The following is a 230,686-nucleotide window of genomic DNA, read 5'->3' on the forward strand; positions in this document are numbered from 1 at the left end:
AGGCCGCTCTTGGCCACCCGGCTCACGCGGGCCTCAAACCCGTGGACGGGCAGGGTCGCGAGGGCCGCCATGAGGCGCTCCTCGCTGGCACCCAGGTCAAGGAGGGCCGCCACGGTCATGTCTCCGCTGATGCCCGACGTTCCGTCAAAGATGAGGGCCCTCTGCCGGCCCTGCTCGTTGCTCATATGGTCTCCCTAGTCCCTGTCGCTCAGATGGTTGATGAGGCTTGCCTGGTAGCCGGCCCCAAACCCGTTGTCTATGTTCACGACGCTCACGCCGCTTGCGCAGGAGTTGAGCATGCTCAGCAGCGCGGCCACGCCGCCGAGGCTGGCCCCGTACCCCACGCTCGTGGGAACGGCGATGACGGGGCAGCTCACCAGGCCGCCGATGACGCTGGCAAGCGCCCCCTCCATGCCTGCGACGGCAATGACGACCTGCGCCCGCGCCAGGTCCTCGGCATGGGCCAGCAGGCGGTGGAGGCCCGCCACGCCCACGTCCCAGACGCGCTCGACGCGGTTGCCCAGGAACTCCGCCGTGAGGGCGGCCTCCTCGGCCACGGGCAGGTCGCTCGTCCCGGCGCAGGCCACCACAATGCGGCCGTTGCCCGAGGGCTCGGGCATGCCACCCGCAATGGCAAGGCGGGCGTCCTCGCGGTAGTCCCAGCCGGCGTCGCAGGTCATGAGCGCACGGGCCTCGGCGGCCTTCTGCGGGTCAAGGCGCGTGACCAGCACGTGCCGCTGCCCTGCGGCCACCAGGGCGTCGACGATGCCCGCCACCTGCGCGGCCGTCTTGCCCTGGCCAAAGACCACCTCACCCGCGCCCTGACGTACGCCCCGCGCCAGGTCCAGCTGGGCATAGCCGATGTCTGCCACCGGCGCGGATTGAATCTGTGCCAGCGCCTCCGCGACGCCGGTCCTGCCGTTCGCGACCTTGTCGAGAAGTGCCTTGAGCTCGCTCTTGTCCATGGCCTACGCCTCGGTGGGCATGGTCGCTGCGTCAGTGCCGGCCTCTGCCGCCTCGCGCTCGCGAGCCGCCTTGGCCGCGGCGTTCTCGCGGGCAAGGGCGGCCGCCTCGGCGACGCTGGGTTCGATGTTGCCGTCGGTGCGCACGCGGTCGGCAGCGTCGGGGTGGGAAGCCATGAAGCGGTCCACCGTGGCGGCAAGGGACTCGGGCGTGATGGCCTCGTTCTTGCCAAAGTAGGCGCCGTAGCAGGCGTAGCTCGGCTTGTTGGCCGTGGGTAGCCCCAGCTTGGCGGACTCCTCGCGCACCATGTCCTTGGTCATGCCCGCCGCGCGCAGCGGAGAGACAATGCCAAGCTCGTGGATGGCGCGGAAGCCCGGCCTGCGGTCCTCGCGGTCGCTCGCGTTGGTGCCGTCCAGCAGCACGGTGCGGCCGTCGGCGCGCATGTGCTCGAGGATGGTGCCAAACACCATGGACTTGCAGTGGTAGCAGCGGTCCCACGGGTTGGCGCGCAGGTCGTCGTGGCCGCTCCAGATGTTGATGGGAATTATCTCCTGCTCGGCGCCCAGCATCTTGGCGATGGTCACGGAGTCGTCCGTGTCGCGCGTGATCTGGAGGTCGTCAAGGATGGTGTAGGCCTTCACGTCGTAGCCCTGACGCAGGAGCTCTGCCAACAGGTAGCACGAGTCCACGCCACCGGAGTAGGCAAGTCCGTAGCGGACGTTCTTGTCGAGGTCAAACTGCATGGATGGCGTCCCTTCTCCTGGGTTAAGACGCATCCATGGTAGCCTCAGATTCCGAACATATCGTCCAATATGTTCGGTTTCTTAACAACGCCATAGCGGGCTCCCCTATAATCTGCCCCACTGACACTAATGACATATGGAGGGGTTTCATGGGCGAGAAGCACGTTGCGTCGCTTGGCGGTATGACCAGAAGGGCGTTCTTTGGCGGCACGGCTGTCGTTGCGTGCGGCGCTGCGCTTGCAGGCTGCGGCACCGGCGGCTCCCAGAGCGACGCGTCCGGCTCTGCCGCTCAAGCCGGCGACACCCGCACCGTCACCATTGCAATGAGCCCCACCAACGAGCCCGACGCCGGCTTTGACCCGTGCGTGGCCTGGGGCTGCGGTGAGCACGTGCACGAGCCGCTCATCCAGTCAACGCTGATCACCACCAAGGAGGACATGTCCTTCGAGTGCGACCTTGCCACGGGCTATGAGTGCTCCGAGGACGGCCTCACCTGGACCTTCGCCCTGCGCGACGACGCCAAGTTCAGCGACGGCAAGCCCGTGCTGGCCGGCGACGCCGCCTTCACGATCAACACCATCCGCGAGTCCAAGAACGCCCAGGCCGACCTCTCCATGGTCGAGGAGGCCACGGCTCCCGATGACGCCACGCTGGTCCTGCGCCTCTCCAAGCCCTACAACGCGCTTCTCTACACCCTGGCCGTGGTGGGCATCGTCCCCGAGCACGCCTACGGGGCGGACTACGGCAGCGCCCCCATCGGCTCCGGCCGCTACGTGCTTGCGCAGTGGGATCACGGCCAGCAGGTCATCCTCGAGGCCAACCCGTCCTACTACGGCGAGGCCCCGCAGATGGAGCGCGTGGTTGTGGTCTTCATGGAGGAGGACGCGGCGCTGGCTGCCGTGCGCTCCGGCCAGGTGGACATGGCCTACACCTCCGCGACCCTGGCCGACCAGCAGGTGAGCGGCTACACGCTCGAGTCCTATGACACCGTGGACTCCCGTGGCTTCCAGATGCCCGTCATCCCCTCGGGCTCCACGCGCGAGGACGGTCCCAACACCTATCCCGCCGGCAACGACGTCACGTGCAACCTTGAGGTCCGTCGCGCCGTCAACCTGGTCATCGATCGCCAGGCCATTGTGAACGACGTGCTCGGCGGCCACGGCAGCGTTGCCTACAGCATCGGTGACGGCATGCCCTGGGCAAGCGAGGACATGCGCTGCGAGCAGGATGTCAGCGCCGCGCAGGCGCTCCTCGAGGAGGCCGGCTGGACAAAGGGCGCCGACGGCATCTATGCCCGAGACGGCCTTTCTTGCGCCTTCGACCTCTACTACCCCACGGGTGACTCCGTCCGCCAGGCCATGGCGAACGCCCTGGCGGACCAGCTGGGCAAGGCGGGCATCTCCGTCACGCCGCATGGTGGCAGCTGGGACGACCTCTATCCCCACGAGTTCAGCGACCCCATCATGTGGGGCTGGGGCTCCAACTCCCCGTCTGACGTCTACGAGCTCAACTACTCCGCGGGAACCATGAACTTCTCGTGCTACGAGAACCCCGCGACCGACGCCTACCTGGACGAGGCGCTTGCCACCAAGACCGTCGAAGAGTCCTTCCCGCTGTGGCAGCGTGCCGAGTGGGACGGCACCACGGGCATCGCTCCGCAGGGTGACGCCACGTGGGCCTGGATTGCCAACGTGAGCCACCTCTACTTCAAGCGTGAGGGCCTGAAGGTCGCTCGTCAGAAGCTGCAGCCCCACGGTCACGGCTGGTCCGTCCTCAACAACGTGGACCTCTGGAGCTGGGAGTAGCGTGGACGAGCCTGGCGAGAAAAGCGCGGCCGCGAGTCGCTTCGGGGCGCCCCGGGCGACCGGGGCGTTTTGGCTGCCCCGTCCCGTGTCCGCGCTGCTCAGGCTTCTGCTGCTGCTTGCGGCCACGAGCGTGGTGACGTTTGCCCTGGTGGCGGCTTCGCCCGTCGACCCGGTGAAAGCAAACCTCGGCCAGGCGGCCTACGCCCAGATGAGCGAGGGTCAGCGCGCCCAGCTCGCCGAGTACTGGGGCGCGGACACGCCCCTTCCGGAGCGCTACGCCCACTGGCTCTCCGGCGCCCTGCGCGGAGACTTGGGCCAGAGCCTGCGCTTCGGGCGGCCCGTGACCGAGGTGGTGGGGGAGCGCTTTGCCAACTCCGCCGCCCTCATGGCCTGCGCCTGGCTTCTTGCCGGCGTTGTGGGCCTGGGCCTGGGCGTCCTCGCGGGGAGCTGCCGCGGGAGCCTGGTGGATCGCGTCGTGAGCGGCATCTGCCTCGCACTCTCGTCGACGCCGTCCTTCTGGCTGGGCCTTTTGGCCGTCATGGTCTTCTCTGTGGCGCTTGGGTGGTTCCCGCTGGGCTTCTCCGTTCCCATCGGCGTCGACGCAGCGCAGGTCTCCTGGGCCGACAAGCTCCACCACATGGTGCTTCCCGCGCTGGTACTGGGCGTTGCCAATGCGCCCTCAATTGCGCTCCACACCAGGCAGAAGACCGTCGAGGTCCTGGAGAGTGACTACGTGCGCTTTGCCCTGGGGCGGGGAGAGACGCCGCGTCAGGTGCTTCTGCGCCACGGCATGAGGAACCTCGTGCTGCCCGCGGTGACGCTGGAGTGCGCGTCCGTGGGAGAGATATTTGGCGGCTCGGTGCTGGTGGAGCAGGTCTTCTCGTACCCAGGCCTGGGACAGGCCGCGGTGACGGCGGGCCTTGGCGGAGACGCGCCGCTGCTCGTGGCCATAGCGCTGGCGTCTGCCCTGGTGGTCTTTGCGGGCAACGCCGCAGGAGACGCCATCTGTGCCCTCATTGACCCCAGAGTCCGCGATAGGAGGCGAGAGGCCAATGGCGCAAGGTGACGTTCTGACGGGGGCGGCTGCCAACCCCGCGGCTCCGCTGCTGCACGCCTCCGAGGTCAGGGGCGCCGGAAACCGCAGGCGCATGCTCGTGGGCGTGGTCTGCGCCTGCGCATTGTTGCTGGCCGCCGTTGTGGCTGGACGTCTGCTTTGGGACACCGCCGGCACCACGGACTTCTCCTCAAAGTGGCTGGCTCCCTGCCTTGAGCACCCCTTCGGCACCGACTGGATGGGCCGAGACATGCTCGCCCGCACGCTGGCAGGCCTTTCTACCTCGGTCTTTGTGGGCCTTCTGGCCTCGGCAATCTCTGGCGTGGTGGCGCTGGCGCTGGCGCTTCTCGCCGCGCTGGGTGGACGGGCGGCGGACGCTACCGTTGCCTGGCTCGTCGACCTCGTCATGGGCGTTCCCCACATGATCTTGCTCATCCTGGTGAGCTACGCGCTCGGGCGTGGCTTCTGGGGCGTGACGCTGGCAGTCGCGCTCACGCACTGGGGCAGCCTCGCCCGCGTGCTGCGCGCCGAGGCCGTGCAGGTTCGCGACCAGCCGTTCATGGCCCTGGCACGCGCCATGGGCGTCGGCCGAGCCCGCCTGGCACTCACCCACCTGTTGCCTGCGCTTCTGCCGCAGTTGCTCGTGGGCATGGTGCTGGCCTTTCCGCACGCCATCCTGCACGAGGCCTCCATCACGTTCTTGGGCTTCGGCCTCTCGGCAGACGAGCCTGCCATCGGAGTCATCCTCTCCGAGGCCATGCAGTACCTATCGACGGGTAGCTGGTGGCTGGCGGTGCTTCCGGGTGCGGCGCTCGTCGCGGTCGTGCTGGCCTTCGACAGGCTAGGGTCGCTTCTGCGCGACCTGGCTTCCGCCCGCGCGGCGCAGGCCTAGGGAGGTGCCATGGAGAAGGACGAGCAGGTGAAGGCTCAGACGTCTGGGGCGGCGGTCGCGCTGCCACACGCCGACGGCGAGCTGCACCATCATCACAGCCATGCTGGTGGCTCGCATCACGTGGGTGGCCACCACCTCCTGAGCGTGGAGCACCTGAGCGTTGGGTTTGACATGTACGACCCCCAGGCTCCGTTCTGGCGCGCGGGCCGCGTCCGCAGCGAGGTGCTGCACGACCTCACGCTGAGCGTGCATGCGGGAGAGATCCTTGCCGTCGTGGGAGCCAGCGGCTCTGGAAAGACCGTCCTGACCGATGCGCTCATGGGTCGCTGGGAGAACAACGCCGAGGTCAGAGGTTGCGTCTGGTTTGACGGAGAGCTCATGGACGCGGCTGGCCTGCGCGCCCTTGCGGGCCACGGCGTCTCGCTCGTGCCCCAGGGCGTGGGAAGCCTCGACCCGCTCATGCGCGTGGGCGAGCAGGTTCGCGGCGTTGCCCGGGGCGCCACCCGAGCAGAGCGCGCGGCCGACGCCGAGCGCCGCGTCGCCCGGCAGCGCGAGCTCTTTTGCTCCTATGGCCTTGCGCCTGAAGTGGAGCGCATGTACCCGCACGAGCTCTCCGGCGGCATGGCCCGACGCGCGCTGCTCATGTGTGCCCTCATGGACGATCCGCGCCTCATCATCGCCGACGAGCCCACGCCGGGCCTCGACCTTGATCTGGCCGTTCATGCCCTCGATGACCTGCGCTCCTTTGCTGACGGCGGCGGCGGGGTCCTGCTCGTGACCCACGACATCGAGCTGGCGTTGCTGGTTGCCGACCGCGTTGCCGTCTTCAAGGACGGAACCATCGTGGAGGAGACGAGCGTGCAGAGCTTCTCGTCTCCCGAGCTGCTGAGGCATCCCTTCTCGCGAGCGCTCTGGCACGCGCTGCCAGGGCATGACTTTGCGAGCACCGGCGGCGTGGCTGCCAATGCTGGCAATCCGGAGGTGGACGCATGAGTCTCGTGGCACAAGGCCTTTGCTTCTCGTATCCCGGTGGTCGAGAAGTGCTGCGTGACGTGAACCTTGAGGTGACGCCGGGCGAGCGCGTGGCCGTGACGGGGGTCTCGGGAAGGGGCAAGACCACGCTCTGCCGGCTGCTTTCCGGGCACCTGGCCCCTTCGGCGGGCTCAGTCGTCGTTGATGGCGCCCCACTGCCTCTCGTCGGACGCCTTCGACGGAAGGCGAGTCCGGTCCAGCTGCTCTGGCAGCACCCCGAGCAGGCGTTTGACCCCAGGCTCCCGGTCGGCCGTGCCCTCACCGAGGTATCGCAGGCAAACGAGCCGCAGCTAGACGGACTTCTCGATGCGTTTGGTGCCAGGCGGGAGTGGATGGGCCGCCGTCCGCACGAGCTCTCTGGTGGCGAGCTCATGCGCCTGGCCATGGTGCGCGCCCTTGCCTGCCAGCCGCGCTACCTGGTGGCCGACGAATCGACGGCCATGCTTGATGCCGTTACCCAGGCCGAGCTCTGGCAGGTCCTCATGGGGCTCCAGGAGCGCGACGGCTGGGGCCTCGCCCTGGTCTCTCACTCGCCGGCGCTCCTCTCCCGCGTGGCCACCAGAACCTTCGCCCTCTAGTCACGTACAGGCCTCCGACCTCGTTAAGCGATTGCACGTGTTAAGATTCCTTCCTAACGAATCGATTCGCTTAACGCTCACACAAGGGAGGTTCGGTGGGCGAGAAGTACCTCACGCTTGGCCAGGCGGCGCGGGAGCTTGGCGTGACCAAAGCCCGTGTCTCGCAGCTGGGGAGCATGGGCACCCTTGAGACTGCGATGGTCGAGGGCAGAAAGCAGGTCCTTGTGGCCTCCGTGCAAGCCTATGCCCAGCGGAGGGCGCGTTCCTGCGGCTTTCTCCGGCAAATCCCTGACTCTGATGTCTGCCGACTACGAGGTCGCGCGCCTCACGTACGACTGCCAGCGCGAGCGCCCGTTTTCCGTCGTGGAGGTTCTGGATCCCGCTCGCATGCCGCTGGGGACGGTGACCTCTGGCGGCAACGTTAAAGCCCGCGAGTTCAACGACTGGTGGTTCCATCGCTCCATCCCCGATGCGAGGCCCATGTACCTGGCAAAATGCAGGGAGCTTGGGCTTAGCGAGGGCGAGCGGGTCTCCATGCGGGGACACGGCCTCTCGCTGTCCGACTGCTACTGGTTGCTGCCCGATGGCGCCGACCTGGAGTGGTCCCGCATCAACTACTTCCAGAATCACTTCGTGGGCTGCGACGAGGTGGGCGGACCCTGGTTGGCCTCCGTGGGCCTTGACTCTCCGGACAACACCTCCGAGGGGGGAGCTGCCCAAGCGCTGGGCCATAGAGGGCGACGCCCGGGTGCTCTACAAGGGGTCCGGCGCGGACGACCAGCGGCCCTGCAACGAGGTCGTCGCCACAAGGCTGTTCGGTCGGGTGCTCATGCCGGGAAGCTACGTGCCGTACGAGCTCGTGCGTCTTGGTGACGGCCTGGCGTGCCGTTGCCCAGACTTCTTGAACGGCCGGGAGGAGTACATTCCGGCCGTCTACCTGCGTGACTCCATGGGAGCAACGCGGGGCTCCTCAACCTACGACCGGCTGTGCCGTCATGCGGCGCGCCTGGGCGCAAACGAGGGCGAGGTCGGGCTCAGGCTCTGCGAGATGATGGTCTGCGACTCCATCCTCGCCAACGCCGATCGCCATTGGCGCAACTTTGGCTTCATTCGCAACGTCGACACCCTTGAGCTCCGGCCCGCCCCTATCTTCGACACCGGTAACTGCCTCTGGTATGCAAAGACCGATGGCGAGGTTGCCGCATGCGACTGGACCTTCTCTGCAAGGCCGTTTGGGCCCGAGCCGCAGCGCCAGCTGGCCCTCGTGGACCGCGCCGAGTGGTTTGAGCCCGCCTTTCTTGATGGCTTTGTCGAGGAGGCAATGGGTGTCCTGGCCCGCAGCGCGTTTGCCTCGACCCCAGAGAGAGGGTCGTTCATAGAGGAGGGCCTTTCTCGCCGCGTGGCCGCCGTCTCCTCCGTCATGGAGGTCCTGGCGTTCAGGCAGGCCTGGGGGTAGGACCTGGGGCGGGTTCCGTACGCAAAAAGGCCGCCACCCGGAGGTGACGGCCTTCAAAGTCCGGCTTCGCCCTTGGCGAGAAGGACTTACTTGTTCAGAGCGGCGTCCACGGCGACGGCGCAGGCGACGGTGGCACCGACCATGGGGTTGTTGCCCATGCCGATGAGACCCATCATGTCGACGTGCGCAGGCACGGAGGAGGAGCCGGCGAACTGGGCGTCAGAGTGCATGCGGCCCATGGTGTCGGTCATGCCGTAGGAGGCGGGGCCGGCGCCCATGTTGTCCGGGTGCAGGGTGCGGCCAGTGCCGCCACCGGAGGCAACGGAGAAGTACTTCTTGCCGGCCTCGAGGCGCTCCTTCTTGTAGGTGCCAGCGACGGGGTGCTGGAAGCGCGTCGGGTTGGTGGAGTTGCCGGTGATGGAGATGTCGACGTTCTCGTGCCACATGATGGCAACGCCCTCGCGGACGTCGTCGGCGCCGTAGCAGTTGACGGCGGCACGCGGGCCATCGGAGTACGGGATGGTCTCCACGACCTTGAGCTCGCCCGTGTAGTAGTCAAACTGGGTCTTCACGTAGGTGAAGCCGTTGATGCGGGCGATGATCTGGGCGGCGTCCTTGCCCAGGCCGTTCAGGATGACGCGGAGCGGCTTCTTGCGGGCCTTGTTGGCGTTGAGGGCCAGGCCGATGGCGCCCTCGGCGGCAGCGAAGGACTCGTGGCCGGCCAGGAAGGCGAAGCACTCGGTGTCGTCAGAGAGGAGCATGGCGCCCAGGTTGCCGTGGCCCAGGCCGACCTTGCGGTCCTCGGCGACGGAGCCGGGGACGGTGAAGGCCTGGATGCCCTCGCCGATGATGGAAGCGGCCTCGGAAGCGTCCTTGGCGCCCTTCTTGATGGCCAGGGCGCAGCCCAGGGTGTAGGCCCACTCGGCGTTCTGGAAGGCGATGGACTGGGTGTTGTGGACGATCTCGCGCGGGTTGAAGCCCTTGTCGGTGCAGATCTCAAGGGCCTCCTCGAGGGAGGCGATGCCGTTCTCAGCGAGGCACTTGTTGATCTTCTCGACGCGGCGCTCGTAGCCTTCGAAAGTGACTGCCATTGTTATATCCCTCCCTTTCTACTCGTGAACGGGGAACGTGCTGGCGACGGAGTGGGTCTCCTCGTCGGTACGCGGGTCGATGTACTTGGCGGCGTTCTCCCACTGGCCGTAGTGGCCCATGGCGCCCTGGATGGCCTCCTCGGGGGTCTTGCCGGCCTTGAGGGCGTCGGTGAACTTGCCGAGGTTCATGAACTCGAAGGCGATGATCTCGTTCTTGTCGTTCAGAGCCATGCGGGTGACGTAGCCCTGGGCGAGCTCGAGGTAGCGGGCGCCCTTGGCCTTGGTGCCGAACATGGTGCCGACCTGGGAGCGCAAGCCCTTGCCGAGGTCGTCAAGGGAGGCGCCGACGGGCAGGCCGTTCTCGGAGAAGGCGGTCTGGGTGCGGCCGTAGACAATCTGCAGGAAGATCTCGCGCATGGCGACGTTGATGGCGTCGCAGACGAGGTCGGTGTTCAGGGCCTCGAGGATGGTCTTGCCAGGAAGGATCTCGGAAGCCATGGCGGCGGAGTGCGTCATGCCGGAGCAGCCGATGGTCTCGACCAGGGCCTCCTCGATGATGCCGTCCTTGACGTTAAGCGTGAGCTTGCAGGCACCCTGCTGCGGGGCGCACCAGCCCACACCGTGCGTGAGGCCAGAGATGTCGGAAATCTCCTTGGCCTGGACCCACTTGCCCTCCTCGGGGATGGGTGCGGGGCCGTGATACGCGCCCTTGGCGACGGGGCACATATTCTCGACTTCTGCGGAATACTGCATGTAATGCTCCTCTCCAGAACGATGTCTCTCGGGCGCCTGTTGCGCCTTTGAGCAGCCGACCCCCTCAGGTCGGTCAGAGCCAAAAATGACGGCCGCGAGGGGCCATTCCGCTCTAGTTTAAGGCACCAAGCGTTCATATGTGACGTTCGGGGGTCAAATTATTGCCGTCTGCCGTATTTACGCTTACCCATCCCGTACAATCGACCGCATGAATTCAGCCGAGAAAAACATACCCCAGGGCGTCTGGAAGCTCGCCCTGGCCGGTTCGGCCGCCATCTGGGGCGGCTCCTTCGTGGTCATCAAGGGCGCCCTTGACGTGGTGCCCGCATGCTGGCTCATGTTCATCCGCTTCCTGGGTGCCTCGGTCATCGTGGGGGCGCTGTTCAACAAGACCCTGAGGCGCAACCTGGACGGCAGCCACCTTCTGGCCGGCTCCATCCTGGGACTGCTCTCGGGCACGGCCTTCCTCATCCAGAACATCGGGCTCACCACCATCACGCCGGGCAGGAACGCCTTTCTCACCGCCACGTACTGCGTCATGGTGCCCTTCATCAACTGGGTGGTGGCCAAGCGCCGTCCCGGCGGCACCAACCTGGTCGCCGCGGCGCTGGCCATCCTGGGCGTGGGCCTGCTCTCGCTGGGGGACGACCTCTCGTTCTCGCTCAGCTCCGGAGAGCTGCTGACGCTGGCCGCGGCCGTGCTGTACGCGCTGCACATCGTGGCGGTCTCGCGCTTCTCGGCGGCCCATGACGTCATGACGCTCACCGTGGTGCAGCTGGCGGTGTCCGCCGCGGTCAACCTAGTGGCGTCCCTGGCCCTGGGCGAGGTCCTGGACGTGGCGGTGCTCCTTGACCCCAGCATGTGGGGAGCCCTGTTCTACCTGGTGATCCTCTCGTCCTGCGTGTGCATGGTGGTCCAGAACCTGGGACAGGCGCACGTGCCGCCTGCGCAGGCCGCGCTGCTGCTCTCGCTTGAGAGCGTGTTTGCCGTGGTGGCGAGCGTTGTCTTCTACGGCGAGGTGGTCACGCCTCGGCTGGCGCTTGGATTTGCTTCCATCTTTGTTGCCGTTGTGGTGAGCGAGGTGGGCGGCTCCCTGGCGGAGCGCCTGCGCGGGGGGAGGTAAGGACGCGTGATCCAGGAGATCGGGCGGGCCTACGACAACCACTACGTTGCGTGCGAGGCGGCCGGGGCCGACTACGTCCTGCACTACCGCGAGAGGGGCTGCCTGGTCCACGTGACCTCGCACGGCGGGGCTGACGCCTGGGCCGAGGGCAACGCCTTTGACCTGCCGCGCGTGAGAGACCTTGCTGAGCGGCCCTCCCGGCTGGTCTACGCGTTTGCCATAGGCGGCGCGCGCTTCTTCCTAGCCCTTGACGACGAGGTGGCCGCACCCGCGGGCTTTGCGTACGAGGCCGTCAGCTGGCTTCGCTACGCCGAGCCCGCCGAGCTGCTGTTTGCCGTGGTCACGGGCAGCCAGCTTGACCGCTGGTATCGGGACAACCGCTTCTGCTCGCGTTGCGGGCACCCCACGGAGCTTGGCCCCCGCAGCAGGGAGATCGTATGCCCGGAGTGCGCCAAGATCGTCTACCCCAAGATCTGCCCCGGCGTGATCTGCGCCGTCACCCGCCGCGACGCGGACGGCGAGAAGATCGTGCTCACCAGGTACAACGGCCGCACCACGGCCCTGTGGGCGCTCGTCGCCGGCTTCACCGAGATCGGTGAGCCCCTTGAGGACACCGTCCGCCGCGAGGTCATGGAGGAGGTGGGCCTGCACGTCAAGAACCTGCGCTTCTACAAGAGCCAGCCGTGGAGCTTCACCGACACGCTCCTGGTGGGGTTCTGGTGCGAGGTGGATGGAGACCCGACCATCACCGTCGACCACTCCGAGCTCAAGGAGGCCCGCTGGTTTGGCCGCGGCGAGATTCCCCTGGAGCGCACGGGCGACCGCGTGAGCCTCACCGGCGAGATGATCGAGCAGTTCAGGCTCCGCGGCATCCCGGAGTAGCCGGACGGGCGTGGTGGCGGGCTTCTCACCGTGTTTCTCGCCTCGATGTTTCAACAAATTGCCTACCGAAAAATCGGTAGGCAATTTCTTTAACCAGTTGCAAAACCCCAGTTGGCGCGAGCCTTCAGTCGAGAAACCCGGGCGTTGCCTACCAAAAAATCGGCAGGTAGTTGCAGCCGTGATGTGGCCTCGGCCGCGAGGGGCGGGCCCTTGCCCTATGCCCCCAGGACGAACTTCTCGATGACCTCGGCGACGGCTCCGGCGTTGTTGTCTGCCTGGCAGACGTAGTCGGCGGCGGCCTTGGCCTCGTCGGTGGCGTTGGCGACGGCGCAGCCCAGGCCGGCGGCGCGGATCATAGAGATGTCGTTTGAGTTGTCGCCGACGGCGATGGTCTCTTCGGGGGCAATGCCCAGGCGGGCGGCAAGGCTCAGAAGGCCGGCGCCCTTGTTGACGCCCGGCGCGTTGAACTCGAGATAGCGGTTGCCGGAGTAGTAGACATCAAGGCCGTCGGTGAGGCCTGCCTTGGCCATCTCGCGCTCAATGCGCTGCAGGTAGGACATGTCGAGGCTCATGAAGATGATCTTGACGATGGTCTGGCCAGCCAGGAAGTCCGGCGTGGGCTCCATGATCTCAACGATGTTCATGCGGCCCTGGATGTAGGCTCGCTCCTCGGGCACGTAGTTGTAGAGGTAGACGGGGCCGAGGGTGTTGACGTGCATGCAAACGCCGTAGCGCACGCCGGCCTCGTAGATCTTCCTCGCACGCTCGAAGGGCAGCGAGCAGCTGGTGAGGGGCTCGGGCGACGAGTTGCGTGTGAGGCAGCCGCCGTTGAACGAGAGCGTGTAGTCGTCGGCGCCGCCGGCAAGCCCCAGTTCCTCGAGCGTCACGTTGACCGAGTCCGCCGGGCGCCCGGTGCAGGGCACGAAGCGAACTCCGAGCTCGCGTGCCTTCCGGACGGCGTCGACCACGCGCTGGGGCACGTGGTGGTTGTCGTTCAGCAGGGTCTCGTCCAGGTCGCTCGCCACGAGCTTGTACATGCGTCTCCCATCGTCGGACTGGTTTCTGCGAGCTAGTCTAGCCGCCCGCCGGCGTGTGACGATGCTGGGCCAAAACAAAGGCGCTATTGCGATGCCGTGTGGCGGTTCGGCGACAGGCGCCGCTTGCGGGGCGGATTGTTTCGCTTGCGAATCCGTGTCGTCGGAACCTTGACTTCTGTGGCATAGTTCACAAATCGCGCCCAAACGGGGCGCAGCTAGCTGAAGGAGGCTCCGGCATGGCACGGCACGAGGCTGCAGACGTTCGGGCGAGCGAGCGCGTCATCACGCGCGGTCTTCTCGGCGGCGCCACGCTTCTTGCCTCCGGCCTCAACCTACTTCTACTATCGTCCGCGCGTTAGGGCACGCTGACACCTGCGCGCGTGACATGAGCCGTCGGTCCCCTGCGACCGCGGCTATTTTTATCTCTGTAGCCAAGACCAAGCCTGCCAGTCCTCACACCCACAAGAGACAGGACGCGTCATGACCAGGAAGATCCACATCTTTGACACCACCCTGCGCGACGGAGAGCAGTCCCCCGGCGCCTCCATGAACACCGAGGAGAAGCTCATCGTCGCCCAGCAGCTCATCCGCATGGGCGTCGACGTCATCGAGGCCGGCTTTCCCATCTCCTCCCCGGGCGACTTCCGCTCCGTCCAGGAGATCGGCCGCCTGGCCGGCGACTCCTGCACCGTCTGCGGTCTCACCCGCGCCGTGGACAAGGACATCGACCGCGCGGCCGAGGCCCTGAAGACCGCCAAGCGCCCCCGCATCCACACAGGCCTGGGCGTCTCTCCCTCCCACCTGCGCGACAAGCTCCACATCACCGAGGAGGAGTGCATCGAGCGCGCCCGCCACTGCGTCTCCTACGCCAAGAGGTATGTCGAGGACGTCGAGTTCTATGCCGAGGACGCCGGCCGCTCCGACCAGGACTTCCTGATTCGCGTCATCCAGGCCGCCGTCGACGCCGGCGCCACCGTGGTCAACATCCCCGACACCACAGGCTACAGCCTGCCCGAGGCCTTCGGCGCCCGCATCAAGAGCCTCTCCGACAACGTCATTGGCATCGAGAACGTCATCATCTCGGTCCACACCCACAACGACCTGGGCATGGCCACCGCGCTGGCCCTGGAGGGCGTCAAGAACGGCGCCCGCCAGATCGAGTGCACCATCAACGGCCTGGGCGAGCGCGCCGGCAACACCGCGCTCGAGGAGGTCGTGATGGCCATCAAGATGCACGGCGAGGAGCTGGACGCCCACGCCGACGTGGTGACCCCCGAGCTCACGCGCGCCTCTCACTTGGTGAGCCGCATCACCGGCATGAACGTCCAGGCCAACAAGGCCATCGTGGGCGCCAACGCCTTCGCGCACTCCTCCGGCATCCACCAGGACGGCGTGCTCAAGGCCCGCAACACCTATGAGATCATCGACCCCGCCGACGTGGGCGCCGCCGGCTCCGAGATCATCCTCTCCGCCCGCTCCGGCCACGCCGCGCTGCGCCACCGCCTCTCCGAGCTGGGCTACACCTTCAAGGACGAGGAGTTCGACGACGTCTACAACCGCTTCCTGGAGATTGCGGACCAGAAGAAGGAGGTCTACGACGAGGACCTGGAGTCCATGGTCCAGGAGCGCCAGCGCGAGGTCCAGGCCATCTACACGCTGGACGCCCTGCAGGTCTCCTGCGGCGACCCGCTGGTTCCCACGGCCACGGCGACCATCTCCGACGAGCTGGGCGTGAGCCACGTGGTCTGCGCCACCGGCACCGGTCCTGTCGACGCCGCGTACAAGGCCGTCGACGAGGTCGTGGCGGTCCACGGCGACCTGACGGAGTTCTCCGTCAAGGCCATCACCCGCGGCATCGACGCCATTGGCGAGGTCACGGTGCGCATCACGGCCGAGGACGGCAAGGTCTACACCGGCCGCGGCGCCGATAACGACATCATCGTGTCCAGCGCGAAGGCTTACGTGAACGCCATCAACCGCATGATCCAGACCGCGAGGTCCAAGCAGGGAAAGTAACTCACCAGCGGTCCCCGCCGCCCGACCTTCTCGCCAACCTCGGCGCTCACTGCGTTCGCTCGCTGCGCGACTCGGCTGGCGAGAAGGTCGGGCGGCAGGGACCTGCGGTTGACTTGCCTGGGCGGGCGGTTGATGCACGTGAGCCCTCGCAGGCTGGTAGAGCCTCTAAATAAGAGAGAAAGAGAGACAGCATGGCACGTCCCATGACCATGGCAGAAAAGATCCTGGCGGACCACGCGGGGCTCGAGGAGGTCGTTCCCGGGCAGCTCGTGGAGTGCGACCTGGACCTTGTGCTGGCCAACGACATCACGGCGCCCATCGCCATCAAGACCGTGCGCGAGATTGGCGCGGGCGTCTTTGACCGCGACCGCATCTGCCTGGTCCCCGACCACTACAGCCCCAACAAGGACATCAAGAGCGCCGAGCAGACCAAGGTGACGCGCGACTTTGCCCACGAGCACCAGATCACCAACTACTTCGAGCAGGGCTGCATGGGCATCGAGCACGCCCTTCTCCCCGAGCAGGGCATTGTGGTGCCCGGCGACCTCATGATCGGCGCGGACTCCCACACCTGCACCTACGGCGGCATCGGCGCGTTCTCCACCGGCGTGGGCTCCACGGACGCCGGCGTTGGCATGGCCACCGGCCGCGCCTGGTTCAAGGTGCCCGAGACCATCCGCTTCGAGATTGACGGCGAGCTGCCCGAGGGCGCCTCTGCCAAGGACATCATCCTGCACATCATTGGCAAGATCGGCGTCGACGGCGCGCTCTACTGCGCCATGGAGTTTGGTGGCTCCGCCATCGAGGCGCTCTCCGTCGAGGGTCGTCTGACTATTGCCAACATGGCCATCGAGGCGGGCGGCAAGGCCGGCCTCTTTGAGGTTGACGACAAGTGCCGCGAGTACGTCGAGCGCCGCGCCAAGCGTCCCATCCGCGAGTACCACCCGGACGCCGACGCCACCTACAAGCAGCTCATCAAGATCGATGCCTCCGAGATTGTGCCGTGCGTCTCCTGGCCGCACCTGCCCTCCAACACCCACCCCGTCGCGGAGAGCCGTGACATCACCATTGACCAGGCCGTCATTGGCTCCTGCACCAACGGGCGCATCGAGGACATGCGTGCCGCGGCGGAGGTCCTGCGCGGTCGCGTGGTGGCCGACAAGGTGCGCTGCATCGTCATCCCGGCCACCCAGGGCGTCTGGCTCCAGTGCGTCCACGAGGGCCTTATGGACGTCTTCATCAACGCCCACTGCGTGGTCTCCACGCCCACCTGCGGCCCCTGCCTGGGCGGCTACATGGGCATCCTCGCCGCGGGCGAGAGGTGCGTGAGCTCCACCAACCGCAACTTCGTCGGCCGCATGGGCGACCCGACCTCCGAGGTCTACCTGGCAAGCCCGGCCGTCTGCGCCGCCTCCGCGGTCGCCGGCCACATTGCCCTGCCGTCTGACCTCGACTAGCAACCCCGTCGGGACGGACGGCCGCAAGCCGCCGCCCCATTTCAGGAAAGGAAGCCCCATGCAGTTCAAGGGAACCGTCTTCAGGTACGGGCGCGACATCGACACCGACGTCATCATCCCCGCGCGCTACCTCAACACCTCCGACCCGGCAGAGCTGGCCAAGCACTGCCTGGAGGACCTGGACAAGACCTTCGTGGAGCGCGTCACGCCCGGCGACATCGTGGTTGCCGACGAGAACTTTGGTTGCGGCTCCTCGCGTGAGCACGCCCCGGTGGCCATCAAGGCCGCGGGCGTCAGCTGCGTCATCGCAAAGAGCTTCGCGCGCATCTTCTACCGCAACTCCATCAACATGGGCCTGCCCATCCTCGAGTGCCCCGAGGCGGTCGACGCCATCTCCGAGGGCGACGTCGTCTCCGTCGACGCGGACACCGGCACCATCACCGACGAGACCACCGGCGCGGTCTTCCACGCCCAGCCGTTCCCGCCGTTCATCCAGGAGATTATCAACGAGGGCGGTCTCGTCGCCCGCACCAAGAAGAAGCTCGCCGAGAAGGGCAACGCGTAGATGGCGCTCGGCAACCCGTTTGCGAGCGGGCCGTCGTCACTTGATTGGAGCTGCAACGTGAAGAAGAGCTACAAGGTCTGCTGCCTGCCGGGAGACGGCATCGGCCCGGAGATCATCGCCGAGGGCAAGAAGGTCCTGGCGGCCGTGGGCGCCAAGGCCGGCGTAGAGTTTGCCTGCGAGGACGCGCTCATCGGTGGCGCCGCCATCGACGCTGCGGGTGACCCGCTGCCCGATGCCACGCTGGAGGCGGCCAAGGCCTCCGACGCGGTGCTGCTGGCCTCCGTCGGCGGCCCCAAGTGGGACTCCACCGACCCCAACGCCCCCCGCCCTGAGCAGGGCCTGCTTCGCATCCGCAAGGGGCTGGGCCTCTACACCAACCTGCGCCCGGTGAAGATCTACGACGCCCTTGCCGGGGCCTCCACGCTGCGTCCGGAGGTCATCAAGGGCGTTGACCTGGTCATTGTCCGCGAGCTCACGGGCGGCCTCTACTTTGGCCGCCGCGAGCGCTTCTACGACGAGGAGGGCGCCGGCGCCAACGGCGGCCGCGGCCAGCGCGCCTACGACACCCTGGAGTACCGCGAGTACGAGGTGGAGCGCATCGCCCGCCAGGCCTTCGAGGCCGCCCGCAAGCGCCGCGGCAAGGTCACGAGCGTGGACAAGCGCAACGTGCTGGAGACCTCCCGCATGTGGCGCGAGGTCGTCCACCGCGTCCACGACGAGGAGTACCCGGACGTGGAGCTGGAGGACCTTCTCGTCGACAACACGGCCATGCAGCTCATCAACCGCCCCGCGGACTTTGACGTGGTGGTGACCGAGAACATGTTCGGCGACATCCTCTCCGACGAGGCCGCGCAGATCACGGGCTCCCTGGGCATGCTCGCCTCCGCGAGCCTGGGCGACGGCGTCTCGCTCTTCGAGCCCTCCGCCGGCTCCGCCCCCGACATCGCCGGCCAGGGCATTGCCAACCCGCTGGCGCAGATCCTCTCCGTGGGCATGATGCTCACGTACGCCTTTGGCATGGTCGAGGAGGCCGGCTGGATCGAGGCGGCCGTGGAGCGTGTCCTCAACGAGGGCTGGCGCACCCGCGACATCGCCGACGAGAACACTCCCGCCGACCACGTCCTCGGCACCTCCGCCATGGGCGACAAGGTCGTGGCCGCCCTGTAGCCCCTCAAATTGGGGACGTGTTCGTTTTTGCGCAAAATTGGGACAGGTTGGATGTCTCGCGGTGCCCCGCATGCCCTTCTCGGCGTGCGGGGCATCCCTTTGTGTGCGCATTCGGTCTAATTTACTTGTAAGTACAAATTAGTCATGCTATGTTTTCACCAACGAGGGAACTACCGAGGAGGCAGGCATGAAGAACGACAAGAGCGTCGCCGAGATTGTCGAGATCAACAAGAAGGCACCGTGCGAGAAGCCGGTTGCCCAGCAGATCGACATCATGGAGGCGTACACGCTCGCGCACCGCAAGTACTCCGGCGCGGGTACCGCCCGTCGCGAGCTCGAGTGCCTGAAGACCATCTACCCCGTGACGTTTCGCCACGTCGAGGACGGGGATCTCGTCGTTGGCAGGACCGACGTCCTCCCCGTGGGCTTTGGGTGCGTGACCTCCGTGGGCGGGGTGGGCCACTACTGCACCTTCTCTAAGCTCGCGGCCCTTCGCGGGGAGGTCGACAACCCCGCCGACCTCGACCGCATTGACGCCATCGAGGCGTATTGGGACAAGCACGACACCAGGTCGGTCTTCTACGAGGAGGTGCTGACCGAGGACACCTTTGGCAAGTTCGTCGACGGCAAGTACGGCGCCGTGGTGACCGCGCGCCTCTCGGGCACCATGCTTGACTACGAGTCCCTGGTCACGCTGGGCATCCCCGGCCTGTACAAGAAGGTGGAGCGCTGCCGCGCGCAGAATCCGGGCGCGGGGGAGTTCTACGACGTCATGCGTGGCTGCATCGACCTCTTCTGCGACGTGGTCCGCCATCACATAGGCCTGTGCGAGCAGGCCAAGGAGGGCAAGGCGGCGGAGCGCGTGACCCAGCTGGACCGCGTCCAGGACGCGCTGCGGGCCATCCTGGTCCGCAGGCCGCAGACGCTCGTCGAGGGCATAGAGGCCTGCTGGCTCTACACGCTCATCGCGGGCGTGGTCAACTACGGGCGCGCCGACGTCTACCTCGGTCAGCTCCTGGCGCATGACCTCGACGAGGGCGTCCTGACGCGGGATGAGGCCCTGGAGATCATCAAGTCCTGGTTCCTTCTCATCGACGCGCGGCACTCCAACGTCAATGGCCGCATCATCGTCGGAGGCCGCGGAAGGGCTCACGAGGCGGAGGCCGACCGCTTCATAGAGCTGGCCATCGAGGCGGTCAGGCAGAACCGGACCGTGGAGCCGCAGTTCACGCTACGCTGCTACAAGGGCATGAGCGAGAAGATCTACGCCCAGGCGCTCGACTGCATTGCGACGGGCTGCACGTACCCCATGCTGCTCAACGACGACGTGGTCGTGCCTCAGGTCATGAGCTCGCTGCACGTCGACGAGAGGAACGCGGAGGACTACGTCCCCTTTGGCTGCGGCGAGCTCGTCATCAACCACGCAAGCGTGGGAACTCCAAACGCCCTCATCAACGTGCTTAAGCTGCTCACCGTTGCGCTCAACGAGGGCGTGGACCCCTACGACGGCGTCAATCGCTCAAACGGCGTTGACCTGCGCCCCGTCGAGGAGCTTGGGACCTTTGAAGAGGTCTTTGACCAGTACGCGGCGCTTCTGAAGAAGTACTTTGCCGACTGCGCGCGCATCCACCGCCGCTCCTACGAGGCGATGGGCGAGCAGTGCGACTTCCTGCTCACGTCCCTTCTGACCAACGACTGCCTTGAGGTGGGCAGGCCCATCCTCAAGGGCGGCGTCCGCTTCCTTGGGGGCACCGACGAGACCTACGGCAACATCAACGCCTCGGACTCCCTGACCGCCATCAAGAGGCTGGTGTTCGACGAGGGCAGGTACTCGCTCAGACAGGTCGTCGACGCGGTCAACGCAAACTTCGAGGGGGCCGAGGAGCTCCGCAGGGCGCTTCTCGACGCGCCCAAGTACGGCAACGACGATGACGAGGCGGACGCGATGGCGGTGCGCCTCCACGAGTTCATCTGCAAGACAGTGAAGGCCACGGGCGAGGTCGCAGGCTTCTACAGCTATGGCACCGTGCTCATAAACAACCAGGTCAACACCGAGTGGGGTCGCAAGACCGCTGCCAGTCCGGACGGCCGCCTTGCTGGGACCTTCATGAACAATGGAAACAACCCCCAGTCCGGCGCCGACAAGAACGGCCCGACGGCAATGCTCAACTCCCTGGTGAAGCTCGACGTCAGCGACCATGCGGGCTCGGTCCAGAACATCAAGTTCTCAAAGGGCATGTTCAAGAGGAAGATGCCCGTCGTCCGCAGCCTGATCGACACCTACTTTGGCCGAGGGGGCTGCCAGATCATGGCCTCGGTCGTAGACCCCGGCGAGCTCGAGGACGCCATCGCCCACCCGGAGCTCCACCAGAACCTCCTCGTCCGCGTCGGTGGGTTCTCCGCGCGCTTTGTCGCTCTGGAGAAGGACGTCCAGCAGGAGGTCCTTGCCAGGACCCTCAACGAGTAGGAGCCGTCCATGCCCCTCGTCTTTGACATCCAGCGGTTCTGCGTGAATGACGGCCCGGGAATCAGGTCGACGGTCTACCTCAAGGGCTGCCCGCTGAGGTGCCCCTGGTGCCACAACCCGGAGTCCAACCTGGGCCGCCCGCAGCTTGCCTTTGAGCGGGAACACTGCACTGGTTGCGGCCGCTGCGCCGAGGCGTGTCCCCACGGGGTCCACGCCCTCTCGGACGGCAGGCATGTGGTCGACTACTCGCGCTGCGTTGCCTGCGGGCGGTGCGTGGCCGCCTGCCCAAACGGCGCCCTGCGCACCTACGGCCGCCAGATGACGGTCGACGAGATCCTCTCGGTGCTGGAGCGGGACGCGGACTACTACGCCAACTCCGGCGGCGGCGTCACGATCTCTGGCGGCGAGGCCATGAGCCGCTACGCGGAGACGCTCCAGATCGCGCAGGCGGTGAAGGCGCGCGGCTGGCACCTCTGCCTTGAGACGAGCGGGCTTGGGCCTGCGGAGCACTTTAAGGAGGTCTCCCGCTACGTGGACCTCTTCCTCCTGGACTACAAGGTGTCGGGGGAGGCCCGCTACCAGGAGGTCATTGGCATGCCAGAGAGCATGGTGCTGTCAAACCTCGATGCCTTGGGAAGGGCCGGGGCCACGGTTGTGCTGCGCTGTCCCATCATCCCCGGCTACTCCGACGACCCCGAGCACTTTGGGAGGATCGCGGAGCTGAGCCGCCTTCCCCAGGTCAGGCGCGTTGAGCTACTGCCATACCATGACTTTGGCGTGGGAAAGGCCAAGAGCATCGGCTCGGAGCAGTACCTTCGGGGAGTGAGCGTGCCCTCGGCGGAGGCGGTCGGGGCCTGGATAGAGACCATAGAGTCTCTGGGTGGAAGAAATATATCGGAGTCTTAGTCAGTCATAATGGGTGCATACAAACTTGTATGCACCCATTTATGTTGAGGCGGACGCAATGAGCAAGCACGAGGCAATCTACCACGACCTCAGGAAGAAGATCCTGAACGGCACCTACGCGTCGAGAAGCGCGCTCGAGAGCGAGGAGGTGCTGTGCAAGCGCTACGAGGTCAGCCGCCCGACGCTCAGAAAGGCGCTGGACGCCCTGAAGCAGGACGGTCTTGTCCACAGCCGCCAGGGGGCGGGCATCTTCGTCAACCCTCCGGAGTTCTTTGCCGAGAACAACCTCACCACGCTCTCCGAGCGCTTTGCCGGCCAGCGCGTGGGGGTCTCCAGCAAGGTCCTTCTCTGCGAGACGGTGCCTGCGGGCGCCTTTGCCGACGCGTTCCAGATTGCCGAGAAGGACCCGCTGATACACTACCGGCGCCTCAGGCTGGTGGGCGGCAAGCCCCACGCGCTCGAGAACACCTACATGCCCTCCTACCTCTTCCCGGACTTTACCGAGAAGGCCCTGCTCGGCTCGGTCATCCACTACATCGAGGAGGACTGCGGCTACTCGATCAGCCACGTCAACAAGAGGGTGAGGGCCGTCGCCGCGACGAAGGAGGTGGCGGGCCTGCTCGACGTCTCGCGGGGAAGGCCGCTCCTTGAGGTCGACCACTCCGTCTACCTGCTCCGCAGCGTGATGGTGCAGTTCACGGAGGAGATAACGCTCGACGACGGCGTCTCAATCACGTCGGTTCGATGAAGCAGGGCGCATGGGCATCCGCGGCCTCGGGGGACCTCCCCGGGGCCGCCCTTCTTTCTCGGAGAGAAAATAAACACGCTCTAATTAGTATTGACAAATAAGTATGTAGAACCGAGAATACAGCCATAGAAAGAGGCGGGGCCTCGCTTGGGCTCTGTCGGGGCAACCGATGGGAGAGAAGATGAGCAAGAAGGTAGTTGCCGTCACGTCCTGCATCACGGGAGTCGCGCATACCTACATGTGCGCCACGGCGCTGGAGAACGCCGCCGCGGAGCTCGGGTATGAGATCCACGTCGAGAAGCAGGGAGCCGCGGGTGTCGAGGACGCGCTCACAGCCGAGCAGATTGCCGAGGCGGACGCCGTCGTCTTCGCGACGGACAAGGCGGTCGACAACGAGGGCCGCTTCGCCGGCAAGGACGTCGTCAAGATCGCCTGCGACGAGGGAATCAAGAACGCAAGGGGAGCCATCGAGCACGCCATGGCAAAGAATGGCACGGTCCGCATCGGCGGTGAGGAGCCTGCCGCCACGGCCCCGTCAGCCCCGGGCAAGGCGGCATCCGGTGCGTCCGCCGTCTTCAGGCACGTCATGAGCGGCGTTTCTCACATGCTGCCCATCGTCGTTGCCGGCGGCATACTCACCGCGCTGCGCTACGCCTTTGGTTCCGTCGTCGGCGACGCGGGAATCACCTGGGCGTTTGAGACCGAGGGTTCTCTCGCCTTCTACATCAGCCAGATTGGTGCCACCTACGGTCTGGGCATGATGATCCCCGTCCTCGCGGCGTTCATCGCGGACTCCGTGGCGGACCGTCCCGGCTTTGTGCCCGGCCTCATTGGCGGCCTCATTGCCGTCGAGATCAAGAGCGGCTTCATTGGCGGCATCGTCGCGGGCCTGCTCGCCGGCTACCTGACCTACTACCTCAACAAGGGCATCAAGCTGCCGCCGGCGTTCAACGGCCTGAAACCCATCCTCATCCTTCCGCTGCTCTCGACTGCCATCGTCGGCCTGGTCATGTACTACATCGTGGGTGCGCCTGTGGCCATGCTGACCGCTGCCATTACGGACTTCCTGTCCGGCCTTTCCGGCGCGGGCAACATCGCGCTCGGCATTGTGTGCGGCCTTCTCTACTTTGACATGGGCGGCGCCGTCTCCAAGGTCCTCTACGCCTTTGCCATCGGCATGCTGGACGCCGGGGTCTACGGCCCCATGGCCGCGGTCATGCTCTGCGGAATGGTCCCTCCCATTGGCGTCTCCATTGCGACCTTTGCCAAGAAGAGCCTGTGGAGCCAGGAGGAGCGTGACTCGGGCAAGGCCGCGGTGCTGCTGGGCTGCTCCTACATCACCGAGGGCGCCATCCCGTTTGCCACCAGCTATCCGCTGCAGGTTATTCCGTCCTGCATGATCGGCGGCGCCGTCGCGGCGGTCATGTCTCTCATGATGGGGGTCGAGTGCACGGCTCCCCATGGCGGCCTGTTCCTGCTGCTGATTCCCAACGTCATCAACAACATCGGCGGGTTCCTGGTCTGCCTGCTCGTCGGCTCGCTGGTCTGCGCTGCCCTCATCGTCGCCCTGATGAGCGCCAAGCGCCGCAAGGACGCCTAGCCCCTCAAATTGGGGACGTGTTCGTTTTTGCGCAAAAACGGGACAGGTTGGTTGTCTCGCGGCGCCCCGCATGCCCTTCTCGGCGTGCGGGGCGCCCCTTTGTGTGGGGACGCGAGGCCTCTGACGCGCTATCCTTCTGCGGGTAGAACAAGCGAGGGGAGAAGTGCGTGATCAAGGCGGCATTCTTTGACATCGACGGTACGCTGCTCAGTCCGGCGACGGACCGGCTCATTCCGCAAAGCACCAAGGACGCGCTGGTCGAGCTGAGGCGGCGCGGCGTCAAGTGCATCCTCTGCACCGGCAGGCCCAAGGTCCAGCTGCCGTGGTGCATCACCGACGGCTTCCCGGGCTTTGAGGGCGGCTTTGACTCCTACATCACCATGACGGGCTCGCTCTGCTACGACGCGGACGGCGTCTACGCGGACACGCCCATCTCCCCCGAGGTCTCCGCCCGCTTCATCGACCTGGTGGACCGCGAGGGCTTTGACATCCTCATCCTCAACCGCGAGGGCTCCTTCGCCAGCGGCCATGGCCCGCGCATGTTGGAGCTCGAGGACATGGTGGCCTTCCACTACCCGGAGGCGGACATCCACGAGCTCGTGAGGAAGCCCGTCTACCAGTTCTGCGCCTTCGTGCCGCCCGAGCGCGACGAGGAGCTGCGCCAGGCCATGCCGGACTGCTTTGTCACCCGCTGGTGCGGCGCCTTCTGCGACATCGTGCCCTCCAACAGCAGCAAGCCGGCGGGCATCAGGGCCGCACTCGAGCACTACGGCCTTCGCCAGGAAGAGACCATCGCCTTCGGCGACGGCGGCAACGACGTCACCATGCTGCAATACGCCCACATCGGCGTGGCCATGGGCAACGGAAACCCCGAGGCCAAGCGCGCGGCGGACTACGTGACCGACGACGTGGACAAGGACGGCATCCCCAAGGCGCTCCGCCGCTTTGGGCTCATCGGCTAGCGGGCTACTCTGCCGGGCCGAACTCCGCCTGGTGCTCGGCCACAAAGCGGTCGGCGTCGCCCAGGTCGACGTGGCAGTAGCCACAGGGGAGCTTGTCCAGGTACGCCTGCATGCCCCAGAAGCAGCCGCCTGCCAGGTAGATCTCTCTTGTCTCGGCCATGGGGCCTCCTTCTCTGCTCCGTGGGGCGTAGCGGTTCTCCGCCCTTCATCCTGCCCGAACCCGGGCGAGAAGCGCCTGCCATCCGCGCAGGTTAACGCAGGCGATACGCGACGGTAGTCTCCGAGGCCGCCCCGCCGGGCCCCAAATCACGTTTTGGGTTCGAAGATTTGGGAGAGCGGGGCACGGCGAGAGAAGACCCAGACTTCTGACCTGCGAATATTAACAATGAAACCTTTAATCGGCTCCGAGCCTCACGGGGCCCGAACCCAAATCGGATATCGAATTGGGTTCGGGGTCAGGGGCAGTTGGAGTCGCAGGTCAGACACTCAAGCTTCTGACCTGCGGATTATTTCCACGCTATGAGTGTGGGGGCTCGGAGTGCGAACCCAAAACGTGTAGGAGGCCCCTAGAGCAGCTCCCCGTGACGACGGACATAGCGCCTGCGGGCAAAAAGCACGCTTGCGGCGTACCCTGCGACCATGCAGGCCAGCAGCGCAAAGTACCCCGCCGGCAGCGGGCAGAAGTCCAGCGCCGCGCCAATGGGCGAGAAGGGCAGTGCCGTCACGGCCGCCACGCCCACGGCTCCCAGCCCCAGCAGCGGCCCGCACGCGCGGCTCTGGACGAAGGGCACGCGCGTGGTGCGGATGAGGTGTACGACCAGCGTCTGCGTCCACATGCTCTCGATGAGCCAGCCGGCCTGGAAGGTACCCGCAAAGAGGGCCTGCTCCGCCGCATCGAGCGTCCCCCAGGCGCCCCCGGCCACGGCCGGGCACACCCAGAAGAACAGCGCGGCAAACGTGATGACGTCAAAGACCGAGCTCAGGGGGCCAAAGGTGGTCATGAAGCCACGGATGCCGAGCGTGTCCCAACGGCGCGGCGTGCGAGTCATCTCCTCGTCGACGTTGTCCCAGGGCACGGCGGTGCAGGTGAGGTCGTAGACGAGGTTGAGCAGGAGCAGCTGCACGGCCGTCATGGGAAGGAACGGCAGGAAGAGCGAGGCCACCAGCACGGAGAAGATGTTGCCGAAGTTTGAGCTCACGGTCATCTTCACGTACTTGATCATGTTGGCGTAGGTGCGGCGGCCGCACAGGATGCCGCGCTCGAGCACCATGAGGTCCTTCTCCAGCAGGATGATGTCGGCGGCCTCGCGGGCGACGTCGACGCCGGAGTCCACGGAGATGCCGCAGTCGCTCTCGCGCATGGCGGCGGCGTCGTTCACGCCGTCGCCCATGAAGCCCACGGCGTGGCCCAGGCCGCGCAGAATCCGCACGACACGGGCCTTCTGGGCGGGGGAGAGCTTGGCAAAGACGCTGGCCTCCTGCACCCGGGCGGCAAGCTCCTCGTCCCCGAGGCGCTCGACCTCCTCGCCGGTGAGCACGCCGTCCACGGGGATGCCGATGCTGCGGCAGACGTGCTCGGCCACGCGGGCGGAGTCGCCGGTCAGGACCTTGGTGGTCACGCCGTGCGCCGCGAGCGCCCGGATGGCCTCAGCCGAGCTGGCCTTGGGCGGGTCGAGAAACGCCAGGTAGCCGATGAGGGTCATCTCGCGCTCGTCCTCCACGGTTAGGGAGCCGGTGCCGGCCGGGTTGGCCTTGCGGGCCACGCCCAGCACGCGCATGCCCTCGTTGGCCAGGGCCTCTGCGCGCGAGGTCACGCGGCTGCGCTCCTCGTCCGTGAGCGGCCGGACGCACCCGTCGACCTCGACGTCCGTGCAGACGGCCAGGACCTCCTCGATGGCCCCCTTGCAGATCATGCGCGTCTGGCCGTCGGCGTCTCCCACCACTACGGAGAGGCGGCGGCGCTCGAAGTCAAACGGCAGCTCATCCACGGCGTGCCAGTGCTCGGCCAGCTCCTCTGCGCTGAGCCCGGGGGCGACGGGCGTCTCGTCGGTGCCCTCCGCAAGGGCGCGCTCGATGATGGCGCGGTCGATGAGGTTCTTCACGCCCGTGGAGAAGTAGCTGTTGAGGAAGGCGTAACGCAGCACGCGCGGATCGTCGTTTCCGTTGAGGTCAAGGTGGCGCTCCAGGACCACGCGGTCCTCGGTGAGGGTCCCGGTCTTGTCGGTGCACAGTACGTCGATTGCGCCCAGGTCCTGGATGGCGTCCAGGCGCTTGACGATGACGTGGTCCCGGCTGAGGTCGACGGAGCCCTTGCCCAGGCAGCAGGTCACCAGCATGGGCAGCATCTCGGGCGTGAGGCCCACGGCCACGGACAGCGAGAAGAGCAGCGCGGCAAGCCAGTCCCCCTTGGTGATGCCGCAGGTCACGAGCACGATGGGCAGCATGATGGCCATGAGGCGCATGAGCAGGCGGCTCGTGGAGCGAATGCCCTCGTCAAAGGCGGTCTGGCGCTTGCGGCCGGCAAGCGTGCCGGTTGCCTCGCCGAACATGGTGCGGGCGCCGGTGGCAACGATCACGCCGCGGGCGTTGCCCGAGATGACGGTGGAGCCCATGAAGGCCAGGTCGGCCAGGTCCGTGAGGGCGCAGGCACCGTCGCCGTCGGCGGTGGCGCCGCCCTGGGCGCCGGGGTTGGCCAGGGACGCGCGCTTCTCGACGGGCTCGGACTCCCCGGTGAGGGAGGACTGGCTCACAAAGAGGTCGCGTGCGGCAAAGATGCGCAGGTCAGCAGGGACGACGTCTCCGGACGAGAGGTAGACCACGTCGCCCACGACGACCTCGTCCAGGGGGATGGGGTTGCCGCCGTCGCCGTCTCGCTCCACGTTAGCGAGGGTCTCGATCATCTCGGCCAGGGACTCCGCGGCCACGGTGCTCTTCTCGTCCTGGACAAAGCGCAGCACGCCGGAGACCAGCACCATGACGCCGATGATGAGGGGCGTGGTGACGTCGCGGCTGCCGGCGTCGGCAAAGACCCAGTCGGTGAGCACGGAGACAAGGGCGATGAACACGAGGATGTAGGTGAAGGGGTCCGCGAAGGCGGCCAGCAGGCGCAGCGGGACCGGCCGCTTGGCTGCCTGTGCGGTGGCGTTGGCGCCCCAGAAGGCGCGGGCCTCGTCGACCTGCCCCGCGCGCAGGCCCTCCTCGCCGGAGTTGAGCTCACAGAAGAGCTCGGCGGGCGTGGTGGCAGCGGCGTGACGCAGCCACTCCTGCTGGCTGAGCTGGGCGTTTGTCTGCTTGTTGGCGTGCGTGGGCACACGAGGGGAGAGGGTACGCAGCGTCATGGCGCACCTCGCAATCCCGGGAACGAGAAAGGACCGCCCCGCACGTGGCGGAACGGCCCAGGAGACGCTTCATGCGCGACCGCGCGGCCGGCTTGCGGCTAGGCGCGGCGGACGCCCACCTTCCCGAGGGCGTGCGTCTTCTCCATGGACCTTGTGAGACTGAGACTGTGACTTTGGCCGTCAGGCATGACGCACCTCCTCGGAGTCCGGGGCGTGGCCCCGCAACTTGCAATCGCAGGAATGTTAGCAGAACTTCTCGGCTTGGGAAGTCAGGTCCTTGTAATGCTACAAATGGCTCAACGGCTAGGACGATGAGAAAAGGGACCGTCCCTTTTCTCACGGAGGAGGGGACATGGCACAGGACCAGGCGAGAAACGAGGACTTCAGGCTCCTGAGGAGCGGCCTTCCGGAGCGCACTGCCCGTGCGCGGGAAGCCCGGCTGCGGCGCGACTTCTGCCTCACGCGCGAGGACGTCATGGGGCTGGTGCGCGCCGAGTGGCCGGAGTTTGGCCCGGCCGAGCTCGACGCGCTTGTCGGGCGTGGGCGGCTTGACTGGCGCCTGGTTGACGGCGAGCAGCGCTTTCTGAGGAGCTGCGTAGACTCGCTGCGCCTGTATCCGGCCGAGGTGCCGGGCCTTGCGTGTCCGCCGGCGGACCGCACGGCCCAGCTGGCCGTCATCGAGGAGATGCGCCGCGAGGGCGCCGCCGAGAGGCGGATTCGCCTGCGTCACCTCATCCGCGCGGGCGCGGGCGTCGAGGTGACGGCGGGGTCTACGGTGCGCGCGTGGCTGCCGCTGCCGTCTGGCCCGCAGGTTGCCGACGTGCGCATCGTCGACGTCACTCCGGGCATGGTGGCTGCCCCCGAGGACGCGCCCCAGCGGACGGCCTTCTGGGAGACCGGGGGCGTTCGGGAGTTCTTCGTGGAGTACGAGTACCTCATCCGGGCGCCCTACGTCGACCTCTGGGTGCCAGAGCCCGCGCCCGCGGCTCTGGACGCGCGCTTCCGCCCGGCTCCCGCGCCGTGCGCGGCGGACCTGGCGGAAGAGGAGCCGCACCTGGCCTTCACGCCGTACCTGCGCCGGCTTGCGAGCCGCGTCTTTGACGGCATTCCAGAAAAGGACGCCCTGGCTCGCGCACGGGCGGCCTACGACTGGGTTACGCGCAACGTGGACTACCGCTTCCAGCCCGCCTACCTGCTGCTTGACAGCATCGCCGACGGCTGCGCCCACAGCCTACGCGCCGACTGCGGCGTCTTTGCCCTCACCTTCATCGCGCTCTGCCGCCTGGGAGGCGTGCCCGCCCGCTGGCAGAGCGGCCTCTACGTCACGCCGGAGCGCGTGGGCAGCCATGACTGGGCCATGTTCTACGTTGAGGGACTGGGCTGGCTCTGGGCCGACTGCTCCTTTGGCTCGGCCGCCCGCCGCGAGGGGGACGAGGCTCGTCGCCGCTTCTACTTTGGCAACCTGGGGCCCTGGCGCATGCCAGCCAACAGCGCGTTCTTCTCGCCGTTGACGCCTGCGGACGAGGCCCTGCGCAACGACCCGTTTGACAGCCAGCTGGGCGAGATGTGCGTCGATGGCCGCGGCCTCACCAGCTACGACTTTGAGGTCGAGCGCACCGCGCGGTTCCTGCCGTAAGGGCGGGGCGCGCCTACATGCTGTGCGTGGAGAAGACCGGGTCGTCCTGCCAGGTCACGATGCCGTCGGCAGACCCAAGCGTGGCGGGCACGTCAATGAGCCGCTGGTTGGTGGACCCGCGGAAGCGCAGGGTGATGTCGTGGTTCTCCTGCATGAAGGGACCGTCTACCAGGACGTCCAGGGTGTCCAGGATGCGGTCGGTGACCTCGCCGAGGTTCCAGGCGCCGCCGGGCGCAAGCTGCTCCCAGGTGTGGCCGGAGTACATCCAGATGGTCTTTCCGCCGTCCGTGCCCGCGGCGCCCGACTGGTCGCCGCGCGGGAAGGCCTCGCGCACGCGCTCCAGGAAGCCCACGAGGCCCTGCTGGTTCTCGGGCTCCATGGGCTCGCCGCCCAGGACGGAGAGGCCGGCCACGTAGGGCGTGCGCAGGGAGTCCATGATGGCGTCCTCGACCTCGCGCGTGAAGGGCTTGCCCGAGGAGAAGTCCCAGGCCACGTCGTTGAAGCAGCCCGGGCAGTGTAGGCGGCACCCAGAGACAAAGAGGGTGGTCCTCACGCCCACGCCGTTTGCGATGTCGCAGTACTTGATCTCCGCGTAGTTCAAGGTGCCCTCCCGAGCGCTAGACAACGGGCACCAGTATAGGCTTGCCGCCTGTCTTCCCTCGAAAAAAGCTCTGACTGCGGAACGCGCCGGGATTGGCCCTCTCCGTGGGTCGCGCAAAAACGCGCTCCACTGGATGACGTTTCTGCGCAAGCGTTCCGGACGCGCAGAATGGCCTTCCAGTGGAACGCGTTTCTCGGCAAAAGATAGGCGAGAAGGGCCATTGCGCACCTTTGCCTTCCAGTGGATGCGCTATCTGCGCGAATTCGACTTCGGACAAACGCGCTCGACCGTGCCCTAGACGCGCAGCATGCGGTAGCCCACGCCCACGTGCGTCTGGATGTAGCGGGGGTGGGCCGGGTCCTCCTCGATCTTCTTGCGGAGCGTTCCCATGATGACGCGCAGGGAGGCCAGGTCGCTCTTGCTGGTGGTGTCCCAGACCTCGCGCAGGATGAACTGGTGGGTGAGCACCTTGTCAACGTTTCTGGCCAGAAGGCAGAGCAGCTTGTACTCCATGGGGGTGAGGTGCAACTCGCGCCCGGCCAGAGACGCCGTTCCCGCCGCAAAGTCCACGTGGAGCTCCCCGTTGTCAAAGGCGGGCGCCGGGGCCGGGCCCTCGGCCGCCTGGTGGGAGAGGCGGCGCAGCGTGGTCCTGATGCGCGCGAGGAGCTCGCCCACAGAGAAGGGCTTGGTCAGGTAGTCGTCGGCACCGGCGTCCAGCGCGCGGATCTTGTCGGCGTCCTCCGTGCGGGCGGAGACCACGATGATGGGCATCTGCGACCAGCTGCGGATGGATTTCACCACCTCGACGCCGTCTATGTCGGGAAGGCCCAGGTCAAGCAGGACGATGTCGGGCGCCTGCGAGGTCGCCGCGGCAATGGCGGCCCGTCCGGTGGCCGCGCAGACGTGGCGGTAGCCGTGTGCCTCAAGGGTGGTGGCAATGAGGTTGCGCACGCCGGCGTCGTCCTCGACGACGAGCAGCGTGGGGCGAGAGGCGCTCTCCGTGGCAATGCTATCCAACGGTTTCTCCCTCCGGGATGCGGTAGGCGGGAAGGTCGAGATCAAAGCGGCAGCCGTGCGGCTCCACGGCGCTGACGCCTATGGCGCCGCCATGGGCCGCCATGATGGAGCTGCACAGCGAGAGACCCAGGCCGACGCTCCTGTGGCCATCTGCCAGGCCGTGGTTGACGGTGTAGAAGGACTCGAAGATGCGCGCGCGGTCGGCCTTCGGGATGCCGGGGCCGTCGTCGGTCACGCTGCAGCGCACGCGCGCCCCCTCAACCCACGTGCGGATGGCAATGCGGGAGCCGGCGGGCGTGTGCGCGACGGCGTTGTTCACCAGGTTGACGATGACCTGCACCATGAGGCGGGCGTCCACGCTGACCAGGGTCGCGTCGGGGCTGGGTTCCACCACGAGGGAGTGCTCCGAGACGGCGGGGTCCACGTGGCGCAGGGCCTCCTCGATGATGTCGTCCATGAGCTCGACGGTGGCGTTGAGACTCATGCCGCCGTTCTCCAGCTTGGTGATGGCCAGCAGGTTCTCCACCGTGGAGGTGAGCCAGGTGGCGTCCGAGCGGATGTCCGCGGCAAGCTTTGCGCGCTGCTCCTCCGTGAGAACGGCCGCGTCGGAGAGAAGCACGTCCGCGTTGCCGGCGATGGCGGTGAGCGGCGTGCGCAGGTCGTGGGAGATCGAACGCAGGAGGTTGGCCCTGAGCTGCTCGTTCTTGGCCGTGACGGCCGCGTGCTCGCGCTGCTCGAGGGCGGAGCTGCGCGCGAGGGCAAGCGACGCCTCGCCGGCGATGGACGCGGCTATGTTGGCCTCGTCGTGGCCGAGGGCCGCCTCGTCGACGTCGATGGCCAGCACTCCTGCCACCACGGGCTCCGAAGGGGCGCCGCCCTGGGAGGCTCCTGCGTCTGCGGGCTCGGCCGCCTTGTCGTAGACGGTGAGGTAGATGCCGCGGGAGAGCCCCGGCACGGCCTCGCGGCCCAGGGGCGTCCCCACGTAGGCGCTGCCGTCCAGCAGCGGGGGCAGCGCCGGGGCAAACTCCTGCGCCAGGCCCTTCTCGCCAGAGGGCAGGTAGGCGCTCGTCGCGGCCACGCTGCCGTCTTCCTGGGCCTGGTACCAGACGCAGGCGTGATGCGTCATGCGGGCCAGTTGGGCGCCCGCAGTGTTGACGATGGCCCCGCGGTCCGCGCAGCCCTGCAGCAGGCGGTTGGTCTCGAGCATGACGGAGCTCCTGCGCTGGGCCTCGTGGGAGCGGTGCACCTCTCGTCGCAGGGCCATGGCCGCGTAGCTGGAGATGAGCGCCGTGACGAACATGATGGCAAAGGTGCCGGGGTAGGCCGCGCCTACTGCCGTGAGGGAGTGGCGCGGCGAGGTGAAGAAGTAGTTGTAGAGCGCGACGCCCAGGGCGGAGCCCAGCAGGCAGTGGAGGCGCCTGATGGTGACCAGCGCCGTGACCTGCACGGCCACCACATAGACGATGACCACGCACGTGCCCAGGCCCAGGGCGTCAAAGCCCAGGCCCACCAGGGTGGCGACAAAGAGGGCGCAGCAGACAAAGGCCAGGTCGCTGAGGTCGCGGCCGGGGGTCGGGGTGTCCGACCAGGCAAAGGGTCCGTCGGCGCGGATGGCGTTGTGACCGTCGCGTGCGCCCATCTGTTTCCTTTAGGCAAACGCCCCCACGAGGGCGCCCCAGACGCAGGCCGCCAGGACGGCCACGCCCAGGATGATGAATACGAGGTCGAACCTCTCTGTTATACGCCTGCTGGCAAAGAACTGGTCCTCGCCCTGCTCAAACTGACGCTCTTCGGCCAGCTTGCTCGCGGCCTCCCTGCTGATTCTCATGATGTGCCCCCTCCCGACGGCTGCGTTGCCGCCTCTGCCTTTCGACGCTTGTATTAAACGGCGACAGGCATAAAGGGGAACAAAGGATGTATCCGACCGCATAAAGAGGGCGCAAAGACGGCGCAAAAACCGCCGCCAGGCACAAAGAAGGCGAGAAGGGCCCGGGGCCGCGGGTCCTTCTCGCCTTGCGAAACGCCGCTACTAGAGCTGCTGCTCGCCGGGCAGGCGCGTCAGAGAGTAGCCCGCAAAAAGGCGCCCGCCGAAGTGACGGGCGCCTTTTTGCGGGCCTACTGGATGTCTGGCGCGCCTACAGGTGCAGCACGCGGTCGCGAATCTCCTCGGTGCGGCCCTGGTTCCAGAACTGGGTGCCAATATAGCCGCAGGTGCGACGGGCGACGTTCATCTTGGCCTGGTCGCGGTTGCCGCAGTGCGGGCACTCCCAGACGAGCTTGCCGTCGTCCTCCACGATCTTGATCTCTCCGTCGTAGCCGCACACCTGGCAGTAGTCGCTCTTGGTGTTGAGCTCGGCGTACATGATGTTGTCGTAGATGTAGTGCATGACGGCCAGGACGGCCTCGAGGTTGTCCTGCATGTTGGGCACCTCGATGTAGGAGATGGCGCCGCCGGGGGAGAGGCGCTGGAACTCGCTCTCAAACTTGAGCTTGGTGAAGGCGTCGATCTTCTCGCGGACGTTGACGTGGTAGCTGTTGGTGATGTAGCCGTGGTCCGTGATGCCGGGCACGTTGCCAAAGCGCTTCTGGAGGCACTTGGCGAACTTGTACGTGGTGGACTCCAGCGGCGTGCCGTAGAGGGAGTAGTCGATGTCCTCGGCGGCCTTCCACTCGGCGCACTTGTCGTTCATCTTCTGCATGACGGCCAGGGCAAACGGCGTGGCCTCGCGGTCGGTGTGGCTGTGGCCGGTCATGGCCTTGACGCACTCGTAGAGGCCGGCATAGCCCAGGCTGATGGTGGAGTAGCCGCCGTAGAGGAGCTTGTCGATCTTCTCGCCCTTGTTAAGGCGCGCGAGGGCGCCGTACTGCCACAGGATGGGCGCGGCGTCGGAGAGGGTACCGCAGAGGCGGTCGTGGCGGGCGCGCAGGGCCGTGTGGCACAGCTCGAGGCGCTCGTCGAAGATCTGCCAGAAGCGGTCCATGTCGTGGTCGGCGGAGAGGGCCACGTCAGGCAGGTTGATGGTGACGACGCCCTGGTTGAAGCGGCCGTAGTACTTGGGCTTGCCGGGCTCGTAGTTCTTGGCGCGCGCCACGTTGCCGTAGCCGTTGCCGGAGCGGTCCGGGGTGAGGAAGGAGCGGCAGCCCATGCAGGTGTAGCAGTCGCCGTTGCCCTCGGTCTCGCCGGCGGAGAGCTTGTACTCGCGCATCTTCTTCTCGGAGATGTAGTCGGGCACCATGCGCTTGGCCGTGCACTTGGCGGCGAGCTTGGTGAGGTAGTAGTAGGGGCTGTCGGGCTCGATGTTGTCGTCCTCGAGCACGTAGATGAGCTTGGGGAAGGCCGGGGTGATCCAGACGCCCTCCTCGTTCTTCACGCCCTGGTAGCGCTGGCGCAGCATCTCCTCGATGCACAGGGCGAGGTCCTTCTTCTCCTGCTCGTTGCGGGCCTCGTTGAGGTACATGAAGACGGTGATGAAGGGGGCCTGGCCGTTGGTGGTCATGAGGGTGACCACCTGGTACTGGATGGTCTGGACGCCGCGGGAGACCTCCTCGCGCAGGCGCTTCTCGACGATCTGGTTGATCTTCTCCTCGCCGGGGTGGGCGTCGATGGCCTCCATCTCGGCGTAGACCTGGCGGCGGATCTTCTTGCGGGAGACGTCCACGAAGGGCGCGAGGTGCGTGAGGGAGATGGACTGGCCGCCGTACTGGCAGCTAGCCACCTGGGCGATGATCTGCGTGGCGATGTTGCAGGCGGTGGAGAAGCTGTGCGGGCGCTCGATGAGCGTGCCGGAGATGACGGTGCCGTTCTGCAGCATGTCGTCGAGGTTGATGAGGTCGCAGTTGTGCATGTGCTGCGCGAAGTAGTCCGCGTCGTGGAAGTGGATGATGCCCTCCTCGTGGGCGCGCACCACCTCTGCCGGCAGCAGCTCGCGCATGGCGAGGTCCTTGGAGACCTCGCCGGCCATGTAGTCGCGCTGGACGGAGACCACCGTGGGGTTCTTGTTGGAGTTCTCCTGCTTGACCTCCTCGTTGTTGCACTCGATGAGCGAGAGGATCTTGTCGTCAGTGGTGTTCTTCTGGCGCTTCCGGGCCTGGACGTAGCGATAAATAATGTAATGGCGGGCCACGGCAAAGTGGTCGAGGGCCATCAGCTGGTCCTCGACGAGGTCCTGGACCTCCTCGACGGTCACGGTGTGGCCGGCGGCCTCGCAGGAGTCCACGACGTTTGCGGTGGCAAACTTGATGCCGCGCTCGGTGAGGCGCTCCTCCTCGGGGACCTCTCCGCAGGCGGCGCGGATGGCGTTCTCGATCTTGGTCGCGTCAAAGGTGACCTCAGAGCCATTGCGCTTGATGATCTTCATCGCTGCTCACGCCCTTCTCAAAAAAGCAGCGCGTCAGCAGGCGCGCCGCAGATAGTTCCACTCGTTGTGTCTATCTCAACTATGCCACAACCTGTAGTGCTTGGCTTGTGTTTTCTGCCCCAGATATTGTTAAAACGGGGCTTGACTTGCTTGCTTGCCCGTGGATGGCCGGCGTAGCCGCAGGTAGCAAAATCGGCTGGCTTCAAATCTTTTTCCAAGCCGCGAGGGGGCGGGTAGAACGTCTTTTGGAGGCCGCGTGTAAGCCCCAGTTGGCACGTCCGCGCCAGGCGAGAAGGGCCTCCCGCCCCGACCGCTCGCCACCGCGGACGCCGCGGGCGGCTTCTTGCGGGCCGATCCGTCTGCCACGAGGACTAAAGTAGAGAGGTTATCTGTGCGCGACGGGCGCCGGCCCGCCTGGCTGATTGGAGTGCCCATGGAGTTCTCTAAGCGTCTTGACCTGCTGGGAGACGAGGTCTTTGCCGCGCTTAACGTGCGCCGCCGCGAGCTCGAGGCCGAGGGCCGCACGGTCTACGACCTCTCGGTGGGGACGCCTGACTTCAAGCCCTCGCAGCACGTCATAGACGCGCTGGTCAAGAGCGCCCAGGACCCGGCCAACTGGAAGTACTCCCTGCACGACAAGGACGAGCTGCTGGACGCCGTGGGCGCCTACTACAAGGACCGCTATGGCGTGGATGGCGTCACGCGCGACATGATCATGAGCTGCCGCGGCACCCAGGAGGGCATGCTGCCCCTGTGCGCCGCGCTTATCGACGAGGGCGACACCGTCCTGGTGCCCGACCCCTGCTACCCGGTCTTCCGCAACGCCACCACCCTTGCCGGCGGCACGTGCGCGTTCTACCCGCTCACGGCCGAGCACGACTTCCTGCCCTACGTGGCGGGCATCGACCCCGAGGTGGCGGACCGCGCCAAGTACATGATCGTCTCGCTGCCCGCAAATCCGGTGGGCTCTGTGGGCACGTCCGAGGTCTACCAGCAGATCATCGAGTTCGCGCGCGAGCACGACATCGTGGTCATTCACGACAACGCCTACTCCGACATCATCTACGACGGCCCCGCCGGCGGGAGCTTCCTGGCGTACCCGGGCGCCCGCGAGGTCGGCGTGGAGTTCCTGAGCCTCTCCAAGTCCTTCAACGTGACGGGCTGCCGCCTCTCCTTCCTGGTGGGCCGCGCCGACATCGTGGCCGCGGCTCGCAAGCTGCGCAGCCAGGTGGACTTTGGCATGTTCTACCCGGAGCAGGACGCGGCCATCGCCGCCCTCACCGGCCCGCGCGAGCAGGTGGAGCAGCAGCGCATGTGGTACCAGGAGCGCCGCGACGCCCTGTGCGACGGCCTCGAGGAGATTGGCTGGGAGCGCCCCAACGCGCACGGCTCCATGTTCGTCTGGGCGCGCCTGCCGCACGGCCGCCAGGACTCCATGGCCTTTGCGGCCGAGCTCATGGAGCGTGCGGGCGTCATCGTGACGCCGGGCGCGAGCTTTGGCCCGGCCGGCGAGGGCTTCTGCCGCATGGCGCTCACCATGCCGCCGGAGAAGATCCGCGAGGCCGTCGCCGCCATAGCCGCCGCCGGCATGTAGGGGAGGGGCCATGGACGCCGCCGAGTTCCAGCAGCTAGCCGCAGGGTCCCGCACGTATCGCCGCTATGGCGCCCGCCCGCTGCGCCGCGATGAGCTCCTGGGGCTCGTCGAGGCCGCGCGCCTGGCACCCACGGGCAACAACTCCCAGCAGCTGCGCTTTCGCGTGGTGCCTGGCATGGAGGACCCGGCGGGCTGCCAGCTGGTCTTCTCGCATCTGCACTGGGCCGCGTCGCTGCCCGACTGGGACGGCCCCGAGGCAGACGAGCGTCCCGGCGGCTACGTGGTGGTCTGCCTGCCGCACAAGGTTGCCAAGAGCCCCGTGCGCCTCATTGACGTGGGCATTGCCGCCCAGACGCTGGCGCTTGCCGCGGCGGCCCGGGGCCTGGGCACCTGTATGCACAAGAGCTACGACGCCTGCCTGGGCGTGGAGCTCGGCCTGGAGGTGCTCGGCCTCGACGTGGCGCTCGTCCTGTCCGTGGGCGAGCGCGGCGAGAAGGTCGTGCTGGAGCGCGCGGGCGTGGGCGCTGCCCAGGGCCATGGCCTGACCTACTGGCGCGACCCCGACCGCTCCCACCACGTGCCCAAGCTCTCCCTCGAGGGGCTTCTCGTCTAGGATGAGAAAAGGGGGCGGTCCCTTTTTCTCATTTTTGCGAGAAGCGCGCTGGAAGAACGGGAGAGAAGAGATGGCAAAGCAGGTCTGGCGCGGCGGGAACATGCTGTATCCGCTGCCGGCGGTGATGGTGAGCTGCGCGGACGCGTCGGGCGCCTCTGACATCGTCACGGTTGCCTGGACGGGAACCATCTGCACCAACCCGCCCATGCTCTACGTCTCCATCAGGCCCGAGCGAGCCAGCTACCGGCTCATCCACGAGTCGGGCGAGTTTGTGGTCAACCTCACCACGCGCCGCCTGCAGCGTGCGTGCGACTGGTGCGGTGTGCGCTCCGGCCGCGACTACGACAAGTGGGCCGAGTGCGGCCTCACCCCGGCGCCCGCGGCCAAGCTCGAGCTCGCGCCCGTCATTGCGGAGAGCCCCGTCAACATCGAGTGCAAGGTCACCGAGGTCAAGGAGCTGGGAAGCCACCACATGTTCCTTGCCAGCGTGGAGGCCGTGCAGGTGGACGAGTCCCTGGTGGACGCGCGGGGGCGCCTTGACCTGGCCCGCGCCGGCCTGACCGCCTACAGCCACGGCGAGTACTTCGAGCTCGGGCAGCGCCTGGGCACCTTTGGCTACAGCGTGCGGAAGAAGCCTGCAGCCAAGAAGCCCGCCTCCGGCAAGAGGCCTCGCCGCTAGGGGTTGAGCCTGGCCAGGAAGAGGTCGCCGTAGGCCTGGGCCTTCTTTGCGCCCACGCCGGAGACGCCCAGGAACTCCTCAAGGTTGCGGGGCCGCTTGGCGCACATGTCCACCAGCGTGGCGTTGCTGAAGATGATGTAGGGCGGCACTTGCTGCTCCGTCGCCAGCTGGGTCCTGAGCTCGCAAAGCTCCTGGTAGAGCGCCTGGGATTCCTCGTCCAGCTGCGAGAGGTCCGCCGTGGGGCGCCTCTTTCCGCCAGTTGCGGCTGCCTCCTGGCGCCTGTGGGCCTTGCCCTTGGCCACCTTCACCATGAGGGGCCCGCCGTCAAGGGAGCGCGCCCGCATGAACGCCCGTCCCGCCTCCGTCAGCACGACAGTAGGGTAGTCTCCCGTCGTGCGCGCAAGAAGGCCCAGGTAGACCAGCTCGTCAATGAGAGAGCGCAGCTGCGTCACGGGTGTCTTCTCCATGATGCCGTACGTGCTCAGGGTGTCGTAGCCGCGAGAGGTCACCTTCTCTGCACGGGACCCGCGAAGCACGTCGACGATGGTGGAGGCGCCCACAAATCTTCCACGCTGGGCAAGGCGGGCCACGCACGAGACCACCTTGAGGGCGTCCGTGGTGGCGTCAACCTCCTCGAACTCCGCCAGGCAGTTGCCGCAGTTGCCGCAATACGCGGGCGCCTCCTCGCCAAAGTAGCGCAGGATGAAGGCCCGCAGACAGTCCGTCGTGGTGGAATAGAAGGTCATCTGCTCCAGGCGCCGGGAGTCGTGCTCCCTGATCTGCTCCAGCTGCTCCGGCGAGAGGTCGTCTCTGTCCTCGCCCGTCTTGGAGAGAAGGAACTCCTGCGTGTGGACGTCACCGGGGGAGTAGAGCAGCAGGCACTCGGCCGGGGTTCCGTCCCTGCCGGCGCGTCCCGCCTCCTGGTAGTAGTTCTCCAGGCAGCTGGGCATGTTGTAGTGCACCACATAGCTGACGTTTGACTTGTCTATGCCCATGCCAAACGCGTTGGTTGCGACCATGATGCTCGCGCGGTCATAGAGGAAGTCGTCCTGGTTGCGCTGGCGCTCCTCTGCGGCAAGACCGGCGTGGTAGCGCGTGGCGGGAAGCCCGGCGTCACGCAGCAGGTCGCAGGTCTCCTCGACGGCCCTGCGGCTTGCGCAGTAGACAATGCCCGAGCGCCCGGGCCGCTGCCGCACGAAGGAAAGCAGCGCCCGGTCCTTCTGGGCACGCCCCTGCGCGTGCTCCACGGCAAAGCTCAGGTTGGGCCGGTCGAAGCTCGCCACCACCGTGAAGGGGTCGGCGAGGCCCAGCGAGCCTGTGATGTCTTCGCGGACGGCCCTGGTTGCCGTGGCGGTGAGGGCCATGACGGCAGGACGCGCGGGCAGGCCGTCTATGAAGCCGAGGATGCGCTGGTAGGAGGGCCTGAAGTCGTTGCCCCACTGGGAGATGCAGTGTGCCTCGTCCACGGCCAGCAGGGCCACCCCGCGGCTGCCCGCCACCTCCAGGAAGCGCGGGTCGTCCAGGCGCTCGGGCGCCACGTAGAGGAGGGTCACGGCGCCGGACGCCACGCCGTGCAGGACGTCCGCCTGCTCGGAGGGGCCGAGCGTGGAGTTGAGGCAGCTCGCGGCAACGCCGTACTGGCGCAGGCTTCCCACCTGGTCCTTCATGAGCGAGATGAGCGGGCTCACCACAACCGTGAGGCCTCCTCCGCGCTGGGCCAGGACAAGTGCCGGCACCTGGTAGCAGACGGACTTTCCGGCCGAGGTTGGCATGACGGCAAGGACGTCGCGCCCGGCAAGGGCCGCCTGGACGATCTCCTCCTGGTGGGGGCGGAAGCTCTCGTAGCCAAACGTCTGGCGCAGGACGTCAAGCGCCTGCCGCCCCGTGCCCTTCTCTGCTTGGTTGTTGCCTGACAATGCGCACGTCTCCCCTCGCTTGGCCCGAGCTCTCATTGTGAGACAGGAGCGCGGGGCCTGCCCGCAGAAATTGCCCGCCGATTATTCGGTAGGCAAGTAATTGAAGCAATAGAAAAGCCGCAGGTCGCCCATGGGCGGCACAAAAAGGGCCGGGCGTTGCCTACCAAATAATAGGTAGGCAACGCCCGGCCCCGGCAGCCCCGCCTGGCGAGAAGCCCGTCCGCTAGAACAGCACTCCCAAAACGATGAGGGCGACGCTTGCCGCAAGGACGGCGTAGTCGGCCGCGCCCATGGGGTAGCGCTTGTAGCTGCTCTCGCGCGTGCGCAGGTAGAAGCCGCGCTGCTCGGCGGCAAGGGCGGTGGCGTCGGTCTTGCCCACCGAGCTCACCAGCAGCGGCACGCACAGCGGCAGCATGAGCTGAATCTTCTTGAGGGGGTTCTTGGTGTCGTACTCCACGCCGCGGGCGGTCTGCGCCTCCATGATGGCGTTCATCTCCTGGCTGAAGACGGGCACGAAGCGCAGGGCCGTGGTGAAGGTGAAGGCGTAGCGGTAGGGCACGTGCAGCACCTCCACCACGGCGTTTGCCAGGTCGTTGAGCTTGGTGACGGTCAGCATGAGGATGAGCGGCAGGGCCACGCCAAGAAGGCGCAGCGCGGCCTTGGTGCCCGTGACCAGGCCGTTCGTGGTGACCCACAGAGCCACCGGGTCGCCGGTGCGGATGAAGGCCGTCTGTAGCACCAGCATGATGAGCGAGAGCGGCACCATGAGCTTTGACAGCGAGACCAGGCCACCTGCCGCACGGGCGTAGGCGCCCAGGGCAAACGTCAGCGCCAGGAGGGCGATGAGCAGGGGGTAGGTGTCTCCCAGGAAGGTGGCCAGGATGATGCCTGCGGCCAGCGTCAGCTTGGTGACCGGGTTCAGCCGGTGCAGAAGGGACGTGCCGGGAATGTAGTCGATGACGCTAGTCACGGTTGACCATCTCCTCCGTGAGGTCGACGATGCCGGAGACCTGGCTCACGCCGGCGAACTCGGGCGAGACGTCCCGCGCGAGCTCGGCAGCCAGGGCAACCACCTGCGGCGGCTCAACGTAGGCCGCGCGCATGAGCTCCTCGTTGGCAAAGACCTCCTCGGCCACGCCGCGGGCCAGGATGCGCCCGTTGGCCATGACCACCAGGCGCTCGGCAAAGTCCGAGACCACCTCCATGTCGTGGCAGACCATGATAACGGCGCAGCCGCGCTCAGCCATCTCGCGCACGGTCTCCATGACGGTCATGCACTCGCGGTAGTCAAGGCCGCTGGTGGGTTCGTCGAGCAGCACCACCTCGGGGTCCAGCACCACCACGGAGGCCAGGGCCACCATCTGCCTCTGGCCGCGAGACAGCGAGAAGGGCGACTCGTCCAGCGGCAGGCCAAAGCGCTCGGCCGCGGCGGCGGCTCGGCGACGGGCCTCCTGGTCGCCCACGCCGTGGAGCGTGAGGCCGAAGGCCACCTCCTCGAGCACCGTGTCCTTGCAGATCTGGCGGTCCGGGTTCTGGAAGAGCATGGCGCAGCGCGCAGCAATGGCGCTGGTGGGGACGTCGTGGGTGTCCATGCCGGCAATGCGCACGGAGCCGGAGGACGGGCGCAGCAGGCCGTTCAGCAGCTTGGTGAGCGTGGTCTTGCCGGCGCCGTTCTGGCCGACGATGCCCACGAGCTCGCCGGGGTAGACGCGCATCTCGAGGTCGTTGACGGACGCGCCGCCGCTGGGGTACGAGAAGTTGACGCCCGAGAGCTCCACCACGGGCTCGGCGCCCTCGGCGTGCGGCCGGGCGGCGGGCACGTGGCGCGAGCCCGCGCGGGCCGCGGCCGCCACGTCCTTCTCGCCGGGGGTGGGAACGTGACCGGCGACGAGGTCCGCCACCAGCTCCTTTGCCTCGGCGACGTTCAAGCAGGGGGCAGTGCCCGGCGCAATGACGCCGCGCTGGGCCAGGCTGTTTGCCATGCGGGCCACGCGGGGGCTGTCCACGCCCATGGATTGCAGCTCGGAGGCGTGGCTGAAGACCTCGTGCGGCTCCCCGTCAAAGGCGAGGGCGCCCTCGTTCATGACAAGCACGCGGTCGCAGTACTTGCTGAGAAGGGCCACCTTCTGCTCGATGACCACGATGGTGATGCCGGCGAGCTCGTTGACCTTGCGCAGGGTCTCGAAGACCAGCGTGGAGCTGGCCGGGTCCAGGGCCGCCGTGGGCTCGTCGAGCACCAGGACGCGCGGAGCCAGCGCCAGGATGGCCGCGATGGCCACCTTCTGCTTCTGGCCGCCGGAGAGCGTGGCGATCTCGCGCTCACGCAGGTCGGAGATGCCGACGGTGGCCAGCGTCTGGCTGATGCGCTCCTCGATCTGGTCGTGCGGGACGCCAAAGTTCTCGAGCCCGAAGAGCATCTCGTCCTCGACGACGGAGGCCACCATCTGGGCGTCGATGTCCTGCAGGACGCTGCCCACGATGCGCGAGATGTCCGTCAGGGTGACCTCGCAGGTGTCCTTGCCGTCGATGAGCGTGGCGCCATAGAGCTGGCCGGTGAAGTGGTGGGGGATGGCACCGCTCATGACGGCGGCAAGCGTGGACTTGCCGGCGCCCGACGGGCCGATGACGCCCACGAAGTCGCCCTCGGAAATGGAGAGCGAGACGTGGTCAAGAGCCGCCCGGGCGCCCTCGCCGTACGAGAACGAGACGCCCCTGAGCTCGATGATTGGGTTGGTCTGGGTCATGGGAGCCCTTCTTATTGAATCTGCCGCCACGGGGCGCGCCCTGCGGCGAGAAAAACGCGCCGGCCCACGGTGGGTCGGCGCGTCTCATGGTACCTAATGAGCTACTTGTTCAGGGCCTTCTTGATGGGGACGTAGAGGGCCTGGACGATGATGGCGTTGAAGGCGCCGGTCATGGCGACGACGGGGGCCATGACCATGATGAGCTGCGGGTTGCGCTGGACGAAGCAGGCAAAGATGACGGCGTAGATGAGGCCGGAGATGCAGGTGACCACAAAGGTGCCGACGAGGGGCAGGACCTTCTTGGCGCCGCCGTTGCCCAGGGCGGAGACCAGCAGCGCCATGACCACAGCGGCGACGGGCTCGGCGATGAGGTCGGGGCCCTTGACGGAGGCAGTGATCTGGATCACCACGCCGGCGAGAAGGCCGAGGACGGCGGCCTGCCCGACCTTGGGCCTGATGATGAGGGTCTCAAGGCAGAAGGCCGCGATGATGAACTCGGGCGAGAGGATGCCGCCGGTGAGGCCCGAGAAGAACTTGCTGACGGTCATGTTGAGCACGAAGCCGGCAGCCAGGAGGATGGCGTAGAGGGTGAGGGCCTTGAGGTCGAGCTTGCCGTGGTCGACGGTGGTGACGGTGCGAGCCTGCTGGGCATTGGCGTTCTGGGACATGGCGTTTCTCCTTTGCGAGGGGTGGTTGCACGAAAAAAGGGGCTCCCGGTCAAACCGGGAGCCCCTTGACTTCGCGTGATTATGGGTACGCGACAAGACTCACGATCGACCGACCGAGTTCAGGTTGCGCCACCACCAGTTGTTGTTCATGGACTTGAACATGTTGGCGCTCCCCTCTGGATGCTCGGTAAAAAGGCCGTGTGCCTTTGCGTTGGTTGGGAATATACGCGCGTCTTTGGCGGCGGCGCAAGCCTCATTTGGTAAACGGTTTGTTTCGCTGAGGCGCGGCTTGACGAGAAGGTCGGGAGGAGTCGGACTTGCCGGCCGGGAATTACTTCACAAACTTAACGCTTACGAAGCGCGCGCGTTTCTGGTTACCATGGCTCACGCTGCGCTGGCTCCGACCTGCCTGCCATTGGGCGGCGGCAGGCCGTCGAGACAGGACTTCGATCATAAGGAGTTGTTTTACTTTATGCCCAAGAACAAGCGTGAGAGCCTTCTGTTCACCTTCATCATGTGTTTCCTCATGGTGCTTTGGATGAGCATCTACAACGTGGCGCGCCAGTATGGCCACATGGGGGCCGACGTCATTGCCGCTGCCTGGATTGGCTTCCCGCCTGCGTACGTCTTTGCCATGCTGTGCGACTGGTTTGTTGCCAGCCCGCTGGCCAAGGGCTTTGCCTTCAAGCGCCTGGTGACCCCGGGCAAGAGCAGCCCACGCGCCATGACACTTGCGGTCTCCACCTGCATGGTCTTCCCGATGGTCATCATCATGTCGCTCTATGGTGCCTTTGAGGGCGCCCTCCACGCCGGCACCCTGGCCGTCGTGCCCATGGCCTGGCTGACCAACATTCCCTGGAACTTCATCATGGCCCTGCCGTGGAACCTGCTGGTTGCCGGCCCCATCGCCCGCTTCCTGTTCCGTCGCGCCTTCCCGGAGGGGACGGTGCTCGCCCAGCCCCAGGCGTAAGGGCGCGCGCTTCTCGCCTGGCAGAGCGTGGCCGGCGGGGGCGTCTGGCAAACCAAGATGTGTGCAAACGGCGCACTTGTTGACAACTCAACAAGTGCGCCGTTACTGTATGCTGCGACGGAACGCGGTCAGGGGAGGCACGCATGCGGGAGGAGAGTCGTTTTGAGGACTTCGTGGGCCTCATTGGCGCCATAGACAAGGAGATCCAGCGCATCAAGACGGCGGAGCTCGCCCGCTTTGGCCTGCGCGCCTCTGACCTGATGGTCGTCTACTACCTGGAGAAGAACCCCGAGGGGCTGACGGGCGCCGACCTTGCCCGCCTGGCCGACGTGGACCGCGCCGCCGTGAGCCGTACGGTCACGCGCCTTGCCGCCGACGGCTTTGTGGAGGTAGGGGAGGAGTCCACGCGCTACCGCGCCCCCATCCGCCTCACCGAGAAGGGCTATGCGGCAATGGCCGAGGTCAACGGGCTCATCTCGCAGATTGTGCGGCAGGCGGGCGGCGGCCTCTTGGACGAGCAGCGCCGGGCGCTCTACGCCTCGCTGGAGTCCGTCCTGGGGCAGCTGAGGGTCATCGCCCGGTAAGGTGGGGCGTGGCCGCGGCCGTGTGGCCGGCGAGGGCGGGCGCTTCTCGCATATATCAAAACCAAAATAAAAAAGGAGATGCCATGAAGACGCGCATCATCACCGACTCTGCCTCGGACATTCTGGAGGGCGAGTACGAAAACCTCACGGTGCTCCCGCTCTCCATCACGTTTGGAACCGTCACGTACCTGGACGGCGTCGACCTCACGCACGAGCGCTTCTACGAGCTGCTGGTTGAGGAGGACGAGCTTCCCAAGACGGGGCAGGTCAACCCCTATGCCTTTGGCCAGGTGCTTGACGAGGTCCACGCGGCGGGCCAGGAGGCCGTGGTGATCACGCTCTCCTCCAAGCTCTCCGGCACGCACCAGAGCGCCATCACCGCTGCCGCGCAGGCCAAGGGGGTCGTGCGCGTGGTTGACAGCCTGAACGTCTGCGTGGGCGAGCGCGTGCTGGTGGAGTGCGCCCTGCGCCTTGCCGAGAAGGGCCTGGGTGCCGTGGAGATTGCGGACCAGATCTGCGCCCTGCGTGACCGCGTCTGCGTGGTAGGGCTTCTCGATACCCTCGAGTACCTGCGGCGGGGTGGGCGCATCTCTGCAGCCGCCGGCGCGGTGGGAGAGCTTCTCTCCATCAAGCCGGTCATTGCCATCAGGTCCGGCGAGGTGGCCCTGCTGGGCAAGGCGCGCGGCTCCAAGAACGGCCGCAACCTCCTCAACCAGCAGGTGGAGAACGCGGGCGGCATTGACTTTGGCATGCCGGTGGCCCTGGGCTACGCGGGCCTCTCGGACAGGCTGCTGCGCAAGTACGTGGCCGACAGCCGCGGCCTCTGGGAGGCGGGCTTTCCCGACGGCAGCCTGCCCGTCCACACCGTGGGCGCCACCATCGGCACCCACGTGGGCCCCGGCGCCATTGCCCTGGCGTTCTTCCGCAAGGCATAGGGGGTCTGGAGGCCGAGCGTTCTCGGAATACTGTACATAATAACGACCCCGCGTCCTTCTCGGCTGCGTTTTCGCAGGTGAGAAGTGCACGGGGTCGTTATTTTGTACGCTGTTGAGATGAGCGCCGGCGGCGCGCGCTACGCGTGGGGCGTCACGGCCTTCTTGTGGTACCGGCTCTCAAAGCGCAGGGCGTAGAGGGCCAGCAGCGCCACGGCGCCAGCCGTGATGGGGGCGCCTGCCAGGGCGGGCACGTTATAGGCGGCTCCGGAGTTGAGGACCGCCTGGCCAATCTGGGCGCCCACGGCGTTTCCACCGTTGAAGGCCACCTGCACGCACGCGGAGCCGATCATCTCGCCACCGCCCTGGCCCACCTCGACCATGGCGAGCTGCTGGGGGCTGGACGGGAAGAACAGGCCACAGCAGCACAGGACCATGAGCGCGGCGGAGCTGGCAAGGGAGCCCGAGAACGCGTAGATGAGCAGCATGGCCACGCAGGCAATGCCCTGGCCGATGGCGGAGGCCCAGCCCGGGGTGAGCCTGTCTCCGGCGCGTCCGCCCAGCTGGGAGCCGACGATCATGCCCAGGCCGGCCAGCACCAGCAGGGCCGGCAGCATCGTGGCGCTCCAGCCGCCGACAGTCTCGAGCCAGGGGGAGACGTAGCTCCACCAGCAGAAGATTCCCGTGTTGCCCAGGAAGACCGCGCCCAGCACGATCCAGGGGCCGGGCTTGCCCAGGAAGCGGAACTGCCCGGCCAAGCCGGCGTCTGCCACGGCCTCGATCTGCGGCACGAGCCTCCAGATGAGCAGGAGCGAGCAGAGCGCCCAGATGGCCACGAAGACAAACGCGGCGCGCCAGCTCACCATGCCGGCCAGCAGCGTTCCGAAGGGCACGCCGATGGTGTTGGCCAGCGTCTGGCCCAGGACCATGACGGCGACGGCGCGGCCCTCCTGGCCCTTGTCGGCCATGGCGCGCGCGGCGATGGTGGCGGTGCCAAAGAAGGCGCCGTGCGGCATGCCCGAGATGAAGCGCGCCACGGTGAGCATGCCGGCGCTGGGGGCGAGCGCGGCCATGGCGTTGCCCGCGAAGCACAGCAGCATGAAGGCCATGAGCAGGCGCTTGGGGGCAATGCTGTGGCCAAACACCAGGATGAGGGTGCCAAAGCAGACGCCAATGGCGTAGGCGGAGATGAAGCCGCCGGCCTCGGGCACTGTGACGCCCACGCCCGCGGCGACGTTGGTGATGATGCCCATGAGCACGAACTCCGCAAAGCCCAAGGCAAACGTGCCGGCGGCCAGCGCGATTAGGCCCTTCTTCATGCGTGATACCTCCAGACGCGGCCGTCCGCCGACCGCAAGTGTGTAATTTGCCCGTGACAGTATACGGGCATCTAAACTCAATTCAACGAAAGACTGGTTGCTGCCATGTTGCGATGCAGCCACGCGTCGTTAGGGAGGTTCTCGCCATGCCCTACATAGAGTTCGCAGACGTCGTGCGTGCCTACGGGGCCGGCTCGACCCTGGTCCACGCCCTGGACGGAGCGAGCTTTGCCGTGGAGAAGGGCGAGCTCGCCGTCATCCTGGGCCAGTCCGGCGCGGGCAAGACCACGGCGCTCAACATCCTGGGCGGCATGGACCGCGCCACGTCCGGCCGCGTGGTGGTGGGCGGGCGCGACGTGAGCCGCGCCACCGAGGACGAGCTGGTCATGTACAGGCGCGAGGACGTGGGCTTCGTCTTCCAGTTCTACAACCTGGTGCCCAACCTCACCGCGCTGGAGAACGTGGAACTGGCGGCCCAGATCTGCCCGGACTCCCTGGACGCGGAGGAGACGCTTGGCAAGGTGGGGCTGGCGGAGCGCCTGGCCAACTTCCCGGCGCAGCTCTCCGGCGGCGAGCAGCAGCGCGTCTCCATTGCGCGCGCCCTGGCAAAGAACCCAAAGCTTCTGCTCTGCGACGAGCCCACGGGAGCGCTTGACTACCAGACGGGCAAGCAGATCCTGCAGCTCCTGCAGGACACCTGCCGCAGGGACGGCATCACGGTCATCATCGTCACGCACAACGCGGCCCTGGCAGACATGGCCGACCGCCTCATCCGCTTCAAGAGCGGCCGCGTGACCCAGATGAGCGTGAACCCCAGCCCCGTGCCCATCGCGCAGATAGAGTGGTAGGTGGACGCGTGAAGCCCGGAAAGCCCGCATTCGCCCCGCGCTCCGCCTTTGGCATCGGCGTCCTGCGCACTGTGCGCGGAAGCCTCAAGCGCTTTGTGGCGCTGGCCACCATTTGCGCCCTGGGCGTGACCATGATCTGCGGCCTCAAGGTGGCCTGCATTGACCTGCGTGCCTCCGCAGACGCCTTCTTTGACGCCCAGGACCTCTTTGACCTGCGCGTCCAGTCCACGCTGGGCCTGACCGAAGACGACGTCAGCGCGCTGGCGGCCATCGACGGCGTGGAGGCGGCCGAGGGCGGCTGGGTGGAGACCTGCTACACAACCGTGGGCTCCTCGTCCGAGAAGGTGGACGTCAAGGCTCTCAGCCCCTCCGGCATGAACCAGCCCTGCGTGCTCGACGGCCACCTGCCGGTGACGTCCGACCAGGTGGCCGTGACCAGGCGCTTCCTGGACGAGAGCGGCCTTGCCCTGGGCGACGAGGTCACCTTCCGCGGCGCCTCCGACGGCGAGAAGGACGCGGGCGCGGTCGAAGAGGACGCCACCGCGGATGCCTCCTCGACCGCGGTCTTTTCTCGCCAGACGTACACCATCTGCGGCGTGGTGCTTGACCCCACCGATATCAACGCGGGCAACGGCACGATGTCGTTTCGGGCGAGCGGAGGCTCCCAGTACGCGTTCTTCGTGCTGCCGGCCGCGGTGACCACGGACGTGTACACGGCCGTCTACCTGCGCGTTGATGGTGCGGAGAGCCCCCTTTGCTACTCGGCTGGCTACGAGGCCTCCGTTGACGCCGTCAAGGCCCGCGTGGAGGCCATCAAGTCCGAGCGCGAGGAGGTCCGCCGCCAGGGCATCCTGGACGACGCCAGCTCCCAGATAGACTCCGCCGAGAAGGACGCGCTCGCGCAGTTGGGCGACGCGGCCGCCCAGCTGGACGACGCGCAGGCGCAGCTCGACTCCGGGGCCGCCGAGCTCGCGGACGGTCGCGCCCAGCTTGACGCCAAGTCCGCAGACGCCGCCTCGCAGCTTGACGCGGCACAGGCCCAGCTCGATGCCGGCCGCGCGGAGCTTGTCGCCAACCAACGACAGGTCACGGACGGTCTGAACCAGATTGCCGCGGGCCTGGGCTGCGACGTCGACGGCATTGGCGACGCGCTGGCCGCCGGGCGCTCCCAGCTCTCCGAGGCAAGGGGGCAGCTCAAGGCAAGTGCCCAGATGCTGTCCTCGCTCATGGGAGACGAGTGGCCCGCCGAGGCGTGGTCTCGCCTGGAGGGTGCCCAGACGCCCGAGGAGGCCCGGGCTGCGGCGGCAGACGTCAACGCCGTCCTGGTGCCCTTTGTGAGCGAGGCCCAGGGCGCCATAGACGATCTTGTGACCGTCGTGGAGTCCGACGAGTTCCAGCAGCTCAGGGACACCTACGAGAACCTCCCGCAGTGGCTGCGCGACCGTGTTGACGCCGCCGTGGCCCAGGCTCCCGCCACGGTGCAGAAGCTCCTGCGCGCCATCCTGGAGATGCCCACCGACCAGATGGCCTCCCAGCTGCGCGACCTGCGCTCCCAGGTGGGTCAGCTCTCGGGGCTGGCCGACGGCATGGTGCAGATCGTGGAGGGGCAGGCCCAGCTCGACGAGGCGGAGGCGGGCTGGAGGCGGCTCGTGGCCGCCCAGTCCCAGCTCGACGATGCCGCCGCCCGGCTCGCAGACGGGCAGGCCGAGCTTGACGCCCAGCGCGCAAGCGCCCAGTCCCAGCTCGACGATGCCGCGCGCCAGCTCGCGGATAGCGAGGCCCAGCTTGCCGACGGCCGCTCCGAGCTTGAGGAGGGCCGCGCCACCTACGAGCGCGAGCGTGCGGACGCCCTGGCCAAGATAGCCGAGGCCCGCGGCCGCCTCTCGGACGTGGACGAGGCCACCTGGTACGTCCAGACGCGCGACGCCCTCTCCAGCTACTCCTCCGTTGAGTCCGACGCCTCCTCCATCGAGGCCATCGGCACCGTCATCCCCATCGTGTTCTTCGTGGTGGCGGTGCTCATCAGCCTCACCACCATGACGCGCATGGTGGAGGAGGAGCGCGGGCTCATCGGCCTCTACAAGGCGTTGGGCTATTCTCGCCGGCGGATCCTCTCCAAGTACGTGCTGTATGCGGGAGCGGCCTGCCTTGCGGGCGGCCTGGTGGGCAACCTCTTGGGCTTTGTGGTGCTGCCGCTCATCCTCTTCACCATCTTCCAGACCATGTACGCCCTGCCGGCCTTCCTGCTGCAGTTTGACGTGGCCTACGCCGTGGGCTCCGTGGCCCTGTTTGCCCTTGGCATCGTGGGGGCGACGGCGCTGACCTGCCGCCGGGAGCTTGCCGAGCAGCCTGCCGCCCTCATGCGCCCCAAGGCCCCCAAGGCCGGAAGCCGCATTCTGCTGGAGCGCGTGCGCCCGCTGTGGCGCCGTCTCTCCTTCCTCAACAAGGTCACGGCCAGGAACATCTTCCGCTACAAGCGGCGCTTCTTCATGACGGTCTTTGGCATCGCGGGATGCACGGCCCTTCTGGTCTGCGGCTTTGGCATCAGGGACACGGTGCTCTCACTCTCCTCCAGGCAGTACGGCCAGGAGGGCGTCAGCCGCTATGACCTCATGCTCGTGACCTCCGCGGCGGACCTTGAGGGCGTGGCACAGGACCTCGACGCGGACGCGCAGGTCCAGAGCTTCCTGCCGGTCTCCGTTGACTCCGTCACGGTGAGCCATGGGGACGCCGCCGAGTCCATGCAGGTCTACGTGGTGCCCGACGGCCTTGACCTCTCGGGTTACGTGAGCCTGACCGACGATGCCGGCAATACCATTGACCTGGCCTCCGTTGGCACCGTCATCACCAAGAACGCCGAGCAGATCCTGGGCTTCTCCATGGGCCAGGAGGTTCACGTCCAGGACTCCTCCCTTGCGGAGGCCGACGTGCCCGTGGCGGCCATCTGCCAGAACTACCTGGGCAACTCCCTCTTCATGACCGAGTCCGCCTACCGCGAGGCCTTTGGCGCGGAGCCGCAGCTCAACGGGCTTCTCGTCAGCCTGGACGGCACGGATGCCCAGAAGATCGCGCTCTCCGAGCGGCTCTCGACCGACTCCCGGACGCTCTCCGTGGTCTCCACGACAAAGCTGGTGGAGGACTTCTCCAGCGCGTTCACGCTCATCAACACCGTGGTCTACGTGGTCATCGTGCTTGCGGCGGCGCTCTCGTTCACCGTGGTGTTCACGCTCTCCAACACCAACATCTCCGAGCGCGAGCGGGAGCTCGCCACCATCAAGGTGCTGGGCTTCAAGAGGCCCGAGGTCCACCGCTACATCAACAAGGAGACGCTCATCCTCACGGGCCTGGGCGTGGCCGTGGGCCTTCCCGCGGGCTACGCGCTCACGCGCAGCCTCACGTGGATCCTCAAGATGCCCTCGCTCTACTTTGACACGCTGGTGGCCTGGCCCAGCTACGTGCTGGCGGCCGTCCTGGCCTTTGCCTTCACCCTGCTCGTCAACGCCATGACCAACCGCGCCCTTGACCGCGTCGACATGGTCGGTGCCCTCAAGTCCGCCGAATGATACGAAGTTGACAAAGGGACAGTCCCTTTGTCAACTTTTGCGGGAAAGTTGCGAAGCCGAGGCTGGGTGGCGGACGGCCACACCCAGATGCTAGAATGCGGGCTGTAACACGTGCGCCGTGACTGACGGGTTAACGCGGGAGACCGCGGGGGAGCAGCGCGCGAACACATGCCGACCGTCTGGGCAAGCCGCGCTCTCTGCCGAGGGTGGCTTGCCTTTTGCGTCTTTTGGCCCTTCTGGCAGGCACCCCCTCGCCCTCGGCGAGCGCACGGCTCACGTCGAAGGGATGTCACATGCAAGACCTGACCGAGCTCCTGCGCAACAACCCCTACCCCGGCCGCGGCATTGTGGTGGGCAAGGACTGCGTCTACTACTGGATCATGGGGCGCAGCGCCAACAGCAGGAACCGCGTCTTCGTTCCCACCGAGGACGGCATCCGCACCGAGGCCCACGACCCGGCCCTCCTGGAGGACCCGAGCCTCATCATCTACCACCCCGTCCGCACCATGGGAGACGCCCTGGTGGTAACCAACGGAGACCAGACCGACACCATCGTCAGCGTCGGGGACTTCCACCGCGGCTGCATGGCCCGCGAGTTCGAGCCGGACGAGCCCAACTTCACCCCGCGCATCAGCGCCATTGTCAACGCCGACGGCAGCTTTGAGATCTCCATCCTCAAGCACCAGGAGAACGACCGCTGCCTGCGCGAGTTCTTCTGCTACGAGGGCGCCGACGAGGGCTGCGGCTACTTCATCTCCACCTACCAGGGAGACGGCAACCCGCTGCCCACCTTTGCCGGCGAGCCCATCGAGGTGAGCCTGCCCGCCCCCGAGGAGGTCTGGGCCGCCCTCAACGCCGACAACAAGGTCTCTCTCTACGCCAACGTGGCCGGCAAGGTCACCCTCTTCAACAAGAACCTCGGCGACTGAGAAAAAGGGACAGTCCCCTTTTCTCATTCCCAACGTCAGAAAGGCGAGAAGCGCATGGCAAGCGAGCTCGAGCTCAAGTACGGATGCAACCCCAACCAGAAGCCGTCCCGCATCTACATGAAGGACGGCTCCGAGCTGCCCGTGAAGGTCCTCTCCGGCAAGCCCGGCTACATCAACTTCCTGGACGCCCTCAACTCCTGGCAGCTCGTGCGCGAGCTCAAGGAGGCCACCGGCCTTCCCGCCGCGGCGTCCTTCAAGCACGTGAGCCCCGCCGGCGCCGCCGTGGGCCTGCCCCTGTCCGACATTGACCGCCAGATCTACTTCGTCGACGACGAGGGCCCGCTCACGCCCATCGCCTGCGCCTACATCCGCGCCCGCGGCGCCGACCGCATGAGCTCCTACGGTGACTGGGCCGCTCTCTCCGACGTCTGCGACGAGCGCTGCGCCCTCTACATCAAGCACGAGGTCTCCGACGGCATCATCGCCCCTGGCTACACTCCCGAGGCGCTGGCCATTCTCTCTGCTAAGAAGGGCGGTAAGTACAACGTGGTCCAGATCGACCCGGACTACGTCTGCCCGGCCACCGAGACCAAGGACGTCTTTGGCATCACCTTCGAGCAGGGCCACAACTTCTTCCGCATTGACCGCGACCTGCTCACCGACGTGGTGACGGCCAACAAGGACATCCCCGAGCCCGCGCAGATTGACATGATCGTGAGCCTCATCACGCTCAAGTACACGCAGTCCAACTCCGTCTGCTACGTCAAGGACGGCCAGGCCATCGGCGTGGGCGCCGGCCAGCAGAGCCGCGTCCACTGCACGCGCCTTGCCGGCAACAAGGCCGACACCTGGTACCTGCGCCAGCACCCCAAGGTGCTGGGCCTGCAGTTTGTCGACGGCATCCGCCGCGCCAACAGGGACAACGCCATCGACGTCTACATCTCCGACGAGCACGATGACGTCCTGGCCGAGGGTGAGTGGCAGAAGTGGTTTGCCGTCAAGCCCGAGGTCCTCACCTGCGAGGAGAAGGCCGCCTGGATTGCCACCCAGACCGGCGTGACCCTGGGCTCCGACGCCTTCTTCCCCTTTGGCGACAACGTCGAGCGCGCCCACAAGTCCGGTGTGACCTACATTGCCGAGCCCGGCGGCTCCATCCGCGACGACAACGTCATCGAGACCGCCGACAAGTACGGCATGGCCATGGCCTTCACCCACATGAGGCTCTTCCACCACTAGGACGCAGGTGCGGGCCGTCCGGAGCCAAAAACCTCACAGGTAGTCTCTTTCAAAAAGAACTTCTCGCCAGCTAGCAGGTCTTTTGCTGGCGAGAAGTTCTTGAAGAAACACTACCTGTGAGGTTTTGCCTTGGCTTTGGCCCTGGCGTGGCCCGCTGGCCCCGCTACAGCGTGAGAATGCCCAAGTGCTCCAGGAGAATCTTGCTTCCGATGAGGATGAGCACCACGCCGCCCACGATGCTGGCGGGCTTCTCGTAGCGAGAGCCAAAGAAGTTGCCCACGAAGACGCCCGCGATGCTGAAGGCAAAGGTGGTGACGCCGATCAGCGCCACGGAGGGCACGATGTCCACGGAGAGCGCTGCGAAGGAGATTCCCACCGCAAGGGCGTCGATGGACGTGGCAATGGCCAGGATGAGGAACTCTCCCAGGTCGATGCGGTCGGCGGGCTTGCCGTCGCCTTCGCCTGCGTCCTCGCGGAAGGCCTCCCAGAGCATCTTGCCGCCAATGACGGCCAGCAGCACGAAGGCCACCCAGTGGTCGACGGGACCGATGATGCCCAAAAACTGGCTGCCGAGTGCCCAGCCAATGAGAGGCATGAGCGCCTGGAACCCGCCAAAGAACAGGGCAAGCACCACGGCGACCTTGGGGTTGACCTCCTTCATGCCCAGGCCCTTGCAGATGGACACGGCAAACGCGTCCATGGAGAGGCCCACTGCAATGAGCAGCAGCTCAACAAGACCCATCTTGACTCCTCTCTTGGCGGGACCCCTCCCGTCACGTTGCGCCCCGATGGTCGGCGCACATAAAAAACGAGGCTCGCGACAGGCCGTTCCCATGGTCCGTCGCGAGTCTCGTTGATTAAGATGCACCAGGCGCAAGCCAGTGTGTTGGCAGCATCGCGGCCTTTGGCGGCCGCCACTACTCCCTCGCCAAAAGGGAGATGCTATCACAACTGTCGTCAACGCCCGCATGTTACCGCCCGGGAAACAAGCGCTTCTCGCCTTGTACTTTAGTTTGCTAAAGCGTATAGTCAGCGGCGTCATCACTTTAGCGTGCTAAAGCGCCCGGCGAGAAGAGCCCGGGCGCAGGGGAGGAGACCCACCATGAAGCTCAACATGAACCGCCGCGAGTTCCTTGCGGCCTTTGGCACCATCGCCGCGTCCGCTGTCCTGGCTGGCTGCGGCGGCACCAAGACCGCGACCACCGCCGGCGCTCCGTCTGACGCCGCCTCTACCTCGGCGCCCTCCGGCGACGACAAGTCCGCCGCCTCCACCATGAAGCTCATCGTGGGCTTTGACGCCGCCTACCCTCCCTATGGCTACGTGGGCGACGACGGCTCCTACACCGGCTTTGACCTGGAGCTTGCCCAGGAGGTCGGCAGGCGCGTGGGCTGGGAGGTCCAGCTCGAGCCCATCGACTGGGACGCCAAGGACACCCTGATGAACTCTGGTGCCATCAACTGCATCTGGAACGGCTTTACCATCGAGGGTCGCGAGAATGACTACACCTTCTCGGAGCCCTATATGCTCAACGCCCAGGTCGTGGTGGTCAAGAAGGGCTCCGGCATCTCCGACCTGGCGGGCCTTGCCGGCAAGGCCGTCATCACCCAGACCGACTCCGCCGCCTATGACGTGCTGGCAGGCGAGGACGCCGCCCAGGCCGACGTGGCTGCCACGTTTGCCAGCCTGGAGACCATTGGCGACTACAACACCGCCTTCATGCAGCTTGAGACCGGCGCCGTTGACGCCGTTGCCTGCGACCTCTCCATTGCCGCCTACCAGCTGGCCGCCAAGCCCGATGCCTACGAGCAGCTCTCCGAGCAGCTCTCCAGCGAGCACTACGCCGTGGGCTTCAAGAAGGGCGACGAGGCCAGCGCCACCCAGGTGAGCGACACCCTCAAGGCCATGGACAAGGACGGCTTTGTGAAGGACCTCTGCGACAAGTACGCCGATCAGGGCATGGACTACGCCAACTGGTGCCTTGCCTAAGGCTTTGACCTGCTGATCTTCTGGGGCACTGCCGCCGTTTGGGCGACGGTGCCCTGCCGCTTGAGAGGAGCGCGCGTGGATTTTCTGACCATGACGGGCATGCTGGGCAACGGGTTTCTCGTCAGCTTCCAGATCTTTGCCCTGACGCTTTTGGGCTCGCTGCCCCTGGGCATGCTGGTGGCGTTTGCGCGCATGAGCCGCTTCAAGCCGCTGGCCCTTCTGGCGCGCTTTTACATCTCCATCATGCGCGGCACCCCGCTCATGCTGCAGATGTTTGCCATCTACTTCATGCCGTACTACGTGTTTGGCATCAACCTCACCACCGACAGCAAGTGGCAGGCCACCATCGTGGCGTTTATCGTCAACTATGCCGCCTACTTTGCCGAGATCTACCGCTCCGGCATCCAGTCCATCCCGCGCGGCCAGTACGAGGCCGCCGAGGTCCTGGGCTACTCCGGTGCGCAGACCTTCTGCCGCATAGTGCTGCCACAGGTGGTCAAGCGCATCCTGCCGTCTATCACCAACGAGGTCATCACGCTGGTCAAGGACACCTCGCTTGCGTTCTCCATCGGCGTCATCGAGATGTTCAGCGTGGCCAAGCAGCTGGTTGCCTCCCAGGTCAGCATGATGCCCTTCGCCATTGCGGCCGCGTTCTACTGGGTCTTCAACCTGCTCATCGACATGCTGGCCGGGCGCCTTGAGCGTCGCCTCGACTACTACCACGACTAGGGGAGCGTCATGTCTTCAAACCAGAACCCGGTGGTCGCGGTCGACCACGTGCAGAAGAGCTTTGGCGAGATCAAGGTCCTGAGGGACATCTCCCTTGCCGTCAACCCCGGCGAGGTGGTGGCCATCATCGGCCCGTCCGGTGGTGGAAAGTCCACGCTGCTGCGCTGCATGACGCTGCTCGAGCGCGTGGACGCAGGCGACCTCACCTACGGCGACCTGACCTGCGCCAAAGATGGCACCTACGGCGACAAGGCCCTCCTGGCCCAGGCTCGCCAGCGCTTTGGCCTGGTCTTTCAGAACTACAACCTGTTCCCGCACTTCTCGGTGCTGAGAAACGTCATGGACGCGCCGATCTGCGTGCAGAAGCGCGACCGCGCGGAGGTGGAGGAGCAGGCGCGGGCCCTGCTGGCCAAGATGGGCCTTACGGGCAACGAGGACAAGGTGCCCTGCCAGCTCTCCGGCGGCCAGCAGCAGCGTGCGAGCATTGCTCGTGCGCTTGCCATGAACCCGCAGGTCATGTTCTTTGACGAGCCCACGAGCGCCCTTGACCCCGAGCTCACGGCCGAGGTCCTGAAGGTCATCAAGGGGCTTGCCGCCGAGAACATGACCATGGTCATCGTCACCCACGAGATGGGCTTTGCCCGCGACGTCGCGGACCGCATCGTCTTCATGGACGGTGGCGTCATCGTGGAGCAAGGGCCCGCCGAGCAGGTCATCGACCACCCGCGCGAGGAGCGAACCCGTGCCTTTCTCGCCCAGCGCGGTGCGTAGGAGGGCCCCTCAACGCGTTTTGGGTTCGCGGTTTTGGGCGATGCCGTATGATGCTTCAAGAAAACCGCAGGTCAGAGCGTTGACGCTTTGAGAGGCTGTCGCGGACCTCGCGTAGCCCGAACCCAAATCGGTTTCTGAATTGGGTTCGGACCTGGCGAGAAAACAAAGAAGCCGCAGGTCGGACAACGTCCCTACCTGCGGCTTTTGCTTTTCGGCTCTGACGCGGGGCCCAAAGCGCGAACCCAAAACGTGTTTTGGATGGGCGATCCGGGGTAGCTTGGCTGCTACAGGCATGCCTCGGCGATGCGGCTCTTGAGCTCGTCGATGCCCTGGCCGGTCTCGGAGGACGTGACGATCATACGGTCGCGCGGCACGCCCAGCTGGCGGCTGAGAAGCGCGGCCTGCTGGTCCTGCTTGCCGCGGCTGAGCTTGTCGGCCTTGGTGAGGACCACCAGGAAGGGCAGGCCCTGTTCCTTGAGGAAGCCCACCATCTCGAGGTCGAGCTTCTGGGCCTCGTGGCGGATGTCAACCAGCGAGAGCACCACGTTGAAGCTGCGCTCCTGGTCAAAGTAGCCGCTGATGAGGTTTGCCCAGCGCTCGCGCTCCTTCATGGAGACCTTGGCGTAGCCGTATCCGGGCAGGTCCACAAAGCGGATGCCGTCGACCTCAAAGAAGTTGATGTTGGCGGTCTTGCCGGGCGTGGCCGAGACCTTCACCAGGTTCTTGCGGCCAAAGACCTTGTTGAGCAGGGAGGACTTGCCCACGTTGGAGCGGCCGGCCACGGCGACCTCGGGCGTGGTGGGCTCGGGAAGCTGCTCGACGGTGCCGTACGAGGCCTCAAAGCGGGCGAGCTGGTAGTTGATGAGGGCCATGCGTGTCCTTCCTGCGGTCTGCGCGATGCTGCAGGTCATTGTACCTGCGGCCGGCTGCTCTCGACAAAAGCCGCGCAAGTTGCCGGACGGTCCGCGTCCCCGCCCGGCGAGAAGCCCTTCTCGCCGTCAGTCCTTAGGCAGGGGGATGATTAAGCCGAGGCGGAAGAGGCCATTCTCGTAGGTGGCGGACAGCGATCCTCCCCAGCGCTCGGCCGTGACGCGCATGGACCTCATGCCATAGCCGTGTCCCTCGCCACGCTCCGAGACCGGCAGGTCGTCCCTGAACTGCGGCACAAAGTCGCAGTAGTTCTCAACGGACATGACGAGGACGCTGCGCCTGGTGCGCACGTCCAGCGAGATGACGCGCCGCGTGGGGTCCGCGAGCCTGTCCACCGCCTCTATGGCGTTGTCTAGGGCGTTTCCAAACAGCGAGTACACGTCGGAGACGGGCATGAACCCCAGGGCGCTTCCGTCGGCAATGCTGGAGAGGGTGATGCCGCGCTGCTCGCACAGGAGGCCCTTCTCGGTGAGGATGGTGTCCAGGGCCTTGTTCCCCGTTCTGACGGAGGAGTCGTACAGGCGGATTTGGTGCTCCATGTCGTCAATGACGCCCTGGTCAACCACACCGCCCTCACGCGCCAGGGTCCTGATTTGGTGGCGCATATCGTGGCACTTGAGGTTAATGGCCTCGATGGTCTCGCGCGAGAGTTCCATCTGGCGCTCGCGCTCGTGGGCAAGGCGTGCGGAGAGTGCGACGTCCTGCTCGAGGCGTCTGTTGACCGCAATCTCCCACTCCACGAAGAGAAGAAACCCGCAGACGATGACGTGGCACACCCGCAGCATCATCGACGTGGGCTCGGCGGGTCCCAGCAGGTCGTCCACATGGGCAAGAAGCGCGCTGAGCCCAATGCCCAGCACCACCACGGCACCGTATACGGCAAGCATCCGGCGATCGTTCTCTATGCCGTGCTCAAAGCTCTCGAGCTGCTTGAAGAGAAGGGCATTGCACGCCAGAAGAACCACCAGAAAGACCGCGTTCCCAAAGAGGGAGAACTGCCCCTCAATCCCCAGTGCGGTCATCGCCGGCGTCAGCAGGCGGAAGGGGAGCTTCGCGAGGGAACTTGCCAGGTTCTGCACCGTGCAGCCGACGGCGCAGCAGAAGATGGAGGTCCAAAGCGATATCCTGCATAGAAAGACGCCCAGAACCACGCAGACGGAGAGCACGGCGGCAAAGAACGCCAGGCGTGATGTCGCGGGTCCAAGGGCTTCTCCCTTGAAGGGGTCGAGCAGCGCGAGCGCCACCAGGGTGGTCAGCGCCACAAGGCTCCTTGCCGCAAAGTCCTCGCGCCGCGTGAGGTGTGCCAGGCAGAACCAGCTGGCAAGCCCCACCTGCAGGGAGGAGAAGAGCGCGCCTTGAAGCACATCGAGGTTGATCATCGTACGTCTCCCAGCAGCGCCGCGATCTGCGCCATGGCCGCACGTTTCTTCGACCTGCTGATGGCGAGCCTGGCACCATCCGTCATGACGAGCGCATCCCTTGCAATGGCCTGGATGTGGGTGGCGTTGGCCATGACGCTCTTCGAGATGCTCACCATGGAGCCGCCGGCAAGCTTCTCTGCCGCCTGCGCGAGCGAACCGCGCTCATTCAGCGGGTCCTTCTCGCCGGCTATGTGCCAGGAGAGGTAGTGGCCCGAGATCTCGACCCAGACCACGTCGGTCTGGGGAACGAGCCTAATGCCGTCCTGGGTCTTGATGAGCAGCGAGAGCACGCGCTGTCTCACGGCGCGCATGGCCTTGTCCATGGGAATCCTGAAGCTGTTGTACGAGACCGGCTTGACGATGAAGCCCAGCGCGTCAACCTCGTAGCCGCGCACGGCATACTGCGCCAGGTTGGTCACAAAGATGAGCGGGGTCACGGGGTCGTAGGTGCGCAGGAGCTCGGCCGCCTCCATGCCGTTGATGCCAGGCAGGTCTATGTCCATGAAGACGATGGACCAGGCGCCTCCCTCGGCAACGTAGTCGACGGCGCTTCGCATGATGGTGACGTCAAACTGCTCCGCGTTGAGCTGGCCGTAGCGCTCTATGCAGCGCCGCAGTGCCTCGGCCTCCTCGCGGTTGTCCTCGACGATCAGTACTCTGTGCATTTCTCCTCCCAGCCCAAAGGATATGCCGCGCTGCGCTCCTCCCGCGCGGCCATCCGACGAACGGTCGCTCGACGGCGCGCGGCGCGAGTTGCCGCCAGGTTTTCGACCGCTCGTGCCAGGTCGGGTTGCGCCGCCCCGCGCGCCCTAGCCTGCGTGTCAGGAACCCCGGCGAGAAGAGCGCCGGCAAGAAAGGGAAGAGAAAGGAAGAGGGATGGCAAGCATCACCAGAAGAGGCTTCGTGGCCGGCTCCGCTCTGAGCGCAGGGCTGGTGGCTGCCCTTGCAGGATGCAACGCCGCCGGTACGGCGGCGGACCCGCTCGCGGCTCCCGCGGCCGACAAGTATCCCATCGATCCCGACAAGGAGGGCGCTGCCGCCAAGTACTCCACCGAGGAGGTCCGCGACGGCTGGACCCGCGTGACCAACGAGGGCGGCGCGATCTTGGGCGTCATGGACACCGCCAAGATCATCCAGGTGGACGGCCTGGCCTTCAAGGACCTCAACGGCAACGGCAAGCTGGACCTCTACGAGGACTGGCGCCAGCCGGCCGACGTGCGCGCCCGTGCCCTTGCCGAGATGATGTCCTCCGAGGAGTGCGTCAACCTCATGTGGCATGGCGGCACCCAGCCCATGGCCATGTCCGGCAACGCGGAGACCGAGGAGAACGCGTGGTTGCTCGCCGGCTCCCGCGCGGGCGTCTCTCGCCTGGCGTCCGACAAGGAGTCATACGCCAGCGACATCCAGTGGATCAACGGCGTGCAGGAGACCTGCGAGAACAGCACCTACGGCATCCCATACCTCAACTCCACCGACCCCTACGACACCCTGGGCATCCCCAGCACCATCGGCCTGACCGCCTGCATGGACAAGGATCTCTGGCGTAAGGCCGGCATGTGGACGGGTCGCGCGTGGCGCGCGACGGGTGTGAGCTGCCACCTTGGCCCGCAGGTGGACCTCTACACCAACCCCATCACCAAGCGCCTAGCCGGCGCGGAGACCGAGGACCCGGCCCTTGGCCGCGACTTCACGGCGGCCTTCGGCGGTGGCATGCAGTCTACCTGGGGCGATGACGAGGCTACTGATGACCTCGGTTGGGGCAAGGACTCCGTGGGCATCATGCTCAAGCACTACGTAGGCGCCGGTGCCATCGAGACGGGTGCGGACGACCACAACGACCAGGGCAAGTACAACGTCTTCCCTGGCGACAACTTCAACGCCCACCTCGTGCCGTTCGTCGATGGCGGCATGCACCTGGACTCCAAGACCGGTCAGATGGCCGCAGTCATGACTAACTATGGCATTCCCTACGACGAGGACGAGAAGTACGGAGAGCTTGTGGCGGGTGCCTACAACAAGCACAACGTCTCTATCCTGCGCAACGCTGGCTGGGACGGCGTGGTCTGCACCGACTGGGGTGTCCTCAAGGACGGCGACAAGACTTGGGGCGTCGAGGCCCTCTCCCAGCCCGAGCGCTTTGAGAAGATGCTCGAGGTGGGCATTGACCAGATCGGTGGAGACTTCTTCACCGACGACGGCAACTCCGGCACGGCGCTCTACGCCAAGGAGAAGGGCGACAACGAGGCTCTGGCCCGCGTGCGCGACTCCGCTCGCCGCGTCTGCACCTTCATGATGAACGCCGGCCTCTTCGAGCAGCCGTACTGCGAGGCTTCCGTTGCCTCTGCGGTCTTCTCGTCCCAGGTCGCGGCAGACTTTGCCGCCGAGGTCAACGACCGCTGCGTGGTCATGCTCAAGAACTCCGGCAACGCCATTGCCAAGGACGGGATGAAGGACAAGCCCAAGGTATACATCCCGCAGAAGTACGTTGCGGCCGCCAGGGGCGTCTTCTCGACTACCCCAGCCAGTATCAAGAGCTGCATCGACGACGCCGCCATCAGCGAGCGCTTCGACGTAGTGACCGACTACGTGGCGGCCTCCGAGGAGCCTACCGAGGCCGATATCACCCGCCTCACCGCCGAGGAGCTGGCGGACGTCAAGTACGCAATCGTCAAGGTCAAGAACCCGCAGGATGCCTTTGGTGGCTTTGAGGGCGGTAAGATGGCCTTTGTCGGCGACACCGGCATCCCCCTGCAGTGGCACCCGGTCTCGCTGCAGTACCGCCCCTATACTGCCGATGGCCCCAACGTTCGCAAGGTCTCCCTTGCCGGCGACATCCTTGAGGACGGCACCAAGCAGGACCGCGGCCACTTTGGCAAGTCCACGCACGCCACCAACGAGAGCGACCTTGACCTGGTCATGGACATCAAGTCCAAGCTGCCTGAGACCGCCAAGCTGATTCTTGTTGTCGAGGCCGACCACCCGATGGTCTTCTCCGAGATCGAGCCCTATGCCGATGCGATTGTCCTCGGCTGGGACAACATCACCGACGAGGCCTATGCCCACATCATCTCTGGTGAGGTGGAGCCCTCCGGCCTGCTGCAGTTCCAGATGCCTGCCAGCATGGACACCGTCGAGGCCCAGGACGAGGACGTCCCGCGCGACATGGAGTGCTACGTCGACGCCGACGGCAACACGTACGACTTCTGCTTCGGCCTCAACTGGTCTGGTGTCATCGACGACGAGCGCACCAAGACCTACAAGGCCGCCCCGCTGACCGGTCCCGAGACCTGCGAGGTCAAGGCTGACAAGTAGCGGTCTCCGAGTCCCATCTTGAACGTTAGGCACCACGCGCCGGCCCCGAACTCTTCCCCGGGGCCGGCGTTTCTTGTGGGCCCGGCGCTTGTGTGACGGTTTTCGTACCATCTAATTGGCAAGCAATAAGGTTTGGAACCGGTTATCTGGGCAAACGCCGGCGCCTGCGCGCGGGGTCGTCGTTCGTGTAGCAAAAACTGTCACACTTCTGCGGGGTCCTACGCCGCGGCTCCCGCCGGTATGGGGAGAAGTGCGTCCAGGTGGAAGACGTCGCCCTGGGCTCTGCAGGTCAGGGAGCCGCCCAGTCCCTCGGCGATCATCCGCATGCTGCGGACGCCAAAGCCGTGGTTGGCCTCGTCGGCCTTGCGGGTCTGGGGCAGCCCCTCCCCGCTGAAGCTCACCTGGCCGTCAAAAAAGTTCTCAACGTGGACGGAGACCATGTCGCCCGTGCGGCGCACCACCAGGCCGATGCTTCTGCGCTCAGGGTCGCCCAGGCGCTCGACGGCCTCGATGGCGTTGTCCAGGGCGTTCCCGAAGAACGAGTAGAGGTCGGTGGGCTCCACGAAGTCCAGGGCCCGCCCGTCCGCGATGCAACTGAGCGTGATGCCGTGCTTCTCGCAGTAGAGGCTCTTCTCGGTGAGGATGGTGTCTAGGGCGTCGTTTCCGCTCTTGACCACGGAATCGTAGACGCCCACCTCGCGGCTGATCTCATCCAGCACGCGGCCATCCACTGAGGCGCCGCCGCTTGCCAATGCGCGGATCTGGTGCTTGAGGTCGTGGCACTTGATGTTGATGGCCTCGATGTTCTCCCTGCTCATCTGGTATTGCTTGGCCTCGGTGGCGCGCAGCCGCTCGATGGCGGCCATGTTGAGCCGGAGGCGCCGGTTGTAGACGATCTCAAACACGGAGTACATGATGTACACGCAAAGCAGCAGGTAGACGGTGCTGAGCGTCTTGGCGTCGTAGCCCGGCACCCCAAGGCTCGGCACGGCGATATCCTTCACCACAACGTCCAGCACCATGTTGACCACAATGACCAGGGCCGTGACAACGACCATCACCGGATCGTCAATCTGCAAGAGGCCGTTCTTCTCCACGCGCCTGACAAAGAGCTGATAAGCGGCAGCGTACACGAGCAGCGAGACGAGCCAGAAGCGTCCGGCCCCCTCGAAAAGGGCGGGCGGGTAGCTGGCAAAGGGCCAGATGCCTCCGAGAGACCGCTCCACAGCCGAGGAGAGGTTCTCCAGCGAATAAGCCATCGAGCAGCAGAAGACCGAGGTCCACAGAGGGCAGTCGTAGACCTGGCGTTGCATAAAGACCGCAATCACCAGCTCGCCCACGAGGGTAAGGATGCCCACGAAGAGGGAGAGGTTGTCCGTAAGCGTGGGATACATCGAGAAGCCCTGGGTTACCGCCGCCCCGGCAAGGACCGTTACGCCCGCAAGAGTTAGGGTCGTGCGCAGCCGCGTCGGCTCCCGTTTGGGCAGCGTCCGCGAGAAGAGCCAAACTGCCAGTACCAGCTTGGCAATGGAACATGCCGCAACGACTGCTCCGTCGAAGTACATCAGATGCTCCCGCCCAAGAAGCTCGTGATGGTGGCCACGGCCTCGCGCTTGCGGGAGCGGCTGAAGTAGAGCACCTCGCCGCCGTGCATGACCAGCTCCCCGCCTCGGACGGCGCGCACGCGGTTCATGTTGACCAGGCAGCTGTTGGAGATGCGCACGAAGGGGCCTCCCTCCACCTCCTGCTCAAAGGCCACGAGGCTGCCGTAGACCACGAGCGGCTCCCCCTCGCCCACCAGGTGGTACGAGAGGTCGTGCTTGCTGACCTCCACATACTCGATGTCGGAGAGCGCCACCACGCGCATGCCGTCGCGCGTGCCGATGGCGATGCTGCGGCTGCCGTTGCGTCGGATTCGGCGCATGGCCTTGTCCATGCGCATGCGGAAGTTGAAGTACGTCACCGGCTTGACGATGAAGTCCAGCGCGTCCACCTCGTAGCCCTTGACGGCGTACTGTGCCAGGTTGGTCACAAAGATGATGGGCGTCTCTGAGTCGTAGGTGCGCATGAGCTGCGCGGCCTCCATGCCGTTGATGCCCGGCATCTGGATGTCCATGAAGACCAGGTCAAAGTGCTGGTGCGTCATCTCGAAGTCCATGGCGTTGCCGAAGCGCGTGACCACCAGCTCAAGGCCCTTCTCGTCTGCGTAGCGGGCAATGAACGACGCGAGGACGTCTGCGGCCTCCGGCTCGTCCTCAACGAGTGCGATGTTAGGCATGGCTCTCCTCTCCCTTAGAGACGCATGTTAGCAATCTTTGGGAAGGTGGTTCTTCTGGCAGGTGACCGTTCTACCGTCTGTGCCTGCGTAAATGCTAACCGTGCGGCAAAAGCGACCGACCGTGCGGCAACGTGTTTCAGCCGCCTTCCCGCTGGCTTAACTGAAGCCCAAGAGCGGGCGCAAAGGCCCGCCGGGAAGAGCAAGGGAGAAAACCATGAGAGACATCACGCGCAGGGGCTTTATCGCCGGCAGCGCCATTGCCGCTGGTCTGGTGGGCCTGGCTGGCTGCAACGCCGGCGCTGGTTCGGCCGCAGACCCGCTGGCCGCGCCCGCCGAGGACAAGTACCCCATCGACCCCGACAAGGACGGCGCCAAGGCCAAGTGGGCCTCCGAGCAGACTCGTGACGGCTGGTGCAAGGTCACCAACGAAGACGGCGGCGCCGAGCTGGGCGTCATGGACGAGGCCAAGATCATCCAGGTGGACGGCTACGCCTTCCGCGACGCCAACGGAAACGGCAAGCTTGACCTCTACGAGGATTGGCGCCAGCCGGCGGGCGTGCGTGCCAAGGCCCTGGCCGACGAGCTGTCCGCCGACGAGATCATCCCCCTCATGTGGCACAACGGCTTCATGAGCACCGCCGCCCCGCTCGACGACGACTCCGTCGCCACCCTCAAGGAGGGCATGCGCGCCGGCGTCTCCCGCGCCATGGCCGACAAGGACAACTACGCGGGCGCCATCGCGTGGATCAACGCCGTCCAGGAGTGGTGCGAGAAGAACGACCCGCACGGCATCCCGTACATGAACTCCACTGACCCCTACCAGCTCTATGACATCCCCGACAACCACTGCCTGGTCTCGTCCTTCGACGCCGACCTGTGGAAGAAGTCCGGCCGCTACACCGGCCGCGCCTGGCGTGCCACCGGCGCCCGCGTGAACCTCGGACCCCAGGTCGACATCGGCTCCAACATCGTCTGGACGCGCCTGGGCGGCTCCATCTGCGAGGATCCCGCCGCCAACCGCGACCTTGCCAAGAACTTCGGCGGCGGCATGCAGTCCACCTGGGGCGACGACGCCTGCACCGACGACAAGGGCTGGGGCAAGGACTCCGTTGCCATCATGCTCAAGCACTACGTGGGCGCCGGTGCCGTCGAGGGCGGTCGCAACGACCACAACGATGCGGGCAAGTACGACGTCTTCCCGGGCGACAACTTCAACGCCCATCTCATCCCGTTCCTGGACGGTGGCCTGCATCTTGACTCCAAGACCGGCCAGATGGCGGCCGTCATGCCCAACTACGGCATCGCCTACACCGACGACGAGTCCCTCGGCCCCATCTGGGGCGGCGCCTACAACAAGCGCAACCTGGGCATCCTTCGCAACGCCGGTTGGGACGGCATGATCACCACCGACTGGCAGATCCTGCGCGCCACCGACTTTGGCGACCGCGCCCACGGCGTCAAGGACCTCACCGAGCCCGAGCGCTTCGACAAGCTGCTCGAGGCGACCGTCGACCAGGTTGGCGGCGACTGGGCTCCCGAGATCGGCATGGAGGGCTACAAGCTCTACGAGAAGGACCACGGCGAGGACGAGGCCCTGGCGCGCGTTCGCGACTCCGCCCGTCGCATCTTTACGGTGATGAACCAGGTCCAGCTCTTTGACAACCCCTATTCCGACCGCGAGTACGCCAAGCAGGTCCTGAACGACCAGGCTGCCGCCGACTTTGGTCAGGAGTGCTCCAACAAGTCCATCGTCATGCTCAAGAACAAGGACGGCGTCATCTCCAAGGATGGCATCAAGGGCAAGCCCAAGTGCTACATCCCGCAGAAGTTCGTCTCCGGCGGCATGTTTGGCAACGGCGTCCCGGCTCACTTCGAGCTGGCCGTTGACGAGGACGTTGCCAACGAGCTCTTTGACGTGGTGACCGACACCGTGGGCGAGCCCACCGGCAAGCAGATGGCTTTTGGCCCCATGGCCGCCCCCGCCTCGGACGACCCGGTCTACCAGGCCTCCGACGTCGTGCGCGCCACGCCCGAGCAGATCGCCGAGTGCCAGTACGCCGTGCTGCTTGTTGCCTCCCCGTCCACCGGCGCCGGCGAGCCTGGCGGCGGCATGTTCGGAGCCGCCCCGGCAGACACCCCCGCCGACGAGAAGTACCTGCCCATCTCCCTGCAGTACCGCCCCTACACCGCCGACACCGCCCGCGACCCCTCGCTTGCCGGCGACGTCGTCAACGGCCAGAAGGAGAACCGCAGCTACAAGGGCAAGTCCGTCACGGCCAGCAATGAGAGCGACCTCGACCTGGTGCTCAACACCCGCGCGGCCCTGCCTGCGGACGCCAAGCTGATCCTCATCGTGGAGGCCACCAACAACGCCCAGTGCTTCCATGAGATCGAGCCCTCTGCCGACGCCATCCTGTGGTCCTGGGCAAGCAGCGGCCGCGCCTTTGGTCCCGCCTACGGCCGCATCCTCAAGGGCGAGGTGGAGCCCTCCGCCCTGCTTCCCTGCCAGATGCCCAAGAGCATGGAGGCCGTGGAGGCGTCCCTGGAGGACGTGCCGCGCGACGTCGAGTGCTACACCGACTCCGAGGGCAACACCTACGAGTTTGGCTTTGGCCTCAACTGGAGCGGCGTCATCGAGGACGAGCGCACCAAGACATACCGTGCCAACCCGCTGACCAACCCCGAGACCAAGGTCAAGCCCGGCGAGTGGAAGTAGCCTCGCGCACTTCTCGCCAGCCTCTGATCTGACAGCTCCTCCTGCCTTGCGCCGCCCCGACTCTTCCCCGGGGCGGCGCTTTTCCGTGCGTCCGCTTGGCGCCCGGCGGCTTCCGGCCGTGCGGCAAAACGCGCGGAACGTGCGGGATGCCCTCACCGAACGGGCACCTGGTCCTTAAATCGGTCACAGTACCATTCGCGCCAAGTCACACCAAGGGAGAAGGACATGGCAAACGTAACCAGAAGGAACTTCCTGCAGGCAACGGCCGTCGCCGCCGGCCTCATGGGCCTGGCCGGCTGCAACGCAGGCCTCGGCTCCGGCTCCGCGGCCGACCCGCTCGCCGCGCCCGCGGCCGACAGGTACCCCATCGACCCGGACGGCGAGAAGGTCGAGGCCAAGTGGTCCAGCGAGACCAGCCGCAAGGACAAGTGGACCCGCGTGACCAACCCCGACGGCGGCGCCGAGCTGGGCGTCATGGACACCGCAAAAATCATCCAGGTGGACGGCTACGCGTTCAAGGACTTGAACGGCAACGGCAAACTGGACCTCTACGAGGACTGGCGCCAGAGCCCGGAGGACCGCGCAAAGGCCCTCGCCGAGTCCATGAGCGCCGAGGAGATTCTGCCGCTCATGTGGCACAACGGCTGCACCTCCACCACCGCCCCGCTCAACGACGATGACGCCGCCAGCCTGAAGGCCGGCATGCGCGCCGGCGTCTCTCGCGCCCAGGCCGCACCCGACAACTACGTCGAGGCCGTCAACTGGATCAACGCCGTCCAGGAGGAGTGCGAGAAGAGCGCCTACGGCATCCCGTACCTCAACTCCACCGACCAGTACCAGAACTTCGACATCCCCGACAACGACGGCCTGGTGGCGTCCATGGACATGGACATCATCCGCCGCACCGCCAAGGTCCAGGCCAAGGTCTGGCGCGCCACGGGCGTCCGCTGCCTGCTCGGGCCCCAGATCGACATCTCGACCAACCCCACCTACTGCCGCTATAGCGGATCTGCCTCCGAGGACCCGGCGCTCAACCGCGACTTTGCCCGCGCCTTCATCACCGGCCTGCAGTCAACCTTCGGCGACGACGCCTGCACCGATGACCAGGGCTGGGGCAAGGACTCCATCCTCGGCATGGCCAAGCACTACTGTGGCGCCGGCGCCGTGGAGGGCGGCCGCAACGACCACTCCGACGGCGGCAAGTACGACGTCTTCCCGGGCGACAACTTCAAGGCGCACCTCGTCCCGTTCCTGGACGGCGCGCTCAACCTGGGCTCCAAGACTGGCGCCACGGCCTCGATCATGCCCAACTACGGCATTGCCTACGACCAGGACCAGAAGTACGGCGAGAACGTGGGCGGCGGCTTCTCTGAGATGCGCACCAGCTACCTGCGCAACGCCGGCTGGGACGGCATGGTGACCACCGACTGGCAGATCACGGGAGACTCTGAGCCCGGCGCCATGATGAAGAACCGCGTCTGGGGCGTCGAGGACCTCACGCCCGACGAGCGCCAGCTCAAGGGTCTGAAGGCCGGAGACGACCAGTTTGGCGGTGAGTTTGACGTGGAGAACCTCACCAAGGCCTACAAGAGCCTTGAGGCCGAGGTGGGCGCCGACGAGGCCCTGGCCCGCGTGCGCGACTCCGCTCGCCGCATCTTCACCTGCATGAACTACGTCGACCTCTTCGATCAGCCCTACTCCGACCGCGAGGAGGCCCAGGCCCTCTTTGAGGACGAGGCCAACACCGCCCTGGGCGTCGAGACCGCCGAGAAGTCCATCGTCATGCTCAAGAACAAGGGCAACGTCATCTCCAAGGCCGGCCTGGGCGACAAGCCCCGCTGCTACATCCCGCAGGCCCTCGTGGGCGGCGGCATGTTCTCCACGACGCCGGCTAAGTTCCAGCTGGCCATCGACGAGGACGTTGCCAACAAGTACTTTGACGTCCTGACCGACACCGTGGGCGAGCCCACCGGCAAGGCCGCGGGCGGCTTCCCGGGCATGCCCGTCGACGAGAACGCCTCCAGCGACCCCGTCTACCAGGCCTCCGACGCCCAGATGCCCTCCGACGAGGAGCTTGTCCAGTGCAAGTACGCCATCCTGGTCGTGGACTGTCCCACCGGCGAGTCCTCTCTTACCACCAACGAGGACGGTACCGTGACCTGCACGCCCGCCTCGCTGCAGTACCGCCCCTACACCGCCGACGGCGAAAACGTCCGCCGCGAGTCCATCGCCGGCAACGTCATGGGCTCCGCCAACGGCACCGTCTGGGACTCCCAGTCCGGCGGCGTCAAGGAGAACCGCAGCCACTACGGCCAGACCACCGTCTGCGGCAACGAGAGCGACCTTGACCGCGTCATCGAGGTCAGGAGCAAGCTGCCCGAGGACGCCAAGCTCATCCTCGTGGTCGAGGCCACCCACCCCATGTGCTTCCACGAGATTGAGCCCTATGCCGATGTCATCCTGGTTCACTTCATGATGTCCCAGGGCGTGAACGGCGTGGCCCTGGCCAACATCGTGACCGGCCAGACCGAGCCCTCCGCGCTGCTGCCCTGCCAGATGCCCAAGGACATGTCCGAGGTCGAGGGCCAGGACGAGGACGTCCCGCGCGACATGGTGCCCTACACCGACTCCGAGGGCAACGCGTACGACTTTGCCTTCGGCCTCAACTGGAGCGGCAAGATCTCCGACGAGCGCACCAAGACCTATGGCGCCACGCCGCTGACCGAGCCCGAGACCAAGGTCGTCGCAAGCTAGGAATGCACTTCGTGCCGCCAGTCTGACGGCCTGCGAGAAGATCGCCCACCTGCCGTGCGCTTCTCGTTAAATAAGGTCAAGCCAAGTAGCCCGGGGCGTCCTGCGCGCCCCGGGCTCCCCAGACCCTCCGTTCAAAAGGGAGAAGAACATGATCAAGCAGAAGGCCCTCGTCCTTGCCGTCGCCGCCGTCCTCGCCATGCCGCTGGCCGCCTGCGGCAACTCCGGCAGCTCCACCAGCACCGACACCAAGTCCGAGACCACGACCACTCAGTCCAGCTCCTCGTCCTCCGACTCCAAGACCAAGGACGCCTCCTACTACGCCGGCCAGTGGCGCGGCTCCGTGGAGACCACCGGCCAGACCGTCTACGGCACCGCCGGCGGCACCGAGCAGATGCTCGACGTCTTCCTCAACGAGGACGGCACCGCCGAGACCAAGCCTTGCAAGAACCACGAGGACCTGCTGACCGCCACCGGCACCTGGACGCTTGACGGCGACACCGTCACCCTCGAGCTCGACGGCAAGACCATCGCCATGACCATCGAGAACGACAACGCCATGTCCGCCGACCCCACCCAGTTCGGCATCGACGGCTTCGACTCCATCGAGTTCGCGCTGTACTAAGGCCTTGCCCCACCGCAAAAAAGGGCGCCCGGCGAGAAGCAAGCACTTCTCGCCGGGCGCCTTTTTGCGTGTCCCTGCGACCCATCCGGTGCCGTGCGCCCCTACTTTGCGGGCAGCAATGCGTTGAGGTAGAAGACGCCGTCGTTGGTGCCCACGTGGAGGGTGCCGCCGTAGCGCTCGACGGTGCCGCGCATGCTGCGGACGCCAAAGCCGTGGTTGGCGTCGTCACCCTTGGTGCTGCGGGGCAGGTCGCCGTCAAACTGCGGCTCCACGGCATAGAAGTTCTCCACGCTCACGGCCACCATGGAGCCGCGCCGCGCCACGTTGAGCGATATGTTGCGGCGCTCTGGGTCCTCGATGGCGCGCGTCGCCTCTATGGCGTTGTCCAGGGCGTTTCCGAAGAACGAGTAGATGTCCGACGGGGCCATAAAGCCCAGCGCCGCGCCGTCGGCTATGCACGAGAGCGTGATGCCCTCCTGCGAGCAGGCCAGGCTCTTCTCGGTAAGTATGGTGTCCAGGGCCTCGTTGCCGGTCTCGACCACCGAGTCGTACACGTTGACCTCGCGCGCGATGTCCTTCAGGGCCTCGCGGTCCACCACGTCCCCCTCGTCGGCAAAGTGGCGGATCTGATGACGGATGTCGTGGCACTTGATGTTGATGGCGTCGATGTTCTCCTTGGAGAGGCGGTACTGGCGCTGGCGCTCGGCCAGCAGGCGCTCGGTCTCGGCCTTCTCGTCGCTCATGCGGCGCGCGTAGAGGATCTCGTACTCGGCAAAGAGCACGAAGGCGCAGAGCACCGAGTGCACCATGCGCAGCAGGATGAGGCTGGTGTACTTGACGCTTCCCCAGGACAGGCTCTTGATCAGGATGTCAAAGTTGATGATGACGAGCACCACCACCAGAAACATCGCCAGCATGGACTTGTCGCCCACGCCCGCGAGGCCGTTGCGGTCGATCTGTCGGACAAAGGATAGGTAGCCGACGACGTAGACCACCAGCGGGATGCCAAACCCCAGGATGTTCGACCACGGCTCGGGCAGCTCTCCGCTGGAGCGGTGCGAGGCCAGGATGGCGCAGAGCACCTCTAGGCCGCTCGCCAGGTTCTGCAGGGTGTAGCCGGCGGTGGCGCAGAAGATGGCCGGCCAGGGACCTGTGTCGTACACCCACATGATGAGCAGCGCGTATATGGCCAGAAGCACCGTGAAGACCGCCGATGACTCCGTGATGCCCAGGCCGCGCACGATCCCTGTTGCCACGGGGGCCACGCACAGCACGAAGAGCGCCAGGATGGCCGCGGCGCCGCGCAGCTTGGTGTCGGGCCGGTGGGGGAGGCGGTGGGCCAGCATGAAGACAGGGATGGTCAGAGTCACCACGATCTGGATGGCCCAGCGGGCCGAGAGCAGGCCCGCCAGCGCCCTAGCCACGCTCATCGGCGGCCGCCCAGGTAGTCGGTGACCTTGTCGACTACCTCCTTCTTGTGCGTGCGAGAAATGCGCAGCAGGTCACCGTTGGTCATCTGGACCTCGGCGTTTCTGACCAGCGAGATCTTGTCCATGTTGGCAAGGCAGCTCTTTGAGACGCGAACCACGGGCGCCTCGGCGAGCTCCTCCTCGAGCTGGACGAGGGAGCCGCGGGCCTCCAGGGGCTCCTCGTTCTCTATGTGGTAGGTCAGGCGGTGCTTGGTGACCTCGACGTAGATGATGGAGCGCAGCGGAACCACGCGCACGCCGTCTTCGGTGGGCACGGCCACGGAGCGCCCGGCGTTTGCGCCGATGGCGCGCAGCGCGCGGTCGAGGCTGAGCGAGAGGCCGCCGTAGCTCACCGGCTTGACGATGAACCCCAGTGCGCCCACCTCGTAGCCCTTGACGGCATACTTGGCCAGGTTGGTAACAAAGATGATGGGGATGGTCTCGTCGTAGGTGCGAAGCAGCCCCGCGGCCTCCATGCCGTTGATGCCGGGCATCTCGATGTCCAGCAGGCAGAGGTCGTAGTGGCCCTTGTCGGAGAGCATCTCCATGGCCGAGGAGTGCCAGGTTACCTTGAACTCAACGCCGTGCTGCTTTCCGTAGCGGGTCAGCAGGTCCGTCAGGTGCCGGGCCTCCTGCGCCTCGTCCTCGACGACGAGCGTGCGATACATACTGCCTCCTCCTGTAGTCGCGCGCGACCGTTGCCCGCGCACGCGCGTTTCTCCCCACACAACAGGTTACCTTTGCCGCATACCACCGGGCAATGTTGCCGTCTGCGGCAAATATCGACCGTTCGCCGCCGCCGTTCGCGGCTTGGCGCTGTCTTTTGTGCCATCGGCGCGCTTCTTTGTGACAAATGTTAGCGCCCAGTTAACTCCGCATTTTAAGTTCAGCTCAAGCAAAGCGAGGTCAGCGGGGCAGTTTCACTCGCTGGCGAGCAAAGCGCAGAAGGTTGCCCAAAAGGGCAAGGGAAACCCGCCTCTACCTGCGGCGGGTTTGGGAGAAAGAGGTAGGTATGAAGAAGCAGATGCTCGTCGTCGGCGCTCTTGCCATGGCGCTCAGCATGCCCCTGGTGGCGTGCGGCAACGCCTCCAGCGGCACCAGCTCCAACAGCGGCACCACCACCGCCACCGAGCAGAAATCCGACTCCAAGTCCGACTCCAAGAGCGACTTCGACGCCAACAAGTTCTACGCCGGCCAGTGGCGCGGCTCCGTCGAGATGACCGGTCAGACCGTCTACGGCACCGCCGGCGGCTTCGAGCAGATGCTCGACGTCAACCTCGCCGAGGACGGTACCTGCGAGGTCGTGCCGCTCGAGGCCCACGCCGACCTGCTGAACGACAAGGGCACCTGGGAGGGCACCGCTGACAAGCTGACCCTTCACCTCGAGAAGGCCGGCGACATCGAGCTGACCGTCTCTGGCAAGGCCAACCTCGAGGGCGACGCCCACGCCTTTGACATTGCCGACTTCGACACCATCCAGTTCGACTTCTACGGCTAGGCCGGATGCCGGCTTGCCCGGCGTTCGTTTTTGTTGAGTGGAGGGGCGGCCGCGATAAGGGGCGGCCGTCTCCTCGGGAAGAGCACTCTTACAGAACGGAGAAAGACATGAAGAACGTCACTCGTAGGGGTTTCCTCGCAGGCTCCGCCCTGACCGCAGGCCTCGTTGGCCTGGCTGGCTGCAACGCCGGTGGCGCCGCCTCCGACCCGCTTGCCGCGCCTGCCGCCGACAAGTACCCCATCGAGCCCGATAAGGACGACGTCAAGGCCAAGTGGGCCTCCGAGGAGGTCCGTGACGGCTGGACCAAGGTCACCAACGAGGACGGCGGCGCCGTCCTGGGCGTCATGGACACCGCCAAGATCATCCAGGTCGACGGCTATGCCTTCAAGGACCTCAACGGCGACGGCAAGCTGGACCTCTACGAGGACTGGCGCCAGCCCGTCGACGAGCGCGCCAAGGCCCTCGCCCAGATGATGCAGCCCGACGACCTGTTCCCGCTCCTGTGGGCAGGCGGCACCCAGTCCAGCTCCACCACCACCGACACCTCTGCCATGGACTATATCGAGGCCGGCTCCCGCGCGGGCGTCTCTCGCCTCCAGAGCTCCATCAAGTCCTACGCCACCGACGTCGAGTGGATCAACAAGGTCCAGGAGGTCTGCGAGAAGAGCGCCTACGGCGTTCCGTACCTCAACTACTCTGACCCGTACGTCCTCTTTGGCGTGCCGTCCTCCATCGGCCTGTCCACCGTCATGGACAAGGACGTCTGGCGCAAGGCCGGCATGTGGCAGGCCCGCGCGTGGCGCGCCACGGGCGTCCGCTGCGACCTCGGCCCGCAGGTGGACGTCTACTCCAACCCCATCGGCACCCGCACCTCCGGCTCCGTCTCCGAGGACCCGGCGCTGAACCGCGACTTCGCCGCGGCCTTCGGCGGCGGCATGCAGTCCACCTGGGGCGACGACGAGGCCACCGACGACAAGGGCTGGGGCGACCAGTCCTGCGCCGTGATGCTCAAGCACTTCGTGGGCGAGGGCTCCAACGAGGGCGGCCGTGACGACCACTCCGACTCCGGCAAGTGGAACGTCTTCCCCGGCGGCAACTTCGACGCCCACCTGGTCCCGTTCCTGGACGGCGGCATGCACCTGGACTCCAAGACCGAGCAGATGGCCGCGGTCATGCCCTGCTACGGCATTGCCTACGACCCCAACGACCCCGACGGCCTGGGCGAGCACGTGGGCTCCGCGTACTCCAAGCACAACATCTCCATCCTGCGCAACACCGGCTGGGATGGCATGATTTGCACCGACTGGATGATTCTCGACGGCATCCAGCACGGCATGAAGGACAAGACCGTCCCCGAGCGCTACGCCAAGCTGATGAACAACACCATCTCCCAGCACGGCGGCTCCTTCCAGCCCGATGTGGCCAAGGAGGCCTATGACCTCATGGCCAAGGAGGACGGCGAGGACAAGGCCCTGGAGACCCTGCGCGAGAACGCCCGCCGCATCTTCAAGGTCATGCTCAACGTCCAGCTCTTCGAGCAGCCCTACTCCGACCGCTCCGAGGCCAAGGCCATCCTGGAGAACAAGGACGCCGCCGCCTTTGGCGCCGACGCCTCCGACAAGGCCGTCGTCATGCTCAAGAACTCCGGCAACGTCATCGCCAAGGACGGCATGAAGGACAAGCCGAAGGTCTACATCCCGCAGAAGTTCACCGCCGCCTCCATGAGCCGCTTCGGCGGCGCGCAGCCCGCCTCCATCGCCCCGTGCTTTGGCGCCAAGCTCGAGAACGAGTACTGGGAGACCGTGACCGACCACGTGGCCGAGTCCGCCGATCCCTCCGAGGCCGACATCACGCGCCTCACCGCCGAGGAGCTGGCCGACTGCAAGTACGCCATCGTCAAGGTCAACAACCCCAAGGATGCCTACCAGGGCGTCCAGGGCGGCCCGAGCTTCATGACCGTCGTCATGGGCACCGAGCCGGAGCCCGGCCCCTACTGGAAGCCGCTGTCCCTGCAGTATCGTCCGTTCACCGCCGACCAGGACTACGTCCGCAAGGAGTCCCTCAACCCGGTGGACGAGCTCGGCGAGCTCCAGAACCGCTCCGTCTTTGGCGCCAGCACCTACGCCACCAACGAGAGCGACCTTGATCTCGTCCTCGACGTCAAGAGCCGTCTGCCCGAGGGCTGCAAGCTCATCCTCGTCGTGGACGCCGACCGCCCGATGTGCTTCGGCGAGATTGAGCCGTCCGTCGACGCCATCGTCTTCGCGTTCAACAAGGTCTCCGAGGAGGCCTACGCCCGCGTGATCTCCGGCACCGTCGAGCCCTCCGGCCTGCTCTCCTTCCAGATGCCCAAGGACATGCAGACCGTCTTCGAGCAGGAGGAGGACGTCCCGCGTGACATGGATCCCTACGTCGACGCCGACGGCAACTCCTACGACTTCTGCTTCGGCCTCAACTGGTCTGGCGTCATCGACGACGAGCGCACCAAGACCTACAAGGCCGCCCCGCTTACGAAGCCCGAGAAGGAAGAGGTCAAGGCCGACGCCTAGCCCGCTCTTCTCGCTTCTCCCCGCCGGCTCCCTCGGGGGCCGGCGCCCCTTTTTCCGGCCGCGTGCCGCCGAGTCGTGACCACTGCAATTCGTGCCACGTTTGAGGCTAGTCACGCGATAGTTCGCCCAAAGGCAGGCCGTCTTGGTTGAATTAGGGTCGGACGAGGGATGCGGAGACGGACTCCGCAGACCGTACGGAACCACCAAGCGTGCTCCCCTTCGAAGGCCCGCCCACCGTCCAACCTCCTGCGGCGGCGGGCGGGCCTTCTTCTTTGGGAGAGAGGAAGGAAACCCAGAAATGGCAAAGGCAAAGAAGCCCATTACCAGGCGTGCGTTCGTTGGCAACGCGGCCGTCTCCGCGGGCCTGCTCGGCATTACAGCAGCCGCAAACGTGGGCACCAACATGTTCCGCTCGCTGCTTGACCACTACCTGGGCGGCCGTCCGTCCACCGTCGAGCACGTCGAGGGTTCCGAGAGCTGGGACACCGACTACTATGACGCCCAGTACCGTGGCCGCACCCAGGCCACCGCTGCCGCCAACGAGATTGTCGACGAGATCTTGGGCGAGGGCGCCGTCCTGCTGAAGAACAACGGCGCTCTGCCGCTGGCCGCCGGCACCGAGGTCTCCCTGCTGGGCCGCTATGCCGCCGACCCCATCTATGGCGGCGCCGGCTCCGGCACCGTTGACGCCAACGCCTGCGTGAACATGCACGACGGCATTGCCGCCGCCGGCCTCAACATCAACGAGACCGCCTTCGGCTGGATCAACGACAACTACTCCAACTACCCCAAGGCCGACATCACCATGGACGACCCGTCCACGGCCACCTACTACATCGGCGAGATTCCCTTCTCCGCGTACAGCGGCGAGGCGCAGGCCTCCATCGCCGGCACCACCGCCCTGGTGGTCATCGGCCGTGGCGGCGGCGAGGGCGGCGACCTCTCGCGCAACCTGCTGGGCGATCTGAACTCCGGCGTCTCCAAGAACTTTACGCCCAACGACGAGACCTCCAACTACGAGGAGGGCCAGCACGAGCTGGAGCTCACCGTCGAGGAGAAGAGCGTCATTGCGGCGGCCAAGGCCTCCTGCGACAAGACCATCGTCATCGTCAACGCCTCCACCCCCATGGAGCTTGGCCCGCTCATGAGCGGCGAGTACGAGGCCGACGCCATCCTGTGCGTGGGCTCCCTGGGCGCCACCGGCTCCACCGCCGTGGGCAAGCTGCTGACCGGCGAGTACAACCCCTCCGGCCGCACCACCGACATCTGGCCCGCCGACTTCACCGCCGACCCGACCTTCGGCAACTTTGGCGGCAAGCACTACACCGACGTCTCTGGCTTCTACGAGAAGAACTACAACAACGTCGCCTCCGAGGGCACCGCGTACTTCGTAGAGTACAAGGAAGGCGTCTACATGGGCTACCGCTACTACGAGACCGCGGCGGCCGAGGCCGAGGCTGGCAACTACGCTGGCTTTGACTACGACAGCGCCGTCGTGTTCCCGTTTGGCTACGGCCTCTCCTACACCACCTTCACGCAGACGCTCGACTCCGTCGACGCCTCCGGCGACAAGGTGACCGTGACCGCCACCGTCACCAACTCCGGCTCCGTCGAGGGCAAGGACGTCGTCGAGGTCTACTACAGCGCCCCGTACACCAAGGGCGGCATCGAGAAGCCCGCCGTGGTTCTCGCCGGCTTTGCCAAGACGTCCGCGCTTGCCGCCGGCGCCTCCGAGACCGTGAAGGTCGAGTTCCCCGTGCGCCAGATGGCCTCCTGGAGCTCCGAGAAGGGCGCCTACGTCCTGGACGGCGGCGACTACGTCATCTCCCTGCGCACCGACTCCCACACCGTGGTCGACCAGCAGACCGTGAGCGTCACCGAGAAGACCTTTGACACCGACGAGGTCACCGGCACCAAGCTCCAGAACCAGTTTGCCGACCTGACCGAGTACATGGAGAAGAACTGCAAGGGCGAGCTTCTCTCCCGCTCCGACTTCAAGGGCACCTTCCCCAAGCCCGCCGAGGACAAGGACTCCGCCGACTGCGGCATCACCATCGCCGAGTACAACTGGAAGGACCACGAGGACTCCGCGGCCGCCATGCCCACCACCGGCGCCTCCAACGGCCTCTCCCTCATTGACCTGCGCGGCAAGGACTACGACGACGAGGCCTGGGACACCCTGCTTGACCAGCTCTCCGTTGACGAGATGACCGGCATGCTCAACGACTGCGCCTACAACACCGGCGCCGTCGAGTCCATCTCCAAGCCCGAGACCTCCGAGCCCGACGGCCCCGCCGGCTTTACCTCCCTCACCGGCCCCACCGGCAACTGCGCCTACTGCTCCGAGTTCATCATGGCCCAGACCTGGAACGTCGAGCTCATGGAGCGCATGGGCGAGATGGTGGGCCAGGAGGCCCTGGCCTCTGGCTACAACGGCTGGTACGCCCCGGCGTTCAACACGCACCGCAGCCCGTTTGCCGGCCGCAACTTTGAGTACTACTCCGAGGACCCGCTGCTGGGCGGCAAGATTGGCTCTGCCGTGGTCTCCGGCGCCGCCACCAACGGCTGCTACGCCATGATCAAGCACTTTGCCCTCAACGACCAGGAGTCCTACCGCGTCCAGCACGTCATGACCTGGGCGACCGAGCAGGCCTGCCGCGAGATCTACCTGCGCCAGTTCGAGATCCCGGTGAAGGAGGCCACCTGCGAGATCAAGTACATCTCCGATGAGCAGGGCACCATCTCCACCAAGAAGATGAACGCCTGCACCGCGGCCATGAGCTCCTTCAACTTCGTGGGCACCGAGTGGTCCGGCGGTCGCAAGAGCCTGTGCACCAACGTCCTGCGCGACGAGTGGGGCTTCCGTGGCTGCGTCATCACCGACTTCAACCTCTATGGCTACATGGACAAGAACGCTGCCCTGGCCGGCGGTACCGACCTGCAGCTCACCTACTCTGCGATGACGCCCGCCTTCGAGGGCACCAACACTGCCACCGTGGTGAGCCAGCTGCGCGAGTCCATGCACCACGCGCTCTACACCATCGCCAACTCCAACGCCATGCAGGGCATGGCCCCGGGCTCCAAGGTCAACTACGGCATTGCCCCGTGGCAGATGGGCGTCTGGGGTGGCAGCGCTGCCCTCGTCGCGCTGGCCGGCTTCTTTGGCTACCGCGCCTACAAGGCCCGTCGCGCCCTCAACGAGCAGAAGGCCGCCGGCGCCGATGCCCCGGCAGAGGCCAAGGACGAGGCTCCCGTCGAGTAGCGGCGAGACGCTGAGGGCCTGAGCCAGACATAGCCTCCCAGACGCGGGACGGCGAGAAGTTCGCGCTTCTCGCCGCCCCGCGTTGCGTTTAACGGGTGGCTGGAGCGAGCGGTCGGATAAACTCCGTTACCCACGGACGTTTTGGGTGGGCAAACGTCCGTGGGCAACGGAGTTTGCCGCTGGGCGATTGGCGAGCGGCGGTTTGACTTTCACGGGGCTGAATAGGCGACAAACGGGGAACCATCCTCCTCACCGGACGCGGGGAGGCGATGGCACATGGGGCAAAAGGTTGATTTGAGGTTGGCGGCTCTGCTCGATGAGGCAGAGACAAGGACGTCTTGCCTTGTGCCGGCAAACGATGCCGACCGGAAGGCTCTGGACCGTCGTAAGCCGGCCGAGGTCATATGCCCTCGGCCGGGTCTCTATGCGAGAAGGGCAAAGTGGGAATTGCTGAAGCGACATCCCGACATCCGCGCGCTCATGGTGGTGAGGGGTCTGGCGACGCAGCATCCAGACTGGGTATTTGCGCACGTTTCCGCAGCGCTTGCCCATGGGCTGCAGGTTTCCGGCCGTTCGCTTGGAAAGATACATCTTGCAACCAGCCAAACAGCCCACACGGAAAGCTCGGGTCAGATTGTGCGGCACTGCGTCCCGAATGAGGAGCTTGCTGAGTGCGTGAGCGTGGGCGGTGTTCGCGTGACCTCGTTGCTGCGGACTGCCTTTGACTGCATGAGGTCGCTTCCCGCGGACGAGGCCCTCGTGGTGGCTGACTCGCTCTTGAGAAAGACCGGACGCACGGCTTGGTGGCTGGTCAGGACAATCAAGGACGCGTATTGCGGTTGGCGAGGCATTGGCCGTGCACTTGCGGTTGCAAGGTTCGCCGATGGCCGGAGCGAGAACGGCGGGGAGTCCATGGCCCGGGCGGCAATAATCAGGCAGGGGCTGGAGGTGCCGGTTCTGCAGCAGTGGTTCTTCGACCCTGTGGAGGGATTGGGGCGGCGCGTGGACTTTGCTTGGTACAACGAGGCCGGAGAGCTCGTTGCCATTGGCGAGCTGGACGGGGCATGTAAGCTTGAGGATGCGGACAAGGTCGGAAAGGGTGGCGCGACCGAGGTGCTCTCTGCGGAGAGAAGAAGGGAGTCTCGCCTGACCTTCTCCAAGGTGCCTGTCGTGCGCTTTACGTTTGCGGAGGCAACGAGAGACGGCTACCTGAGGCGTCTGCTTACGACTGCCGGGGTTCCCATGAGGGAGCCTGGAGCGGTGTGGGCACGCGTGAGGCGCATGGGAACCGAGGAGCGCCCGGTTATGGTCTACGACCGAGTGGCATAGGGTGTGGGGTGTTGCGGAGTCAAGCGAGCAAACTCCGTTGCTGACGGACGTTTTAGGTGGGCAAATGTCCGTGGACAACGGAGTTTGTAGGTCGGCTAAGTGATTGGAGGCGCTGTGGCTGGCGAGAAGGGCGTGGTTCTCCGGGAGTTCTGTGCGGAGAACCTGGAGAGGGTTCCGTCGGCGCTTGATGCGGGCGCGGGCAGGATCGAGCTGTGCGACAACCTTGCCGTGGGCGGGACGACGCCGAGCCTGGGCGTGATAGAGGCGGCGGTTGACCTGTGCCATGCGCGTGGGGCACGGGTGATGTGCATGATTCGCCCGCGAGGCGGCGGCTTTGAGTATTCGCCGGTGGAGGCAGAGATCATGGCTCGCGACCTGAGCTGCGCCGCCGAGGCAGGCGTCGACGGGGCGGTCTTTGGCTGCCTGCGGGACGGCGGGCTTGACCGCCCGCTGATGGGCAGACTCGTGGAACAGGCCCATGCCGCGGGACTTGAGGTGACCATGCACATGGCCTTTGACGAGCTGGATGCCGTTGCCCAGCGGGTGGCCATCGAGGAGCTGGCGGCCCTTGGCGTGGAGCGGGTGCTCACGCACGGCGGTTCGGCGGGCGTGCCCATCGAGAAGACTCTGCCGCACCTCAAGGAGATTGTGTCCTGGGCGGACGGCCGCTTTACCGTGCTTCCGGGTGGGGGCGTGACCTACAAAAACGCCGAGCTCGTGGCTGGCGAGCTCGGCGTAAGCGAGGTTCATGGAACGAGGGTCGTGCCCCTGGCCTAGCCAAGGCCCGCGGCGAGCCAGCCGGGCTGGTCGGAGCTGACGACGCGTGCGCAAGAATAGGCGTCCTCAAGCGAGACATGTCCTGTGACCTGCGCGGCATTGCCGGAAAGGTCAACCACGAGCGCGTCGCTCTTGCCGGGGAGAAGGACGCGGACCTCGTCCGCCACCGCGTCATAGGCCAGGGTCATCGTGCGGGGGTTTCTCGCCAGGCGCTGGGCCAGGCGGCGCAGGTCCATGCTGTTGGCGGCAAGGAGGGCGTCAATCACCGTCTGGACGGACGGGGCCTCGCCGTAGCTGGCCGCACGAGCGCAGGCGTTGGTGGAGAAGCACGCGAGCTCCCAGGCAATGTCTCCGTCGCGCGGCTCCAGGACGGCGCAGATGGGCTCGCCTTCGGGCGAGAGCAGGCCGGTGTCAAAGGCGGCGCTGGATCCGTCGTCCGTCACGGCAAGGCGGCCCTGCAGGCGCTCGCGATGGAATGCCATGGTGAGGAAGTCCTTGAGGACGTGCAGGTCAGTACCCCAGTTCTCGGCCTCGGCGGCGCCCGCCAGGTCGGCCAGGAGCCTGTTCCAGCTGCCAAGGACGGCGTAGCGGGCGAGCTCGTCCTCCGGACTGGTGGCTGCGGCGGCGTCCTCGTCCGAGGCAAAGGCGCGCCAGGCCCCCTCCACGCGGCGAGAAAGGCCCTCCAGGCCCACGGTCTCCGGGGCGTCGCCCGTGACCTCGGCGAGCGTCCAGTGCTTGCCCGCCTGCGGGCGGGCCGTGCGGCGTAGCGTCACCGTGACGGGGGAGCCGTCGGCGCGCTGGTAGCGCAGGGGGAAGGTCACGTTGCTGCGCGTGCCCTCCAGGGCGTGGGTGGAGCGGGCCAGGCGGAAGTCCTCCTCGAGCGTGGCCATGGGGTCAACGTCTGCGGGAAGCAGCTGGTAGAGGGTGCTGAGCTGCTCGTCAGGGCAGCGGACGTCGGCATAGAAGTCCTGGGGCAGGTCCGCGTGCGCGCGCTCGGGGCGTGCCGGCGCGGAGGCCGGTGCGGGGATGGGGGCTGCGGTCGAGACGGGCTCGGGCTCCGTGGCGGGCGCAGGCTCCGGCTCGGGGTCCGGGTCAAACGTGATGGTGAGCTTGATGGAGGGCTCGGGCGCGACGGGCGCGGGCTCTGGCTCCGGCTCTGCCTGGGGAACGGGCTCAGGGCCCGGCTCTGCCTCGGGCTCCGGCGCCACCTCGACCTCGATGGCGACCTCTGCCCCGGCGGTCTTCTCGACTACGGCCTCTGCCAGGGGCTCTTCCTCCGCAACCGCCACGGGCTCAGGCTCGGCCACCGGCTCGGGCTCAACCACGGGCTCGGGCGCCGCGGGCTTCTCCACGTGGCGGGGCTTTTGGGGCTTCACGGCCTTGGCGCCCTTGCGGTGCTTCCAGGGCTTGCCCTTGGAGGCGGCCTTCTCTGCGGCGGTGGGCTCGCCGGCGCGCTCGAGCATGCGGTCGAGCTCCTCGTTGCGCATGACGGTGACAAACACCTGGCCCTTCTTGAAGGCGGTGACCTTGACGAAGTCGGTCAGGGCCTCGCAGAGCGCGCGGACGTCGGCGCAGCCCAGGTCCTCGGGCCAGATGCCGTCGGCCTCCAGGACCTCCGCGACGCGAGCCATCGAGGTCTGCTTGCCCACGCCCAGCTCTCGGCCGAGCAGCCGGTACAGATACAAGGCGTTGCCTGCGGTTATCTTTGCCATGGTGAGCCTCTCTAAGAAAACGCGGCGGCACCGCCATGGGCACCGCCGCGCGACGTTTTGACCTTCTACCTTACTACCTGCGCGCCGTTTACCGGCTGCGCGCTCCCGAGCGGCGTGGTCCGGTCATTCAGAGGTCACTGCTAGCGGGTTATGCCGTGGCTCCAGTCCCCGCCGGTGCGGGCGGCGCGGTTGCGCAGGTTCTGGACCGTGGCCTGCATGCCGTGGGGCGCATAGCCGTCAAAGGCAGAGAGGTCCTGCGGAATGTAGCAGGCCAGGCTCATCTCGGCAGTCTGCCGTGGGTCCTTTGGCGCGGGCTCCCCGGGCGTGCCAAAGAGGGCGAAGACCTTGGCTCCCTGCGCGCCAAGCCGCAGCTCGTACTCGCTGGTGGGAAGCTCGGGGCGCTCCGCGCGGGCATCGTCGGAGCGCCAGGTCTGGCGATAGCCGGCAAGCTCCCACTGGGTGAGGACAAACTCGCGCAGCGGCAGGCTGTCGGTGCGCAGGCAGACCTCGGCGCCAGGCGCCAGCACGTGGCGGTAGTCCATCAGACGCTCCAGGTTGACCAGGCGCAGGTGGCTCTCGCGCTTGCGGGGGAAGGGCGTGGGAAAGTTGAGGTAGATGCACCCGAGCTCGCCCTCGGCAAACATCTCGCGGATGCGCATGCCCGTCCCGGGGACAAACACCACGTTGGGAAGGCCGCTCTCCACGGCGCGCTGCGCCGCGTAGGCAATGCAGACCGGCTCGGAGTCCATGCCAACAAACAGCACGTCAGGCTCCCTGCGGGCCGCCTCGACGGTGAAGGAGCCCTTGCCGCAGCCAAGGTCCAGGCGCACCTCGCGGAAGGGCGCGGCACCGGCGGGCGCGCAGGCGGCCGCCCACTGGCCCCTCCAGCGGTAGGGGTCGGGCTCAATGGCGTCCCGGTAGCGTTCCAGGCGCTCCTCAAGGACAAAGTGCTTGGGAAGGCGTGCGTGCATGCCGTGCATGGTTCTCCGTTTCTGGCGTGTGGTTGGCTGGGCGGTTCTATCCAAGAAGCTGGTCGAGGGTGGAGCCAAAGGAGGGCAGGAACTCCTCCACGAAGTCCGCCACCTCGGGAAGCTCGGCCGCCGCGGCCTCCACGGCCGCCCGGCAGGTGTCCTCGGCGCTGGCAAACTCCGCGTTTCCGCTGCGCCTCTCGTCCACGCACTTGATGAGGGCAGAGATCTTGTCCGCGGCCTTGACCAGGCGCCGCAGGTACGCCTCGTCCCCGTCCGCGACGGCCTCGCTGCCCCCATGCCCGTCACCAGCAAAGAAGTACGTCCCGTAGACGCCTCGCAGGTCCTCCGGCAGCGTTGCTAGAAGACGCGCCTCGGCTCCGGCCTCCACGGCCTTGTACGCCTCGTTGATGGCGGCGTCGTGGTACTTCACGGGCGTGGGCATGTCTCCGGTGATGATCTCGCTTGCGTCGTGGAAGAGGCCCAGGACGGCGGCGCGGTCCGCGTCCAGGTGCCGGCCGTGGCGGGCGTTGCCCAGGCTTGCTAGCACGTGGGCGATGAGCGCCACGTCAAGCGCGTGCTCCGAGAGGTTCTCGGGGCGGGAGCTCCTCATGAGGGCCCAGCGCTCGATGTACTTCATGCGGGAGAGTATGGCCAGGAAATGGGACTCGCGCGCCCCCGAGGCGGAGACGCGCGAGTCAGAGGCTGGCCTTTGCGGGCACTCGGACACTAGTCCTGCTCCTCCTGGATCTTCTGGAAGGTGGCCATGAGCGGCGGCACGATCTGCTTCTTGCGGCTCACGACGCCGGGCAGCACGGCCATGCCGTCCTTGACCTCCACGCCAAAGGCGCGGCGGATGACGTCCTCGGCGCCCTCGCCGTAGTAGAGGAACTCGGTGGTGGAGGACTTAACGTCGGTGAACATGTAGAACACCATGGGGAGCTCCTCGGCCGCGGCGGCCTCGGCCAGGTACGGCCCGACGAGCTTCTCGGCGGCCTTGCGGCTGTTCTCGGTCATGAAGCTGCCCTGACCCACGCCGAACTTGGCGTTGCCGCGGGAGAAGACCTTGAAGTCCTGGTGGAAGACCTCCTCGGCGGTGCGGCCCGTGAGGTCGGCGCCGGCCTCGAACATGGCGTCGGAGTAGGAGGGGATGTCCTCGCCGCAGATGCGGGCCAGGTCCTCGCCGGCCTTGATGTCAAGCGGGGTGCAGGTGGGGGAGCGGAAGGCCAGGGTGTCGGACATGATGGCGGAGAGCATCAGGCCGGCGATGTTGGCCGGGATCTCCACGTCGTTCTCCTGGTAGATCTGCCAGAGGATGGTGGAGGTGCAGCCCACGGGCATGTTGCGGAAGAGCGCGGGGGCAGCGGTCTCGATGGAGCCGATGCGGTGGTGGTCGATGATCTCCATGATCTCGGCCTGCTCCAGGCCCTCGACCGCCTGGCTGCGCTCGTTGTGGTCGACGAGGATGACGTGCTTCTTCTTGGCGGTCAGGAGGCTCGGGGTGCTCACGAGGCCCTTGTACTTGCCGTCCTCGTCGATGACGGGGAAGAAGCGGTGGCGGCTGGAGGCGATGGTCTTCTTGGCGTCGTCGACGGAGGTGTTGACGGAGAGCTTAACGATGCCGTCGCGATGCATCTTGGCGCTGACCGGGATGGACATGCAGATGAGGCGGGAGGCCGCGTAGGTGTCGTACGGCGTGGCGATGATGGCGCAGCCGTGACGCTTGGCGGAGGCCATGACCTGCGGCGAGACGTGCGCGCCGCAGCAGACCACGATGCAGGAGGCGTCGCACTCGACGGCAAACTGCTGGGTCTCGTAGCGGTTGGTCACCAGGACGAGGTCGCCCTTCTTGACGGTGTCCTCCATCATCTCGGGAGTGGTGCCCACGCGGACGCTGCCCTCGGTGACGGTGGCCTTCGGGTCGCCCAGCAGCATCTCGCCGTTGAGGGTGGAGACGATGTTGGCGTAGCTCGTGGCGGACTCGGCGATGACCTCGGTGTCAAAGATGTCGAGGTTGGCGTTGGCGATGTCCTTGACGGCGATAAGGCCGCCCAGGTTGTCCTGCTCGTCGGTGATGCAGAGGGTGTCGGTGCCGGTCTCGCGCATGCGGCTCCAGGCGGCAAACAGGCTCATGCCAGCCTCGATGCCGTCCTGCTTCTGGACCTCGCAGTCCTTGATCTGGGGCGTGACGGTGGTGATGAGCTCAGGCTCGGCAAAGCCAAAGTGCTTGAGCGCGAAGGCGGTCTCGCGGTTGACGGAGCCCGCGCGACGGGCCTCGTAGATGTCGGTGTTGCCGAGCTTGTTCTTCAGATAGGCGTAGGCGATCGCCGAGCAGATGCTGTCGGTGTCGGGGTTGAGGTGGCCAATGACGTTGACCTTGCGGATTGCCTCGGGCATTCGATGTCCTCCGTTGGACGTGCGGTTTGTACCTAACCCCGCATTGTGCCACGCGCGCGTGGGCAATTCCCAACGTGCAGGAAAACCCCAGACCTGCGCCCCTCGCTCGCTGCGCCGCCTGGGTAAAACGATTGAGTTTGATGGCCTGGAGAAGGGCCGGGTAAAAAACGTTACTCGCGGAGTCCGCGCCCGCCCGGTCAGGCATAATGACAGATTGGGCGAGAAGCTCTTCTCGCCGGAACGTGTGTGGGAAGAAAGGCAAGGAAAGGGGCAAGATGACTGACGACGAGCTTCGCCAGATTGCCAACGAGGTCCGCAAGGGCGTCCTGACAGGCGTCCACGCGGCAAAGTCGGGCCACCCCGGCGGCTCCCTCGGCGCGGCGGACATCATGACGTACCTGTACTTCGAGGAGATGAACGTCAACCCTGCGGACCCCCGCTGGGCGGACCGCGACCGCTTCGTGCTCTCCAAGGGCCACTGCGCCCCCGGCCTCTATGCGGTCCTGGCCGAGAAGGGCTTCTTTGCCAAGGAGGAGCTGGCCACGCTGCGCCACATCGGCAGCATCCTGCAGGGTCACCCCAACATGAACGACACCCCCGGCGTGGACATGTCCACCGGCTCTCTGGGCCAGGGCATCTCCGCCGCGGTGGGCATGGCGCTGGCCGCCCGCCAGTGGGGCCAGGACTACCGCACCTACGCCCTGCTGGGTGACGGCGAGAGCGAGGAGGGCCAGGTCTGGGAGGCGGCCATGTTCGCCGGCAACCAGAAGCTGGACAACCTCTGCGTCGTCGTCGACCACAACGGCCTGCAGATCGACGGCCCCGTCGACGAGGTCAACGACCCCATGCCCCTGGCCGACAAGTTCCGCGCCTTCAAGTTCCATGTGGTCGAGGTCGCCGACGGCAACGACATGGCCCAGCTGCGCGCGGCCTTTGCCGAGGCCCGCGCCACCAAGGGCGCGCCCACGGCCATCATTGCCGAGACGGTGAAGGGCAAGGGAGTCTCCTTCATGGAGAACCAGGTGGGTTGGCACGGCAAGGCCCCCAACGACGAGCAGTACGAGCGGGGCATGGCCGAGCTTGCCGCCAACGACGCGAAGGAGGCCTAGGATGGCAGACGTGAAGAAGGTCGCCACGCGCGCCAGCTACGGCGAGGCGCTCATCGAGCTGGCAGCCGAGCACGACGACTTTGTGGTCCTGGACGCGGACCTTGCCGCCGCCACCCAGACGGGCAAATTCAAGGCCGCCCACCCCGAGCGCTTCTTTGACGTTGGCATCGCCGAGGGCAACCTCATGGGCGTGGCCGCCGGCATTGCCACCACGGGCCACAAGGCCTTTGCCAGCACCTTTGCCATGTTCGCGGCCGGTCGTGCCTACGAGGTCGTGCGCAACTCCATCGGCTACCCGCACCTGCCGGTGAAGATCGGCGCCACCCACGCGGGCATCTCCGTTGGCGAGGACGGCGCCACCCACCAGTGCAACGAGGACATCGCCCTCATGCGCACCATCCCGGGCATGACCGTCATCGTCCCGTGCGACGACACCGAGGCCAAGGCTGCCGTGCGCGCCGCCTATGCCACCGACGGCCCCGTCTACATGCGCTTTGGCCGCCTGGCCGTCCCCGAGGTCAACGACCCCGAGGGCTTTGAGTTCCAGATTGGCAAGGGCATCCTCATGCGCGAGGGCGCCGACGTCACCATCGTGGCGTGCGGCCTCATGGTGCAGGCCGCCCTGGAGGCCGCCGAGGCCCTCGCGGCCAAGGGCGTCTCCGCCGAGGTCATCGACATGCACACCGTGAAGCCCCTGGACGAGGAGCTTCTGGTTGCCAGCGCCAAGAAGACCGGCCGCGTGGTCACCTGCGAGGAGCACTCCGTCATCGGCGGCCTGGGCAGCGCCGTGTGCGACGCCCTCGCCGAGAAGTGCCCGGTGCCCGTGCGCAAGGTGGGCGTGAACGACGTCTTTGGCGAGTCCGGTCCCGCCGTGGACCTTCTGGCCAAGTACGGCCTCGACGCCGCCGGCGTCGAGCGCCAGGTCCTGGACTTCCTGGGCAAGTAGAGTTGACAAAGGGACAGTCCCTTTGTCAACTTCGGGCGGGCCGGAGGTTGTGTGCCTTCGGCCCGCCCGCTCTTCTCGCCGGGCGTGTGACCTGCGGCTCGGGTAGACTTGTGGGGCTAACCACAAAGAGAGCCCAGAAGAAGGCGAGAAGACCATGGCTGAGTTCGTCTACCAGTTTTACAAGGCCCGCAAGGCTGTCCACGACAAGGTGATCCTGGACGACGTCACGGTGGGCGTATACCCGGGCGCCAAGATTGGCGTCGTGGGCCCCAACGGCGCCGGCAAGTCCACGCTGCTCAAGGTCATCGCCGGTCTTGAGGACATCTCCAACGGCGAGGCCCACCTCACCCCCGGCTACACCGTGGGCATCCTGCAGCAGGAGCCGCCCCTGGACGAGACCAAGACCGTCAAGGAGAACATCGAGCTGGCCTTTGGCGACATCATCGCCAAGGTGGAGCGCTTCAACAAGATTGGCGAGGAGATGGGCGAGCCCGACGCGGACTTTGACGCCCTCATGGCCGAGATGGGCCAGCTCCAGGACGAGATCGACGCCGCCAACGGCTGGGATCTGGACTCCCAGCTCTCCCAGGCCATGGACGCCCTGCAGTGCCCGGACCCCGACGAGCCGGTGACCCACCTCTCTGGCGGCGAGCGCCGTCGCGTGGCCCTCTGCAAGCTGCTGCTCGAGGCTCCCGACCTGCTGCTGCTTGACGAGCCCACCAACCACCTGGACGCCGAGTCCGTGCTGTGGCTGGAGCAGTTCCTGCACCGCTACCCGGGTGCCGTCATGGCCGTCACGCACGACCGCTACTTCCTGGATGACGTGGCCGAGTGGATCTGCGAGGTGGACCGCGGGCAGCTCTACCCCTACGAGGGCAACTACTCCACCTACCTCGAGAAGAAGGCCGCCCGCCTTGAGGCCCAGGGCCAGCAGGACGCCCGCCGCGCCAAGAAGATGAAGTCCGAGCTCGAGTGGGTGCGCTCCAGCCCCAAGGCCCGCCAGGCCAAGAGCAAGGCCCGCCTGGCCGCCTACGAGAAGATGGAGGCCGAGGCCCGCGCCTCCAAGAAGGTGGACTTCACCGACATCCAGATTCCCGTGGGCCCGCGCCTGGGCGCCAAGGTCCTGGTGGCCGAGCACCTCTGCAAGAGCTTCGGCGACCGCGTGCTCATCGACGACCTCTCCTTCGACCTGCCGCGCAACGGCATCGTGGGCGTCATCGGCCCCAACGGCGTGGGCAAGTCCACGCTGTTCAAGACCATCGTGGGCCTGGAGGAGGCCACCTCTGGCAACCTCGAGGTGGGCGAGTCCGTCAAGATCTCCTACGTGGACCAGATGCGCGCCGGCATCGACCCCGACAAGACCCTCTGGGAGGTCGTCTCTGACGGCAACGACTTCATCCAGGTGGGCGACCAGGAGATCCCCAGCCGCGCCTACGTGGCCGCCTTCGGCTTCAAGGGCAAGGACCAGCAGAAGCGCGCCGGCGTGCTCTCCGGCGGCGAGCGCAACCGCCTGAACCTGGCCCTCACGCTCAAGCAGGGCGGAAACCTGCTGCTGCTCGACGAGCCCACCAACGACCTGGACGTGGAGACCCTGGAGTCCCTGGAGGAGGCCCTGGAGAACTTCCCCGGCTGCTCCGTGGTCATCTCCCACGACCGCTGGTTCCTTGACCGCGTTGCCACCCACATCCTGGCCTGGGAGGGCGACGACCAGAACCCCGGCCGCTGGCACTGGTTTGAGGGCAACTTCGAGTCCTACCAGGCCGACCGCGAGCGCCGTCTGGGCGCCGAGGCCTCCAAGCCCCACCGCCTTCACCGAAAGCTTACGCGCGACTAGCGAAAACATCCGTCCGCAAGGCCCTGCGCCTGGCGAGAAGTTCCTACCATTGGACGGGCGTGCCCACAGCGGGCGCGCCCGTTTTTCTCGCCTGGGACGCGGCGCCGGCGGGTGGTCCGCCGGCTATGGATGACCGGAGGTTTGGCATGACCGAGAGCATGACCGAGAAGAAGATCAAGACCCGCAAGGCAGTCATCATCGGCGCGGGGCGCGTGGGCTCGCACAGCGCCCTGTGCCTCATGTTCCAGCACCTGGTAAACGAGATCGTCTTCCTGGACATCAACGAGGAGGCCGCCCGCGCGCAGGCGCTTGACCTGGAGGACCTGGCGTCCGGCTTGGGAGACTCCTTCAAGATCCGCGTGGGAGACTACTCCGACTGCGCCGACGCGCACTTTGTGATCCTCACCGCGGGCCGCAGCCGCCGCCCCGGCGAGACCCGCCTGCAGATGCTGGACGGCACCATCAAGGTGCTCGACGGCGTCATCGGGCCGCTCAGGGAGTCCGGCTTCCACGGCATCCTGATCAGCGTCTCCAACCCGGCCGACATCGTGGTGGAGTACCTCTACCGCAACCTCGGCCTGCCTCGTGGCCACGTCTTTGGCACCGGCACCTCGCTTGACTCCGCCCGCCTGCGCCGCACGCTCTCCGGCATCATCAACGTCAACAGCAAGCAGATCCAGGCCATCTGCATGGGCGAGCACGGAGACTCCTCGTTCATCCCCACCTCGCACATCTCGGTCCAGGGCATCCCGCTGCGCGAGTACCTGTCACTGCAGCACTCCAGCGTGCATGACATAGACTTCAACGACGTCATGACCAAGGTGCGCGAGAGCGGCAGCGCCATCGTGAGCGGCAAGGGCTGCACCGAGTTCGGCATTGCCTCCGTGGTGGCGGGCATCGTCCAGTCAGTGCTGCACAACGACCACGTGGTGGTGCCGCTCTCCGTCCACCTGGACGGCGAGTACGGCGAGTCCGGCATCTCCGTCGGCGTGCCCTGCGTGCTCTCCGACGCGGGCGTGGAGACCGTGCTCGAGATCGACCTCTCCTACGACGAGCGCCGCGCCATGCGCCACTCCTGCGACGTCATTCGCGACTACGTGGAGAAGGCCATGGGGCCCGCCGAGGGGTAGGGGACCGGCCAATAGACCCGTCTTTTTTGGCCGGGGGTGCCCTTTCTCGCTTGCGAGGGGGCACCCCCGGCCGCGCTTTGGTGGCGCGGCACAACGCCTGTCTGTCACCAGTGATGTAGATTTAAACGGTTCATACAGCTAAACGCGGTTAGGAGCCATCGTGATTCAAATCAATCACGTGTCAAAGTCCTATGACGGCGGAAAGAGCTTCTCGGTGAAGGACCTTTCGCTTGAGATCCGTGATGGAGAGATCTTCGGCCTTCTGGGGCCCAACGGAGCGGGCAAGTCCACCACGCTCAACATGCTCGCCGGCGTGCTCGCGCCCACCAAGGGCACAGTCACGGTCAACGGCATAGACGTCGCGGCCAACCCCATAGAGGCCAAGCGGAGCCTCTCCTTTGTCGGGGACTCGCCGGACCACCTGCTACGCCTGCGCGGCCGCGAGTACCTGCGCTTCATTGCGGACGTCTACGGCGTTCCCGAGGACGTGCGCGCCCCCAGGATCTCAAAGCTCGCCGAGGACTACGGCATGGCGGACAAGCTGGACGACAAGATCAGCTCCTACTCCCACGGCATGCGCCAGAAGATGATGGTCATGGGCGCGCTTCTGCCCAACCCCGACGTCTGGGTGCTCGACGAGCCCATGACCGGCCTTGACCCCAAGGCGGCCTGGCTCCTCAAGCAGTCCATGCGCGAGCACGCCAACGCAGGCAAGACCGTGCTCTTCTCCACGCACGTGCTTGACGTGGCCGAGAAGGTCGTGGACCGCGTGGGCATCATCGCCCACGGCGAGCTGCTGTTTGTTGGCACCGTCGACCAGATGCGCGAGCACTTCCGCAACAACGGCTCCCTGGAGGAGATGTTCCTGGAGCTCACGGGTGACAACTCGCCCCTGGCCAGCGCCGGCTCGGTTGCCGAGGCCGCCAGCGCGCCCGCGGAGGAGATGTAGCGTGGCCGGGTTTGACTGGGTCCAGTTCCGCGCCCTCTTCGGCGCCATCCGCAAGGGAGAGGAGCGCGCCGACAACGGCATGGGCAAGTCTGGCGGCACGAGTGGCACCTCCCGCATCGTGAGCCTGGTGTTCTCGTTTGGCATGATCGCGGCCATGCTGCTTGTCGGCGGCCTCAAGCTGGGCCAGATGGGCGCCTCCGTGCTGACGGCCTTCGAGCTGAGCGTGGTGACCCTGGTGGCGATCTCTCTCACCATGGGGTTCTACACGGCCGTGAGCTCGCTCTTCTTCAGTGGTGACATTGCCTTCTATCTGGCGCTTCCCGTGGGCGGGACCACCATTGTCTGGGCCAAGCTCGCAAACTACATGGCCGGCATGATGGCCGTCGACCTGGCGGTGCTGCCGCTCTCGCTGGGCGTCCTCGCCGGCAGGGGAGAAGGGCCTCTGGCCTGGGTCGTCGTGGTGCTGGCGTTTCTCCTCTGCTGCGTTGCCGTCAACGTGGCCCTGGTGCTGGTGGCCCTGCCCATCGTGCGCTTCTCCAAGCTGGTGGCCGACAAGGACCGCTTTGCCCGCGTCTTTGGCCTGGTGAGCACCGTATTTGCGCTGGCTATCGTCCTTGCGGCAACGCTGGGCGCCTATGACGGTGCGGGCAGCGTCGACGCTGCCGCGATGGCAAGTATGGTCGGGGGCATTGCCTCTGCACCAGTTGCCCGCGTGGCGTTCTGCCTTCTGTGCCCGCCCCTTGCCCTGGGCGGCCTGACCTTTGGCGCTGGCTCCGCGTCCCTGCTGGGGGTGCTGGGCATGGCGGCCCTCACCGCCTGCTACGTGGCGCTGCTGAGCGTGCTGTCTGGCCGCTGGTACTTTGACGCCGTCCGCGGCATGGCGGGCGGGTCGGTAACCTCAAGCCACGGCAGGTACGAGGCGGCGGAACTCGCCCAGGCGGTGGGCTCCAGGAGCCAGTTCAAGGCCTTCTTCTCCGTCGGCGTGGCCCAGCTGGTGAGGGTGCCTGCCTTCTTCAACCAGTTCGTGCTCACCATGTGGCTGCTCCCGGCCATCATGGCGTTCTCGGGCATGACCGGCGCCGTGGGCTCCTCGGAGGGCGCCTCCTTCGACGAGATCTGCGCCCTTGCGGCCACGATGACGCTCGACGGCACCTCTGGCTTTGCGCTGCTGTTTGTGACGGCGCTTCTCGCCTTCTTCTGCTGCCTGCTCTCGTACACGTTCATGCGCTCCGTGAGCATGGATGGGCGCGACTTCTTCCTCTTCAGGACCATGCCGTGCGACTTTGGCTCCTACCTCATGGCAAAGTTCGCCGCCCTGACGCTGGTGGGGCGCGGTCCCGTGGTGGTGCTGCTTTTGGTGGCGTTTCTGGTCCTGGGCCTGCCGCCGGTCACGATCCTTGCTATGCTGGCCTTCTTCGTTCTGGCCACGGCGACCTGTGACCTGCTCGCCCTTATCATCGGCGCGCGCAGGCCCAACCTGGGCTGGGCGAGCGAGTCCGAGCTCTCCAGCTCCGGCGAGGCGTTTGTCCTTCTGCTGCTGAGCCTCGTGCTCTCGCTGCTGGTCATGGCCCTGCCGCTCGCCTGTGCCATCGTGCCCCTTGTGCTGGGGCTTGATGCGGGGGCCCTCCCCATCCTGGGGGCACTCGTGCTGCTGGTAATCGAGTTCCTGGCCATCCGCGCCTACGCCTGCGGCCCCGCGACCAGGTGGCTTGCGACCATCGAGCCGTAGCGCCTGGCGGCGTAGAATGTGGGGGCGAGAAAACCGCAAGAGACGGGAGCCCACGTGAAGCGCGTCCTCATCATCGCCACTGGCGGAACCATTGCTTCCACCTCGGACGGGGACGGCGGCGGACTCACCCCCACGGCGTCCGGCCGCGAGCTCGCGGACAAGGTCCCCCTGCTCGACACCATCGCCGAACTGGACTTTGTTCAGCCCATGAACATCGACAGCACCAACATGCGCCCGCGCGACTGGCTCAAGATCCGCGACGTCATCGTGGAGGCCTACGACTGCTACGACGGCTTTGTGGTGCTGCACGGCACCGACACCATGGCCTACACCGCGGCGGCCCTCTCCTACCTCATCCAGGACAGCGAGAAGCCCATCGTGCTCACGGGCTCCCAGCAGCCCATGGCGAGCCCCTTCACGGACGCCAAGCTCAACCTTTACCAGTCCGTGCTGTACGCCGCCGACGGCGCCAGCCGCGACGTCAACGTGGTCTTCTCGGGCAAGGTCATCGCCGGCACGCGCGCCCACAAGCAGCGCACCATGAGCTTCAACGCGTTCAGCAGCATGAACTACCCCTCGCTGGCATACATCCGCAACAACCGCATCGTGCGCGCGGGCGAGGCGGCGGGCATCGCGGCGCCCGAGCGCACCGGGGCGGCCCCGCGCGTCTACGACGGCGTCGACGAGCGCGTCATTGTGCTGAAGCTCACGCCGGAGCTGCAGCCCAGCATCTTCGGCCTGCTCAAGCGCGACTACGACGCCGTCATCCTCGAGACCTTTGGCATCGGCGGCATCCCCTCCTATGGGGACGGCTCCTACGAGGACGCCATCCTTGACTGGGTGGGCTCCGGCCGCACGCTCGTGGTGACCACGCAGGTGCCCGAGGAGGGCCTTGACCTGGGCGTCTACGAGGTCGGCCGCGCCTATGCGGACAACCCCGGCATCCTCAAGGGAGACGACATGACCACCGAGGCGCTGGTTGCCAAGACCATGTGGGTCCTCGGCCAGACGCGCGACCCCCACAAGATTCGCGAGCTCTTCTACCGCGAGGTCAACCACGACCGCACGACGCTCTAGGGCGGGAGCAGAGAAGCAAGACGGCCCCGGGACGCGACGAGATGCGTCCCGGGGCCGTCTTGGCTTGGTGGCTTGGGGATGGCCGAAGGGCAGCTATTTTTGACCTGCGGCATGGTTCATAAGCTCTTGCTACATACCGGAGGACGGCGGCTGGATACACTTCAGGAAACGAGCCGACCCTGAGGGGAGGTATCAAGTGGGCAACCATTCGTTTCAGCGAGAATCCGAGGCGGTCGAGCGCGCATTTGACGAGGCATCGCTGACCGATCGCGAGAAGGACGCCGCTCGCTCCCTGCTCCAGGGAATGACCGCTCAGGAGGCTGCGGACATTATGGGGGTCAGTCCCTCGTCTGTCGGAAGCTATAGGAAGCGTGCGTATGAGAAGCTGGGGGTAGGCTCCGGTCGAGAGCTGGTCTCGCTGCACCGGGTCTGGCCAGTGGCCGAGGTCAATGCGGATGTGAACGAGAAGCTGAGGGTAAGGGGCCTCAACGAGACCCAAGCCAGCGTGTGCTCGCTCATTGCCGCGGGCAGGACAACTGCCGAGATAGCCTCAGAGCTTGGGATCGCTGCGGGGACAGTCAACTCTGCTAGAGCGTATGGCTACAAGCTTCTGGGCATCCACTCCAGAGAAGAGCTGGTCGAGCTCCTGAAGGGCCGTGGCGGGCGGGAGACGGAGCCTGCGACGGGGAGCTCTGGGAATCGGCCCTGGGCGATTCTCGCCGTAGTAGCCATTGTTCTTGTAGGGGCGATTGCTCTGCTGCAGGCGATGGCGCCATCTGCTTCAAACGGACCCGTCGGTTCTTTGGCTGCAGCTCGGGGGACTGATGCCACACCCTTTACCGCCAAGGCCGAGGATGGAACGATTCTCTTCGGAGTGAACGAAAACGGCCAGCGATTCGGACGTCGCGATTGGACGCTGGCGCATATGGGCGGCATTGCTGATTTGTATGCGGCCGAGGGGGAGAGCGGCGAATTGGGCTACGCATCCCCGGATGCGGAGCCGGGCTCTCCGCTCTACGACTTGGATGGCCAGACGGTGATTGGGACGTTTTCTCTGTTCGAATGGCAGGACAACGGGCTTGGCGCCAATAGAGCGGATCCGAATTCGGCCCCGTTTAGGGCGGTTGATTCCGAGGGGCACGTTCTGTTTGGCGTCAATGATGCTGGTCAGAGGTTTGGGAGCCGGGAATTTGCTGATCTGTATCTAGGTGGCAAGCTCGACCTTGAGGCCACGACGGCGTCAAACGGTGCCCATGGCTATGTGTACGTAGACGAGGTCGAGAAGAGCCCCGTGCTTACGGTGTACGCGGAAGATGGCGTGACCGAACTCGGCACCCTTGAGAGCGGGTAGGCCCAGGCTACCCCAGCAGGAAGCGGTGGATGGCCTCGGCACAGCCGTCGTGGTCGTTGTCGGCGACGGTGACGTCGGACGCGGCACGGGCGTTCTCGTTGGCGTTGCCCATGGCCACGCCCAGGCCGGCCGCGCGCAGCATGGGCAGGTCGTTGTCCGCGTCGCCCACGGCGATGGTCTCTTCGGCGGGAATTCCCAGCTGCGCCGCGAGCGCCAGAAGGCCGGTGCCCTTGGTCACGCTGGCGTGGGTGATCTCGATGCTGTGCCTCTCGCAGTACACGACGTTGACGTTCTCGCCGGCAAGGGAGGCGACGGCCACGTCGCGGTCCTCGTCGCAGGTGTAGTGAAGGTTCAGCTTCTGGATGCGGTGCGCCGGGTCGAGCGTGAAGGCCTCGGCCTCGGCCGCGGTGTCCAGCACCGTGCCCTGCTCGCGGTAGAGGGACTTGTAGACGCCCAGGCTGTAGCGCTCGCAGCGCTCCATCTCGGGGCGAGAGACGACGAACTCCCCGTCGCAGGTGGTCTCGATGAGCATGTCGCGCCCGTGGCTGGCCGCCATGACCTTCTGGAGGGCCGTTGCGGGGACCTCGGTGGTCTCCAGGGTCTTGGCCTCAAAGAGGTCCACGATGGCCGCTCCCGCGCTGCAGATGGCGTAGCGCACGTGGGGGATGGCGGCGCGGTACATGAGCACCATTCGGGGGCAGCGTCCGGAGGCTATGGCCACGTCCTTGCCGGATGCGAGCGCCTCGTCTATGGCCGCGACGGAGGAAGGCAGGACGTCCTTCTTGGAGTCGAGCAGCGTTCCGTCCATGTCAAAGGCAATGAGCTGGTAGGCCAAGATCTTCTCCCCTGGTGTTGCGCACGGCTTGTCCAACGGCTCCCAAGCATAGGGCATGGCGCGAAGTCCGTCAGGCGAGAAGAGCGCAAAGCGCGAAGCTCGGGCGTTGCCTATGCGGTGGCCATGCGGTGGCTGGCGGCGCGCAGGCGGAGCTTTTCGCCAAGCTCTGAGTAGATGGCGCCGCCGAGGATGAGGGCCGCGCCCAGCACGTTTGCCGGGGTCATGGCCTCGCCCAGCAGCAGGGCGGAGAGCACGACGGCAGAGAGCGGCTCGAGGTACCCGCAGACGGCCACGCGCGTCACGGGCAGCTCTCCCATGGACGAGAAGTACATGTAGCAGCCAAGGCCCGTGTTGACCAGGCCGATGCAGAGGGCGGCGGGCACGTTGAGGTGGGCGAGCATCGCGGCACTCGGTAGCTCGATGGAGCCGGTGGCTGCAGAGAAGCCCAGGTAGACGGCAACGGCAGCAAGGCTTCCGCAAAGCTGGATGGCGGAGCACTCCACGCCGCCTATCTGGGTGACCTTCTTGCTGAAGATGACCATGACGGCGTACATGACCGCGCTCATGGCGCCCAGGAAGAGGCCCCAGGGGCTCACGCCCTCGCCCAGGCCCTGGCCCACCACGAGGAAGGCGCCAACGGTCACGGCCGCAAAGCCCAGGACCTTCTGCGCGGTGAGGCGCGTCTTGAAGAGCACGGGGGAGAGCACCATTACAATGACGGGGCCGCAGTAGAAGAGCAGCGACGCCACGCCCACGCCCACGTAGCGGTAGGCCTCAAAGAGGAAGAGCCACGCCACGCCGAGAGCTGCGCCAGAGACGGCCAGGTAGAGGGCCTGCCTGGGGTGCTTGGGCGTCTGCAGGTTGGTGCGGGCGGAGCGGGAGAGCGCGACCAGGGCCACCAGCAGGGCGGCGCCCAGGCTCACGCGGGCAAGCACGATGAAGAGGCTCGGCAGGTCGATCATGGAGGCAACGATGCCGTTTGACCCAAAGAGGATGAGGGAGGCCAGGTACTTCTGGGTTGCCTTTGACATGCTCTGAATGCCGCTTTCTCACAGGTAGTGCCATACGTTGCCGCTCAACTATGGCATGCTGCTTTCTGCGAGAAAAGCGAATGTTTGGCATACTAGCCATGAGAAACACGCATGGCAAAAACGGGAGGGTCCAGGCGATGGAGACGGGCATCCAGAAGCTGCGCGCGCTCGTGGAGACGGTGCGCTGCGGAAGCATCTCGGGGGCGGCGCGCGAGCTCGACTACAGCCAGTCCGGCGTCAGCCGCATGATTGCGGACCTGGAGCGCGAGTGGGGCGTCACGCTGCTCGAGCGCGGGCGCCGCGGCGTGCGGCTCACGGCGGACGCCAAGCTCATCATGCCCTTCGTGGAGGCGCTCTGCGAGGACGAGCGACGCCTGGCCGAGCGCGTGCGCGAGGTCGTGGGCATGGAGACGGGCTCGCTCGTCATCGGGACCTTCTCGAGCGTGGCCACCCACGTGCTGCCGGACGCCATCGGGCGCTTCCAGGCCAGGCACCCCGGCATTGAGTACGAGCTCAGGATGGGTGACTACTCGGAGATCGAGTCCTGGGTGGCCGAGGGCCTGGTGGACTTTGGATTTCTGCCGTACCCGCCGCAGGAGCCGCGGGAGGGCCTCGCGCGCGAGGTGGTGCTGGAGGACGAGCTCATGGCCGTGGTGCCGCGGGGCCACAGGCTTGCCGCGCGCAAGAGCATCGCCCTGGCAGACCTCTGCGAGGAGCCCTTCATCCTGCTCGAGCGGGGCAGCGACAACGAGATAAGCCCCCTCTTCGAGTGCGCGGGCCTTTCCCCGCAGGCGCGCTTCTCCACGTGGGACGACTACGCCATCATGAGCATGGTCGAGAGCGGCCTGGGCCTCTCCATCCTGCCGGGGCTCATCCTCACGCGCTGCCCCTACGCCATCGAGAAGCGCCCGCTCGAGCCCGCCGTGCACCGCGAGCTTGCGGCCGTCTACCGCCCCGGCCTCCTGAGCTCCGCCGCCCGCGCGTTTCTCGACTGCCTATGAGAAAAAGGGACAGTCCCTTTTTCTCATTCGGGACTGCCCCTTTGGCGTGGTTGGTTGTGTTGGTGGTCTATGCGTGGAAGAGCGTGCTGCGCTCGAACTTGGGCTCGCAGCAGACGTTGATGCCCAGGCGGCGAAGGACCTGCTCGTCATCGGCGGAGATGATGACCGAGAAGAACGCGTCGCAGCCGCGCAGCTGCTCCAGGCCTGCCAGCACGCAGGCGGCCACGTCGCTGGTGGCGGAGGTGATGGAGAGCGCCATGAGGGTCTCGTCCGGGTGCAAGCGCGGGTTCTTGCTGCCCAGGAAGTGCGTCTTCAGGCGGCTGATGGGCTCGATGGCGGAGTCGCTGATGACCTCGAGCTCCATATCCACGCCGGTGACGTGCTTGAGGGCGTTCATGAGCAGGGAGCTGGCGGCGCCCAGGCGAGCGCTCGTCTTGCCGGTGACCACGGAGCCGTCGGGCATGACCATGGCGCCCACGGGCGCTCCGGTGACCTGCTCGCGCGTGAGCGCGGCGCTCCTTGCCGGCGAGAAGTTCTTGTCCACGCCGGCCTTCTTCATGATGATTTCCAGGCGCTGGACCTGCTCGGAGCCCATGCCGGTGCGCTTGACGGCCACGCAGGCCTGGAAGTAGCGGCGCACGATCTCCATCTTGGAGGCCTCGCGGCAGGCATCGTCGTCGGTGATGGCGAAGCCCACCATGTTGACGCCCATGTCGGTGGGGCTCTGGTAGGGGCTCTGGCCCAAGATCTTCTCCATGAGGGCGCGCACCACGGGGAAGGCCTCCACGTCGCGGTTGTAGTTGACGGTGGTCTTGCCGTAGGCGTCCAGGTGGAAGGGGTCGATGATGTTGGCGTCGTCGAGGTCTGCCGTGGCGGCCTCGTAGGCGACGTTCACGGGGTGGGTGAGTGGCAGGTTCCAGACGGGGAAGGTCTCGAACTTGGCGTAGCCGGCCTCCACGCCGCGCTTGTGCTCGTGGTAGATCTGCGAGAGGCAGGTGGCAAGCTTGCCGGAGCCGGGGCCGGGGGCCGTAACCACCACGAGCGGACGGGTGGTCTCCACGTACTCGTTCTTGCCGTAGCCCTCGTCGGAGACGATGAGGTCCACGTCGTGGGGGTAGCCCTCGATGGGGTAGTGCAGGCGACACTGGATGCCCAGGCCCGCCAGGCGGTGGCGGAAGGCGTCGGCCGCGGGCTGGCCGGCGTACTGGGTGATGACCACGGCTGCCACGGCCATGCCGTTGCCGCGGAAGAGGTCCACCAGGCGCAGGACGTCCTCATCGTAGGTGATGCCGAGGTCTCCGCGGGACTTGTTCTTCTCGATGTGGTTGGCGTTGATGGCGATGATGACCTCGACGTCGTCTGCGATGCTCTTGAGCATGCGGAACTTGGAGTCGGGCTCAAAGCCGGGAAGGACGCGGGAGGCGTGGTAGTCGTCAAAGAGCTTGCCGCCAAACTCCAGATAGAGCTTGCCGCCAAACTGTCCGACGCGCTCGCGGATATGCTCCGCCTGCAGCTCGATGTACTTGTCGTTGTCAAAGCCTGTGCGCATGGTTGCCCCCTGGTAGTGCCGAGCGTCTGGAAAGCAACAGTCTAGCAGGCAGGGGCGAGGCGGACGGTGGCGATGGGGCTTCGCAATCTCGCTCTCTTCCTGACGCTGCTGTGAAGCCAGTTCGCTAAACTATCGCCACAACGATAGTTTAGATTGGAGAATGAAATGGTTGAGCTCTACCACGGATCGCAGCGGGTGATCGAGCGTCCCGTTTTGGGCGCGGGCAATCCGCACAACGACTTTGGTCCGGGCTTTTATTGCACCAAGAGCTGCGATATGGCATGCGAGTGGGCCTGCACGGCAGACTCTGACGGATACGCCAATCGCTACCAGCTAGACGAGGATGGGCTAACCATATTCGACCTCTCATCGGATGAATACCACATTCTCAATTGGCTTGCGATCCTGCTGCAGAACCGCATCTTCAAGGTCGATGGTGACCTTGCGGCCGACGCCTGCGACTACGTCCTGAATCGTTACCTTCCACCCTATGAGTCGTTTGACGTCATTGTTGGCTATCGTGCGGATGACTCGTACTTCTCCTTTGCCTCGGCGTTTCTCAACGGGGCTATCTCTGTTGAGACGCTTGGCCGCGCCATGCGCCTGGGTGGTCTAGGCCGTCAGACGGTCCTTCGAAGCCAACGGGCCTTTGAGGCGCTCAGCTTTATGGGCGTCGTCTCGGCGGATTGTGAGACCTGGTATCCCAGAAAGAGCGCGAGGGACCGCAGGGCGCGGGCGGAGTTCCAGTCAATGAGAAGGGTGGGGTCTTCTCGCCAGGGTCACTTTGCGCTGGACATGCTGAGAGAGGAGTGGGGCGACGATGCCGCATGGCTACGATGAGTCCTACCTTGAGGACTTCCGCTGCAACATGGGCAACATGTTCGAGTACGTCGCCCTTGACTGCGCGGTCGACCTCGATATCTTCTTTCGCGCGCTACTGACGAGTGGCGTGGCGCGTCGTATAGAGTCGGGCGACCCACGCTATCTGGCAGGGCTCTCGGGCTTCGAGTTGGCGGGTATGGTGCTCTCCTCCTCGGGGCTTCACGCCGGTGAGCTGCCTAGGCCGAGCTTGAGAGAGGGGCGCTCGCCGGAGTATTGGTGCGGATGGGCCATGGCCTACTACCAGTGGCTTCGAGGGGAGCGCTTCTGCGATCTGGAGCGTGCCGGCCTTGTTCCGAGCGCAGTGCTGGGCATGTACCTTCTTCACGAGGCGCCGGAGGAGAAGTTTGTTGAGGCTTTTGATGCGTTTCTTTCTAAGGCGCGGATGGGGCGCCTAACGAGGCTCCAGGCAATCAGGCGCGGTCGGGGGCTAACGCAGAAGCAGCTCTCCGAGGCATCTGGCGTGAGTCTCCGCATGATTCAACTGTACGAGCAGCGGCGGAATGACATCATGCGGGCGGAGTTTGCGACGGTCAGAAACCTCGCGCGCACCCTGGGCTGCGCCGTTGATGAGCTTGCCGAGCCGCCCGTCTACGAGTAGGGCCGTCCCTACGCTGCGGCGACGAGCAGCAGGTCGAGAATGACGCCCAGCAGGAAGAAGGCCACACTGCCCGCGAGCAGCGCCCAGGGCCAGCTGATTCCCCGCGCGCGCTCAAAGGCAGAGAGGGTCTCGTCCTTCTTGAAGCCAATGCGCTGGTCACGCGGGGCGTCGCCGGCAAAGAAGAGGCCGGCTCCGCTCACCACCACGCAGACGCCGCCAATGACGTAGAGGACGCGGCGGGCCCAGTCCAGGCCCAGGCGAGCGTCAAAGCCGCCGGTCAGAAAGGCGAAGAGGAAGGTGAGGATGGCTAGGCCCAGCGCTGCCGCGCCGCCGTAGAGGACGGCCTTCCCGAGGGCTCCCGCCGCGCGCCTTGTCTTCTCCTGCATGGGTCCTCCCCGCCGTTGGCCTTGCGCGGGCGTGGGCCTGCGCGGATTAAAACAATCTACCCGTTTGGCGCCCGCTAAGTCGCCGGGGCGTACCATACGCACGTCAAACCAGGCGAAGGGAGTGCCGTGTCAGTTGAGATCAGGCGAGCGGGTGCCCGGGACGTTGCCGGAGTCCACGAGCTGCTGAGCCAGGTGCTGGAGGTGCATGCGGCGGGTCGTCCGGACCTCTTCCGCACGGGCACGCGCAAGTACACCGACGATGAGCTGCTGGGCATCTTTGCCAATGACGAGACCCCGGTCTTTGTGGCCGTTGAGGGCCCCGAGGTCCTGGGACACGCGTTCTGCGTCCTTGAGGACCACACGGCAGAGAACAACTGGCAGGACGTCAAGACCCTCTACATCGACGACATCTGCGTCAGCGAGAAGAGCCGCGGCCGGCACGTGGGTACGGCCCTCTACCAGCATGCCATTGACTACGCGCGCAGCCTTGGCTGCCACGACGTGACGCTCAACGTCTGGAGCTGCAACCCTGGCGCCAAGGCCTTCTACGAGGCCATGGGCATGACGCCGTACAAGGTTGGCATGGAGCAGCTGCTCTAGGGCCTGCGCCTGCCGCCTTTGCGAGCGCGGCCACGGCTGAAAACTCGTTCAAACAACCTTCCGACTTGTTGGAACCTTCGGGCGATGGAGACCTTGCCTGCCTTGACCTATCGTCTTACCCGTAAGCATCGGATCGGGAGGAGGCGAAGATGGACAGGTCGCATAAGCTCGTCGAGTACTTGCGCTCTCATGCCAGCGTTGACGCCTCCGACCTGTCGGATCTCTTTGCCGTTGGCGAAAGAAGCGTCCGCTCCTATGTGAGAGAGGCAAATGCGGCCCTTGTCGGCATCGCGTCCATCGAGAAGCGTTGGGGCGGCACCTATGAGCTCCTGGTGACCGATGACGATGCCCTCAAGACGTGGCTTGCCGACGAGGCCGCTCCTCGGGCAGGGCTGCAGACGCGTGAGGAACGGGTTGCCTATCTGCTGGACGACCTTCTCCACCGCATCGAATGGATAACGCTCGACGATCTGAGCAAGCTCGTCTACGTGTCGAAGACCTCCCTCTCGCGAGACATCAAGGACGTCGAGAAACACCTCTCGCATTACGGCCTTTCCATTGAGCGAAAGCCCAGATATGGCATCAGGGTGTGTGGCCCCGAGGAGGCGCGTCGGCTGTGCATGGCAGGGCTTGTCGTCGACGGGCTCTCTGGTGGTGCCAAGACTCGCTCGAGACTCTCTCGTGTTTCCGCCTGCATCGACCGAGTGGTTGATCGAGACGGCTTTCACGTTAACTCGGCTGCATATCAGAACCTCGTGGTCCACATTGCGGTTGCCTTGGGACGGATTAGCCATGGCTGCTACGTTCCCATGCCCGAGGACAGGCTTGTGGCGATTGAGGCGGGCGAGGCCTTCTCTGTTGCCCGGGACCTGGCGGCGGAGGTCTCCCGCGAGTTTGACGTGGACCTGCCGAGGGAAGAGGTAGGCTACATTGCGCTTCACCTGGCGGGACGCAGGGTTCTCGACCAGGACCAGCGGCCCGATGGCGGGGGTCTCGTCATCTCTGACAAGACCTGGGCCGTGGTCGATGAGATGCTTGCTGCCGTGAAGTCAGTATTTGGGTTTGACTTTGCGGATGACCTGGAACTTCGGATGAACCTGGCTCGTCACGTCGAGCCGCTTTCCATCAGGCTGACCTGTTGCATGCGTATCGAGAATCCGCTGCTTGCGGAGACCAGGGAACGATTTCCGCTGGCCTATTCCATGGCATCCGAGATGGCCGTTGTCCTTGCTTGCCACTACGGGGTTGCTCCCTCGGAGCACGAGATTGGCTACCTGGCCTTGCCCTTGATTCTTGCGATGGAAAGGCAGCGCAGCGCGCCCGTGAAGAAGAACATTCTGGTGGTATGCGCAAGCGGACAGGGTTCCGCCAAGTTGCTCGAGTATCGCTATCGTCAGGAGTTTGGTCGATGGATCGATACGGTGACGGCATGCGATGCGGCGCAGGTGTCAGACATCGACTTCAGACGGATTGACTACGTCTTTACCACTGTGCCTCTCGGCGTCGAGCTGCCGGTGCCCGTTCGCGAGGTGGGCTTCTTCCTGGACGACACCGAGGCCAGAGACGTAAGGCGCCTGCTCCAGTGGACACGGGCTCCCGCTGGGTGGATCGCATCGTTCTTCCCCGAGGACCTGTTCTTCGCCGATCTGGACGTTTGGACTAAAGACGAGGCCCTTGACCGACTCTGCGTCGAGGTCTCCTCTCGTCGCGCCCTTCAAGGGGACCTGCGCCTGCTGGTGGGGGAGCGAGAAGGACTTGCCCAGACGTCCTTTGGCAACGCCGTGGCCATGCCTCACCCCACCAGGCCAATAGCCACGACGACGTTTGTGGCCGTGGCCACGCTGAGGCGAGAGGTCGACTGGGGCGGGCATCCGGTCAGGGCGCTCTTTCTGACCTGCATATCACCCGGGGGAGACGAGAGACGTCAGGCGTTCTATGGGACCCTGGCCAGGACTCTTCGCAGCAGCGAGCTCATAGGACGGCTCCTGGAGACGCCTGAGTACAAGACGCTAATTCAGATTTTGATTGAAGCGGAGAAAATGGAGATTGGAGACCAGCCATGATTGACGAGAAGCAATACGAGACTGCGATGGGCATCATCACCAACGCCGGAACTGCGAAGTCATGCGCGCTTATGGCGATCGACGAGGCAGCCGAGTCAAACTTCGAGGAGGCCGAAAAGCTGCTCGCCGAGGCCTCTCGGAGCATGCACGCAGCTCATGACGCGCAGATGGACATGATTAGCTCCGAGGCGAAAGGCTCGTCCGTCGATCTGAGCCTCATCCTCGTGCATGCGGAGGACCATCTCACCATGGCCATCGTGACCAGCGACCTTGCCGCACGCATGGTCGAGTTGTATCGGAGGCTCGCCGCGAGCGCCGACTAGATTCAAGGTTTCACCAAACGGGGCATACGGCCGATGCTCCGATTGACATTCGTTGGACAAAGAAGAGAAGGAGAAGAGGCATGAACATCATGCTCGCATGCTGCGCTGGAATGAGCACCTCGCTCGTTGTCGCGGCCATGCAGGAAAGCGCAAAAAAGCAGGGCAAGGACTACCACATCTGGGCCGTCGAGCAGGGTCAGATAGAGGATGAGGTGGGCAATTTCGACGTCTTGCTGCTTGGACCCCAGGTTCGTCACATTTTTCGTCGCGTTACCGCCATCGTCGGCGACAAAGCCCCCGTTGCCGTCATTGAGCCGACCGCATATGGGCGTTGTGACGGCGCGGCGGTTCTCAGGCAGGCAGAGAGCCTGGTCAACGGCAGGTAGCCGCAGCGCTCCGACAGTATCGCGGAGCGAAACCCCTTAATCAGACAACTCAATACAAGGACAATCGCACCTCTCGCACAAAGGAGGCATACCTCATGCTTGACAAGTTTACGGACTGCATGGAGAGAGTCCTCGGTCCCGTCGCCGACTTTATGAGCTCCAACAAGTACATCTGTGCCATCACCAGCGCCTTTACCATGCTCGTCCCAATGGTGATCGCAGGCTCCTTCGCCTTCATGCTCCAACTGTTCCTCTGCTCAGAGAAGTCCGGTCTCGCCGGCCTTGCCGGCTTTGAGTGGCTTGCCGGCTTCAGCAACGTCTTTTCTGTCGTCAACTTTGCCTGCATCTCCTGCATGGCACTTTGGGTCTGCGGGCTCATCGCCTATTCGCTGGGCAGCTCCAATGGGCAGAAGCCCATCATCTGCGCGGTGATTGCGATGATCTGCTTCATCGAGCTCCTTGATCCGGAGAACGTGGCCGGAAGCCTCGGTGCCTCGGCCCTCTTCCTGGCGTTCTTTGCGGGCATTTTCTCAACCGTTATCTTCAGCGCTCTCATGAAAGTCGAGAAGATCAAGATCAAGCTTCCCGACTCGGTTCCCCCAATGATTGCCGCTAGCTTTAACGCGCTCGTTCCCGCTTGGGCGACCATCGCCTTCTTTGGCCTGTTTGCCGGCGTCCTGTTTGCCACGACGGGAACCTTCATCAACACCATCATCTACAACGTCATCCAGCTTCCCTTCAACCAGGTCATTGGCTCCCAGCTCGGCGTGAGCATCGTCGTCGTGCTCTCCCAGCTGCTCTGGTGGTGTGGTATCCACGGTCACATGGCCATGAACGCCGTTGCCAAGCCTGTCCGCGTGGCCAACATCGCCGCCAACATCGCTGCCGTTGCCTCCGGCCTCGTCCCGCCCGAGTTCTATACGCTTGCCTTCGTGCACCTCTTCATCAATCTTGGCGGTGGCGGCATCGTCATCTCGCTCGCCCTGTCCATCCTGGCGTTCTCCAAGCGCAAGGACTACCGAGAGGTCACCAAGGTCTCCTTCGTTCCGTTGCTTTTCAGCATCTCCGAGCCCATGGTCTTTGGCCTGCCGATCATGCTGAACCCGACCTTCCTCATTCCCTTCGTCCTCGTGCCACTGGTCACCTGCAACATCGGCTACTATGCCATCACCTCCGGCTTCCTGACCGCCTCCTATGTCGAGTCCATAGCCGGCATGCCCATCGTCCTGCAGCAGTTCCTGGCCTTCAGCGGTCAGTGGCAGGCAATCTTGCTCGTTTTTGTCGTCATCGCGGTCGGCTTTGTCCTCTACACGCCCTTTGTCCTTCTCTCCAACAAGATTGCCGAGAAGGAAGGCCTGCTCGAGGACCAGGGCGCTCAGAGGGCGGAGTAGCTTATGGCTGACGAGACGGTCGCAGTCGGGCTCGCGGATGCGAGCGTTTCGAAGACGATGCCCGACAGCTTTCTTTGGGGTGGGGCCATAGCCGCCAACCAGGCCGAGGGCGCCCATCTCGAGGGAGGAAAGGGCCTTTCGATCGCGGACGTCCAGACGCCGGGTGCCTATCGGGTGCCGCGCGAAATCCACATGGAGTGCCGCGAGGGCGTCTACTACCCAAATCACACGGGAATCGACTTCTATCACCGGTACCACGGGGACGTGGAGCTCTTTGCCGAGATGGGTTTCAAGTGCTTTCGGACCTCCATTGACTGGGCGCGGATCTTCCCCAATGGTGATGAGGAGGAGCCCAACGAGGCGGGGCTGGCTTTCTACGACGGGCTTATCGACGACCTTCTTGCCCATGGCATCGAGCCCGTCATCACACTCTCGCACTATGAGACCCCACTGCACCTGGTGACCGAGTATGGCTCGTGGAGAAGCAGGAGGCTCATCGACTGCTTTGTGCGCTTCTGTGAGGTTGTCTTCAGGCGTTACCGGAACAAGGTCAGGTACTGGATGACCTTCAACGAGATAAACGAGGTATTCAACAAGGCCGTTCCCTTCAACCAGGCCGGACTCGTTTGGGCCGAGGGAGAGGATGTCAACAGGAGCAAGGTCATCGCGGCGCACAACATGTTCGTCGCGTCTGCTCGGGCGGTTAGCTTGGGTCACAAGATCAACCCCGAGTTCCGCATTGGCTGCATGGTCCAGTATCCGACCACCTACTCCAAGACATCGGCGCCAAACGATGCCGTTGCGAGGCGCCTGAACCAGATTGTCAACTGGTACTTCACCGACGTCATGGTCTTGGGTCGCTACACAAACCTATGCCGTCAGCAGCAGCGCAGGATGGGTGTGAGGCTCGAGGTCAGTGAGCAGGACGCAAGGGAGCTTGCCAATGGATGCGTCGACTTTATCGGCTTCAGCTACTACTATCCGGTGATGGCCAGCAGCCCGGATGGGGAGGAGCTCGTGAAGACGCGCGACAACCCCTTCCTCACCGCGACCGATTGGAACTTTCCGATCGACCCAGTGGGCCTGCGCGTCGCCTTGGACGAGCTTTACGACAAGTATCAGATTCCGCTGTTTGTCGTCGAGAACGGCATGGGTGCGGTGGACGTTATCGATGAGGACGGCAAGATCAGGGATGACTATCGCATCGAGTACCTTGCCCGTCACATCGAGCAGGTCAGAAAGGCTGTCAATGAGGACGGGGTCGACCTTATCGGCTACACCACATGGGGTCCCATCGACGTGATCTCCTGCGCCTCGGGCCAGATGAAGAAGAGATATGGCTTCATCTATGTCGATCGTGACGACGAAGGCAACGGAAGCCTCGAGCGGTCACGCAAGAAGTCTTTCTCCTGGTACAAGAAGGTCATCGCGAGCAACGGCGGAGACCTTGCGAACGACATCGACTACTGATTGGCTCCAGCCATTGTGCTGGGGGCCCGTCATCTGTCCGCGGTCCTAGCACATGGGAAGGCCCGGGCTGGCGTGGGGAGAGGGTCCACGTCAGCCCGGGCCTCGCTTGTTTGGTCGCGCGCCTGTCAGATGGGGGGTTACAGAGCGCAGGACCAGCGGATGTTCTCGTCGACGTCGGTGGTCTTTCCGGGGAGCTCCACCAGGCGAAGCATGGGACAGCGGTTCTCGCGCACCACGTGGGCGGGGTTGCCGGCCACGGTGGTGTCTGCCGGCACGTCGTGGACCACCACGGAGCCGGCGGCCACCTTGACGTTGTCTCCCACGTAGATGTCTCCCAGCACGATGGTCCCGGCGCCCACCATGACGTTATTGCCCAGGGTGGGGTGGCGCTTGCCGCCGTGTTTGCCGGTCATGCCAAGGGTGACGCTCTGGTAGATGAGGCAGTCGTCGCCGATGATGGAGGTCTCGCCAATGACGATGCCCATGCCGTGGTCAATCATGAACCTGCGGCCAATCTGGGCCGCCGGGTGGATCTCCACCCCGTAGCGCCTGCGCGTGTGTCGGGAGACGAGGGAGGCCAGCGTGTGGGCGCCGTGCTCCCAGAGCCAGTGGGCGCGGCGGTAGGCCCAGACGGCGTGCATGCCGGTGTGCCAGAAGATGACGTCCGCCGCCGAGTGCACGGAGGGGTCGCGCTCGATGACGCTGGCTATGTCCTCGCGGAGCGTGCCAAGCATTAGAGGTCCATGGAGAGGTAGCGCTCGCCGGTGTCGGGCAGGATGGCCACGATGGTCTTGCCGGCAAACTCGGGACGCTCGGCCAGCTTGATGGCGGCGGTCACAGCGGCGCCGGCGGAGATGCCCACCAGCAGGCCGGCCTTTTCGGAGAGGGACTTCTTGGTTGCGATGGCGTCGGGGGAGGAGACGGGCAGGACCTCGTCGATGACCTCGGCATCGTAGTTCTTGGGGACAAAGCCGGCGCCGATGCCCTGGATCTTGTGGCCACCCGGCTTGCCGCCGGACAGGACGGGGCTTTCGGCGGGCTCCACGGCCACGGCGTAGACCTCGGGCTTGTGCTCCTTCAGGAACTTGGCGGTGCCGGATATGGTGCCGCCGGTGCCCACGCCAGCGACAATGGCGTCGACGGTGCCCTCGGTGTCGGCCCAGATCTCGGGGCCGGTGGTCTCGTAGTGGGCACGCGGGTTGGCGGGGTTCACAAACTGGCCGGCAATGATGGAGCCTGGGGTGGCCTCGTAGATCTCGTCCGCCTTGGCGATGGCGCCCTTCATGCCGTCGGCGCCTGGCGTGAGGACGATCTCGGCGCCGTAGGCGGCCGCGAGCTTGCGGCGCTCGATGGACATGGTCTCGGGCATGGTGAGGATGAGCTTGTAGCCGCGCTCGGCAGCGACCATTGCCAGGCCGACGCCGGTGTTGCCGCTGGTGGGCTCGATGATGGTGCCGCCAGGGGCAAGGCGGCCGTTCTTCTCGGCGTCCTCGACGATGGCCTTGGCGATGCGGTCCTTGATGGACCCGCCGGGGTTGGTGGCCTCGTACTTGCCGAGGATGGTTGCGTTGCCATTGGCGAGGTCGGAGAGGTCCACGAGGGGCGTGGAACCAATGAGGGCCTCAATCTTGCGAGCAGTACGCATTCGGTGCCTCCTAGCTATGCAGCTTTTACTGGTTACGAGGTGGGCCGCCCGCGGGCGGTCGTGCTCGTTGCCCGGTAGGATGGCACGTATAAACCCCTCGCGCAAGTAGGAATTAGAAAAAACCTAGCACCGCAGTGGGAATTAACATTCCGGCAAAGCGCAAGGGCAGGGCGCCGGCGAGAAGTGCGTGCTTCTCGCCGGCGTTTGCGCAGGTGGCTATGGGTGTTGGCCTAGTAGAGGGGCAGATCTCCGGTGAGGGGGTCGATCTTCTCTGCGGGGAGCGGCTCAAAGGCCAGGCAGGTGAAGGTGGCCTCTCCGTGAAACTCCGTCATGCCCGCGTCGCGGATGAGCGCCACGGCAAAGCCTTCCTCGCGGCCGCGCGCGGCAAGGTCCAGAAGCGCCTCCTCGCCGTCCACGTAGACGCAGACCTTGGCCACGCCGGCGTCAAACCAGTCGGTGAGGGGGGAGCGGTCCTCATCGGCGTGGTCAACGTAGACCCAGTCCTGAGTTGCGCGAATCTGGTCGAGCCGTCCCTCACGGGCAAGGGCCATGAGGGTGGCTTCCACGCAGGCATGGCCCGCCTGGGCGGCAATCTTGCCCTTGCGCATCTTTAGGTCTCTCCTCATGACGATCATCTGCTTGGACTTGTAGCTCACGTTGGGCATGTGGCCTCCTGGGTCTGGGTGGTGCCTCCACGCCTACTGCGCGGAGGAGACGTAGCTGGAGTCTATGTTTATCACGCAGACGGCCTCGGGCCAACGCTCGGAGACGGTGGCCTGGATGCGCCGCTTGAGGTCGGCGTCGGTCATGGGCAGGTCGTGCGGGCGCACGCAGTCAAAGATGACGTTGGTGTGGGTGGGGCCTGGCACGCAGCGCAGGTCGTGGATGGAGAGGCGCGGGTCTATGCTGCGGACGTGCAGGTCAATCCAGTGGCGCATGTCCTTCACCTGTGGGTCGTCGGTGACGATGGGGTCGTAGTGCAGGGTCATGACCAGGCCCATGTCGCGCTTGAAGTCCTGCTCTATGTTGTCGAGCGTGTCGTGGGCGGCAAAGGGGTCCTCCTCGCCGGCCATCTCCACATGGGCGCTGGCAAACTGGCGGCCCGGGCCGTAGTCGTGGACCATGAGGTCATGCGTGCCCAGGACGCCTGGGTACGAGAGGATCTTGCTCCTGATCTGGTCGATGAGCTCCGGGTCTGGCACGCGTCCAAGAAGCGGGCTTATGGCGTCCTTCACCAGGCCAAAGCCGCTCCAACAGATGAAGATGCCCACTGCGAGGCCCGCCCAGCCGTCGAGGTCCACGCCCGTCGCCGCGGAGACTATGGCCGCCGCCAGGACGGCCGCTGAGGTGATGACGTCGTTTCTGCTGTCAGCGGCCGTCGCGGCCAGCGTCTCGGAGGAGATCTTGCGGCCGAGCGTGCGGTTGAAGGCGGCCATCCAGAGCTTGACCAGCATGGAGGCGACGAGCGCGATCACGGTTGCGACGCCAAACTCCGTTGCCTCCGGGCTGGCGATCTTTGCCACGGACTCCATGACCAGGTTCACGCCGATGGCGGTGACCAGGATGGCGACAACCAGGCCGGCCAGGTACTCAAAGCGCCCATGGCCGTAGGGGTGGTCCTCGTCGGCGGGCTTGCTGGCGAGCTTGAACCCCAGGAGGCTCACCACGTTGCTGGAGGCGTCCGAGAGGTTGTTCACCGCGTCGGCCACCACAGAGACCGAGCCCGTGGCTATGCCCACCGCGCCCTTGGCAAGGCACAGCGCCACGTTGCACGCAATGCAGACGATGCTTGCCACTAGGCCGTACCTGGTGCGGACCTGAGGATCTCCAACGTTCTCGGAATCTGGGACAAACGTCCTCACGAGCCAGCCTGTCATGCCGCTCCTCCTGCGTCAACTTGGCGTGTCAGTGGGCGAGAAGTATAGCCGCGCGGTCTGGAACCTCTGTTCTATAACTCGAGGTCACACATATTAAACAAGTCACCTTCGGCATACTCGGCGGACGGGTCTGCGGTCCGCGCCACCGCTCGCCGAAGAATGGCCGCCGCCTGCGGCATGGCCCCAGGCTTGCGCAACGCTGACGGGTTTCTTGCGGCCCCTCGCACGGTCTCCTCTCGTGAATGCCTGGGCGCTCTGCGGCCTTGGCGCCACCCGTGCAAGGACTTATGTCGTAAGCGTCCTGCCCCCGCTTGCAGGGGCAGGCGAATCCTGCGGTTTTGCGCGTCTGGCCCTCTCGGCACCGATGTTTGCCTTTGGGTAGCCTTCTTCCACCTCGCCGCGGCGGCGGGGCGGCAAGGGGTCCTTGCCACGTTGGGAGGGAGGCTCTCGTGGAGCTGATTAGGTGTGGGGCGGCGGCCCTTCTGGGCGCGGCGCTTGCCGTCGCGGCCCTGAGCGACCTTGCGTGGCGCATCATCCCAAACGGCTGCGTCGCGTCCGTCGCGCTCTCGTGGCTTCTGGTCTGCGGGTCAGGCGAGAAGGTTGTGGAGCGGCTCGCCGAGGGCGTCGCCGGGGCGCTTGTCGTGCTTCTTCTGATGCTTGCCGCCGCGAGGCTGGGCGTTGCCCTGGGGCGAGGCGCGGGGGTCGGCGGGGGAGACGTCAAGCTCCTGGCGGCCTCGGCGCTTTGGGCCGGGCCCGTCTGGGGGCTTGCGCTGGTGGGGGCCTCCTGCGCGGTGGGGCTCTGCGCCCACGGGGTGGCGTGGCTGGCCAGAAGGGCCTTCTACCCGGATGCCGTGGTTGCGGGCGGCATCCCGCTTGGCCCCTCCATAGCTGTCTGCCTGTTGGTCTTTGTCCTGGGGCCGTAGCGCCCCACGTCCGCTAGACTCGGGTGTGCGGCCGAGCGGCGGCCGCCCAAACCCTGGGAGGTCCCATGATCAAGCTCGTGCTCTCCGACCTTGACTCCACCCTGCTCTGGCAGGGAGACCAGCACATAGCCACGCCCTTTGCCCTCGAGGCAATCCACGCGCTCCAGGATGCCGGGGTCCACTTTGCCCCGGCAACCGGCCGCATCTACCGGGACCTCGACGTCATGTTTGCGGGGGACTCCCGTGCCTATTCCACGGCGGTCACGAGCAACGGGCAGCTGGTCTACCTTGACGGCGAGCTCGTGGACTCGACGCCCATGGCCCGGGAGGGGCTCGAGGGCGTCCGCCATGCCCTGGCGGACGTGCCTGACGCCTACCTGGTGGTGGAGTACGGTGGCCAGAAGATGGCCGTGGACGCGCCCCTGGACTTTGTCCTGGCGCACCCGGACAACTTCTGGCACGTGGAGCAGGTGCTCCCCGAGGTTCCCAACGAGCCCTGCTTCAAGGCCAACGTGCGTGTGACCTCCAAGGACTTCTCACGTGCTCTTGAGGTCAGGGACGCTCTTGCGGCCCGGTTTGCCGCCATGGAGTTCACCTGCCCCATGCCTGGGGTGGGCCACCTGGACCTCACGCCCAAGGGGTTTGGCAAGGAGCACGGCGGAGACTTCCTCATGGAGCGGCTGGGCCTCTCCCCGGACGAGGTCTGCTGCTTTGGAGACGCGGAGAACGACCTCGGCCTCCTCTCGCACTACCCCAACTCCGTCGCGGTGGCAAATGCCGTGCCCGCCGTCAAGGAGGTGGCGCGCTGGCACGTGGGCCCCGCCAACGAGGAGTCCGTGGCCCATGCGCTTCTGGACATTGCCCGGGCCGCCGGCGAGGGATGCATGCCCTCGTTCATGCGCCCGTAACCCGCGTGGGCTACCATGCCAGCACCGTATGACCAGAAAGGCCTAGAAGAATGAAGATTACCGACAAGCTCGCAGCCAGGCAGACCTTCTCGTTTGAGATCTTCCCGCCCAAGGGAGACCTCCCCCTCGAGAAGGCCTATGAGGTGGCAAGCGCCCTTGCCCAGGACAAGCCTGACTGGGTCTCCGTCACCTATTCCGCAGGTGGCTCCGGCAACTCCGAGAACACGGTGCCCATCGCCGCCTCCCTCGAGCGAGACCTTGGCGTGACGGCCCTGGCGCACCTCACCTGCCTGGGCTCCACCAAGGCCGACGTCGACGCCTACGTTGCCCAGCTTCACGAGTCTGGCATCCAGAACGTGCTTGCGCTGCGCGGAGACCGCCGTCCCGGCCGCGAGGCCAAGGACTTCTCGCACGCGTCCGACCTCATCACCTACCTGCGCGTCCAGGACCCTGACCTGTGCATCGGCGCGGCGTGCTACCCGGAGGGCCACGTGGAGTCCCCGGACGTTGAGGAGAGCTACCACAGCCTCTACCTCAAGCAGGAGGCGGGTGCGGACTACCTGGTCACGCAGCTCTTCTTTGACAACGAGGACTTCTACCGCTTCCGCGAGCAGTGCCTGCGTCACCGCGTGAAGCTGCCCGTTGTGGCCGGCATCATGCCCTTCACCAGCGTGAAGCAGATCCAGCGCATGGCCTTCACCTGCGGCGCCTCCATTCCCGCCAAGGTGGTCAAGCGCCTCGTCCACGCCGGGGACGACCCCGCAGACCAGGCGCGCGCGGGCATCGAATACGCCTGCGAGCAGCTTGAGGACCTTGCCGCAAACGGCGTGGACGGCCTGCACATCTACAGCATGAACAAGCCGGCCATTGCGCACGCCGCCTATGAGGTGCTCGCGGGCTGCGGTTACCTGGCCCGGTAGGGGAGAAGCGCGTGGCGCTCACCGTCGAGAAGTACGAGGTGGTCTCCGTCGATCGGGCGGAGGTCCTTCGCTATATGGGCTACGCCGGCCAGAGGCTCACAGACGAGCTCGACGCGCGTATCGACGAGGTCGTGGCGCGTTGCCTCGCCGTCGCGCGACCCGCGGGGGCGTGGGAGGTCTTCGAGGTGGCCGGCCGAGAGGTGACGGGCGAGGGCGTGCCCTCGGTCCAGCTCGCGGGCGCCTCTTTGCGGCTCGAGGGCGAGTCGATCCAGAAGCACCTGGCGGGCGCCGTTGCCGTGGGCGTCATGGCGGTAACGGTGGGCATGGGTGTCGAGCGCGAGCTCAGGAGGCTTTCGCTCACCGACCCCGTCGCGCAGGTGATCTTCGACGCGGCGGGCACCACGGCGGTCGAGCGGGCTGCCGACGCCTGCGAGGCGAGCATCGTTGCCGCGGCGCACGATCGGGGGCTCTACACGAACTTCCGCTTCAGCCCCGGCTACGGGGACATGCCGCTCTCCGCGCAGCCGGTGCTGCTGGCCACGCTCGACGCGCAGCGCAAGCTCGGCATCACGCTGTCGAAATCACTGCTCATGACGCCGACGAAGTCGGTGACGGCTGTCGTCGGCCTCTTTGGTGAGCCGCAGCCGTCGAGCCACGCGAGTTGTTCCGACTGCCTCTGCCGCGATTTCTGCCGTATCCTGCGCACGGGCAGCCCTTGCTGGAAGCGCTGAGGAGCTTGACGGTTTCTTTATATAAGAGCAGCTTCGAGGCGGTCCTTGGCGTCGGTTAGCGCCTGTTTAATGAGGTCTTTCTTTGCTGCGTCGAGGCGGTATGCGGGCACCGAGACGCTCACGCCGAAACAATGCCCGTTGCTCCTGTGGATGGGCACGGCGAGGCATTCGACTCCCTCGAGCACCTCCTGGCGGTCGTGCGCGAACCCCGTCGCCCGCGTCTCGGCAAGCTGGCCGAGCAGCTCCTCGGGCGTTTTCACGGCGTGCTCGGTGGGACGCTCGAGCGGCAAAACAAGCGAGTCGATTGCCTCGGCGTCGCTCAGTTGGCTCAAAATCGCCTTGCCGATGGCGGTGCAGTGGGCTGGCAGCGTCTTGCCGATTTCAGACGAAAGGCGAATGCGCTGCGGGGAGTCGACTCGTGCGATATAGAGCACGCGCCCATGGTCGAGCGTGCCCGCCTGGCAGGTCTCGTTGCAGGTGCCGACCACGCGCCTCATCTCGCCCTCTATGAGCGGCAGTCCCATTGCGCCGCGGTCGAAAGCCTTGCTCAGCAGATAGGTGCGCAGCCCAATCGAGTAACGCATGGTGTCTTCGTCGTAGGCGATGTACTCCGTGTCTGCCATGGTGTGCAGGATGGGAAACAAGCTGCTTTTCGGCGCGCCGAGCTCGCGGCAGATCTCGGCCATGGTAAGGCCCTTCTGATTGGCGGCAAGAGCGTCGAGAATTGCCAATACCCTGAGCGTCGCGCGGTGCCCCGCGGTTTCTTCCGAAATTGCCATTCAAGCTCCTTAGTCATTTTTAGCTATCTTAACGCTCAATCTTCTTTTTTGTTCGTGAATACGAACGCCGTTTACAGTTAAAAACAAGCCGTTCGCCAAGCCAATACTTAGCGGAGCAAAAAGTGCTACCCTCAACAACAAGAAAACCGAATGCCGTTCGCATATACGAACGACATTAAGGCGAGGCGGGGGCAGGGCCTGCCGTCTACTAAGGAGATCGGATGTCTGAGGGCATGCAGGAAGGCCGAAACGCGGTCCTTATCGACGACAAGGACAATGTCGTCATCGCAATCTATCCGCTTAAGGCCGGCGATGAGGTCCGCTACCCCGCGCGCGAGGGCGGCCTTGCCACGTTCATTGCGACTGAGGATATTCCCCTCTTCCATAAAATCGCGCGCGTCGATATCGCCGTGGGTCAGAATGTTGTCAAGTACGGCGAGTTCATCGGCGTGGCGACCAGAGACATCAAGCGCGGCCAGCATGTGCACACGCAGAACTGCGAGAGCTCAGACGATCTCGAGGGCGTTGCGGTCGAGGACGTCGCTTCCGCGTCCGAGCGGAAAGCCGTTTCGACTAAGTGCACCCGTACTTTTATGGGATACCGCCGCTCGGACGGTCAGGTGGGCATCCGCAACCACGTTCTCATCCTGCCCACGAGCATCTGCGCGTCGGACACCACCGAGCGGATCGCCCGCTCCGTGGAGGGCTGCGTCACCTTCCACAACCAGAACGGCTGCAGCCAGGTCAACATTGACCAGCAGATGACGGTGGATACCCTGGCGGGCCTTGCCGCGAACCCCAACATCTATTCTGTTCTCGCCGTTTCGCTGGGCTGCGAGGGCTGCCAGAACGACCTGGTGGTCGACGCCATCGCCAAGCGCACGAACAAAGAAGTGCGCACCCTCATCATCCAGGAGGTCGGCGGGTCTATCCGCGCGGTCGAGGAGGGTACGCGCATCGCCCGCGAGCTCGTGCGCGAGGCCTCCCTTTGCGAGCGCGAGGAGTGCGGTGTCGATGAGCTGATCTTCGGAACGAACTGCGGCGGCTCCGACACCTCCAGCGGTCTCGGATCAAACCCGCTGATCGGCGAGGTCTCCGACTGGATGGTTGCCCAGGGCGCCACCACGGTTCTGTGCGAGACTCCCGAGCTTTTCGGAGGCGAGCACATTCTGGCGCGCCGCGCCGCCACGCCCGAGGTGGGCGAGCAGGTGCTCAAGATCGTGCGCGATTACGAGAAGTACGTGCAGATGTTCGGAGCCCAGATGCGCGAGGGCAACCCGAGCCCCGGCAACATGGCGGGGGGTCTTACCACGCTCGAGGAGAAGTCTTTGGGCTGTATCCATAAGGCGGGCCACTCGACCATCAACGCTGTTTACCCCTATGCCGCGCACATTGCTTCTCACCAGGGGCTTGTTGTCATGGACACCCCGGGCAACGATCCCTCCAGCGTCGGCGGTATCATCGCCGGCGGCTGCCAGCTCGTGGTCTTCTCGACGGGCCTGGGCACGCCCACAGGCAACGCCATCGCGCCGGTGCTGCGCCTGACCGCCAACGGCCGCACGGCTCGCACCATGGCCGACAACATCGATTTCGATGCCCAGGCAACCATCTACGGCCCGCAGTCGATGGAAGAGCTCCGAGATGAGCTCATAGACCAGATCATCCGCGTCTGCAACGGCGAGCCCACCTGTGCGGAGGCGCTTGGCTACACCGAGACGGCACTGCCGCACCTCTGCAACTACATGTAACACTCGCTTTTCGTTTTTCCTGGCGCCCGGCTCATTCCATGCCTTGCCGCGGCGCCTCTTCACGGGCGTCGGTGCCTGCGATACGCCGGCGCCCGCACATCTTGGTTTTACCGCGGCGGGGGCCGCGTTTTGCTGGGCCTTCCCCCGAGGGCCCACGTCCGTAATTGCCCGCAATGGTCGGGCAGCGAGTAAGGAGCACATCATGGATCTTCATCTTGAGGGCAAGGTCGTCTTCGTCACCGGCGGCTTCAAGGGCATTGGCAAGGGCATCGCGCTGCAGCTCGCTCGCGAGGGCGCAATTCCTGTGGTCTTGAACCGTAAGGACGGTGTCGAGGACGAGTTCCGCGCCGAGATTTCCGAGATCACGAAGACGTTCGAGATGTACTACGTCGACCTCAACGACACCGACGCCATCAAGCCCATCGTCGAGGAGGTCTACAAGAAGTACGGCCACATCGACGGCGTCGTGAACAACGCTGGCCGCAACGATAACCTCGAGCTCGAGACCACGAGCTGGCAGGACTTCGAGAAGTCCCTGCACGGTAACCTCACGCACTACTTCGAGCTCGTCCACGAGACCTGCCCGTACCTCAAGGAGTCCAAGGGCTCCATCGTGAACATCGCCTCCAAGGTCGCCCTCACCGGCCAGGGCAAGACGACGGCCTACGCCGCCGCCAAGGGCGCCATCCTCGGCCTCACCCGTGAGTGGGCTGCCGCCCTCGTCCACGACTCCGTGCGTGTCAACGCCATCGTTGTCGCCGAGGCCTGGACGCCGCTTTACGCCAACTGGATCAAGACCTTCGGTGACGAGGAGGCCCAGCAGAAGCGTCTGTCCCTCATCACGGACCGCATCCCGCTGGAGCACCGTATGACCTCCACCGAGGAGATCGCCGACACCGCGTGCTTCCTGCTCTCCGACCGCTCCAGCCACACCACCGGCCAGTGGTGCAACGTCGACGGCGGCTACGTCAACCTCGACCGCGCGCTTGACTAGTCCGTGGCGTGAAAGAGGGCTTACGAATGTCTGATTCCACTAAGAAGACGAGTTCGAAGGGCTCAGCGGCAACCGTCGCCATCGTCCTCGTGACCTCGTTGTTCTTCGTCTGGGGCCTGACTATGAACCTGGTCAATGCCCTGAACAGCCCCATGGCTAACTACCTGGAGCTTTCCGGTACCGAGGCGAGCCTCCTGCAGGTCGCTTACTACGGCGCCTATTTCGTGATGGCCATTCCCGCCTCCATCGTGGCTAAGAAGTTTGGCTACAAGGGTGGCGTCATCATGGGCCTCGCCCTGTTCGTGCTCGGCTCGCTTATCACCGTGCCCGCCACCAACGTGGCCTCCTACGGCATGTTCCTGCTTGCCATGTTCGTGATTGCCGCCGGCGCCTCCACCCTGGAGACCAACTGCAACCCCTACATCACCAAGCTCGGTGATGAGCAGCACGAGTCCATGCGCCTGAACCTCGCCCAGTCCTTCAACGGCGTTGGTAACATCGTGGGGCCGCTCATCCTCTCGCAGTTCCTCGGCACCACCATCGCCGCCGGCGATCCCGGCTTTGCCGCTGCCAAGCTGTCGTTCCTCTCCAGCATGCGCGGCATGTACATCGTCATCGCCGTTGTGCTCGCGGTTGTGCTCGCCATCTTCCTCTTCGTGAAGCTCCCGACGCCTCCCGGTGACGAGGAGGAGGCGGCTAACGGCTCTGCCGAGAAGGTCACCTTCGGATCCATGCTCAAGCGCCCCTACTTCGCGCTTGGCGTGCTCGCCGAGTTCATCTTCATCGGGCTGCAGGTTGCCGGCATGTCTCTGTTCTCCAGCTTCGCGATGCAGCAGTGGCCTGGCATGACCGCCGGCACCGCCGCGGCGTACCTCTCGATCCTCTCGCTGCTGTTCACCGTGGGACGCTTCGTTTCCACGCCGATCATGGCCAAGGTCGACGCCGGTAAGCTGCTCGGTGTCTACATGACCGCATCCGCCGTGCTTTTCTTCGTCGCCTTCCTCGGCCTTGGTCCGGTCTCGGTCATCGCGATGATCGTGTCGTACCTCTTCGTTTCCATCGGCTATCCGGTCGTCTTCTCGCTCACGCTCACGGGCTTCCAGGGCTCTGCCGTCAAGACCGGTTCCTCTGCGCTCGTCATGTCCATCGTGGGCGCTGCCCTTATCCCGCTGCTTATGAGCGCCATTGCCGATGCTGCCGGCATCAATGTCGCGCTGCTCGTTGCGGTCCCGGGCTTCCTCTATGTCGCCTGGTATGGCCTGTTTGGCTGCAAGATTGGTCTGGAAAGGAAGTAGCTCAACATGTCTGATCTCAAGGTTATCGATTCCCACTTCCACGTGTGGAACCTCGACACCCAGAACCTTCCCTGGCTTGACGGCACCGACGGCACCATCACGCACACCTACAAGGTGGAGGACCTCGAGGCCGAGTATGCCCGCCAGGCTGGCGTGGAGTTCGTCGGCGGCGTGTACGTCGAGGTAGACTGCGCCGACCACGAGGCCGAGGACAAGATTGCCTTCGATCTCAAGGCTGCCCACCCCAAGATGCTCGCCTGCATGCTCCGCAGCGACGTCTCTCCGTGGATGCGCGTTCCCGCGTTTGCCGCCGGCATTCGCGAGCCGCTCCACATCGACTCCGAGCCCCGTGGCCGTTGCCTCGAGCCCAGCTTCGTCGAGGGCCTTCACGCGCTGGCTGCCAAGGGCCTGCCGTTTGAGTCCTGCAACCGCGTGAACGAGCTCGAGGACGCCTACGAGGCATTCGCCCAGGCGCCCGAGGAGACCGTCATCCTGAACCACCTCGGCAACGTCGAGGCGCTCACGCCGGAGTGGTGCGCGGTCATGAAGAAGTTCGCGACCCTGCCGAACCTCTACGTGAAGGTCTCTGGCTTCCCCACGGCCGACAAGCAGTTCGTCTCCGAGCTGCTCAAGTTCACGCGCGACACGTTCGATCCCAAGAAGCTCCTGTATGCGTCCAACTGGCCTGTCGTGAAGCTCTATAGCTCCTTCGACGAGCACTTCCAGACGCTGCGCGACGCGTTTGGCGACGACGAGGACTTCTTCATGAACAACGCTGTTCGTGCGTACGGTCTTAAGACTAAGTAACTTATTTCTGATTTACGGGGCTTGCCCCAGAAAGAGAGCCAGCTATGTTTGAGGGAGTCTTCTGCCCCTCCATCACCATCACCGACGACGAGGGCAAGATCGACTTCGACCTCTGGGGCAAGCACCTGGACCACTTGGCGGACGCAGGCCTCGACGGCGTGCTTCTGTTCGGAAGCATCGGCGAGTTCTACAGTGTGAGCCTTGAGGACAAGAAGGCCGTCGTCGATTTTGCTGTCAAGCGTGTCGGCGGGCGCATGAAGGTCTTCGTCGGCGTGGGCGACACCACCTACGCGAATGTCCTCGACCTCACCCGCTATTCCGAGAAGGCGGGCGCGGACGCGGTCCTCGCCGTGTCGCCGTACTACTTCGGGCCGAGCGACGCCACCGCCGAGGAGTACTTCGGTGGCATCGCGCAGGCCACGGAGCTGCCCGTGATTCTCTATAACTTCCCAGCTCGCACGGGCACCGACCTCAACCCCGAGCTTGTCGCGCGCCTTGCCGCGGCTCACAAGAACATCTGCGGCATCAAGGACACCGTGGACACCATCAGCCACACGCGCAAGGTCATCCGTGCCGCGCGTGCCGTGAACCCCGAGTTCACGGTTTTCTCCGGTTTTGATGAGTACTACCTGGTCAACCGCGTGAGCGGTGGCAACGGCGTCCTTTGCGGCCTGACCAATGTCGAGCCCGAGCTCTTCTCGCGCATGCACAAGGCCTACCAGTCCGGCGACCTCGCGACCGCCGTCGAGTGCGCCGAGCGCATCTCCAAGCTGATGGCCGTCTACGACGTGTGCGATCTTTTTGTCTCGGCCATCAAGGCGGCCGTGAACGTCAAGGGCCTTCCCATCTCGACCAAGATCTTCGAGCCGGCCGTCCAGGCCACGCCCGAGCAGGTCTCTGCGATTCGCGAGCTTCTTGCTTAGTTGATTTCGAGCGTTTGAGTTTGGGTTCCTATCTGAATTCAGGCTTGATTCGCATCGCTAGCCGCATACCTTGTAATAAAACAGCCTTCTCTCGAATTATTCAGTCGAGAGAAGGCTGTATTTGTGTATCCATAGATAATGAATCCCGGACGAGGCGGCAATAGCCCTGAGGAATAGCAAGCGCATTCTAACGGACTCGTATGTCGTTACGGAATTCTGGATTGCTCTTACGGTCAGACGGCCGCGCTGGACCCGTCCTCGGGCATGTTGTCACCTGTTTTCGGGAGCTGGATTATTCGAGACTCTATTTCGGGTGAGTTCTAGAATTACTTCTTCTAACGCCGGTAACATACTGATCTGAACGATAACGTGGGGGGATGCGCATGGCAAACGCAAAGAAGCTCGACTGTACCTGGCCCAAGGCCCGCCTGGAGCCGAGGCGCCTGCGCGTGGCCGACGACTATCTGCAGGGCGTCCTCGACGGAAAGAACTTCCTCGTGTTCGACGGCGCCATGGGTACGCAACTCCAGGAGCACGGCCTTGCCGCCGGCGAGCTGCCCGAGCTTCTCTGCCTCACTAACCCCGAAGAGGTGACGCAGATTCACGCCGCCTATGTGGCCGCCGGCGCAGACGTGGTCACCACCAACACCTTTGGCGCTAACCAGGACAAGCTCGGCACGGCGGCGACGGTGGAGGAGATCTTCGATGCCGCCGTGGCCTGTGCCCGCAGGTCGGGGGCCCGCTACGTCGCCGCGGACATCGGCCCGACGGGGCAGCTCTTCGAGCCCATGGGGACGCTCCCCTTCGACGACGCCTACGAGCTGTTTGCCCGCCAGGCGCGTGCCGCGACCGCCGCCGGCGCGGACCTCTTCATCATCGAGACCATGGCCGACCTCGCGGAGGCCAAGGCGGCGCTTCTTGCCGTTGTCGAGAACTCCGACCTGCCCGCCTTCGTCACAATGACGTTTGCCGAGGACGGCCGCACCTTCCTCGGCACCACGCCCGAGGTCGCGGCCGTCACCTTGAGCTCGATGGGCGCCGACGCCGTGGGTATCAACTGCTCGCTCGGCCCCGACGACCTCGTGCCGCTCGTCGAGCGCATGCTGCCGTGGGCAAAGTGCCCCGTCATGGTGCAGGCAAACGCCGGGCTCCCGCGCGTCGAGGACGGCGTCACCGTCTTTGACGTGCACCCCGAGGAGTACTGCGAGGCCGTGCGCGTCATGCTGGACGCCGGCGTCACCATCATCGGCGGCTGCTGCGGCACCGCCCCCGCCTACACGCGCGGGGAGCGCGGGCTTCTCGCCGGACGGACGCCTGTGGCCCGCAAGGTCCGCGACTGGTTTGCCGTGGCCGGTCCCCAGAGGCTCATGTCCCTGGCGCCGGGCCAGGTGGGCGTCATCGGCGAGCGCATCAACCCCACGGGCAAGAAGAAGATGAAGGAGGCCCTGCGCACCGGCAACCACGACTACGTTATGGGCGAGGCCATCTCCCAGACCGAGGCCGGGGCCCAGATCCTTGACGTCAACGCCGGCCTGCCGGAGATCGACGAGCGCGCCGTCATGATGAGGCTCGTCTCGGAGCTGCAGGGCGTGACCACGCTTCCACTGCAGATCGACGCCGCGGACCCCGAGGTCATCGAGGCCGCCGTGCGCTCGTATCCGGGAAAGGCCCTCATCAACTCCACCAACGGCAAGCAGGAGACACTTGACGCCGTGCTTCCCATTGCCAAGCACTACGGCTGCGCCATCGTGGGCCTCACGCTTGACGAGGAGGGCATTCCGCCCACGGCCGAGGGCCGCCTTGCCGTGGCGAGGAAGATCGTGGCGGCAACCGACGCCATCGGCATCCCGCGCCAGGACGTGGTCATCGACTGCCTGTGCATGGCCGCCTCCACCGACCAGACGGCGCCACGGGCCATCCTGGACGCCATCTCGGCGGTCAAGCGCGAGCTGCCTGGCGTCCGATGCGTGCTGGGCGTCTCCAACATCAGCTTTGGCCTGCCGTTCAGGCCCCTGGTCAATGGCACTTTCCTGGCCGGGGCCTTTGCCGCCGGCCTTGACCTCGCCATCATCAACCCGCTGGTACAGAGGATGATGGACGTGGTCAACTCCTGGCGCGTCCTCTCCGGCGAGGACGAGAGCGCCCAGAGCTACGTCGCCGGCTACGTCAACCGCTCCGACGCCCTGCCCGCTGGCGGCGCGACGGCTCCCGCCGGACAGCCGGCGGCCGTCTCTGGCCCAGCCTCTGCCGCGGCGCCCCAGACGCCCGAGGAGGAGGCCCGCGCCCTGGTGCTTGCCGGCCGCAAGGGCCCCATGCCTGAGGTCATCTCGCGCGTGCTCGCTGAGCACGACGTCATGTACGCCATCAGCGAGGTCCTCATCCCGGCGCTGGACGAGGTGGGCATCCGCTTCGAGAAGGGTACGTTCTTCCTGCCGCAGCTCATGGCCAGCGCCGAGGCCGCCAAGGCGGGCTTCGAGACCATCAAGGCCGCAAACGCCTCCGCGGGCGCCGACCAGGCCCTGCCCCAGAAGGGCAAGGTCGTGGTCTGCACCGTCCACGGGGACATCCACGACATAGGTAAGAACATCGTCCGCATGCTGCTGGAGAACTACGGCTACGACGTGCTTGACCTCGGGCGAGACGTGCCCGCCGAGGCGGTTGCCGACGCCGTGGTCAAGGACCACGTCGAGCTCGTGGGCCTCTCCGCGCTCATGACCGCGACGGTGCCCGCCATGGCCGAGACCATCGAGCTTCTCCACGAGCGCGCGCCCTGGTGCAAGACGATCGTTGGCGGCGCCGTGCTCAACCCCGAGTACGCCAAGATGGTCGGCGCCGACTACTACGCCAAGGACGCCACCGAGACCGCCCGCATCGCCGGCGAGGTCCTGGGCTAGCCCAGCGTTCTCCTGACGGCATCGTGCCAGCCGGCAAGAAGCGCCTCTGCCTGGGCCTCGTCCATCTGGCGGCGGAAAACGTCATCCGAGGCGCGCAGACCGCGCAGCTCGTCGGTGCCACTCCAGAAGCCGGTGGCAAGGCCGGCCAGGTAGGCGGCGCCCAGCGAGGTGGTCTCCAGGTTGGTCGGCCGCCTGAGCTCGCAGCCCAGCAGGTCTGCCTGGAACTGCATGAGGAAGCCGTTGGCGCTGGCGCCGCCGTCGACGTTGAGCACGTCCAGGGGCGCCCCGGCGTCTGCCGCCATGGCGTCCGCGAGGTCGCGGATCTGGTAGGCAAGCGCCTCCAGCGCGGCCCGCGCCAGGTGCGCCCTTCCCGTCCCGCGGGTGAGTCCCAGGATGGAGCCGCGCGCGTCGGGCCTCCACCACGGGGCGCCCAGGCCCGTGAAGGCGGGCACGATGTAGACCCCGCCGGTGTCCGGCACGCTCTTGGCCAGGTACTCCGTCTCGGCCGCGTTGGAGATGATGCCCAGCTCGTCGCGAAGCCACTGCACCAGCGCCCCGGCCACAAAGACGGACCCCTCGAGCGCGTACTCGGTGCCCCACGTTCCCGGTGCGCTGGCAACGACGGTGGTCACCAGGTTGTGCGAGCTCTCGCACGCCTCGTGCCCGGTGTGCAGCAGCATGAAGCAGCCGGTGCCGTACGTGTTCTTTGCCTGGCCGGCCCCAAAGCAGCACTGGCCAAAGAGCGCTGCCTGCTGGTCTCCGGCCACGCCCGTGATGGGGATGCCCGCCGGGACGCCGGGGTAGCTCGTCTCGCCAAAGAAGCCGGAGCTGGGGCGGACCTCCGGCATCATGGACGCGGGGACGCCAAACAGGTCAAGGAGCTCCTGGTCCCAGCAGCCGCGATGGATGTCGTAGAGCATGGTGCGGCTGGCGTTGGTGGGGTCCGTCGCGTGGACGAGGCCGCCCGTGAGCACCCAGACAAGCCACGTGTCCACGGTGCCAAAGAGCAGCTCGCCGGCCTCGGCCCGCTCCCTCGCTCCGGGCACGTTCTTAAGGATCCAGGCGATCTTGCTTGCCGAGAAGTACGCGTCCGGCAGAAGGCCCGTCTTGGCTCGCACCATCTGACGCACCTCGGGGGCTCCGCACACCCGCTCCACCAGCTCGGCGGTGCGCCGGCACTGCCACACGATGGCGTTGCAGACCGGGGCACCCGTCGTCGGGTCCCACACCACGGTGGTCTCGCGCTGGTTGTCTATGCCAATGGAGTCTATGTCCTCCGCCCCAAACCCGTGCCTTGCCAGAAGCTCGGTCAGGCACCCAAGCTGCGAGAAGAGAATCTCCTGGGGATTGTGCTCCACCCAGCCGGGCTGGGGGAATATCTGCTGGAAGGGCCTCTGCACGCAGTCGACCACATGGCCGCCCCGGTCTACGAGCACGGCCCTCGAGCTCGTGGTTCCCTGGTCAAGCGCTATGACGTACTTCTGTCCGCTCATGCGCTGCCGCCTTCGCTTCCCAGGCGCTGGTCAAGCCAGCCCCAGACGTCCCCAAAGATCCGCGCGTGGTCCTTCTCGTTCAAAATCTCATGTCGCATGCCCTCGTAGATGACGCAGGTGACGTCCGTGGAGCCGGCCTGCTCGGCAAGCTTTGCCGCCGTCTGAACGCCACGGCCCATGTTGCCCACCGGGTCTCCGTCGCCCGAGACGTAGAGCAGGGGCAGGTCGTGCGGCACGCGTGCGGCGCAGGCCTTGGAGCAGGCCTCGCGGGTGAGCGCCGTGAGCGTTACGTAGCCGCCGGCCGAGAACATGGCCCCGCACTCGGGGTCTGCCACGTAGGCGGCCACGTTCTCTTCGTTGTGGGAGAGCCACTCGAGCCCCGTGGGGCCGGGCGCCGCCTTCGAGAAGGCGCCTGCGCCCATGGAGTCAAGCAGGCGCGAGCGATGGTCTTCTCCGCGCACGGCGCAGATGGCGCGGGCGAGGAGGTTTCCGGCGGCAGAGACGGGGACGGCGACCGTCCCCGTGCCGCAGATGACGGCGGCCGCCAGGCCGCCTCCGTGGCGCGAGAGGTAGACGCGCGTGATGTAGCTGCCCATGGAGTGGCCGAAGAAGACGTAGGGCGTGCCTGCGGCAACTTGGCCGCCGATCAGCCGCCTCAGCCGGTGCTCGTCCTCTACCAGGGCGTCTGCGCCGCCGCGCGCCGGAAGGCATCCGCGCCGGCTTGGGTCGGCGGAGCGGCCGTGGCCAATGTGGTCGTCTCCGCAGACGACGAGCCCCCGCGCGCAGAGGAAGCGCGCGAACTCGTCGTAGCGGCGCACGTGCTCGCTCATGCCGTGGACCACCTGCACCACGGCGCGCGGAGCGGGCAGGCCATCCCTCTTGGGCAGCCCCTCGGGCCGCCAGACGCACGCATGGATGGTCGAGCGGCCGTCGGTGGAGTCAAAGGTGACTTCATCGCAAATAACGTCCTGGTAGAGTGCCGTGTCTGCCATGGGTGGTCCAATTCTCCTCTTGGGGGCGCTTCCTCCGGGGTGGCGCCTTGCGTCCGATAGGGCAATTGTTCCCCAGCGACACGCCTGCCTTCCGCATGGCGTCGCCAAAGCGGTCGGCGGCGCAAAAACGCACGGGTGTGGCAGCGCGTTGGACTACACTCGAGGAAAGGCACGCACGGGAGAGGGCGCGCGAAGAGAAGGGGCGGTGCTCCATGGGGCGTCACTGCACTGACTGCGTTTTTGGCACGTTCACGTTGAGCGAGAAGACCGGCAAGTACCAGGGGGCGTGCAGCAGGGGATACACGTTGACCGATCCCAAGGTAACGCGTTCTCCCGACAACCGCCTTGCGGACGACCCGTCCTCGCTTGTTCCCACGGTTGACCCCCTCGGCAAGGAATATTTGCGGACGTCCAATGTCTGCGAGCGCTTTACCAGCCCAAACGCCGTCATCGACGCATCGAGCGAGCGCATTTTCCCCAGATAGGGCAACATGTGCCGCAAAACGTGCCAGTTGCGCCAAATGCTTTGGGGTGTGATATTTTAATCAGACAATCAGTTATAGCAACTGACATAAAAGGCACAAGGGACTTCTCGTCCCTTTCGATTGCTGCCGCTCGCTTGGCGTGACCAGGCGGCAGCCGAAGGCACTGGTGTGAGAATGGCGCAGGCCGACGTGCGCCCGCGCTGCGCGGACGAGGACGCGGACACAAAGAGGCGGCTCGTGGCCGCCGCGACCGACGAGTTCTTTGCGTGCGGCTACTCGGGAGCCTCCCTGAGGCAGATCTGCGCCAGGGCGGGCGTCACCACCGGAGCCCTCTACTTCTTCTTCGAGAACAAGCAGGACCTGCTGAGAAGCGTCATTGACCCGCTTGCAAAGGGCGCGCTCGAGCTGCTGGGCGAGGGTGGCCCCTACGGCCCGGAGAGCCCCTATGCCACGGGCGCCGTCTCGCGGGACTACGAGCACGCGAGCGGCGTGCTCCACAAGATCACGGGCGAGTTCTTCAGGCAGCGCCGCCTGGTCTCCATCGTTCTCTCCAACAGGGACAACGTCGTCGTCGCGGGCTTTCTGGCCGACGTCTGCCAGCTCATCAAGAAGAACACCCGCGCCCACGTCCAGGCCTGCACCGGAAGCGCGGACTCCCTGGACGACTTCGAGCTCAGCTGGCTCGCGTCCACCATCACCGATGCCGTCCTGGAGGTCCTTGCCAACGACGAAGACCCCGTCGTGGCAGACCGCCACATCACCTCGCTTCTGGGCTTCATCCGTCTGGGCGCGGACGCCTTCCTGCCCCAGCGCGTCTAGGCGGGCCCCGGGCGCACCCATCAAGCCCCAAGGCAAGGCCGCCCGGCGAGAAGTTCGCGCTTCTCGCCGGGCGGCCCTCGTTGACGTGGCCCTCGCGCCTACTGCAGGCCGTAGAGCGAGCTGAACTTCTGCGTCAGGTAGTCCGTGTAGTACGCAGGCGAGAAGGGCTCTCCGCACGCGGCGAGCATGAGCTCGTCGGAGTCCTTGGCGCGGCCCCAGTGCCAGATGTTGGTGCGCAGCCACTCGCGGATGGGCGCGAGGTCGCCGGAGGCGCAGACGGCGTCAAAGTCCATGCCGCCGGCCACCATGGCGGCCTTGAGCTGGGCGCCAAAGGCGCTGCCCAGCGCGTAGGTGGGGAAGTAGCCCAGGCTGCCGTCAGACCAGTGGGTGTCCTGTAGGGCGCCGCGAGCGTCGTCGGGCACGTCGAGGCCCAGGTACTCCTTGTACTTGGCCGCCCAGAGCGCGGGGATGTCGGCTGCCTTGGCCTCGCCCGAGAAGAGCATCTGCTCAAGCTCGTAGCGGATGAGGATGTGGAGCGGGTAGGTGAGCTCGTCGGCGTCGCAGCGGATGAGGCAGGGCTCGGCGCAGTTCTCGGCAAGGTAAAGCTGGTGGGGCGTCACGCGGCCGAGCTGGCCGGGGAAGCGCCTCTGCAGCACCTCGAGCAGCGGTCCCGCAAAGGCCTCGGAACGGCCCACGATGTTCTCGAAGAAGCGCGACTGGGCCTCGTGCATGCCCATGGAGGTGCCACCCTTGAGCGAGGTCATGGCGTAGGCCGGGTCGACGTTCTGCTCGTAGAGGGTGTGGCCGCCCTCGTGGAGCATGGAGAACACGTTGGAGAGCACGTTGTCCTCGTAGACGTGGCTGGCGATGAGCACAAAGCCCACGCCCGGGCCGCCCGTGAAGGGGTGCTCGGTGCGGCCGAGCCACAGGGCGTCCTTGTCCACGCCCTCCAGGCGCATGAGGTCGCCGGCGAGCGCCCACTGGCGCTCCACGTCAAACTTGCCGTCCATGACCTTGTGGTCGGGCTTGTGACGGCTTGCCATGCAGTCGGCAAGAAGCGGAATCACGCAGTCCTTGACTTGGGCAAAGAACGGGTCGTAGAAGGCGCGGCTCGTGCCGTGCTCAAACTCGTCGAGCCAGACGTCATAGGGGTCCTTCTCGGCGTTCTTGGCCTGGGCCATGTGGCGCATGGCCTCCACGATGCGGTCCAGGTAGGGCTCGAAGCTCGCCCAGTCGTTGGCCGCCTTGGCGCGGCGCCAGACGTCGTTTGCCTCGGTGGTGAGGCGGGTGAAGGCGGCCTGCTCCTCGGCAGGGACGTCGATGAGGGAGGCGCGGTCTCGGCGGATGACGCGGGCCTGGGCCAGGCGCGTCTGCCCCATGAGCTCCGGGTTCTGCTCTATGCGGTCCAGAAGCAGTCCGACCTCGGGTGCGCAGAGCGCCTCGACGCGCTCCTGCTCGAGCAGGCCCACGGCCTCGCCGCGCTCGGCGGTCGCCTTTGCCGGGTCTATGACGGGGCCAAGGGAGGCTATCTCGTCGATGGCGTAGCGGTGGCAGTAGAGTGTGCGCTCCAGGGCGTCCAGCTGGGCGATGTCGGCGCGCGGGTTGGGGATTGCCGGCTCGCTTGCGGGCGCGGCGTTGGCGTTGGTCATGGATCCTCCTTGGGTTGGGTGTCCTCCCATGAGTCTACCCTCGCGCCCCCTGCCGTGACCCGCCAAAGGCAGGACCGCCTCACCCCCCTGGCGTTTTGCCGGCCAATCGTGTCCGCAGGCGTCCCATTTGGGACTTGAAGCGCTTGCGTGCCTTCCGCTCACCGTATGATGGCGAGAAGCACACAGACGCGTTTCGGCGAAAGGACCCGCAAGATGGAAGCTGTTCTTGGCATCGACGTTGGCGGCACCAGCATCAAGGCCGGCCTCTTCACCCCCGAGGGCGAGCTGCTCGAGGAGCGCAAGGTCCCGACGCCTGCCCTTGTGGATGACGCGGCCTACGCCGTCGTGACCGATGGCCTGAAGCGCATCCTCGACGCCCACGACGCCACGCCCGAGGACGTCATCGCCTGCGGCCTGGACATCCCCGGCCCCGTTGCCGATGACGGCACGGTGGGCTTCCTCCCCAACATCAAGCTCGACCCGGAGGGCCTGGTGGGCGCCATCAGCTCCGTCTTCCCGCGGGCGCAGATAGCCTTCGTGAACGACGCCAACGCGGCCGCCCTGGGGGAGATGTGGGCCGGCGTGGCGCACGGCACCTCCAGCTACGTGCTCATTGCCCTGGGCACGGGCGTGGGCGCAGGCGTCGTGGTCAACGGCCGCCTGGTCGCGGGTGCCTTTGGCGCGGGCGGAGAGATTGGCCACATCACGGTCAACCCGCACGAGACTCTGACCTGCGGCTGCGGTCGCAAGGGCTGCCTTGAGCAGTACGCCAGCGCCAAGGGCATCGTCCGCCTCTACCTGGCCGAGTGCGAGGCGCGCGGCGTCACGCCCGTCAAGGTGGAGCACGCCACCGACACCCTCTCAGTCTTCCGCGCGCTTGCCGCCGGCGACGACTGCGCCAAGCTGGCCGTCGACCAGATGTGCGAGTATCTGGCCCAGGCCATGGCCCAGGTCTCCTGCGTCGTCGACCCCGCCATGTACCTCATCGGCGGCGGCGTGGCCGGCGCCTTTGCCACGTTTGCCCCGGAGCTGCGCCGCCGCTTTGCCGCCCACGCGCTTCCCACCTGCAGGGACGTCCGCATCGAGGCCGCGAGCCTGGGCAACCAGGCGGCCATGTACGGCTGCGCCTACGAGGCCCTGCGCCTGCGCGACGCGGCTGGCAAGTAGGCGACGGGCGCTTCTTTCCTCCGTTTGCGTGCGTCGGTGCGCCTCTCGCCGCATAGATGTTGACAAATTGGCAACTGGTGGTTTCTAGCACCTCCAAACCGAGTTCGGAGGTGCTATTCTTTGTGGTGTTGTTTGTGAAAGCCGCGGCCCAGAACCACTGCGGCATGGCTGAGAAGGAGCCGGCATGAGCGAGACCGTCACCGCGTCCCACGTTTTCCTTGGCAACACCGCGTCCTCCGTCGACGAGGTCCTGCAGTTCCTGTCCGAGAAGGCCGTCGAGCTGGGCGTCACCGACGACGCCGAGGCCACGCTGGAGGCCTTCAAGAACCGCGAGGCAGAGGGCACCACGGGCATGATGGGCGGCTTTGCCATCCCGCACTGCAAGAGCGACATTGTCAAGCAGGCTACCGTCATGGTCGTCAAGTTCTCCGGCGAGGTTGCCTGGAGCTCCATGGACAACGCCCCCATCAAGTGCGCCATCGCGCTGCTCATTCCCGCCGCGCAGGCTGGCGACGTCCACCTGCAGCTGCTCTCCCACGTGGCCGTCCTGGTCATGGATGAGCACTTCAGGGCCGACGTCCTGGCCTCCGATGACCCGGAGCAGATTGCCGCCCGCCTGAACGAGGACCTGGCCGAGTAGGCCGCCCCAGGCAAGAGCCTCTTTGAGCCCGGTACCTGCCTGGTGCCGGGCTCTTCTTGTGGTAGAAGTGATTGGCGCGGCCCGCTGGCGCCGCCGACCGCATGCGTCCCAGGGGAGAAGACCATGGCCATCAAGCTCATCTTGACCGACATTGACGGCACCATCATGCCCTACGGCAAGAGGCAGGTGACGCAGAGGTGCCGCGCCGCCTTCCACGCCGCCATGGACGCGGGCATCCTGGTGGGCCCGGCGAGCGGCCGCTTCTTCTCCTGGATCCCCAACTTCTTTGGCGGGGACGAGGCCTGCTGCCAGACGGCGCTTGCCACCAACGGCATGCAGGTCTACCTAGAGGGCCGCAAGGTCCTGCAGAAGGAGCTGCTGCCCGCCGCGCTGCGGACCATCATGGGGGCGCTTCGGGAAGTGCCCCAGTCCGGCCTGCTGGTCTTTGAGGGCGCCCGACCGCTTCTGGTCCAGGGCTCCCGGGATGACCTGGCCATTGCCTTCCCGTCCTACGCAAAGACCTGCGAGGACGCCGACGCGCTGCCGGAGGCCGGCATCACCAAGGCAAACGTCTTCCTGGTGGGGGACCTCGAGCGTACCCGCGAGGTGGTGGGCGCCCTTGACGCGCTGACCGACGAGGTCGACCTCGACGTCCCGCAGCCCATGTTCTCAAACGTGGTGCCCGCCGGCTGGAACAAGGGCGCCGCCCTGCGCTGGCTCTGCGAGCGCGTGGGGGTGACCCCCGAGGAGACCGTCGTCTTCGGGGACGCCGGCAACGACCTGCAGATGTTTGCCGCGACGCCCAACTCGGTCGCCGTGGCCAACGCCCTGCCTGAGGCCCGCGACGCCGCTCGCTACCACATTGGCTCCGTCGAGGACGACGCGGTTCCCGCCGCCATCGAGGCGCTCGCGCGCGGCGAGTGGCCCTTTGCCGACTAGCCTTCCGGGCCTGCCCTTGGAGGTGTCTGGCGGTGCCGTTTGCGCCGCTGGCGGATTACTTAAGACCGCGGTCTTCTTTGCGCCGGGCGTGGGGTACCGTAAAAATGATGGCCGTTGAGAGGAGACCCCATGGGTGCAACGTCAAAGAAGCAGCCGCTCTATGGCCAGCTGGTGGACAGTCTGCGCGAGAAGATCGAGACCGAGTACGAGCCGGGTGACCTGCTGCCCTCCGAGCGCGAGCTGTCCGAGGACTACTGCATCTCCCGCACGACGGTGCGTCTGGCGCTGAAGGAGCTCGAGACCCTGGGCTTCATCAAGCGGCGCCACGGCAAGGGCACCTTCGTCGCCGACCGCTCCCAGGAGACCACCAACCTCACACGCGCCTACAGCTTCTCGGAGCAGATGCGCAGCCTCGGCCGCATCCCGCGCTCCGAGCTCCTTGAGTTCTGCTCCGGCGAGGCCTCCAAGACGGTGGCCGACCGCATGGGCCTTGCCGCCGGCGAGCGCGTGATCTCAATGCGCCGCCTGCGCCTTGCCGACGACGTCCCCATGCTCATCGAGCACACCTACCTGCCTGGCAAGATCTTCTCGGGCCTGACGTCTGACGAGGTGGACTCCCGCTCGCTGTACAAGATCATGGCCCAGGACTACCACGTCGAGGTCCGCGTGGCCGAGGAGGAGTTCTACGCGAGCGTGGCCCGCAGGGAGGACGCGCGCCTCCTGGGCATCTCCGAGGGGGCTCCCGTCCTGCAGCTCTTCCGCCTGACCTACAACACCAGAAACCAGGTGGTCGAGTTCACCAAGGGCGTCGCCCGCGCCGACCAGTTCCACTACAAGGTCTCCTACTACGGCGGCTCCAGCGCCTGACGCTGGGGACGTTGTTAATTACCTGGTAAAAGGGACACCCATGCCGTTGGCCCCCTGCGGGCTGGCGCGAGTGCCGCCGCATTGCGGCGCTGCGCCGCCGGTGGGTGACAAATACGTCTCAATAGGCACGCTGGCTCCTCGTTTTCCCTGCTCGGTTACGTCGTCTTGTGCACCGGTCGTGTGACAAAGCGCCTCTTAAGCCAAGGCCTTCTCCCCCATAGACTCTGAGTTGTCAGAGAGATGAGTCGAGAGAGGAGGCAAGCATGGCCTTGTTCGATTCCAGCCACGTCATTGATGGGCTTGAGGCCGCCGACCAGGACGCCGTCTTTGAGGCCCTGGCGCAGAAGGCCGTCGAGCTCGGAGTGACGTCGGATGCGTCCGCAGTCGTCGCAGACCTGCGCGCCCGCGAGGGAGAGGCGTCCACGGGCTTTGGCGACGGCATCGCCATCCCGCACACAAAGAGCCCCAACGTCGCGGTGCCGTCAATCGTCTTTGCGCGCCTTGGCGCCGGCATCGAGTGGAATGCGCTGGACGGCGAGCCGGTCGATACCGTCATCAACATCCTCGTTCCGGAGGGCGGCAGCAACACCCACCTGCAGCTTCTTGCCAAGCTGGCGAGAAACCTCGTCCACAAGGACTTTGTCGCAAAGCTCAAGCAGGATTCCATTGAGGACGTATGCGCCCTGATTCAGGGCGTCGTCGGATAGCACTGCAGTCATCTAAAGCACAAGGAAAGGAGAAGCGCATGGCAAAGTCCATTGTGGCAGTGACCAACTGCCCGGCTGGCATCGCCCACACCTACATGGTGGCCGAGGCCATCCAGACCAAGGGCACCGAGCTGGGCTACGAGGTCCACGTGGAGACTCAGGGCGCCAGCGGCGTTGAGAACAAGCTCACGCCCGAGCAGATCAAGGAGGCCGACTACGTCGTCTTGGCCCTCGGCCGCGGAATGAACGACGACGACCGAGTCCGCTTTGACGGCAAGAAGGTCGTGGAGGTTCCCGTCTCCGAGGCGCTGAAGCGCATCGACGATCTCATGGGCAACCTCGAGGCTGAGGCCAAGGTCTTCCACGCCTCCGCGGTCAAGCTCGGCGCCAAGCAGGAGAGCGTCACGACGGGCGTCATGAGCTACCTCATGGCTGGCGTCTCCGCCGCCCTCCCGTTTGTCATCGGCGGCGGCGTGCTCATGGCCATCGGCTCCATCATGGCGCAGTTCGGCGCACCCAACGTCGCTCCCGGCGACGGCCAGATGGCATCTCTCGCCTGGGTCCTCAACACCATCGGCGGCCTCGGCTTCACCTTCATGATTCCCATGATGGGCGCCTTCATCGCCAACGCCATCGGCGACAAGCCCGCCATCATGCCCGCCTTCATCTGCAGCTACCTGGCCAACAGCACCGACCTCCTCGGTACCCAGGTTGGTGCCGGATTCCTCGGCGCCTGCGTCATCGGACTCGCCATCGGCTACTTCGTGAAGGCCTTCAAGAAGGTGAACCTGGGCAAGAACTTCCAGTCCCTGCTCGGATTCCTGATCATCCCGGTGGTCACGCTCTTCGTCTTTGGCCTTGCCACCTACTACATCATCGGCCCTGCCATGGCCTGGCTGATGAACGCCTTCGTTGGCCTCCTGAGCTCCATCCCGAGCTCGATGAAGCTCGTCGCCGCCTTCCTCGTGGGCGCCATGCTCGCCTTCGACATGGGTGGCCCCGTCAACAAGGCCGCCTGGTTCTTCTCCTTCTCCCTGCTGGGCTCCGGCGTGTATGACTGGTACGGCATCGTCGGCGTCGTGACCATCCTCCCGCCGATGGCCGCCGCCATCGCCACCTGGATTCGCCCCCAGCTCTTCACGCAGGCCGAGCGCGACTCCGCGGTTCCCGCCCTCATCGTCGGTGCCACCGTCGCCACCGAGCCGGCCATCCCCTACGCCCTGGCCGCCCCCCTGCCCATGATCTCCGCCAACGTCATTGCCGGCGGCGTCGCGGGCGCCATCTCCATGGCCCTTGGCGTCGAGCGCATTGCCCCTGGCATTGGCATCTTCGACCCGTTCCTCGGACTCATCTCGCCCGCCGGCAGCTACTACATCGCCGTTGCCGTCGGCCTGGTTCTGAACATTGCCCTCATCATCGTCTTCAAGTCCGCTTGGATGAAGAAGCGTGAGGCTAAGAACGCCCAGTTGAGGCGCTAGATTGGTTGGCCTCGTGGGACCGTCGGCTGCGGCGGTCCCACGAGGCGTCTGTGAAAGGAGAGGGAAGGCATGCGCTACGACTTCGATCGCGTGATTGACAGGATGGGTACCTACAGCACGCAGTGGGACTACGCCGCCGACCGCTTTGGCAGGCCGGACGTCCTTCCCTTCTCCATCTCCGACACCGACTTCGCCGTTCCCGACGAGGTCATGGGCGCGCTCCGTGCCCGTATGGAACACCCCATCTTTGGGTACACGCGTTGGAATCACGCCGACTACAAGTCAGGCGTCGTCGGCTGGTTCGAGCGTGATGGGGTATCCCATGTGGACATGGACTGGGTTGTCTACAGCCCCAGCGTCATCTACTCTGCCGCCTCCATCATCCGCCTGGCGAGCGAGCCGGGGGATGCCGTGGTCACCCTGAGCCCCATGTACGATGCGTTCTATGGCCTCATCGAGGGAAACGGCCGCACGCTTCTCTCCGTGAGCCAGGCGAGCGCGATGGATGGCTACGGGCTCGACTGGGACGCCCTCGAGGCGGCACTGGCCAGGCGAGAGTCCAAGGTCATGCTGCTCACCAACCCCCACAACCCCACCGGCAAGGTCTTCAGCAGAGAAGAGCTCGAGCGCATCGTCGAGCTCTGCGACAGGCATGGGGTCTTTCTCGTGTCGGATGACATCCACCGCGATGTCATCCTGGGCGAAGTGCCCTACACGCCCGTCACCGACGTGACGACTAAGGGCGTCGCTCTTCTCTGTTCGGCCTCCAAGACGTTCAACACGCCCGGCCTCATCGGCTCGTACGCCCTCTTGCCGGAGGAGGGCCTGAGGGAGCGCTTCCTCTATGAGCTCAAGCAGAAGAACGCCCTCTCGAGCGTGAGCATCCTCGGCATGACCGCCCAGATGGAGGCGTACCGCTCGGGCTCCGAGTACGTCAGCGAGATGGTCTCCTACGTCCGGGCCAACATGGAGGCGCTCAAGGCGTTTCTCGACGAGAGTCTCCCTGAGATCAGGTTCGAGGTCCCCGAGGGAACCTACCTTGCCTGGATGGACGCGTCCGGCCTTGGCCTTGAGGCTTCCGAGCTGCAGCGAAGGCTTGTGGACGTCGGCCACGTTGGCATAATGTCTGGCGAGACGTACGGCGGCGCGGGGTACCTGCGCATGAACCTCGCCTGCCCAAGGTCAAAGGTGGAGAGGGGGATGGAGCGGATGCTTCGGGGCATTCGCCTGCAGACGTCATGCTAAGCAAGAGGCAAAGACAGCTCCTTCGGACGCTCGACGAGGGCCCTCGCTCTGGCTCCGAGCTCGCCCGGGCCCTGGGGGTCTCCCGCCGCACGGTCATTCGCGAGGTGGCCAGCGTCAGCGCGTGGCTCGAGTCCATGGGCGCGGGCAGCATAGCGAGCGATCCCAACTACCACCTCGTGGTGACGTCGGACGAGGCGCTCGCGTCGCTTCTCTCGCAGGACCTCTCGGATGAGGCTCGCGTCCTGTTGTGCGTTCTCAGGACCCCGGGCGTCGCAATCGCCCAGGTGGCCGAGGAGACCTACCTGTCCCCGAGGGCCGTCCGCGCCGCCATGGCCGAGGCCAACGACCGCCTCCAGGGAATCGCAAGCCTGGAGGCTCGCGTCGGCTACGGCATCGACGCCCGCTTCACGGGCATGGAGGCCCCTGACCTTCTCGCCGCGCTTGCCATGGACAACTCGGGCGTCTTGGCCGAGCTTGAACGCTCCTGCGGCGTCGACTCCCTGATGCGCATGGTTGGCGAGAAGAGCGACGAGTATCGGCTGCTCATGGAGCCCTACCTCTCCCAGGGGCAGCTCAGGATTCAGACCCTCGCCGCCGCATACTGCTGCGCGTGGATCGTGCCCGACTCAACGGGCGTGGCGGATGCCCGCGTCCGCGCCGTCTCGCTGTTCCAGGGGCGCAAGCAGCGTCTTCTGTACCGGCTGATCACGCATCGGGCGGCCATTCTGGCGCGAATCAACGAGGCCCTCTCCTCCCATGGCATAAGGCCAACCAGAGAGGACCTGGGTAGCCTCATCTTTGACCACGTGCTGCGCTGCGCGCTCTTTCCCACGCTCATGTCTGCGGAGATCCAGGGACAGATGCGCTCCATGCGCATGGAGCATCCGTTTGAGTTCGACTTCGGAAGCGACCTTTCCGAGAGCTTCAGGGAGTTTGACGAGCACCTGTATGTGGAGCCCGACTTTCTTTCTCTCTACGTGCTGGCGTCTCTCGAGCACTACTCCCAGCGGCCCGTCCGCGTTCTTCTGGTCTGCAGCCGTCCCTCCGTGGCGACCATCAACAAGACCCTGATCGAGCGTGGCGTCGATGGCGTAGAGATAGAGCTCGCCGATGACGAGGCCCAGGCAAAGAGGCTCCTTGAGCAGGGGACTCATGACTTGGTGGTCGGCGACTCCATCGTTGCCTCGAGGTTCAGCGCCGGGCACGACTGGGACCTCTCGTTCTCGGGAGTCCTGTCTGCGGCGGAGGTGGACCGCATACGCCAGCTTGCGCTGCGGGTTCTCTACGAGTGCGACATAGAGAACCTCCTGCCCAAGGGCAGCTACCTCGAGCTGCATGTCGGGGGGACCGACTACCTCTCCGAGCTCTCCTGCGGGCTCAAGGTCCTGGAGGAGAGGGGCGCGTTGTCCGCGGAGGAGACGGGCCTGATCCTCGACAGGGAGAACCAGGGCGAGCGGCTGCAGCTCGACGGGGTTGCCTTTCCGCACTCCATCACCCCCGTCATGTCGGCCACCTTCCGGCTCCTCGTCATCCGTCCGGACGTGCCGCTGCGCGATGGGGGTGAGTCCATCGGCCTCATTGTCATCACGCTTGCCAGCCAGCGGCTTGCGGACAAGAGCAGCATGTTCAACTACCTCTTCTCCGTCATGCACGACGCCGAGCGCTCGCACGCGCGGCTTCCGCGCAGCTACGGGGAGGTCGTCTCGTTCCTGAGGCGTGACTTTGGCTATGCCAGCCAAGCGAAAGAGGGGGAGTGAGCCCGTGGGAGAGACGTCTTCGAGGCGGCAGATCGAGGCATACGTCAACGAGGTCTGGCCCGACTACCTGCGTGACCTGGAGTGCCTAGTTGCGGTTCCGAGCGTGGTCGACGAGTCCGCCTCGGCTCCCGGCGCCCCCTGGGGGCCAAGCTGCCGCGAGGCCCTGGACGTGGCGATGGGCATAGCCGAGCGCCAGGGGCTCATCGTGGGCGACTGCGATGGCGCCCTTGCCTACGGCGACCTTCCGGGCGAGACCGACGAGCAGGTTGCCACCATTGCGCACGTCGACGTGGTCCCGGCTGGCGAGGGGTGGGACGTCGAGCCCTTTGCCGTGACCCGCCGCGATGGCGTGCTTCTTGGACGCGGCGTGCTCGACGACAAGGGGGCTGCCGTGGCCTCGCTCTATGCCGCGGGCTACCTTGCCCGTCGCGCGGCGTCGGGCCGTCCCTTCCGCCGCTCCCTCAGGTGCCTTCTCGGCGCGTCCGAGGAGGCTGGCATGATGGACGTCCGCCGCTACCTCGCTAGCCACGAGCCGCCCGGCTTCCTGTTCACGCCAGATGCCGAGTTTCCCGTCTGCTGTGGCGAGAAGGGCTGCGTCAACGCCGAGGTTAGCCATGCCGTTGACCATACGGGCGTGATCGCTTCCCTGTCTGGTGGCGTGGCGAGAAACGCCGTTCCCGCCCGCGCCGAGGCCGTTTTGAGGGTGGACGCGCAAGGGCTGCCCGCGGCCGAGGGCGTGGACGTGGCCTCTGCCGGAGCAGGCGCCTCTCGGGTCATTGCCCATGGGGTCGCAGGGCACGCAGCAGAGCCGGCGGGCGCGACTAACGCAATAGGGGTGCTTGCGAACTACCTCCTGAGGCTTGGCTGCCTGGGGCCCTCCGAGCGCGAGTTTGTCTCCCTTTGCAAGAGGGCTGTTTGCGCGTGGGACGGCTCGGGCCTCGGGATTGAGGCGAGCGATGAGCTGTTTGGCCCCCTGACCTGCGTCGGAGGAATGCTCTGGACGCGGGAGGGGAGGTTTGCGCTGACCCTGGACGTTCGTCTTCCGGCCGCGGCCGGCGTGGAGAGCGTCTGCTCCGGGCTGGAGCGGGCCGGGTCCGAGCATGGCTGCGAGGTCCTCATAACCCACACGCGGCAGACCTTCTCGACAGATCCGGGCTCTGGGGAGGTTATGGCGCTTCGCCGTGCCTACGAGGAGTTCTCGGGCCGGGAGGCAACGCCCTTCGCCATCGGCGGGGGAACGTACGCCCACCACTTCCCCAGCGCCGTTGGGTTTGGGCCGCTTGACCGCTCCGAGCCCCTGCCGGACTGGGTCGGTCCGGAGCACGGCCCCAACGAGGGCGTTTGGGAGCATCAGCTCAAGCGTGCCCTGGCAATCTACATCCGGGCCCTGGAGGGGCTTCTGGCCTAGCCGCCGCGCCGCCGGCCTAGCGGTCGGCGTTGCATTCTCGCCAGGCGAGAAGCGCCTGCGGCATTTCTGGCGAGTTTTGCCTTGAACCAAGTAGTTCAATTTTGTCGTGCTATAGTTGCCACAAGTTCAATTTCAAAGTTGAACTTCAGTCCTCAAATTGAACTACGGGAGAAGCACACGATGGCACGGGAGACTTTCCAGACAAGACTCAAGAGGGCCATGGAGAGTGCCGGCCTCAAGCAGGTCGACCTCGTGCGCATTGCCGCCGAGCGTGGGGCCAAGCTCGGAAAGAGCCAGGTCAGCCAGTATGTCTCGGGCAAGGTCACGCCCCGAAGGGACGTCATGGAGCTCCTTGCCGGCGTCCTTGGGGTCACGCCCCAGTGGCTTATGGGCGCCACGGACGCCATGCCTGACGAAGTCGCGCCCGCGGACGCCACGGCCGAGACCGCCGCGCCCCAAGCCCCGAGCACTTCTCGCCAAAAGACAACGGACCAAGGGAGCGTCACCATGCGAGAGTTCAAGAAGTCCAACAAGCTCGACAACGTCCTGTACGACGTCCGCGGCCCCGTGGTGGACGAGGCCGCCCGCATGGAGGAGGACGGTGCGCGCATCCTGAAGCTCAACATCGGCAACCCGGCGCCGTTTGGCTTCAGGGCTCCCGACGAGGTGGTCTACGACATGCGCCAGCAGCTCACGGACTGCGAGGGCTACTCGGACTCCCGCGGTCTCTTTGCCGCGCGCAAGGCCATCATGCAGTACGCCCAGCTGCGCAACATCCCCAACGTGGACATGAAGCACATCTACACCGGCAACGGCGTCTCCGAGCTCATCCAGCTCTCCATGCACGCGCTCGTCGACGACGGCGACGAGGTGCTCATCCCCAGCCCGGACTACCCGCTGTGGACCGCCTGCGTCACCCTGGCCGGCGGCCACGCCGTCCACTACGTCTGCGACGAGCAGAACGAGTGGAACCCTGACCTGGCCGACATGGAGTCCAAGGTCACCAGCCGCACCAAGGCCATCGTGGTCATCAACCCCAACAACCCCACGGGTGCCGTCTACTCCAAGGAGGTTCTGGAGGGCATCGTCGAGATCGCCCGCAAGCACCAGCTCATGATCTTTGCCGACGAGATCTACGATCGCCTGATTATGGACGGCTACCAGCACACCTCCATCGCCTCGCTCGCGCCCGACCTGCCGTGCGTGACGTTCTCCGGCCTCTCCAAGTCCCATATGATCTGCGGCTACCGCGTGGGTTGGATGGTGCTCTCGGGCAACCAGCGCTGCATGAGGGACTTCATCTACGGCGTCAACATGCTGTCCAACATGCGCCTGTGCTCCAACGTGCCCGCGCAGTCCATCGTCCAGACGGCCCTGGGCGGCTACCAGAGCGTCAACGAGTACATCCGCCCCGGCGGCCGCGTCTACGAGCAGCGCAACTACGTCTACGAGGCGCTCAACGCCATCGACGGCATTACGGCCGTCAAGCCCAAGGCGGCCTTCTACATCTTCCCCAAGATGGACGTCAAGAAGTTCAACATCACGGACGACGAGCAGTTTGCCCTTGACCTGCTGCACCAGAAGAAGATCCTCATCACCCGCGGCGGCGGCTTCAACTGGGGTGAGCCCGACCACTTCCGCATTGTCTACCTGCCGCGCATGGAGGTGCTCAGGGAGTCCATGGAGGACCTCGCGGACTTCTTCGCGCACTATCGCCAGTAGCGGGTCGCCCGGGGTCTCGCAGCCATCGGTCCACCCAGGCCGCCTCGCCGTCTGCCGGTGCGTCACGCACCTGTAACGGCGGGGCGGCTACATTTTTCCTACATGTCGGATTGCGCCCCCGCTCCGTGGCGGGCGTTTGGATTGCGGCGTTACTGTGTGCACGCACTTTGTCTACCTGCGGACTTGTTTCTGCAACGTAAACTTGTGAGCTTGTGAAGCGGCGCATGGTGCGCCGCGCTGTGAACGCCCGTGGGGCGCAGAAGGAGACGCATGTCTGAGTACACCGAGAACGAGAACGTGATGGACGAGGCCCTGGAGGCCGCTGAGGAGACGGTCGAGGAGACCGAGGAGATCGTCGAGGCCGAGGAGGCTGCCGACGAGGAGACCGAGCAGGCCGAGGAGGTCGTCGCCGAGGAGCAGGACCGCGACGCCATCCTCTTTGACAAGGCACAGCGTGCCGCCCGCCTTCTGCGCAACCGTCGCGACGCCATCTCCAAGGAGGCCGACACCAAGGCCGAGCGCATGAGCGACATGGTTCGTGCCCTCAAGCTCCTGGAGCTCAAGCCCAAGATGGAGCAGAAGGAGATGGCCGACCTGCTGGGCATGAGCCTGCGCGCCCTTGACGAGCTCATGGCCAAGGCCGAGGCCGAGGACCTGGTGGGCCGCATCGAGTCCGAGGAGGACGACAAGCGCAAGGTCGTCGTCTTCGCCGCCGAGGGCGCCGTCGAGGCTGCCGCCAACGCCAAGCCGGAGAAGGACCACTACGTCCCCAGCCTCTCTGACGAGAAGATCGACGAGATTTGCGCCATGCTCGACGAGATCATCAACCCGCTGACCGAGATGGGCCTGGACAACGACCGTCGCGACGGCCGCGGTGGCTTCGGCGGCCGCGATGACCGTCGCGGTGGCGACCGCAACGGCTTCCGCGGCGGCGACCGTGGCGGCCGTGGCGGCTTCGGCGGCCGTGGCGGCGACCGTGGTGGCCGCGGCGGCTTCGGCGGCCGCGATGACCGTCGCGGCGGCGACCGTGGCGGCCGCAGCTTTGGCGACCGTGACAGCCGTGGCGGCGACCGTGGTGGCCGCGGCGGCTTCGGCGGCCGCGATGACCGTCGCGGCGGCGACCGTGGCGGCCGCAGCTTTGGCGACCGTGGCGGCTACGGCAACCGTGGCGGCTACGGCGACCGTGGCGACCGTGGTGGCTACGGCGGCCGTGACAGCCGTGGCGGCGACCGTGGCGGTCGTGGCGGCTACGGCTCCCGTGGCGGCTACGGCAACCGCGGCGGCTACAACCGCGACTAGCCCCTCGCTCAACGCGCAGGCGCAAAGGAGCCCCCGGGTCATCTCGGGGGCTCCTTTTTTGTTGAGAAATGAGACAAAGGGACAGTCCCTTTGTCTCATTGCGTAATTGATGTACCTCAGATGGCGAGAAACGCCTCGTGGACAAGGACGCTCTCGTCCAGCTCCGGGTGAAAGGCCAGGGCAAGCTGGGAGCCCTGCCTCACGGCAACGGTGCGCCCGTCGACTTGCGCGAGAACCTCCACGCCCGGGCCCGCCTCCATGACGTAGGGTGCGCGGATGAAGGTCATGGGCACCCGCCCGATTCCTGCGACCTCGCCTTCCGTATGGAAGCTCCCCAGCTGGCGACCGTAGGCGTTGCGCTGCACGAGGACGTCAAGCGTGGACAGGCGTGGCGTGCCCTTGTCGTCGTGGGCGTCCAGGCGCTTGGCGAGGAGGATAAGTCCCGCGCAGGTGGCGAGCACGGGCATGCCCTCCTCGATGCGCCGCCTCAGCCCGTCGAGCATCCCAAGCTCCTCGAGGAGCTTTCCCTGAACCGTGGACTCCCCACCGGGAAGGACCAGGCGGTCAAAGGGTTGCTCCAGGTCGGAGGCCTGCCGAAGCTCGACGCACTTCTCGCCAAGTCGGGAGAGCATGCGCTCGTGCTCGATGAAGGCGCCCTGGACGGCCAGGACCGCGGTGGTGCCGGCCACTAGCGACCACGCTCCTCCATGATGAGCTGAATCTCGTCGGCGTTGATGCCCACCATGGCCTCGCCGAGGTTCTCGGAGAGCCTTGCTATGAGCGCGGCGTCCTCGTAGTTGGCAACGGCCTTGACGATGGCGGCCGCACGCTGGGCGGGGTTGCCGCTCTTGAAGATGCCGGAGCCCACGAAGACGCCCTCGGCGCCGAGCTGCATCATGAGCGCGGCGTCGGCCGGGGTGGCTACGCCACCGGCGGCAAAGTTGACCACGGGAAGCTTGCCGTTCTGGTGGACGTAGCGCACGAGCTCGACGGGCACGGCCAGCTCCTTGGCGGCCTCAAACAGCTCGTCCTCGCGCAGGCTCGCAACCTCGCGAATCTGGCGGCAGATCTTGCGCATGTGGCGCACGGCCTGCACCACGTCTCCGGTTCCCGGCTCGCCCTTGGTGCGGATCATCGTGGCGCCCTCGGCAACGCGGCGCAGCGCCTCGCCCAGGTCGCGGGCACCGCAGACAAAAGGCACGTCGAACTGGGTCTTGTCGATGTGGTAGACGTCGTCGGCGGGGGAGAGTACCTCGGACTCGTCGATGTAGTCGATGTCGATGGCCTGCAGCACCTGCGCCTCGGCGATGTGGCCGATGCGGCACTTGGCCATGACGGGGATGGACACAGCCTCCTGGATGCCGCGAATCATCGCCGGGTCGCTCATGCGGGAGACCCCGCCGGCGGCGCGGATGTCTGCGGGGATGCGCTCGAGGGCCATGACGGCGCAGGCTCCGGACGCCTCTGCAATGCGTGCCTGCTCGGGGGTGGTGACGTCCATGATGACGCCGCCCTTGAGCATCTGCGCGAGCTTGCGGTTGAGGCGAGCGCGCTCCTCGCGGGACGGGACGTTCTTCTCTGCCATGCGTTTCTCCTTTGCGTAGCCAATGCGTGTGCGAGCTATGCTAGGCCCAATCTGGCATGAGCAAAACATCCAGACTATGACAAAATAACCAGGTCAGAATAGGACCAATAAGCAGGATCGGATAAGGCCAGATGCTTGACTACAACCTTGCCGAGAAGGGCGAGCTGTCTCTTTACGAGTATCTCTACCGGCGCATTCGCGATGACATTGTGTCTGGCGTCCTGGAGGCTGACGATCGTCTGCCCTCCAAGCGCTCGCTGGCGCAGCATCTGGGCGTGAGCCTGGTCACCGTCGAGGGCGCCTATGCGCAGCTCGTGGCCGAGGGCTATGTGAGGGCGCGCGCGAGGAGCGGCTACTTTGTCAACGCGCTGCCGGGGCTGCCTGTTCGGACGGCCCTCGTGCAAAGGAGCGCCACGGCCTTGCCTTCGGGGGTGGTCGCGCCGGCCGAGGCCATCCCCAAGGCGTCCGAGGATTCCGGCGAGCTGGCTCGGCTCTGGTCACGGGCCCTTCGGGACGCCCTGGCAAACGAGCCGGAGTCCGAGCTCTTCTCACCTGCTCCGCCGCAGGGCCTCTGGCGGCTTCGAGCGGCCATTGCGGACTACCTGTGCCAGACGCGTGGCATGGAGGTCGACCCCTCGTGCGTTGTGGTGGGTGCGGGCGCGCAGACCCTGGACAATATGATCGTGCAGCTCCTGGGGCATGAGCTCACCTACGGGGTCGAGGATCCTGGGTATCCGCGGCTCACCCGCCTCTATCGGGCAAATGGGGTGAAGGTGGTCCACGTCGGCCTGGACGGCGAGGGCGTCCGTATGGACGAGGTGGGCGCTGCCTGTCCCGATGTCATGCACCTCATGCCGTCCCACCAGTTCCCAACGGGCCGCGTGACCAGCATCGCAAGAAGGTACGAGCTGCTGGGGTGGGCCTGCGCGGAGGCGGGGAGCCGCTGGATCATCGAGGATGACTACGACTGCGAGTTCCGCCTGGCGGGGCGCCCCGTCCCGGCGCTGGCAAGCATCGACGCCACCGGTAGCGTCATATACACCAACACATTCTCAAAGGGCCTCGGTGCCGCCCTGCGCCTGGCCTATATGGTCTTGCCCGGGCAGCTGATGGAGCGCTACGGCACCGAGCTGGGCTTCTATTCCACCACGGTGAGCTCCGTCCAGCAGGTTGCCCTGGCGCGCCTGCTCGAGTCCGGCGCCTACGAGCGTCACGTGGCCCGCATGCGCAAGCGCTACCGTGAGCTGCGCGACGAGTTTGCAGACGTGCTCGCGAAGTCTGGCCTGGCCGACCGGGTCCGCATGGAGGAGGCGGACTCCGGCCTTCACTTCGTGCTGGCGGTGGGCACGTCCCTCTCCGAGGAGGAGCTGGTGGCGCGGGTCGCCGGGCCGGGCCTTTCTCCCATGCCCCTCTCTTCGTGCGCCTGCCTGCCAAAGAACCGCACGGCCCCAGATGGCCTGGCGCGTCTTGTCGTGCAGTACGGGAGCCTTGACTCCGAGGCAATCTCCGCCTTTGGGGCCGAGTTGAGCCGCGCTTTGGCATAGGAGCGCCGGCCTCTTGGGGCCTAAATAACGTTTTGGGTTCGTGGGTCGCGCTTCTCGGCAGCGAGGGCAAATGAAAGAACCTGCAGGCTTTTGACCTGCGGGTTCTTGAAAGCGCTAGAGCAGCTGCCCGTGAGCGGCGAACCCAAATCGCGTTTGGGCCGCCGGGAGCCCTACTCTCCCACGAGCTCGCAGAGCTTGAGGTTCACGCCGGCCGCCTCGAGGGCCTCGCGGCCGCCAAAGACGCAGACGCCGGACGGGGTCTGGTCGGCCAGCGCCTCGGCAAGGCCGCGCACCTGCTCGGCGGTGCACCCAAGCTCCTGGCGGCGGATCTCTTCTCGCCAGCCGGGCTTCTGGCCGCCAAAGCGGGCGACGTCCTGGCGACGCGCCAGTGCGCGCGGCTTCACCGGGGCGTCGTGGGCGGCCACGGTGGACACCACGTAGCCGTCGAACTCCTCAGCGGTGGGCTTCCACTCGGAAAGCCATGCCGCCGCGGCGTCGTAGCACGCCAGCGTCTCGTCGACGTGCGGGTCGCGGAAGGACCAGAACTCGCGGAGGTTCTCGCCGGTGTGCTTGAAGCCGGTCCCGTAGGCGCCGCCCTTCACGCGCACCTCGTTCCACAGGTAGTCATAGGTGAGGGCCCGCGTTGCCACGGCCCAGACGCCGCGCTCGCCAGGGTCGGCGTCGGACGGCGCGAAGGCGCGCGCGACGTAGCTCACGTTGGAGGGAATGACAAAGCCCTCGTTGACGGGGACGGGCTCGGGCAGTTCCAGGGCGTGCGCGGCCACGCCCGTCCCGGCATGGAGAAGGCCCAGGTCGCCACCGGCGGCCCAGAAGCGCTCGCGGTCCTCGGCGCTGCCGATGAAGCTCACCGTGACCTCGTCGGCGGTGAAGATGCGCGCGGCCAGGTTGCCCAGGATGTCGCAGAGCCCCTGCTTGCGAGCCTCCCAGTTGCCCAGGAGCTCCTTCAGGAAGAGGAAGTAGTCGAGGCCGCCCATGAGGCTGCTCGCCTTGCTCGCGCGCGAGAAGTACGAGCCGGCCCGTGCCACGGAGGCCGCGTGCCCGCTGCCGGTGAAGTACTGCTCCATGCCCACCTTGCGCTGCGTCAGGATGTCGCGGATGCGGGCGCCGTCGGCAAAGAGGGTCTCTCCCCAGACCTCGCGCGGGATGTCGGCCAGGCGCTCGGCCTTCTCGCTGAGCGCGCAGGCGCCGACCACGAGCGTGGGCGCCGCATAGGAGAGGTCCCCCTCGTGGGTGTAGGTCTCGAGGAAGACGTCGAGGCCGCCCAGGTTCTGCTCGATGAGGGTGTCGAGGTCGGAGGCGTTGTGGCGGTGCGTGTCGAGCTTGCCCAGCAGGTCGGAGAGCACGCCCACGTACGGGAGCTCCTCCACGCGGCAGCGACGCAGGTCAAAGTAGTGGTAGACGTAGTCGATCCCGTGGGTGTCCAGCTCGTGCGCAATGCAGGGGAGAGGTGCGTCCACGTCTCGGGGCTCAGGCTCGGGCGCGGGGTCCTCGACGTCCGCCACGGTGAGCTGGGGCAGCGTGGCCAGCGCCTCCGGCGAGTCCGGGGCCTCCTGCTCGGCGCGCAGGGCCTCCACCTCGGCGGCTATGCCGGCGAGCTCCCCGTCGCCCATGGTGGCGCGGCACGCCTCGAGCTCGGCCGCCTCCTCGGCGGCGTCGCCCCCCTCGACGGGCACGAGGTCGACCTCGGCCGCGTGCGGGTTCTGGCACACCAGCTCGCGCAGGACCTGCTCGAAGAGGCCCTTGTCCAGGCCGTCCTTGAGCGTGGCGAGGGCGTCCTCGTAGTGGACGTAGTCGAGCGGGCGCTCGTCGTCGTAGAGCCAGCTGGACATGACGCACATGGAGAGGGCCACGCCGTCGGGGTAGCCGCCCCAGTCGCCCTCGCGCAGGTTGAACTCCGCCTGGGCCAGCGCCGCGGAGAGCTTGTCGCGCGGGATGCCCTTCTCGGCAAGCTCGGCGCAGGTCTCCTCGAGAAGGGCACGGAACTTCTCGGCCGCGCCCTCCCTGGTGCCCTTGAGCTGGAACATGGCCTGGGGCTGCAGCATGCCGTCCAGCAGCATGGCCTGGAAGTCGTCGGCAAGGCCGGCGTCCATGACGCGTCGCTTGAGCGGGGCCTCGTTGGAGCCGCAGAGGGCGTCCAGCAGCACGTCGGCGGCGAGCACGCGCGTGCGGTCGGCGGCGCCGCCAATGACGTAGCTCACGCCGACGGACGCGTTGCCTGCCGCCGTCGCCATCTCCACGCGGGCGGGCGCAGGAGAGACGGGGGCCTGGAGCGTGAGCGGGTTGGGCTCGCCCGCGTCGCGCTCGGCCGCGTTGCGGAAGCGCTCGTCAATGAAGGCCAGCTCGCGGTCTATGTCCATGTCGCCGTAGAGCACGGTGTAGCTGTTGGGGAGCGCGTAGTGGCGCGCGTGGGTCTGCAGGAACCCCTCGTAGGTGAGCGTGGGGATGGCGCGCGGGTTTCCGCCGGACTCAAAGCGGTATGCGGTGTCGGGGAAGAGCTGCCTGGAGAGCGCCTGGTAGAGCACGTCGTCGGGGTCGGAGAGCGCGCCCTTCATCTCGTTGAAGACCACGCCGTTGTAGGAGAGGCGCGCGTCCGCGCCCTCTCCCTCGACCTCCAGGTGCCAGCCCTCCTGCTCGAAGATGCGCGGGCGCCGGTAGATGGCGGGGTGCAGGACCGCGTCCAGGTAGACGCTCATGAGGTTCTCGAGGTCCGCCGTGTTGGTGGAGGCCACCGGGTACATGGTCTTGTCTGGGAAGGTCAGCGCGTTCAAGAAGGTCTGCATGGACGTCTTGAGCAGGTTGACGAAGGGCTCCTTCACCGGGTAGGCGTCAGAGCCGCACAGCACCGAGTGCTCCAGGATGTGGAAGACGCCCGTGTCGTCTGCCGGCGGGGTCTTGAAGCTGATGGCAAAGGACTTGTTGACGTCCGCGCAGGCAAGCCACAGCGCCCTGGCGCCGGAGGCGTCGTGGCGCAGGACGTAGGCCTGGCCGGAGATCTCGGGCACGGCCTCGACGTGGGTGACGGTGAAGCCTGCGTGGCGCGTCCCCACCGCAAGCGCGGCGTCGGGTGCGTCAAAGGTTGTCTGGTGCATGTGTGCTCCTCGGTTCGCAGTTTGACGAAGAGCAGCATACCCCTAACCCGCTGGTGCTACGCTAGCAGCTCGCGTGAACCAGGGAGGACCATGGCAACTGTTAACGGGGACGTTGATGTTTCCCAGGTAAAAGGGACGCCCCTGCCTGCCGGGCAGGAGGCTGGCACGGCCGAGAAGGCCGCTCGTGACCGTGCGCGCATCCGCCGCGGCATAGTCTGCACGCTTCTGGGCGGCGCCCTCTGGGGCCTCAACGGCACCGTTTCGAAGTTCCTGATGGACGCCTACGGCATGGAGCCCCTCTGGCTGGTCTGCGTTCGCGAGCTCACCGCCTGCTGGCTCTTCCTGGCCGCGGCCGCGGCAAGCGCCGACGGCCGCTCCAAGCTGCGTGCCGTGACGCACGACGCGCGCGGCATGCGCGGGATCCTTGCCGTGGCCCTGGGCGCCGTGCTCTTCTCGCAGGTGGCGTACCTGCAGGCCATCAACTGGACCAGCTCCGCCACGGCCACCATCATGCAGAGCCTGGGCATGCTTCTGGTTCTGACCTACGTCTGCCTCACCATGCGTCGGCGCCCCCGCAGGCGAGAAGTGCTCGGCATAGCCCTGGCCCTTGTGGGAACGTTTCTGGTGGCCACGGGCGGAAATCCCGCCGAGCTCGCGCTGCCCCTGGGCGGCCTGGTCTGGGGCCTGGTCTGCGCCGTGTCCTCGGCCTGCCTCTCCATCCTGCCGGCAAAGCCCATGGCCAAGTGGGGCAACTTCGTCGTCAACGGCCTGGCGTTTCTGGCCTCGGGCGTCATCCTGACGTTGGTCTATCGCCCCTGGGAGCACATGCCCGCCCTCGACGGCCTCGCCCTTGCGCTTCTGGCCTTCTGCATCCTGGGAGGCACCTTTGGCTCCTATGCCCTCTACCTGCAGGGCGTTCACGATGCCGGCTCCATGCGCGCGAGCCTTCTCGGCACCATCGAGCCCATCACGGCCACCATCACGACGGTTCTCATGCTTGGCACGACCTTCTCGCCGGCCGATCTCGTGGGCTTTGCCATGATCTTGGCCATGGTCTACCTCACGGCCTAGCCGCGGTCCCGGGCAAGAAGCCCGCCCCAATCCGACGCCACCAACCAAAAGGGCGGAGCCCCACCAACCGGTGAGGCGCCGCCTGCTCGTTGCGCGTATGTGCCGCGGGCCGGCCCGCTAGATGCGCTCCATGTTTGCCAGGACCGAGGAGTACCAGCGCGCCGCGTTGGGCGGGCAGTACTTCTGGGCGGCGGCGTAGGTGAGGTGTCCGCCGTAGCCGGAGGCAAGGCCCGCCACGTGGTCCCAGATGGCATCCTCCCACGTGTTCCAGCTCGAGCTTCCCCAGCCCCAGGCGTTGTGGGACCTGAAGCAGTAGAGGCCCTTGGAAGACTCCACGGCGCTGATCGCCGGCGAGAAGCGCGGGTCCACGCCGTAGTCCCAGGCGGCCTCGGCAAACGTCGTGCCCTGTCCCGCGAGGGGAGAGCCGGCGAGGTAGGCGTCGATGCGGGCGGCCCAGCCGGCCACGAAGGTGTCCTTCTGGGACTGCCAGTCAACGGGGTCTGGGTCGGGCTGCGCGGGAACCTCGACGGGTGCCTGCTCGCCGGAGCCGGTGGTGAAGGTGCTGTCGCCGGAGGCGGCGTCTGCCTGGGCCTTCTGGATGGCCGCCTGGCGCTCCGCCTCCTCGGCGGCCGCCTGCTCCGCCATCTGCTGCTCCAGCTCTGCGCGGGCGGCCTTGGCCGCGGCCAGGGCGTCGGAGGCCGCCTGTCGGTCGGACTCGGCGGCTGCCTGCTGGGTGGCCAGGTCCGAGCGCGTCTGCTGGAGCTCGGCGTCAAGCGAGGCTAGCTCGCTCACGGCGTCGTAGTTGTGGGACTGGATGACGTCCAGGTACTGGATGGTCGCAATCAGGGAGTTGAAGTCCTCGGAGGACAGCAGCAGGTCAAGAAGGCCGCCCGTTCCCTGCTGCATCTTGTACAGCAGCCTGATCGAGTCCGCCGCAGCGGCGCGCTTGCCGGGGAGAATCTCCTCGATCTGGGCAATGCGCTGCTCGTTGGCGTCAATCTGGGCCTGGACGCTCTCCACGCGGGCGTTAGCCTCGTCGTAGGCGGTCGAGGTCTCCTGGATCTGCTGCTGGATCTGGTCGATTGACGCGGCAAGAACCGTCCTTGGCGTCGCGAGCGTCGCAAGCGCACAGGCTGTCAGGGCGCTGGCTGCAGCCAGGCCGCGAAGACGGGCGCCGCGAGCTGTTTTGGTGAGCGTCAAAGAACAGTACCTCCGTGCTCGCCCTCCCGGATTTGCCGGGCTTCACAAACGTCTAACCCCGCTACTTTACCGCCTGAGCGGCCCGTTCACTTGGTTTTCACGAGTGCGGCGGCAGGTAGCAGGGGGTACCTGCCGCCTGCCGCCGCAAGGGAGCCGTCTGTGGGGGGCGCAGTCGTGGGGCCGTCTCGCCCGGTGCCTACTTGACGATGAGCGTGTCGCACTCGGTGTTGCGCGTGAGGAAGGTGGAGATGGAGCCCAGGATGGCGTACTTGATGGACGAGAGGCCGCGGGCCCCGCAGACCACCAGGTCGGGCTTGATGACGTCGAGCATGTCGTCCTTGAGGGTCTCGCGGATGCGGCCGGCGCGTACCACGACCTCGACCTTCTTGATCTGCGGCTCGGCCTCGGCCTTAGCCACCTGCCCGGCTATCGAGTCCCTGAACTCCTTCTCCAAAGCGGGAATGAGATCCACCGGGTAGGTCCCGGCGGCCTCGAGCGCGGTGGAGTCGATGACGTGGCCAATGTAGAGCTCGGCGTTGTCGCAGGCCGCGATCGTTATGGCGCGGTCGAGCACCTTCGCCTGCTCCTCCGACCCGTCAAGCGAGACGAAGATACGGTCATACCCGAGGTCCTGATAGGAAGCGGACGCGTTGTCTGCCATGGTGAGCTCCTCTCGCCGTCGCGTTCTTGCTGGTATGTCCGTTGTACCCAAGTTCGCGGGCGGTGGGGCCCACTCCGCCGAGCGTTTCCGCCAGCGTGGTTTTTCGCTGTCAGTGCTGTAAGGTTTTCTCCCGGCCGTGCGACATGCGTCAAAGTAAAGCCGTCTGTGCAAACAGGGAAAGGAACGCGTTTGGACTTCATCGAACTCATCAAGGCTGCCGTCTTCGGCGTGGTGGAGGGCATCACCGAGTGGCTGCCCATCTCCTCCACCGGTCACATGCTGCTGCTCAACCAGTTCTTGACCATGAACGTCTCCGCTGACTTCTGGGACATGTTCCTCGTGGTCATCCAGCTCGGCGCCATCCTGGCCGTGTGCGTCATCTTCTTCCACCAGCTGAACCCGTTCTCGCCCTCCAAGGCTCCCTACCAGCGCCGCAACACCTGGACGCTCTGGGGCAAGACCATCGTGGCGTGCATCCCCGCCGCCGTCATCGGCATCCCCATCGACAACTGGATGGAGGAGCACCTGGGCAGCCCCTTCGTCATCGCGGCCGCCCTCATCGTCTACGGCATCGCCTTCATCGTGATCGAGAACCGCCGCGAGGCCAAGGCCGCGGCGGCGCTGCCCGGCGCGGGCAACCACCCCACGGTCGGGCGCCCCAAGCACTTCGCCACGGCCGAGTCCGCCGCCCCCGCCACCCGCTCCGAGCTGGCCGACGCCGAGGCCCCCATTCAGAGCCTTGACGAGCTTGACTGGAAGACCGCCATCGGCATCGGTCTCTTCCAGGTGCTCTCCATCGTTCCCGGCACCTCCCGCTCCGGCTCCACCATCATCGGCGGCCTCATCCTGGGCTGCTCGCGCACCGTGGTCGCCGAGTTCACCTTCTACCTGGCCATCCCGGTCATGGTGGGCGCCTCTGGCCTGCGCCTGGTCAAGTACTTCCTCAAGGGCAACGTCTTTGCCCCCATGGAGCTCGCCATCCTGCTGGTGGGCTGCGCGGTGGCCTTCGTGGTCTCCCTGGTCTGCATCCGCTTCCTCATGGGCTTCGTCCGCAAGCACGACTTCAAGCCCTTCGGCTGGTACCGCATCGTCCTGGGCGTGCTGGTCATTGCCTGGTTTGGCATCACCGCGCTGCTCTAGCGGACGTGCCGGGAGCCCGGGCGCTTCTCGCCTGGCCTGGCAGTGTACATAAAGATGACTTGGGCCCCCGAATCCGCCTGATTCGGGGGCCCTTCTCGTCTAAATGTACGTTAATCGGAGCCGGTCTACAGGCTTGTCGGCACGCGGGACACGATGAGCCTCATCTTGCCCTCGCAGGTGGCGTCGCCGTAGGCGGCCGGGATGATGAGGTGCGTGCCGCGACGGACCGCCCGCCCGCCGATGGTGCCCTCGCCCTCGATGACGCTCACGCAGCGGAACGTCGGAATTGCCGAGAAGGTCTTCTCGCCGTCAACGGTCACGAGGTCCACCATGTAACGGTCGCAGTCCTCCAGGTGCTGGATGCCGCCGATGACCGGGGTGGTCACCTCGCCGGACGTGATCTCGGGCAGGTCGAAGTCAACGCAGTCGAGGCTCTGCTGCAGGTGGAGCGGGCGCTTGGTGCCGTCCGCCTGCACGCGGTCGTAGTCGTAGACACGGTAGGTCACGTCGCTGGACTGCTGGGTCTCCAGGATGGTCGTGCCCGCCTTGATGGCGTGGATGGTGCCCGGGTCAATCTGGAAGAAGTCGCCCTTGTGGATGGGCAGTACGTTCAGCAGGTCGTCCCAGCGGCCCTCCTCGACCATCTGGGCAAACTCGGCGCGGTCATGCGCGCGCTGGCCCACGACGATGGTCGCGCCCGGCTCGCAGTCAAGGATGTACCAGCACTCCTTCTTGCCCAGGGAGCCGTTCTCGTGCTCGGCGGCATAGGCGTCGTCGGGGTGGACCTGCACGGAGAGGTCGCCCTTGGCGTCGATAATCTTCACCAGCAGGGGGAACTGCGCATTGGCGCCCTCGGCGGTGGGGACGGCGCCAAACATCTCGCGGTGGCTCTGCCACAGCTCGGAGAGACGCATCCCGTCAAAGCTGCCGCCGTCTATCTGGCAGTCTCCGTGCGGGTGGGCAGAGATTGCCCAGCACTCGCCGATGGGGCCGTCCGGGATGCTGTACCCCCAGTCCGCGTCAAGCTTGCGGCCGCCCCAGATCTTCTCGTGGAAGATGGGCTTGAGGAAAATGAGCTCGTGATTAGCTGCCATGCCATGCTCCTTCTCTTCGGTTCTACTCTGTGCCGACAAGAGCCGTCACAAGCATAGCGCGGGCAGGCGACTAGAGGTTGTCCACCTTTAGGTCGTCCAGCAACCTCCTGGCTGTCTGCCAGGCGAGAAGTCCGTCAGGGTCGAAACTGCCGTCCTCGTATTGATCAACTCCGCGCTCGACCGTTAGCCATAACTGGAGCCAATAGACATTTGTGTCAACGTAGCAGGTCCCTTCTTCAATGATGAGGTAGGGCTGTTCATCGTTATCGGTGACAAGGGACGGCGACTGGTGTGCCGGAGAAAGCGAGAAAGATAGGAACGAGCAGCTTTCGGCGGCAATACCAAGGCATCTATTGGTTACCGCCTCGGCAGCGCTTTGGCGGACGTACGCCCAATGGGCCGAGGAGAATGCGTTGACGTCCAGCGGAGTTAGGACAAGGAGCCGGGACGCCCTCTCAAGAAGGTGCGTGCAAGAGATGCGTTTGGGGATAGACGTAGAACCACCCACTTTTGGCTCCCATCGCAATCAGTTTTCTTGGTGGTAGCAGCCATATTCTAAGGCGTATGCCTAGCAGACTCGCAATGGTCTAGACTAGCCTTTCCCGATGCAGGCAATCCGGAAGGTCACATATATGAGGTTCCGCAACAAACGTCTGATAACTACCGTCGCAGCGCTGCTTGCGGCGCTTCTCGTGGCGGCGCCGGCGCTTCCCGCGACACCCGCCCTGGCGGACGAGACCGTGTCCTATACTGCTGACCAGCAGCCCGAGCTCTCCGCTCAGGCGGCCTTCCTCTTTGACCGTACGACCGGCTACGTCCTTCTGGACAAGAACGCCGACGAGCGTCACTACCCGGCGTCTATGACCAAGATCATGACGGCGCTCCTGGTTCTCGAGCACGCCAGCCTGGCCGACGAGGTCACGGTCGAGCAGGCCGACCTCGACATGATCACCGCCGACAGCTCAAACGCCGGCCTTCGCGCCGGGGAGACCCTCACGGTGGAGAACCTCCTCGCCTGCCTGCTCCTGCCGTCGGGCAACGAGAGCGCCTACGTGCTGGCTCGCCACGTCGCCGGTGACTACCAGGCCTTCGTTGACATGATGAACTCCCGCGCGGCGGAGCTTGGCTGTACGGGCACGCACTTCGTCAACCCCTGTGGCCTGCACGACGACGACCACTACACCACCGCCCACGACATGGCCCTCATCCTCTCCGAGGCCGAGAAGAGCGCCGACTTCGTGCGCATCTCCGGCTCCGCCACCTGGGACCTGCCGGAGACCAGCATGAACCCGGCGCGCACCCTCAAGAACACCGACCTTCTCGTCAATCCCGAGAGCGACCTCTACATGGATGCCGTGACCTGCGGAAAGACGGGCTACACCGGGGACGCCGGCCGCTGCCTTGCCGCAGGTGCCTCCAAGGACGGCCTGGACGTGGTGGGTGTGGTCATGGACGCGCCTGAGTCGGAGGGCTCCGCCGCGGCCATCTCCAATATGCACGACCTCCTGAGCTGGGGCCTTTCCGCCTGGCAGACCACCTCCATCGTCAACGCCGGCGACGTCCTGGGCACCTCCGCCGTCCGCCTCTCCAAGGACGGCGAGAAGCTCAACGTTTCCGCGGCGGACGCCATCACGGCCACCCTGCCGGCGGGAACGACGGAGGACGACCTCGACGTCGCCTTCTCGTGGCAGGGCCCGCTCACCGCGCCTGTGGAGGCGGGGGAGCCCCTGGGCACGGCCACAGTCTCCTACCAGGGCCGCGAGCTCGGCGCCATCGGCGCCGTCGCCGCCTTTGGCATGCGTCTCTCCATCCCCGCCTTTGTGATGGACTGGCTCTCTGACCCCATCCACATGGTCATCGTCGTCGTTGCCCTGGTGGCGCTCTTCGTGCTCGTCGGCCTTCTCGCCTCCCGTGGGAGCCGTCGCCGCCAGCGCGACCTGCGCCGCGAGCACGACCGTCGCCGCGCGCAGGCGGCGGGCCGCCGAGTCGGCGCCCATTATGCCACGCCCCGCAAGAAGCGCTAGCCTGGTCCGCTTTCCGGGTTTTCCGGAGCGCGTCGGCTGTGCTACCATGTCCCACTAGGCAATGACGGAGAGGTTTGGTCGTCGCGTCGCCAGCGGACAAGAGATGGGGCTCACCGGCTGAGAGGTCCCTCCAAGGCTGACGTCCAGAGTTCACTCCACCAGCCGCAACCTTAACGGTGACGGTGGGCGCAGGCGCGCTTCTCGCCACCCAGTAGGGAAGCCGTCCGCCCCACGGAACGGGGCTCAAGAGAGGACGCGCGCGAGAGAAAACGCGCTCGTCAACCAAGGTGGTACCGCGGAACTCATCCGTCCTTGGGCAGAGAATGCCCGAGGACGGATTTTTGTTTGGAAAGGGGAGCACGCAATGTCGATGTCCGACGACCTCAAGGCAATTGAGGCTCAAGTCCAGGAGGGCCTTGCCAAGGCCGAGAACATGGACGCCCTGGAGGCCCTGCGCGTTGGCGTCCTGGGCCGCAAGGGCAGCCTGACCGCCATCATGCACACCATGGGCAAGGTCCCGCCCGAGGAGCGTCCCGCCATGGGCGCCCTGGCCAACACCGTCCGCGCCAACGTGGACATGGCCATCAAGAGCCGCAAGGAGGAGCTCGGCCGCGCCCTCATGGCAAAGCGCATGGAGGCTGACGCCGCCGACGTGACCCTTCCGGGTCGCACGCTCTCGCTGGGCACCCAGCACCTCATCTCCCAGATTCGCGAGGAGATTGAGGACATCTTCTGCGGCCTGGGCTACACCGTCGAGGACGGCCCCTACGTGGAGACCACCTACTACAACTTCACCGCGCTGAACGCCCCTGAGGACCACCCCAGCCGCTCGGCCAAGGACACCTTCTACGTGGTCGACAACCAGCCCGAGGGCAAGGAGGCCCACGTCCAGGGCGAGTCCGACGTGCTCCTGCGCACCCAGACCTCCGGCGTCCAGGCCCACGTCATGGAGGCCAAGGAGCCGCCGATCTACATGATCTGCCCGGGCACGGTCTTTCGTCCCGACACGGCCGACGCCAACCACCTGCCGCAGTTCACGCAGGTGGAGGGCCTCGTCGTCGATGAGGGCATCACCTTCGGCGACCTCAAGGGCACCCTTGACTACTTCACGCGCGAGATCTTTGGCAAGGACCGCGCCACCCGCTACCGCCCGCACTTCTTCCCGTTCACCGAGCCCTCCTGCGAGGTCGACGTCTCCTGCGGCGTCTGCCACGGCAAGGGCTGCCGCTTCTGCAAGAACACCGGCTGGCTCGAGATCCTGGGCTGTGGCATGGTGGACCCCAACGTCTTCCGCAACTGCGGCATCGACCCCGAGAAGTACACGGGCTTTGCCTTCGGCATCGGCGTCGAGCGCGTCGCCGCCCTGCGCTACGACCTGCCTGACCTGCGCATGCTCATGACCGGCGACATGCGCTTCCTCAAGCAGTTCTAGCCCGCACCCCCAGAGATTCCCGCGCAACAGAAAGGCTGTTCCAATGCGCATTTCATACGAGTGGCTCAAGAGCATGGTCGATGTGCCGGAGGACCCCTCCGACCTCGTCGCCGAGTTCGTCCGCACCGGCACCGAGGTCGAAGCCGTCGAGAAGGTCGGCGCCGACCTCACCAACGTCGTGACCGCCCAGGTCGTCAGCAAGAAGCCCCACCCCGACTCCGACCACATGTGGCTCTGCCAGGTCTCCGTCGGCGACCGCAACGTCGACGCCGACGGAAACCCCGTCCCGCTGCAGATCGTCTGCGGCGCACAGAACTTCGAGGAGGGCGACCACATCGTCACGGCCATGATCGGCGCGGTCCTGCCCGGTGACTTCAAGATTAAGAAGAGCAAGCTGCGCGGCGTCGAGTCCTGCGGCATGAACTGCTCCGCCCGCGAGCTCGGCCTGGGAGACGACCACGACGGCATCATCATCCTGCCCAAGGACGCTCCCGTCGGCATGGACTACACCGACTACCTTGGCATGTCCGACACCGTCATCGACTGCGAGATCACGCCCAACCGCCCGGACTGTCTGTCCATGACCGGCATGGCCGTCGAGGTTGCCGCCATGTACGACGAGGACACCCACATCGAGCTGCCCTCCGTCAAGAGCGAGCAGGGCCCCGACGCCCACGACCTCGTCGACGTCACCATCGACGACCCCGAGCTCTGCCAGCGCTACACCGCCCGCGTGGTCCGCAACGTCAAGATCGGCCCGTCTCCCGAGTGGCTGGCCCGCCGCGTCGTGGCCGCCGGCAGTCGCCCCATCAACAACGTCGTCGACGTGACCAACTACGTCATGTTCCTCACCGGCCAGCCGCTGCACGCCTTTGACCTGGGTAAGCTCACCGAGCGCGACGGTTGCCGCCACATCGTCGTCCGCGCCGCCGCAGATGGCGAGAAGCTCGAGACCCTCGATGGCGTCGAGCGCACCCTCACGCCGGACATGGCCGTCATCACCGACGACGGCAAGACCCCGGTCGCCCTTGCTGGCGTCATGGGCGGCATGAACTCCGAGATCGACGAGAACACCGTGGACGTCCTTCTCGAGAGCGCCACGTTCTCCTCCGGCCACGTCTCCCGCACGAGCCGCAACCTCGACCTCATGAGCGAGGCCTCCATCCGCTACGAGCGCCAGGTCGATGGCGCCAACTGCGCAAACGTCGCCGAGATCGCGGCTGCCCTCTTTGAGGAGTGCTGCGGTGCCGAGGTGTGCCCCGGCATCGTGGACGTCTATCCGGTGGTCGTTCCCGCCCCCGTCATCGACTTCCGCCCCGCCCGCGCCCGCATGCTCTGCGGCGCCCAGATCCCCGACGAGTTCATGGTCGCCCGCCTTTCTCGCCTGGGCTGCAGCATCGAGCGCGTTGATGACGAGCACCTCACGGTGACCGCCCCCACCAACCGCCCCGACCTTACCCGCGAGGTCGACCTCATCGAGGAGGTCTGCCGCCTGTGGGGCGAGGGCGACATCGAACCCACGCTTCCCGCCGCAAGGAACCACGCCGGCGGCCTGACCGTGGAGCAGAAGCGCATTCGCCTCATCGGCCAGACCCTGCGCGCCTGCGGCCTCTCCGAGACCAGCACCTACTGCTTCGCCGACCCTAACGACCTCGTGAGCCTTGGCATCACCGAGGAGGGTCGCGGCATCCCGGTGAAGATCATCAACCCGCTCGTCGCCGACCAGTCCGAGATGCGCCGCTCCATGCTCCCGGGTCTCGTGCGCTCCGTCGCCTACAACCTCGACCACGGCGTGCCCAACGTCGCGCTGTACGAGATCGGCCGCGTCTTCTTTGGCCACGAGTCCAAGTCCCAGCCCGACGAGCCCACCTACGTGTGCGGCGTCCTTGCCGGCAAGCGCGCCGACGACGCCTGGAACTCCAAGTTCCCCGACTACGACTTCTTTGACGCCAAGGGCGCCGTTGAGCAGCTGCTCTCTGCCCTGCGCCTCACCAAGGTCCGCTTCAAGGTCGCCGATGCCCAGAGGTATCCGTGGCTGCAGCCCGGTCGTGCCGCCGAGGTCCTCTCCCAGGGCGAGGTCCTGGGTTGGGTGGGCAACATCCACCCCGCCAGCCTCCAGAAGGTCGGCGTTGACGTGCCGGTCGTCGCCTTCGAGCTCTCCGTTGAGGCCCTGCTGCGCCTTGCCGTGCGCGAGCTTCCCTACGTCGACGTCCCCACGCTGCCCGGCGTGACGCATGACCTGGCCATCGTCGTCGACGAGTCCGTCTCCTACGAGCAGCTCGTCCAGCGCATCGGCAGCGCCGGCGGCAAGCTCCTGGCCGACGTCCGCCTCTTCGACGTCTACCGCGACCCGGTCCGCGTGGGCAAGGGCAAGAAGTCCATGGCCTTCTCCCTCACCTACCGCGCCGCTGACCGCACCCTCACCTCCGAGGAGGTCGAGAAGGCGCACGAGAAGCTAGTCAACAAGGTCCTGCGCGCCACGGGCGGCGAGGTCCGCAGCTAGATCTGACGGCGAATAACGTTTCTGAGAACGGTCGGGCGCAAGCTGCCCGGCCGTTTTCTCTTAGGCCACAATTGACGTCATACATATAGAGAAGGGAAGCGCCCATGCCGAGCTGGAACATCCATACCGCCCACGTAGAGAGGCTCCTGCGTGAGCATGGTGCCTCGGAGCTGGGAATAGACGGCAAGGACGCATTCCTCATGGGCAACCTTCTGCCCGACGTCTATGTGGGCTACATGGTCTCGGACGCAACCTGGCGCATTGACTACAAGCTCACCCACCTCACCATGAGGGACCACATTCCCCTCCCGCGCTACCAGGAGTTCTGGGAATTTTACGTCGAGCGTCCCGAGGACTACGGTGCGCATTGCGTAACTGATGTGGTCCGTGGCGCCTGGTGCCACCTGGTGTGCGACCACGTCTACAATGCCCACACCCGCGCCTACCTCAAGGAGCTCGGCGTTGCCCCAGGGGAGGAGGCCCGCATCAAGAAACAGGCCGACTTCGCCCTCTTTGGCAGGACCCTCACTATTGAGATGGTCCCGGCGGTCACAAACGAGGTCCTCGGCCAGTGCCGCTCCTTCCCCCAATACAGCGTCGTCGAGAAGGACGTCCGAGCAGCATCCTCCGTAGCCGCATCCATAGTGGAGAAGAACAGGCTCGAGCACGTGGACGGAACCCCCGATTATCAACTGCTGACCGCCGACTTCTTTGACACGGCGAGAAACGAGGCTGACCAGATCATGGTGAGGGGCCTGAGGGAGCTGGCTTCCAGATAGAGGACAAGGCTCCGCAGATTGACCAATTGTGTAGGAACCGTGAACCCGCCGATTCCCGCCCCGGCCCGGCGGGAGGCAGCGTATATTAACTCCTCGCGCGGCGGCGGGGCACAGAGCCCGGCGCGAGCGCGGCGAACCTTGAAAACCGGATACCGCGGCCCGAGAGGGCCGACAACCAGGACAGACTATAGGACAGGTTCTTGATACATGAGTGGAGTGTCATATCACTCCCGTCGAGTTCCTTGTCCCAAGGGATCCGAGTTAAACGACATGGCGCTCACCGGCCGGGACGGCTCGAAGCGAAGAATCTTGTCAGGCCTCACGGCCTGCCACATTTGAACGGAGAGTTCGATCCTGGCTCAGGATGAACGCTGGCGGCGCGCCTAACACATGCAAGTCGAACGGTTAAGGCGCCCTTCGGGGCGCGAATAGAGTGGCGAACGGCTGAGTAACACGTGGGCAACCTGCCCCCCGCACCGGGACAGCCTCGGGAAACCGTGGGTAATACCGGGTACTCCGCCACCCCCGCATGGGGGAGGCGGGAGAGCGTATGCGGCGGGGGATGGGCCCGCGGCCTGTTAGCTAGTTGGCGGGGCAACGGCCCACCAAGGCGATTATGGGTAGCTGGGTTGAGAGACCGACCAGCCAGATTGGGACTGAGACACGGCCCAGACTCCTACGGGAGGCAGCAGTGGGGAATCTTGCGCAATGGGGGCAACCCTGACGCAGCGACGCCGCGTGCGGGACGAAGGCCTTCGGGTCGTAAACCGCTTTCAGCAGGGACGAGGCCGAAAGGTGACGGTACCTGCAGAAGAAGCCCCGGCTAACTACGTGCCAGCAGCCGCGGTAATACGTAGGGGGCGAGCGTTATCCGGATTCATTGGGCGTAAAGCGCTCGTAGGCTGCCCGCTAGGTCCGGGGTCAAATCCGGGGGCTCAACCCCCGCACGCCCCGGATACCGGCGGGCTTGAGTCGGGTAGGGGAAGGCGGAATTCCAGGTGTAGCGGTGGAATGCGCAGATATCTGGAAGAACACCGGTGGCGAAGGCGGCCTTCTGGGCCTCGACTGACGCTGAGGAGCGAAAGCTGGGGGAGCGAACAGGATTAGATACCCTGGTAGTCCCAGCCGTAAACGATGGACGCTAGGTGTGGGGGGAGATGCCCTCCGTGCCGCAGCCAACGCATTAAGCGTCCCGCCTGGGGAGTACGGCCGCAAGGCTAAAACTCAAAGGAATTGACGGGGGCCCGCACAAGCAGCGGAGCATGTGGCTTAATTCGAAGCAACGCGAAGAACCTTACCAGCGCTTGACATTATGGTGAAGCCGGGGAGACCCGGTGGCCGAGAGGAGCCATAACAGGTGGTGCATGGCTGTCGTCAGCTCGTGTCGTGAGATGTTGGGTTAAGTCCCGCAACGAGCGCAACCCCCGTCGCGTGTTGCCAGCGGTTCGGCCGGGCACCCGCGCGAGACCGCCGGCGTCAAGCCGGAGGAGGGTGGGGACGACGTCAAGTCATCATGCCCCTTATGCGCTGGGCCGCACACGTGCTACAATGGCCGGCACAACGGGCTGCCACGCCGCAAGGCGGAGCGAATCCCCAAAGCCGGCCCCAGTTCGGACCGGGGGCTGCAACCCGCCCCCGCGAAGTCGGAGTTGCTAGTAATCGCGGATCAGCACGCCGCGGTGAATGCGTTCCCGGGCCTTGTACACACCGCCCGTCACACCACCCGAGTCGCCTGCACCCGAAGTCGCCGGCCCAACCCGCAAGGGGGGGAGGTGCCGAAGGTGTGGCTGGTAAGGGGGGTGAAGTCGTAACAAGGTAGCCGTACCGGAAGGTGCGGCTGGATCACCTCCTTTCTAGGGAGAGACAAGTCTCATCTAGAGAATCGATTATGACGACGGGCCGTCCCGTCAGGCCGAGGCGCCATGCCTCGGGTCCCTTCCGTCCCCTGGTTGCTCGCGGGCCTGCGCCCGCGCGGTGTCCGGTCCCCGGGGCTCGCCCTGGCCGTACCTTGAGAGCTGCATAGCGTGACCAACGAAGATTTTCTTCTAGAAGATCGCATCTCATGCAATATGACACCCAAGGCCCCACCAAGTGGGGCCGTATGAGTCGTTTAACCATACCGTCTGAGATAGAAGGAAGATGGTAAGGGCAGGCGGCGGATGCCTTGGCACAGGAAGCCGACGAAGGACGCGGCAAGCTGCGATAATCCGCGGTGAGGGGCACACGCCCTTTGACCCGCGGGTCTCCGAATGGGAAAACCCGGCGCGCCGTCGAGGCGCGTCGCCCTCCCCCCGAACACATAGGGGGGAGGGGGGCAACCCGGGGAACTGAAACATCTAAGTACCCGGAGGAAGAGAAATCAATCGAGATTCCCCCAGTAGTGGCGAGCGAACGGGGAAGAGGCCAAACCGGCCCGAGCGAAAGCCGGGCCGGGGTCGTGGGGCCGTCTACAGTGCGGTTACAAAGCGACGCGCGAGCGGAACCGGATGGGAAGCCGGGCCGAAGGGGGTTAGAGCCCCGTACGCGAAGCGCGACGCCCGCCTGACGGTGCCCGAGTACCGCCGGACACGTGAAACCCGGTGGGAAGCAGGGGGGTCCACCCTCCAAGCCTAAATACTCTCCTGTGACCGATAGCGCACTAGTACCGCGAGGGAAAGGTGAAAAGCACCCCGGGAGGGGAGTGAAACAGCACCTGAAACCGCCTGCCCACAAGCAGTCGGAGCATCGCCTTCGGGCGGTGTGACGGCGTGCCTTTTGTAGAATGAGCCAGCGAGTTGCGGCGCGTGGCGAGGCCAAGCCACGAAGCGAGCCGTAGCGACAGCGAGTCCGAACAGGGCGCTAAGTCGCGCGCCGCAGACGCGAAGCCGGGTGAGCTATCCATGGGCAGGCTGAAGCGGGGGTAAGACCCCGTGGAGGGCCGAACCCACCTAGGTTGAAAACTGGGGGGATGACCCGTGGATAGGAGTGAAAGGCCTATCAAACCCGGAGATATCTCGTTCTCCCCGAAATAGCTTTAGGGCTAGCCTCGGGCGTTTACCATGGGGGGTAGAGCACTGGACTGCCGCGGGGGCCTCACCGCCTACCAACGCAGACCAAACTCCGAATACCCATGGTCCACAGCCCGGGAGTCAGAACATGTGGGCTAAGCTGTGTGTTCGAAAGGGAAACAGCCCAGACCGCCCGCTAAGGCCCCCAAGTCGATGTTGAGTGGCAAAGGATGTGCGTCCGCCCAGACAACCAGGATGTTGGCTTAGAAGCAGCCACCCATTCAAAGAGTGCGTAATAGCTCACTGGTCGAGTGGACATGCGCCGACAATACACGGGGCTAAGCATCGCGCCGAAGCGGCGGACCGGAACCATGCGTTCCGGTGGTAGGGGAGCTTCCCGTGCGCGGGGAAGCCGGGGGACGACCCCCGGTGGAGCGCCCGGGAGTGAGAATGCTGGCATGAGTAACGAGAGCGGGGTGGAAAACCCCGCCGCCGTAAACCCAAGGTTTCCTGGGCGAGGCTAATCCTCCCAGGGTCAGTCGGGGGCTAAGGCGAGGCCGGAAGGCGTAGCCGATGCACAGCGGGCCGACATTCCCGCACCCCCGGAAGGGCGCTATAACCGATGGGGCGACGCAGGAGGGTAGCTGGACGGGGTTCTGGACGTCCCCGCGATGGCGCGTAGGGCGGCTCCCAGTGAAACGCGGGAGCCACGTGAGCCTGAGGCGCCGGACGAAGCCTTGTGGCGAAGCCAGTGAGCCCATGCTGCCGAGAAAAACCCCTAGGGAGCCCGACGGGGCCCGTACCGCAAACCGACACAGGTGGGTGGGTAGAGAATACCAAGGCGATCGGGAGAACTATGGTCAAGGAACTCGGCAAAATCGCCCCGTAACCTCGGGAGAAGGGGCGCCGGCCTGGGTGGGGGGACACGCTCCCCGAGCCCGGTCCGGCCGCAGCGAAAAGGTCCAAGCGACTGTTTACCAAAAACACAGGACTCTGCTGAAGTCGTAAGACGACGTATAGGGTCTGACGCCTGCCCGGTGCCGGAAGGTCACGAGGAGCCGTCAGCGCAAGCGAAGCGGCGAATCCAAGCCCCGGTAAACGGCGGCCGTAACTATAACGGTCCTAAGGTAGCGAAATTCCTTGTCGGGTAAGTTCCGACCTGCACGAAAGGCGTAACGATTTGGACGCTGTCTCGACCATAGGCCCGGTGAAATTGCACTAGTCGTGAAGATGCGACTTACCCGCGGAAGGACGGAAAGACCCCGTGAACCTTTACTGCAGCTTGGCATTGGCTGCCGGGGCGCCGTGTAGAGGATAGGTGGGAGACTTCGAACCCGGGACGCCAGTCCCGGGGGAGTCGCCCTTGGAATACCACCCTCGGCGCCTTGGCATCCTAACCTGCGGCCGTTATCCGGCGCAGGGACCGTGCCAGGTGGGTAGTTTGACTGGGGCGGTCGCCTCCTAAAAGGTAACGGAGGCGCACGTAAGGTCTGCTCGGGACGGTCGGCAACCGTCCTTGAGAGTGCAAGAGCGCAAGCAGGCTTGACTGCGAGACGGACAGGTCGAGCAGGTGGGAAACCAGGTTCTAGTGATCCGGCGGCTCAGAGTGGTATGGCCGTCGCTCAACGGATAAAAGGTACTCCGGGGATAACAGGCTGATCTTCCCCAAGAGTCCACATCGACGGGAAGGTTTGGCACCTCGATGTCGGCTCATCGCATCCTGGGGCTGGAGCAGGTCCCAAGGGTATGGCTGTTCGCCATTCAAAGCGGTACGCGAGCTGGGTTCAGAACGTCGTGAGACAGTTCGGTCCCTATCCTCCGTGGGCGCAGGAGAACTGATGGAGGCTGCCCCTAGTACGAGAGGACCGGGGTGGACGGACCTCCGGTGCACGGGTTGTCGACCAACGGCACCGCCCGGTAGCTGAGTCCGGTTCGGATAACCGCTGAAAGCATCTAAGCGGGAAGCCGGTCCAGAGATGAGTTCTCCCTTCGGTAAGGCCCCTCGTAGACCACGAGGTTGATAGGCCGCAGGTGGAAGCCCCGCGAGGGGCGGAGCCGAGCGGTACTAATCGGCCGAGCTCTTCCTTCGCGACCTTCTGGAGAGGCTTCGATCCCGGTCACGCTGTGCGGCCCTGAGGGCACGGCCACGCGGCCCGCCCGTAAATCGCAGAACGCCCCTTGGCGGCCGGCGGCCATGGCAGGGGAGGCACACCCGGACCCATCCCGAACCCGGAAGTTAAGCCCCCGAGCGCCGATGGTACTGCGGAGTAAGTCCGTGGGAGAGCAGGACGCCGCCGGCCACCAAGGGGCATTTTGCCAGGGGAGGCCCCCTCCGCGAGAGCGGAGGGGGCCTCTCTGCGTATGTACGCGTGTTGTTTTACTTTGCCTCTCTCCTTTATGAAATCAATACCATGATGTAAGTGCCGTTTGTCGGCTCATTTCTACCGTTCGGCTGCTTTATACTGTTCAAACGTAGAGCAGGTGGTGTGAGGTCTGCACCTTGGTATCCGAAAGGACTTTTGAAATGAAGATTCTCTTCTACGGAACCGCAAGCTACGACAAGGATTCCTTCAACAGGGAGCTCAAGAGCTATCCCAACATCAAGATTGATTTTATCGAGACCAATCTCACTCCTATGACAGCCGCCCTTGCCCGTGGCTATGATGCCGTCTGCGCGTTCGTCAATGCCGATGCGGGCGCCATGACCCTCGAGATTCTGGCGGGCTTTGGCGTCAAGCTCGTTCTCATGCGCTGCGCTGGCTTTGATGCCGTCAACGTTCCCGTTGCCAAGGACCTTGGCATGAAGGTCACTCGTGTTCCTGCCTATTCTCCGCAGGCTATTGCCGAGCACGCCATGGGCCTTGCGCTCTGCGCCAACCGCCGTATCCACAAGGGCTATAACCGCGTCCGTGACAATGACTTCAACCTCGAGGGTCTTGTCGGCGAGACGCTTTATGGCAAGACCGCCGGCATCATTGGCACTGGCCGAATTGGCGCCGCGCTCTGCCGAATCTGCAAGGGCTTTGGCATGAAGGTCCTCGGCAGCGACCTTTACCCCAACATGCAGCTTGTCGAGGAGGGCGTCGTCGACGAGTACGTTGACTATGATGAGCTGTATCGTCGAAGCGACCTCATTTCTCTCCATGCTTTCCTTAATGAGGAGAGCCGCCACATGATCAACGATGACTCCATTGCCAAGATGAAGGACGGCGTCATCTTTGTGAACACCGGTCGTGGCGGTCTCGTTGACACCCAGGCCCTTATCCGCGGCATCCTGTCTGGCAAGATTGGCGCCGCAGGACTGGACGTTTATGACGAGGAGGGCCCCAACGTTTACCAGGACCGCGCTGGTGAGATCATTGACTCCGTCACTTCTCGCCTGTGCTCCTTCCCCAACGTGGTGATGACCAGCCACCAGGCCTTCTTCACCAAGGAGGCCTTGGGTGAGATTGCCCGCGTCACGCTTGATAACGCGCAGGCGTTTGCTAACGGCACCGACTTCGTCGAGAGGTCCGTCGTCTGCTAGCATCGCTAGCAGCGATTCATATTGGCGTTTCCATACGAGAAAGAGGTTCTAGATGGGATTTACCAAGAAGACCAAGATCGTATGCACCATGGGTCCGTCCACTGAGGACGAGGAGGTGCTGCGTCAGCTCATTCTTCACGGCATGAACGTCGCTCGTTTCAACTTCTCTCACGGCAGCCACGAGTATCACCGTCAGATGATCGAGAAGGTGCGCAACATTTCCAAGGAGCTCGGCATTCCCGTTGCCATTCTTCTTGACACCAAGGGCCCCGAGGTCCGTACCGGCCTTCTGGAGGACGGCAAGAAGGTCACCGTCAAGACTGGCGACGAGCTTGTCATCTCTGCCCAGCCCACTGGCGAGAACTTCCACGGCAACGCCGGCCACATCTCCCTTGACTACCTGAACCTTCCCAAGGAGGTCACCAAGGGCTCCATCATCCTCATCGACGATGGCCTGATCGGCCTTGAGGTTGACCACGTCGAGGGTAACGACATGTACTGCGTCGTCACCAACGGCGGCGAGATTGGCGAGCGCAAGGGCGTCAACATCCCCAACGTCAACATTGGCCTGCCCTCCGTCACCCCGCAGGACCGCGCGGACATCATGTTTGGCTGCGAGCTCGGCATCGATGCCATTGCCGCCTCCTTCATCCGCGACGCCAAGGCCGTTGACGAGATTCGCCAGATTTGCGTCGAGATGGGTGCCCCGCACGTGCAGATCTTCCCGAAGATCGAGAGCGCCCTGGGTGTCGAGAACTTCGACGAGATTCTGCACGTCTCTGACGGCATCATGGTTGCTCGTGGCGACCTGGGCGTCGAGGTGCCTGCCGCCAAGGTCCCGCACATCCAGAAGACCATCATCAAGAAGTGCGCCGAGCACTACAAGCCGGTCATCACCGCTACGCAGATGCTCGACTCCATGATTCGCAACCCGCGTCCGACCCGCGCCGAGGTCAACGACGTTGCCAACGCCGTCATGGATGGTACCGACTGCGTCATGCTCTCTGGCGAGACCGCCTCGGGCAAGTATCCCATCGACGCCGTTCGCACCATGGCCGAGATCTGCAAGGAGACCGAGAAGTACCTCCCCGAGAACGAGCACTATTACGACCGCGGCGGCGTCCGCAACGTCAACGGCGCCACTGGCTTTGCTGCCGTTGAGATGGCCGATCGCGTGGGTGCCAAGTGCATCATCGTGCCGACCCACTCTGGTCGTTCCGCTCGCCTGGTCTCCAAGTTCCGCCCGAAGGTACCCCTGTACGCCATGTCCCCCTCCGACGAGTCTGTGCGCCGCACCTGCTTCTACTGGGGCGTCTACGCGTACCGCACCACCGAGCAGGGCTCCCTCACCAACACGCTCTACAACGCGCTGACCACCGCGAAGGAGAACAAGGTCGTCGATGCCGGCGACATTGTTGTCCTCACCGCCGGTGACCCGCAGACCTCCCCGCGCCAGGGCGACTACACCACCTCCACCAACCTGGCTATGATCGCCCAGGTCCAGTAGAGACGACCCGCCACAGCGCATTGAGGGCCGTCGGCTTGATGCCGGCGGCCCTTTCTTGCGCGACTGGCCCTAACCAACCCGGGTGACTAGCCAAAGGAGAAGAAATGATCTACGACGGACTTGACGTAATCGAGCGCTACCGCGGCCTTTCTCGGGGCCTTGATGTGCTTATCGACTGGCTTGGTAAGAACGATCCCAAGGACCTGCCGCTGGGCAAGACCGAGATCGACGGAAGCCGCGTCTTCGCAAACGTCATGGAGGCCAAGACCAAGAGGCGCGAGGACGCGCGCTTTGAGTTCCACCACAGGTATGCGGATGTGCAGATTGACCTCGAGGGCGAGGAGCGCTTCTTCACGACCCCGGGCGCCACGGACGTGACCGTGGAGTACGACGAGACTGCCGACAAGGGCCACTGCCTCGCCTCCGAGGGCAACGATGACATTCTGGGCGGCACCCTCGCCCACGGCCACTTTGTGATGTACGTGCCCGGTGAGCCTCACATGTGCAACATCGTCATGCCCGAGGCCGAGGTCGGCCCCATCAAGAAGATCTGCTTCAAGGTGATCTCTGACCAGTATTGGGACGAGGCATAGGGCTTCTTGGCGTCTGAGCATGGCCCCTATAGGGTAAAGTGAGACTTATTGTAGAGGTGCCCGGCACGGCAACCTTGGTGAGCCCTTGCCCCTCCTGGGGAATTATGATCGGGCACTGATCTGCCGGGCGATTCAATCCCAGGAGGAGTGAACGTGAAAGAGTACCTATCATCTGCCGACGACGTTCTTTCCGCACAGGGGACCGACGGCGAGTCGGGCCTCTCTGAGGCGGCGGCGTCCGAGCGCCTGGCCAAGCACGGCCCCAACAAGCTGAAGGAAGAGGAGAAGACCCCGCTGTGGATCCGCTTCTTCCAGCAGATGGCTGACCCCATGGTCATCATGCTCATCGTCGCCGCCATCATCAGCGCGGCAACGGGGATGATCAAGGGCGAGGCCGACTGGGCCGACGTGATCATCATCATGTTCGTGGTCGTGGTCAACTCCGTGCTCGGCGTGGCTCAGGAGGCCAAGAGCGAGGAGGCCCTCGCGGCCCTGCAGGAGATGAGCGCGGCCCAGTCCAAGGTCATGCGCGGCGGCAAGCTGGTGCACCTTCCGAGCTCGGAGCTCGTTCCCGGCGACGTGGTGTTGCTCGAGGCCGGAGACGCTGTTCCGGCGGACTGCCGCGTTCTCGAGAGCGCCTCGATGAAGATCGAGGAGGCGGCCCTCACCGGCGAGTCCGTGCCGGTCGAGAAGCACGCAGACGCGATCGAGCTTGCGGCAGGCGTCGATGACGTGCCCCTGGGAGACCGCAAGAACATGTGCTACATGGGCTCCACGGTGGTCTACGGCCGCGGTCGCGCCGTTGTCTGCGGCACGGGCATGGACACCGAGATGGGCAAGATCGCGGGTGCCCTGTCCGAGGCCAAGGAGGAGCTCACCCCGCTCCAGGTCAAGCTGGCGGAGCTCTCTAAGATCCTGACCATCCTGGTCATCGTCATCTGCATCGTCATCTTTGGCGTCGACATTATCCGTCACGGCGTGGGCAACGTCCTCACCGACCCGACGGCCCTTCTCGACACCTTCATGGTTGCCGTGTCCCTGGCCGTTGCCGCCATCCCCGAGGGTCTGGTGGCCGTCGTCACCATTGTGCTCTCCCTTGGCGTGACCAAGATGGCCAAGCGCCAGGCAATCATCCGCAAGCTCTCTGCCGTCGAGACCCTCGGCTGCACGCAGATCATCTGCTCCGACAAGACGGGCACGCTGACCCAGAACAAGATGACCGTCGTCAAGCACGAGCTTGCTTCCGAGGAGAACCACTTCCTTGCCGGTATGGCCCTGTGCTCCGACGCAAAGTGGGATGCCGAGAAGGGCGAGGCCGTGGGCGAGCCCACCGAGTGTGCCCTCGTGAACGACGCCGGCAAGGCCGGGATGACCAACCTTGTGGCCGAGCACCCGCGCGTGGGCGAGGCTCCCTTTGACTCCGGACGCAAGATGATGTCTGTCGTCGTCGAATCCCTCGACGGCAAGTACGTGCAGTTCACCAAGGGCGCGCCCGACGTAATTCTTGGCCTGTGCACCAAGGTCTACGAGGACGGCAAGGTCGTCCCGATGACCGAGGAGCGTCGCGACCAGATCCTTGCCGCCAACAAGGGCATGGCCGACGAGGCCCTGCGCGTCCTCGCCCTGGCAGATAGGATCTATGACGAGGTCCCCGGCGATTGCTCCGCAGCCGCCCTCGAGCACGACCTCACCTTCTGCGGCCTCTCCGGCATGATCGACCCGGTCCGTCCCGAGGTCGCCCCGGCCATCACCGAGGCCCACGACGCCGGCATCCGCGTGGTCATGATCACGGGCGACCACATTGACACCGCCGTTGCCATTGCCAAGCAGCTCGGCATCGTGACCGACCGCTCCCAGGCCATCACCGGCGTCGAGATCGACAAGATGAGCGACGAGGAGCTTGACGCCCGCATCGCCGACTACGGCGTCTACGCGCGCGTCCAGCCCGAGCACAAGACCCGCATCGTCGAGGCCTGGAAGAAGAAGGACCGCATCGTCGCCATGACCGGCGACGGCGTCAACGACGCCCCGTCCATCAAGCGCGCCGACATCGGCGTGGGCATGGGCATCACGGGCACCGACGTCACCAAGAACGTGGCCGACATGGTGCTTGCCGACGACAACTTCGCGACGATCATCAACGCCTGCGAGGAGGGCCGCCGCATCTACGACAACATCCGCAAGGTGATCCAGTTCCTTCTCTCCGCCAACCTTGCCGAGGTGTTCTCCGTCTTCATCGCCACGCTCATCGGCTTCACGATCTTCCAGCCGGTGCAGCTGCTGTGGGTCAACCTCGTGACCGACTGCTTCCCGGCCCTTGCCCTGGGCATGGAGGAGGCCGAGGGTGACGTCATGAAGCGCAAGCCCAGGAATGCCAAGGATGGCGTCTTTGCCGGTCACATGGGCCTGGACTGCATCGTTCAGGGCCTCGTCATCACCGCGCTCGTCCTGGCCAGCTTCTTTGTGGGCGTCTACTTTGACATGGGCTACATCAACATTGCCGATATGATCGCCGGCACCGCCGATGAAGAGGGCGTCATGATGGCGTTCATCACGCTGAACATGGTCGAGATCTTCCACTGCTTTAACATGCGCAGCCGTCGCGCCTCCCTCTTTGCCATGAAGAGGCAGAACAAGTGGCTGTGGGGCGCCTCCGCCCTGGCCCTGGTCCTCACTGTCATCGTGACCCAGGTACCCGCCCTTGCCCTGATGATCTTCGGCGATGTTACCCTTGAGCTGCGCGGCGTTCTGTGGGCGCTTCTGCTGGCCTTCCTGATCATCCCGATCAACGAGGCCTACAAGGCCATCATGCGCGCGGTCGAGAAGGACCAGTAGCAAGAGATTGAGGAACTGTGGCTAAGCGTTCTAGCAAGAGTGGTAGGAAGACGCGAAGCAGGAGAGCCGGTGGGGCCCAGCAGGGGGTCCTGCCGGCTCTTTCCTCGCTGACGGAGCTCCCGGCGTTTGGGGAGCTCTCTGTCAGCGAGCGGCAGCGCGAGGCGTTTCTGGCTGCCCAGGCGCGAGCTGGGCGGGCTGGCGAGAATGCCGACGAGCTTGTGATGGGCTGCGTCGTCCGCCTTGACCGCGGGTACCCCGCCGTGTGCAGCGAGGGGGAGACCTTTAGGGCGGAGTTTGCCACGAGGCTCACCAAGGGCGGGCTTGCCGGCCAGGAGAACTCCCGGGTGGCCGTGGGCGACTGGGTGTGTGCGCGCCTGCCCGATGGCCACGAGATGGGCCTCATCGAGGAGATTCTGCCGCGCGAGAGCGACATAGCGCGCTGGCGCGGAAAGGCCCGCGGAGAGAAGCAGACCCTTGCCGCCAACGTTGACGTGGTGCTTGTGGTTCAGCAGCTCGGAGAGCGCGAGGTGTCCTGCGAGCGCATCGCCCGCAGTGCCGTCATTGCACGGGACTGCGGAGCGGACGTCGCCGTGGTGCTGACCAAGGCGGACCGGGCGAGCGATGGCGTCCTTGCGAGGGATGTCGCTGCCGTGAGGGAGGTCCTTGGCGAGGGATGCCACCTGGCGCTCACGTCCTCTGCTGCCAGGGGCGACGAGGCGACGCGCGTCCGCAGGGCCGCCGACGAGCTTGGCGTCTCTTGGGGAGAGGACGCCGTCAGGGCGCTTGTGCCCGAGGGCGTGGTCGCTATCGTGCTGGGAGAGTCGGGAGCGGGCAAGTCGACGCTGCTGAACGCGCTTCTCGGCCGCGACGTGCTGGAGACGGGCGCCGTCCGTGCGGCAGACGACGCCGGAAGGCACACAACGGTGGCCAGGAGAATGGTCTCTCTTCCGGGCGCCGGCGTCATAGTCGACGAGCCTGGGCTGAGGAGCCTGCCCATCGTCGGTCACGAGCGCGGCCTGGCCAAGGTCTTTCCAGAGATTACGGAGGCGGCCACGCAGTGCCGCTTTCGCGACTGCACGCATACCCACGAGCCGGGGTGCCAGGTGCGGCAGGCTCACGCCGATGCGGAGCCGGGCTTCTCTGACGTGCGGGTTAGCTGCTACCTCGCCCTGGCGCGCGAGATGCGCGAGAGCGCGGCGAGCCTAGACCCGGATGTGGTCATCTAGCCGGTTGGCACAATGGAGCGGTTTCTCTGAAAGCCCGCGTGGCGCCCCTTGGGCCACGCGGGCTTTTGCGTGTGGCCGTGCGCGCGTCCGTGTGAAGGAACCGTGAAGTGGAGAAAGCCACTTTAGTTGGCTAAAGCCAAATGAGCCGAGTTTGAGAGGCCCGCGTCTCAAGCTAGGCGCCCTGACGTGAAAGCCACGTGTCCGCCAGCCGCAAGAAATCGGAAAGGCCAATTCTCCGACGAGGCGGTGAGGCTCTTGGCCGAAGGCGAGAATGCCCTCACCTTGATTGGCACCGCGGGTGCCTTGGAGTGCGGGGGAGGGCTTGAGGATGACACGGAGAGTGAGGCTGGCGCTGGCTGCGGCGTTCTCGCTGTTGACGCTCGTGCTATGCCTGGCCTACGGGCAGCAGGTTCGCGCGGATGCCGACCGAGAGCGTGCGGAGGCACTCGAGCGCTATGGCGGCGAGGTCACCAAGGTGGTCGTTGCCGGGCAGGCCCTTGAGGTGGGCGACGTGGTGTCTCGCCAGAACGTCGTGGAGCGCGACTGGGTAAGCGACCTCGTTCCCAAGGGCAGCTACGTCTCGCTCGACGAGGTCGTCGGACGCCAGGTCACGGTTCCGGCAAGCGAGGGCTCTCCCGTCACGCAGCTCAACTTCAGGGAGGCGGCAACCTCTGCGGACGTTCCGGACGGCTACGTTGCCGCATCCGTTCCGTTTGGCGAGAAGCTCGGCCTGCCTTCGGACATTGGGGTCGGCACAAGAGTCGTGGCCTTCAGGGTCGGGGAGTCCGGAGCGCGGGTCCTGAGCGATGACGTGCAGGTGATCTCCTCCCTCGGGGAGGGCGGTGCGCTGGGGGCGCGAGCCAGCGTCACGCTGGCGGTGAGGCCGCAGGCCGTGGCGGAGCTCCTGGTTGCGGGCGGAGAGGGCTCCCTGCGCCTGATCGTGCCGGCGGAGGGCGTGTCGGTGAGCGAACGCCAGCAGGCTCCTGCCGAGGTGACGGCGGAGGTCCCTGCGGATTCCGACAAGAATGGGGGCGCGGACGATGAGTGATGCCTGCGAGTGGGTTGGCTATTGCATCGATGAGGGCATAGGGGACCTGCAGAGGGCTGCGGGAACACTTGGGGCGCTTGACGAGCTCTCGATGGCCCATGACGCCGACGAACTCAGGCGAATGGTGCGAGACAGCGAGGTCGGGGCCTTGGGCGTCATCGTCGGAATGACCTCCGACGGCGTCTCCGACGTCAACCTGGCCGCGGCCATAGCGAAAGACGGGCGCGCGAGGGTCGTGGCGCTGGTGAGGCGGGGCGCTTCGGGGTCCCTCAGGTCGCGGGCGAGAAACGCCGGCATAGACCTGGTGCTTGACCCGACGGGCGAGGAATGCCGGGAGGCGGAGCCGCCTTCTTCGCTCCCGTCTAGCCCCCCGTCCGCCGACCCACGGAGCCTGCTGGGACAGCTCGAGAGGCGTGCCCCCGTGATAGCCCTCTGCTCGGGCCGCGGCGGCGCCGGAAAGACGACCATCGTCGCGGGGATGGCCTGCGCGGCTGCTCGATGGGGCATGAGGGTGGCGGCCGTCGACCTCGACCTCTCCTGCGGAAACCTGCACTCGTGCTTTGGCGTGAGGCCGGTCGTTGACCCAACGAGCCTGGTGGGCGAGCGGGGGTCGGAGGGCCACGCGCTCTTCTCGGCGTCTCCGGGGGTGAGTGTGACGGCGCCCTGCGGCAGGCCCGAGATGTCCGAGCTTGTCATGCCGCAGGCGGCGTCTTTGGTGGCGAGGGCCGCCGAGGGGACGGACCTGGTCTTGGTGGATACCTCGACGACGTTTACGGACGCCGTCGCCCAGGCGGCCCAGATGTGCGACCGGCTCGTCCTGGTGAGCGACGGCGCGCCTGGTTCCATGGCCGCGATCGCGCGCATGGGAGGCCTCGCGGTCAGGCTCGGCGTCGCGCGGACGAGGATCTCCAGGCTGGAGAATCGCGCAAACCCCCACGCAAAGACGGACTTCTCGCTTCTTCGCGCCGAGGTGGGGCTTGAGGCCGCGAGGGTGTTTCGCGTGTTTGACGGTGGGGCTGAGGTTTCCGAGCTGATTGCGGCGGGGCAGGTTGCGTCCCTGATGGGGCTGACGGGGCCTTTCTCTCGGTCGGTCTCTGCGGTGACGGCACAGCTTCTGCTGGAGCTCGGGCGCCTTCCCGACGACGAGGAGGCGCGCAGGCTCTCTGAGGAGCAGACCACCAAGAGGTGGCCGTTCTCCCTGGGCCTGCGGAGGGAGGCGAGGTAGGTGTCTGTCCTGGAGCGCGTGCGCGAGGTCGAGCGCGTGCAGGGTGCAGTCGAGCCGGGCGCCGCCTCTCTGAGGGGAGCAAGGGAGCGTCTGAAGGCTGACCTCGTCGACCGCTTGGGCCTGGACGCGATGGCGGGGATGCTGGCGGGCGAGGGAGGTGCGCGGGCGCGGGCGGAGCTGTCGGTGGCACTTGAGTCCGCCCTCAACACCGGCGAATACGAGGACGTTGCCCTGTGTGACAGGGCAAGCCTGGTTGACCAGGTGCTCGACGAGGTCTGCGGCCTCGGACCCATTCAGCCGCTGCTGGAGGATGACTCGATCACCGAGGTCATGATCAACGGGTGCGACGCGCTCTTCTACGAGCGTGGCGGGGAGATATGCCAGGCAGAGACGCGCTTTGACTCGCCGGAGCAGATCATGATCGCCATCGACCGCATCCTGGCGCCCCTCGGGCGAAGGCTGGACAGGGCGAGCCCCCTGGTGAGCGCCCGCCTGCCAAACGGAGACCGCGTGAACGCCGTCGCGGACCCAATCTCCATCGACGGGCCCTCCATCACCATCCGCAAGTTCTCCGACCGCGCGTGGACGCTGCGGCGCCTGGTGGGGCTGGGGGCGCTTCCGGCCTGGTACGCGACCCTGCTGTCTTGGGCGGTGAGGACCAAGTGCGGCATTGCCGTGGCGGGAGGGACGGGCTCCGGCAAGACGACGCTGCTCAACGCCCTCTCGTGCGAGATCGGGCCGCGCGAGCGAATCGTGACCATCGAGGACTCGGCGGAGCTGAGGTTTGACAGCCACCTCAACGTGGTGCGGCTTGAGGCGAGAGACGCATCCATCGAGGGGACGGGCGAGGTGACCATCAGGGACCTCGTGAAGAATGCCCTGCGCATGAGGCCGGACCGCATCGTGGTGGGCGAGGTGCGCGGAGAGGAGTGCATCGACATGCTCCAGGCCATGAACACGGGACACGAGGGCAGTCTGACCACGTTGCATGCTGGCAGTGCCGAGGAGGCGGTTCTGAGGCTCGTGCTCATGGCCCGCTTTGGCATGGACCTGCCGACGGAGCTCATCGAGGAGCAGATTGCCACCGCGGTCGACCTCATCGTCATGGCCAGGCGCCTGCCGAGCGGCAAGAGGGTCATGGCGTCTGCGAGCCTGGTGGGCCGGGGCCGTGGCTCCGAGGTGGTGGAGCTTGAGGAAATCGTCAGCTTTGACCAGGCACTTTGCAAGTGGACGCTGCTTGCCGAGCCACCGTTTGTGGAGCGCGGCGTCAGGGACGGGACCATCCCCAGGCAGGAGGTGGAGGCATGGAGGTCTTCGCTCTGATGGCCGCGGCGGCTTCTGCCGGAATCGCTGCGGCGCTAGCCCTGGGGGAGGCTCCGCGCCTGGGCGGCGCCATCGTCCTGGCCGGCAGGGCGCTGCCGCCCAGGGGGTTGGCGGCACTTGTCCGCCTGGGGCCAACCCCGGTCGTCCAGGCAGCGTCGCTCCTGCCTGGGTGGGGTTGGGCGGCGAGAAGGGTCAGGGCCTTCGCTGCCCGCGCCGGGGTCACGCTCGGCGAGGACCAGGCTCAGGCGCTCCTGCTGCTGGCCGTGGCTGCCTGCGGGATGTTCTCGGCGCTACTGTTTTGGTCGATCGTCGCAGGTGTTGCGGCAATGCTGGGCGTGGCGTTGGCGCTTGGGGCATGGGGGGCGCGCGCGAGGTCGGTTCGGTCGAGGGAGCTTGCGCAGGAGATGCCCGCCGTCTTCAGGACGCTTTCGGTTGCCATGGGCTCGGGCCAGACGCTTGCGCAGGCGGTCGAGTACGTGGGGACCCACGAGCGAGGCCCGGCCGCGGAGCCGTTCGGAAGGCTCTCGCTGAGGCTCAGGTGCGGCCTGGGGACCGAGGAGGCCCTGGGGCTTTTGGCGGCCGAGCTCGAGGCCCCTGGCGTCGAGCTGCTCGCGACCGCCCTGGTCGTCTCGCACAGGACGGGTAGCCCGCTCAGGGAGCTGCTCACGAGGTCGGCCCGCCTGGTTGAGAGGCAGGGGGAGTTCCAGAGGCTGCTTGCGGTGAAGACCGCCCAGGTGAGGCTGTCTGTGCGCATCGTCTGTGCCCTTCCGCTCGCCCTCGTCCTTCTCCTTGCGCTCATATCGCCTGACTTTCAGAGGGGGCTTCTGACGCCCGCCGGGTTGGCAAGCGTCCTCATTGCCCTTGCCATGGACGCCGCGGCCCTGCTGATCATTCGAAAGCTGATGAGGGGAGTTGTCTGATGCCCGTCTTGCTGCTTCTGGGTACGGCCCTGTGTTCGTTTGCGTCCTGCCTCGCCGCGCTTGACGTGCTGGGGGCGTGGCGCGCCCGCGTCGTCGCATGCAGGAGGCCCCCGCGCGAGGTCCCGCCCTCCGAGGCGGAGAGGAGGCGCAGGTGCCTTGGGGAGCTGCCCGCGATGCTTGACGTCCTTACGCTTGGGCTTGCGGCCGGCCTCTCGTTTGATGCCTCGCTCGAGCTGTACTGCGAGCGGTATGACGGGGAGCTCTCCCGCGCCCTCTCGGAGTCGATGCTCGCCTGGCGCATGGGCATCAGGAGCAGGGAGGCCGAGCTCGCAAGGCTCGCCGACGAGCTTGGGGTCCCGGCCTTCAGGCGCTTTGCCTCTGTGGTCGCCGAGTCCCTCTCTTTTGGAACGCCCTTGGCGGAGGCGCTCGAGCGCCAGGGCGAGGCCATCAGGGACGAGCAGCGCTCGCAAGTTGAGGAGGAGATAGAGCGGGTGCCGGTGAAGATGCTCGTGCCCCTGGGGACGCTCATCGTCCCGGCGATGCTCGTTGCGATCCTTGGGCCGCTTCTGGGCCAGGCGTTGGTTGTTGGATGACGTTGTTTGGAGGACAGAATGCTTGGATGTCGTAGGCCACAGAACGTTGCGCCCCTGTGGGGAGACGGCTGGAGGCTGCTGAGAAACCGCTGCGGACAGGGGACGACCGAGTACGCAATTCTGGTCGGCGTGCTGGTGGTGATAGCCATTGTCGCCATCGTTGCGTTCAAGGACAAGGTGAGCCAGCTCTGGGATGCCATCGCCAGTGGCATCAACTCGCTGTGAGGCGAGAGGGACTGCGGCGCAGGGCCGTGATTGGCGCGATGGCGCTCACCCTGCTGGCGGCCGCCGTGGGGGTTGCGGGCCGGGCGGGCGACGAGGCATCGGCCGGGGGCAAGACGTCGGAATCGTCGCCTGCACCCGCCGTCGGCTCCCTTCTTGCGGAGGCTCCGGTCGACAACGAGGTGCGTGGCCTCGTCGCCGCCATGGGCTCCGGGGCTGTCGGGCAGACGGGGCACCTGAGCGAGCTGCCTGCTGCCGAGGAGGCCGAGAGGGTGCTTGACGAGTATGCCGCCAGGGGAGACTGCGTCGTGGCCCGGTCCGGCTGGCTTGACCTGCTTGGGAGGACGTGGGGATGCGTGATCCAGGGAGAGGGGTGGGTGGACGTATGCGTCGTCGGCGAGCGAGAGGGTGGGGGAAGCGAGGTGGGCGTCATGCGCATGGACGCCTCCGGGCTGCGTGGAGAAGGGGGAGGCTGAGACGGGTGCGTGGTGGCCAGTCCACCACCGAATACCTGCTGATTCTTGCGGCCTTCGCCTCGATGGTGGGGGCATTGGGCCTTCTGTGGCGCGCCGCGTCGGGCGGAACGCTGCTCTCGCTGGCCACGGCCGCGGCCTCCCATGCCGCGCCGGATGGCTGGCTCGGGGCGCTCAAAGACGCGGCGGGGTTCTGAGATGGCGCCTTGGAGCCAAAGGGGCCAGGCGAGCGTCGAGGCCGCGCTCCTCCTTCCGACGACCCTTCTGCTGCTCGCGCTTCTGATGCAGCCGGCCTGCCTTCTCTACACGCGTTGCGTCATGGAGGGGGCAGCCGTCGAGGTGGCGCGTCTGGCGGCAACGGCAAGGGAGGGGTTCGACGTGCGTCCCTTTGCGCTCAGGAGGCTTGCCGCGGTGCCCGAGGTCTCGGTCTTTCACGTGGGAGGCCAGCAGGACTGGGAGGTCTCGACGGAGGGTCCGGATGAGAGGGGGCTCGTGAAGGTGCTCCTCTCCGGGCATGCCCGCCCCCTTCCGCTTCTTGGGGGCATCTGCGGGCTGCTGGGGGAGTCGGACGAGAAGGGCCTTGTCCTGGAGGCGCGCGTGACGGCCTCGACGAGGCCGGATTGGCTGGAGGGAAGCTATGGGGACTGGGTTGGCATGTGGAGGTGATGGGCGGGCCCTCGGACCCACCGTTGGTGCATTCGTGGACGACGAGGGAGGCTACACGACCGTCGCCGTCGCCGTGGCCCTGCTCGTGAGCCTCTCGCTTGTCTTTGGGTCCGCTGCGGCGCAATGGGTTGGCGCTCGCTCCGCGGAAGTCCAGCAGGTTGCCGATGCCGTGGCCCTCTCGGGAGAGAACGCGGTCGCTGCCTACTCGACGGTCGCGCAGGTTCTCGACGCGTGCGTTCTGAGCATGGGGCTTGCCGGCTTTGTCACGTGCGGGGCGGGCCTGGCGGTCTCGTGCGTGCCCGGGCTTGCCGCAAGGGGCGCACAGGTCACCAAGGCGGGCGCCCGGGTGCTTGACGCCAGGAGGGACTTCTCGCGGCAGGCCAACGAGGGGCTCCAGAGGCTCGAGGGGCTGCTTCCCGCCCTTGTCGTCGCCAACTCGGGGTCGTGCGCGCGGGCCAACTCGAGGGAGGGGCTCGACTACGTGGGATGCGCGGTGCCATTTCCCCTGGAGTCGCAATCGGACTTTGGCGCCCTTGAGGACGGGGCGGACGGGAACGCCCTCACGGACCTGGCGGACCGTCTGGGGGAGGAGTCCTCCAAGGCACAGGAGGCCAAGGAGAGGGCTCGGGAGGCCCTCGAGCGGGGATGGATGGCGGATTGCGGCTCGAGTCCCTATTGCCTGCGGGAGCGCGCTGCCCATCTTGCGGGGCTCGCGGATGCGCAGAATCCCGACTACGCGTCACCCGAGGAATGGACGTTTGGCGTCCCGCTTCTGAGGGCGAGGAGATATTACGCGGCCCGCCTTGGCGCGGCGGCGCTCGAGGGAAGAAATCCGGAGGAGCTGACCGACGCGGCGTGTCGCCGGGCGTTCTACTCCTTTGCCCTCGACGAGGTCAGGAGGGGCGAGTATGCGGAGCTTGACGATGGGGTGGTGGCGGACCTTCCGGCCCTGCCGTGCAATGCCGAGCAGGTCCGTGCGGGAAGGCTCTACACGGATGCCCTGTGGCCCGTCTCCTGCGAGGAGGGTGGGCGTGTCCTTCACTCCTGGAACGGATGCCCCGGCGCCTTGGGCGGTGTGGAGGGAGCGGCTTCCCTCCGCGACCTCGAGCAGGGCGCCGTCTCCCGTTGCGAGGTCTGCCGGATGGACGTCTCGCAGATGGGCAAGGTCGCGGCGGCGTCGACTGCCATAGAAAACGGCTTCGAGCACCATTGGAGGCTCGTCGTGGAGGCTGCCGGAGACTACGTGGCCGCCCGCGCCGACCTGGCCGAAGCGGAGCGCTCTGTCCGAGAGCTTGCCGATGGCGGGGCCCAGACGTTTGCCGAGGCGGTGAGGCAGCTCTCGGTGAGAAGGCCGAGCCTCTGCCCGCCGGGCGCGTGGGGGTGCGTCGCCGTCGTCGCACGCGGGGAGTCGGCCGTCACTCCCTCGGAGCTGACCTTGGCCTTTGTCTCGTCGGGACGCATTCCCGCGGGCGCGGCGGTCTCTGCGGCGGCCCTTGCCCCAGACGGCGCGACTGCCGACAACAACGTCCTCTCGTCCTTCTTCGACGGCCTGACGGATTCCGGATCTTTGGTCGTCGGGGTTGCGGATGGCGTGCTTGGGCTCTGGGGACGCCTGCTTGTGGGGTATGGGTCTCTCGCCACCTCGGTCTCCTCGACCGTGGGGGAATTCCTGGGAAACCTCGATGGGGTCTTTGGCGGCACGGTTGGTTCCTGGCTGGCGGACCGCCTCGGCGAGACGATCTCACTGCTTGGTATCCAGCCCGCGGACATGAGGCTTAGAAAGCCGGTAACGGTCAACTCCCAGGATGTTCTCGACAAGGGCGGCCTTGAGGGGGCCGGAACCGTGAGGACGCTCGTCGAAGCGCTGCCCGAGTCCGGATCGGTCATGGACTACGCGAGGGCATTGGGCATTTGGGCGGCCGACGAGTATGGGCCGACGATAACCGTGGCCAATCTGGAGATACCCGGAACCGACATCAGCATTCCCCTGACCGTCGACGTCTCGAGGCTCGGGGACTACCTGAGGGGAGAAACGCAATGAGCGCCAATGGTGCATGGGGCGCGCGATCGGGGCAGATGGTGGTCGAGCTCGCAGTTCTGGTGCCCGTCGTCCTCGTCGTTGCCCTCGTGGGCGTCAACCTCATGGAGTTCATGGCCCTCTGCGCGAGGTTTGACCGGGCATGCCTTGACGCCGTGGTCTCCCACGGGGTTTCTCCGGCTGGTGAGCAGTCTCAGGTGGGGGCGGTCGACGAGGTGAGGGAGGCCCTTGCGCTTGCCATGGACGGCTCGCCCTGCGTGGTGCGGGTGAGTGCCGAGCGCCTGGACGATGGCGGTGGGGGCGCCTCCTTCGAAATCTCCCCGTTCCTGACGCGCTACACCTGCTCGATGACGTTTGCCCCCTGGCCGCGGGAACTGCGGCTGCCAGGCGTCTCGCTTGAGGCTCCCGCGGTGCTCTCGCACTCGCGCGAGCTTGTGGTGGACAGGTTCAGGCCGGGGGTGGTGATCTGATGGCACGGGCTCGATTGAGGTCGGAGGAATGGCCGGGATGGAGCATCGAGGTGAGGGTACTTGGCTCCTGGACGGCAAGGCTCAAGGGCCTTCTGGGAACGGACGCGGATGCGTACCCCGTGATGCTCACCCGCTGCGGGTCCGTGCACACGCTTGGCATGAGATATCCACTTGACCTGCTGTTTATTGGAAAGGAAGGAGAAGTGCTCATGAGCTGTAGGGATGTGGCCCCCGGTGAGGTCAGGGCGTGTCCCGAGGCGTTCTGCGTCATCGAGCGGCCAAGCTCTGACGGGGCGTGGCCGGGACGGGGCGAGCAGCTTTGGGTCTGCTCCGTAACTGCGGACGCGCTTTGCGCGTGAGCTGACGTCGGACTGGGGAAGGGAAGGAAGCTATGGGAGAGATGGATGCGACCGCGACCGTCGGCCGGAGGGTAGCCGTGCCAGAAGGCTATGGCGAGAAGCGCTGCCCCCGCTGCGGGGAGGTCCTGTTCGATGACATGGACGTCTGCTATGGCTGTCTGTACGACTTCGGGCGCAACCGAGAGGAGGATCTTGCGAGGGCGGGCATCCCCGAGGAGTTCGCCCTCCTGGAAGGTGGTCTCGAGGAGCCCGAGGGCTTTGGGGAGGCGCATGCGCGCGAGCTGCCGGAGCGGCCCGACCTGCGCGTCTGGCTGAGGACGGACTCGGCAGACGTCATTCTCCCCCTGCCGGGAGAGGGGCTCGTGCTGGGGTCCGACCTGTCCTGCGACGTGGTCCTCCACTCCATCCTGGCATCTCCCAGGCACCTCCGGCTCGTTCCGGCGGACGGGGGCGCGCTGGCGTTTGACATGGACGCCGGGCTTCCCGCCACAAAGGACGGCGTGCCCGTCGGGGAGGGGACGCTCGTTGCCCAGGGCGAGTCCGTTGTCGTCTGCGGGTCGCTCTTGACCCTGGTGGGAGAGCCGATCGTCGACGAGCTCGCCTGAGCCGCCTGCCTTTCGGGAAGGGGAGGGCGCGGCCACGGCCGCTTTGCTATGCTTGCTGCAAGCGCTCGACCACGTCCTCCCCGGAGGTTCAAATGGCAAAACGTTACGGGCGGCCCGTCCGCCGCGCACTCTGTCCCCTGCTCGTGCTTCTCGCCTTTCTGAGCGGCCTTCTCCTGCTGCCGGGGCAAGCCCTGGCGAGCGACCGCAGCTACCAGATAACCCAGGTGGACATCGACGCCACCGTTGACGCCGACGGCACCCTCCACGTGGTGGAGACCCGTACCTTTGACTTTGACGGCAGCTTCAACGGCGTCTACTGGGACATCCCGACCGGCTACAACCCAAACAACGGCCAGGAGGTCGAGATCAACGTGACCTCTGCCGGCGAGAGCACCGCGGGTTCCCTTGACGCCTTCCGCCTCTCCGATTCCGACGAGGACGGCACCTACAGCATCTCTGATCGCGGGTCCATCCAGCGCCTCAAGATTTATTCCGCCCACCGCAACGAGAAGGCAAGGTTCACCATTGCCTATGACGCCACGGGCATAGCGACGCGCTTGCAGGACACCGGAGAGCTCTATTGGAAGTTCGTCTCCGACGGCTGGGACGTCGAGTCCCAAAACGTCACCTGCACGCTGCACCTTCCCGTTCCGGCGGGGGAGTCCGTGACCGCGGGGCAGAATGTCCGCGCCTGGGGACACGGCCCCCTTGACGGCAGCGTGAGCTTCTCTGGCAGCGACGTCGTCTTCACCGCTTCCGGCGTGGGTACGGACGAGTACGCCGAGATGCGCGTCACCTTCCCGCAGTCTTGGCTCTCCGGCCTCTCGCAGAGCTCCGCGGGGCGCCTGGACTCCATCCTCTCCGAGGAGCAGCAGTGGGCCGACGAGGCAAACGCAAGGCGCACCCGCGCGCGCATTCTCGTCTGGGGCACGGGCGCCTTGGCCGCCATTGCCGCCGTGGGCACCGTCGTTCTCGCCTTGCTCAAGAAGCGCAAGTACGACCGCGACAACGAGCCCGACTTCAAGGACAAGTACTTCAGGGACGTCCCCACCTCCGACCATCCCGCCGTGCTCGGCGCGCTCTTCAACGGCGGATCCGTGGAGGGCAAGGAGCTGACGGCAACGCTCATGCGCCTCACGGACGAGGGCTACATCAGCCTGGAGAAGGTGACCACCAAGAAGAAGGGGCTCTTTGGCGACAAGGTCCGCGAGGACTACCGCGTGACCAAGCTCAAGGGCATGCCGCGCTCATCGGACTCCGCGCGGGACAAGGCCACGCACACGGTGGACAGCAAGACCCTCTCGCTGCTCTTCAAGACCATCTCCGACGACGGCGAGAAGCTCTACTTCTCGCACATCGAGTCCTTTGCCAAGAAGGAGCCGGAGCTCTACCACTCCGCCTACGAGAAGTGGGAGGGTGCCGTTACGGGCAAGTACGCGGAGCGCTTCGAGGACAGCGGCGAGAAGGGCAACGGCCGTGGCTGGCTCGTGCTCGCCGGTGTCATCGACTGCATCCTGGCGTTCGTGGTCTTTGTCGCCTACCTGATCTTTGAGGCGTCCGTGCTCGCGATGATCGGCCTGCCGCTGCTGCTTGTCGCCGCGGCCGTGGCCGCCTTCGTGACGGCGGCCTCCATGAAGCGCATCAATCGCGAGGGCATCGAGACCCTGGCAAAGCTCCGCGCCCTCAGGAGCTGGCTGACCGACTTCACGCACCTCTCCGAGGCGGTTCCCTCCGACGTCGTCCTCTGGAATCGCCTGCTGGTCATGGCCGTGGTCCTGGACGTGGCCGACGAGGTCATCGACCAGCTGCGCGCCACCATGCCGCAGGTGCTTGACGACCCCGCGTTCATGCCCACCTACGGCTGGTACTACTACCGCTGGCACGGCGGATCCTCTCCGGCGGCCGTCTTCACCCAGAGCATGCAGTCTGCCCACCACGTCTCGGATGCGGCCCTGGCAGCGTCCTCGGACAGCTCCGGTGGCGGCGGGGGCGGCGGCTTCTCCGGCGGCGGGGGCGGCGGCTTTGGCGGAGGCGGCGGAGGCGGTGCCTTCTAGCTGGCCTTTCTCGCCACAAGCAAACTTTCTTTGGATTTATCCAAAAAAGTGCTTGGACGCGGGACCGGGCTTTGCTATAGTAATCCCCGCGCAACAACGGCTGGGTAGCTCAGTTGGTAGAGCAGGGGACTGAAAATCCCCGTGTCAGGGGTTCGACTCCCTTCCCCGCCACCAGTAAACGCCGAGGTCGGAGGCCTAATGTCTCCGACCTCGTTTTTTTGTATGCACCGTCTGCTCGCCCGGCGTTCACCCAAGGCCCCGTACGCTCCGCCTCTGCCTGCGCCTCGCCTAGTACCTGACGCGGAAGTCCCTCTCGCCGGCGACGACGCCCTCGTCCTCGCGAGAGTCTATGGCGTAGCGGGCGTACCGGTGCATCATGTCCGCCAGCTGCGAGAAGAACGCGCCAATCTGCGCGTCCGTGCCCTGCAGCACGCAGGTTACGCTGCCGTCGTACTCGTTGCGCACCCAGCCGGTGAGCCCCAGCCCGCTTGCTATGCGCGAGGACGTCCAGCGAAAGCCCACGCCCTGGACCTGCCCCACAAAGCGATACCGCGTGCGCCTCAGGGCGCCGTCCCCTGCCTGCATGATTGCCTCTCGCCTCCGGCTGTCCGTTTATGGTGGGCGTCCGCGCTTGCGGAAGGGACGCCCCTTTCCACGCGCTTACAATAGTACCCACGATACCTCGCGCGCCCGCCGCGCTCAGATTCCGAAGGGAGATTCCGTGGCAGCAAAGTGCAACATCATGTGTGACTCCACCTGCGACTTCACGGCCGCCCAAGCAGCCGAGAAGAACGTTCGCATCCTGCCGTTCCACTACGTCGAGGCGGACCGCCCCGACGGCGGCCTTTCCGGCGACGACGACCTCTTCCAGTCCCGCAGCGCCCACGAGTTCTACGACGCCATCCGCCGCGGCGCCTGCCCCATGACTTCCCAGCCCTCCCAGCTCGAGTACGACGAGGCCTTCCGCGAGGCCTACGAGTCTGGCGTGCCCACGGTGCTCTTCTGCATCTCCAGCGGCATCTCCGGCGGCTACGAGGGTGCTCTCATGAGCCTGCAGCGCCTGAAGGACGAGCACCCCGACGAGGAGGTGCGCATCTACGTGGTGGACAGCCTGCTTGCCTCCACCGCCCTCACGCTTTTCCTTGACGAGGCCTGCGCCCAGCGCGACGCTGGCCTCAACGCCGAGCAGCTGGCCATGTGGGCCGAGGAGGCCCGCTACCACGTCCACACCCTCTTCATGGTGGACAACCTCGACGCGCTGCACCGCGGCGGCCGCCTGCCCAAGGGCGTGGCCGTCATCGGAGACGCCCTGGACGTCAAGGCACTTCTCCACTTCAACCTGGACGGCACGCTGGGCATCCGCGCCGTGGCGCGCGGCCGCAAGAAGGGCATGCGCAAGCTGGCCGACTACTTCCAGAAGAACCGCGAGCTGGAGCCCTACGGCCACGTTGCCGCCGTGGGCGACGCCGATGCCGCGGAGGACGGCTTCAACGTTGCCTCCGAGCTCAAGCGCGTCGACCCCGAGATGCGCGTCCTGCGCCCCACCATCGGCCCGACCATTGGCTCCCACGTCGGCCCCGGCATGGTCTCCTGCTGCTTCTGGGGCAATGACCGCCGCAAGGACAAGCAGGTCACCAAGGTCAAGGGCGTGAGGGAGACCAAGTAGCGCCCCGGCGCCCGGCCGCCGCAGGCGGCACCACTACCAGCGTCATCAGAGACACCACCATCAAGGAGAGACGATGGGCTTCACAAGAAGAGATTTCCTTGCCCTTGCGGGCGTAGGCACCCTGGCCGGCATTGCCGGCTGCACAAAGCCCGAGCAAAAGCCCGCCGAGGACCCCGGCAACGGACCCCAGGACTCCCAGGTTGACCTCGAGGAGTTCAAGGACCTTGCCCTTAACGAGGGCGCCTGGCGCTACGACGAGGACAATGACGTCTACTACCAGCTGGGCCTTGCCTACTGCAAGTCTCCGGCCACCAAGACCTACGAGTCCCTGGCCGTCTTCGTACCCGGCAAGTACTTCTCGGCCGAGAAGAACGGCGACACCTACCGCTGCACCGTTGACGAGAAGGCCGTCGTGGGCGGTTTCACCCCCTCCACGGCGCCCATCCTCATGCCCGTCAACACCGGCACGCTGAGCCCGCAGACCAGTCCCACCACCTACTCCTACGACGGCCTGGCTCCCTTCATGCAGGCGGGCTGCATCTACGTCTACGCCGGCTTCCGCGGCAGGAGCGCCGGCTACGACACCGCCAGCGGCAAGAACGAGCTCTACCCGGGCGGCTCTCCGTGGCCCGTGGTGGACCTCAAGGCCGCCGTTCGCTACCTGCGTTACAACGCGGGCTGCCTGCCGTGCGACGCCTCGCGCGTCTTCGTCTTTGGCTTTGCGGCTGGCGGTGGCGTGAGCGCCGTCCTGGGCTCCTCCGGCAACTCCGCGCTCTACGCTCCCTACCTCGAGTCCATTGGCGCCGCCACGCACGACGCCAAGGGCGCCGCCCTCTCTGACGCCGTCTTTGGCTCTGCATCCTGGTGTCCCGTCACCTCCTTCGACGAGGCCAACGCCGCCTACGAGTGGGCCATGGGCCAGTACTCTGCCGAGGGGACGCGCGTCGAGGGCGCCTGGACGCGCCAGCTCTCCCAGGACCTCGCCGGCGCCTATGGCGACTACGTCAACGAGATGGACCTGCGCCTCTCCGACGACACGCAGCTCACGCTTGACGTCACGGACGGCGATGCCTACGCGCAGGGCAGCTACGCCGACGCCCTCCTCTCGGTCATCGACGACTCGGCCACGTTCTTCGTGCAGAACACGGCCTTCCCGTACGCCTACACGCCGCAGCGCCTGACGGAGCCCAGCTTCCCGGGAGACCCCAACCTTGCCGCCACGCGCGCCTCCGAGGCCGCCCAGGCCCCGGTCGCCACGGACGCCGACGCCGGTGCCGCGACGGGCGCCCCCGACACGGGCGCCACCGAGTCCGGCGAGGCCGCTCCCGCCGCGACGGACGGCGCCGTCGCCAACGGCTCTGCCGGTACGGCTGCCGCCGACGCCTCTGCCGACTTCGCGCTGCCCTCCGGCCTTACCCAGGTGCAGTCCACCATCTACGACAGCGCCCAGAGCTACTTTGCCGCGCTCAATGAGGACTACGTCTGGATCAACTACAACCGCAGCCGCCAGAGCGTCTCGGTCTCCAGCCTGAGGGCCTTCTCCGAGCACCTGCGTCCTGCGGAGAGGCCCGCCTCGCCGTACGACCTGCCCGACCGCTCCTCTCGCCTGAACCAGCTCTTTGGCATTGGCGAGGAGAGCACGCTGCACTTTGACTCCGTGGTGGCCGGCCTGGTCAAGGCAAACGCCGACGCCTATGCCGCGCTCGCGGACTGGCAGCCCGACTACGAGACCGCCTGGGAGGACGACCTGGAGAAGGTCGACTCGCTCGAGACCGGCATGGCCGACCGCGTGGCCATGATGAACCCGCTCTACTGGCTCTCCGGCCACTACGAGGGCTACGGGCAGGCCGACGTCGCCGCCCACTGGCGCATCAACGAGGGCCTCTTTGACACCGATGCCTCTCCCTGTGCCGCGCTCAACATGTCGCTTGCCCTGGGCAAGTACGACGGAGTGGCCGACGTGGCCTACACGCCGGTCTGGGGCCAGGGGCACGTGCTGGCGGAGCGCTCCGGCAGCGCCGTCTCCAACCTGGTCCAGTGGGTCAATTCCTGCTGCGGCATCGCGTAGGGCAAACCCAAAACGGGGCCCCAGCGCCGGAACGTTCGGCGTTTTGGGTTCGCCCCAGAAGCAAGGCAGCAAGGAGCCCGCAGGTCAGAGGCCTGCGGGCTCTTTTCCATACCGCCATGGCGCCGCCCCTCGAACCCAAATCGCACCACGCTTTGGGTCCGTGCCCCAGCCGAGAAGCCCGCGCCGTTGCGGTAAGGTCAAGGCAACAGCCAAAGCCGTACCCCGGAGGTCCCCATGAAGTCCTGCAACAAGCGTCCCCTTGCCGGCGCGGTGCCGGCACTCGCCGTACTTCTCGCCTGCGTCGTCGCGCTTGCCGCCTGCGGGCAGCGGGGAGGCGCACAGGGCTCCTCGGACGGCTCGGCCAGCTCCTCGGGCAAGGCCCAGGCGTCCTCGGGCATCATCGAGTCCGTCGCCGACGACGACCCCTATGGTACGGGCGTCCACCATGCCACCATAGAGGTCGAGGGCTACGGCACCATCGAGGTGGCGCTCAACGCCAACGTGGCGCCCATCACGGTCTCCAACTTCTGCCACCTTGCCAACGAGGGCTTCTACGACGGCCTGACCTTCCACCGCGTCATTGAGGGCTTCATGATCCAGGGCGGAGACCCCAACGGGGACGGCGCGGGCGGCTCGGGCCAGTGCATCAAGGGCGAGTTCTCTGCCAACAACGTCAAGAACAGCCTGCCGCACACCCGCGGCACCATCTCCATGGCCCGCTCGCAGACGTACAACTCCGCAAGCTCCCAGTTCTTCATCATGCAGAAAGATACCGACAGCCTTAACGGCAACTACGCGGCCTTTGGCAACGTGACCTCGGGCATGGACGTGGTGGACGCCATCTGCCAGAACACGCCCGTGACCGACTCCAACGGCACGGTGCCCAAGGAGAGCCAGCCCAAGATTTCCAAGATCACCATCACGGACTAGGACTTGCGACAGGGGAGAAGACTAGATCGTCTAAAAAAAAGCCAAAACCTTACTTGCATTGGGTGGCCAATGCAATACTCTGAGGTGAATTTGTCTAAAAAAGGCCTCTGACGTGCTATAATGCTCAAAAGCTGAAAGGAGCATGCACATGTTTGAGGTCGGCGCGTACATTGTCCATCCGGGTCAGGGAGTCTGCAGGGTCGAGGGTGTGGGCGAGGGTCCGGACGCAACGTACAAGCTCCTGCCACTGGGGCAGCGCCATCCCGTGCACATCAGCTATCCCGTCGCCAGCGAGGGGCGCCTGCGCCGCGTGCTGTCCGCCCAGGAGGCCCGCCAGATCATCGACGACTACGCCAGCATGGACGTGGACACCTTCACCGAGCGTAACAACTACCTCGAGGAAGAGCACTTCAAGCAGGAGATTCGCAACGGCAGCTGCCGTGACTCCGTGCGCATAGTCAAGACCTTCCGCGCACGCATAGCTGCGGCGCAGGCCCGCAACAAGAAGCCGCCCGTGTCCTACGAGCGCATCCTCAAGCAGGCGCGCGAGCGCTCCCTGGGGGAGCTCTCATGCGCCCTGGAGTGCACCCAGGAGGACGTCGTCGCGCTCTTCGAGGGCGTTACGGAGGAGCAGGCCAGCCAGAACTAGGGGCCTGCCGACGCGGCTCGCGCCGGCCCCCGCAGAACCACGCTTGCCACGCGCGGGCGGCGAGAGGCACGCACTTCTCGCCGCCCGCGTTACGTTTTGTGACGTCATGGGGCTGCCCTGCGCCGGGTCTTGGGAGCCTCATATAGAATTGACGGTATTCGACCGCGCATGCGGCGCTCCCAGAGGCTCCCGCGTGCCAACCACCGAGGAGGACCCATGACGACTTCCGACGCCCAGACCAGCAACCGCGCGATCATCACCGTCCTGGGAAGCGACTGTCCCGGCATCGTCGCCGCGGTCAGCGGCGCCCTGGCCGAGCGCGAGGCCAACATCCTCGACATCTCCCAGACCATCCTGCAGGGCATCTTCACCATGACCATGCTGGTCGAGCTGGGCGAGTCTGTCGAGTTCTCCGAGCTCAAGGGCAAGCTCGACGACCTGTCCGAGTCCCTGGGCGTCCAGATCACGCTCCAGCGCGAGGACGTCTTCCGCTATATGTATCGCCTCTAGGAGGCGCTCCCACACACCTTGCGGGGCGGTCTTCCGGCCGTGCCGCAGCGCACCCCCAGGAGGCACCGTGACCAGCTTTGGAATCAAGGGCATCGGCCCCACCCTCACCTCGCTTGACACCTCCGCCCTGACGCACGTGCCCGACGCCTACCCCATGCCCTCCGTGGCCCTAGGGCTGCCGCCCGTGGCAGACCGGCTCTACCACGGCTACGCGGACGTCGACGTGGTGCCTGCCGAGCTCTACCAGAAGTACGACGTCAAGCGCGGCCTGCGCAACGCGGACGGCTCCGGCGTCCTGGTGGGCCTCACGACCATCTCCAACGTGCACGGCTACAACAAGACCGCCGAGGGCGTGGTCCCCGACGAGGGAGACCTGTTCTACCGTGGCTACCGCGTGTCCGACCTCATCGACAACGCGCACGCGGAGGACCGCTTTGGCTACGAGGAGGCGGCCTACCTCCTCATCACGGGCGCGCTCCCAACGGCGGACCAGCTGGCTGACTTCAAGGCGCGCATCGACTGCCGTCGCCAGCTGCCCGAGGGCTTCCTCCACATCTTCCCGCGCACCACGTACAGCCAGAACATCATGAACGTCCTGCAGCGCGCCACGCTGCTGCTCTACTCCTTTGACCCCACGCCGGACGACACCACGCCCACCCACGAGATTGACGTGGCGCTCTCGCTTCTGGGTCGCTGGCCGAGGACGGCCGCCGTGGCCCACGAGGCCGCCGTTGCGGCCGCCACGGGCACCAAGCTGCTGGTCCCGCCCCCGTGCGAGGGCTACTCCATGGCAGAGACGCTGCTGGACGTCCTTCGCGGCGACCAGGGCTTCACCCACGACGAGGCAATGCTGCTGGACGTCATGCTCATGCTCCACGCGGAGCACGGCGGCGGCAACAACTCCACGTTCACCACGCGCGTGCTCTCGTCCTCGGGTACGGACGCCTACTCCGCCTACGCGGCCGCCATCGGCTCCCTCAAGGGCCCCAAGCACGGCGGCGCCAACGCCAAGGTTGGTGCCATGATCGAGGACGCCTCCGAGAAGATCGCGGACTGGGAGGACGAGGACCAGGTGGCCGACTACCTCACCCGCCTGGTTCGCGGCGAGGAGTTCGACGGCAGCGGCCTCATCTACGGCCTTGGCCACGCCGTCTACACCAAGAGCGACCCCCGCGCCGTCAGCATCAAGAAGTACGCGGGCAAGCTCGCCGGCGAGAAGGGCCGCGAGCGCAAGTTCCACCTGCTCCAGAACATCGAGAGGCTCGGCCCCGAGGTCATGAGGGACGTTCGCGGGGTCACCAAGCCCATCTGCGCCAACGTGGACCTCTACACGGGCTTTGTCTACTCCATGCTGGGCATCCCCGCCGACATGTACACGGCCATCTTCGCCATGGCCCGCCTGGCCGGCTGGTGCGCGCACCGCATGGAGGAGCTCTACGGCGCCGGCCGCATCATCCGCCCGGCCTACAACTCCATCATGGGCGACGGCAACTACGTCCCCATGAGCCAGCGCTAGGGCGCACGGCGAGAAGTCCTTCTCGCCTTGAGCCGAAAGCAGCAACAAATAGGGCGCCGCCTCCCGGATGGAAGGCGGCGCCCTTGCTATCTGGCCGTGCCGGCGGGCTACTCCTCGGAGTCCTCCTCCTCGTCCTCGTCGATGACGAGGGGCTTGAAGCTGGCGGTGTCTCCGCCCACCAGGGCGCTCGTGGCGTCGGCGAGGTTCTTCTCGCGCTCGCCCTTCATCGCGGAGCTGAAGATGTCCTCGGGCTCGTCGTCCTCGTCGACGGCGTCGGGGGCGTGCGTGGCGGCTGCAGAGGGCTTGGAGCCGGCGAACTCGATGCGCTTGAGCTTGTGCTGCTGCTTGGCCTTGGAGAAGAGCGGCACGTACTCGAAGATGATGTTGGAGCTCTCCAGGCCGTACCACTTGGCGGGCGAGCCGCACAGGCGCCTGATGAGGTACTTGAGCTCCATGACGCGCGCGTCGAAGCCCGGGATGTCGGTCTCGGGGGAGATGACCTTGCGCAGCAGGCAGAAGCGGAAGTCGCCCACGTTGGAGTGCTCGCGGTAGATCGAGTACCTGTGGTTCTGCGCGGCGATCTGGTTGTTTGCCACCAGGTCGCTCACGATCTGGTACAGGTAGGTGTTCACGCGCTGGTTGACCCTGAAGCCCAGGCGCAGCTGCACCTTGAAGAGGAAGTCCGTGTCAAAGTTGTTGACGATGTACTCATGGGTGTAGGGCTCGTCGGTCACCTGGACGTTCAGGAAGTAGTACGCCTTGGCACGCTTGGGACGCTTGTCCAGGATGGAGTAGAGCACGTCGCGGTCGAGCTTGTCGAAGGACGAGTCGTTGGTGAGAAACACCAGGTTGTCGGCAAGCAGGGGGTAGTCCTCGTCGTGCGAGAGGTCGAAGAGCTGGTCCAGGTACTTGTCCACGGGCAGGTAGACGCTCTGGGTGTGCTCGATGGCGGTGCCGCGGCGCCAGACGTACATGACGACGAAGATGGCGGTGGCCAGAAGCACGGTCACGTAGCCGCCGTGGAAGAACTTGGTGAGGCTCGAGAAGAAGAACATGGCCTCGATGGCGCCGAAGAAGACGAGGAACGGGATGGCCAGGCCCATCTTGTGGCGCACTTTGGAGAGGTAGGTGAACAGCAGCAGCGTGGTCATGAGCATGGTGACCGTGATGGCCAGGCCGTACGCCGCCTCCATGTGCTCGGAGCTGCGGAACAGCAGGACGACGCCCATGCAGCCCACCCACATGATGTTGTTGACCATGGGGATGTAAATCTGGCCCTTGGTCTCGGAGGGGTAGTTGACGCGCATGTGCGGCATGAGGTCGAGGCGGACGGCCTCGGAAACGATGGAGTAGGAGCCCGTGATGAGCGCCTGGGAGGCGATGATGGCCGCGAAGGCGGACAGGATGACCGCGAAGACGCGCAGCTGCTCGGGCAGCATCTGGTAGAAGGGGTTGAGGTCGGGCACGGCCATGAGGCTCGCGTTGGCGTTGTTGGCGATGATCCAGGCGCCCTGGCCCAGGTAGTTGATGATGAGGCAGGCCTTCACGAAGGGCCAGGAGGCGTAGATATTGGCCTTGCCCACGTGACCCATGTCGGAGTAGAGGGCCTCGGCGCCGGTGGTGCAGAGGAAGACGTTGCCCAGGACCATGACGCCGGCGGCGTTGAGGTTGCCGTCGAAGAGGAACGTGAGGCCGCGCACGGGGTTGAGCGCGCGCAGGACGCCGACGTTGCCGATGACGTGCACGAGGCCCGAGACGCCCAGGAAGGCGAACCACAGCGTCATGATGGGGCCGAACGCCTTGCCGATGGTGGAGGTTCCCGCCTTCTGCATGAGGAAGAGCATGCACAGGATGGCCAGGGTGATGGCCACGACGATGCCCTGGTTGTCTCCCATGATGGCGTAGCAGAAGTCGACGGTGCGCAGGCCCTCGATGGCGGTGGTGACCGTCACGGCGGGGGTGAGGATGCCGTCGGCCAGAAGCGCGGCGCCGCCCACCATGGCGGGGATGATGAGCCACTTGGCGCAGCGCCTGACCAGGCTGTAGAGGGCGAAGATGCCGCCCTCGTTGTGGTTGTCGGCCTTCATGGCAACCAGGACGTACTTGACGGTGGTGATGAGCGTGAGCGTCCAGATGATGAGGGAGAGGGCGCCCAGCACCACGTCGGTGCTCATGGTGGCCAGTCCGCCGTTGCCGCTCATGATGGCCTTGAGCGTGTACATCGGGCTCGTGCCGATGTCGCCGTAGACCACGCCCAGGGTGACGAGGATCATACCCGCGGAGAGCGGGATGCCCGCGCTCTTCGCGCGACGCGCGCGGACGGTGGCCGGCGTGTCATTGATTGATGCTGCCATGATGCTCCAAATCGACAACAATACATTGGGGTCCAAAGGTACAAGCACGTTAGTTTAGCTCTTTTGCAGGTACTTATCGACTGGCCGCATGGGACTAGAATGTACGCGCGTAACCATAGACATGAGAAAGGAACCGATATGTCAGAGAACCCCGGCGAGAAGGACGTGACGTCCAACCCCTTCATGGGAGCCGCACCCGCCCGTGAGCTCGACGTCCCCGAGCCCGCGAGCGCCCGCCTCACGTGGTCTGCAGGCGGCGAGAAGATCGACTATGAGGCCACGGCCGCGCACCTGGATGTGGTGAGCGACGCCGGCAAGCTGCTGGGCCGCATGTTCAGCCTCTCCTACGTGGCCGTCGACGACTCTGGCGCGGCCGACCCCGCCCGTCCCGTGACCTTTGCCTTCAACGGCGGCCCGGGCTCCTCCTCGGTGCCCATCGACTTCGGCGGCATCGGCCCGCGCCGCGTGGCCACCGACGGCTGCGGCCACGTGCGCGCCGACGCGGCCGTGGAGGACAACCCCCACACCGTCCTGCGCGACACCGACGTGGTCTTCCTGGACGCCCTGGGCACCGGCTGGTCCTGCGTGGCCGACGACTGCGAGCCTGCGAGCGTCTTTGGCGTGGACGGCGACGCGGACGCCTTCGCCCGCGCCATCTGCGCGTGGCTCGAGGAGAACGGCCGCTGGTCCAGCCCGCTCTACCTCTTCGGCGAGTCCTACGGCACCGTCCGCAACTCCGTCCTCATGCGCATCCTGGGCGAGCGCGGCGTGGCGGTCACGGGCGTGGTGCTTCTCTCCGCGATCCTTGACTGGGTGCAGGTGCAGCCGGGCGAGGACCTCTACTACCTGGGCATGATGCCCACCTACGCCGCCACGGCCCAGTGGTTTGGCCGTGCGGGCAAGGGCGTGGACCCCGACGAGTGGTTCGACCGCGCCCTTGAGTTCACCGAGGACGTGCTGGCCCCGGCACTGCTGAAGGGCGACCGCCTTGACGCCCGCCGCGAGCGCGAGGTCGCCCGCAAGATGTCCAAGTTCGTGGGCCTGGCGCCCGAGTACCTGCTCGCCCACCACCTGCGCGTGGACCTGGCGGACTTCCGCATGGCGCTTCTCGCCGACGAGGGCAAGATCTGCGGCCGCCTTGACACCCGCTTTGCCTCCGACGCGCTTTCCCCGATGCAGACCTCGGTGGAGTGGGTCGCCGGTGAGGACGCCGCGGCCGATGCCGTGGAGCCCGCGTGGACCAAGGCCTTCCGCGCCTTCTGCCGCGAGGAGCTGGGCTACCGCGGCGCCGCCCGCTACCTCTCCAGCAACTACGAGAAGGTCGGCACTAAGTGGGACTGGCGCCACGAGGAGCCTGGCTGCTCCTACAAGGCCGAGGCGCCCAACGTTGCCGTGGACATTGCCGTGGCGCTGCGCCGCAACCCCACGTGCAAGCTGGCCATCATCGGCGGCCGCTACGACGCCGCCACCACGTTCTGGAACGTCGTCCACGACATGAGCTGCCAGTACCTCTCGCCCGAGCTCAAGGAGCGCGTGAGCTGGTACCGCTATGGGTGCGGCCACATGGCCTACACCGACGTCCCCACCCTCGAGGCCATGGGCGAGGACCTGCACGAGTGGTACCAGCGCAGGTAGTCTCTGCCGGAGGGGCTTCTCGCCTGGGCGCGGGCGAGAAGCCCCTGTTGGTGGCGATGGTGTGAATCGGCGCCGCGCATGAGAAAATGGCCTGCGATTTGTTGTGAGCAGCGGCGCTGCCGCTCGACGGGCGAGAGGTGTCCCGATGGAGTTCTTTGCTACGTGTCCCAAGGGCTTTGAGAAGCTGCTGGCCGAGGAGCTGGCGTCTCTCAAGATTCCGCAGGTCAGGGCCCTGCGCGGCCAGGTCAGCTTTGGCGGCGAGCTCGCGGACGCGTACCGCGCGTGCCTGTGGAGCCGCCTTGCGTCCCGCGTGCTGCTGGTGCTCGCCCGCGTGGACGCCCATACCGCCGACAGCCTCTACGAGGGCCTGTGCCGCATCGACTGGACGAGCCACCTTGCCCCCGGCGCCACCTTTGCCATCGACGCCCACGGCACCAACGCCAACCTCAGGAACACCCAGTTTGTGGCCCTGCGCTCCAAGGACGCCATCTCAGACGTCATCTTCCACGCCCGCGGCGCCCGCCCCATGACCGACACCAACCGCCCGGACGTCACCGTGGCCGTCCGCGTCTCCAGTGAGCGCGCCACCGCCTGCATCGACCTCTCCGGCGAGCCGCTCTTCCACCGCGGCTACGACTCGCGCGCCGCCAAGGACGTGGCCCCGCTGCGCCCAGACTACGCCGCGGCGCTCCTGGCGGCCGGTGGCTGGTTCCGCGAGGTGCGCCACGGCGACCCCGTGCTGGCTGCCCTGTGGGCGGGCCAGGGCAGCGTCCTTGCCGAGGCGGCCGGCGCCGCGCTCGACCGCGCCCCGGGCCTGCTGCGCCCGCGCTGGGGCTTTGAGGGCTGGGCTGGCCATGACGCCGCCGCCTGGGAGGCACTGTTGGACGACGCCGACCGCCGCGCCGAGGCCGGCGAGAAGAACGGTCTCACCCTGCTGGCCTGCGACACGCGCCGCGGCGCCGAGTCCGCCTGCCGCCAGACGCTGCGCGCGGCCGGCATCTCCTGCGAGGTCTCCTTCGTCGGCGTGCCCGAGGCGGCAGACGCCGTGCGCACCGCAAAGGGCGGACGCCTGGTGACCTGCGACCTCTCCTGGCTGGACGACGACTCCCTTGCCGTCGAGGCGTCCGTCCTCTCTGAGGCGTCCGCCGTGGCCGGCCTCTCTGTCGCGGCCCTTGCCAAGAGCGACTCGCTCGACGCTGCCCTGCGCGCCGAGCCGGCCGCCCGCGTGGACGTCTACGTGGGCAGGGACGACGGCGAGCTTGCCTTCTACGAGGCCACCGACGAGCTCGCCGCCCCCGCGGAGGTCACGCTTGCCGGCAACGTGCGCGTCCCCGTGCTGGTGCCCGCGAGCGACCAGTTTGCCCGCCGCCTGGCCAAGGTGGCCAAGCTGCGCGCCAAGTGGGCCCGCCGCGAGGACGTCAGCTGCTACCGCGTCTACGACGCCGACCTGCCCGACTACTCCGTGGCCATCGAGCTCTACCAGGGCCTGGAGGGCCGCGGCCGCTGGCTGCAGATCAGCGAGTACGCCGCCCCCAAGGACATTGACCGCCAGCTTGCCCGCAGGCGCCTCATGGACGTGCTGGCCATCGCCCCGCGCGTCCTGGACGTGGACCCCAGATGCGTCAACCTGCGCGTGCGCACCCGCGCCCGCGGCGGCTCTCAGTACGCCGGCCACGGCTCCGCGCCTACCACGCCCGAGCGCTACGAGGACGCCTACGCGCGCCTGCGCGGCCAGCGCGCCGACCTGCGCAACCGCCACAAGCCGAGCCTGACCGACCTGCCCGAGGGGGCGCACCTCGTTGACGAGGGTGGCCTCACCTTTGAGGTGAACTTCTCCACGCGCCTTGACTGCGGCATCTTCCTGGACCATCGCGAGACCCGCTCTCGCATCAGGGAGATGATGAAGCAGACGCTGGGCTCCAAGCGCTTCCTCAACCTGTTTGCCTACACTGGCACGGCCACCTGCTACGCCGCCGACGGAGGCGCCAAGCACACCACCACGGTGGACCTCTCGCGCCCGAGCCTCGACTGGGCCCGCCGCAACATGGCCCGCAACGGCTTCAGGGGGCCTGAGCACGAGTTTGTCCAGGCGGACGTGCTCTCCTACATCAACGAGCAGCGCCACAGCCCCAACCGCTGGGACCTTGTCTTCTGCGACGTGCCCACGTTCTCCAACTCCCAGCGCATGCGCAAGAGCTCCTTTGACGTGCAGCGCGACCACGTGGAGCTGATCATTGGCGTTTCTCGCCTGCTGACGCGCAACGGTAGCGCCATCTTCTCGTGCAATCTGCGCGGCTTCAAGCCCGATGTGGAGGCCCTGAAGAAGGCGGGCGTCGTGCTGGAGGACATCACGGAGGAGACCATCCCCGAGGACTTCCAGCGCAACAAGAAGATTCACCACTGCTACATCGTCAAGCGCGGGTAACGAGCTCCCCAAACGCAAAATGGGCCCTTACCGCACGGCCTGTGCGCGGAAAACCCACCGCCGACCGCGCGTTACGTGCGGTCGGCGTTTAGTTGCCGCCGGCGGCCGTGCCCGCTACTAGAATGGTTCCACCATGCACAGCCGGCGCGGGTGCGTCCCGCACCACGAAGTGGGGGAGAACAACATGGATCAGAACATCGAGGCCACGGTCAGGCTCTGGCAGGACAATGTCAAGGAGCCCGACCTTGCCGCCGAGCTTTCCGAGCTCGTCAAGCCTGGCAACGAGGAGCAGCTCTCCGACGCCTTCTACCGCACGCTGGCCTTTGGCACCGCCGGCCTGCGCGGCGTCCTGGGCGTCGGCACCAACCGCATGAACGTCTACGTGGTGGCCCAAGCCACCCAGGGCGTGGCCGACTACCTCAACGCCCACTACGAGAACCCCACGATCGCGCTCGCGCGTGACTCCCGCCTGAAGGGCGAGGACTTCCAGCGCGTGGCGGCCTCCGTGCTCGCGGCCAACGGCGTCCACGTCTACGTGTATCCGCGCATCGAGCCGGTGCCCACGCTCTCCTTTGCCGTGCGTCACCTGGGCACCTCCGCGGGCATCGTGCTCACGGCCTCCCATAACCCGGCCAAGTACAACGGCTACAAGGTCTACAACGACAACGGCGGCCAGATCACCGACGAGGCCGCGGCAGAGATCTCTGCCAACATCGCCAAGGTGAGCCCCTTCGACGTCAAGACCATGGACTTTGACGAGGGCCTTGAGCAGGGCCTCATTGAGTGGACGCCCGAGGAGGTCCTGGACAGCTTCATCCAGAGCATCAAGAAGGTCTCCGTCCCGGGCTTCAAGGCCTCCCCGGACTACTCCGTGGTCTACACGCCGCTCAACGGCACGGGCATGGAGTGCGTGACCCGTATCCTCAAGGAGATTGGCGTCGAGAACGTGACCGTCGTTCCCGAGCAGGCCGAGCCCGACGGAAACTTCCCCACGTGCAACTATCCCAACCCCGAGTTCCGCGAGGCACTTGAGCTGGGCCTGAAGCTTGCCGACAAGGTCAAGCCCAACCTGCTGGTTGCCACCGACCCCGACGCGGACCGCATGGGCAGCGCCATTCCGCACGACGGCGACTACGTCCTGCTCTCCGGCAACGAGATGGGTGTCCTGCTGATGGACTGGCTGGCCAACATGGCCAAGGAGAACGGCGAGGACGTGGCCTCCAAGGTGGCCGTCTCCACCATCGTCTCCTCCGCCATGCCGGACGCCCTGGCCCGCGACTGGGGCTTTGAGATGCGCCGCGTGCTCACGGGATTCAAGTACATCGGCGATCAGATTGACCAGCTCAAGAACGCCGGCGAGGAGGACCGCTTCCTCATGGGCTTCGAGGAGTCCTACGGCTATCTGGTGGGCACCCACGCCCGCGACAAGGACGCCATCGTCGCCACCATGCTCTGCGTGGAGATGGCCAGCTACTATGCCCAGAAGGGCATGGACCTCTACGAGGCCATGGACGCCCTGTACAAGAAGTACGGCTACTACCTCAACGGCACCGTGAACGCCTCCTTCCCCGGCGAGTCCGGCGCCCAGAAGATGGCCGGCATCATGAGCGGCCTGCGCGAGAACCCGCCTGCAGAGATCGGCGGCTTTAAGGTGGTCGGCATGACCGACTACGCCGCCTGCGCGGAGATGCCGCGTGTCTCCGGCCTGCAGAAGGAGGCCGCGCAGGAGCTGCCCGCCGCCAACGTCATCGAGTTCCGCCTGGAGGACGACAACAAGGTCATCTTCCGTCCCTCCGGCACCGAGCCCAAGGTCAAGGCGTACCTGTTCTCCAAGGGCACCACGCGCGAGGAGTCCGAGACGGTGCGTGACAGGCTTCGTGCGGACAGTGAGAAGCTGCTGTCGTAGCGGTCGGTAACGCCAGGGGAGGCCCCGGCAAGTTGCACGCAGGGATGTTCGCGCGCTTTGCGCGCTCAGAATCCCTGCTTAGCAACTTGCCGGGGCCTCTGTCGTTTCAACGGGCAACCCTTCGGCCAACAAATGCAAAGAGCAAGAGCATTAGGAGAGAAGAGCAGATGGGTTGGACTGCTTTTCCGGGGCGTAAAAAGGGCGCCTGCACGCCGTTGAGGGGGTGCAGGCGCCCTTTGGGTTTGGGTGGGGCCGTGATGTTTTGGTGTGCTAGTTGGTGGCGTCGCCGTTGGTGGTGGCTTCGGCCTGGGAGAGGCCGTAGAAGGTGTCGCAGGCGCTGGCTATGGTGGCAGGGTCCCAGGAGCGGGCGGTGGCCTCGGGGGAGGTGGGGTCATGGACGAGGACGGTGCCGTTCTCGTTCTCGGTGGTCACCAGGACCCAGTGGGCCGCATCAGTGAGCGCCCCGGCCCTGACCTCGGCCAGGATGTAGGTGCCGGCGTCCAGGACGTCGAGGAGCGTCTGGCGGCTGGAGGTGTAGCTCTTGGCGGCGAGCCCCAGGCTGCCGGCGACCTTCTCGACGGCGTCGGAGGACATGGAGGAGTCTCCCGTGGCCAGGTTGTCTGTGGAAACGAGGGCAGCAACGTCGGCGGGCGTCTTGTCGTTGCTGCCGGTGAGGCCCATGTAGGCCATCGAGATGCTGGTGGGGCCGGAGCCGGTGAGGGCCAGGGCGTGCCCGGCGTAGTCAACGGCGCCCCAGCGGGCGTCCCAGTTGTAGAGGGTGGGCGCGGTGCCCTTGTGGGCCGCGTCGGAGTAGGCCTGCGCGCTCTTGTTGGCGTCCGGGTAGGAGGCTACGAAGTCGATGGCCTCGGGCTGGGCAAGGGCGAGCTCGAGGAGCTGCTGGTCAGAGTACTTGTCTGCGTTGGCGGCAATCTGCGCGAGCTTGTCGTTGCGGTCAAGTGCGGTCTTGAACTCCTTGCTGAGGTCGTCGGAGATGCCTGCGGCCACGCGGGAGTCAACCTGGTTCTGGGACTCCGCCTGCTGCTGGCCCCCGTCCGGGGAGCAGCCGCGCACGCAGCTCGAGACCACCAGGACGAGGACGATCACCAGGACGAGCGCCGCCGCGCCCACCAGGAAGATGCGACGGTCCACTCCGCCGCGGCCCAGGCCGCGCCTTCCGGTGAAGTTGATGTTCCTCGACTTGAGCGGGTATCCGCCGTTGCCCTTGCCGCTCCTCAGCCTGCCGGGGTTGCTGCGGCGAGAGACGCCGGTGGGGCCGTGGTAGGAGCCGCCGGAGAGGTTGATACGCTGGCGGGTGCTGCCGGCGCCGGAGAGCCCGTTTCCGTTGAGGACGGAGCCAGACCCGTCTCGGCCCCGGCCTCCCTGGGAGGAGCGGGGACGTGAGCCGCGGCCGTCGCCTCGCGGGCCCTGCTGCTGATACGACATGTGGTGACCTCCGTGGGAGTCTGCGATGCGGTTATGTGTTCTGACGGCATCATACGGCAGCGAGCGACGTGCCAAAGGGGACGGGGGTGAGTGGCACGCCGTGCGGTTGGACGTGCCACTCACCCCCGTCCCCTTTGGCACCTTTCGGCACGCCTGTGATACGCTGCCTGACGGACAAGCAGAAGGGGAGCATGCCATGAAGCGCAGGAACAGCAGGCAGGACGCCATCAGGGAGATCGTCCGCGGGAAGACCGTCCGCACGCAGCGCGGCCTCGTCGACGAGCTGCAGGCAATGGGCTACGCCTGCACTCAGGCCACGGTCTCCCGAGACATTGCCGACATGGGCCTGCGCAAGCTGCCCGAGGGCGTCTACGTGCTGGCGGAGGACCTGCACCTCCAGCGCATGCTCTCCGAGTTCGTGGTCTGCGTTCTGCGCGCCGAGAACCTCGTGGTGGTCAAGTGCCAGCCGGGCACGGCCTCCGGCGTGGCTGCGGCCGTGGACGACGCGGCCCTTGCGCACGCCCTGGGCTCCGTTGCCGGCAACGACACCGTCCTCGTGATCGCGGACACCACGGAGAACGCCAAGTCCCTGCAGAACCTCATCCAGAAGCTCGGTAACGCCGAGTAGCCCTGCCGCCCGCGCCATCCCTGGCGAGAAGAGCGGTCTTCTCGATAAAAGAGAGCGGCCCACGACGTTGGTCTCGTCGTGGGCCGCTTGCGTGCTGCCGTCTTGCTATGCGCCCGGGGTCGGCGTGGTGGGCGTCGTGGTGGTGCCGGAGTCTCCGCCGCCCGTTCCGCCCGTTTCACCGGTGCCGCCGTTGCCGCCGGTGTCGCCGGCAGACCCGCTGCCGCCGGAGGTGCCGCCGGTCTCGCCGCCCGTGGAAGGCGTCGTGGGGGTGGTCGGCGTGGTTGGCGTCGTCGGAGTGGTGGTGGAGGTGGTGGGCTCGGTCGTGGTGGTCTCGGGCTTGGTATCCTCCTCGGTCTCCTGCTGGGTCTCGTCGTTGGCGGAGGCGTTGGTGCCCACGAAGGTCCAGGAGGTGTTGGGCTTGTAGTCGGGCGTGCCGCCGCCGGTGGGGAACTCCTCGCGGGCCACACCGTCAAGCACCGCGTTCATGTAGTCGCACCAGATGGGCTGGACGGTGTTCTGCGTGGTGGCGACGGAGCCCTGGTAGTACACGCGGACGTTGGCGTTGGGGTTGCCGCACCAGACGACGGTGGTGAGCTGAGGGGTGAAGCCGCAGAACCAGAGGTTCTCGGCGTCGTCGGAGGTGCCGGTCTTGCCGGCGACGGGCTGGTTGGCCGTGAAGTGGCTGGCGACGTAGTAGCCGGTGTTGCCGCTGGTGACGACGCCCTTGAGGACGTCGATGGTGGCCTCGGCCACGGAGCGCTCGAGCGCCTGCTCGTTGGAGTCCTGGTGCTCGTAGACCACCTGGCCGGTGCGCGACTCGATCTTGGTGATGGCCACGGCGTCGTGGTGCACGCCGTCGGCCGGCAGGGTGGAGTAGGCCTCGCACATCTGCAGCGGGGAGACGGCCACGGCGCCCAGGGCGATGGTCAGGTAGGGCTGCAGGGTGGCGTCCAGGCCCATGGTGTGGGCGGTGTCGATGATGGCGTTGGCGCCGATGGCCTCGGCCACCTGCGCGTAGGCGGTGTTGGACGAGATGGCCGTAGCGGAGGCGAGGGTGCGCGTGCCGTAGTCGTGCTTGCCGTAGTTGCTGACCGTCCAGGTGGGCGTGATCGTCATGGTGGGGCCGCAGTTGAGCATGATGTTGGGGTTCATGCCCTCGCGGATGGCGGCGACAAGGGCAAACGTCTTGAACGAGGAGCCGGCCTGGCGCGCGGACTGGGTGGCCAGGTTGAACTGCTGGGTCTCGTAGTCGGCGCCGCCCACCAGGGCCTTGATGTAACCGTTGGTGTTGTCGATGGAGACGAGGGCGCCGTTGATGCTGTCGTTGCCGGCGGAGCTTATGCGGTCGGTCACGGCCTTCTGCGCGGCCTCCTGGTAGTCCGGGTCAAGGGTGGTGTAGACCTTGAGGCCGCCTTGGAAGACGGTGTCGGAGTCAAAGTCCTTGAGCAGCAGGCTCTTCACGTAGTCGGTGAAGTAGGGGTACTTGCCCACGGAGTCCACCAGCGTGCCCAGGTTGAGGTTGATCTCCTCGGCCTGCGCGGCGCGGCACTCCTCCTCGGTGATGTGACCGGCCTCAAGCATGCGCTCCAGGACGAGGTTGCGCCTGTTCTTGCAGCCCTCGGGGTTGCTCGTGGGGTCGTAGTAGGAGGGGGAGTTGGGCAGGCCCACCAGCGTGGCCGCCTCGGCCAGGGTGAGCTCGCTGGCATGCTTATTGAAGTAGATGGTGCTGGCGGCCTCGATGCCGTAGGCGCCGTGGCCGTAGTAGATGGTGTTGAGGTACATGTTAAGGATCTGCTTCTTGGTGTACGTCTTCTCCATCTGGATGGCAATGTAGGCCTCGCGCACCTTGCGCTTGAGGGACATCTCAAACTGCTCGTCGGAGAGCACGGTGTTTCTCACCAGCTGCTGCGTGATGGTGGAGCCGCCGCCGGCGTCATTGCCGATGACCTGGCCCACCACGGCGCGCAGGATGCCCTGGGGGTCTACGCCGTTGTGCGTGTAGAAGCGCTTGTCCTCGGTGTCCACGGTGCCCTGCACCACGTACTCCGAGATGTCGCTGATGTCCACGGAACGACGGGCCTGCAGGTAGTAGGCCGCAATCTCGTTGCCCTTGGAGTCGTAGATGCGCGTGGGCTCCGCCACCAGGTAGGAGTCGGTGGAGGAGTAGTCGGGTAGGTCCTCCAGCCAGGAAGACACCACGCCGCCAAGAGACATGACGAGGGCGAGGACGAGAAGCGCCATGAAGCCGATGGCACCGGCGATGCCAAAGCCGGCGACATGGGTCTTTGAGTGCAGGTGCGCCCTACGGGTTCTGATCCCCATGAACTGATTCCTCCCTGTAGGAGATCCGTCGGTCAATCTGACTCATTATAGTGTGCGACCAGCGCCCGCGGCATCGCGGTCGCCCCGTCACCGCAGCCTCACCACGCGAGGGCGCGCCCTTCTCGCCGCGCCCGGGGCCGTCGCGCGGACGTTTGCCCCACATGTCCTGCGCATCTTCTGCGACGACTGCGCTATTCTTAAAGTTATGTACGACTGCAGCGGGCAGTCAGGTAAACGAAGACCCTATGGAGGGCAGAGCAGTGCTGTCTGTCGACGAGCAACTCAAGGTGATCACTTCCGGCACGATGCAGGTCGTGCCCATGGACGAGCTCAAGAAGAAGCTCGAGAAGGGCACGCCCCTCAACATCAAGCTGGGCGTTGACCCCACGAGCCCGGACCTTCACCTCGGCCACGCCGTCCCCCTGCGCAAGATGCGCCAGTTCCAGGACCTGGGCCACAAGGTGACCCTCATCATCGGCAACGGCACCGCCCTCATCGGAGACCCGTCCGGCCGCGACTCCACCCGTCCGCCACTCACCGAGGAGCAGGTGGAGGCCAACGCCAAGACCTACGTCGAGCAGGCCATGAAGGTGCTTGACCCCGAGAAGACCACCATCGTCCACAACGGCGACTGGATCAAGCCGCTTGACCTGGGCAGCATGCTCGGCCTCATGAGCAAGTTCAATGTGGCCCGCATCCTGGAGCGCGAGGACTTCCACAACCGCTACGCCAACGGCCAGTCCATCGCCCTGCACGAGTTCATCTACCCGGTGCTACAGGCCTACGACTCCGTGGTCATCAAGGCCGACGTCGAGATGGGCGGCAACGACCAGATCTTCAACCTGCTGGCCGGCCGCGACCTCATGCGCGCCGAGGGCATGGAGCCCCAGGTGGCCCTCACCGTGCCGCTGCTGCTGGGCACCGACGGCGTGAAGAAGATGTCCAAGAGCTACGGCAACTACATCGGCCTCACCGACGAGCCCAACGACATGTTCGGCAAGGTCATGTCCATCGCAGATGAGATCGTGCCCATGTACTACCGCCTGTGCTCCACCCTCTCCATCGAGGAGATGGACGCCATCGACGAGGCCTTTGCCAACGGCACGGCCGACGCCTACCAGCTCAAGCGCGCCCTGGGCGTCAGCATCGTGGACCTCTACCACGGCGAGGGCGCCGGCGAGAAGGCCATGGCCGCCTTTGACGCCCAGTTCAAGAAGGGTGAGATGCCCGATGACGTGGCCGAGTTCCCGGTGAGCCTGGCCGCCCCCAATGACGAGGGCAAGGTCTACCTGGCCAAGCTCCTCGTGGACGTCGAGATTGCCAAGTCCACCGGCGAGGCCCGCAGGCTCATCGACGGCGGCGGCGTGAAGATCGACGGCCAGGCCGTGGCCCCCAAGAGCTACAACGTTGACCCCGAGCTCTTCCACTCCGGCACGGCGCTGCAGTCCGGAAAGAAGCACTGGGCCAAGCTGGTCTAGCGGCGGCGCTTCTCGCCAAGCGACATTGGTGCGCAAATGCGGGCGGCCCCCTGGGGTCGCCCGTTTTTTGTGGGGCGCGGAGGCCGATGGAGAGCTGCTCAGTTTTGGTTTCCACTGGAACGCGTTTCTGCGCGCGGGGTCGAGAAGGGTCCTTTCTGCTCACGTTTTGCTTCCAGCGGAGGGCAAAAGTGAGCAAAAACGACAACGGCGGCCCGCCGCTCAAAAGCGGCTTCCACTGGAACGCAAATCTGAGCGGCTGGCGAGAAGTGCGTTCTTCTCGCAGGCGGCTCGTGCGGGGGCGGCGCGGCGTTGGGCTGCGGTATCGTAGGCAGGTTATGCAACGACTGGGCTGATGGGAGCAGATCTTGGCCCACAAGAACGTCATCGAGCTGCTGGCGCCCGCCGGCGGCCCCGAACCCTTCAATGCCGCCCTGGCCGCGGGCGCAGACGCCATCTACTGTGGCCTGGGCAACGATTTCAACGCCCGCCGCAGCGCAAAGAACTTCACCGAGGAGACCTTTGCCGAGGCCTGCCGCCGCGCGCACCTGGCCGGCGCCCGCGTCTACGTGACCGTCAACGTGGCCATTGCCACGCGCGAGATCTCCCGCGTGCTGGACCTGGTCCGCCGTGCCTGGCTTCTGGGCGCAGACGCCTTCATCATCCAGGACTGGGGCCTGTTCGGCGAGATCCGCCGCGCCTGGCCGCAGATTGAGACGCACGTCTCCACCCAGGCCAACATCCACGACGCCCGCGGCACGGCCTGGTGCCGCCAGATGGGCGCCGACCGTGTGACCCTCTCGCGCGAGCTCTCCCTCAAGGAGATCTCGCGCATTGCCGAGGAGGGCGTCGAGCTGGAGTGCTTTGGCCACGGCGCCCTGTGCTTCTGCTACTCCGGCGTCTGCATGATGAGCTCTCTTGCCACCGGGCGCTCTGCCAACCGCGGCCTGTGCGCCCAGCCCTGCCGCCTGCCGCACGACCTGGTTGACGAGGAGGGCAACGTGGTGGAGGCCCTGGGCAATACCCGTCCGCTCTGCCCCAAGGACTACTGCACCGTCGACCACCTCCAGGAGATGATCGACGCTGGCGTGGGCTCCCTCAAGGTGGAGGGCCGCATGAAGGCCCCGGACTACGTCTACAACGTGGTGGGCGCCTACCGCGAGGCCATCGACGCCACGCTGACCGGCCGCCAGCTTGACGCCGCGGAGGACCTGGCCGTCCACCGCCGCCTCAAGCGCGCCTTCAACCGCGACTTCACCGACGCCTACCTCATGGGCACCTCTGGCGACGAGATGATGAGCTACGACCGCTCCAACAACCGAGGCGAGGTCGTGGGGACCGTGGCGTCCTCCCGCGCCCTGGAGGACCGCGTGGCCCGCAGGGGCGGCGGTAACGGCGGCCGCACGCGTACGCGCCGCTACACCCAGGCCGAGGCCGTCATCTCCCTGACCGAGCCCGTGGAGAAGGGCGACTTGCTTGAGCTGCGTCCCGTTGACGACCCGAGCCAGTTCCTGACCGTCCACGCGGAGGCCGACGCCCCCGCCGGCGCCACCATCACCTGCCTGGCGTCGCGCCCGGTGCCCGCCGGCTCCATCGTGAGCGTCATCCGCTCCCAGAATGCCATCGACGCGGCGGCCCGTGCCGCGGCGGCAGACGTCTCTCGTCGCCGCCCGGTGACGGTGCGCGTGGTGGCCCGCCTGGGACAGCCCTTCCGCGTGGAGCTGGCCTGCGCCGACGGCGAGGCCGCGGCCGAGGGCTTTGTGGTGGAGGCCGCCCGCACCCGCCCCGTGAGCGAGGAGGACCTCGTGGAGCACGTGGGCCGCATGGGCGGCGGCCCCTTCGAGCCGGTGAGCTTTGACGTGGAGATGGACGAGGGCTGCGGCATGGGCTTCTCGGCCGTGCACAAGGTGCGCGCGCAGGCGGTGAAGTCCCTGGTGGAGGCCCTTCTGGCCCCGTATGGGGAGCGCCAGGCCACGACGGCGCCCGTGCCGTCCGAGCAGCTGCGCGAGGAGCGCCGCGAGGCCGTGCGCGTGGAGGCCGGCGTTCCCGCCGCCGCCGACGTGGAGCCCGTCGAGCCCTGCGCCTGCGCCTTGGTGGCGGACCCCGAGTGTGCCCGCGCGGCCCTTGAGGCCGGTGCCGGGCGCGTCTACGCCACCGTGGACGACCTGGCCCGCGGAGACTGGCCCGAGGGCGTCATCCCCTGGCTGGACGAGGTCTGCCGCGAGGCCGACCACGCCCGCCTTGACCCGTGGGTCCGCCAGGGCGAGCCCGTGGCCGTGGGCAACATCTCCGAGCTGGCCCTTGCCGCCGAGCGGGACGCCGCGGCCGAGGTGCGCCCGTGCATCCCCGTCCACAACAAGAGCGCGCTTCTGGCAATGGAGGCTGCCGGCGCCAAGGCGGTCTGGCTCTCCTGCGAGCTCACTCTGGAGGAGGCCTGCGAGCTTGCCCGCGCGGCCAGCGTCCCGGTGGGCCTCTCGGTCCTGGGCCGCGAGCGCGCCATGACGAGCGAGCACTGCGTCCTGCAGGCCCTGGGCCGCTGCGTCCACAACTGCGAGAAGTGCCCGCAGCGCGCACGCCGCCTCTCCCTCAAGGACATCGACGGCAACTTGCTGCCCGTCCGCACGGACGTCAACGGCCGCTCCCGCATCTGGGCGGCGCACCCGCTTGACGCCACGCCCCAGGCAGACCAGCTGGTGGAGGCTGGCGTCCGCTGGCTCCTTGCCGACTGCACCCTGCTTGGCCCCAAGGAGACCACGTTTGCGGTGGAGCGCGTCTGCCGCGCCATCGCGGCGGCCAAGGCAGGGCGCCGTCCTGCGGCGCGCCTTGCCGGGGCCACCTCCGGTCACCTCTTTGCGGGCATTGGGTAACATGTGACTTTGGGCCGCGCACGCAAGCCGCGCGCGGCGCGTGATGTATGGACCGCGTGGGCTTCTCGCCTGCGCAAGATCAGCGCGCGGCCGGGCGGTCGCGCGACGAAAGGAGCCACCATGGCTGTCAACCGCGAGCTTCTTGAGGAGACCCTCGACATCATCCGCCAGAGCCTCCAGGCCGACGGCGGCGACGTCGAGCTCATCGACGTCAACGACGAGGGCGTGGTCACCCTCGAGATGCAGGGTGCCTGCGCCGGCTGCCCTCTGTCCTCCATGGACATGTCCGAGGGCATCGAGCGCATCCTCATGGAGCACGTCCCCGGCGTGACCCGCGTCCAGCCCGCAATGCTCTAGGCGGCCGACGTGTTTCTGAACGAGCTCTACCACTCGCTGAACCCCATCGCCTTCACGCTGGGACCCGTCTCCGTCCGCTGGTACGGCATTGCCTACCTGGCGGGCTTTGCGCTGGCGGCCTGGGTGATCTGGCGCGTCTCCCGCCGTTGGGAGCTTGGCCTCACGCCCGACGACATCATGAGCATCGTCATTGGCGTGGCGTTTGGCGTCATCATTGGCGCACGCCTCTTCTACGTGGTGTTCTATGGGGCGGGCTACTACCTGGAGCACCCGCTTGAGATATTCGCGCTCAACCAGGGAGGCATGAGCTTCCACGGCGGGCTCGTCGGCGCCGTGGTGGGCGGCTCCATCGTGTGCCGCATGTACCACATCTCCATTCCCACCGTGTGTGACCTGGGCGTCATTGGTGCGCCGTGGGGGCTGTTCTTTGGCCGCTGCGCGAACTTCGTCAACGGCGAGCTCTGGGGCAAGGAGACCTCGCTTCCCTGGGGCGTGATGTTTCCCACGGGCGGCAACGTCTACCGCCACCCCTCGCAGCTCTACGAGGCCGTGCTGGAGGGCCTGGTCATCTTCTGCGTGCTGTTCCTGCTGAGCCGCCGGCGCCCGGCGCGCCCGCAGGGCACCTTCATGGGCGTGTTCCTGGTGCTTTACGGCGTCTTCCGCTTCTTGGTGGAGTTCGTCCGCGTGCCCGACGCGCAGCTGGGCTACCTCTTTGGCCCCATCACCATGGGCCAGTGCCTGAGCCTGCCGCTGGTGGTGCTGGGCGTCGTGGTGCTGGTGCTGTCGCGGCGCCTCAACCGCCCGCAGGTGGGGCATTTGGAGTAGGAAGGTCTGATTGCTACGGGGCCGGAGAGCCAAGCCGCTCTCCGGCCTTTTTTGTTGGGAGTTGGCCGGCGCTTACCCTGGTATGTACGCAATTTCATGATTGATATGCTCACAAAACAAAAGCCCTGGCGAGAAAAGCGCAGGTCAGCGCATTTCTCGCCAGGGCATCAATTTTTGAAGCTCGTACATACCGGGGTTGGGTGCGCCCCACGGTTAGCCGTGAGGCATTACTTGTCGTAGCTCTCGTACTTGTAGAAGCCCTCGCCGGCGGCGATGCCGGTCTTGCCCTCGTCGATGTAGCCGTTGAGCATGCTCACGCTCTTGGCCAGGCCGCTTGCGGGGTCCTTGGCCGCGGGGTCCATGGAGAGGATGTTGCGGGCCAGCACCAGGCCGATCTTGTCCAGCTTGCGGAAGGGCGTCTGGCCGGGGTCGGCGCCGGTGGCGAGCTCCCAGCACTTGTCGACGGTCTCGGCGTCGCAGACGCCGGTGGCAACCAGTGAGGTCGCGGCCTTGAACCAGGGGATGAGCAGGCTGTTCAGGATGTAGCCGGGCTGCTCGCGGTTGAGCTTGAGCGGCACCATGCCGATGGCCTCGGCAAACTGTGCCGCCAGTTCAAAGACTTCGGGGTCGGTGCCGTCGTGGCGCATGAGCTCGGTCATGTTGTTGCGCCAGATCTGGTTGCCAAAGTGCAGCGACATGTACTTGTCCGGCCTGCCCGTGGCCTCGGCGAACATGCTGGGCAGCATGGTGGAGGAGTCGGTCAGGATGACGGTGCGCTCCGGCAGGTGCGCGGAGAGCTTGGTGTAGAACTCGGTCTTCTCCTGCGGGTTCTCGTTGATGCACTCAACCACCAGGTCCGCGTTGCCAAAAGCGGCGTCCCAGTCGGTCTCAAACTTGATGGCCGAGAGGCGCTCCTCCGCCTGGGTGACAAGGGCGTCAATCTGCTCTGCGGAGAGGTCGGGCGTGTCGGTCAGGCCGCGGCAGTAGGCGGAGGCGTCGGTCTTCATGGCCTCCAACGTGGAGAGGTACTGCTCCTTAATGGTGGCAAAACGCACGCGGGCGCGCTCGACGGAGGCCTCGCTGCGGACCCACACCGTCACGGCAAAGCCCTTATAGGCAATCTGAGAGGCAATCTGGCTTCCCTGGGTGCCGCCGCCGGCAACGGTTACGTTCTTGATGTCTTCGACCTTCATTGGAATTCCCCTCTCCTTGGATGCGGGCAAACCTGAGCTTGCGACCGTTATAGGCTCTGAGCTGCCAAAAAGCGCGCATTTCTCGGCAGGTGGTAGCTCCGGCTACGGAAGGGGAAGGGGTATCGATACCACGTTGACAACGACTGTCTTTATGACGAGTAGCCCCCGCTGTTATGGCCTTTGGGCCTTGGTGAGTCCATGCTTCACCCCTACGCTCTCAGGTCGTCATGCTTTCTTACAGAGAGGAAGGTTACGCCGCCTTCACGACGGTAGACGTAGTGCAGCCTCGCGGCCTGGGGGTGCCCCTCCTCTACGTAGCAGCGCATGATGGGCCGCCCATCGCTTGTCGTGCGAGCCGGCGCCTCCGCGCCTCTGTTGGTTCTTAGGGGGTGTTCCTGCCGGTTGCCCGCGCGGCCCAGCACCACGTCGATCATGCAGCGAAGTGCCTTTCTCAGTTGAACCCCCGCCACTTCGAGCGTCCCGAAGAAGTCGCCGCCGTAGTCCCAACTGCCTGCCCTCAGAGGCGTCTGGCTGCGATCTTGCGGACCAAAAGCGCCGGTCCACTCCTCCCGCAGGAGCCAGTCCATCCGCTCGCACTCAAAGCGAAGGCGGTCGTCCTTGCTCAGGAAGTTGTCGGCCGGCGGGCGCCTGTAGCGACTGCCACCTTGGCTTGCCTTTTGCGGCTGGCGCAGGAGCTTGTCCCTGAGCCCGCGGTTGCTCTTCTCGGCCTTCTCGACGCGCTTCAAAAGGCTGCTACTCTCTCGTTCGCTTCTTTGCCAACGAACGTAGTAGCCTCTGATGTGCATTGTCGCCTCTGGTCCGGCGTCTTCGGGAATCACCAGCTCAGAGAGGTCAATCTCTTTGACCTGCCCACCTCCCGCCACTTCTGGCGCGGCCATGTCATCCGGAGAGAGCCACGAAGGACCGCCCAGAAGCAGCGATGGTGCGGGCTGGATGTGGTCTGCGTCCGCCTGCCTGACCGAGAGGAGCCACTCGTCTTGTTCCGCCTCGTGGCCCACGACAAGTGCCGGAAGGGTCTGGCCCATCTCCACCATGTCTGGCAGCGGGAATGCCGGGTCGCAGACCTCGTCTGCCTCGATGGACGCCTCCACCCCCGAAAGAGCGTGACCGTGCAATGGTCGGGGAAGATTTTTGCTATGCGCACCAGAACGGTCTGTCCCTCCGCATAGGCGGCGATGGCCTCGTCTGGACGGATGCGCAGAGCTTCCGCAAAACCAACGAGAATCTTTGACTGGGTATCGAGCCTGCCTCGCAGCGTCATTCCTGTCTGCAGGAGCCGATCTATGGGCAGCGGGCCTGCAACCCCATCGTTGGCAACCTCCTCGGGCCGGGCGCTGCACATTCCACCGGGGTAGGTCAGAATCGCCCTATCGGCGGCGGGGAGAATCCCTATGACTCTCGCGGTGACCTGTTCCCATTCTTTTGGTGCTGAATTGGTCAGAAGCTCTGTCGCTCTTAGGCCAAAGACGCAACTGACAATGTTCTCTCCTAGGGCTTTGCCGTTGCTGTTAGGAAACGCCTTGAAGAGCCGGGTGTCCTTTAGCGGACGCCCAGAGCGGCCGCGAGAAGCCTGGAACACGCGGATTGCGCCATTGTAAACCTCGCAGTCAGCGGCTCCCGCCCTCTCGAGGCCGTCCGACAGCCTGAACTCAAGGGCGTTACTCGTCAGCTCGAAAAGCCAAGCGGTATCGTCAAGCTCTGTCGCAAGGATCGAGGTGTCGACAAAGGCATGGTCAAGACCTGCCCGGCGTGTTACGACAACAACGGGCAGCTCGCGTTTCTTGTTAAGAAGGACTGCCAGCATGCCCTCGAGCCTCTCTTCCGTGTCGATGAGGTTGAGTCCGGTGGGCGAGAAGGTCACGGGCTGGCTGCGGGTGGGCTTGGTCTCCGATGGCAAGGGCTGTGCGGGCTTGGGCGCCAGCGGTTCGACCTTTTGCGCGGGTGCTGGCGTTGGCTTGGGTTCGTACTCACCCGAGGAACAGCGGGCCGCCTCGTCGCGGAGCCTGTCCAGGTAGGGAAGGGAGTGCCAAGTGGCGTTGTCCACGAAGTTGCTTTCTACCTTGTCGTCCTCGTCGCAGAGGCTGCCCCTGGCGGGCAGGAATCGCGCGATGCCGGGGCTGAGGGTGTAGCGGCTAAACTCCTCATTCCAACGCTGCCGGAGGCGCTTGTCCTGGAGGGCTATGACGTCAATCTGGAATTCGTCGCAAAGCTTCTGGGCGTCAAACAGGAGCTCCTCGCTGCCGGATGTCGGACATGCTACGCAAGACGGGCGACGTCTTTCCGAGCGGCGGAAATAGCCTCTTACCTGAGAGAAGAGAAGCTCGTCATAGTCGGTGACCTTGTATACCTCAGGACTTTCCTCAAGCTCCATCGGGTGCTCCGTTCGGTCTGGCCGCGTGTACGCAATCCCACTCCCCAAGAGATTAAAGTAATTGTCGTTGTTCTTTGGCGGAACCTGGCGAGAAGCCTCTGCTTGCCGGAGGCGTCCCCGCGAGGCGCTTTCTACGATAGGTCGGTTTTGTCGGCCGAGGTCTTCACCCTGGTATGTACGCACTTGCAACATTGATGTACGTCCAAAACCCGTGCTTTGGCGAGAAAACCGCAGGTCAGCGTCCTTCTCGCCAAAGCATCAAACCTGCAACGGTGTACATACCGGGGTTAAGCAGCCCGCCGCACCCGCCACAAACGCGCCGCAACCCCGCCCGTGCTACACTACCCCTCGTAACAAAAGGGGGCTGGCGCACGCCGGCTGAGATTGGGCCCACCCACGCGGCCCTGACCTTAGACCTGATCCGGGTAATGCCGGCGTAGGGACCAGAGCTTGGCTTGCTTGGGCGCCTACGGAGACGGGGCGCATCTTTTGTGCCCAGAGGCGCGGTTTTGCCGCCGCGCGGGGAGGAGCCGCTTTGAACTGTTCAATTGCCATCCAGTACTTGCCCATGGACGCGCAGACAGACGAGGCAACCTGCGCCGCCGTGGACGCGGTCATCGCCTACATTGACTCCACGGGCATCGACTACTTCGTCGGCCCGTTTGAGACCGCCATCGAGGGCGACTACGACCAGTGCATGGAGATTCTCAAGAACTGCCAGCTCGTGGGTGCCAAGGCGGGCTGCAAGCACGTCATGACCTACGCCAAGATCAACTTCAAGCCCGAGGGCGACGTCATGACCACCGAGCACAAGGTGGCCAAGTACCACGAGGGCGACCCGGAGTTTGCCCCCAAGTCCGCCGGCTCCGCCGCGTAGGAGAGAAGCGCATGCGCATCTCCAGGCCCACAAAGAGGGTTGTCGCGCCCGTCTGCGCCATCCTGGGCATCCTTGCCGTCTGGCAGGGTGCCTGCTCGGCCGGCCTGGTGCCCAACTTCATGCTGCCCAGTCCCGTGCAGGTGGTGGCCGCCCTGGTGGGAGACCTGTCGCTGCTCTGCCAGCACCTGCTGTGGACGCTTGCCGAGGCCGCGCTGGGCCTTGCCATTGGCGTGGCCGTGGGCTTTGCCTTTGCCGTGCTCATGGACCGCTTTGAGACCTTCTACCTGGCCTTTGACCCGCTGCTCACGGTCTCCCAGACCGTGCCGACGGTGGCCATCGCGCCGCTCTTTGTGCTGTGGTTTGGCTACGGCCTTCTGCCCAAGGTGCTGCTTGTCGTCATCACCACGTTCTTCCCGGTGACCGTGGCCCTGGCAAACGGATTCCGCTCCGTGGACCAGGACCAGATCGACCTCATGCGCACCATGCGCGCCACCGAGTGGCAGATCTTCCGCTACGCCAAGCTGCCCGCCGCCATGGACCAGTTCTTCAGCGGCCTGCGCATCAGCGCCACCTACGCCATCGTGGGCGCCGTCATCTCCGAGTGGCTCGGCGGCTTCTGGGGCCTGGGCGTCTACATGACCCGCGTCCGCAAGTCCTTCTCGTACGACCGCATGTTTGCGGTGATCATCATCATCTCGGCGCTCTCGCTCGCGCTTATGCGCGGCGTTGATGTGCTGGAACGAATCTGCATGCCCTGGAAGAGGGCAGAGAGGAACGATCAACAATGAAAACGACCAACGCCTCCCGCATCCTGACCGCCGGTCTTTCTCGCCGCGCCTTTGTGGGTGCCTCCCTGGCCTCCGCCGCCACCCTGGTGCTTGCCGGCTGCAACTCCGGCAACGGCTCCGCCGACGGCGCCGCCTCTGACTCCAAGGCCGCGTCTGGCGAGAAGACCAAGATCACGTTCTGCCTGGACTATACCCCCAACACCAACCACACCGGCATCTACGTGGCCCAGAACAAGGGCTTCTTTGCCGACGAGGGCCTTGAGGTGGAGATCGTCCAGCCTGCCGACGGCACCGCCGAGGGCGCCATCGGCACCGGCCAGGCCCAGCTGGGCGTGAGCTACCAGGACTACCTGGCCGCCGCCTACGACGCCGGCAACACCGGACTCACCGCCGTGGCCGCCGTCATCCAGCACAACACCTCCGGCATCATGAGCCGCGCCGAGGACGGCATCACCCACGCCGCCCTCATGGAGGACCACGTCTACACCACCTGGGACATGGCCGTGGAGCAGGCAACCATCAAGCAGATCATGACCACCGACGGCGGCGACTTCAGCAAGCTCAAGATGGTCCCCTTCACCGTGGACGACGAGGTCCAGGGCCTGAAGGCCAACATGTTCGACTGCGTCTGGGTCTACGAGGGCTGGGCCGTCCAGAACGCCGCCGTCCAGGACTACCCGGTGAACTACTTCAGCTTCAAGGACATGGACGACGTCTTTGACTTCTACACGCCGGTCCTGGCCGCCAACAACGACTTCATGAAGAGCAACCCGGACGCCGTCAAGGCCTTCCTGCGCGCCGCCAAGAAGGGCTACGAGTTTGCCGTCGAGCACCCCGAGGACGCTGCGCAAATCCTGTGCGACGAGGTGCCCGAGCTTGACTCCGCGCTCGTCGAGGCCAGCGCCAAGTACCTGGCCGACCAGTACACCGCCGACGCCTCCAGCTGGGGCGTCATCGACGGCAAGCGCTGGGCCGCGTACTTCCAGTGGCTCAACGACAACGACCTGGTCGAGAACAAGCTGGACGTCAACGCCGGCTTTGACACCTCCTACCTGGCCTAGCCCCAATGGCCGAGAAGACCATCTTGCCCGCCCTCGAGGCGCGCGACCTTACCCTGGCGTGGGACGAGGGCTCCGACGTCGTGCGCCACGTGAGCCTGTGCGTTGACCCCGGCGAGACTGTCTGCATCGTGGGCAAGTCCGGCTGCGGCAAGACAACCATCCTGCACGCGCTCTCCGGCCTCATCCGTCCGCGCGAGGGGCAGGTCCTTCTCCACGGGCGCGATATCACCGGCAAGCCCGGCCAGGTGAGCTACATGCTGCAGAAGGACCTGCTGCTGCAGAGCCGCACCATCCTGGACAACGCCTGCCTTCCGCTGGTCATCGGCGGCATGAGGCCCGCCGAGGCCCGCGAGAAGGCAAGGCCGCTCCTGGAGCGCTTTGGCCTTGCGGGCGTGGAGGACAAGTGGCCCAGCCAGCTGTCCGGCGGCATGCGCCAGCGCGCGGCCTTCCTGCGCACCTACCTCATGGGCAACGACGTGGCGCTGCTGGACGAGCCCTTCTCGGCGCTTGACGCCCTCACGCGAGCGGACATCCGCAGCTGGTACGTCAGGACGGCCTCCGAGCTGGGCATGGCCTCCGTGGTCATCACCCACGACGTGGACGAGGCCGTCATCATGGCCACCCGCGTCTACGTCCTGGAAGGCGACCCCAGAGGCGGAACCCCCTCGACCATAGCCGGCGAAGTCCCCATAAACCACCAGGTAGAAGGAGCCTTCGACCTCTCCCCAGAGTTCCTCACGGCCAAGCGAGAAGTTCTGAGCCTCTTGGGCTAAAGCGCTGGTCTGCGTCGCAAATCTAGTGACTTCAGAATGCAAGTCGCCCAAGCCGTATCGTCTTGGGCGACTTGCATTTTCTAAAAGAAGCAAAACTTTCTAAAAGTGACAAAAGTATCTAAAAGAATATAATCAGTGGCATGATGACGTCCTTAAGTCTCTGGAGAAAGAAATGGCGAGAAACCCCTTTACACCAAATTTCGGGCAGGTTCCCAGGGTTCTTGCTGGGCGCGATCAGCTGATCGACGAGATTGTCTCTGCGTTCGACAACGCTCCCGGAGACCCGAGCCTAACGTCGATACTCATCGGTGCTCGTGGAACGGGCAAGACCGCCCTGTTGTCTCTTTTGGCCAATGAGGCCGAAAGCAAGGGATGGCTTGCGGTTAATGTGCCCTGCGTCGGCGGCATGCTCGAAGAGATCTTCCAGGGAACCGTTAAGGCGAGTTCGCACTTGATTTGCCAATCCGACGAGACGAAGCTGACGGGTCTTACGATTGGCCAGCTGATTGGGCTAGAGTGGGAGGCCAAGCCATCGGAGAAGCCCACGTGGTTTCTGCGTATGTCTGCACTGCTTGACGAACTCGATCGACGGGACGTGGGACTACTCATCACGGTCGATGAGGTTAGACCCAGCCTTGAGGAGATGGGGCTGCTCGCAAGCTACTACCAATTATTTGTTCGTGACGAGCGGAAGGTCGCTCTGCTTATGGCGGGCCTGCCCTCCGAGGTGTCTCTGCTTCTCAACGACAAATCAGCCTCTTTTTTGCGCCGAGCCAGCCAATACCATATTGGAGATATCGGCGATGCTGATGCGGAGCTTGTCCTCGAGCGAACTGCAGAAGAGGGAGAGAAGGCCTTTACTCCTGATGCGCTTGGCCGCGTCGTGGAGGCCTGTGGGGGATTCCCGTATTTGATTCAGCTCATGGGTTATCGCTCGTGGCAAGCTGCCGGGAATTCAAGCACAATTGATGTAGAGAGCGCCGAGCGGGGCATCTCCCGCGCAAGGTCAGATTTCGAGACTCGCGTGCTTAAGGCAACCTTGGACGAGCTCTCTGATAAAGACCTTGAATTCTTGTGCGCCATGGCCCAAGACCGTGATGAGTCTAGGACCTCTGAGATTGCCGAGAGGATGGGACAATCGACGGGATACGTCTCCCAATATCGGAGAAGGCTGCTTGAGCAGGGCGTAATCGCCTCGAAGGGCCGCGGAAAAGTCACGTTTGCCCTTCCCTTCCTCAAGGAATACCTCAAAGAGTATCTCGGCGACTAAACCCAAACAAGGGGCGGAAGAGTGACCCTCTACCGCAGTCACTTCTCGCCCCAGCGCCTGGCCCAGCACCGTTAACGCAGTCGAGGCCCCGGCCCCGCCCTTCCTAAAGCAAGTTCTTTGCGAAGCGTAACTAGCGTAGGAAGTGCGGAGCCGGGGCCTCGACGGACTTTGCCGTTACCTAAGCCAGGCGCAGGAACGAGCAGTACCCGCGGTAGGCCTCGTAGATATCGGCCTTGCTGGTGATCTCCCAGGGGGCGTGCATGGACAGCACGGGCACGCCGCAGTCGATGACGCTCATGCCGTAGAGGGCCAGGATGTAGGCGATAGTGCCGCCGCCACCCACGTCGACGCGGCCGAGCTCGGCGGTCTGGAAGTGAACGCCGCCCTCGTCCATCACGCGGCGGATCTTGGCCACGTACTCGGCGTCGGCGTCGTTGGAGCCGGACTTGCCGCTGCCGCCGGTGAACTTGTTGAACGTGAGGCCGCGGCCCAGGTAACTGGCGTTCTTCTCCTCAAACGCGGAGGCAAAGTTGGGGTCATAGCCAGCGGAGACGTCGCTGGAGAGCATGTTGGACTCGCGCAGGCAGCGACGCAGGGCAAGCTCGCCGTGGACGCCGGCAAGCTCCAGCACCTCGGCCAGGGTGTCCTCGAAGAAGCGGCTCCTCATGCCCGTGGCGCCCACGGAGCCAATCTCCTCCTTGTCAACCAGCAGGCAGACGGAGGTGCGCTTGACCTCCTTGACGTCCAGCTGGGCCACGAGGCTCGTGTAGGCGCAGGAGCGGTCGTCCTGGCCGTAGCCAAGGACCATGGAGCGGTCAAAGCCCAGGTCGCGGGCCGCGCCGGCGGGAACGACCTCGAGCTCGGCGGAGAGGAGGTCCTCCTCGTCGATGCCCAGCTGCTCCTCGAGGATGGAAAGGACGCCGCGCTTGACCAGGTCCTTCTCCTCGGGCTTCTCGCCGTCCTTGACGCAGACGGGACGGCCGCCCACCAGGACGTCGAGCATCTCGCCCTCGATGACCTTGGAGGCCTCCTTGGTGAGCTGCTCGCGGGCGAGGTGGGGCAGCAGGTCGGAGATGCAGAACACCGGGTCCTCCGGGTCCTCGCCCACGGCCACGGGGACGACGGTGCCGTCCTTCTTGGCAACCACGCCGTGGATGGCCAGCGGAACGGTGACCCACTGGTACTTCTTGATGCCGCCGTAGTAGTGGGTGTCCAGGGTGAGAAGGTCGCTCTTCTCCTCCATGGGGTTCTGCTTGACGTCCAGGCGCGGCGAATCGATGTGGGCACCCAGGATGTTGACGCCCTGCTCCAGCGGGTCGGTGCCCAGGTTGACCAGCATGAGGGCCTTGCCGCGGTTGACGGCGTAGACCTTGTCGCCGGGCTTCAGGGCCTCGCCGGCGGCGATCTTGGCGGCCAGGTCCACGTAGCCAGCCTCCTCGGCCAGGCTCACGGCCGCGGCGCAGCACTCGCGCTCGGTCTTGTTGTCGGAGATGTAGGCCTTGTAGCCCTCGCAGAGGTAGTGCAGCTCGTCGAGCTGCTCGGCCGTGTAGTCCTTCCAGGCGTTCGGACGCTCCATTGGCTTCCCTTCCTTCCCAGGCGAGAAAAGGGGACAGTTCCTTTTTCTCGTTTCCGTTGTTACGTCACACCAGAGTTTACTTGGTTCCGGTGGTGGTTGTGTCGGGGCTCGGCGCGGTGCCGCCCGGGGTGCTGCCCGAGCTGCTGGCGTCGGTGCCGCTCGGCTTGTCCTGCTTGGCGTCGGACCCCTGCGAGCCGCTCGCCGGGGGAGTGGTGGCGTCGGTCGTGGCCGCCGAGGCGCCGCCGGCAGACGGCGAGGACGCGGGCGTCTCGGGAGCGGGGGAAGCGGTCTCCTGCTTCTTGGGCTGCGTGGTCTCATCCTTCTTGGCGGGCGCCTCCGGGGAGGACGTGGCCTTCTCGCCGTCGGTCCGCTTTGTGGCGTCCTGGCCCGCGGGGGCCTCGGTGGTGGAGCTGGTGGCCTCGCCGCTGCTTGAAGTGGCGCTGGAGCCGATGCCCGCGCCCTGGGTGGCGACGTTTACCACCAGCGCAAACAGCAGCACGGCGGCAATGGCGAAGGCTGCGGCTATGGCCGTGGCGCGGCGCCTGAGCGCGCGGCGCTCGCGCTCGTGGGCGGCGTAGCGGACGCTTGCTGGCGCTATGGGCGTGCCGGTGGCGGCCACCTCCTGGATGGGGGAGCGGCCGGAGAGGGAGCCCGGGCGATAGACGCGCGTCTCGTCCGCCGCGGGCTCGGCGTCGGTCGTTGCGTCAGGAATGGTGGCGGGCTCGGCACCCGGCTCGGCCGCCGATGCCGCGGCGTCGCCCGGCGTTGCGTCCGGCGTCAGGTCGCTGAGCTTCTGCGCGCTGGCCTTGAGCAGGCTCTTGTATATCTGCGAGGCGGCCGCGGAGGCGACGCCGCCGATGGCCACGCCGATGATCGAGCCAGCCAGGCCGATCTTGGACGACAGTGCAAACGACGTCGCCGCGGCAAGGCCGCTCGCTATGACCGTCGAGACCGAGAAGTCTCCGAAGAGACCCTTCTCGTCAGTGCCGTTCTGATCTTGCCTGCCTGCCAAGCACGCTCACCTCTCGTTGTCATGCACGTGGCCGAAACCCTTGGTCCTACTCTGGTACCCAAGGATAGAATCACGCTATCTATGTGAACGATTCCTCACAGAATTGTGAACACAGATACCCGTTTGCGGTGATTTTCTACCGTCTGACGGGGTAATATGGCCGCGTACCGATTTTTCTTGTTTCTCGTCAAATGGAGGTTAGACATGCTCGTCAACGCAACTGCCATGCTCCAGAGCGCCGAGAAGGGCCACTACGGCATTGGTGCCTTCAACACCAACAACCTCGAGTGGGCCTCGTCCATCCTGGATGCCGCGGAGGAGCTGCAGAGCCCCGTCATCATTCAGTGCACCTCTGGTGCCGCCAAGTGGCAGACCAGCTTCAAGATTGTCTCCCAGATGGTTCACCAGCTCGTCGAGGACAAGAACATCACCGTCCCCGTCGCCCTTCACCTTGACCACGGCACCTACGAGGACGCCCTCAAGTGCATCGAGGCCGGCTTCACCTCCGTCATGTACGACGGCTCCCACGAGGCCGACTTTGAGACCAACCTCGCCCGCACCGCCGAGATCGTGAAGATCGCCCACAACAAGGGCATCTCCGTCGAGGCCGAGGTCGGCGGCATCGGTGGCGTCGAGGACGGCGTTGCCTCCAACGGCGAGCTCGCTGACCCCGAGCAGTGCAAGGCCATCGCCGACCTTGGCGTTGACTTCCTGGCCTGCGGCATCGGCAACATCCACGGCCTGTACCCCGCCAACTGGGCCGGCCTCTCCTTTGACCGCCTGTCCGAGATCAAGGCCCTGACCGGCGACCTGCCGCTCGTCCTTCACGGCGGCACCGGCATCCCCGTGGAGCAGGTCCAGAAGGCCATCTCCCTGGGCGTCTCCAAGATTAACGTCAACACCGACCTGCAGGTCGTCTTTGCCGAGGCCACTCGCAAGTACATCGAGTCCGGCGCTGACCAGCAGGGCAAGGGCTATGACCCGCGCAAGCTCCTCAAGCCTGGTCGCGAGGCCATCGTCACCCGCACCAAGGAGCTCATCTGCGAGTTTGGCTCCGACGGCAAGGCCTGGAACTAGCAAGTCGCCAAAGGCCTTTCTTTCAAAGGCACTCCCAAGGCCCGCCCGGATTTTCTGAACTGCACCCCAAAACTTGGACGGCTTAAATAAGAACTACGCCGCAAGGGACTGTCTCCGGAACTCCTCCGGGGTCAGTCCCTTCAGTTTAACCTGGCGCCTCCTCGTGTTCCAATGGACCACGAAGTCGTCGAGGTCCGCCTTGAAGGACTCGAAGTCCGGCCACGTCCTTCCACGGAAGAACTCGTCCTTGATGTGGCCGAACACCTGCTCCGTCGCGCCGTTGTCGATGCAGTTGCCCTTCCGGGACATGCTCTGCACCACGCCGGCCTCCTCCAACCGCCTGCACCAACCGGCCTGCTGGTACTGCCAGCCCATGTCCGAGTGCAGGATCGGCCTGGAGCCCTTGGGCTTCTTGGACACGAGCTGGTCGAGCAGCTCGTGCTGCTGAGCCATGTTGGGGTGCAGCGACGTGGACCAGGCGACGATCTCCTTGCTGCCGAAGTCGTAGACCGGCGCGAAGTAGGCCTTGCCCCAGGGCTGCTTGAACTCGGTGACGTCGGTGCCCATCTTTTCCCACGGCCCGTCGGCGGCGAAGTCCCTGCCGATGACGTTCTCGAAGGTCTTTCCGACCTTGCCCCTGTACGAGTTGTACCTGTGGTAGTCGGTCTCGCGGCGGATCCCGCAGCTGATGCCCATCTCGCGCATCATCTTCAGCGTCGTCTTGTAGGCTATGCGCACGCCCTGCTCGGCGCGCAGGCACATGGCGATCTGCCTGTGGCCGCACCCGTTGGCGGTGCGCGAGAATATCTCGGCGGCGGCCTCCCAGAGCTCGGGCCTGGTGGGAGCCTTCGGGTGCGACAGCGCGTAGTAGTAGCTGGACCGGGCCATGCCGGCGCACTCCAGCAGGCGCCCCAGCCCGTGCCCCTCTTCGCGCAGGACCCTCACGGCCTCGACCTTCGCCCTGGTCAGAGCCCGTCCCTCTCGACCAGGGCACGCAATTTTTTTAGGTAGGCCACCTCGGTCTCGAGCCTTCGGCAGCGCTCCTCGAGCTCCTCCTCGCGGGTCCGCGGCCTCGCCTTGGAACCGCTCGGCCGGCCCTTGGGCCTCGGGCGCAGGGCCTCCGCGCCGCCCCGGCGGTATAGCGCGCACCACTTCTTGAGCGGCGACATCGACATTATGCCGAACGCCGCCATCGCCTCGGCCTTCGTCATGCCGCCGTCGACCACGGCGGAGGCTGCGGCGACCTTCTGCTCGTATGTGTACCTGGCCTGCTTGCCGTCCATGGATAGCAGCACCCCGCTTCCGAACGACCGGTATACGCAGAGCCATTGTCTCACGGTTCCGCGCGGGACCGACAGCGCCTTCGCCGCAGACTTGTAGCCGTTGCCTCGCTCGAAGAGCCCGATCGCCGCCTTCCTGGCCTCGATGTCGTGCTTCACCCTCAAGTCGACACGCATAAAAAGCCTCCCATTTCTCGTGTCCAAGAAATGGGAGGCAGTTCATTCCGGGCGGGCCTTTTTGCGGCGCAAGCCCTCGCTTTGCACAGAACGCGCCTTCGTGTGAGCATCTTGGAAAAGTCTGTGCAGAACCCGGCTTGGTGTGAGCCGTTTTTGGGGTGTGCCCGAGTAGCCGGAAATCGCCAACTGGGCTTTTGCTGACAGGAGACGCCGCAAAGCGCCAAATCAGCCGGAAATGGACTCACACCAAGCGGGGTTCTGCGCAAGGAAATCAAAAACACTCACACGAAGGCACGTTCTGTGCATTTGCATGGGCTTGAGCGCCGCTTGACCTGGACCGCGCTTCGGGGAATAGCGTGTACGCAAGCACGGATCCCCGCGAAAGGCTCCAACATTCCCATGCAAGACCAATCGGCAATCCTCGAGGGCTCGCTCTGGCGGTCCGTGCCCCGCTTTGCGCTGCCGCTGACGGCCACGAGCATCCTCGAGCAGCTCTCAAGCCTCATCGACGTCGTCATGATCGGCCACTTCTCGGGCGAGGGCGGGGAGCTAGGCATGGCCGCGGTGGGTGCCAACACGCCCATCATGAGCCTGGGCGCGACGGCCGCGCTCATAGTGGCGGCCGCGCTCGTGGTGCGCCCCTCCAGGAGCTTCGCCTCCGCCCATCGGCCAGGCACGGCGAGAAGACCGCGCCGTAGCCCGCCAGGCGCCGGCCGACGTCTTCAGCAAGCGGCAACTCTTGTGCCGCCTTTGTGCCGTTCTCCCTATACAACAAGTGTTCATCCAATATGGCCCCTAAGCAGCGGTTTTATGCAGAAGGGACCACCCCATGGCTTCCACGGGAACCACAGGCGCCAACGTACTGCTCGACTCAGTCATGAGGTGGGCGAGGCTCGCCCCGGACGCCCCGGCCTTTAGCGCGGCCTCCTGTCAGGACACCACCTACGCGCAGCTCTGGGACCAGGCCTGCGTCATCGCACATGGCCTCGACGCCCACCTCGGGGGCCGCGGCCCCGTGCTCGTCCTCGGACGCAAGACCGCCACGACCGTGGCCTCGTTTCTCGCCTGCCTCATGAGCGGCCACGCCTACGTGCCGGTCGACGTGAGCCTGCCCGCCCGTCGGGTGCACGACATCGCCGGCCAGATCGAGGGCGCGGCATGCCTGGCTGCCTGCGAGTTGCCCGAGGAGCTGGCACCCATGATCTTGGAGCCGGGCTATCTCGACGCGCGCCAGCTCCTGGTCGACGCCGAGGAGCGCGGCCTTAAGGCGGCCCCGCTGCCTCGCGAGCGCTGGGTGAGCGGGGAGGAGACCCAGTACATCATCTTCACCTCTGGCACGACGGGCCGCCCCAAGGGCATTGAGGTCACGGCCGCAAACGTCGCCCAGTTCTCGGAGTGGCTGCGCGAGTTCCCGCAGGTCCGCAAGGGCGGCCGCGTCTTTCTCGACCAGGCCCACTACTCCTTTGACCTGAGCGAGTTCGAGCTCGTGGGGGCGCTTGTTACCGGCGGCTGCCTGCATGCGGTGGACGAGGGGGAGTGCTCCGACTTCCGTGCCCTGTTTGACGACCTCTCGCGCTCGGGCGTCCAGGTGTGGGTCTCCACGCCCTCCTTTGCCGACCTCTGCCTCGTGGACAAGAGCTTTGACCAGCGCCTCCTTCCCAACCTGCGGCTCTTTCTGTTCTGCGGTGAGACGCTGCACCACACCACCGCGGCAAAGCTGCGGGAACGTTTCCCCCAGGCCATCGTGGCAAACACCTACGGGCCCACCGAGTCCACAGTTGCCGTCACGTACTGTCAGATTGGCGACAAGGAGCTGGCCGACCCCACGCCGCTGCCCGTCGGGCGCCCGCGCCGCGGCACCGAGCTGCGCATCGTCGACCACCAGACTGGCGAGCCGGTGCCGGCGGGCCAGACGGGGGAGATCGTGATTGTGGGCGACACGGTGGCGCGTGGCTACTGGCAGGACCCGCAGAAGACCCAGTTGGCCTTCTTTGAGTCGCAGATGGGCGACGGCACCCCGACCCGCGCGTATCGCACCGGTGACCTGGGGCGCATTGACGCTAGCGGCCTTCTTCACTGCGAGGGCAGGCTCGACTCGCTCGTGAAGCTCAACGGGTTTCGCATCGAGCTCGGCGAGGTGGAGGGCGCGCTCGAGGCCCTGCCGCAGGTCCAGCAGGCCGTGGTGGCGCCTGCGACAAAGGACGGACGCGTGCGCAGCCTCTGCGCCTTCGTCGTCCTCGCGGCGGGCGGCGAGAAGGGCGAGAAGTCCGGCGCGCCAGGCGAGAAGCCCGGCTCGCCCCGCGACACCCTTGCCCTGAGCCGCGAGCTCAAGGCGGAGCTCGCCCGCAGCCTGCCGGCCTACATGGTGCCGCGGCAGGTGCGCGTGCTCGAGCGCATGCCGCTCAACGCCAACGGCAAGGCCGACCGCAGGTCGCTTGCCGCAAGCGTTTCTCGATAGGTGGTGGCCGTGCCGGGCGCGCCTTGGCACGGCATGAGACCGAGGAGGGTCCCGATGGAAAACAACGAGCTTAGCGACCGCATGATGGATCTGCTCGAGGACGTGAGCGGAGACCCGTCCGTTCGCGACCACATGGATGATGACCTATTTGAACTGGGGTTTCTTGACTCCATGGCGGCCATCGAGCTGCTGGTTGGTATAGAGGACGAGTTCGGCGTGAGCATCGCCCCCACCGAGGTGGAGCGTTCGGCCATGAACACGCCGGCAAAGATCATCGCGCAAGTCCAGA

Annotated in this window: 188 protein-coding genes, 1 tRNA gene, 3 rRNA genes and 1 riboswitch (2 of these 193 running past the window's edge); of the genes, 132 read left to right on the forward strand and 60 right to left on the reverse strand. The window is 65.8% G+C overall.

The annotated features are described in order from the left end of the window. The 3 genes in view from larC to DXV50_RS00250 are tightly spaced (at most 9 nt apart) and all read right to left on the reverse strand, a layout consistent with a single transcriptional unit that may run on beyond the window. Positions 1 to 185, reverse strand: partial view of a nickel pincer cofactor biosynthesis protein LarC gene (gene larC / locus DXV50_RS00240; protein ID WP_117204243.1) — the start only. 1,216 nt of this gene lie to the left of the window's left edge; only the first 185 of its 1,401 coding nucleotides appear in the window; it begins with the start codon at positions 183 to 185; its stop codon lies off the left edge, out of view. 9 nt (positions 186 to 194) lie between these two features. After that, the gene (larB, locus tag DXV50_RS00245) at positions 195 to 965 is read right to left on the reverse strand and encodes a nickel pincer cofactor biosynthesis protein LarB (protein ID WP_117204244.1); all 771 of its coding nucleotides are present in this window, start codon (positions 963 to 965) and stop codon (positions 195 to 197) included. 3 nt (positions 966 to 968) lie between these two features. Then, a complete protein-coding gene (locus tag DXV50_RS00250) occupies positions 969 to 1,706 on the reverse strand; it encodes an adenine nucleotide alpha-hydrolase family protein (RefSeq protein WP_117204245.1) in 738 nt (245 codons plus the stop codon). A 149-nt stretch (positions 1,707 to 1,855) separates the two neighbouring features. Between DXV50_RS00250 and DXV50_RS00255 the strand changes: the two genes are divergently transcribed. The 6 genes from DXV50_RS00255 to DXV50_RS00280 all read left to right on the forward strand — a co-directional run bounded on the left by DXV50_RS00255 (position 1,856) and on the right by DXV50_RS00280 (position 8,523). Beyond that, positions 1,856 to 3,511 (forward strand): ABC transporter substrate-binding protein, encoded by a 1,656-nt coding sequence (locus DXV50_RS00255; RefSeq protein WP_117204246.1) that lies wholly within the window; start codon positions 1,856 to 1,858, stop codon positions 3,509 to 3,511. A gap of 85 nt (positions 3,512 to 3,596) precedes the next feature. Continuing rightward, positions 3,597 to 4,577, forward strand: coding sequence for an ABC transporter permease (locus tag DXV50_RS00260; RefSeq protein ID WP_232817403.1), 981 nt, complete (start codon positions 3,597 to 3,599; stop codon positions 4,575 to 4,577). Beyond that, complete coding sequence (locus DXV50_RS00265) at positions 4,564 to 5,457, forward strand: ABC transporter permease (RefSeq protein WP_117204247.1); 894 nt, start codon at positions 4,564 to 4,566, stop codon at positions 5,455 to 5,457. Before DXV50_RS00260 ends, DXV50_RS00265 begins: the two co-directional genes overlap by 14 nt. 9 nt (positions 5,458 to 5,466) lie before the next feature. Then, entirely contained in the window at positions 5,467 to 6,450 is a 984-nt protein-coding gene (locus DXV50_RS00270) for an ATP-binding cassette domain-containing protein (RefSeq protein WP_117204248.1), read from the forward strand. Beyond that, the gene (locus DXV50_RS00275; RefSeq protein ID WP_117204249.1) at positions 6,447 to 7,067 is read left to right on the forward strand and encodes an ABC transporter ATP-binding protein; all 621 of its coding nucleotides are present in this window, start codon (positions 6,447 to 6,449) and stop codon (positions 7,065 to 7,067) included. Before DXV50_RS00270 ends, DXV50_RS00275 begins: the two co-directional genes overlap by 4 nt. Positions 7,068 to 7,815: 748 nt before the next feature. Continuing rightward, positions 7,816 to 8,523, forward strand: a complete 708-nt coding sequence (locus DXV50_RS00280; RefSeq protein ID WP_117204250.1) for a hypothetical protein — start codon at positions 7,816 to 7,818, stop codon at positions 8,521 to 8,523. A gap of 86 nt (positions 8,524 to 8,609) precedes the next feature. Here the strand turns inward: DXV50_RS00280 and DXV50_RS00285 are convergent, their stop codons facing one another. Beyond that, positions 8,610 to 9,614 (reverse strand): GGGtGRT protein, encoded by a 1,005-nt coding sequence (locus tag DXV50_RS00285; RefSeq protein WP_117204251.1) that lies wholly within the window; start codon positions 9,612 to 9,614, stop codon positions 8,610 to 8,612. Between the two features lie 18 nt (positions 9,615 to 9,632). Further along, positions 9,633 to 10,367, reverse strand: coding sequence for an iron-sulfur cluster assembly scaffold protein (locus DXV50_RS00290; protein ID WP_117204252.1), 735 nt, complete (start codon positions 10,365 to 10,367; stop codon positions 9,633 to 9,635). Between the two features lie 208 nt (positions 10,368 to 10,575). On the opposite strand from DXV50_RS00290, the gene DXV50_RS00295 reads away from it, so the two are divergent. Together DXV50_RS00295 and nudC are read left to right on the forward strand one after the other, a co-directional pair. Continuing rightward, positions 10,576 to 11,490, forward strand: a complete 915-nt coding sequence (locus DXV50_RS00295) for a DMT family transporter (RefSeq protein ID WP_117204253.1) — start codon at positions 10,576 to 10,578, stop codon at positions 11,488 to 11,490. A 6-nt stretch (positions 11,491 to 11,496) separates the two neighbouring features. Beyond that, complete coding sequence (gene nudC, locus DXV50_RS00300; protein ID WP_117204254.1) at positions 11,497 to 12,372, forward strand: NAD(+) diphosphatase; 876 nt, start codon at positions 11,497 to 11,499, stop codon at positions 12,370 to 12,372. A 215-nt stretch (positions 12,373 to 12,587) separates the two neighbouring features. On the opposite strand, the gene DXV50_RS00305 is transcribed toward nudC, so the two are convergent. After that, positions 12,588 to 13,409: a Cof-type HAD-IIB family hydrolase gene (locus DXV50_RS00305; protein WP_117204255.1), complete on the reverse strand. Its 822-nt coding sequence runs from the start codon at positions 13,407 to 13,409 to the stop codon at positions 12,588 to 12,590. A 236-nt stretch (positions 13,410 to 13,645) separates the two neighbouring features. On the opposite strand from DXV50_RS00305, the gene DXV50_RS09930 reads away from it, so the two are divergent. The 10 genes from DXV50_RS09930 (at position 13,646) to DXV50_RS00350 (ending at position 25,297) form a co-directional block, all read left to right on the forward strand. Then, positions 13,646 to 13,768 (forward strand): hypothetical protein, encoded by a 123-nt coding sequence (locus DXV50_RS09930; RefSeq protein WP_269801582.1) that lies wholly within the window; start codon positions 13,646 to 13,648, stop codon positions 13,766 to 13,768. A gap of 121 nt (positions 13,769 to 13,889) precedes the next feature. Then, the gene (locus DXV50_RS00310; protein WP_117204256.1) at positions 13,890 to 15,425 is read left to right on the forward strand and encodes a 2-isopropylmalate synthase; all 1,536 of its coding nucleotides are present in this window, start codon (positions 13,890 to 13,892) and stop codon (positions 15,423 to 15,425) included. Positions 15,426 to 15,616: 191 nt separating this feature from the next. Then, positions 15,617 to 16,882 carry a 3-isopropylmalate dehydratase large subunit gene (gene leuC, locus DXV50_RS00315; RefSeq protein ID WP_198666360.1) on the forward strand — a complete coding sequence of 422 codons (1,266 nt, stop codon included), beginning with the start codon at positions 15,617 to 15,619 and terminating at the stop codon, positions 16,880 to 16,882. Between the two features lie 58 nt (positions 16,883 to 16,940). Continuing rightward, a complete protein-coding gene (gene leuD / locus DXV50_RS00320; RefSeq protein ID WP_117204257.1) occupies positions 16,941 to 17,447 on the forward strand; it encodes a 3-isopropylmalate dehydratase small subunit in 507 nt (168 codons plus the stop codon). Positions 17,448 to 17,504: 57 nt separating this feature from the next. After that, positions 17,505 to 18,614, forward strand: coding sequence for a 3-isopropylmalate dehydrogenase (leuB, locus tag DXV50_RS00325; RefSeq protein WP_117205924.1), 1,110 nt, complete (start codon positions 17,505 to 17,507; stop codon positions 18,612 to 18,614). 187 nt (positions 18,615 to 18,801) lie between these two features. Next, a complete protein-coding gene (locus DXV50_RS00330; RefSeq protein WP_117204258.1) occupies positions 18,802 to 21,081 on the forward strand; it encodes a pyruvate formate lyase family protein in 2,280 nt (759 codons plus the stop codon). A 9-nt stretch (positions 21,082 to 21,090) separates the two neighbouring features. Then, positions 21,091 to 21,987 (forward strand): glycyl-radical enzyme activating protein, encoded by an 897-nt coding sequence (locus DXV50_RS00335; protein WP_117204259.1) that lies wholly within the window; start codon positions 21,091 to 21,093, stop codon positions 21,985 to 21,987. A 58-nt stretch (positions 21,988 to 22,045) separates the two neighbouring features. Next, a complete protein-coding gene (locus DXV50_RS00340) occupies positions 22,046 to 22,735 on the forward strand; it encodes a GntR family transcriptional regulator (protein ID WP_117204260.1) in 690 nt (229 codons plus the stop codon). Positions 22,736 to 22,916: 181 nt separating this feature from the next. Beyond that, positions 22,917 to 24,335 carry a PTS fructose transporter subunit IIC gene (locus DXV50_RS00345; protein ID WP_117205925.1) on the forward strand — a complete coding sequence of 473 codons (1,419 nt, stop codon included), beginning with the start codon at positions 22,917 to 22,919 and terminating at the stop codon, positions 24,333 to 24,335. A 167-nt stretch (positions 24,336 to 24,502) separates the two neighbouring features. Next, positions 24,503 to 25,297, forward strand: coding sequence for a Cof-type HAD-IIB family hydrolase (locus DXV50_RS00350; RefSeq protein ID WP_117204261.1), 795 nt, complete (start codon positions 24,503 to 24,505; stop codon positions 25,295 to 25,297). A gap of 4 nt (positions 25,298 to 25,301) precedes the next feature. Here the strand turns inward: DXV50_RS00350 and DXV50_RS00355 are convergent, their stop codons facing one another. Next, the gene (locus DXV50_RS00355; protein WP_117204262.1) at positions 25,302 to 25,457 is read right to left on the reverse strand and encodes a peptide-methionine (S)-S-oxide reductase; all 156 of its coding nucleotides are present in this window, start codon (positions 25,455 to 25,457) and stop codon (positions 25,302 to 25,304) included. A gap of 406 nt (positions 25,458 to 25,863) precedes the next feature. Beyond that, entirely contained in the window at positions 25,864 to 28,635 is a 2,772-nt protein-coding gene (gene mgtA / locus DXV50_RS00360) for a magnesium-translocating P-type ATPase (RefSeq protein WP_117204263.1), read from the reverse strand. Between the two features lie 352 nt (positions 28,636 to 28,987). Between mgtA and DXV50_RS00365 the strand changes: the two genes are divergently transcribed. Then, positions 28,988 to 30,271 carry a transglutaminase-like domain-containing protein gene (locus DXV50_RS00365; RefSeq protein ID WP_198666362.1) on the forward strand — a complete coding sequence of 428 codons (1,284 nt, stop codon included), beginning with the start codon at positions 28,988 to 28,990 and terminating at the stop codon, positions 30,269 to 30,271. Between the two features lie 13 nt (positions 30,272 to 30,284). Here DXV50_RS00365 and nrdG read toward each other — a convergent pair whose 3' ends face one another. From nrdG to nrdD, 5 genes are all read right to left on the reverse strand, one after another. Beyond that, positions 30,285 to 30,872 carry an anaerobic ribonucleoside-triphosphate reductase activating protein gene (gene nrdG / locus DXV50_RS00370; RefSeq protein ID WP_117204264.1) on the reverse strand — a complete coding sequence of 196 codons (588 nt, stop codon included), beginning with the start codon at positions 30,870 to 30,872 and terminating at the stop codon, positions 30,285 to 30,287. Between the two features lie 294 nt (positions 30,873 to 31,166). Continuing rightward, complete coding sequence (locus DXV50_RS00375) at positions 31,167 to 31,889, reverse strand: response regulator (protein WP_232817404.1); 723 nt, start codon at positions 31,887 to 31,889, stop codon at positions 31,167 to 31,169. Then, on the reverse strand, positions 31,882 to 33,528 hold the full coding sequence (locus DXV50_RS00380) for a sensor histidine kinase (protein WP_117204265.1): 1,647 nt from the start codon (positions 33,526 to 33,528) through the stop codon (positions 31,882 to 31,884). The genes DXV50_RS00375 and DXV50_RS00380 overlap by 8 nt, the downstream gene beginning before the upstream one ends. Positions 33,529 to 33,537: 9 nt before the next feature. After that, positions 33,538 to 33,717, reverse strand: a complete 180-nt coding sequence (locus DXV50_RS00385; protein WP_117204266.1) for a hypothetical protein — start codon at positions 33,715 to 33,717, stop codon at positions 33,538 to 33,540. A gap of 307 nt (positions 33,718 to 34,024) precedes the next feature. Next, positions 34,025 to 36,247, reverse strand: coding sequence for an anaerobic ribonucleoside-triphosphate reductase (gene nrdD, locus DXV50_RS00390; RefSeq protein WP_117204267.1), 2,223 nt, complete (start codon positions 36,245 to 36,247; stop codon positions 34,025 to 34,027). 433 nt (positions 36,248 to 36,680) lie between these two features. Here nrdD and DXV50_RS00395 point away from each other — a divergent pair, with 433 nt between their 5' ends. The 3 genes from DXV50_RS00395 (at position 36,681) to DXV50_RS00405 (ending at position 39,133) form a co-directional block, all read left to right on the forward strand. Continuing rightward, positions 36,681 to 37,841, forward strand: a complete 1,161-nt coding sequence (locus DXV50_RS00395; RefSeq protein ID WP_117205928.1) for a pyridoxal phosphate-dependent aminotransferase — start codon at positions 36,681 to 36,683, stop codon at positions 37,839 to 37,841. A 10-nt stretch (positions 37,842 to 37,851) separates the two neighbouring features. Further along, on the forward strand, positions 37,852 to 38,454 hold the full coding sequence (locus tag DXV50_RS00400; protein WP_117204268.1) for a nitroreductase family protein: 603 nt from the start codon (positions 37,852 to 37,854) through the stop codon (positions 38,452 to 38,454). Between the two features lie 70 nt (positions 38,455 to 38,524). Next, entirely contained in the window at positions 38,525 to 39,133 is a 609-nt protein-coding gene (locus DXV50_RS00405; RefSeq protein WP_117204269.1) for a flavin reductase family protein, read from the forward strand. Here DXV50_RS00405 and recQ read toward each other — a convergent pair. The 4 genes from recQ to DXV50_RS00425 form a co-directional block, all read right to left on the reverse strand. Further along, on the reverse strand, positions 39,130 to 41,049 hold the full coding sequence (recQ, locus tag DXV50_RS00410; protein ID WP_198666363.1) for a DNA helicase RecQ: 1,920 nt from the start codon (positions 41,047 to 41,049) through the stop codon (positions 39,130 to 39,132). The two genes, DXV50_RS00405 and recQ, sit on opposite strands and share 4 nt — an antisense overlap. A gap of 223 nt (positions 41,050 to 41,272) precedes the next feature. Further along, positions 41,273 to 42,019, reverse strand: coding sequence for an energy-coupling factor transporter transmembrane component T family protein (locus DXV50_RS00415; protein ID WP_117204271.1), 747 nt, complete (start codon positions 42,017 to 42,019; stop codon positions 41,273 to 41,275). Next, complete coding sequence (locus tag DXV50_RS00420) at positions 42,012 to 43,793, reverse strand: ABC transporter ATP-binding protein (RefSeq protein WP_117204272.1); 1,782 nt, start codon at positions 43,791 to 43,793, stop codon at positions 42,012 to 42,014. Before DXV50_RS00420 ends, DXV50_RS00415 begins: the two co-directional genes overlap by 8 nt. Positions 43,794 to 43,894: 101 nt before the next feature. After that, complete coding sequence (locus DXV50_RS00425) at positions 43,895 to 44,461, reverse strand: hypothetical protein (RefSeq protein ID WP_117204273.1); 567 nt, start codon at positions 44,459 to 44,461, stop codon at positions 43,895 to 43,897. Positions 44,462 to 44,933: 472 nt separating this feature from the next. Between DXV50_RS00425 and DXV50_RS00430 the strand changes: the two genes are divergently transcribed. From DXV50_RS00430 to DXV50_RS00440, 3 genes are all read left to right on the forward strand, one after another. Then, on the forward strand, positions 44,934 to 45,431 hold the full coding sequence (locus tag DXV50_RS00430; protein ID WP_117204274.1) for a DUF2798 domain-containing protein: 498 nt from the start codon (positions 44,934 to 44,936) through the stop codon (positions 45,429 to 45,431). 143 nt (positions 45,432 to 45,574) lie between these two features. Continuing rightward, positions 45,575 to 46,015 (forward strand): MarR family winged helix-turn-helix transcriptional regulator, encoded by a 441-nt coding sequence (locus DXV50_RS00435; protein WP_117204275.1) that lies wholly within the window; start codon positions 45,575 to 45,577, stop codon positions 46,013 to 46,015. Positions 46,016 to 46,098: 83 nt separating this feature from the next. After that, positions 46,099 to 46,950 carry a DegV family protein gene (locus tag DXV50_RS00440; RefSeq protein WP_117204276.1) on the forward strand — a complete coding sequence of 284 codons (852 nt, stop codon included), beginning with the start codon at positions 46,099 to 46,101 and terminating at the stop codon, positions 46,948 to 46,950. 137 nt (positions 46,951 to 47,087) lie between these two features. On the opposite strand, the gene DXV50_RS00445 is transcribed toward DXV50_RS00440, so the two are convergent. Further along, positions 47,088 to 48,266: an MFS transporter gene (locus tag DXV50_RS00445; protein ID WP_117204277.1), complete on the reverse strand. Its 1,179-nt coding sequence runs from the start codon at positions 48,264 to 48,266 to the stop codon at positions 47,088 to 47,090. Positions 48,267 to 48,412: 146 nt separating this feature from the next. On the opposite strand from DXV50_RS00445, the gene DXV50_RS00450 reads away from it, so the two are divergent. The 4 genes from DXV50_RS00450 (at position 48,413) to DXV50_RS00465 (ending at position 54,842) form a co-directional block, all read left to right on the forward strand. After that, positions 48,413 to 49,114: an ABC transporter ATP-binding protein gene (locus DXV50_RS00450; RefSeq protein WP_117204278.1), complete on the forward strand. Its 702-nt coding sequence runs from the start codon at positions 48,413 to 48,415 to the stop codon at positions 49,112 to 49,114. 8 nt (positions 49,115 to 49,122) lie between these two features. Further along, positions 49,123 to 52,677: an FtsX-like permease family protein gene (locus tag DXV50_RS00455; protein WP_198666364.1), complete on the forward strand. Its 3,555-nt coding sequence runs from the start codon at positions 49,123 to 49,125 to the stop codon at positions 52,675 to 52,677. 108 nt (positions 52,678 to 52,785) lie between these two features. After that, a riboswitch (ZMP/ZTP riboswitch) is annotated at positions 52,786 to 52,869 on the forward strand. A 101-nt stretch (positions 52,870 to 52,970) separates the two neighbouring features. After that, the gene (locus DXV50_RS00460) at positions 52,971 to 53,606 is read left to right on the forward strand and encodes an IMP cyclohydrolase (RefSeq protein WP_117204279.1); all 636 of its coding nucleotides are present in this window, start codon (positions 52,971 to 52,973) and stop codon (positions 53,604 to 53,606) included. Positions 53,607 to 53,660: 54 nt separating this feature from the next. After that, a complete protein-coding gene (locus DXV50_RS00465) occupies positions 53,661 to 54,842 on the forward strand; it encodes a phosphoribosylaminoimidazolecarboxamide formyltransferase (protein ID WP_117204280.1) in 1,182 nt (393 codons plus the stop codon). A 163-nt stretch (positions 54,843 to 55,005) separates the two neighbouring features. On the opposite strand, the gene DXV50_RS00470 is transcribed toward DXV50_RS00465, so the two are convergent. Continuing rightward, positions 55,006 to 55,584, reverse strand: a complete 579-nt coding sequence (locus DXV50_RS00470; protein WP_117204281.1) for a manganese efflux pump MntP — start codon at positions 55,582 to 55,584, stop codon at positions 55,006 to 55,008. 360 nt (positions 55,585 to 55,944) lie between these two features. Between DXV50_RS00470 and DXV50_RS00475 the strand changes: the two genes are divergently transcribed. From DXV50_RS00475 to DXV50_RS00485, 3 genes are all read left to right on the forward strand, one after another. Then, positions 55,945 to 56,829, forward strand: a complete 885-nt coding sequence (locus tag DXV50_RS00475) for a transporter substrate-binding domain-containing protein (RefSeq protein ID WP_117204282.1) — start codon at positions 55,945 to 55,947, stop codon at positions 56,827 to 56,829. A 75-nt stretch (positions 56,830 to 56,904) separates the two neighbouring features. Continuing rightward, entirely contained in the window at positions 56,905 to 57,558 is a 654-nt protein-coding gene (locus tag DXV50_RS00480; RefSeq protein WP_117204283.1) for an amino acid ABC transporter permease, read from the forward strand. 9 nt (positions 57,559 to 57,567) lie between these two features. After that, the gene (locus DXV50_RS00485; protein ID WP_117204284.1) at positions 57,568 to 58,329 is read left to right on the forward strand and encodes an amino acid ABC transporter ATP-binding protein; all 762 of its coding nucleotides are present in this window, start codon (positions 57,568 to 57,570) and stop codon (positions 58,327 to 58,329) included. Positions 58,330 to 58,613: 284 nt separating this feature from the next. On the opposite strand, the gene yihA is transcribed toward DXV50_RS00485, so the two are convergent. The 3 genes from yihA to DXV50_RS00500 all read right to left on the reverse strand — a co-directional run bounded on the left by yihA (position 58,614) and on the right by DXV50_RS00500 (position 61,345). Beyond that, complete coding sequence (gene yihA / locus DXV50_RS00490) at positions 58,614 to 59,201, reverse strand: ribosome biogenesis GTP-binding protein YihA/YsxC (protein WP_117204285.1); 588 nt, start codon at positions 59,199 to 59,201, stop codon at positions 58,614 to 58,616. A gap of 126 nt (positions 59,202 to 59,327) precedes the next feature. Next, positions 59,328 to 60,638: an ATP-binding protein gene (locus DXV50_RS00495; RefSeq protein WP_117204286.1), complete on the reverse strand. Its 1,311-nt coding sequence runs from the start codon at positions 60,636 to 60,638 to the stop codon at positions 59,328 to 59,330. Continuing rightward, the gene (locus DXV50_RS00500) at positions 60,635 to 61,345 is read right to left on the reverse strand and encodes a LytR/AlgR family response regulator transcription factor (RefSeq protein WP_117204287.1); all 711 of its coding nucleotides are present in this window, start codon (positions 61,343 to 61,345) and stop codon (positions 60,635 to 60,637) included. Before DXV50_RS00500 ends, DXV50_RS00495 begins: the two co-directional genes overlap by 4 nt. Positions 61,346 to 61,556: 211 nt before the next feature. On the opposite strand from DXV50_RS00500, the gene DXV50_RS00505 reads away from it, so the two are divergent. Beyond that, positions 61,557 to 63,992: a glycoside hydrolase family 3 N-terminal domain-containing protein gene (locus DXV50_RS00505; RefSeq protein ID WP_117204288.1), complete on the forward strand. Its 2,436-nt coding sequence runs from the start codon at positions 61,557 to 61,559 to the stop codon at positions 63,990 to 63,992. A 218-nt stretch (positions 63,993 to 64,210) separates the two neighbouring features. Here the strand turns inward: DXV50_RS00505 and DXV50_RS00510 are convergent, their stop codons facing one another. Continuing rightward, on the reverse strand, positions 64,211 to 65,557 hold the full coding sequence (locus DXV50_RS00510; RefSeq protein WP_117204289.1) for an ATP-binding protein: 1,347 nt from the start codon (positions 65,555 to 65,557) through the stop codon (positions 64,211 to 64,213). Then, positions 65,557 to 66,270 (reverse strand): LytR/AlgR family response regulator transcription factor, encoded by a 714-nt coding sequence (locus DXV50_RS00515; protein ID WP_117204290.1) that lies wholly within the window; start codon positions 66,268 to 66,270, stop codon positions 65,557 to 65,559. The genes DXV50_RS00510 and DXV50_RS00515 overlap by 1 nt, the downstream gene beginning before the upstream one ends. Before the next feature lie 214 nt (positions 66,271 to 66,484). Between DXV50_RS00515 and DXV50_RS00520 the strand changes: the two genes are divergently transcribed. The 3 genes from DXV50_RS00520 (at position 66,485) to DXV50_RS00530 (ending at position 72,362) form a co-directional block, all read left to right on the forward strand. Then, entirely contained in the window at positions 66,485 to 68,986 is a 2,502-nt protein-coding gene (locus DXV50_RS00520) for a glycoside hydrolase family 3 N-terminal domain-containing protein (protein WP_117204291.1), read from the forward strand. A gap of 225 nt (positions 68,987 to 69,211) precedes the next feature. Further along, entirely contained in the window at positions 69,212 to 71,740 is a 2,529-nt protein-coding gene (locus DXV50_RS00525) for a glycoside hydrolase family 3 N-terminal domain-containing protein (RefSeq protein ID WP_117204292.1), read from the forward strand. 148 nt (positions 71,741 to 71,888) lie between these two features. After that, on the forward strand, positions 71,889 to 72,362 hold the full coding sequence (locus DXV50_RS00530) for a hypothetical protein (RefSeq protein ID WP_117204293.1): 474 nt from the start codon (positions 71,889 to 71,891) through the stop codon (positions 72,360 to 72,362). A 101-nt stretch (positions 72,363 to 72,463) separates the two neighbouring features. On the opposite strand, the gene DXV50_RS00535 is transcribed toward DXV50_RS00530, so the two are convergent. Together DXV50_RS00535 and DXV50_RS00540 are read right to left on the reverse strand one after the other, a co-directional pair. Continuing rightward, positions 72,464 to 73,792: an ATP-binding protein gene (locus DXV50_RS00535; RefSeq protein WP_117204294.1), complete on the reverse strand. Its 1,329-nt coding sequence runs from the start codon at positions 73,790 to 73,792 to the stop codon at positions 72,464 to 72,466. After that, positions 73,789 to 74,499 (reverse strand): LytR/AlgR family response regulator transcription factor, encoded by a 711-nt coding sequence (locus DXV50_RS00540; protein ID WP_117204295.1) that lies wholly within the window; start codon positions 74,497 to 74,499, stop codon positions 73,789 to 73,791. The genes DXV50_RS00535 and DXV50_RS00540 overlap by 4 nt, the downstream gene beginning before the upstream one ends. A gap of 344 nt (positions 74,500 to 74,843) precedes the next feature. On the opposite strand from DXV50_RS00540, the gene DXV50_RS00545 reads away from it, so the two are divergent. The 5 genes from DXV50_RS00545 (at position 74,844) to DXV50_RS00565 (ending at position 83,246) form a co-directional block, all read left to right on the forward strand. After that, positions 74,844 to 75,329 (forward strand): hypothetical protein, encoded by a 486-nt coding sequence (locus tag DXV50_RS00545; protein WP_117204296.1) that lies wholly within the window; start codon positions 74,844 to 74,846, stop codon positions 75,327 to 75,329. 107 nt (positions 75,330 to 75,436) lie between these two features. After that, positions 75,437 to 77,878 (forward strand): glycoside hydrolase family 3 N-terminal domain-containing protein, encoded by a 2,442-nt coding sequence (locus DXV50_RS00550; protein WP_198666365.1) that lies wholly within the window; start codon positions 75,437 to 75,439, stop codon positions 77,876 to 77,878. Between the two features lie 298 nt (positions 77,879 to 78,176). Beyond that, complete coding sequence (locus DXV50_RS00555; RefSeq protein ID WP_117204298.1) at positions 78,177 to 81,140, forward strand: beta-glucosidase; 2,964 nt, start codon at positions 78,177 to 78,179, stop codon at positions 81,138 to 81,140. Positions 81,141 to 81,416: 276 nt separating this feature from the next. Then, entirely contained in the window at positions 81,417 to 82,469 is a 1,053-nt protein-coding gene (locus DXV50_RS00560; RefSeq protein ID WP_117204299.1) for a hypothetical protein, read from the forward strand. 114 nt (positions 82,470 to 82,583) lie between these two features. Next, positions 82,584 to 83,246 (forward strand): copper homeostasis protein CutC, encoded by a 663-nt coding sequence (locus DXV50_RS00565; RefSeq protein WP_232817405.1) that lies wholly within the window; start codon positions 82,584 to 82,586, stop codon positions 83,244 to 83,246. Here the strand turns inward: DXV50_RS00565 and DXV50_RS00570 are convergent. The 4 genes from DXV50_RS00570 to DXV50_RS00585 all read right to left on the reverse strand — a co-directional run bounded on the left by DXV50_RS00570 (position 83,243) and on the right by DXV50_RS00585 (position 88,323). Next, entirely contained in the window at positions 83,243 to 84,958 is a 1,716-nt protein-coding gene (locus DXV50_RS00570) for a DUF3825 domain-containing protein (protein WP_117204300.1), read from the reverse strand. The genes DXV50_RS00565 and DXV50_RS00570 overlap by 4 nt on opposite strands. A gap of 140 nt (positions 84,959 to 85,098) precedes the next feature. Beyond that, positions 85,099 to 85,938, reverse strand: a complete 840-nt coding sequence (gene trmB, locus DXV50_RS00575) for a tRNA (guanine(46)-N(7))-methyltransferase TrmB (RefSeq protein ID WP_117204301.1) — start codon at positions 85,936 to 85,938, stop codon at positions 85,099 to 85,101. Positions 85,939 to 85,975: 37 nt separating this feature from the next. After that, the gene (gene yfbR / locus DXV50_RS00580; protein WP_269801584.1) at positions 85,976 to 86,656 is read right to left on the reverse strand and encodes a 5'-deoxynucleotidase; all 681 of its coding nucleotides are present in this window, start codon (positions 86,654 to 86,656) and stop codon (positions 85,976 to 85,978) included. Further along, on the reverse strand, positions 86,656 to 88,323 hold the full coding sequence (locus DXV50_RS00585) for a putative manganese-dependent inorganic diphosphatase (protein ID WP_117204302.1): 1,668 nt from the start codon (positions 88,321 to 88,323) through the stop codon (positions 86,656 to 86,658). The genes yfbR and DXV50_RS00585 overlap by 1 nt, the downstream gene beginning before the upstream one ends. 275 nt (positions 88,324 to 88,598) lie before the next feature. On the opposite strand from DXV50_RS00585, the gene DXV50_RS00590 reads away from it, so the two are divergent. The 8 genes from DXV50_RS00590 (at position 88,599) to DXV50_RS00625 (ending at position 98,448) form a co-directional block, all read left to right on the forward strand. Then, on the forward strand, positions 88,599 to 89,432 hold the full coding sequence (locus DXV50_RS00590; protein WP_117204303.1) for a transketolase: 834 nt from the start codon (positions 88,599 to 88,601) through the stop codon (positions 89,430 to 89,432). Between the two features lies 1 nt (position 89,433). After that, on the forward strand, positions 89,434 to 90,378 hold the full coding sequence (locus tag DXV50_RS00595; protein WP_117204304.1) for a transketolase family protein: 945 nt from the start codon (positions 89,434 to 89,436) through the stop codon (positions 90,376 to 90,378). A gap of 154 nt (positions 90,379 to 90,532) precedes the next feature. Then, entirely contained in the window at positions 90,533 to 92,212 is a 1,680-nt protein-coding gene (ettA, locus tag DXV50_RS00600) for an energy-dependent translational throttle protein EttA (RefSeq protein WP_117204305.1), read from the forward strand. 146 nt (positions 92,213 to 92,358) lie between these two features. Further along, complete coding sequence (locus DXV50_RS00605; protein WP_157966935.1) at positions 92,359 to 93,342, forward strand: L-lactate dehydrogenase; 984 nt, start codon at positions 92,359 to 92,361, stop codon at positions 93,340 to 93,342. Positions 93,343 to 93,502: 160 nt separating this feature from the next. Then, complete coding sequence (locus DXV50_RS00610) at positions 93,503 to 94,291, forward strand: ABC transporter ATP-binding protein (protein WP_117204307.1); 789 nt, start codon at positions 93,503 to 93,505, stop codon at positions 94,289 to 94,291. A 1-nt stretch (position 94,292) separates the two neighbouring features. Then, positions 94,293 to 96,020 carry a hypothetical protein gene (locus DXV50_RS00615; protein WP_117204308.1) on the forward strand — a complete coding sequence of 576 codons (1,728 nt, stop codon included), beginning with the start codon at positions 94,293 to 94,295 and terminating at the stop codon, positions 96,018 to 96,020. 54 nt (positions 96,021 to 96,074) lie between these two features. Continuing rightward, entirely contained in the window at positions 96,075 to 97,097 is a 1,023-nt protein-coding gene (locus DXV50_RS00620; protein ID WP_117204309.1) for an asparaginase, read from the forward strand. Between the two features lie 196 nt (positions 97,098 to 97,293). Then, complete coding sequence (locus tag DXV50_RS00625) at positions 97,294 to 98,448, forward strand: helix-turn-helix transcriptional regulator (RefSeq protein WP_117204310.1); 1,155 nt, start codon at positions 97,294 to 97,296, stop codon at positions 98,446 to 98,448. Positions 98,449 to 98,455: 7 nt separating this feature from the next. Here the strand turns inward: DXV50_RS00625 and DXV50_RS00630 are convergent, their stop codons facing one another. Further along, positions 98,456 to 99,283 (reverse strand): Cof-type HAD-IIB family hydrolase, encoded by an 828-nt coding sequence (locus DXV50_RS00630; RefSeq protein WP_157966936.1) that lies wholly within the window; start codon positions 99,281 to 99,283, stop codon positions 98,456 to 98,458. Positions 99,284 to 99,393: 110 nt separating this feature from the next. Next, positions 99,394 to 100,314, reverse strand: a complete 921-nt coding sequence (locus DXV50_RS00635) for a DMT family transporter (RefSeq protein WP_117204312.1) — start codon at positions 100,312 to 100,314, stop codon at positions 99,394 to 99,396. An 80-nt stretch (positions 100,315 to 100,394) separates the two neighbouring features. Here DXV50_RS00635 and DXV50_RS00640 point away from each other — a divergent pair, with 80 nt between their 5' ends. Further along, on the forward strand, positions 100,395 to 101,315 hold the full coding sequence (locus DXV50_RS00640; RefSeq protein WP_232817406.1) for a LysR family transcriptional regulator: 921 nt from the start codon (positions 100,395 to 100,397) through the stop codon (positions 101,313 to 101,315). 67 nt (positions 101,316 to 101,382) lie between these two features. Here DXV50_RS00640 and DXV50_RS00645 read toward each other — a convergent pair whose 3' ends face one another. Next, positions 101,383 to 102,864 (reverse strand): DUF1846 domain-containing protein, encoded by a 1,482-nt coding sequence (locus DXV50_RS00645; protein ID WP_117204314.1) that lies wholly within the window; start codon positions 102,862 to 102,864, stop codon positions 101,383 to 101,385. A gap of 165 nt (positions 102,865 to 103,029) precedes the next feature. On the opposite strand from DXV50_RS00645, the gene DXV50_RS00650 reads away from it, so the two are divergent. Both DXV50_RS00650 and DXV50_RS00655 read left to right on the forward strand, forming a co-directional pair. After that, the gene (locus DXV50_RS00650) at positions 103,030 to 103,704 is read left to right on the forward strand and encodes a DUF3990 domain-containing protein (protein ID WP_117204315.1); all 675 of its coding nucleotides are present in this window, start codon (positions 103,030 to 103,032) and stop codon (positions 103,702 to 103,704) included. Then, complete coding sequence (locus tag DXV50_RS00655) at positions 103,685 to 104,344, forward strand: helix-turn-helix domain-containing protein (RefSeq protein ID WP_117204316.1); 660 nt, start codon at positions 103,685 to 103,687, stop codon at positions 104,342 to 104,344. Before DXV50_RS00650 ends, DXV50_RS00655 begins: the two co-directional genes overlap by 20 nt. A gap of 8 nt (positions 104,345 to 104,352) precedes the next feature. Here the strand turns inward: DXV50_RS00655 and DXV50_RS00660 are convergent, their stop codons facing one another. Beyond that, the gene (locus DXV50_RS00660; RefSeq protein WP_117204317.1) at positions 104,353 to 104,730 is read right to left on the reverse strand and encodes a hypothetical protein; all 378 of its coding nucleotides are present in this window, start codon (positions 104,728 to 104,730) and stop codon (positions 104,353 to 104,355) included. A 126-nt stretch (positions 104,731 to 104,856) separates the two neighbouring features. On the opposite strand from DXV50_RS00660, the gene DXV50_RS00665 reads away from it, so the two are divergent. The 6 genes from DXV50_RS00665 (at position 104,857) to DXV50_RS00690 (ending at position 110,963) form a co-directional block, all read left to right on the forward strand. Beyond that, entirely contained in the window at positions 104,857 to 105,330 is a 474-nt protein-coding gene (locus tag DXV50_RS00665; protein ID WP_117204318.1) for a GNAT family N-acetyltransferase, read from the forward strand. 149 nt (positions 105,331 to 105,479) lie between these two features. Next, entirely contained in the window at positions 105,480 to 107,393 is a 1,914-nt protein-coding gene (locus tag DXV50_RS00670) for a BglG family transcription antiterminator (RefSeq protein ID WP_117204319.1), read from the forward strand. Continuing rightward, entirely contained in the window at positions 107,390 to 107,716 is a 327-nt protein-coding gene (locus tag DXV50_RS00675) for a PTS lactose/cellobiose transporter subunit IIA (RefSeq protein WP_198666366.1), read from the forward strand. Before DXV50_RS00670 ends, DXV50_RS00675 begins: the two co-directional genes overlap by 4 nt. An 80-nt stretch (positions 107,717 to 107,796) precedes the next feature. Further along, positions 107,797 to 108,102 carry a PTS sugar transporter subunit IIB gene (locus tag DXV50_RS00680; RefSeq protein WP_117204320.1) on the forward strand — a complete coding sequence of 102 codons (306 nt, stop codon included), beginning with the start codon at positions 107,797 to 107,799 and terminating at the stop codon, positions 108,100 to 108,102. A gap of 95 nt (positions 108,103 to 108,197) precedes the next feature. After that, positions 108,198 to 109,493 (forward strand): PTS sugar transporter subunit IIC, encoded by a 1,296-nt coding sequence (locus tag DXV50_RS00685; RefSeq protein ID WP_117204321.1) that lies wholly within the window; start codon positions 108,198 to 108,200, stop codon positions 109,491 to 109,493. Between the two features lie 57 nt (positions 109,494 to 109,550). Continuing rightward, complete coding sequence (locus DXV50_RS00690; protein ID WP_117205933.1) at positions 109,551 to 110,963, forward strand: 6-phospho-beta-glucosidase; 1,413 nt, start codon at positions 109,551 to 109,553, stop codon at positions 110,961 to 110,963. 137 nt (positions 110,964 to 111,100) lie between these two features. On the opposite strand, the gene cysE is transcribed toward DXV50_RS00690, so the two are convergent. The 4 genes from cysE to DXV50_RS00710 form a co-directional block, all read right to left on the reverse strand. After that, entirely contained in the window at positions 111,101 to 111,697 is a 597-nt protein-coding gene (gene cysE, locus DXV50_RS00695) for a serine O-acetyltransferase (protein WP_117204322.1), read from the reverse strand. Next, positions 111,697 to 112,608 (reverse strand): cysteine synthase A, encoded by a 912-nt coding sequence (gene cysK / locus DXV50_RS00700; RefSeq protein WP_117204323.1) that lies wholly within the window; start codon positions 112,606 to 112,608, stop codon positions 111,697 to 111,699. Before cysK ends, cysE begins: the two co-directional genes overlap by 1 nt. 230 nt (positions 112,609 to 112,838) lie before the next feature. Then, the gene (gene pth2, locus DXV50_RS00705; protein ID WP_117204324.1) at positions 112,839 to 113,273 is read right to left on the reverse strand and encodes an aminoacyl-tRNA hydrolase; all 435 of its coding nucleotides are present in this window, start codon (positions 113,271 to 113,273) and stop codon (positions 112,839 to 112,841) included. Positions 113,274 to 113,306: 33 nt separating this feature from the next. After that, positions 113,307 to 114,485, reverse strand: a complete 1,179-nt coding sequence (locus DXV50_RS00710; RefSeq protein WP_117204325.1) for a cation diffusion facilitator family transporter — start codon at positions 114,483 to 114,485, stop codon at positions 113,307 to 113,309. 449 nt (positions 114,486 to 114,934) lie between these two features. Here DXV50_RS00710 and DXV50_RS00715 point away from each other — a divergent pair, with 449 nt between their 5' ends. From DXV50_RS00715 to DXV50_RS00730, 4 genes are all read left to right on the forward strand, one after another. Beyond that, positions 114,935 to 115,408 (forward strand): prepilin peptidase, encoded by a 474-nt coding sequence (locus tag DXV50_RS00715; protein ID WP_157966937.1) that lies wholly within the window; start codon positions 114,935 to 114,937, stop codon positions 115,406 to 115,408. A gap of 65 nt (positions 115,409 to 115,473) precedes the next feature. Beyond that, positions 115,474 to 116,316 (forward strand): HAD family hydrolase, encoded by an 843-nt coding sequence (locus tag DXV50_RS00720; protein WP_117204327.1) that lies wholly within the window; start codon positions 115,474 to 115,476, stop codon positions 116,314 to 116,316. A 50-nt stretch (positions 116,317 to 116,366) separates the two neighbouring features. After that, complete coding sequence (locus DXV50_RS00725; RefSeq protein ID WP_117204328.1) at positions 116,367 to 117,236, forward strand: methylenetetrahydrofolate reductase; 870 nt, start codon at positions 116,367 to 116,369, stop codon at positions 117,234 to 117,236. A gap of 11 nt (positions 117,237 to 117,247) precedes the next feature. Further along, a complete protein-coding gene (locus tag DXV50_RS00730; protein ID WP_117204329.1) occupies positions 117,248 to 117,967 on the forward strand; it encodes a vitamin B12 dependent-methionine synthase activation domain-containing protein in 720 nt (239 codons plus the stop codon). A 17-nt stretch (positions 117,968 to 117,984) separates the two neighbouring features. On the opposite strand, the gene DXV50_RS00735 is transcribed toward DXV50_RS00730, so the two are convergent. Further along, entirely contained in the window at positions 117,985 to 118,746 is a 762-nt protein-coding gene (locus DXV50_RS00735; RefSeq protein WP_117204330.1) for an IclR family transcriptional regulator, read from the reverse strand. A gap of 221 nt (positions 118,747 to 118,967) precedes the next feature. Here DXV50_RS00735 and DXV50_RS00740 point away from each other — a divergent pair, with 221 nt between their 5' ends. The 6 genes from DXV50_RS00740 to DXV50_RS00765 all read left to right on the forward strand — a co-directional run bounded on the left by DXV50_RS00740 (position 118,968) and on the right by DXV50_RS00765 (position 127,407). Continuing rightward, positions 118,968 to 120,494: a UxaA family hydrolase gene (locus tag DXV50_RS00740; protein WP_117204331.1), complete on the forward strand. Its 1,527-nt coding sequence runs from the start codon at positions 118,968 to 118,970 to the stop codon at positions 120,492 to 120,494. Positions 120,495 to 120,696: 202 nt separating this feature from the next. Next, positions 120,697 to 121,488, forward strand: a complete 792-nt coding sequence (locus tag DXV50_RS00745; RefSeq protein ID WP_117204332.1) for an L-fucose dehydrogenase — start codon at positions 120,697 to 120,699, stop codon at positions 121,486 to 121,488. A gap of 26 nt (positions 121,489 to 121,514) precedes the next feature. After that, a complete protein-coding gene (locus tag DXV50_RS00750) occupies positions 121,515 to 122,783 on the forward strand; it encodes an MFS transporter (protein WP_117204333.1) in 1,269 nt (422 codons plus the stop codon). 6 nt (positions 122,784 to 122,789) lie between these two features. Beyond that, entirely contained in the window at positions 122,790 to 123,590 is an 801-nt protein-coding gene (locus DXV50_RS00755; protein ID WP_117204334.1) for an amidohydrolase family protein, read from the forward strand. Between the two features lie 44 nt (positions 123,591 to 123,634). Next, on the forward strand, positions 123,635 to 124,513 hold the full coding sequence (locus tag DXV50_RS00760) for a dihydrodipicolinate synthase family protein (RefSeq protein ID WP_117204335.1): 879 nt from the start codon (positions 123,635 to 123,637) through the stop codon (positions 124,511 to 124,513). 383 nt (positions 124,514 to 124,896) lie between these two features. Further along, positions 124,897 to 127,407: a homocysteine S-methyltransferase family protein gene (locus DXV50_RS00765; protein ID WP_117204336.1), complete on the forward strand. Its 2,511-nt coding sequence runs from the start codon at positions 124,897 to 124,899 to the stop codon at positions 127,405 to 127,407. On the opposite strand, the gene glpK is transcribed toward DXV50_RS00765, so the two are convergent. Both glpK and DXV50_RS00775 read right to left on the reverse strand, forming a co-directional pair. Further along, positions 127,404 to 128,900, reverse strand: coding sequence for a glycerol kinase GlpK (glpK, locus tag DXV50_RS00770; RefSeq protein ID WP_117204337.1), 1,497 nt, complete (start codon positions 128,898 to 128,900; stop codon positions 127,404 to 127,406). The two genes, DXV50_RS00765 and glpK, sit on opposite strands and share 4 nt — an antisense overlap. Next, on the reverse strand, positions 128,897 to 129,892 hold the full coding sequence (locus DXV50_RS00775) for an alpha/beta fold hydrolase (protein WP_117204338.1): 996 nt from the start codon (positions 129,890 to 129,892) through the stop codon (positions 128,897 to 128,899). The genes glpK and DXV50_RS00775 overlap by 4 nt, the downstream gene beginning before the upstream one ends. Positions 129,893 to 130,551: 659 nt before the next feature. Between DXV50_RS00775 and DXV50_RS00785 the strand changes: the two genes are divergently transcribed. Then, a complete protein-coding gene (locus tag DXV50_RS00785) occupies positions 130,552 to 131,196 on the forward strand; it encodes a TetR/AcrR family transcriptional regulator (protein WP_117204340.1) in 645 nt (214 codons plus the stop codon). 98 nt (positions 131,197 to 131,294) lie between these two features. Here the strand turns inward: DXV50_RS00785 and DXV50_RS00790 are convergent, their stop codons facing one another. Beyond that, positions 131,295 to 132,845, reverse strand: a complete 1,551-nt coding sequence (locus tag DXV50_RS00790) for a carboxypeptidase M32 (RefSeq protein WP_117204341.1) — start codon at positions 132,843 to 132,845, stop codon at positions 131,295 to 131,297. 213 nt (positions 132,846 to 133,058) lie between these two features. Between DXV50_RS00790 and DXV50_RS00795 the strand changes: the two genes are divergently transcribed. The 11 genes from DXV50_RS00795 (at position 133,059) to DXV50_RS00845 (ending at position 146,074) form a co-directional block, all read left to right on the forward strand. Further along, positions 133,059 to 134,012 (forward strand): ROK family protein, encoded by a 954-nt coding sequence (locus DXV50_RS00795; RefSeq protein ID WP_117204342.1) that lies wholly within the window; start codon positions 133,059 to 133,061, stop codon positions 134,010 to 134,012. 184 nt (positions 134,013 to 134,196) lie between these two features. Next, the gene (locus tag DXV50_RS00800) at positions 134,197 to 134,652 is read left to right on the forward strand and encodes a PTS sugar transporter subunit IIA (protein WP_117204343.1); all 456 of its coding nucleotides are present in this window, start codon (positions 134,197 to 134,199) and stop codon (positions 134,650 to 134,652) included. Positions 134,653 to 134,775: 123 nt separating this feature from the next. Then, positions 134,776 to 135,591, forward strand: a complete 816-nt coding sequence (locus DXV50_RS00805) for an HAD family hydrolase (RefSeq protein WP_117204344.1) — start codon at positions 134,776 to 134,778, stop codon at positions 135,589 to 135,591. 129 nt (positions 135,592 to 135,720) lie between these two features. Then, a complete protein-coding gene (locus tag DXV50_RS00810; RefSeq protein WP_117204345.1) occupies positions 135,721 to 136,458 on the forward strand; it encodes a GntR family transcriptional regulator in 738 nt (245 codons plus the stop codon). A gap of 263 nt (positions 136,459 to 136,721) precedes the next feature. Continuing rightward, complete coding sequence (locus tag DXV50_RS00815; protein ID WP_117204346.1) at positions 136,722 to 137,165, forward strand: fructose PTS transporter subunit IIA; 444 nt, start codon at positions 136,722 to 136,724, stop codon at positions 137,163 to 137,165. 38 nt (positions 137,166 to 137,203) lie between these two features. After that, a complete protein-coding gene (locus tag DXV50_RS00820) occupies positions 137,204 to 138,643 on the forward strand; it encodes a fructose-specific PTS transporter subunit EIIC (protein WP_117204347.1) in 1,440 nt (479 codons plus the stop codon). Positions 138,644 to 138,712: 69 nt separating this feature from the next. Then, the gene (locus tag DXV50_RS00825; protein WP_117204348.1) at positions 138,713 to 139,888 is read left to right on the forward strand and encodes a MalY/PatB family protein; all 1,176 of its coding nucleotides are present in this window, start codon (positions 138,713 to 138,715) and stop codon (positions 139,886 to 139,888) included. Beyond that, positions 139,882 to 141,645 carry an HTH domain-containing protein gene (locus DXV50_RS00830; RefSeq protein ID WP_117204349.1) on the forward strand — a complete coding sequence of 588 codons (1,764 nt, stop codon included), beginning with the start codon at positions 139,882 to 139,884 and terminating at the stop codon, positions 141,643 to 141,645. The genes DXV50_RS00825 and DXV50_RS00830 overlap by 7 nt, the downstream gene beginning before the upstream one ends. Before the next feature lie 4 nt (positions 141,646 to 141,649). Beyond that, a complete protein-coding gene (locus DXV50_RS00835; protein WP_157966938.1) occupies positions 141,650 to 143,053 on the forward strand; it encodes a Sapep family Mn(2+)-dependent dipeptidase in 1,404 nt (467 codons plus the stop codon). A 180-nt stretch (positions 143,054 to 143,233) separates the two neighbouring features. After that, positions 143,234 to 144,775 carry an aminotransferase class I/II-fold pyridoxal phosphate-dependent enzyme gene (locus DXV50_RS00840; RefSeq protein WP_117204351.1) on the forward strand — a complete coding sequence of 514 codons (1,542 nt, stop codon included), beginning with the start codon at positions 143,234 to 143,236 and terminating at the stop codon, positions 144,773 to 144,775. Between the two features lie 270 nt (positions 144,776 to 145,045). Further along, positions 145,046 to 146,074 carry a hypothetical protein gene (locus DXV50_RS00845; protein ID WP_117204352.1) on the forward strand — a complete coding sequence of 343 codons (1,029 nt, stop codon included), beginning with the start codon at positions 145,046 to 145,048 and terminating at the stop codon, positions 146,072 to 146,074. 116 nt (positions 146,075 to 146,190) lie between these two features. Here DXV50_RS00845 and pdxT read toward each other — a convergent pair whose 3' ends face one another. Beyond that, on the reverse strand, positions 146,191 to 146,763 hold the full coding sequence (pdxT, locus tag DXV50_RS00850; protein ID WP_232817407.1) for a pyridoxal 5'-phosphate synthase glutaminase subunit PdxT: 573 nt from the start codon (positions 146,761 to 146,763) through the stop codon (positions 146,191 to 146,193). After that, positions 146,763 to 147,659: a pyridoxal 5'-phosphate synthase lyase subunit PdxS gene (gene pdxS, locus DXV50_RS00855; protein ID WP_117204353.1), complete on the reverse strand. Its 897-nt coding sequence runs from the start codon at positions 147,657 to 147,659 to the stop codon at positions 146,763 to 146,765. Before pdxS ends, pdxT begins: the two co-directional genes overlap by 1 nt. A gap of 131 nt (positions 147,660 to 147,790) precedes the next feature. Here pdxS and pdxR point away from each other — a divergent pair, with 131 nt between their 5' ends. Then, positions 147,791 to 149,203 (forward strand): MocR-like pyridoxine biosynthesis transcription factor PdxR, encoded by a 1,413-nt coding sequence (gene pdxR, locus DXV50_RS00860; protein ID WP_117204354.1) that lies wholly within the window; start codon positions 147,791 to 147,793, stop codon positions 149,201 to 149,203. A gap of 170 nt (positions 149,204 to 149,373) precedes the next feature. Here pdxR and DXV50_RS00865 read toward each other — a convergent pair whose 3' ends face one another. Beyond that, positions 149,374 to 152,313 carry an insulinase family protein gene (locus DXV50_RS00865; protein WP_117204355.1) on the reverse strand — a complete coding sequence of 980 codons (2,940 nt, stop codon included), beginning with the start codon at positions 152,311 to 152,313 and terminating at the stop codon, positions 149,374 to 149,376. 90 nt (positions 152,314 to 152,403) lie between these two features. Between DXV50_RS00865 and DXV50_RS00870 the strand changes: the two genes are divergently transcribed. Next, positions 152,404 to 153,384 (forward strand): DMT family transporter, encoded by a 981-nt coding sequence (locus DXV50_RS00870; RefSeq protein WP_117204356.1) that lies wholly within the window; start codon positions 152,404 to 152,406, stop codon positions 153,382 to 153,384. Between the two features lie 117 nt (positions 153,385 to 153,501). Here DXV50_RS00870 and DXV50_RS00875 read toward each other — a convergent pair whose 3' ends face one another. Both DXV50_RS00875 and DXV50_RS00880 read right to left on the reverse strand, forming a co-directional pair. Beyond that, positions 153,502 to 154,584: a coiled-coil domain-containing protein gene (locus DXV50_RS00875; RefSeq protein WP_232817408.1), complete on the reverse strand. Its 1,083-nt coding sequence runs from the start codon at positions 154,582 to 154,584 to the stop codon at positions 153,502 to 153,504. Between the two features lie 196 nt (positions 154,585 to 154,780). Further along, on the reverse strand, positions 154,781 to 155,245 hold the full coding sequence (locus DXV50_RS00880) for a universal stress protein (protein ID WP_117204357.1): 465 nt from the start codon (positions 155,243 to 155,245) through the stop codon (positions 154,781 to 154,783). Between the two features lie 189 nt (positions 155,246 to 155,434). On the opposite strand from DXV50_RS00880, the gene DXV50_RS00885 reads away from it, so the two are divergent. Further along, entirely contained in the window at positions 155,435 to 156,385 is a 951-nt protein-coding gene (locus tag DXV50_RS00885) for an undecaprenyl-diphosphate phosphatase (protein WP_117204358.1), read from the forward strand. 125 nt (positions 156,386 to 156,510) lie between these two features. Here the strand turns inward: DXV50_RS00885 and DXV50_RS00890 are convergent, their stop codons facing one another. Both DXV50_RS00890 and DXV50_RS00895 read right to left on the reverse strand, forming a co-directional pair. Next, entirely contained in the window at positions 156,511 to 157,479 is a 969-nt protein-coding gene (locus DXV50_RS00890; protein WP_117204359.1) for a type I phosphomannose isomerase catalytic subunit, read from the reverse strand. 70 nt (positions 157,480 to 157,549) lie between these two features. Continuing rightward, complete coding sequence (locus tag DXV50_RS00895) at positions 157,550 to 157,987, reverse strand: hypothetical protein (RefSeq protein WP_117204360.1); 438 nt, start codon at positions 157,985 to 157,987, stop codon at positions 157,550 to 157,552. 124 nt (positions 157,988 to 158,111) lie between these two features. Here DXV50_RS00895 and DXV50_RS00900 point away from each other — a divergent pair, with 124 nt between their 5' ends. The 27 genes from DXV50_RS00900 to DXV50_RS01030 all read left to right on the forward strand — a co-directional run bounded on the left by DXV50_RS00900 (position 158,112) and on the right by DXV50_RS01030 (position 189,061). Further along, the gene (locus DXV50_RS00900; RefSeq protein WP_198666368.1) at positions 158,112 to 159,503 is read left to right on the forward strand and encodes a D-alanyl-D-alanine carboxypeptidase family protein; all 1,392 of its coding nucleotides are present in this window, start codon (positions 158,112 to 158,114) and stop codon (positions 159,501 to 159,503) included. Between the two features lie 364 nt (positions 159,504 to 159,867). Next, positions 159,868 to 160,935 carry a phenylalanine--tRNA ligase subunit alpha gene (gene pheS / locus DXV50_RS00905; RefSeq protein ID WP_117204362.1) on the forward strand — a complete coding sequence of 356 codons (1,068 nt, stop codon included), beginning with the start codon at positions 159,868 to 159,870 and terminating at the stop codon, positions 160,933 to 160,935. A gap of 43 nt (positions 160,936 to 160,978) precedes the next feature. Further along, a complete protein-coding gene (gene pheT, locus DXV50_RS00910; RefSeq protein ID WP_117204363.1) occupies positions 160,979 to 163,438 on the forward strand; it encodes a phenylalanine--tRNA ligase subunit beta in 2,460 nt (819 codons plus the stop codon). A gap of 104 nt (positions 163,439 to 163,542) precedes the next feature. Beyond that, entirely contained in the window at positions 163,543 to 164,217 is a 675-nt protein-coding gene (locus DXV50_RS00915; RefSeq protein WP_117204364.1) for a hypothetical protein, read from the forward strand. Positions 164,218 to 164,553: 336 nt separating this feature from the next. Beyond that, a 16S ribosomal RNA gene (locus DXV50_RS00920) occupies positions 164,554 to 166,070 on the forward strand. A gap of 279 nt (positions 166,071 to 166,349) precedes the next feature. Then, positions 166,350 to 169,293 (forward strand): 23S ribosomal RNA (locus tag DXV50_RS00925). A gap of 95 nt (positions 169,294 to 169,388) precedes the next feature. Further along, positions 169,389 to 169,504, forward strand: a 5S ribosomal RNA gene (gene rrf / locus DXV50_RS00930). Together the 16S, 23S and 5S rRNA genes form the textbook arrangement of a ribosomal RNA operon. A gap of 224 nt (positions 169,505 to 169,728) precedes the next feature. Next, complete coding sequence (locus DXV50_RS00935) at positions 169,729 to 170,730, forward strand: 2-hydroxyacid dehydrogenase (protein ID WP_117204365.1); 1,002 nt, start codon at positions 169,729 to 169,731, stop codon at positions 170,728 to 170,730. 52 nt (positions 170,731 to 170,782) lie between these two features. After that, positions 170,783 to 172,237, forward strand: a complete 1,455-nt coding sequence (pyk, locus tag DXV50_RS00940) for a pyruvate kinase (protein WP_117204366.1) — start codon at positions 170,783 to 170,785, stop codon at positions 172,235 to 172,237. Positions 172,238 to 172,341: 104 nt separating this feature from the next. Beyond that, complete coding sequence (locus DXV50_RS00945) at positions 172,342 to 172,830, forward strand: YhcH/YjgK/YiaL family protein (protein ID WP_117204367.1); 489 nt, start codon at positions 172,342 to 172,344, stop codon at positions 172,828 to 172,830. A 153-nt stretch (positions 172,831 to 172,983) separates the two neighbouring features. Further along, the gene (locus tag DXV50_RS00950) at positions 172,984 to 175,665 is read left to right on the forward strand and encodes a cation-translocating P-type ATPase (RefSeq protein ID WP_117204368.1); all 2,682 of its coding nucleotides are present in this window, start codon (positions 172,984 to 172,986) and stop codon (positions 175,663 to 175,665) included. 17 nt (positions 175,666 to 175,682) lie between these two features. After that, positions 175,683 to 176,891: a ribosome small subunit-dependent GTPase A gene (rsgA, locus tag DXV50_RS00955; RefSeq protein WP_117204369.1), complete on the forward strand. Its 1,209-nt coding sequence runs from the start codon at positions 175,683 to 175,685 to the stop codon at positions 176,889 to 176,891. A 328-nt stretch (positions 176,892 to 177,219) separates the two neighbouring features. Continuing rightward, positions 177,220 to 177,939, forward strand: coding sequence for an SAF domain-containing protein (locus DXV50_RS00960; RefSeq protein ID WP_117204370.1), 720 nt, complete (start codon positions 177,220 to 177,222; stop codon positions 177,937 to 177,939). Continuing rightward, on the forward strand, positions 177,932 to 179,164 hold the full coding sequence (locus DXV50_RS00965) for an AAA family ATPase (protein WP_157966939.1): 1,233 nt from the start codon (positions 177,932 to 177,934) through the stop codon (positions 179,162 to 179,164). Before DXV50_RS00960 ends, DXV50_RS00965 begins: the two co-directional genes overlap by 8 nt. Further along, positions 179,165 to 180,487 (forward strand): CpaF family protein, encoded by a 1,323-nt coding sequence (locus tag DXV50_RS00970; protein WP_231996120.1) that lies wholly within the window; start codon positions 179,165 to 179,167, stop codon positions 180,485 to 180,487. Further along, on the forward strand, positions 180,469 to 181,407 hold the full coding sequence (locus DXV50_RS00975) for a type II secretion system F family protein (RefSeq protein ID WP_117204372.1): 939 nt from the start codon (positions 180,469 to 180,471) through the stop codon (positions 181,405 to 181,407). The genes DXV50_RS00970 and DXV50_RS00975 overlap by 19 nt, the downstream gene beginning before the upstream one ends. Further along, entirely contained in the window at positions 181,407 to 182,000 is a 594-nt protein-coding gene (locus DXV50_RS00980; protein ID WP_117204373.1) for a type II secretion system F family protein, read from the forward strand. The genes DXV50_RS00975 and DXV50_RS00980 overlap by 1 nt, the downstream gene beginning before the upstream one ends. Before the next feature lie 18 nt (positions 182,001 to 182,018). Further along, on the forward strand, positions 182,019 to 182,225 hold the full coding sequence (locus tag DXV50_RS00985) for a hypothetical protein (RefSeq protein WP_117204374.1): 207 nt from the start codon (positions 182,019 to 182,021) through the stop codon (positions 182,223 to 182,225). Between the two features lie 26 nt (positions 182,226 to 182,251). Further along, complete coding sequence (locus tag DXV50_RS00990) at positions 182,252 to 182,698, forward strand: hypothetical protein (RefSeq protein WP_147556656.1); 447 nt, start codon at positions 182,252 to 182,254, stop codon at positions 182,696 to 182,698. A gap of 5 nt (positions 182,699 to 182,703) precedes the next feature. Beyond that, entirely contained in the window at positions 182,704 to 182,892 is a 189-nt protein-coding gene (locus DXV50_RS00995; protein WP_117204376.1) for a hypothetical protein, read from the forward strand. Between the two features lies 1 nt (position 182,893). Then, the gene (locus DXV50_RS01000; protein WP_117204377.1) at positions 182,894 to 183,361 is read left to right on the forward strand and encodes a TadE/TadG family type IV pilus assembly protein; all 468 of its coding nucleotides are present in this window, start codon (positions 182,894 to 182,896) and stop codon (positions 183,359 to 183,361) included. Positions 183,362 to 183,395: 34 nt separating this feature from the next. After that, a complete protein-coding gene (locus tag DXV50_RS01005; protein ID WP_147556657.1) occupies positions 183,396 to 185,402 on the forward strand; it encodes a hypothetical protein in 2,007 nt (668 codons plus the stop codon). Then, positions 185,399 to 185,869: a hypothetical protein gene (locus tag DXV50_RS01010; RefSeq protein ID WP_117204379.1), complete on the forward strand. Its 471-nt coding sequence runs from the start codon at positions 185,399 to 185,401 to the stop codon at positions 185,867 to 185,869. Before DXV50_RS01005 ends, DXV50_RS01010 begins: the two co-directional genes overlap by 4 nt. Before the next feature lie 209 nt (positions 185,870 to 186,078). Next, positions 186,079 to 186,228, forward strand: a complete 150-nt coding sequence (locus tag DXV50_RS10015; protein ID WP_157966940.1) for a hypothetical protein — start codon at positions 186,079 to 186,081, stop codon at positions 186,226 to 186,228. A gap of 32 nt (positions 186,229 to 186,260) precedes the next feature. After that, positions 186,261 to 186,833, forward strand: a complete 573-nt coding sequence (locus DXV50_RS01020) for an FHA domain-containing protein (RefSeq protein WP_117204381.1) — start codon at positions 186,261 to 186,263, stop codon at positions 186,831 to 186,833. Between the two features lie 92 nt (positions 186,834 to 186,925). Beyond that, positions 186,926 to 188,887: a DUF2207 domain-containing protein gene (locus DXV50_RS09495; protein ID WP_157966941.1), complete on the forward strand. Its 1,962-nt coding sequence runs from the start codon at positions 186,926 to 186,928 to the stop codon at positions 188,885 to 188,887. A gap of 98 nt (positions 188,888 to 188,985) precedes the next feature. Then, positions 188,986 to 189,061 (forward strand) — tRNA-Phe (locus DXV50_RS01030). 114 nt (positions 189,062 to 189,175) lie between these two features. Here DXV50_RS01030 and DXV50_RS01035 read toward each other — a convergent pair. Further along, positions 189,176 to 189,472, reverse strand: coding sequence for an acylphosphatase (locus DXV50_RS01035; RefSeq protein ID WP_117204382.1), 297 nt, complete (start codon positions 189,470 to 189,472; stop codon positions 189,176 to 189,178). Between the two features lie 136 nt (positions 189,473 to 189,608). Here DXV50_RS01035 and DXV50_RS01040 point away from each other — a divergent pair, with 136 nt between their 5' ends. The 6 genes from DXV50_RS01040 to DXV50_RS01065 all read left to right on the forward strand — a co-directional run bounded on the left by DXV50_RS01040 (position 189,609) and on the right by DXV50_RS01065 (position 196,226). Continuing rightward, positions 189,609 to 190,553, forward strand: coding sequence for a DegV family protein (locus tag DXV50_RS01040; protein ID WP_232817410.1), 945 nt, complete (start codon positions 189,609 to 189,611; stop codon positions 190,551 to 190,553). A gap of 73 nt (positions 190,554 to 190,626) precedes the next feature. After that, a complete protein-coding gene (locus DXV50_RS01045; protein WP_117204383.1) occupies positions 190,627 to 192,621 on the forward strand; it encodes a subtype A tannase in 1,995 nt (664 codons plus the stop codon). Positions 192,622 to 192,855: 234 nt separating this feature from the next. Continuing rightward, positions 192,856 to 193,551: a peptidylprolyl isomerase gene (locus tag DXV50_RS01050; RefSeq protein ID WP_117204384.1), complete on the forward strand. Its 696-nt coding sequence runs from the start codon at positions 192,856 to 192,858 to the stop codon at positions 193,549 to 193,551. Positions 193,552 to 193,699: 148 nt separating this feature from the next. Beyond that, the gene (locus DXV50_RS01055; protein WP_117204385.1) at positions 193,700 to 194,200 is read left to right on the forward strand and encodes a CarD family transcriptional regulator; all 501 of its coding nucleotides are present in this window, start codon (positions 193,700 to 193,702) and stop codon (positions 194,198 to 194,200) included. Positions 194,201 to 194,416: 216 nt separating this feature from the next. Further along, positions 194,417 to 194,710, forward strand: a complete 294-nt coding sequence (locus DXV50_RS01060) for an ACT domain-containing protein (protein ID WP_117204386.1) — start codon at positions 194,417 to 194,419, stop codon at positions 194,708 to 194,710. A gap of 67 nt (positions 194,711 to 194,777) precedes the next feature. Beyond that, positions 194,778 to 196,226, forward strand: a complete 1,449-nt coding sequence (locus DXV50_RS01065; protein ID WP_232817411.1) for a citrate synthase — start codon at positions 194,778 to 194,780, stop codon at positions 196,224 to 196,226. Positions 196,227 to 196,333: 107 nt separating this feature from the next. Here the strand turns inward: DXV50_RS01065 and DXV50_RS01070 are convergent, their stop codons facing one another. Then, complete coding sequence (locus DXV50_RS01070) at positions 196,334 to 198,580, reverse strand: KUP/HAK/KT family potassium transporter (RefSeq protein ID WP_117204387.1); 2,247 nt, start codon at positions 198,578 to 198,580, stop codon at positions 196,334 to 196,336. Positions 198,581 to 198,718: 138 nt separating this feature from the next. Between DXV50_RS01070 and DXV50_RS01075 the strand changes: the two genes are divergently transcribed. The 3 genes from DXV50_RS01075 to DXV50_RS01085 all read left to right on the forward strand — a co-directional run bounded on the left by DXV50_RS01075 (position 198,719) and on the right by DXV50_RS01085 (position 204,546). Continuing rightward, the gene (locus DXV50_RS01075) at positions 198,719 to 200,215 is read left to right on the forward strand and encodes a S10 family peptidase (protein ID WP_117204388.1); all 1,497 of its coding nucleotides are present in this window, start codon (positions 198,719 to 198,721) and stop codon (positions 200,213 to 200,215) included. A 145-nt stretch (positions 200,216 to 200,360) separates the two neighbouring features. Further along, the gene (gene rlmKL, locus DXV50_RS01080) at positions 200,361 to 202,640 is read left to right on the forward strand and encodes a bifunctional 23S rRNA (guanine(2069)-N(7))-methyltransferase RlmK/23S rRNA (guanine(2445)-N(2))-methyltransferase RlmL (RefSeq protein ID WP_117204389.1); all 2,280 of its coding nucleotides are present in this window, start codon (positions 200,361 to 200,363) and stop codon (positions 202,638 to 202,640) included. Between the two features lie 184 nt (positions 202,641 to 202,824). Next, the gene (locus DXV50_RS01085; RefSeq protein WP_117204390.1) at positions 202,825 to 204,546 is read left to right on the forward strand and encodes a phospho-sugar mutase; all 1,722 of its coding nucleotides are present in this window, start codon (positions 202,825 to 202,827) and stop codon (positions 204,544 to 204,546) included. A 270-nt stretch (positions 204,547 to 204,816) separates the two neighbouring features. Here DXV50_RS01085 and DXV50_RS01090 read toward each other — a convergent pair whose 3' ends face one another. Beyond that, positions 204,817 to 205,989, reverse strand: a complete 1,173-nt coding sequence (locus DXV50_RS01090) for a cysteine peptidase family C39 domain-containing protein (RefSeq protein WP_232817412.1) — start codon at positions 205,987 to 205,989, stop codon at positions 204,817 to 204,819. Between the two features lie 196 nt (positions 205,990 to 206,185). Between DXV50_RS01090 and DXV50_RS01095 the strand changes: the two genes are divergently transcribed. After that, a complete protein-coding gene (locus DXV50_RS01095; protein ID WP_117204391.1) occupies positions 206,186 to 206,617 on the forward strand; it encodes an arginine repressor in 432 nt (143 codons plus the stop codon). A gap of 105 nt (positions 206,618 to 206,722) precedes the next feature. Here the strand turns inward: DXV50_RS01095 and DXV50_RS01100 are convergent, their stop codons facing one another. Beyond that, the gene (locus DXV50_RS01100) at positions 206,723 to 208,939 is read right to left on the reverse strand and encodes a transglycosylase domain-containing protein (RefSeq protein ID WP_117204392.1); all 2,217 of its coding nucleotides are present in this window, start codon (positions 208,937 to 208,939) and stop codon (positions 206,723 to 206,725) included. 245 nt (positions 208,940 to 209,184) lie between these two features. Here DXV50_RS01100 and tyrS point away from each other — a divergent pair, with 245 nt between their 5' ends. From tyrS to lgt, 4 genes are all read left to right on the forward strand, one after another. Further along, complete coding sequence (gene tyrS / locus DXV50_RS01105; protein ID WP_408634252.1) at positions 209,185 to 210,417, forward strand: tyrosine--tRNA ligase; 1,233 nt, start codon at positions 209,185 to 209,187, stop codon at positions 210,415 to 210,417. Positions 210,418 to 210,782: 365 nt separating this feature from the next. Beyond that, positions 210,783 to 213,281: a U32 family peptidase gene (locus DXV50_RS01110; RefSeq protein ID WP_198666369.1), complete on the forward strand. Its 2,499-nt coding sequence runs from the start codon at positions 210,783 to 210,785 to the stop codon at positions 213,279 to 213,281. Between the two features lie 120 nt (positions 213,282 to 213,401). Next, the gene (locus tag DXV50_RS01115; RefSeq protein WP_117204394.1) at positions 213,402 to 213,638 is read left to right on the forward strand and encodes a NifU family protein; all 237 of its coding nucleotides are present in this window, start codon (positions 213,402 to 213,404) and stop codon (positions 213,636 to 213,638) included. 9 nt (positions 213,639 to 213,647) lie between these two features. After that, positions 213,648 to 214,463 (forward strand): prolipoprotein diacylglyceryl transferase, encoded by an 816-nt coding sequence (gene lgt, locus DXV50_RS01120; RefSeq protein ID WP_117204395.1) that lies wholly within the window; start codon positions 213,648 to 213,650, stop codon positions 214,461 to 214,463. Positions 214,464 to 214,690: 227 nt separating this feature from the next. Here lgt and DXV50_RS01125 read toward each other — a convergent pair whose 3' ends face one another. The 3 genes from DXV50_RS01125 to DXV50_RS01135 all read right to left on the reverse strand — a co-directional run bounded on the left by DXV50_RS01125 (position 214,691) and on the right by DXV50_RS01135 (position 218,048). After that, entirely contained in the window at positions 214,691 to 215,656 is a 966-nt protein-coding gene (locus DXV50_RS01125; RefSeq protein WP_117204396.1) for a 3-hydroxyacyl-CoA dehydrogenase, read from the reverse strand. Positions 215,657 to 215,865: 209 nt separating this feature from the next. Continuing rightward, positions 215,866 to 216,402 (reverse strand): hypothetical protein, encoded by a 537-nt coding sequence (locus DXV50_RS01130; RefSeq protein WP_232817413.1) that lies wholly within the window; start codon positions 216,400 to 216,402, stop codon positions 215,866 to 215,868. An 89-nt stretch (positions 216,403 to 216,491) separates the two neighbouring features. After that, a complete protein-coding gene (locus DXV50_RS01135; RefSeq protein ID WP_117204398.1) occupies positions 216,492 to 218,048 on the reverse strand; it encodes a hypothetical protein in 1,557 nt (518 codons plus the stop codon). 535 nt (positions 218,049 to 218,583) lie between these two features. Here DXV50_RS01135 and DXV50_RS01140 point away from each other — a divergent pair. From DXV50_RS01140 to DXV50_RS01160, 5 genes are all read left to right on the forward strand, one after another. Beyond that, positions 218,584 to 218,925 (forward strand): thiamine-binding protein, encoded by a 342-nt coding sequence (locus DXV50_RS01140; RefSeq protein WP_117204399.1) that lies wholly within the window; start codon positions 218,584 to 218,586, stop codon positions 218,923 to 218,925. An 11-nt stretch (positions 218,926 to 218,936) separates the two neighbouring features. Continuing rightward, complete coding sequence (locus tag DXV50_RS01145) at positions 218,937 to 219,713, forward strand: ABC transporter permease (protein ID WP_117204400.1); 777 nt, start codon at positions 218,937 to 218,939, stop codon at positions 219,711 to 219,713. Next, the gene (locus DXV50_RS01150; RefSeq protein ID WP_198666370.1) at positions 219,710 to 220,774 is read left to right on the forward strand and encodes an ABC transporter substrate-binding protein; all 1,065 of its coding nucleotides are present in this window, start codon (positions 219,710 to 219,712) and stop codon (positions 220,772 to 220,774) included. The genes DXV50_RS01145 and DXV50_RS01150 overlap by 4 nt, the downstream gene beginning before the upstream one ends. A gap of 23 nt (positions 220,775 to 220,797) precedes the next feature. Further along, positions 220,798 to 221,547, forward strand: a complete 750-nt coding sequence (locus tag DXV50_RS01155) for an ABC transporter ATP-binding protein (protein ID WP_232817414.1) — start codon at positions 220,798 to 220,800, stop codon at positions 221,545 to 221,547. Between the two features lie 172 nt (positions 221,548 to 221,719). Beyond that, positions 221,720 to 222,817, forward strand: coding sequence for an AAA family ATPase (locus tag DXV50_RS01160; protein ID WP_117204402.1), 1,098 nt, complete (start codon positions 221,720 to 221,722; stop codon positions 222,815 to 222,817). A 178-nt stretch (positions 222,818 to 222,995) separates the two neighbouring features. Here DXV50_RS01160 and DXV50_RS01165 read toward each other — a convergent pair whose 3' ends face one another. Continuing rightward, complete coding sequence (locus tag DXV50_RS01165) at positions 222,996 to 224,393, reverse strand: aminopeptidase (RefSeq protein WP_117204403.1); 1,398 nt, start codon at positions 224,391 to 224,393, stop codon at positions 222,996 to 222,998. Between the two features lie 76 nt (positions 224,394 to 224,469). Continuing rightward, the gene (locus tag DXV50_RS01170) at positions 224,470 to 225,405 is read right to left on the reverse strand and encodes a hypothetical protein (protein ID WP_117204404.1); all 936 of its coding nucleotides are present in this window, start codon (positions 225,403 to 225,405) and stop codon (positions 224,470 to 224,472) included. 204 nt (positions 225,406 to 225,609) lie between these two features. Between DXV50_RS01170 and fba the strand changes: the two genes are divergently transcribed. Continuing rightward, positions 225,610 to 226,482, forward strand: coding sequence for a class II fructose-1,6-bisphosphate aldolase (gene fba / locus DXV50_RS01175; RefSeq protein WP_117204405.1), 873 nt, complete (start codon positions 225,610 to 225,612; stop codon positions 226,480 to 226,482). 93 nt (positions 226,483 to 226,575) lie between these two features. On the opposite strand, the gene DXV50_RS01180 is transcribed toward fba, so the two are convergent. Together DXV50_RS01180 and DXV50_RS01185 are read right to left on the reverse strand one after the other, a co-directional pair. Beyond that, positions 226,576 to 227,427: an IS3 family transposase gene (locus DXV50_RS01180; protein ID WP_198666371.1), complete on the reverse strand. Its 852-nt coding sequence runs from the start codon at positions 227,425 to 227,427 to the stop codon at positions 226,576 to 226,578. 20 nt (positions 227,428 to 227,447) lie between these two features. Then, positions 227,448 to 227,939, reverse strand: coding sequence for a helix-turn-helix domain-containing protein (locus DXV50_RS01185; protein ID WP_117204406.1), 492 nt, complete (start codon positions 227,937 to 227,939; stop codon positions 227,448 to 227,450). Between the two features lie 829 nt (positions 227,940 to 228,768). Between DXV50_RS01185 and DXV50_RS01195 the strand changes: the two genes are divergently transcribed. Together DXV50_RS01195 and dltC are read left to right on the forward strand one after the other, a co-directional pair. Then, positions 228,769 to 230,397 (forward strand): amino acid adenylation domain-containing protein, encoded by a 1,629-nt coding sequence (locus DXV50_RS01195; RefSeq protein WP_117204407.1) that lies wholly within the window; start codon positions 228,769 to 228,771, stop codon positions 230,395 to 230,397. Between the two features lie 54 nt (positions 230,398 to 230,451). Further along, on the forward strand, positions 230,452 to 230,686 hold the 5' portion of the coding sequence (dltC, locus tag DXV50_RS01200; RefSeq protein WP_117204408.1) for a D-alanine--poly(phosphoribitol) ligase subunit DltC. Its footprint extends 11 nt past the window's final position; 235 of the gene's 246 nt are visible here — the first part of the coding sequence; its start codon is at positions 230,452 to 230,454; its stop codon lies off the right edge, out of view.

This window comes from Paratractidigestivibacter faecalis (genome assembly GCF_003416765.1).
Classification (GTDB): domain Bacteria; phylum Actinomycetota; class Coriobacteriia; order Coriobacteriales; family Atopobiaceae; genus Paratractidigestivibacter; species Paratractidigestivibacter faecalis.

Excerpts from the sequence above, each read along its gene's own strand:
- larB (WP_117204244.1), bottom strand. The coding sequence starts at position 965 with ATGGACAAGAGCGAGCTCAAGGCACTTCTCGACAAGGTCGCGAACGGC.
- DXV50_RS00250 (WP_117204245.1), bottom strand. The coding sequence starts at position 1,706 with ATGCAGTTTGACCTCGACAAGAACGTCCGCTACGGACTTGCCTACTCC.
- DXV50_RS00255 (WP_117204246.1), top strand. The coding sequence starts at position 1,856 with ATGGGCGAGAAGCACGTTGCGTCGCTTGGCGGTATGACCAGAAGGGCG.
- DXV50_RS00265 (WP_117204247.1), top strand. The coding sequence starts at position 4,564 with ATGGCGCAAGGTGACGTTCTGACGGGGGCGGCTGCCAACCCCGCGGCT.
- DXV50_RS00270 (WP_117204248.1), top strand. The coding sequence starts at position 5,467 with ATGGAGAAGGACGAGCAGGTGAAGGCTCAGACGTCTGGGGCGGCGGTC.
- DXV50_RS00275 (WP_117204249.1), top strand. The coding sequence starts at position 6,447 with ATGAGTCTCGTGGCACAAGGCCTTTGCTTCTCGTATCCCGGTGGTCGA.
- DXV50_RS00285 (WP_117204251.1), bottom strand. The coding sequence starts at position 9,614 with ATGGCAGTCACTTTCGAAGGCTACGAGCGCCGCGTCGAGAAGATCAAC.
- DXV50_RS00290 (WP_117204252.1), bottom strand. The coding sequence starts at position 10,367 with ATGCAGTATTCCGCAGAAGTCGAGAATATGTGCCCCGTCGCCAAGGGC.
- DXV50_RS00295 (WP_117204253.1), top strand. The coding sequence starts at position 10,576 with ATGAATTCAGCCGAGAAAAACATACCCCAGGGCGTCTGGAAGCTCGCC.
- DXV50_RS00305 (WP_117204255.1), bottom strand. The coding sequence starts at position 13,409 with ATGTACAAGCTCGTGGCGAGCGACCTGGACGAGACCCTGCTGAACGAC.
- DXV50_RS09930 (WP_269801582.1), top strand. The coding sequence starts at position 13,646 with ATGGCACGGCACGAGGCTGCAGACGTTCGGGCGAGCGAGCGCGTCATC.
- DXV50_RS00310 (WP_117204256.1), top strand. The coding sequence starts at position 13,890 with ATGACCAGGAAGATCCACATCTTTGACACCACCCTGCGCGACGGAGAG.
- leuC (WP_198666360.1), top strand. The coding sequence starts at position 15,617 with ATGGCACGTCCCATGACCATGGCAGAAAAGATCCTGGCGGACCACGCG.
- leuD (WP_117204257.1), top strand. The coding sequence starts at position 16,941 with ATGCAGTTCAAGGGAACCGTCTTCAGGTACGGGCGCGACATCGACACC.
- DXV50_RS00330 (WP_117204258.1), top strand. The coding sequence starts at position 18,802 with ATGAAGAACGACAAGAGCGTCGCCGAGATTGTCGAGATCAACAAGAAG.
- DXV50_RS00335 (WP_117204259.1), top strand. The coding sequence starts at position 21,091 with ATGCCCCTCGTCTTTGACATCCAGCGGTTCTGCGTGAATGACGGCCCG.
- DXV50_RS00340 (WP_117204260.1), top strand. The coding sequence starts at position 22,046 with ATGAGCAAGCACGAGGCAATCTACCACGACCTCAGGAAGAAGATCCTG.
- DXV50_RS00345 (WP_117205925.1), top strand. The coding sequence starts at position 22,917 with ATGAGCAAGAAGGTAGTTGCCGTCACGTCCTGCATCACGGGAGTCGCG.
- DXV50_RS00355 (WP_117204262.1), bottom strand. The coding sequence starts at position 25,457 with ATGGCCGAGACAAGAGAGATCTACCTGGCAGGCGGCTGCTTCTGGGGC.
- mgtA (WP_117204263.1), bottom strand. The coding sequence starts at position 28,635 with ATGACGCTGCGTACCCTCTCCCCTCGTGTGCCCACGCACGCCAACAAG.
- DXV50_RS00365 (WP_198666362.1), top strand. The coding sequence starts at position 28,988 with ATGGCACAGGACCAGGCGAGAAACGAGGACTTCAGGCTCCTGAGGAGC.
- DXV50_RS00380 (WP_117204265.1), bottom strand. The coding sequence starts at position 33,528 with ATGGGCGCACGCGACGGTCACAACGCCATCCGCGCCGACGGACCCTTT.
- DXV50_RS00385 (WP_117204266.1), bottom strand. The coding sequence starts at position 33,717 with ATGAGAATCAGCAGGGAGGCCGCGAGCAAGCTGGCCGAAGAGCGTCAG.
- nrdD (WP_117204267.1), bottom strand. The coding sequence starts at position 36,247 with ATGAAGATCATCAAGCGCAATGGCTCTGAGGTCACCTTTGACGCGACC.
- DXV50_RS00395 (WP_117205928.1), top strand. The coding sequence starts at position 36,681 with ATGGAGTTCTCTAAGCGTCTTGACCTGCTGGGAGACGAGGTCTTTGCC.
- DXV50_RS00400 (WP_117204268.1), top strand. The coding sequence starts at position 37,852 with ATGGACGCCGCCGAGTTCCAGCAGCTAGCCGCAGGGTCCCGCACGTAT.
- DXV50_RS00405 (WP_117204269.1), top strand. The coding sequence starts at position 38,525 with ATGGCAAAGCAGGTCTGGCGCGGCGGGAACATGCTGTATCCGCTGCCG.
- DXV50_RS00420 (WP_117204272.1), bottom strand. The coding sequence starts at position 43,793 with ATGACCCAGACCAACCCAATCATCGAGCTCAGGGGCGTCTCGTTCTCG.
- DXV50_RS00425 (WP_117204273.1), bottom strand. The coding sequence starts at position 44,461 with ATGTCCCAGAACGCCAATGCCCAGCAGGCTCGCACCGTCACCACCGTC.
- DXV50_RS00430 (WP_117204274.1), top strand. The coding sequence starts at position 44,934 with ATGCCCAAGAACAAGCGTGAGAGCCTTCTGTTCACCTTCATCATGTGT.
- DXV50_RS00435 (WP_117204275.1), top strand. The coding sequence starts at position 45,575 with ATGCGGGAGGAGAGTCGTTTTGAGGACTTCGTGGGCCTCATTGGCGCC.
- DXV50_RS00440 (WP_117204276.1), top strand. The coding sequence starts at position 46,099 with ATGAAGACGCGCATCATCACCGACTCTGCCTCGGACATTCTGGAGGGC.
- DXV50_RS00445 (WP_117204277.1), bottom strand. The coding sequence starts at position 48,266 with ATGAAGAAGGGCCTAATCGCGCTGGCCGCCGGCACGTTTGCCTTGGGC.
- DXV50_RS00450 (WP_117204278.1), top strand. The coding sequence starts at position 48,413 with ATGCCCTACATAGAGTTCGCAGACGTCGTGCGTGCCTACGGGGCCGGC.
- DXV50_RS00460 (WP_117204279.1), top strand. The coding sequence starts at position 52,971 with ATGCAAGACCTGACCGAGCTCCTGCGCAACAACCCCTACCCCGGCCGC.
- DXV50_RS00465 (WP_117204280.1), top strand. The coding sequence starts at position 53,661 with ATGGCAAGCGAGCTCGAGCTCAAGTACGGATGCAACCCCAACCAGAAG.
- DXV50_RS00470 (WP_117204281.1), bottom strand. The coding sequence starts at position 55,584 with ATGGGTCTTGTTGAGCTGCTGCTCATTGCAGTGGGCCTCTCCATGGAC.
- DXV50_RS00475 (WP_117204282.1), top strand. The coding sequence starts at position 55,945 with ATGAAGCTCAACATGAACCGCCGCGAGTTCCTTGCGGCCTTTGGCACC.
- DXV50_RS00485 (WP_117204284.1), top strand. The coding sequence starts at position 57,568 with ATGTCTTCAAACCAGAACCCGGTGGTCGCGGTCGACCACGTGCAGAAG.
- yihA (WP_117204285.1), bottom strand. The coding sequence starts at position 59,201 with ATGGCCCTCATCAACTACCAGCTCGCCCGCTTTGAGGCCTCGTACGGC.
- DXV50_RS00495 (WP_117204286.1), bottom strand. The coding sequence starts at position 60,638 with ATGATCAACCTCGATGTGCTTCAAGGCGCGCTCTTCTCCTCCCTGCAG.
- DXV50_RS00500 (WP_117204287.1), bottom strand. The coding sequence starts at position 61,345 with ATGCACAGAGTACTGATCGTCGAGGACAACCGCGAGGAGGCCGAGGCA.
- DXV50_RS00505 (WP_117204288.1), top strand. The coding sequence starts at position 61,557 with ATGGCAAGCATCACCAGAAGAGGCTTCGTGGCCGGCTCCGCTCTGAGC.
- DXV50_RS00510 (WP_117204289.1), bottom strand. The coding sequence starts at position 65,557 with ATGTACTTCGACGGAGCAGTCGTTGCGGCATGTTCCATTGCCAAGCTG.
- DXV50_RS00515 (WP_117204290.1), bottom strand. The coding sequence starts at position 66,270 with ATGCCTAACATCGCACTCGTTGAGGACGAGCCGGAGGCCGCAGACGTC.
- DXV50_RS00520 (WP_117204291.1), top strand. The coding sequence starts at position 66,485 with ATGAGAGACATCACGCGCAGGGGCTTTATCGCCGGCAGCGCCATTGCC.
- DXV50_RS00525 (WP_117204292.1), top strand. The coding sequence starts at position 69,212 with ATGGCAAACGTAACCAGAAGGAACTTCCTGCAGGCAACGGCCGTCGCC.
- DXV50_RS00530 (WP_117204293.1), top strand. The coding sequence starts at position 71,889 with ATGATCAAGCAGAAGGCCCTCGTCCTTGCCGTCGCCGCCGTCCTCGCC.
- DXV50_RS00535 (WP_117204294.1), bottom strand. The coding sequence starts at position 73,792 with ATGAGCGTGGCTAGGGCGCTGGCGGGCCTGCTCTCGGCCCGCTGGGCC.
- DXV50_RS00540 (WP_117204295.1), bottom strand. The coding sequence starts at position 74,499 with ATGTATCGCACGCTCGTCGTCGAGGACGAGGCGCAGGAGGCCCGGCAC.
- DXV50_RS00545 (WP_117204296.1), top strand. The coding sequence starts at position 74,844 with ATGAAGAAGCAGATGCTCGTCGTCGGCGCTCTTGCCATGGCGCTCAGC.
- DXV50_RS00550 (WP_198666365.1), top strand. The coding sequence starts at position 75,437 with ATGAAGAACGTCACTCGTAGGGGTTTCCTCGCAGGCTCCGCCCTGACC.
- DXV50_RS00555 (WP_117204298.1), top strand. The coding sequence starts at position 78,177 with ATGGCAAAGGCAAAGAAGCCCATTACCAGGCGTGCGTTCGTTGGCAAC.
- DXV50_RS00560 (WP_117204299.1), top strand. The coding sequence starts at position 81,417 with ATGGGGCAAAAGGTTGATTTGAGGTTGGCGGCTCTGCTCGATGAGGCA.
- DXV50_RS00570 (WP_117204300.1), bottom strand. The coding sequence starts at position 84,958 with ATGGCAAAGATAACCGCAGGCAACGCCTTGTATCTGTACCGGCTGCTC.
- trmB (WP_117204301.1), bottom strand. The coding sequence starts at position 85,938 with ATGCACGGCATGCACGCACGCCTTCCCAAGCACTTTGTCCTTGAGGAG.
- DXV50_RS00585 (WP_117204302.1), bottom strand. The coding sequence starts at position 88,323 with ATGCCCGAGGCAATCCGCAAGGTCAACGTCATTGGCCACCTCAACCCC.
- DXV50_RS00590 (WP_117204303.1), top strand. The coding sequence starts at position 88,599 with ATGACTGACGACGAGCTTCGCCAGATTGCCAACGAGGTCCGCAAGGGC.
- DXV50_RS00595 (WP_117204304.1), top strand. The coding sequence starts at position 89,434 with ATGGCAGACGTGAAGAAGGTCGCCACGCGCGCCAGCTACGGCGAGGCG.
- ettA (WP_117204305.1), top strand. The coding sequence starts at position 90,533 with ATGGCTGAGTTCGTCTACCAGTTTTACAAGGCCCGCAAGGCTGTCCAC.
- DXV50_RS00605 (WP_157966935.1), top strand. The coding sequence starts at position 92,359 with ATGACCGAGAGCATGACCGAGAAGAAGATCAAGACCCGCAAGGCAGTC.
- DXV50_RS00635 (WP_117204312.1), bottom strand. The coding sequence starts at position 100,314 with ATGTCAAAGGCAACCCAGAAGTACCTGGCCTCCCTCATCCTCTTTGGG.
- DXV50_RS00640 (WP_232817406.1), top strand. The coding sequence starts at position 100,395 with ATGTTTGGCATACTAGCCATGAGAAACACGCATGGCAAAAACGGGAGG.
- DXV50_RS00645 (WP_117204314.1), bottom strand. The coding sequence starts at position 102,864 with ATGCGCACAGGCTTTGACAACGACAAGTACATCGAGCTGCAGGCGGAG.
- DXV50_RS00650 (WP_117204315.1), top strand. The coding sequence starts at position 103,030 with ATGGTTGAGCTCTACCACGGATCGCAGCGGGTGATCGAGCGTCCCGTT.
- DXV50_RS00655 (WP_117204316.1), top strand. The coding sequence starts at position 103,685 with ATGCCGCATGGCTACGATGAGTCCTACCTTGAGGACTTCCGCTGCAAC.
- DXV50_RS00660 (WP_117204317.1), bottom strand. The coding sequence starts at position 104,730 with ATGCAGGAGAAGACAAGGCGCGCGGCGGGAGCCCTCGGGAAGGCCGTC.
- DXV50_RS00670 (WP_117204319.1), top strand. The coding sequence starts at position 105,480 with ATGGACAGGTCGCATAAGCTCGTCGAGTACTTGCGCTCTCATGCCAGC.
- DXV50_RS00675 (WP_198666366.1), top strand. The coding sequence starts at position 107,390 with ATGATTGACGAGAAGCAATACGAGACTGCGATGGGCATCATCACCAAC.
- DXV50_RS00680 (WP_117204320.1), top strand. The coding sequence starts at position 107,797 with ATGAACATCATGCTCGCATGCTGCGCTGGAATGAGCACCTCGCTCGTT.
- DXV50_RS00685 (WP_117204321.1), top strand. The coding sequence starts at position 108,198 with ATGCTTGACAAGTTTACGGACTGCATGGAGAGAGTCCTCGGTCCCGTC.
- DXV50_RS00690 (WP_117205933.1), top strand. The coding sequence starts at position 109,551 with ATGCCCGACAGCTTTCTTTGGGGTGGGGCCATAGCCGCCAACCAGGCC.
- cysE (WP_117204322.1), bottom strand. The coding sequence starts at position 111,697 with ATGCTTGGCACGCTCCGCGAGGACATAGCCAGCGTCATCGAGCGCGAC.
- cysK (WP_117204323.1), bottom strand. The coding sequence starts at position 112,608 with ATGCGTACTGCTCGCAAGATTGAGGCCCTCATTGGTTCCACGCCCCTC.
- pth2 (WP_117204324.1), bottom strand. The coding sequence starts at position 113,273 with ATGCCCAACGTGAGCTACAAGTCCAAGCAGATGATCGTCATGAGGAGA.
- DXV50_RS00710 (WP_117204325.1), bottom strand. The coding sequence starts at position 114,485 with ATGACAGGCTGGCTCGTGAGGACGTTTGTCCCAGATTCCGAGAACGTT.
- DXV50_RS00720 (WP_117204327.1), top strand. The coding sequence starts at position 115,474 with ATGATCAAGCTCGTGCTCTCCGACCTTGACTCCACCCTGCTCTGGCAG.
- DXV50_RS00725 (WP_117204328.1), top strand. The coding sequence starts at position 116,367 with ATGAAGATTACCGACAAGCTCGCAGCCAGGCAGACCTTCTCGTTTGAG.
- DXV50_RS00735 (WP_117204330.1), bottom strand. The coding sequence starts at position 118,746 with ATGGCAATTTCGGAAGAAACCGCGGGGCACCGCGCGACGCTCAGGGTA.
- DXV50_RS00740 (WP_117204331.1), top strand. The coding sequence starts at position 118,968 with ATGTCTGAGGGCATGCAGGAAGGCCGAAACGCGGTCCTTATCGACGAC.
- DXV50_RS00745 (WP_117204332.1), top strand. The coding sequence starts at position 120,697 with ATGGATCTTCATCTTGAGGGCAAGGTCGTCTTCGTCACCGGCGGCTTC.
- DXV50_RS00750 (WP_117204333.1), top strand. The coding sequence starts at position 121,515 with ATGTCTGATTCCACTAAGAAGACGAGTTCGAAGGGCTCAGCGGCAACC.
- DXV50_RS00755 (WP_117204334.1), top strand. The coding sequence starts at position 122,790 with ATGTCTGATCTCAAGGTTATCGATTCCCACTTCCACGTGTGGAACCTC.
- DXV50_RS00760 (WP_117204335.1), top strand. The coding sequence starts at position 123,635 with ATGTTTGAGGGAGTCTTCTGCCCCTCCATCACCATCACCGACGACGAG.
- DXV50_RS00765 (WP_117204336.1), top strand. The coding sequence starts at position 124,897 with ATGGCAAACGCAAAGAAGCTCGACTGTACCTGGCCCAAGGCCCGCCTG.
- glpK (WP_117204337.1), bottom strand. The coding sequence starts at position 128,900 with ATGAGCGGACAGAAGTACGTCATAGCGCTTGACCAGGGAACCACGAGC.
- DXV50_RS00775 (WP_117204338.1), bottom strand. The coding sequence starts at position 129,892 with ATGGCAGACACGGCACTCTACCAGGACGTTATTTGCGATGAAGTCACC.
- DXV50_RS00785 (WP_117204340.1), top strand. The coding sequence starts at position 130,552 with ATGGCGCAGGCCGACGTGCGCCCGCGCTGCGCGGACGAGGACGCGGAC.
- DXV50_RS00790 (WP_117204341.1), bottom strand. The coding sequence starts at position 132,845 with ATGACCAACGCCAACGCCGCGCCCGCAAGCGAGCCGGCAATCCCCAAC.
- DXV50_RS00795 (WP_117204342.1), top strand. The coding sequence starts at position 133,059 with ATGGAAGCTGTTCTTGGCATCGACGTTGGCGGCACCAGCATCAAGGCC.
- DXV50_RS00800 (WP_117204343.1), top strand. The coding sequence starts at position 134,197 with ATGAGCGAGACCGTCACCGCGTCCCACGTTTTCCTTGGCAACACCGCG.
- DXV50_RS00805 (WP_117204344.1), top strand. The coding sequence starts at position 134,776 with ATGGCCATCAAGCTCATCTTGACCGACATTGACGGCACCATCATGCCC.
- DXV50_RS00810 (WP_117204345.1), top strand. The coding sequence starts at position 135,721 with ATGGGTGCAACGTCAAAGAAGCAGCCGCTCTATGGCCAGCTGGTGGAC.
- DXV50_RS00815 (WP_117204346.1), top strand. The coding sequence starts at position 136,722 with ATGGCCTTGTTCGATTCCAGCCACGTCATTGATGGGCTTGAGGCCGCC.
- DXV50_RS00820 (WP_117204347.1), top strand. The coding sequence starts at position 137,204 with ATGGCAAAGTCCATTGTGGCAGTGACCAACTGCCCGGCTGGCATCGCC.
- DXV50_RS00825 (WP_117204348.1), top strand. The coding sequence starts at position 138,713 with ATGCGCTACGACTTCGATCGCGTGATTGACAGGATGGGTACCTACAGC.
- DXV50_RS00830 (WP_117204349.1), top strand. The coding sequence starts at position 139,882 with ATGCTAAGCAAGAGGCAAAGACAGCTCCTTCGGACGCTCGACGAGGGC.
- DXV50_RS00840 (WP_117204351.1), top strand. The coding sequence starts at position 143,234 with ATGGCACGGGAGACTTTCCAGACAAGACTCAAGAGGGCCATGGAGAGT.
- DXV50_RS00845 (WP_117204352.1), top strand. The coding sequence starts at position 145,046 with ATGTCTGAGTACACCGAGAACGAGAACGTGATGGACGAGGCCCTGGAG.
- pdxS (WP_117204353.1), bottom strand. The coding sequence starts at position 147,659 with ATGGCAGAGAAGAACGTCCCGTCCCGCGAGGAGCGCGCTCGCCTCAAC.
- pdxR (WP_117204354.1), top strand. The coding sequence starts at position 147,791 with ATGCTTGACTACAACCTTGCCGAGAAGGGCGAGCTGTCTCTTTACGAG.
- DXV50_RS00865 (WP_117204355.1), bottom strand. The coding sequence starts at position 152,313 with ATGCACCAGACAACCTTTGACGCACCCGACGCCGCGCTTGCGGTGGGG.
- DXV50_RS00870 (WP_117204356.1), top strand. The coding sequence starts at position 152,404 with ATGGCAACTGTTAACGGGGACGTTGATGTTTCCCAGGTAAAAGGGACG.
- DXV50_RS00880 (WP_117204357.1), bottom strand. The coding sequence starts at position 155,245 with ATGGCAGACAACGCGTCCGCTTCCTATCAGGACCTCGGGTATGACCGT.
- DXV50_RS00890 (WP_117204359.1), bottom strand. The coding sequence starts at position 157,479 with ATGGCAGCTAATCACGAGCTCATTTTCCTCAAGCCCATCTTCCACGAG.
- DXV50_RS00900 (WP_198666368.1), top strand. The coding sequence starts at position 158,112 with ATGAGGTTCCGCAACAAACGTCTGATAACTACCGTCGCAGCGCTGCTT.
- pheS (WP_117204362.1), top strand. The coding sequence starts at position 159,868 with ATGTCGATGTCCGACGACCTCAAGGCAATTGAGGCTCAAGTCCAGGAG.
- pheT (WP_117204363.1), top strand. The coding sequence starts at position 160,979 with ATGCGCATTTCATACGAGTGGCTCAAGAGCATGGTCGATGTGCCGGAG.
- DXV50_RS00915 (WP_117204364.1), top strand. The coding sequence starts at position 163,543 with ATGCCGAGCTGGAACATCCATACCGCCCACGTAGAGAGGCTCCTGCGT.
- DXV50_RS00935 (WP_117204365.1), top strand. The coding sequence starts at position 169,729 with ATGAAGATTCTCTTCTACGGAACCGCAAGCTACGACAAGGATTCCTTC.
- pyk (WP_117204366.1), top strand. The coding sequence starts at position 170,783 with ATGGGATTTACCAAGAAGACCAAGATCGTATGCACCATGGGTCCGTCC.
- DXV50_RS00945 (WP_117204367.1), top strand. The coding sequence starts at position 172,342 with ATGATCTACGACGGACTTGACGTAATCGAGCGCTACCGCGGCCTTTCT.
- DXV50_RS00960 (WP_117204370.1), top strand. The coding sequence starts at position 177,220 with ATGACACGGAGAGTGAGGCTGGCGCTGGCTGCGGCGTTCTCGCTGTTG.
- DXV50_RS00965 (WP_157966939.1), top strand. The coding sequence starts at position 177,932 with ATGAGTGATGCCTGCGAGTGGGTTGGCTATTGCATCGATGAGGGCATA.
- DXV50_RS00975 (WP_117204372.1), top strand. The coding sequence starts at position 180,469 with ATGGAGGTCTTCGCTCTGATGGCCGCGGCGGCTTCTGCCGGAATCGCT.
- DXV50_RS00980 (WP_117204373.1), top strand. The coding sequence starts at position 181,407 with ATGCCCGTCTTGCTGCTTCTGGGTACGGCCCTGTGTTCGTTTGCGTCC.
- DXV50_RS00985 (WP_117204374.1), top strand. The coding sequence starts at position 182,019 with ATGCTTGGATGTCGTAGGCCACAGAACGTTGCGCCCCTGTGGGGAGAC.
- DXV50_RS01000 (WP_117204377.1), top strand. The coding sequence starts at position 182,894 with ATGGCGCCTTGGAGCCAAAGGGGCCAGGCGAGCGTCGAGGCCGCGCTC.
- DXV50_RS01010 (WP_117204379.1), top strand. The coding sequence starts at position 185,399 with ATGAGCGCCAATGGTGCATGGGGCGCGCGATCGGGGCAGATGGTGGTC.
- DXV50_RS10015 (WP_157966940.1), top strand. The coding sequence starts at position 186,079 with ATGAGCTGTAGGGATGTGGCCCCCGGTGAGGTCAGGGCGTGTCCCGAG.
- DXV50_RS01020 (WP_117204381.1), top strand. The coding sequence starts at position 186,261 with ATGGGAGAGATGGATGCGACCGCGACCGTCGGCCGGAGGGTAGCCGTG.
- DXV50_RS09495 (WP_157966941.1), top strand. The coding sequence starts at position 186,926 with ATGGCAAAACGTTACGGGCGGCCCGTCCGCCGCGCACTCTGTCCCCTG.
- DXV50_RS01035 (WP_117204382.1), bottom strand. The coding sequence starts at position 189,472 with ATGCAGGCAGGGGACGGCGCCCTGAGGCGCACGCGGTATCGCTTTGTG.
- DXV50_RS01045 (WP_117204383.1), top strand. The coding sequence starts at position 190,627 with ATGGGCTTCACAAGAAGAGATTTCCTTGCCCTTGCGGGCGTAGGCACC.
- DXV50_RS01050 (WP_117204384.1), top strand. The coding sequence starts at position 192,856 with ATGAAGTCCTGCAACAAGCGTCCCCTTGCCGGCGCGGTGCCGGCACTC.
- DXV50_RS01055 (WP_117204385.1), top strand. The coding sequence starts at position 193,700 with ATGTTTGAGGTCGGCGCGTACATTGTCCATCCGGGTCAGGGAGTCTGC.
- DXV50_RS01060 (WP_117204386.1), top strand. The coding sequence starts at position 194,417 with ATGACGACTTCCGACGCCCAGACCAGCAACCGCGCGATCATCACCGTC.
- DXV50_RS01070 (WP_117204387.1), bottom strand. The coding sequence starts at position 198,580 with ATGGCAGCATCAATCAATGACACGCCGGCCACCGTCCGCGCGCGTCGC.
- DXV50_RS01075 (WP_117204388.1), top strand. The coding sequence starts at position 198,719 with ATGTCAGAGAACCCCGGCGAGAAGGACGTGACGTCCAACCCCTTCATG.
- rlmKL (WP_117204389.1), top strand. The coding sequence starts at position 200,361 with ATGGAGTTCTTTGCTACGTGTCCCAAGGGCTTTGAGAAGCTGCTGGCC.
- DXV50_RS01085 (WP_117204390.1), top strand. The coding sequence starts at position 202,825 with ATGGATCAGAACATCGAGGCCACGGTCAGGCTCTGGCAGGACAATGTC.
- DXV50_RS01090 (WP_232817412.1), bottom strand. The coding sequence starts at position 205,989 with ATGTCGTATCAGCAGCAGGGCCCGCGAGGCGACGGCCGCGGCTCACGT.
- DXV50_RS01095 (WP_117204391.1), top strand. The coding sequence starts at position 206,186 with ATGAAGCGCAGGAACAGCAGGCAGGACGCCATCAGGGAGATCGTCCGC.
- DXV50_RS01100 (WP_117204392.1), bottom strand. The coding sequence starts at position 208,939 with ATGGGGATCAGAACCCGTAGGGCGCACCTGCACTCAAAGACCCATGTC.
- tyrS (WP_408634252.1), top strand. The coding sequence starts at position 209,185 with ATGGAGGGCAGAGCAGTGCTGTCTGTCGACGAGCAACTCAAGGTGATC.
- DXV50_RS01115 (WP_117204394.1), top strand. The coding sequence starts at position 213,402 with ATGGCTGTCAACCGCGAGCTTCTTGAGGAGACCCTCGACATCATCCGC.
- DXV50_RS01125 (WP_117204396.1), bottom strand. The coding sequence starts at position 215,656 with ATGAAGGTCGAAGACATCAAGAACGTAACCGTTGCCGGCGGCGGCACC.
- DXV50_RS01135 (WP_117204398.1), bottom strand. The coding sequence starts at position 218,048 with ATGGAGCTTGAGGAAAGTCCTGAGGTATACAAGGTCACCGACTATGAC.
- DXV50_RS01145 (WP_117204400.1), top strand. The coding sequence starts at position 218,937 with ATGCGCATCTCCAGGCCCACAAAGAGGGTTGTCGCGCCCGTCTGCGCC.
- DXV50_RS01150 (WP_198666370.1), top strand. The coding sequence starts at position 219,710 with ATGAAAACGACCAACGCCTCCCGCATCCTGACCGCCGGTCTTTCTCGC.
- DXV50_RS01160 (WP_117204402.1), top strand. The coding sequence starts at position 221,720 with ATGGCGAGAAACCCCTTTACACCAAATTTCGGGCAGGTTCCCAGGGTT.
- DXV50_RS01165 (WP_117204403.1), bottom strand. The coding sequence starts at position 224,393 with ATGGAGCGTCCGAACGCCTGGAAGGACTACACGGCCGAGCAGCTCGAC.
- fba (WP_117204405.1), top strand. The coding sequence starts at position 225,610 with ATGCTCGTCAACGCAACTGCCATGCTCCAGAGCGCCGAGAAGGGCCAC.
- DXV50_RS01185 (WP_117204406.1), bottom strand. The coding sequence starts at position 227,939 with ATGCGTGTCGACTTGAGGGTGAAGCACGACATCGAGGCCAGGAAGGCG.
- DXV50_RS01195 (WP_117204407.1), top strand. The coding sequence starts at position 228,769 with ATGGCTTCCACGGGAACCACAGGCGCCAACGTACTGCTCGACTCAGTC.